The organism is Asticcacaulis sp. AC466 (assembly GCF_000495815.1).
In the GTDB taxonomy this organism is placed as follows: domain Bacteria; phylum Pseudomonadota; class Alphaproteobacteria; order Caulobacterales; family Caulobacteraceae; genus Asticcacaulis.
On sequence record NZ_AWGE01000001.1, the window covers coordinates 1 to 230,686 of the forward strand.

212 protein-coding genes (1 of these 212 cut by a window edge) are annotated in these 230,686 nt (G+C 59.3%); 106 read left to right on the forward strand and 106 right to left on the reverse strand.

Annotated elements, in window-relative coordinates; all coding sequences use genetic code 11:
- From AEAC466_RS23075 to AEAC466_RS23165, 19 genes are all read right to left on the reverse strand, one after another.
- Positions 1-461 (reverse strand): IF-2-associated domain-containing protein (locus tag AEAC466_RS23075; protein ID WP_035428925.1); only part of this gene is annotated, 461 nt, incomplete at its 3' end.
- Positions 462-614: 153 nt separating this feature from the next.
- Positions 615-1,301: an RNA-binding protein gene (locus AEAC466_RS23080; protein ID WP_023456048.1), complete on the reverse strand. Its 687-nt coding sequence runs from the start codon at positions 1,299-1,301 to the stop codon at positions 615-617.
- Positions 1,279-2,937 carry a transcription termination factor NusA gene (gene nusA / locus AEAC466_RS23085; protein ID WP_023456049.1) on the reverse strand — a complete coding sequence of 553 codons (1,659 nt, stop codon included), beginning with the start codon at positions 2,935-2,937 and terminating at the stop codon, positions 1,279-1,281. Before nusA ends, AEAC466_RS23080 begins: the two co-directional genes overlap by 23 nt.
- Before the next feature lie 9 nt (positions 2,938-2,946).
- Complete coding sequence (gene rimP, locus AEAC466_RS23090) at positions 2,947-3,561, reverse strand: ribosome maturation factor RimP (protein ID WP_023456050.1); 615 nt, start codon at positions 3,559-3,561, stop codon at positions 2,947-2,949.
- Positions 3,562-3,692: 131 nt separating this feature from the next.
- Entirely contained in the window at positions 3,693-4,292 is a 600-nt protein-coding gene (locus AEAC466_RS23095; protein ID WP_023456051.1) for a hypothetical protein, read from the reverse strand.
- A gap of 145 nt (positions 4,293-4,437) precedes the next feature.
- On the reverse strand, positions 4,438-4,890 hold the full coding sequence (locus tag AEAC466_RS23100) for a GNAT family N-acetyltransferase (protein WP_023456052.1): 453 nt from the start codon (positions 4,888-4,890) through the stop codon (positions 4,438-4,440).
- Positions 4,891-4,995: 105 nt separating this feature from the next.
- On the reverse strand, positions 4,996-5,670 hold the full coding sequence (trmB, locus tag AEAC466_RS23105; RefSeq protein ID WP_023456053.1) for a tRNA (guanosine(46)-N7)-methyltransferase TrmB: 675 nt from the start codon (positions 5,668-5,670) through the stop codon (positions 4,996-4,998).
- 84 nt (positions 5,671-5,754) lie between these two features.
- Entirely contained in the window at positions 5,755-6,927 is a 1,173-nt protein-coding gene (gene metK, locus AEAC466_RS23110) for a methionine adenosyltransferase (protein ID WP_023456054.1), read from the reverse strand.
- Positions 6,928-7,091: 164 nt separating this feature from the next.
- A complete protein-coding gene (locus AEAC466_RS23115) occupies positions 7,092-7,442 on the reverse strand; it encodes a helix-turn-helix domain-containing protein (RefSeq protein WP_444826213.1) in 351 nt (116 codons plus the stop codon).
- A gap of 153 nt (positions 7,443-7,595) precedes the next feature.
- A complete protein-coding gene (gene lnt, locus AEAC466_RS23120; RefSeq protein WP_023456056.1) occupies positions 7,596-9,260 on the reverse strand; it encodes an apolipoprotein N-acyltransferase in 1,665 nt (554 codons plus the stop codon).
- A complete protein-coding gene (locus AEAC466_RS23125) occupies positions 9,253-10,131 on the reverse strand; it encodes a hemolysin family protein (protein ID WP_023456057.1) in 879 nt (292 codons plus the stop codon). Before AEAC466_RS23125 ends, lnt begins: the two co-directional genes overlap by 8 nt.
- Positions 10,124-10,621: an rRNA maturation RNase YbeY gene (ybeY, locus tag AEAC466_RS23130; protein ID WP_023456058.1), complete on the reverse strand. Its 498-nt coding sequence runs from the start codon at positions 10,619-10,621 to the stop codon at positions 10,124-10,126. The genes AEAC466_RS23125 and ybeY overlap by 8 nt, the downstream gene beginning before the upstream one ends.
- Before the next feature lie 49 nt (positions 10,622-10,670).
- Positions 10,671-11,633, reverse strand: a complete 963-nt coding sequence (locus AEAC466_RS23135) for a PhoH family protein (RefSeq protein ID WP_023456059.1) — start codon at positions 11,631-11,633, stop codon at positions 10,671-10,673.
- Positions 11,633-13,000, reverse strand: a complete 1,368-nt coding sequence (miaB, locus tag AEAC466_RS23140) for a tRNA (N6-isopentenyl adenosine(37)-C2)-methylthiotransferase MiaB (protein WP_031237907.1) — start codon at positions 12,998-13,000, stop codon at positions 11,633-11,635. Before miaB ends, AEAC466_RS23135 begins: the two co-directional genes overlap by 1 nt.
- A 149-nt stretch (positions 13,001-13,149) precedes the next feature.
- Positions 13,150-13,563, reverse strand: coding sequence for a Fur family transcriptional regulator (locus AEAC466_RS23145; protein ID WP_023456061.1), 414 nt, complete (start codon positions 13,561-13,563; stop codon positions 13,150-13,152).
- 81 nt (positions 13,564-13,644) lie between these two features.
- Positions 13,645-14,088 (reverse strand): ribosomal protein S18-alanine N-acetyltransferase, encoded by a 444-nt coding sequence (rimI, locus tag AEAC466_RS23150; RefSeq protein WP_031237908.1) that lies wholly within the window; start codon positions 14,086-14,088, stop codon positions 13,645-13,647.
- 2 nt (positions 14,089-14,090) lie between these two features.
- Entirely contained in the window at positions 14,091-14,762 is a 672-nt protein-coding gene (gene tsaB, locus AEAC466_RS23155; protein WP_023456063.1) for a tRNA (adenosine(37)-N6)-threonylcarbamoyltransferase complex dimerization subunit type 1 TsaB, read from the reverse strand.
- Entirely contained in the window at positions 14,763-15,329 is a 567-nt protein-coding gene (locus AEAC466_RS23160) for a NifU family protein (RefSeq protein WP_023456064.1), read from the reverse strand.
- A 173-nt stretch (positions 15,330-15,502) separates the two neighbouring features.
- Positions 15,503-20,386, reverse strand: a complete 4,884-nt coding sequence (locus tag AEAC466_RS23165; protein WP_023456065.1) for an NAD-glutamate dehydrogenase — start codon at positions 20,384-20,386, stop codon at positions 15,503-15,505.
- Between the two features lie 571 nt (positions 20,387-20,957).
- On the opposite strand from AEAC466_RS23165, the gene AEAC466_RS23170 reads away from it, so the two are divergent.
- A complete protein-coding gene (locus AEAC466_RS23170) occupies positions 20,958-21,371 on the forward strand; it encodes an MAPEG family protein (protein WP_235074031.1) in 414 nt (137 codons plus the stop codon).
- Positions 21,372-21,401: 30 nt separating this feature from the next.
- Here the strand turns inward: AEAC466_RS23170 and AEAC466_RS23175 are convergent, their stop codons facing one another.
- Both AEAC466_RS23175 and AEAC466_RS23180 read right to left on the reverse strand, forming a co-directional pair.
- A complete protein-coding gene (locus tag AEAC466_RS23175) occupies positions 21,402-22,586 on the reverse strand; it encodes an MltA domain-containing protein (protein WP_023456067.1) in 1,185 nt (394 codons plus the stop codon).
- On the reverse strand, positions 22,583-23,254 hold the full coding sequence (locus tag AEAC466_RS23180) for a Tim44/TimA family putative adaptor protein (protein ID WP_023456068.1): 672 nt from the start codon (positions 23,252-23,254) through the stop codon (positions 22,583-22,585). Before AEAC466_RS23180 ends, AEAC466_RS23175 begins: the two co-directional genes overlap by 4 nt.
- A 205-nt stretch (positions 23,255-23,459) precedes the next feature.
- Here AEAC466_RS23180 and secB point away from each other — a divergent pair, with 205 nt between their 5' ends.
- Positions 23,460-23,951 (forward strand): protein-export chaperone SecB, encoded by a 492-nt coding sequence (gene secB, locus AEAC466_RS23185; RefSeq protein WP_023456069.1) that lies wholly within the window; start codon positions 23,460-23,462, stop codon positions 23,949-23,951.
- Positions 23,952-24,091: 140 nt separating this feature from the next.
- Entirely contained in the window at positions 24,092-24,514 is a 423-nt protein-coding gene (locus tag AEAC466_RS23190) for a response regulator (RefSeq protein WP_023456070.1), read from the forward strand.
- Between the two features lie 13 nt (positions 24,515-24,527).
- Here AEAC466_RS23190 and dnaQ read toward each other — a convergent pair whose 3' ends face one another.
- From dnaQ to AEAC466_RS23215, 5 genes are all read right to left on the reverse strand, one after another.
- Complete coding sequence (dnaQ, locus tag AEAC466_RS23195; protein ID WP_023456071.1) at positions 24,528-25,217, reverse strand: DNA polymerase III subunit epsilon; 690 nt, start codon at positions 25,215-25,217, stop codon at positions 24,528-24,530.
- A gap of 140 nt (positions 25,218-25,357) precedes the next feature.
- Positions 25,358-25,936 (reverse strand): dephospho-CoA kinase, encoded by a 579-nt coding sequence (coaE, locus tag AEAC466_RS23200; RefSeq protein WP_023456072.1) that lies wholly within the window; start codon positions 25,934-25,936, stop codon positions 25,358-25,360.
- A complete protein-coding gene (locus tag AEAC466_RS23205) occupies positions 25,933-26,784 on the reverse strand; it encodes a shikimate dehydrogenase family protein (RefSeq protein ID WP_023456073.1) in 852 nt (283 codons plus the stop codon). Before AEAC466_RS23205 ends, coaE begins: the two co-directional genes overlap by 4 nt.
- Positions 26,781-27,374 (reverse strand): Maf family protein, encoded by a 594-nt coding sequence (locus tag AEAC466_RS23210; RefSeq protein WP_023456074.1) that lies wholly within the window; start codon positions 27,372-27,374, stop codon positions 26,781-26,783. Before AEAC466_RS23210 ends, AEAC466_RS23205 begins: the two co-directional genes overlap by 4 nt.
- Positions 27,375-27,474: 100 nt before the next feature.
- Complete coding sequence (locus tag AEAC466_RS23215) at positions 27,475-28,326, reverse strand: pyruvate, water dikinase regulatory protein (RefSeq protein ID WP_031237914.1); 852 nt, start codon at positions 28,324-28,326, stop codon at positions 27,475-27,477.
- Between the two features lie 456 nt (positions 28,327-28,782).
- Between AEAC466_RS23215 and hemE the strand changes: the two genes are divergently transcribed.
- The 10 genes from hemE (at position 28,783) to AEAC466_RS23265 (ending at position 38,912) form a co-directional block, all read left to right on the forward strand.
- Positions 28,783-29,811 (forward strand): uroporphyrinogen decarboxylase, encoded by a 1,029-nt coding sequence (hemE, locus tag AEAC466_RS23220; RefSeq protein WP_031237917.1) that lies wholly within the window; start codon positions 28,783-28,785, stop codon positions 29,809-29,811.
- Positions 29,812-29,813: 2 nt separating this feature from the next.
- On the forward strand, positions 29,814-30,863 hold the full coding sequence (hemH, locus tag AEAC466_RS23225) for a ferrochelatase (protein ID WP_035428996.1): 1,050 nt from the start codon (positions 29,814-29,816) through the stop codon (positions 30,861-30,863).
- Positions 30,860-31,309: a CopD family protein gene (locus AEAC466_RS23230; protein ID WP_023456078.1), complete on the forward strand. Its 450-nt coding sequence runs from the start codon at positions 30,860-30,862 to the stop codon at positions 31,307-31,309. Before hemH ends, AEAC466_RS23230 begins: the two co-directional genes overlap by 4 nt.
- Positions 31,310-31,544: 235 nt before the next feature.
- On the forward strand, positions 31,545-32,951 hold the full coding sequence (gene rho, locus AEAC466_RS23235) for a transcription termination factor Rho (protein ID WP_023456079.1): 1,407 nt from the start codon (positions 31,545-31,547) through the stop codon (positions 32,949-32,951).
- A gap of 62 nt (positions 32,952-33,013) precedes the next feature.
- Positions 33,014-33,277 carry a DUF6489 family protein gene (locus AEAC466_RS23240; RefSeq protein WP_023456080.1) on the forward strand — a complete coding sequence of 88 codons (264 nt, stop codon included), beginning with the start codon at positions 33,014-33,016 and terminating at the stop codon, positions 33,275-33,277.
- An 18-nt stretch (positions 33,278-33,295) separates the two neighbouring features.
- On the forward strand, positions 33,296-34,624 hold the full coding sequence (gene mnmE, locus AEAC466_RS23245; RefSeq protein WP_023456081.1) for a tRNA uridine-5-carboxymethylaminomethyl(34) synthesis GTPase MnmE: 1,329 nt from the start codon (positions 33,296-33,298) through the stop codon (positions 34,622-34,624).
- Between the two features lie 54 nt (positions 34,625-34,678).
- Positions 34,679-36,550, forward strand: a complete 1,872-nt coding sequence (mnmG, locus tag AEAC466_RS23250) for a tRNA uridine-5-carboxymethylaminomethyl(34) synthesis enzyme MnmG (protein WP_023456082.1) — start codon at positions 34,679-34,681, stop codon at positions 36,548-36,550.
- 5 nt (positions 36,551-36,555) lie between these two features.
- Positions 36,556-37,182: a 16S rRNA (guanine(527)-N(7))-methyltransferase RsmG gene (rsmG, locus tag AEAC466_RS23255; protein WP_031237921.1), complete on the forward strand. Its 627-nt coding sequence runs from the start codon at positions 36,556-36,558 to the stop codon at positions 37,180-37,182.
- Between the two features lie 22 nt (positions 37,183-37,204).
- The gene (locus tag AEAC466_RS23260; RefSeq protein WP_031237922.1) at positions 37,205-37,996 is read left to right on the forward strand and encodes a ParA family protein; all 792 of its coding nucleotides are present in this window, start codon (positions 37,205-37,207) and stop codon (positions 37,994-37,996) included.
- Positions 37,997-38,015: 19 nt separating this feature from the next.
- Positions 38,016-38,912: a ParB/RepB/Spo0J family partition protein gene (locus tag AEAC466_RS23265; protein ID WP_023456085.1), complete on the forward strand. Its 897-nt coding sequence runs from the start codon at positions 38,016-38,018 to the stop codon at positions 38,910-38,912.
- Positions 38,913-38,999: 87 nt separating this feature from the next.
- On the opposite strand, the gene holA is transcribed toward AEAC466_RS23265, so the two are convergent.
- The 4 genes from holA to AEAC466_RS23285 all read right to left on the reverse strand — a co-directional run bounded on the left by holA (position 39,000) and on the right by AEAC466_RS23285 (position 43,779).
- Positions 39,000-40,052: a DNA polymerase III subunit delta gene (gene holA / locus AEAC466_RS23270; protein ID WP_031237923.1), complete on the reverse strand. Its 1,053-nt coding sequence runs from the start codon at positions 40,050-40,052 to the stop codon at positions 39,000-39,002.
- Between the two features lie 6 nt (positions 40,053-40,058).
- Complete coding sequence (locus tag AEAC466_RS23275; protein ID WP_023456087.1) at positions 40,059-40,559, reverse strand: hypothetical protein; 501 nt, start codon at positions 40,557-40,559, stop codon at positions 40,059-40,061.
- A gap of 4 nt (positions 40,560-40,563) precedes the next feature.
- Positions 40,564-43,131 carry a leucine--tRNA ligase gene (gene leuS / locus AEAC466_RS23280; protein WP_023456088.1) on the reverse strand — a complete coding sequence of 856 codons (2,568 nt, stop codon included), beginning with the start codon at positions 43,129-43,131 and terminating at the stop codon, positions 40,564-40,566.
- Between the two features lie 126 nt (positions 43,132-43,257).
- A complete protein-coding gene (locus tag AEAC466_RS23285; RefSeq protein ID WP_031237924.1) occupies positions 43,258-43,779 on the reverse strand; it encodes a DUF3576 domain-containing protein in 522 nt (173 codons plus the stop codon).
- Positions 43,780-44,273: 494 nt separating this feature from the next.
- Between AEAC466_RS23285 and AEAC466_RS23290 the strand changes: the two genes are divergently transcribed.
- The gene (locus AEAC466_RS23290; RefSeq protein ID WP_023456090.1) at positions 44,274-44,729 is read left to right on the forward strand and encodes an NtrZ family periplasmic regulatory protein; all 456 of its coding nucleotides are present in this window, start codon (positions 44,274-44,276) and stop codon (positions 44,727-44,729) included.
- A 2-nt stretch (positions 44,730-44,731) separates the two neighbouring features.
- Here the strand turns inward: AEAC466_RS23290 and AEAC466_RS23295 are convergent, their stop codons facing one another.
- Positions 44,732-45,364, reverse strand: a complete 633-nt coding sequence (locus tag AEAC466_RS23295; protein WP_023456091.1) for a thiamine phosphate synthase — start codon at positions 45,362-45,364, stop codon at positions 44,732-44,734.
- Here AEAC466_RS23295 and AEAC466_RS23300 point away from each other — a divergent pair.
- Entirely contained in the window at positions 45,358-46,029 is a 672-nt protein-coding gene (locus tag AEAC466_RS23300; protein WP_031237927.1) for a YggS family pyridoxal phosphate-dependent enzyme, read from the forward strand. The two genes, AEAC466_RS23295 and AEAC466_RS23300, sit on opposite strands and share 7 nt — an antisense overlap.
- Before the next feature lie 21 nt (positions 46,030-46,050).
- Here the strand turns inward: AEAC466_RS23300 and AEAC466_RS23305 are convergent, their stop codons facing one another.
- Positions 46,051-46,563, reverse strand: a complete 513-nt coding sequence (locus tag AEAC466_RS23305; RefSeq protein ID WP_023456093.1) for a L,D-transpeptidase family protein — start codon at positions 46,561-46,563, stop codon at positions 46,051-46,053.
- Positions 46,564-46,613: 50 nt separating this feature from the next.
- Between AEAC466_RS23305 and AEAC466_RS23310 the strand changes: the two genes are divergently transcribed.
- The 3 genes from AEAC466_RS23310 (at position 46,614) to AEAC466_RS23320 (ending at position 49,441) form a co-directional block, all read left to right on the forward strand.
- Positions 46,614-47,300 carry a response regulator transcription factor gene (locus AEAC466_RS23310; protein ID WP_023456094.1) on the forward strand — a complete coding sequence of 229 codons (687 nt, stop codon included), beginning with the start codon at positions 46,614-46,616 and terminating at the stop codon, positions 47,298-47,300.
- A 160-nt stretch (positions 47,301-47,460) separates the two neighbouring features.
- Complete coding sequence (locus tag AEAC466_RS23315) at positions 47,461-48,855, forward strand: L-serine ammonia-lyase (RefSeq protein ID WP_023456095.1); 1,395 nt, start codon at positions 47,461-47,463, stop codon at positions 48,853-48,855.
- A gap of 64 nt (positions 48,856-48,919) precedes the next feature.
- Positions 48,920-49,441, forward strand: coding sequence for a lipocalin family protein (locus AEAC466_RS23320; RefSeq protein WP_023456096.1), 522 nt, complete (start codon positions 48,920-48,922; stop codon positions 49,439-49,441).
- 35 nt (positions 49,442-49,476) lie between these two features.
- On the opposite strand, the gene AEAC466_RS23325 is transcribed toward AEAC466_RS23320, so the two are convergent.
- The 3 genes from AEAC466_RS23325 to AEAC466_RS23335 all read right to left on the reverse strand — a co-directional run bounded on the left by AEAC466_RS23325 (position 49,477) and on the right by AEAC466_RS23335 (position 51,611).
- A complete protein-coding gene (locus tag AEAC466_RS23325; protein WP_023456097.1) occupies positions 49,477-49,893 on the reverse strand; it encodes a hypothetical protein in 417 nt (138 codons plus the stop codon).
- Positions 49,886-50,689, reverse strand: a complete 804-nt coding sequence (gene xth, locus AEAC466_RS23330; protein WP_023456098.1) for an exodeoxyribonuclease III — start codon at positions 50,687-50,689, stop codon at positions 49,886-49,888. The genes AEAC466_RS23325 and xth overlap by 8 nt, the downstream gene beginning before the upstream one ends.
- 238 nt (positions 50,690-50,927) lie before the next feature.
- Positions 50,928-51,611, reverse strand: a complete 684-nt coding sequence (locus tag AEAC466_RS23335; RefSeq protein WP_031237929.1) for a LolA family protein — start codon at positions 51,609-51,611, stop codon at positions 50,928-50,930.
- A 194-nt stretch (positions 51,612-51,805) separates the two neighbouring features.
- On the opposite strand from AEAC466_RS23335, the gene galA reads away from it, so the two are divergent.
- Positions 51,806-54,244 carry a beta-galactosidase GalA gene (gene galA / locus AEAC466_RS23340; protein WP_023456100.1) on the forward strand — a complete coding sequence of 813 codons (2,439 nt, stop codon included), beginning with the start codon at positions 51,806-51,808 and terminating at the stop codon, positions 54,242-54,244.
- A gap of 106 nt (positions 54,245-54,350) precedes the next feature.
- Here the strand turns inward: galA and AEAC466_RS23345 are convergent, their stop codons facing one another.
- Complete coding sequence (locus AEAC466_RS23345; RefSeq protein WP_023456101.1) at positions 54,351-56,834, reverse strand: FtsK/SpoIIIE family DNA translocase; 2,484 nt, start codon at positions 56,832-56,834, stop codon at positions 54,351-54,353.
- Between the two features lie 192 nt (positions 56,835-57,026).
- On the opposite strand from AEAC466_RS23345, the gene AEAC466_RS23350 reads away from it, so the two are divergent.
- Entirely contained in the window at positions 57,027-58,271 is a 1,245-nt protein-coding gene (locus AEAC466_RS23350; protein WP_023456102.1) for a UbiH/UbiF/VisC/COQ6 family ubiquinone biosynthesis hydroxylase, read from the forward strand.
- A gap of 9 nt (positions 58,272-58,280) precedes the next feature.
- On the opposite strand, the gene AEAC466_RS23355 is transcribed toward AEAC466_RS23350, so the two are convergent.
- From AEAC466_RS23355 to AEAC466_RS23365, 3 genes are read right to left on the reverse strand one after another with little or no spacing between them, the layout of a single operon-like run.
- Positions 58,281-58,505 carry a Trm112 family protein gene (locus AEAC466_RS23355; RefSeq protein WP_023456103.1) on the reverse strand — a complete coding sequence of 75 codons (225 nt, stop codon included), beginning with the start codon at positions 58,503-58,505 and terminating at the stop codon, positions 58,281-58,283.
- 9 nt (positions 58,506-58,514) lie between these two features.
- Complete coding sequence (gene trxA, locus AEAC466_RS23360; protein ID WP_023456104.1) at positions 58,515-59,387, reverse strand: thioredoxin; 873 nt, start codon at positions 59,385-59,387, stop codon at positions 58,515-58,517.
- A 60-nt stretch (positions 59,388-59,447) separates the two neighbouring features.
- A complete protein-coding gene (locus tag AEAC466_RS23365; RefSeq protein WP_023456105.1) occupies positions 59,448-59,957 on the reverse strand; it encodes a prolyl-tRNA synthetase associated domain-containing protein in 510 nt (169 codons plus the stop codon).
- Between the two features lie 38 nt (positions 59,958-59,995).
- Here AEAC466_RS23365 and AEAC466_RS23370 point away from each other — a divergent pair, with 38 nt between their 5' ends.
- Positions 59,996-60,769, forward strand: coding sequence for a DUF6065 family protein (locus AEAC466_RS23370; RefSeq protein WP_023456106.1), 774 nt, complete (start codon positions 59,996-59,998; stop codon positions 60,767-60,769).
- Positions 60,770-60,822: 53 nt separating this feature from the next.
- Here AEAC466_RS23370 and AEAC466_RS23375 read toward each other — a convergent pair whose 3' ends face one another.
- From AEAC466_RS23375 to AEAC466_RS23405, 7 genes are all read right to left on the reverse strand, one after another.
- Positions 60,823-61,380 (reverse strand): CC0125/CC1285 family lipoprotein, encoded by a 558-nt coding sequence (locus AEAC466_RS23375; RefSeq protein ID WP_023456107.1) that lies wholly within the window; start codon positions 61,378-61,380, stop codon positions 60,823-60,825.
- 103 nt (positions 61,381-61,483) lie between these two features.
- Entirely contained in the window at positions 61,484-62,164 is a 681-nt protein-coding gene (locus tag AEAC466_RS23380; protein WP_023456108.1) for a LysE family translocator, read from the reverse strand.
- Between the two features lie 21 nt (positions 62,165-62,185).
- Positions 62,186-62,959: a metallophosphoesterase family protein gene (locus tag AEAC466_RS23385; RefSeq protein ID WP_031237932.1), complete on the reverse strand. Its 774-nt coding sequence runs from the start codon at positions 62,957-62,959 to the stop codon at positions 62,186-62,188.
- A gap of 8 nt (positions 62,960-62,967) precedes the next feature.
- Complete coding sequence (locus tag AEAC466_RS23390) at positions 62,968-63,786, reverse strand: phosphatase PAP2 family protein (RefSeq protein WP_023456110.1); 819 nt, start codon at positions 63,784-63,786, stop codon at positions 62,968-62,970.
- Positions 63,783-64,697, reverse strand: a complete 915-nt coding sequence (locus AEAC466_RS23395) for a diacylglycerol/lipid kinase family protein (RefSeq protein ID WP_023456111.1) — start codon at positions 64,695-64,697, stop codon at positions 63,783-63,785. The genes AEAC466_RS23390 and AEAC466_RS23395 overlap by 4 nt, the downstream gene beginning before the upstream one ends.
- A 142-nt stretch (positions 64,698-64,839) precedes the next feature.
- Positions 64,840-66,075 carry an argininosuccinate synthase gene (locus AEAC466_RS23400; protein WP_023456112.1) on the reverse strand — a complete coding sequence of 412 codons (1,236 nt, stop codon included), beginning with the start codon at positions 66,073-66,075 and terminating at the stop codon, positions 64,840-64,842.
- A 141-nt stretch (positions 66,076-66,216) separates the two neighbouring features.
- A complete protein-coding gene (locus AEAC466_RS23405) occupies positions 66,217-68,244 on the reverse strand; it encodes a potassium transporter Kup (RefSeq protein WP_023456113.1) in 2,028 nt (675 codons plus the stop codon).
- Between the two features lie 184 nt (positions 68,245-68,428).
- Here AEAC466_RS23405 and AEAC466_RS23410 point away from each other — a divergent pair, with 184 nt between their 5' ends.
- Positions 68,429-68,878 (forward strand): Rrf2 family transcriptional regulator, encoded by a 450-nt coding sequence (locus AEAC466_RS23410; RefSeq protein ID WP_031237936.1) that lies wholly within the window; start codon positions 68,429-68,431, stop codon positions 68,876-68,878.
- A 70-nt stretch (positions 68,879-68,948) separates the two neighbouring features.
- The gene (locus AEAC466_RS23415) at positions 68,949-69,746 is read left to right on the forward strand and encodes an SDR family NAD(P)-dependent oxidoreductase (protein WP_023456115.1); all 798 of its coding nucleotides are present in this window, start codon (positions 68,949-68,951) and stop codon (positions 69,744-69,746) included.
- A 131-nt stretch (positions 69,747-69,877) separates the two neighbouring features.
- Here AEAC466_RS23415 and AEAC466_RS23420 read toward each other — a convergent pair whose 3' ends face one another.
- Entirely contained in the window at positions 69,878-70,606 is a 729-nt protein-coding gene (locus tag AEAC466_RS23420) for a MarC family protein (protein ID WP_031237937.1), read from the reverse strand.
- Positions 70,607-70,680: 74 nt separating this feature from the next.
- Here AEAC466_RS23420 and pyrF point away from each other — a divergent pair, with 74 nt between their 5' ends.
- Positions 70,681-71,373, forward strand: coding sequence for an orotidine-5'-phosphate decarboxylase (gene pyrF / locus AEAC466_RS23425; RefSeq protein ID WP_023456117.1), 693 nt, complete (start codon positions 70,681-70,683; stop codon positions 71,371-71,373).
- On the opposite strand, the gene AEAC466_RS23430 is transcribed toward pyrF, so the two are convergent.
- Entirely contained in the window at positions 71,370-71,585 is a 216-nt protein-coding gene (locus AEAC466_RS23430) for a DUF1674 domain-containing protein (RefSeq protein WP_031237938.1), read from the reverse strand. The genes pyrF and AEAC466_RS23430 overlap by 4 nt on opposite strands.
- An 82-nt stretch (positions 71,586-71,667) precedes the next feature.
- On the opposite strand from AEAC466_RS23430, the gene htpX reads away from it, so the two are divergent.
- From htpX to mscL, 9 genes are all read left to right on the forward strand, one after another.
- Complete coding sequence (gene htpX / locus AEAC466_RS23435) at positions 71,668-72,585, forward strand: zinc metalloprotease HtpX (protein ID WP_023456119.1); 918 nt, start codon at positions 71,668-71,670, stop codon at positions 72,583-72,585.
- Positions 72,586-72,644: 59 nt separating this feature from the next.
- Positions 72,645-74,099 (forward strand): RsmB/NOP family class I SAM-dependent RNA methyltransferase, encoded by a 1,455-nt coding sequence (locus AEAC466_RS23440; protein WP_023456120.1) that lies wholly within the window; start codon positions 72,645-72,647, stop codon positions 74,097-74,099.
- Between the two features lie 69 nt (positions 74,100-74,168).
- Entirely contained in the window at positions 74,169-74,828 is a 660-nt protein-coding gene (gene rpe / locus AEAC466_RS23445; protein WP_023456121.1) for a ribulose-phosphate 3-epimerase, read from the forward strand.
- Positions 74,828-76,549 carry a heparinase II/III family protein gene (locus AEAC466_RS23450; RefSeq protein WP_023456122.1) on the forward strand — a complete coding sequence of 574 codons (1,722 nt, stop codon included), beginning with the start codon at positions 74,828-74,830 and terminating at the stop codon, positions 76,547-76,549. Before rpe ends, AEAC466_RS23450 begins: the two co-directional genes overlap by 1 nt.
- Positions 76,550-76,664: 115 nt before the next feature.
- Positions 76,665-77,036 (forward strand): glycine zipper 2TM domain-containing protein, encoded by a 372-nt coding sequence (locus AEAC466_RS23455; protein ID WP_023456123.1) that lies wholly within the window; start codon positions 76,665-76,667, stop codon positions 77,034-77,036.
- A gap of 253 nt (positions 77,037-77,289) precedes the next feature.
- Positions 77,290-77,703, forward strand: coding sequence for a glycine zipper 2TM domain-containing protein (locus AEAC466_RS23460; RefSeq protein WP_023456124.1), 414 nt, complete (start codon positions 77,290-77,292; stop codon positions 77,701-77,703).
- Positions 77,704-77,912: 209 nt separating this feature from the next.
- Complete coding sequence (purH, locus tag AEAC466_RS23465) at positions 77,913-79,526, forward strand: bifunctional phosphoribosylaminoimidazolecarboxamide formyltransferase/IMP cyclohydrolase (RefSeq protein WP_023456125.1); 1,614 nt, start codon at positions 77,913-77,915, stop codon at positions 79,524-79,526.
- 423 nt (positions 79,527-79,949) lie between these two features.
- A complete protein-coding gene (locus tag AEAC466_RS23470) occupies positions 79,950-80,246 on the forward strand; it encodes an integration host factor subunit beta (protein WP_023456126.1) in 297 nt (98 codons plus the stop codon).
- Between the two features lie 12 nt (positions 80,247-80,258).
- The gene (gene mscL, locus AEAC466_RS23475; RefSeq protein ID WP_023456127.1) at positions 80,259-80,675 is read left to right on the forward strand and encodes a large-conductance mechanosensitive channel protein MscL; all 417 of its coding nucleotides are present in this window, start codon (positions 80,259-80,261) and stop codon (positions 80,673-80,675) included.
- A gap of 52 nt (positions 80,676-80,727) precedes the next feature.
- Here mscL and AEAC466_RS23480 read toward each other — a convergent pair whose 3' ends face one another.
- Entirely contained in the window at positions 80,728-81,318 is a 591-nt protein-coding gene (locus tag AEAC466_RS23480) for a nitroreductase family protein (protein WP_023456128.1), read from the reverse strand.
- A 152-nt stretch (positions 81,319-81,470) separates the two neighbouring features.
- Between AEAC466_RS23480 and AEAC466_RS23485 the strand changes: the two genes are divergently transcribed.
- From AEAC466_RS23485 to AEAC466_RS23495, 3 genes are read left to right on the forward strand one after another with little or no spacing between them, the layout of a single operon-like run.
- On the forward strand, positions 81,471-82,235 hold the full coding sequence (locus tag AEAC466_RS23485) for a dienelactone hydrolase family protein (RefSeq protein WP_023456129.1): 765 nt from the start codon (positions 81,471-81,473) through the stop codon (positions 82,233-82,235).
- Between the two features lie 24 nt (positions 82,236-82,259).
- Positions 82,260-83,054: a dienelactone hydrolase family protein gene (locus AEAC466_RS23490; protein WP_023456130.1), complete on the forward strand. Its 795-nt coding sequence runs from the start codon at positions 82,260-82,262 to the stop codon at positions 83,052-83,054.
- A gap of 1 nt (position 83,055) precedes the next feature.
- Positions 83,056-83,808 (forward strand): dienelactone hydrolase family protein, encoded by a 753-nt coding sequence (locus AEAC466_RS23495; RefSeq protein WP_023456131.1) that lies wholly within the window; start codon positions 83,056-83,058, stop codon positions 83,806-83,808.
- 10 nt (positions 83,809-83,818) lie between these two features.
- Here AEAC466_RS23495 and AEAC466_RS23500 read toward each other — a convergent pair whose 3' ends face one another.
- The 5 genes from AEAC466_RS23500 to mutS all read right to left on the reverse strand — a co-directional run bounded on the left by AEAC466_RS23500 (position 83,819) and on the right by mutS (position 92,832).
- A complete protein-coding gene (locus AEAC466_RS23500) occupies positions 83,819-84,364 on the reverse strand; it encodes a copper chaperone PCu(A)C (protein ID WP_031237943.1) in 546 nt (181 codons plus the stop codon).
- A gap of 116 nt (positions 84,365-84,480) precedes the next feature.
- Complete coding sequence (gene trpS, locus AEAC466_RS23505; RefSeq protein ID WP_023456133.1) at positions 84,481-85,485, reverse strand: tryptophan--tRNA ligase; 1,005 nt, start codon at positions 85,483-85,485, stop codon at positions 84,481-84,483.
- Between the two features lie 37 nt (positions 85,486-85,522).
- Positions 85,523-87,133 (reverse strand): murein biosynthesis integral membrane protein MurJ, encoded by a 1,611-nt coding sequence (murJ, locus tag AEAC466_RS23510; RefSeq protein WP_023456134.1) that lies wholly within the window; start codon positions 87,131-87,133, stop codon positions 85,523-85,525.
- Between the two features lie 67 nt (positions 87,134-87,200).
- Positions 87,201-90,077: a [protein-PII] uridylyltransferase gene (locus AEAC466_RS23515; RefSeq protein WP_023456135.1), complete on the reverse strand. Its 2,877-nt coding sequence runs from the start codon at positions 90,075-90,077 to the stop codon at positions 87,201-87,203.
- A 37-nt stretch (positions 90,078-90,114) separates the two neighbouring features.
- The gene (gene mutS, locus AEAC466_RS23520; protein ID WP_031237946.1) at positions 90,115-92,832 is read right to left on the reverse strand and encodes a DNA mismatch repair protein MutS; all 2,718 of its coding nucleotides are present in this window, start codon (positions 92,830-92,832) and stop codon (positions 90,115-90,117) included.
- A 236-nt stretch (positions 92,833-93,068) separates the two neighbouring features.
- On the opposite strand from mutS, the gene AEAC466_RS23525 reads away from it, so the two are divergent.
- Positions 93,069-95,351 carry an NADP-dependent malic enzyme gene (locus AEAC466_RS23525; RefSeq protein WP_023456137.1) on the forward strand — a complete coding sequence of 761 codons (2,283 nt, stop codon included), beginning with the start codon at positions 93,069-93,071 and terminating at the stop codon, positions 95,349-95,351.
- Between the two features lie 74 nt (positions 95,352-95,425).
- On the opposite strand, the gene dapB is transcribed toward AEAC466_RS23525, so the two are convergent.
- The 4 genes from dapB to dnaK all read right to left on the reverse strand — a co-directional run bounded on the left by dapB (position 95,426) and on the right by dnaK (position 100,250).
- Positions 95,426-96,178, reverse strand: coding sequence for a 4-hydroxy-tetrahydrodipicolinate reductase (gene dapB, locus AEAC466_RS23530; RefSeq protein WP_031237947.1), 753 nt, complete (start codon positions 96,176-96,178; stop codon positions 95,426-95,428).
- A gap of 56 nt (positions 96,179-96,234) precedes the next feature.
- Positions 96,235-96,873, reverse strand: a complete 639-nt coding sequence (locus AEAC466_RS23535; protein ID WP_023456139.1) for a class I SAM-dependent methyltransferase — start codon at positions 96,871-96,873, stop codon at positions 96,235-96,237.
- Positions 96,874-96,973: 100 nt separating this feature from the next.
- On the reverse strand, positions 96,974-98,149 hold the full coding sequence (gene dnaJ / locus AEAC466_RS23540) for a molecular chaperone DnaJ (RefSeq protein WP_023456140.1): 1,176 nt from the start codon (positions 98,147-98,149) through the stop codon (positions 96,974-96,976).
- Between the two features lie 193 nt (positions 98,150-98,342).
- On the reverse strand, positions 98,343-100,250 hold the full coding sequence (gene dnaK / locus AEAC466_RS23550; protein WP_023456142.1) for a molecular chaperone DnaK: 1,908 nt from the start codon (positions 100,248-100,250) through the stop codon (positions 98,343-98,345).
- A 495-nt stretch (positions 100,251-100,745) separates the two neighbouring features.
- Between dnaK and AEAC466_RS23555 the strand changes: the two genes are divergently transcribed.
- Positions 100,746-101,093, forward strand: a complete 348-nt coding sequence (locus tag AEAC466_RS23555) for a lysozyme inhibitor LprI family protein (RefSeq protein ID WP_023456143.1) — start codon at positions 100,746-100,748, stop codon at positions 101,091-101,093.
- 11 nt (positions 101,094-101,104) lie between these two features.
- Here AEAC466_RS23555 and AEAC466_RS23560 read toward each other — a convergent pair whose 3' ends face one another.
- The 3 genes from AEAC466_RS23560 to hrcA all read right to left on the reverse strand — a co-directional run bounded on the left by AEAC466_RS23560 (position 101,105) and on the right by hrcA (position 104,581).
- Positions 101,105-102,550: a M28 family metallopeptidase gene (locus AEAC466_RS23560; RefSeq protein WP_235074034.1), complete on the reverse strand. Its 1,446-nt coding sequence runs from the start codon at positions 102,548-102,550 to the stop codon at positions 101,105-101,107.
- Positions 102,551-102,835: 285 nt separating this feature from the next.
- Positions 102,836-103,447, reverse strand: a complete 612-nt coding sequence (gene grpE / locus AEAC466_RS23565; RefSeq protein WP_023456145.1) for a nucleotide exchange factor GrpE — start codon at positions 103,445-103,447, stop codon at positions 102,836-102,838.
- A gap of 33 nt (positions 103,448-103,480) precedes the next feature.
- A complete protein-coding gene (gene hrcA, locus AEAC466_RS23570; protein ID WP_162148911.1) occupies positions 103,481-104,581 on the reverse strand; it encodes a heat-inducible transcriptional repressor HrcA in 1,101 nt (366 codons plus the stop codon).
- Positions 104,582-104,702: 121 nt separating this feature from the next.
- On the opposite strand from hrcA, the gene AEAC466_RS23575 reads away from it, so the two are divergent.
- Both AEAC466_RS23575 and rph read left to right on the forward strand, forming a co-directional pair.
- Entirely contained in the window at positions 104,703-105,065 is a 363-nt protein-coding gene (locus tag AEAC466_RS23575) for a hypothetical protein (RefSeq protein ID WP_023456147.1), read from the forward strand.
- A gap of 171 nt (positions 105,066-105,236) precedes the next feature.
- Complete coding sequence (gene rph, locus AEAC466_RS23580) at positions 105,237-105,953, forward strand: ribonuclease PH (protein WP_031237954.1); 717 nt, start codon at positions 105,237-105,239, stop codon at positions 105,951-105,953.
- Here rph and AEAC466_RS23585 read toward each other — a convergent pair.
- Both AEAC466_RS23585 and AEAC466_RS23590 read right to left on the reverse strand, forming a co-directional pair.
- Entirely contained in the window at positions 105,950-106,159 is a 210-nt protein-coding gene (locus AEAC466_RS23585; RefSeq protein WP_023456149.1) for a helix-turn-helix domain-containing protein, read from the reverse strand. The two genes, rph and AEAC466_RS23585, sit on opposite strands and share 4 nt — an antisense overlap.
- 46 nt (positions 106,160-106,205) lie before the next feature.
- Positions 106,206-106,727 (reverse strand): DUF2975 domain-containing protein, encoded by a 522-nt coding sequence (locus AEAC466_RS23590; protein WP_023456150.1) that lies wholly within the window; start codon positions 106,725-106,727, stop codon positions 106,206-106,208.
- 150 nt (positions 106,728-106,877) lie between these two features.
- Between AEAC466_RS23590 and rdgB the strand changes: the two genes are divergently transcribed.
- The 8 genes from rdgB (at position 106,878) to AEAC466_RS23630 (ending at position 116,156) form a co-directional block, all read left to right on the forward strand.
- Positions 106,878-107,489 carry an RdgB/HAM1 family non-canonical purine NTP pyrophosphatase gene (rdgB, locus tag AEAC466_RS23595; RefSeq protein WP_023456151.1) on the forward strand — a complete coding sequence of 204 codons (612 nt, stop codon included), beginning with the start codon at positions 106,878-106,880 and terminating at the stop codon, positions 107,487-107,489.
- The gene (gene hemW / locus AEAC466_RS23600; protein ID WP_023456152.1) at positions 107,486-108,601 is read left to right on the forward strand and encodes a radical SAM family heme chaperone HemW; all 1,116 of its coding nucleotides are present in this window, start codon (positions 107,486-107,488) and stop codon (positions 108,599-108,601) included. Before rdgB ends, hemW begins: the two co-directional genes overlap by 4 nt.
- Positions 108,602-108,604: 3 nt before the next feature.
- Positions 108,605-109,471, forward strand: a complete 867-nt coding sequence (gene rsmI, locus AEAC466_RS23605; RefSeq protein ID WP_023456153.1) for a 16S rRNA (cytidine(1402)-2'-O)-methyltransferase — start codon at positions 108,605-108,607, stop codon at positions 109,469-109,471.
- Positions 109,464-109,844 (forward strand): YraN family protein, encoded by a 381-nt coding sequence (locus AEAC466_RS23610; RefSeq protein WP_023456154.1) that lies wholly within the window; start codon positions 109,464-109,466, stop codon positions 109,842-109,844. Before rsmI ends, AEAC466_RS23610 begins: the two co-directional genes overlap by 8 nt.
- A gap of 91 nt (positions 109,845-109,935) precedes the next feature.
- Positions 109,936-110,886, forward strand: coding sequence for a glutathione synthase (gshB, locus tag AEAC466_RS23615; protein WP_023456155.1), 951 nt, complete (start codon positions 109,936-109,938; stop codon positions 110,884-110,886).
- Between the two features lie 264 nt (positions 110,887-111,150).
- A complete protein-coding gene (locus AEAC466_RS23620) occupies positions 111,151-112,710 on the forward strand; it encodes a YifB family Mg chelatase-like AAA ATPase (RefSeq protein WP_023456156.1) in 1,560 nt (519 codons plus the stop codon).
- 90 nt (positions 112,711-112,800) lie between these two features.
- Entirely contained in the window at positions 112,801-114,339 is a 1,539-nt protein-coding gene (locus AEAC466_RS23625) for a response regulator (protein WP_031237958.1), read from the forward strand.
- A gap of 92 nt (positions 114,340-114,431) precedes the next feature.
- Positions 114,432-116,156 carry an AmpG family muropeptide MFS transporter gene (locus AEAC466_RS23630; RefSeq protein WP_023456158.1) on the forward strand — a complete coding sequence of 575 codons (1,725 nt, stop codon included), beginning with the start codon at positions 114,432-114,434 and terminating at the stop codon, positions 116,154-116,156.
- 33 nt (positions 116,157-116,189) lie between these two features.
- On the opposite strand, the gene AEAC466_RS23635 is transcribed toward AEAC466_RS23630, so the two are convergent.
- From AEAC466_RS23635 to coaBC, 4 genes are all read right to left on the reverse strand, one after another.
- A complete protein-coding gene (locus AEAC466_RS23635) occupies positions 116,190-116,528 on the reverse strand; it encodes a hypothetical protein (protein ID WP_023456159.1) in 339 nt (112 codons plus the stop codon).
- 185 nt (positions 116,529-116,713) lie between these two features.
- Complete coding sequence (locus tag AEAC466_RS23640; protein ID WP_023456160.1) at positions 116,714-117,070, reverse strand: hypothetical protein; 357 nt, start codon at positions 117,068-117,070, stop codon at positions 116,714-116,716.
- A 220-nt stretch (positions 117,071-117,290) separates the two neighbouring features.
- Positions 117,291-117,743, reverse strand: coding sequence for a dUTP diphosphatase (gene dut, locus AEAC466_RS23645; protein ID WP_023456161.1), 453 nt, complete (start codon positions 117,741-117,743; stop codon positions 117,291-117,293).
- A 30-nt stretch (positions 117,744-117,773) separates the two neighbouring features.
- Entirely contained in the window at positions 117,774-118,985 is a 1,212-nt protein-coding gene (gene coaBC, locus AEAC466_RS23650) for a bifunctional phosphopantothenoylcysteine decarboxylase/phosphopantothenate--cysteine ligase CoaBC (RefSeq protein WP_023456162.1), read from the reverse strand.
- A gap of 66 nt (positions 118,986-119,051) precedes the next feature.
- On the opposite strand from coaBC, the gene AEAC466_RS23655 reads away from it, so the two are divergent.
- Positions 119,052-119,699, forward strand: coding sequence for a hypothetical protein (locus AEAC466_RS23655; RefSeq protein ID WP_031237961.1), 648 nt, complete (start codon positions 119,052-119,054; stop codon positions 119,697-119,699).
- Here AEAC466_RS23655 and AEAC466_RS43520 read toward each other — a convergent pair.
- From AEAC466_RS43520 to AEAC466_RS23675, 4 genes are all read right to left on the reverse strand, one after another.
- Positions 119,696-122,578, reverse strand: a complete 2,883-nt coding sequence (locus AEAC466_RS43520) for a PAS domain-containing protein (protein WP_023456164.1) — start codon at positions 122,576-122,578, stop codon at positions 119,696-119,698. The genes AEAC466_RS23655 and AEAC466_RS43520 overlap by 4 nt on opposite strands.
- Before the next feature lie 79 nt (positions 122,579-122,657).
- Positions 122,658-124,169 (reverse strand): 2-polyprenylphenol 6-hydroxylase, encoded by a 1,512-nt coding sequence (ubiB, locus tag AEAC466_RS23665; protein WP_369794463.1) that lies wholly within the window; start codon positions 124,167-124,169, stop codon positions 122,658-122,660.
- A 4-nt stretch (positions 124,170-124,173) separates the two neighbouring features.
- Positions 124,174-124,962: a class I SAM-dependent methyltransferase gene (locus tag AEAC466_RS23670; RefSeq protein ID WP_023456166.1), complete on the reverse strand. Its 789-nt coding sequence runs from the start codon at positions 124,960-124,962 to the stop codon at positions 124,174-124,176.
- Between the two features lie 90 nt (positions 124,963-125,052).
- Positions 125,053-125,556 carry a response regulator gene (locus AEAC466_RS23675; RefSeq protein ID WP_235074043.1) on the reverse strand — a complete coding sequence of 168 codons (504 nt, stop codon included), beginning with the start codon at positions 125,554-125,556 and terminating at the stop codon, positions 125,053-125,055.
- Between the two features lie 183 nt (positions 125,557-125,739).
- On the opposite strand from AEAC466_RS23675, the gene AEAC466_RS23680 reads away from it, so the two are divergent.
- Both AEAC466_RS23680 and pbpC read left to right on the forward strand, forming a co-directional pair.
- Positions 125,740-130,764 (forward strand): alpha-2-macroglobulin family protein, encoded by a 5,025-nt coding sequence (locus tag AEAC466_RS23680; RefSeq protein WP_235074052.1) that lies wholly within the window; start codon positions 125,740-125,742, stop codon positions 130,762-130,764.
- 60 nt (positions 130,765-130,824) lie between these two features.
- Positions 130,825-132,918: a penicillin-binding protein 1C gene (gene pbpC / locus AEAC466_RS23685; RefSeq protein WP_023456169.1), complete on the forward strand. Its 2,094-nt coding sequence runs from the start codon at positions 130,825-130,827 to the stop codon at positions 132,916-132,918.
- Between the two features lie 29 nt (positions 132,919-132,947).
- On the opposite strand, the gene AEAC466_RS23690 is transcribed toward pbpC, so the two are convergent.
- Positions 132,948-134,609 carry an MFS transporter gene (locus tag AEAC466_RS23690; protein ID WP_023456170.1) on the reverse strand — a complete coding sequence of 554 codons (1,662 nt, stop codon included), beginning with the start codon at positions 134,607-134,609 and terminating at the stop codon, positions 132,948-132,950.
- A gap of 156 nt (positions 134,610-134,765) precedes the next feature.
- Here AEAC466_RS23690 and AEAC466_RS44350 point away from each other — a divergent pair, with 156 nt between their 5' ends.
- The 4 genes from AEAC466_RS44350 (at position 134,766) to mutM (ending at position 137,832) form a co-directional block, all read left to right on the forward strand.
- Positions 134,766-135,002: a hypothetical protein gene (locus AEAC466_RS44350; protein ID WP_155913438.1), complete on the forward strand. Its 237-nt coding sequence runs from the start codon at positions 134,766-134,768 to the stop codon at positions 135,000-135,002.
- 62 nt (positions 135,003-135,064) lie between these two features.
- On the forward strand, positions 135,065-135,685 hold the full coding sequence (locus AEAC466_RS23695) for a carbonic anhydrase (RefSeq protein WP_023456172.1): 621 nt from the start codon (positions 135,065-135,067) through the stop codon (positions 135,683-135,685).
- 251 nt (positions 135,686-135,936) lie between these two features.
- Positions 135,937-136,845 carry an aldo/keto reductase gene (locus tag AEAC466_RS23700; RefSeq protein ID WP_031237966.1) on the forward strand — a complete coding sequence of 303 codons (909 nt, stop codon included), beginning with the start codon at positions 135,937-135,939 and terminating at the stop codon, positions 136,843-136,845.
- 108 nt (positions 136,846-136,953) lie between these two features.
- The gene (gene mutM / locus AEAC466_RS23705; protein ID WP_023456174.1) at positions 136,954-137,832 is read left to right on the forward strand and encodes a bifunctional DNA-formamidopyrimidine glycosylase/DNA-(apurinic or apyrimidinic site) lyase; all 879 of its coding nucleotides are present in this window, start codon (positions 136,954-136,956) and stop codon (positions 137,830-137,832) included.
- Here mutM and AEAC466_RS23710 read toward each other — a convergent pair whose 3' ends face one another.
- Positions 137,833-138,360, reverse strand: a complete 528-nt coding sequence (locus AEAC466_RS23710; RefSeq protein WP_023456175.1) for a TlpA family protein disulfide reductase — start codon at positions 138,358-138,360, stop codon at positions 137,833-137,835. It abuts the gene before it with no gap.
- Positions 138,361-138,626: 266 nt separating this feature from the next.
- Here AEAC466_RS23710 and rpsT point away from each other — a divergent pair, with 266 nt between their 5' ends.
- The 6 genes from rpsT (at position 138,627) to AEAC466_RS23740 (ending at position 146,708) form a co-directional block, all read left to right on the forward strand.
- A complete protein-coding gene (gene rpsT / locus AEAC466_RS23715) occupies positions 138,627-138,896 on the forward strand; it encodes a 30S ribosomal protein S20 (RefSeq protein ID WP_023456176.1) in 270 nt (89 codons plus the stop codon).
- Between the two features lie 898 nt (positions 138,897-139,794).
- Entirely contained in the window at positions 139,795-141,228 is a 1,434-nt protein-coding gene (gene dnaA, locus AEAC466_RS23720; RefSeq protein WP_031237968.1) for a chromosomal replication initiator protein DnaA, read from the forward strand.
- 139 nt (positions 141,229-141,367) lie between these two features.
- Positions 141,368-142,489: a DNA polymerase III subunit beta gene (gene dnaN, locus AEAC466_RS23725; protein WP_023456178.1), complete on the forward strand. Its 1,122-nt coding sequence runs from the start codon at positions 141,368-141,370 to the stop codon at positions 142,487-142,489.
- Between the two features lie 58 nt (positions 142,490-142,547).
- On the forward strand, positions 142,548-143,693 hold the full coding sequence (recF, locus tag AEAC466_RS23730) for a DNA replication/repair protein RecF (protein WP_023456179.1): 1,146 nt from the start codon (positions 142,548-142,550) through the stop codon (positions 143,691-143,693).
- Between the two features lie 14 nt (positions 143,694-143,707).
- Complete coding sequence (gyrB, locus tag AEAC466_RS23735; RefSeq protein ID WP_023456180.1) at positions 143,708-146,158, forward strand: DNA topoisomerase (ATP-hydrolyzing) subunit B; 2,451 nt, start codon at positions 143,708-143,710, stop codon at positions 146,156-146,158.
- 124 nt (positions 146,159-146,282) lie between these two features.
- The gene (locus AEAC466_RS23740; RefSeq protein ID WP_023456181.1) at positions 146,283-146,708 is read left to right on the forward strand and encodes a diacylglycerol kinase family protein; all 426 of its coding nucleotides are present in this window, start codon (positions 146,283-146,285) and stop codon (positions 146,706-146,708) included.
- A gap of 158 nt (positions 146,709-146,866) precedes the next feature.
- On the opposite strand, the gene AEAC466_RS23745 is transcribed toward AEAC466_RS23740, so the two are convergent.
- On the reverse strand, positions 146,867-148,429 hold the full coding sequence (locus tag AEAC466_RS23745) for a RecQ family ATP-dependent DNA helicase (protein ID WP_023456182.1): 1,563 nt from the start codon (positions 148,427-148,429) through the stop codon (positions 146,867-146,869).
- A 344-nt stretch (positions 148,430-148,773) separates the two neighbouring features.
- Between AEAC466_RS23745 and AEAC466_RS23750 the strand changes: the two genes are divergently transcribed.
- Positions 148,774-150,855 (forward strand): transglycosylase domain-containing protein, encoded by a 2,082-nt coding sequence (locus AEAC466_RS23750; protein WP_023456183.1) that lies wholly within the window; start codon positions 148,774-148,776, stop codon positions 150,853-150,855.
- Between the two features lie 114 nt (positions 150,856-150,969).
- On the opposite strand, the gene AEAC466_RS23755 is transcribed toward AEAC466_RS23750, so the two are convergent.
- From AEAC466_RS23755 to AEAC466_RS23765, 3 genes are all read right to left on the reverse strand, one after another.
- Positions 150,970-151,719 (reverse strand): M48 family metallopeptidase, encoded by a 750-nt coding sequence (locus AEAC466_RS23755; RefSeq protein WP_031237969.1) that lies wholly within the window; start codon positions 151,717-151,719, stop codon positions 150,970-150,972.
- Positions 151,703-152,953: a polyhydroxyalkanoate depolymerase gene (locus tag AEAC466_RS23760; RefSeq protein ID WP_023456185.1), complete on the reverse strand. Its 1,251-nt coding sequence runs from the start codon at positions 152,951-152,953 to the stop codon at positions 151,703-151,705. The genes AEAC466_RS23755 and AEAC466_RS23760 overlap by 17 nt, the downstream gene beginning before the upstream one ends.
- A gap of 115 nt (positions 152,954-153,068) precedes the next feature.
- Positions 153,069-153,686 carry an SCO family protein gene (locus tag AEAC466_RS23765; protein WP_023456186.1) on the reverse strand — a complete coding sequence of 206 codons (618 nt, stop codon included), beginning with the start codon at positions 153,684-153,686 and terminating at the stop codon, positions 153,069-153,071.
- Between the two features lie 12 nt (positions 153,687-153,698).
- Here AEAC466_RS23765 and AEAC466_RS23770 point away from each other — a divergent pair, with 12 nt between their 5' ends.
- Both AEAC466_RS23770 and AEAC466_RS23775 read left to right on the forward strand, forming a co-directional pair.
- A complete protein-coding gene (locus tag AEAC466_RS23770) occupies positions 153,699-155,096 on the forward strand; it encodes an ActS/PrrB/RegB family redox-sensitive histidine kinase (RefSeq protein WP_023456187.1) in 1,398 nt (465 codons plus the stop codon).
- Positions 155,097-155,101: 5 nt separating this feature from the next.
- Entirely contained in the window at positions 155,102-155,677 is a 576-nt protein-coding gene (locus AEAC466_RS23775) for an ActR/PrrA/RegA family redox response regulator transcription factor (protein WP_023456188.1), read from the forward strand.
- 27 nt (positions 155,678-155,704) lie between these two features.
- Here the strand turns inward: AEAC466_RS23775 and AEAC466_RS23780 are convergent, their stop codons facing one another.
- On the reverse strand, positions 155,705-156,277 hold the full coding sequence (locus AEAC466_RS23780; protein ID WP_023456189.1) for a hypothetical protein: 573 nt from the start codon (positions 156,275-156,277) through the stop codon (positions 155,705-155,707).
- A gap of 186 nt (positions 156,278-156,463) precedes the next feature.
- On the opposite strand from AEAC466_RS23780, the gene AEAC466_RS23785 reads away from it, so the two are divergent.
- Positions 156,464-158,896 (forward strand): PAS domain-containing sensor histidine kinase, encoded by a 2,433-nt coding sequence (locus AEAC466_RS23785; RefSeq protein ID WP_023456190.1) that lies wholly within the window; start codon positions 156,464-156,466, stop codon positions 158,894-158,896.
- Between the two features lie 158 nt (positions 158,897-159,054).
- On the opposite strand, the gene creD is transcribed toward AEAC466_RS23785, so the two are convergent.
- Entirely contained in the window at positions 159,055-160,422 is a 1,368-nt protein-coding gene (gene creD / locus AEAC466_RS23790) for a cell envelope integrity protein CreD (RefSeq protein ID WP_023456191.1), read from the reverse strand.
- A 196-nt stretch (positions 160,423-160,618) separates the two neighbouring features.
- On the opposite strand from creD, the gene AEAC466_RS23795 reads away from it, so the two are divergent.
- Positions 160,619-161,242, forward strand: a complete 624-nt coding sequence (locus tag AEAC466_RS23795; RefSeq protein ID WP_155913440.1) for a hypothetical protein — start codon at positions 160,619-160,621, stop codon at positions 161,240-161,242.
- A 20-nt stretch (positions 161,243-161,262) separates the two neighbouring features.
- Here the strand turns inward: AEAC466_RS23795 and AEAC466_RS23800 are convergent, their stop codons facing one another.
- The 5 genes from AEAC466_RS23800 to sdhC all read right to left on the reverse strand — a co-directional run bounded on the left by AEAC466_RS23800 (position 161,263) and on the right by sdhC (position 165,124).
- Positions 161,263-161,583 (reverse strand): 2Fe-2S iron-sulfur cluster-binding protein, encoded by a 321-nt coding sequence (locus AEAC466_RS23800; protein ID WP_023456193.1) that lies wholly within the window; start codon positions 161,581-161,583, stop codon positions 161,263-161,265.
- A gap of 150 nt (positions 161,584-161,733) precedes the next feature.
- A complete protein-coding gene (locus tag AEAC466_RS23805; RefSeq protein WP_023456194.1) occupies positions 161,734-162,507 on the reverse strand; it encodes a succinate dehydrogenase iron-sulfur subunit in 774 nt (257 codons plus the stop codon).
- Positions 162,508-162,517: 10 nt separating this feature from the next.
- A complete protein-coding gene (sdhA, locus tag AEAC466_RS23810) occupies positions 162,518-164,323 on the reverse strand; it encodes a succinate dehydrogenase flavoprotein subunit (RefSeq protein WP_023456195.1) in 1,806 nt (601 codons plus the stop codon).
- A gap of 4 nt (positions 164,324-164,327) precedes the next feature.
- Positions 164,328-164,714: a succinate dehydrogenase, hydrophobic membrane anchor protein gene (gene sdhD / locus AEAC466_RS23815; RefSeq protein ID WP_023456196.1), complete on the reverse strand. Its 387-nt coding sequence runs from the start codon at positions 164,712-164,714 to the stop codon at positions 164,328-164,330.
- A complete protein-coding gene (gene sdhC / locus AEAC466_RS23820) occupies positions 164,711-165,124 on the reverse strand; it encodes a succinate dehydrogenase, cytochrome b556 subunit (RefSeq protein ID WP_023456197.1) in 414 nt (137 codons plus the stop codon). The genes sdhD and sdhC overlap by 4 nt, the downstream gene beginning before the upstream one ends.
- A 331-nt stretch (positions 165,125-165,455) precedes the next feature.
- Between sdhC and AEAC466_RS23825 the strand changes: the two genes are divergently transcribed.
- The 12 genes from AEAC466_RS23825 to AEAC466_RS23880 all read left to right on the forward strand — a co-directional run bounded on the left by AEAC466_RS23825 (position 165,456) and on the right by AEAC466_RS23880 (position 172,626).
- A complete protein-coding gene (locus tag AEAC466_RS23825; RefSeq protein WP_023456198.1) occupies positions 165,456-166,082 on the forward strand; it encodes a hypothetical protein in 627 nt (208 codons plus the stop codon).
- 160 nt (positions 166,083-166,242) lie between these two features.
- Positions 166,243-167,205, forward strand: a complete 963-nt coding sequence (gene mdh / locus AEAC466_RS23830; protein ID WP_023456199.1) for a malate dehydrogenase — start codon at positions 166,243-166,245, stop codon at positions 167,203-167,205.
- A 113-nt stretch (positions 167,206-167,318) separates the two neighbouring features.
- Positions 167,319-168,041: an MliC family protein gene (locus AEAC466_RS44355; RefSeq protein WP_023456200.1), complete on the forward strand. Its 723-nt coding sequence runs from the start codon at positions 167,319-167,321 to the stop codon at positions 168,039-168,041.
- On the forward strand, positions 168,038-168,355 hold the full coding sequence (locus AEAC466_RS23840; RefSeq protein ID WP_023456201.1) for a hypothetical protein: 318 nt from the start codon (positions 168,038-168,040) through the stop codon (positions 168,353-168,355). Before AEAC466_RS44355 ends, AEAC466_RS23840 begins: the two co-directional genes overlap by 4 nt.
- A gap of 8 nt (positions 168,356-168,363) precedes the next feature.
- The gene (locus AEAC466_RS23845; protein WP_031237979.1) at positions 168,364-168,954 is read left to right on the forward strand and encodes a GNAT family N-acetyltransferase; all 591 of its coding nucleotides are present in this window, start codon (positions 168,364-168,366) and stop codon (positions 168,952-168,954) included.
- A 71-nt stretch (positions 168,955-169,025) separates the two neighbouring features.
- Positions 169,026-169,364 carry an ArsR/SmtB family transcription factor gene (locus tag AEAC466_RS23850; RefSeq protein ID WP_023456203.1) on the forward strand — a complete coding sequence of 113 codons (339 nt, stop codon included), beginning with the start codon at positions 169,026-169,028 and terminating at the stop codon, positions 169,362-169,364.
- A gap of 99 nt (positions 169,365-169,463) precedes the next feature.
- Positions 169,464-169,922, forward strand: coding sequence for an SRPBCC domain-containing protein (locus AEAC466_RS23855; protein WP_162148912.1), 459 nt, complete (start codon positions 169,464-169,466; stop codon positions 169,920-169,922).
- A 13-nt stretch (positions 169,923-169,935) separates the two neighbouring features.
- Positions 169,936-170,454, forward strand: coding sequence for an SRPBCC family protein (locus tag AEAC466_RS23860; RefSeq protein WP_023456205.1), 519 nt, complete (start codon positions 169,936-169,938; stop codon positions 170,452-170,454).
- Positions 170,451-170,930, forward strand: coding sequence for an SRPBCC domain-containing protein (locus AEAC466_RS23865; RefSeq protein ID WP_023456206.1), 480 nt, complete (start codon positions 170,451-170,453; stop codon positions 170,928-170,930). The genes AEAC466_RS23860 and AEAC466_RS23865 overlap by 4 nt, the downstream gene beginning before the upstream one ends.
- Positions 170,927-171,457 (forward strand): SRPBCC family protein, encoded by a 531-nt coding sequence (locus AEAC466_RS23870; protein ID WP_023456207.1) that lies wholly within the window; start codon positions 170,927-170,929, stop codon positions 171,455-171,457. Before AEAC466_RS23865 ends, AEAC466_RS23870 begins: the two co-directional genes overlap by 4 nt.
- Before the next feature lie 2 nt (positions 171,458-171,459).
- Positions 171,460-172,149, forward strand: a complete 690-nt coding sequence (locus AEAC466_RS23875; protein ID WP_023456208.1) for a YceI family protein — start codon at positions 171,460-171,462, stop codon at positions 172,147-172,149.
- Positions 172,150-172,215: 66 nt separating this feature from the next.
- Positions 172,216-172,626: a VOC family protein gene (locus tag AEAC466_RS23880; RefSeq protein ID WP_031237983.1), complete on the forward strand. Its 411-nt coding sequence runs from the start codon at positions 172,216-172,218 to the stop codon at positions 172,624-172,626.
- A 58-nt stretch (positions 172,627-172,684) separates the two neighbouring features.
- On the opposite strand, the gene AEAC466_RS23885 is transcribed toward AEAC466_RS23880, so the two are convergent.
- Positions 172,685-173,863: a hypothetical protein gene (locus AEAC466_RS23885; RefSeq protein ID WP_023456210.1), complete on the reverse strand. Its 1,179-nt coding sequence runs from the start codon at positions 173,861-173,863 to the stop codon at positions 172,685-172,687.
- Positions 173,860-174,636 carry a LytTR family DNA-binding domain-containing protein gene (locus tag AEAC466_RS23890; RefSeq protein WP_235074062.1) on the reverse strand — a complete coding sequence of 259 codons (777 nt, stop codon included), beginning with the start codon at positions 174,634-174,636 and terminating at the stop codon, positions 173,860-173,862. The genes AEAC466_RS23885 and AEAC466_RS23890 overlap by 4 nt, the downstream gene beginning before the upstream one ends.
- A gap of 138 nt (positions 174,637-174,774) precedes the next feature.
- On the opposite strand from AEAC466_RS23890, the gene AEAC466_RS23895 reads away from it, so the two are divergent.
- From AEAC466_RS23895 to lpdA, 9 genes are all read left to right on the forward strand, one after another.
- Positions 174,775-175,203 (forward strand): DUF2306 domain-containing protein, encoded by a 429-nt coding sequence (locus AEAC466_RS23895; protein WP_023456212.1) that lies wholly within the window; start codon positions 174,775-174,777, stop codon positions 175,201-175,203.
- Between the two features lie 260 nt (positions 175,204-175,463).
- Positions 175,464-176,669: an ADP-forming succinate--CoA ligase subunit beta gene (sucC, locus tag AEAC466_RS23900; RefSeq protein ID WP_023456213.1), complete on the forward strand. Its 1,206-nt coding sequence runs from the start codon at positions 175,464-175,466 to the stop codon at positions 176,667-176,669.
- A gap of 5 nt (positions 176,670-176,674) precedes the next feature.
- Positions 176,675-177,562, forward strand: coding sequence for a succinate--CoA ligase subunit alpha (sucD, locus tag AEAC466_RS23905; protein WP_023456214.1), 888 nt, complete (start codon positions 176,675-176,677; stop codon positions 177,560-177,562).
- A gap of 203 nt (positions 177,563-177,765) precedes the next feature.
- Positions 177,766-180,720 (forward strand): 2-oxoglutarate dehydrogenase E1 component, encoded by a 2,955-nt coding sequence (locus AEAC466_RS23910; protein ID WP_023456215.1) that lies wholly within the window; start codon positions 177,766-177,768, stop codon positions 180,718-180,720.
- Between the two features lie 65 nt (positions 180,721-180,785).
- Positions 180,786-182,303 carry a 2-oxoglutarate dehydrogenase complex dihydrolipoyllysine-residue succinyltransferase gene (gene odhB, locus AEAC466_RS23915; protein ID WP_023456216.1) on the forward strand — a complete coding sequence of 506 codons (1,518 nt, stop codon included), beginning with the start codon at positions 180,786-180,788 and terminating at the stop codon, positions 182,301-182,303.
- A 75-nt stretch (positions 182,304-182,378) separates the two neighbouring features.
- Positions 182,379-183,539 carry a patatin-like phospholipase family protein gene (locus AEAC466_RS23920; protein ID WP_023456217.1) on the forward strand — a complete coding sequence of 387 codons (1,161 nt, stop codon included), beginning with the start codon at positions 182,379-182,381 and terminating at the stop codon, positions 183,537-183,539.
- A gap of 176 nt (positions 183,540-183,715) precedes the next feature.
- Positions 183,716-184,498 (forward strand): hypothetical protein, encoded by a 783-nt coding sequence (locus AEAC466_RS23925; protein ID WP_235074064.1) that lies wholly within the window; start codon positions 183,716-183,718, stop codon positions 184,496-184,498.
- Positions 184,499-184,576: 78 nt separating this feature from the next.
- Complete coding sequence (locus AEAC466_RS23930; protein WP_023456219.1) at positions 184,577-185,116, forward strand: hypothetical protein; 540 nt, start codon at positions 184,577-184,579, stop codon at positions 185,114-185,116.
- Between the two features lie 131 nt (positions 185,117-185,247).
- Entirely contained in the window at positions 185,248-186,654 is a 1,407-nt protein-coding gene (lpdA, locus tag AEAC466_RS23935) for a dihydrolipoyl dehydrogenase (RefSeq protein ID WP_023456220.1), read from the forward strand.
- A gap of 68 nt (positions 186,655-186,722) precedes the next feature.
- On the opposite strand, the gene AEAC466_RS23940 is transcribed toward lpdA, so the two are convergent.
- Together AEAC466_RS23940 and AEAC466_RS23945 are read right to left on the reverse strand one after the other, a co-directional pair.
- The gene (locus AEAC466_RS23940) at positions 186,723-187,226 is read right to left on the reverse strand and encodes a pyridoxamine 5'-phosphate oxidase family protein (RefSeq protein ID WP_031237988.1); all 504 of its coding nucleotides are present in this window, start codon (positions 187,224-187,226) and stop codon (positions 186,723-186,725) included.
- Positions 187,227-187,335: 109 nt separating this feature from the next.
- The gene (locus tag AEAC466_RS23945) at positions 187,336-189,804 is read right to left on the reverse strand and encodes a family 20 glycosylhydrolase (protein ID WP_023456222.1); all 2,469 of its coding nucleotides are present in this window, start codon (positions 189,802-189,804) and stop codon (positions 187,336-187,338) included.
- Positions 189,805-190,452: 648 nt separating this feature from the next.
- Between AEAC466_RS23945 and AEAC466_RS23950 the strand changes: the two genes are divergently transcribed.
- The 5 genes from AEAC466_RS23950 (at position 190,453) to AEAC466_RS23965 (ending at position 193,071) form a co-directional block, all read left to right on the forward strand.
- Positions 190,453-191,190 (forward strand): GntR family transcriptional regulator, encoded by a 738-nt coding sequence (locus AEAC466_RS23950; RefSeq protein ID WP_023456223.1) that lies wholly within the window; start codon positions 190,453-190,455, stop codon positions 191,188-191,190.
- 53 nt (positions 191,191-191,243) lie between these two features.
- Complete coding sequence (locus AEAC466_RS23955) at positions 191,244-191,975, forward strand: DUF6445 family protein (protein ID WP_023456224.1); 732 nt, start codon at positions 191,244-191,246, stop codon at positions 191,973-191,975.
- 85 nt (positions 191,976-192,060) lie between these two features.
- On the forward strand, positions 192,061-192,600 hold the full coding sequence (locus AEAC466_RS23960) for a hypothetical protein (protein WP_031237995.1): 540 nt from the start codon (positions 192,061-192,063) through the stop codon (positions 192,598-192,600).
- 103 nt (positions 192,601-192,703) lie between these two features.
- On the forward strand, positions 192,704-192,856 hold the full coding sequence (locus AEAC466_RS44050; protein ID WP_304412627.1) for a DUF3309 domain-containing protein: 153 nt from the start codon (positions 192,704-192,706) through the stop codon (positions 192,854-192,856).
- Complete coding sequence (locus AEAC466_RS23965; protein WP_023456227.1) at positions 192,856-193,071, forward strand: hypothetical protein; 216 nt, start codon at positions 192,856-192,858, stop codon at positions 193,069-193,071. Before AEAC466_RS44050 ends, AEAC466_RS23965 begins: the two co-directional genes overlap by 1 nt.
- A gap of 63 nt (positions 193,072-193,134) precedes the next feature.
- Here AEAC466_RS23965 and AEAC466_RS23970 read toward each other — a convergent pair whose 3' ends face one another.
- From AEAC466_RS23970 to atpH, 5 genes are read right to left on the reverse strand one after another with little or no spacing between them, the layout of a single operon-like run.
- Positions 193,135-193,416, reverse strand: a complete 282-nt coding sequence (locus AEAC466_RS23970; protein ID WP_023456228.1) for an ATP synthase F1 subunit epsilon — start codon at positions 193,414-193,416, stop codon at positions 193,135-193,137.
- A gap of 2 nt (positions 193,417-193,418) precedes the next feature.
- Positions 193,419-194,867, reverse strand: coding sequence for a F0F1 ATP synthase subunit beta (gene atpD, locus AEAC466_RS44360; RefSeq protein WP_023456229.1), 1,449 nt, complete (start codon positions 194,865-194,867; stop codon positions 193,419-193,421).
- Between the two features lie 9 nt (positions 194,868-194,876).
- Positions 194,877-195,758, reverse strand: a complete 882-nt coding sequence (locus AEAC466_RS44365) for a F0F1 ATP synthase subunit gamma (RefSeq protein WP_031237998.1) — start codon at positions 195,756-195,758, stop codon at positions 194,877-194,879.
- Positions 195,759-195,781: 23 nt separating this feature from the next.
- Positions 195,782-197,314, reverse strand: a complete 1,533-nt coding sequence (atpA, locus tag AEAC466_RS23985; protein WP_023456231.1) for a F0F1 ATP synthase subunit alpha — start codon at positions 197,312-197,314, stop codon at positions 195,782-195,784.
- A 5-nt stretch (positions 197,315-197,319) separates the two neighbouring features.
- The gene (gene atpH / locus AEAC466_RS23990; RefSeq protein WP_031238000.1) at positions 197,320-197,901 is read right to left on the reverse strand and encodes an ATP synthase F1 subunit delta; all 582 of its coding nucleotides are present in this window, start codon (positions 197,899-197,901) and stop codon (positions 197,320-197,322) included.
- Between the two features lie 281 nt (positions 197,902-198,182).
- On the opposite strand from atpH, the gene AEAC466_RS23995 reads away from it, so the two are divergent.
- From AEAC466_RS23995 to AEAC466_RS24005, 3 genes are all read left to right on the forward strand, one after another.
- Positions 198,183-198,932 (forward strand): TerC family protein, encoded by a 750-nt coding sequence (locus AEAC466_RS23995; RefSeq protein WP_023456233.1) that lies wholly within the window; start codon positions 198,183-198,185, stop codon positions 198,930-198,932.
- Between the two features lie 129 nt (positions 198,933-199,061).
- Positions 199,062-199,832: a hypothetical protein gene (locus AEAC466_RS24000; protein ID WP_023456234.1), complete on the forward strand. Its 771-nt coding sequence runs from the start codon at positions 199,062-199,064 to the stop codon at positions 199,830-199,832.
- 123 nt (positions 199,833-199,955) lie between these two features.
- Positions 199,956-201,215, forward strand: a complete 1,260-nt coding sequence (locus tag AEAC466_RS24005) for a serine hydrolase domain-containing protein (protein ID WP_235074066.1) — start codon at positions 199,956-199,958, stop codon at positions 201,213-201,215.
- Between the two features lie 17 nt (positions 201,216-201,232).
- Here the strand turns inward: AEAC466_RS24005 and AEAC466_RS24010 are convergent, their stop codons facing one another.
- Entirely contained in the window at positions 201,233-203,455 is a 2,223-nt protein-coding gene (locus tag AEAC466_RS24010; protein ID WP_023456236.1) for a primosomal protein N', read from the reverse strand.
- Positions 203,456-203,562: 107 nt separating this feature from the next.
- On the opposite strand from AEAC466_RS24010, the gene AEAC466_RS24015 reads away from it, so the two are divergent.
- The 3 genes from AEAC466_RS24015 to AEAC466_RS24025 all read left to right on the forward strand — a co-directional run bounded on the left by AEAC466_RS24015 (position 203,563) and on the right by AEAC466_RS24025 (position 206,583).
- Positions 203,563-204,246: a DUF484 family protein gene (locus tag AEAC466_RS24015; protein WP_023456237.1), complete on the forward strand. Its 684-nt coding sequence runs from the start codon at positions 203,563-203,565 to the stop codon at positions 204,244-204,246.
- Positions 204,247-204,549: 303 nt separating this feature from the next.
- The gene (locus AEAC466_RS24020) at positions 204,550-205,467 is read left to right on the forward strand and encodes a tyrosine recombinase XerC (RefSeq protein ID WP_023456239.1); all 918 of its coding nucleotides are present in this window, start codon (positions 204,550-204,552) and stop codon (positions 205,465-205,467) included.
- Between the two features lie 99 nt (positions 205,468-205,566).
- The gene (locus AEAC466_RS24025; protein WP_023456240.1) at positions 205,567-206,583 is read left to right on the forward strand and encodes a LacI family DNA-binding transcriptional regulator; all 1,017 of its coding nucleotides are present in this window, start codon (positions 205,567-205,569) and stop codon (positions 206,581-206,583) included.
- 28 nt (positions 206,584-206,611) lie between these two features.
- On the opposite strand, the gene AEAC466_RS24030 is transcribed toward AEAC466_RS24025, so the two are convergent.
- A complete protein-coding gene (locus tag AEAC466_RS24030; protein WP_052025042.1) occupies positions 206,612-208,216 on the reverse strand; it encodes a tryptophan halogenase family protein in 1,605 nt (534 codons plus the stop codon).
- 149 nt (positions 208,217-208,365) lie between these two features.
- Between AEAC466_RS24030 and AEAC466_RS24035 the strand changes: the two genes are divergently transcribed.
- The 4 genes from AEAC466_RS24035 to AEAC466_RS24050 are packed head-to-tail and all read left to right on the forward strand — an operon-like array spanning position 208,366 to position 212,431.
- Positions 208,366-208,842, forward strand: coding sequence for a (2Fe-2S)-binding protein (locus AEAC466_RS24035; protein WP_023456242.1), 477 nt, complete (start codon positions 208,366-208,368; stop codon positions 208,840-208,842).
- Entirely contained in the window at positions 208,843-210,999 is a 2,157-nt protein-coding gene (locus tag AEAC466_RS24040; protein ID WP_023456243.1) for a xanthine dehydrogenase family protein molybdopterin-binding subunit, read from the forward strand. It abuts the gene before it with no gap.
- Positions 210,996-211,883, forward strand: a complete 888-nt coding sequence (locus AEAC466_RS24045) for an XdhC family protein (RefSeq protein ID WP_023456244.1) — start codon at positions 210,996-210,998, stop codon at positions 211,881-211,883. The genes AEAC466_RS24040 and AEAC466_RS24045 overlap by 4 nt, the downstream gene beginning before the upstream one ends.
- Entirely contained in the window at positions 211,880-212,431 is a 552-nt protein-coding gene (locus AEAC466_RS24050; protein WP_023456245.1) for a nucleotidyltransferase family protein, read from the forward strand. Before AEAC466_RS24045 ends, AEAC466_RS24050 begins: the two co-directional genes overlap by 4 nt.
- On the opposite strand, the gene AEAC466_RS24055 is transcribed toward AEAC466_RS24050, so the two are convergent.
- Both AEAC466_RS24055 and AEAC466_RS24060 read right to left on the reverse strand, forming a co-directional pair.
- On the reverse strand, positions 212,403-213,929 hold the full coding sequence (locus tag AEAC466_RS24055; RefSeq protein WP_023456246.1) for a tryptophan halogenase family protein: 1,527 nt from the start codon (positions 213,927-213,929) through the stop codon (positions 212,403-212,405). The two genes, AEAC466_RS24050 and AEAC466_RS24055, sit on opposite strands and share 29 nt — an antisense overlap.
- Positions 213,929-214,639: a SapC family protein gene (locus AEAC466_RS24060; RefSeq protein ID WP_023456247.1), complete on the reverse strand. Its 711-nt coding sequence runs from the start codon at positions 214,637-214,639 to the stop codon at positions 213,929-213,931. Before AEAC466_RS24060 ends, AEAC466_RS24055 begins: the two co-directional genes overlap by 1 nt.
- A gap of 194 nt (positions 214,640-214,833) precedes the next feature.
- On the opposite strand from AEAC466_RS24060, the gene AEAC466_RS24065 reads away from it, so the two are divergent.
- Positions 214,834-215,850, forward strand: a complete 1,017-nt coding sequence (locus AEAC466_RS24065) for a cupin-like domain-containing protein (protein ID WP_023456248.1) — start codon at positions 214,834-214,836, stop codon at positions 215,848-215,850.
- Between the two features lie 69 nt (positions 215,851-215,919).
- On the opposite strand, the gene AEAC466_RS24070 is transcribed toward AEAC466_RS24065, so the two are convergent.
- Positions 215,920-218,766 (reverse strand): TonB-dependent receptor, encoded by a 2,847-nt coding sequence (locus AEAC466_RS24070; RefSeq protein WP_023456249.1) that lies wholly within the window; start codon positions 218,764-218,766, stop codon positions 215,920-215,922.
- Positions 218,767-219,256: 490 nt separating this feature from the next.
- On the opposite strand from AEAC466_RS24070, the gene AEAC466_RS24075 reads away from it, so the two are divergent.
- From AEAC466_RS24075 to AEAC466_RS24085, 3 genes are all read left to right on the forward strand, one after another.
- A complete protein-coding gene (locus AEAC466_RS24075) occupies positions 219,257-220,309 on the forward strand; it encodes a LacI family DNA-binding transcriptional regulator (protein ID WP_023456250.1) in 1,053 nt (350 codons plus the stop codon).
- Positions 220,310-220,328: 19 nt separating this feature from the next.
- A complete protein-coding gene (locus tag AEAC466_RS24080) occupies positions 220,329-221,786 on the forward strand; it encodes a GH1 family beta-glucosidase (RefSeq protein ID WP_023456251.1) in 1,458 nt (485 codons plus the stop codon).
- A gap of 342 nt (positions 221,787-222,128) precedes the next feature.
- Positions 222,129-223,241 (forward strand): cellulase family glycosylhydrolase, encoded by a 1,113-nt coding sequence (locus AEAC466_RS24085; RefSeq protein WP_023456252.1) that lies wholly within the window; start codon positions 222,129-222,131, stop codon positions 223,239-223,241.
- 8 nt (positions 223,242-223,249) lie between these two features.
- On the opposite strand, the gene AEAC466_RS24090 is transcribed toward AEAC466_RS24085, so the two are convergent.
- From AEAC466_RS24090 to rlmH, 8 genes are all read right to left on the reverse strand, one after another.
- On the reverse strand, positions 223,250-223,621 hold the full coding sequence (locus tag AEAC466_RS24090) for a DUF1428 domain-containing protein (protein ID WP_023456253.1): 372 nt from the start codon (positions 223,619-223,621) through the stop codon (positions 223,250-223,252).
- 129 nt (positions 223,622-223,750) lie between these two features.
- On the reverse strand, positions 223,751-224,236 hold the full coding sequence (locus AEAC466_RS24095) for an RNA pyrophosphohydrolase (RefSeq protein ID WP_023456254.1): 486 nt from the start codon (positions 224,234-224,236) through the stop codon (positions 223,751-223,753).
- Positions 224,233-225,456, reverse strand: a complete 1,224-nt coding sequence (locus tag AEAC466_RS24100) for a divergent polysaccharide deacetylase family protein (RefSeq protein WP_023456255.1) — start codon at positions 225,454-225,456, stop codon at positions 224,233-224,235. Before AEAC466_RS24100 ends, AEAC466_RS24095 begins: the two co-directional genes overlap by 4 nt.
- A 165-nt stretch (positions 225,457-225,621) precedes the next feature.
- On the reverse strand, positions 225,622-226,827 hold the full coding sequence (locus tag AEAC466_RS24105; RefSeq protein WP_081714490.1) for an MFS transporter: 1,206 nt from the start codon (positions 226,825-226,827) through the stop codon (positions 225,622-225,624).
- A gap of 43 nt (positions 226,828-226,870) precedes the next feature.
- Positions 226,871-227,404: a helix-turn-helix domain-containing protein gene (locus AEAC466_RS24110; protein WP_023456257.1), complete on the reverse strand. Its 534-nt coding sequence runs from the start codon at positions 227,402-227,404 to the stop codon at positions 226,871-226,873.
- 23 nt (positions 227,405-227,427) lie between these two features.
- Entirely contained in the window at positions 227,428-228,924 is a 1,497-nt protein-coding gene (locus AEAC466_RS24115) for a S41 family peptidase (protein ID WP_031238006.1), read from the reverse strand.
- Between the two features lie 69 nt (positions 228,925-228,993).
- Positions 228,994-230,136 (reverse strand): murein hydrolase activator EnvC family protein, encoded by a 1,143-nt coding sequence (locus AEAC466_RS24120; protein WP_023456259.1) that lies wholly within the window; start codon positions 230,134-230,136, stop codon positions 228,994-228,996.
- A gap of 92 nt (positions 230,137-230,228) precedes the next feature.
- A protein-coding gene (gene rlmH, locus AEAC466_RS24125) for a 23S rRNA (pseudouridine(1915)-N(3))-methyltransferase RlmH (protein ID WP_023456260.1) crosses the window boundary here: on the reverse strand, positions 230,229-230,686 show its 3' portion. 34 nt of this gene lie beyond the right edge of the window; the window shows 458 of its 492 coding nt (coding positions 35-492); its start codon lies beyond the right edge, outside the window; the stop codon is at positions 230,229-230,231.

Here is a 230,686-nt window from a genome sequence, read left to right on the forward strand (position 1 = left end):
GCTGCTGGCTGCGGTGCCTGAGGCACAACAGGGGCCGGGGCTGGCTTGGCGGCTTCGGCGCGCGCTGCGGCGGCACGTGCTTCCGCAGCCCGGCGTTCCTGATCGGCCAAGGCAGCGGCGATGGCACGCTGGCGGGCGTCCTGCTCTTCCTGACGCAGACCACCGGGCGCTGTCCGTTGCGGCTGACCCGAAGGGCGCGGCGCTTGACTTTGCTGCGGACGGTTAACTTCCGGCGCGGCTGGACGCTGGTGACCGGCGGCGCCTCCGCTGGCGGGCGGGGCACCGATGCGGCGCTTGGTTTCCACGACCACCGTCTTGGAGCGGCCATGGCTGAAACTTTGCTTGACGGTGCCCGTCGAAACATTGCCGCCGACACGCGGCTTCAACGTCAGCGGCGCGCGCTCACGTGATCCGTCGTTACGGGGGGTGTCATTGTTCTTATCGTCTTTTCCGTCGCTCATCCGGCTCGTCTTACTAACCCTTGGGAAATCTGGCCCTGTTGCCGGATTTCTGTTTCAAAAATATGTCTTTCCAACGCCCGATATACCATCAGCCGTCGAAATTGAGCGTGGCAGAGAAGACCAACACTCACAGTCTCGCGCAACGAATGCGCCTTATGGCTCCGGTCTTCGACCCCACCCTTCCGGGATAAGAGTTTCGAAACCCGACAGTCTTTTCATCTCTAAAGACCAACGCTTCACGCGCCGCCCCGACAGGAGTGCGACGTGTATGGCATTTTCCGTGCCCAAAGCCAAACTTAATTCGGCGTTACTAAAGCTTCCGCAGACGTTTGGCGAGTGCGTTTGTGCCGCAACCGCCGATAATATGCGTTTGCGGCCGTCTTCGGCACCGTCAGAGGCATCTATGACCCAGGCGGCCTTGCCCGATTTGACATTGGCCAGCACTTTTTCAAAGCCGTTGACGATACCGCCTTCGCGTCGCGCCAAACCGAGAAGATCAAGGCAGCGGCGACGCAGAAGGTCGTGAACAAGGGGCACAAGGGTGGGTTCGGCCTTCACCGGTCGTTTGGCCGCACGACTGAATATGTTCTTTTTCAGCGCAATTTCAAGAGCGCCACGCTCTGCAGCGACCCATAAGCCCCGCCCGGGCAATTTGTGGGCGATATCGGGCGTTAGCATTCCGTCCGGAGACACGACAAAGCGGATGAGACCGTCGGTTGGAACGGTCTCACCGCTGGCGATATCGCGGCGCTGAGGCTGGCCCTTTGAGCTTTCGCCCAGGACCAGCGCATCATCGGTGTCGGTTAGTGGCGCGGGCTCATTGTTCGGAGGTGGCGACATTTTCGCCCTCCTCTTCAAAATTACCAGCCTCGTCTGAGGCGCCGGCTTCCTCATAAGCCTCTTCTTCGACGACAGGAGCCTCGATCCAGCCGGCGGCGACGCGGGCATTGAGGATCAGGGCTTCGGCATCGCCTACGGACAGATTGAACGATTCCAGCGCGCCCGGAACGCGAACGCGTTCACCCCCGCGCTGCTCGAACCCGCCGCGGATTTCGTCGGTCGCCAGGTCGGCCAGGTCTTCGATCGTCTTAACACCGGCTTCGCCCAGAGCAACCGCCATCGGCATGGTGACGCCGTTGATGTCCAGCACACCGTCTTCAACGCCCAGCGCTTTGCGCTTGGCGTCCTGCTCAGCGGTTTCGCGCTCAAGGAAGTCACGCGCACGGGCTTGAAGCTCGGAGGCGGTATCTTCGTCAAAGCCTTCGATGACGGCGATTTCGTTTTCATCGACAAAGGCAAGGTCTTCGATGGAGGTAAAGCCCTCGGTGACCAGCAACTGGGCGATGACTTCGTCAACGTCGAGCGCTTCCTGGAACAGGGCGGTGCGTTCGGCGAATTCCTTCTGGCGACGCTCGCTGTCCTGAGATTCGGTGATGATATCGACCTGCCAGCCCGTCAATTGGGAAGCGAGGCGGACATTTTGCCCACGACGACCAATGGCGAGGGACAGTTGTTCGTCCGGCACGACCACTTCGACGCGGTCTTCTTCTTCATCCAGAACAACCTTCGACACTTCGGCCGGGGCCAGGGCGTTGACGATGAAGGTGGCTTCATCGGGCGACCACTGGATGATATCTATTTTTTCGTTCTGCAATTCGGCGACGACCGCCTGAACGCGCGAACCGCGCATACCGACGCAGGCGCCGACCGGATCAATCGAATTGTCGTTCGACAGAACGGCCATCTTGGCGCGCGATCCCGGATCACGTGCGACCGACTTGATTTCGATCACGTTATCATAGATTTCGGGCACTTCCTGCGCGAACAGCTTGGCCATAAAGCCACCATGGGCACGCGACAGCATGATCTGCGGGCCCTTGGTTTCACGACGCACATCATAGATATAGGCGCGGATACGGTCATTGACCTGGAAGGCTTCGCGCGGGATCGACTGATCGCGGCGCATAATGCCTTCGCCCTTACCGAGATCGACAATGACATTGCCGTATTCGACGCGCTTCACCGTGCCGTTGACGATATCGCCGACCCGGTCCTTGAATTCTTCGTACTGATGTTCGCGCTCGGCTTCGCGCACCTTGTGGGTCACGACCTGGCGGGCCATCTGGGTTTGGACGCGGCCCAGTTCAAACGGTGGCAGGATTTCGGAATATTCCTTACCGACAAAGGCTTCCTTATCGGTGCGCAGAGCATCGCTCAGCGAGCGTTGGGCATATTCGTTTTCCAGCTCGTCGTCATTTACCACGGTGACGTAGCGGGTAATGGTCATTTCGCCCGACTTCGGATCGATGAAGACGCGGATGTCATGATCGGCGCCGTAACGCGAGCGGGCTGCCTTCTGGATCGCCTCTTCAATGGAGGCGATGACCACGGACTTGTCGATCGACTTTTCACGCGCGACAGCCTCTGCGATCTGCAGCAGTTCCTGGCGGTTGGCGCTGATACCGGTGAAGCTCATGTGAGTTCCTTATTTTTCGTCGTTGGCAGGTTGATCGTCATCGAGGTCATCTTCGTCCTCGAAATCGTCATCAAATTCTTCGTCTTCGTCCTCATCGTCGCCGCGCGCGGCACGGGCTTCGGCGCCACGTTTCAACAGCTCGTCGTTGAGGATAAGCTTGGCGTCGACCACCCAGGCGAAGGGGATCAGAGCCGTTTCTTCCTCGCCCTCCAGATCGACGGCGATGTGATCGTCTTCGACACCGGCAACAATCCCGCGGAAGCGCTTGCGCCCCTCAGCCAGGCGATCAAGCTCAATACGCGCCTCAAGGCCTTCGTAGGTTTCGAAATCCTTCAAACGCGTCAACGGACGGTCGATGCCCGGCGACGACACTTCAAGCATATATTCGCCGGAAATCGGATCGGCTTCGTCCATATAGGCCGAAATGGCGCGCGACAGGCGGGCGCATTCATTGACATTGATATCGCCGTCCGTCTTGCGTTCGGCCATGACCTGAAGCCGGCGCGAACCGCCCGGCTTGCTTGAGCCTTGCAGGCGCACACGCACGATATCGAGGCCCAGCGTTTCGGCGATGGGGTCGAAGATTTCAATCAGCTTACGGTCTTCAGTCGTTTTGGCGCGCACGTGCAGGTCTTTTTGGTAATAAAAAAGGCGGCAGGCCGATGGCCGCCGCCGCTGCCTTTCGGCAATCGGACATTGTTGACAGCTATATAGTCCCGCTTCTTTCGTTTGCCAAGAGAAATAAAATCAGCGGGCTATACCGACACGCGATAGGCTTCCGGCGCCACGACCGGATAGAGGTGCCCGGAATACATGGCCAGCAGGAGGTAGGTCAGATAACCGCCAAGCCCCACGGTGACAATGAGCAATAGCCAGCCGACCGGTTTGTTGCTCTTCTTGAAGACGTCGTAAAAGATGCAGCCGAAATGGGTGAACAGGGCAAACACGCCCGCGCCGTAAAAGCCATAGCCCGCCCAGGTCCACGGCGCCACAAAACCGGCGGCAGCGAAATCAAAGTTGGTATCGAGATTAAAGACCAGCCGCGCCATGGCGATTGAGGCGACGTGCAGCAAAATGAACAGCACCATAATCAGGCCCGACGCGGCCTGTAATTGATGGATGAAGTCCTTTCGCTTCGCCCAGATTTCGAGGATCAGGGGAACGCCTGTGACGATCTGGACCAGGAAAGCCAGCATGACAGCCATTTCCACGACGGGATGCCGGTATACCAGGCGGGCCGCGTCCATGAACTGCGCGTGCGCCGGAATGCCCAATAAGCCTATGAAATGATTAGAAAAATGCAGAACCAAAAAGGCAAAGACGAACCCTGCCGATATTTTATGAACCCGTTCCATACGCTACGCCCCCGCCACGCCCCCAAGACGAAAGTTAACAATGTCTTAATTTTGCCAGCTTGGCTAGTGGGTTGCCAAACCGAACCTCCGCGTAAAAGCTTAGGCCCTCCGCCATCGAAGGTAGGGCATGTCATTTTTGGGTGTATTACGAGGCCCGAGGCGGAATGCGCCGAATTTGGAAGCCTGTCTTGCTCTGTTCGAAACCGACGTCGTGGTAGAATTTCAATGTACCGGGCTGTTTTGAGCCTGTGAGCAACATGACCTTGTAGCAGCCTGCCTGCCATGCCGCGTCTATAGCTTCGCTCAGAACGGCCTTTCCATACCCCCGCCTCCGGTGGGCCGGGCTGGTCACAACGTTTTCAATTAAACCGTACGGGGCTCCGCCGCGTGTCAGATTGGGGATGACCACAAGCGTACAAGTGGCGACGATAACCTCACCCACGTAACCTCCGAAGACGTTGCTTCCCGGATAACGCCTAAGCAGTTCCCACCTGTTCTGCCCTTCCGACGCAGTCATTTCTTTGTCACCGGGGTTCAGGTGACGATAAAGCTGAAGCAACTGGGGAATATCGTCCCGTTCGACTATTCGCACCTTCATCTGTAAGCCCTATGCGTTTGGGTGCTGCGATAGGGGCACCCCACCGCGGCGATAACTTTCGGAAAAAGCGATTGGCGGGATGGCACAAAGCCGTTCGAGCGCTTTCTATTTGCGGTAAAAATCGAAAAATACGGGTTTGCAGTCGCCAAGGCCCTTGGTTTCGTAGCGCGTGGTGACGTGATCCGCCGGCGGCGTATTCCAATCGGCCTGGCTCTGTGCCGTCCAGTCAAAATCCGCATTGGCGAGAAACCGTTGCAACGCCCAATCGGCATAGTCGGCCCAGTCTGTGGCGAAACGTACGCTGCCGCCTGGCTTCAGGACGCGGGCAAAGGCGGCGACGGTTTCCGGCTGGATAAAACGGCGCTTGTTGTGGCGCGCTTTCGGCCACGGATCGGCAAACAGGATGAAAATCCGCTCCAGGCTGGCGTCAGGCAGACTGTCCAGGAGTGGCCGGGCGTCTTCGGCCAAAATCGACACATTGGTGAGATGGCCATCGTCGATATGGCGCAGGGCAGAACCGACGCCATTGAGAAAAGGTTCGCAGCCAATAATATCGACGTGCGGATGGTTGGCGGCCTGCGCCGCCAGATGTTCGCCGCCACCAAAGCCTATTTCCAGCCACACCGACCGACCGGAGGCCAGCAGGGCAGAAACCCGCACCGGATTGGCTTCGATGCCCGGCAGAAGCGTATCGAACAGGCTGGCCTGTTGCGGCTTGATCTTACGCGACTTGACGCGGCCGAACGAGCGCATCAGGAATTTGGGAGTATCTTCTGACATGACACCTGAGAGACGAAAAAGGGAGCTATACGCGTCCGTATAACTCCCTCTCGTTTTTTTGCCAGACTGAATTCAGGCAAACGCCTAGAAGGCGCCCTTGAGCTGATCGACCAGATCGGTGTTTTCCCAACTGAATCCGCCGTCGCTATCGGGCGTGCGGCCGAAATGGCCATAGGCCGTGGTGCGCTCATAGATAGGACGATTGAGGCCTAAATGCAGGCGAATAGACTTCGGCGTCAGGCCGCCGATCAGTTCGGGCAGGATTTTTTCCAGCTTTTCCTCATCGACCTGGCCCGTGCCATGGGTGTCAACGTAGAAGGACAGCGGATGCGATACGCCGATGGCGTAGGATACCTGAAGCGTACATTTCTTGGCCAGGCCGGCCGCGACAACGTTCTTGGCCAGATAACGCAAAGCATAGGCCGCCGAACGGTCAACCTTGGTCGGGTCCTTACCGGAGAAGGCGCCACCGCCGTGGGGCGCCGCGCCGCCGTAGGTGTCGACGATGATCTTACGGCCGGTCAGGCCGGCGTCGCCATCGGGACCGCCAATGACGAAATTACCCGTGGGATTGACCAGCCATTCTGTATTTTCATCAACCATGCCAGCAGGCAGAACCTCAAGGGCATAGGGCTTGATGATGGCTTCAACATCCTGGGGCGTCAGGCCTTCCTGATGCTGATGCGAGATCAGCACCTTCAAGATGCGCGACGGCTTGCCATTCTCATAATGGACGGTCACCTGGCTTTTGGCATCCGGCTCCAGACGATGCTCGCCGGCATGGCGTACCTCGGCCAGGCGATGCAGGATGTTGTGCGACCATTGCAGCGGCGCCGGCGTCAGCTCTGCCGTTTCGTCGGTCGCGTAACCGAACATGATGCCCTGGTCGCCAGCCCCTTCGTCCTTATTGCCTGAAGAGTCGACCCCCATGGCGATGTCGCTCGATTGCGCATGCAAGTGGCAGGCGTAATCGGCCATGGCCCAATGGAAGCCTTTTTGCGCGTAGCCGATATCCTTGACGGCCTCGCGCACCTTGTCTTCAAGGCCTTCGATAATCTCACGGATCTGGTCATCGCCCGCTCTCACCTCACCGGCCAGAACGATGCGATTGGTAGTCACCAGGGTTTCGCACGCCACGCGGGCTTCGGGGTCGTTCGACAGAAAGGCATCGACGACGACGTCAGAAATACGATCAGCGACCTTGTCGGGATGTCCTTCCGACACGCTTTCGCTGGTGAAGATGTAATTTGAGCGCATGGACGAACTCTCTCTGCAGCAGATTTTGCATAACCATATAAAGATATGTTTATATGATCAAGAAGATAATACGTCCATCCGCAATTGACGGTTCACATCGCACCAAACAAAAAAACCCCGCCTTTAACAGGGCGGGGTTTTTTAATGAGTTAAGAAACCGCGTCTCAGGCGCCTTCTTCTTCGGCCAAGGCGCGCACCAGTTCCAGAATACGACGGCGGTGCTTAGCGTTCTTGATACGCGGGAAAGCCTCAGCCAATTCGATGCCTTCGGTCGTCATCAGGAAACCATGGACAAATTGTTCGGATTCGGATTCCGAAAATCCTTCCAAGCCTTCGTTTTCGCCATAGCCTTCGAAGAAATAGGCAACCGGCGCTTTGAGCGCTTTGGAAATTTCATAAAGCTTGGAAGCGCTGATACGGTTTGAGCCACGCTCGTACTTTTGAACCTGCTGAAACGTCAAATCGATCGTTTCCGCCAAGCCTTCCTGACTCATGCCCAAGAATTTACGACGCATTCTGACACGCGCACCCACGTGTAAATCCACCGGGTTTGGGCCACGCTCCACCTTAGAATTATCTTCCAATTTTGCCTCTTAATTTTGCTGTAGTCCAGTGATCCGACACGCCAAAACATACATTATACGCAATCGCATAGCGAAACTGTTCAATTAAAACCAGATTTTTTTATGGGGCTGCGGGTTTTTTTGCAGAAAAACCCTTTCTAGTAGAACGCTGAACAAGCAGAGCGATACTATGAATATAATAATCAGACTACGCTGCTGAGCGAAAGCGGTAACATGCGCGGGGTAAGGTAATGTGACATCACTATAGCCTGCTTCGCCCATACCCAGTTTTGTATTCGGAACTACTCTGCCCAGTGCATCTATTACCGCAGATATTCCCGTTGGAGTTGACCTGACCATTGGCACACCCTCTTCGATTGCTCTATAGCTGGCCAGATTAAGATGCTGAACCGGTCCCGTCGTCGGACCAAACCACGCGTCATTAGATATGTTAAGTATCCATTTCGGCCGCATTGCGTCGTTTGGTCTATAAGTGGTCATATCCAGGCTCGGAAAAATACCTTCGTAGCAAATCAAGGGTAAAACCCTTGGAACTCCCGGGAAGCTGTACGGTCGGGTACGGTCGCCAGGTGTAAAACTGTCGTCAAAGTGCGTCAGGGCTGACATGCCCAGCGGGTTGAGTATGTCCTGGTATGGGGTGAACTCCCCAAATGGCACCAGCTTGAATTTATTGTAGGCGCCTTCGACGCGTGTCACCCCGCCGGTCTTACGCAGCATGAGCATGGAGTTGCGATAGACCAATCGGCCCTTGGGCGTCAGTTCCTGCCGTGACGTCCCCATGATCAGCGACTGGTTTTCCGACAGCAGGTTCATCATGACCGGCAAGGTATAGGTGTCTTGGGCTGTCAGGTCCTCCCACATGATCGGCAGGGCCCCTTCCGGCCACAGGATCAACTGCGGCGCGACATGCCCCGGCTTCGGCGGCGCCTTGCTCATCCCGACGTAAAGATTGAACAGATGACGGAAGTTATCCTTGTCCCATTTGGCCGCCTGACTGACCGCCGGCTGAACAATACGGATAGCATAGCCGGTATCCCTTACGGATGTTGTCAATAAGCGCATCTGGCCGACAGCAAAGGCACCAATCAATATACAGGTTCCGAAGACCACCGGCGCGTAGCCGGCGGCCCCCTTCCCGCGCCGGACGACACCCACCGCCGAAAAGGCCAGAACCGTCAGGAAACCCAGGCCATAAACGCCGACATAGGCCGCCATCTGCGACATGGCGCTGCCTGCTTTCCAGGTCGAGCCCGCGGGATTCCACGGAAAACCGGACATGACTGTGCCACGCAGGATTTCGAAGATAGAGAACAGGGAGGCAAAGAAAATGAACCGCCACAAACCTTTCGGCGCCAATCTTGTATAGATGACGGCGAATAGACCCCAGAACAGGCCGATACCCGTGGGCAACAGGGTCGCCGCGAAGGGCGCCATCCAGCCATAGGTTTCCGCATCGACAAGAAATGCTTCAGCAACCCAGAAGCAGGAAATGAAGAAATAGAAGAAACCAGCCACCCAGCCCATGAAAAAGGCTGTGCGTTTTGGCCATTTGCCGAGATCGCGTTCAAGCGCGTACAGCAAAAGGCCATACCCGAGAAGTCCCGGCAGAAAGCCGAACGGCGGTTGCGCGAAGGCGATTAGCAATCCAGATATTGCCGCCAGCATACGCGGCCGTTTGCGCGGATCGCCAATGAAGGCAAGCACCGGCGCCAGGGCCGGATGCGTCAAAACCGCCGGCCGATCAGTCATCGGCAGCGGTCAGGTCGGCTGTCTCACGGACCCGGCGATGGAGGCGCAAGCGTTTGATACGGCGCGCGTCGGCATCCAGCACTTCGATATCAAATCCCGCCTGAGGGTAAGGCACCACTTCGCCCCGTTGCGGGACGCGTCCGGCCAGAACGGCAACCAGACCAGCCAGGGTATCGATTTCTTCTTCAGTGTCTTCCGGATAAAGTTTGAGACCAAGCTTTTCTTCCAGGGTGATCAATTCCACACGGCCATCGATCTCATACTGACCGTTCGGCAGTTCACGCATTTCTTCGTCAGCCGCCTCATCATATTCGTCGTCGATGTCGCCAACCACCGCTTCGACGAGGTCTTCAAGCGTCACAAGCCCGTCGGTGCCGCCAAACTCATCGATGACCAGCGCCATATGGATGCGTTGCGCCTGCATACGCAGCATCAGGTCGGCGGCCGTCATGGAAGACGGCACGTACAGAAGTTCGCGGCGCAGACGGTGCAGGACGGGCTCCGCCCAATTGGGTGCGGACCGACCCGGTTCTGGCGCCAGCAGCTTCAGGATGTCCTTGATGTGTACGACGCCCACGGGATCATCGAGCCCGTCGCGATAGATGGGCAGACGCGAATGCTCGCTTTCCACGCAGATACGCACCACGTCAGCCAGGGTCGAGGACAGTTCGATGGCGACGATATCGACGCGCGGCGTCATGACGTCGTAGACGCTCAGGCGCTGAAAGGCGCGGGCATGATCGATCAGATTGCTGGCGCCGGGACTGTCTTCCCGTTCGGCGGCTTCCTGCTCTGCCTTCTCCTGGGCCTTTGTCTTGAAGCCGAGAAAGGCGAAAAATGATTTCTTGGACGAGTCGTCTGGCTCAGCCATGGGTGTGTTCGGTTCCGTAAGGATCGGCGACACCGAGGGCCTTCAGGATGTCACGTTCAAGCGCTTCCATCTCTTCAGCCTCTGCGTCGGTCATGTGATCATAACCCAATAAATGCAAAGTGCCATGGATAGTCAGGTGCAGAACATGATTTTTCACGGTCTTGCCCTGCTCTTTTGCTTCCCTGACGCAGGTCTCCAGACCCAGGGCCATATCGCCCAGATGGGTCATGCCCGGCATCTGCATGTCCTTCGATGCCGGAAAACTCAGCACATTGGTGGCGGAATCCTTCTTGCGGTACTGTTTATTCAGCTCGCGCATCTCGCGGTCCTCGGTCAGAAGGACCACGACATCGGCCTGTCCGCTGATGTCCACGACGTTCAGCGCAGCCGTTACACCGGCCTCGACCACCGCCTGAACATCCGGCAGAACGTCCAGCCAATCGTCCGCCTCGATCTCAATATCTATCAAGGGTTCCACTTTTTCGCTCACGCCAACCTCAATCTGTCCAGATGAAACAGAGGATTCATATGTGTAGTCATCAGCTTTTGAACTCGTTGTCGTAGGCGCGCACGATCCGCGCCACCAGTTCGTGCCGGACGATGTCTTCGGCATGCAGCTCCGCCTTTCCGACGCCCTTCACCTTGTCGAGGAGATGAACGGCGTGGACCAAACCGGAATCGCCACGGTTCGGCAGGTCGATCTGCGATGGATCGCCCGTGACAACCATTTTCGAGCCTTCACCCAGGCGAGTCAGGATCATCTTCATCTGCATACGCGTGGTATTCTGCGCTTCATCGATGATGACATAGGCATAGGACAGGGTGCGGCCGCGCATATAGGCCAGAGGCGCGACTTCAATTTCACGCGACTCGCGTCTCTTGGCGAGCGCTTGTGCCCCGAGGATGTCGTCCAGCGCGCCCCAGATCGGCGTCAGATAGGGATCAATCTTCTCGTTCAGGTCGCCAGGCAGAAAGCCCAACCGCTCACCGGCCTCGACCGCCGGCCGGGTGATAATCAACTTGTCGACCGCGCCCTTCAGCAACAGCGATACGCCATGCGCCACCGCCAAGAAGGTCTTGCCCGAGCCCGCCGGACCGAGGGCGAAGACTAGATCGTTGTTTGCCAGTTCGTGCAGATAGGCCGCCTGACCTGCGGTCTTGGCGGCGATGGCGCCCCGCCGTCCCATTACGATGGTGTTGCGCTGGTCGAACGGAACCGACTGGCCTGCCGTTTCGACGGCCGTAGGCTGATTGATCAGGCCCCGTACATCGACTTCGCTGATGTCGATGCCTTGATCATACATATCGGCCAGGGCTATGATTACCGCCTTGGCTTTTTGGCGCGCGCGCGCATCGCCGGAAACAATCAGGCCGCCGCCGGGCATTTCGACCAGCACCTTGAACGCGCCTTCGATCATGGCGAGGTAGCGCTCGGCCGGACCGACCACAGCGAGGACACATGGGTCTGCGAGGGAAATAAAATCGTCTTTGACGGCAGCCATCAGGCCTCCACGGTCTCAGTGAGCAGCGCCCCCCGCAGGCTGTTATTGCCATTGGCGATGATTTTCACCGGATGAATCTGACCGATGAGGTCCACGGCGCCATCGACGTAAACCGATTGCAGGTACGGTGAACGGCCGATCGCCTGACCTTCCAGCCGGCCCCGTTTTTCGAACAATACATCCAGCGTCCGGCCAACCAGATTTTCCTTGAACGCCTGCTGCTGCTCGATAATCAGGGCCTGCAAGATTTGCAGTCGCTCATCGGCAACCGTGTCGGGCACCTGGCCCGGCATGGCAGCAGCCGGGGTGCCCGGTCGCGGCGAATATTTGAACGAAAACGCCGACGCGTAGCCAACCTGGCGGATTAGGTCGAGCGTATCTTCGAAATCCTTATCGGTTTCGCCGGGGAAGCCTACGATGAAGTCTCCGGACAGGGCCAGATCAGGACGCGCCGCCTTGATACGGTCGATCAGGTCGAAATAGCTTTGACGGCCATGCTTGCGGTTCATGGCGCGCAGGATCTTGTCCGAACCCGACTGAACCGGCAGGTGCAAATACGGCATGACGGCGGGCAGGTCGCGGTGGGCGTCAATCAGGTCCTGACCCATGTCGTTGGGGTGCGACGTGGTGTAGCGCAGGCGGTCGATGCCGGGAATATCCGCCAAGGCGTACATGAGTCGCGCCAGGGTCGATTGCATGCCGTCGGCATTTAGGCCGTTGTAGGCATTGACGTTTTGGCCCAGGAGCGTCAGCTCCCGTACACCCTTGTCCGCCAGGGCCCGAGCTTCGTCCAGGATGGAGGCAATCGGGCGCGACCATTCGGCGCCACGCGTATAGGGAACGACACAGAAGGTACAGAACTTGTCGCAACCTTCCTGAACGGTCAAGAAAGCCGTCGGACCGGAAACGGTGCGATCCGCCGTCAGGGCGTCAAACTTGGCTTCCGGCGCAAAATCAGCGGACAGGCGCTCACCCTTCGACCGGTGCGTCCGCGCGATCAGTTCGGGAAGTTGATGATAGGCCTGAGGACCGACGACCAGATCGACCGCGGGCGCACGATTCATGATTTCCTTGCCCTCGGCCTGGGCAACACAGCCGGCAACGGCGATGGTCATGCGCCCCTCGCCCCTGGCTTCCTTTTCTTCGCGCATTTCCCGCAGGCGCCCGATTTCGGAATAGACCTTTTCGGCAGCCTTTTCGCGGATATGGCAGGTATTGAGCAGTACGAGATCAGCCCCTTCCGCCTTGTCCGACACCTCATAGCCCAGCGGACGCAGGATATCGATCATGCGTTCGCTGTCATAGACATTCATCTGACAGCCATAGGTCTTGATATGCAGCTTCTTCAAAGGGACGTGATCGTTCATCAGGGCGTTATGGTCGTTTGTGGATAGAAATTCAAGGGTTGGCAGAAATTCAGGCATCCGGTGGGCCTCGAAAACAGGCAAAAAAGCCGGGCCCAAACGGGTCCGGCTTCGGTAATCATGACAAGGCGTTCGCTCAAGCCTGAATGGTCTTATTTTTCTTCGCCGATCGGCACGCCATAGAGTTCAAGCTTATGGCCGACCAATTTGTAACCCAGCTTTTCGGCCAGGGCTTCCTTCATGGCCTCGATCTCTTTGTCGTAGAATTCGATGACCTGGCCGGTCTTGATATTGATCAGATGGTCGTGATGGTCGTCACCGGCCTGTTCATAGCGCGACCGACCGTCACCAAAATCATGCCGCTCGACGACGCCCGCCTCTTCGAAGAGACGCACGGTGCGATACACGGTGGCCAGCGAAATGTTCGGATCAACGGCGGCGGCGCGGTGATACAGCTCTTCGACGTCCGGATGATCTTCGGCTGCTGAGAGCACACGCGCCACGACCCGACGCTGATCGGTCATCCGCATGCCTTTTTCGATACATTGCTTTTCGATGCGATCCATGGCCTGCGCTCCCGTTGGATTAGATATATTTCCGGGTTGTGCGGCATTCCGCCGCTGCGGCCAGATGTAAGATGTTGCGCGCTACAACGCAAGCCTGAGAATGTGCGCGTCCGCCGGCGGCTTGTCCTTGCGGGTGTAATAGGCCTTGCGCCGTCCGGTTTTCTTGAAGCCCACGGACTCGTAGAGCCGCAAGGCCGCCGGATTGTCGATAGCAACCTCAAGAAATAATGATTCTGCGCCTTCGTTGCGCACGGTGGTAATGACCTGTTCCAGCAGCATACGAGCCAGGCCGCGCTTCTGGAAATTCGGATCCGTACAGATGGTCAGGATTTCACCCTCACCCGCCACCACCGTCATGACCACAAAGCTGACGATCTCGCCGTCGACATCGAAGACGTAGGTGCGATGGTGCGGTTTGATAAGGAGGTCAGCGAAGACGCCTTCGCTCCAGCCGTAGTCGAAACAGCGTGTATGAATATGTTCCAGCTGTTTGGACGGTGCGTCGAGCTGGCGGATGGTCGTCATATTCAAGCGGACTCGTTAAGGCTTATAATGCCGCGCGTGGACGCAATGGCGTCCGCCTCGCGCATGTAAAGCGGGGTCAAATCATCGTGACCCGCATCTACGGTCAGGCGGCAAAGGGCGTCAAGCGATGGCCACGTTTGGGGGAATTCCGCCATTCCAGGCCAGTATTCCGCTAGAAGAGATACCGCCGGTCCGGTCATTACTTCGATCGGATTTTTGGCTGCGAAAGCCGCTATCTCTTCGGGGTACGCAAGATCGAGTGTGGCCGGTGCGCGGTGCGCATTTTCAGCATCGAAGCACTGAACGTAAACCTGTCCGCGTCCCCCGTTGATCACCGCCATACGCGCCTTGCCACCCAGCGCCGCGTGACGGGCGAGCGCTTCCAGCGTGCCCACCCCTTTGAGCGCGACGCCCGCGCCAGCCGCCAGCCCCTTGGCGAATGACAGGCCAACGCGCACGCCTGTGAATGAACCCGGTCCTAAGGTGACACCGATGACGGTCAGGTCGCGGGGGGCAATACCGGTCGCGCGAAAGGCGTCGAGCGCCATGACCGGGAGGCGTTCCTGCTGACCACGCGTCATTTCTTCATGACAAGAAAACAGACACGATTCGCCATCGAACAGCCCCAGGCCGCACGCATTGAGCGAGGTGTCGATGACCAGACGAGCGTCCAATTAGAGGACCTGCTCGATGGTCTTTACCTCCGGCACGTAGTGCTTCATCAGGCTTTCAACGCCCTGGCGCAGGGTCGCGGACGAAGACGGGCAGCCAGAACAGGCCCCACGCATATGCAGGTACAAGGTCCCGGTATCGAGGTCGAACCGGTCGAATTCGATATCGCCGCCATCCTGCGCCACGGCAGGACGTACGCGGGTATCGAGGAGGTCCTTTATTTCAGCGACGATCTGACCCAGTTCGCCCTCATAGACGATTTCGTCTTTTTGTACGAGGTCACGCAGGATCGGCTGGCCCGAGGAATAGAAGTCCATGATCGCCGCCAGGATCGGGGGCTTGAGCTGGGCCCAGATTAGCTCAGATTCCGGCGAACGGCGAACGGTAAGAAAATCACTGCCGAAAAAGAGACCCATGACACCATCGATCCTGAACAGGGCTTCGGCCAGCGGCGAGCTTTGGGCATCGTCGGATGTGCGGAATTCCCGCGTTCCGGTGTCAAGCACATCCTGTCCGGGAATGAACTTGATGACATCAGGGTTGGGCGTGGCTTCGGTCTGGATAAACATGGCGATACCTTGGGGCGATCGAAAGGCGGACTTTTCGTGAATACTCCGCGTAAATGGGCGCAAACCGTAAGGATGACAAGAGGGTTGTTGTGCGTGATTGCTGTGTGAAACGCAATCCGCCTCCCAACCGTGCGGCGGGAGGCGGAATTCAGAGGCGTCGCGGAGAGGCCTGACTACAGCCTGGCCGCCCATTCCCGCAGCAGGGCATTGACGATGGTCAGCTTGGCGAAACTCCAGCCGCCCGTTTCCATGTCGGCGATCATCGATTGCAATGGATCGATCAACGACTTGTTTTCCTCGACCCAATTGCTGATGATGTCGCCAGGCATTTCCGACGGCGCCATCCTTGTCATCATGGTTTTCACCACCGTCTTCTGCTCGGACAAAACGTCTTCGATCAGGCGACGGGTGGCCATGCGGTCCCATGGGTCGGCGGACGACAGATTGCCCGCGCCCGCTTGCAGGCTGTCGAAGCCGAAGCGTTCGCCGGTCTGGAAGTACAGTTCGGCCGTCTTGTCGAGCGGCTTCTTTTTTTCCGCCGCAAGATCAATAATATCTGTGGCGTGATGCAGGGCGCTGAGCCGGGTGACGCGGGCCGCCAGATCCGAGGGAGCGCCCATGACTTCGAGCTCCGCCACGCGTTTGGCCAGTTGCGCCTTCACACCGTCCGTTAAAGCGACCGCGCTTGACGCAACAAGGGTCGTCATACCGTCGCCATACGGCTTCAACATAGCGGCCAGATCATGGGGTCCGTTGGCGAAGCGACGCGCCATCCAGTAGGTCTGGTGACGGACGAAGCTGGCCAGATCGCTGTACAGAGCCAATTGGGCTGCAGCCGGAATTTTATTGTCCTGGGCGTCAACCTCTTTCCACAGGTCGGTGATGCCGAAAAGGCGGCGCGTGGCTTCGAAGGCCAGAACCAGGGCCGACGTATCGACACCGGCGCTTTTGGTCAGGCGCATAGCGAAGCTAGGTCCGCACATATTGACGATTTCGTTACTCACCACGGTCGCGATGATTTCGCGATGCAGGCGATGTTTGCGAATGGCATCGCTGTAGCCATGCAGGGCGGGTGGGAAATAGCCGACCAGGATGGGTAGAAGACCAGCGTCGTCCGGTGCGGTGCCGGCAACGATGTCGTCGAACAGGACCAGCTTGGCATAGGCCGTTATGACGGCTAGTTCCGGGCGATAGAGACCTAGGCCACTAGCCCGGCGGGTGTCCATCGCTGAATTCGATGGCAGGCCCTCAACTTTGCGGTCAAGCCGTCCGCGCTTTTCCAGCCCGGTCATGAAGGCGGCCTGGACCGCATTATCTTGCGGCGATGTCGCTTCCTGCAACGACAGGGCCAGGGTCTGATCGTAATTGTGGCGCAGGACATGATGCGCCACGTCATCGGTCATGCTGGCCAGCAACGCATCGCGATCCGCAGCCTTCAATTTACCCGCAGTGATCACCTGTCCCAGCAGGATCTTGATGTTGACTTCATGGTCGGAACAATCGACCCCGGCAGAGTTGTCGATGGCGTCGGTATTGAGCCGTACACCGGACTCCGCGCAGGAAATACGCCCGGCCTGGGTCATGCCCAGATTGGCGCCTTCGCCGATGACCTGGGCGCGGACGTCTGGACCATCGATCCGGATCGCGTCGTTGGCCTTATCGCCGACATCGAGATTGGCTTGGCCAGGCGCCTTGATATAGGTGCCGATCCCGCCGAAATAGAGCAACTCGACCCGCGCCTTCAGGATCGCCTGCATCAGTTCGAACGGCGAAACCTCATTGGCCTCGAGGTCGAGCAAAACCTTCATTTCCGGCGATAGGGGAATCGATTTCTGGCTGCGCGGGAAAATGCCCCCGCCCTTGGAGATCAAGTCCTTATTGTAGTCCTGCCAGGATGAGCGCGGCAGAGCGAACATGCGCTGACGTTCGGCGAAAGAAGCCGCAGGGTCCGGATTGGGATCGATGAAGATGTCGCGGTGATCGAAGGCGGCGACCAGCTTGGTTTGTTGCGACAAAAGCATGCCATTGCCGAAGACATCGCCCGACATATCGCCGACGCCGGCGCAGATAAAGGTTTCGGTCTGGATATCCTTGCCGATTTCACGGAAGTGACGCTTGACCGCTTCCCACGCGCCCTTGGCGGTAATGCCCATGGCCTTGTGATCGTAGCCGACGCTGCCGCCGGATGCAAAGGCGTCACCCAGCCAGAAGCCGTAATCGGCCGATACGCTATTGGCGATGTCGGAGAAGGTGGCCGTCCCCTTGTCGGCGGCGACGACCAGATATGGATCGGGATCGTCCCAGCGGATGACCTGGGCCGGCGCCACGACCTGCCCCTTGGCGTCGATATTGTCCGTCAGATCGAGCAATCCGCACAGGAAGGTTTTGTAAGCTCGGATCGCCGCCGCCTTGACCTCGTCGGGGGTGCCGGTCTTTGGCAGTTTCTTCGGGAAGAAGCCGCCCTTGGAACCCACCGGCACGATAACCGCATTCTTGACCTGCTGGGCCTTGACGAGGCCCAGGACCTCGGTGCGGAAATCGTCCTTGCGATCCGACCAGCGCAGACCGCCACGCGCCACGGGTCCGAAGCGCAGGTGAACACCTTCGACGAGCGGCGACCAGATAAAGATTTCGCGATAGGGTTTGGGTTCCGGCAGGTCGGCCAATTCACGGCTGGCGATCTTGAGCGAAATATAGCTTTTGTCCTGACCGTCGGCGGTCTTCTGGAAGTAGTTGGTGCGGCGCAAGGCACCGATCAGCGCGGCCAACCGGCGCAGCACACGGTCGTGGTCGAGACTGGACACCTTTTGCAGCAGCGCATCGATGTGTGCGGTCGCTTCGGTAACCTTGGCTTCGCGGGCAGCAGCGTAATTTTGCTTTTCCGGCGCTTCCAGGGCGAACTTGGCGTTGAACAGAGTCAGCAGGGCTTCGACAACTTCGGGATTGTCACGCAAGGCCGCCTGCTGCACATCCGGACTCGGGTCGAGGCCGGACTGCACGCGGTAGCGGCAGAAGGCGCGCAAAAGCGCGACTTCGCGCCAGGACTGACCGGTCAGCGCCAAAGCGTTGAAACCGTCGTCTTCGGTCTTCCCGTACCACAGGGCCAGCAAGGTCTGTTCGAATTCGGTCTTGAAATCGCTGAACGCGCTGGCGTGGGTGCGCGGCAGCTTAAGGATAAATTCGTGAACCCAGAATGAGCCTATGGCCGGCGATTTGACGTGGTAGCCGTATTCTTCCAGCGTCTTGACACCCATATTGGCCAGGACAGGCAAGATATCCGACAGCGGAATGGCTTTTTCGGCCCGGGTGTACAGTTTGAAACAGAAATGATTGTTGTCGTCTTCCAGGCGTTGGTAGGCGCGCAGGTTGACCGGCGCATCGATGGACAGGCCATTGAGGTAGGTTGTGTCGGTGACCGCTTCGCCTGTGGTGTAGCGATCCTGATAGCCGGCCGGGAAGGCTTTGGCCCAAGCCATCCAATCAATGCCCCCGGGAACGTCGGCCGTGCCTTGGACCTGGGCCTCGACCTTCTGCGGCCAGGAGCGGGTGATGTTCTCAATATCGGCTTCGACATCTGTGATATTGGGATCGAAGTGGTCGCCCGGCGTGACCCCGATGATGTAGTGAATGCACGACAGCAAGGAGTCGCTGATATAGGTATAAGCTGCCGATACGCGGCCGAGATAGGCAGCGGCAAGAATTTCACCCGCCTGCTTCTGCATCTGCGACTGATAGATTTCACGCGGAATGTACAACATGACGCTTATAAAGCGGTCGAAAGGGTCGGCGCGGGTAAACAGCTTGACGCGCGGCCGGTCGGACAGGTGCAATATGCCCCGCGCGATGCGCAGCAAATCCTGTTCACTCATCTGGAAAAGTTCATCGCGCGGGTAGGTTTCGAGAATGTTTTTCAGGCGTTTCTCATTATAGCCGCCCGACAGACCCAGCGCCGCCGCCTCATGCAGGACATGTTCGGCCTTCTTACGGATAAGCGGCACTTCGAACGCCGGACGATCATAGGCCTCAGATGTGAACAGACCGACGAAGCGGACCTCGCCCGAAGCCTTGCCATCGGCGCCATATCGTTTGATGCCGATATAGTCCATGTAGATACGGCGATGGACGCGGGATTTGATATTTGCCTTGGCGACCGTGACCGGCTCGGAATTTTCCAGCTGCGTCATAAGCTGCTGGCTTAGGACGGCCGGCTCCGACGAACGCCGCAGCACCGCGCGGTTCGAATCGCGCAGGACGCCAAAGCCTTCCTGCATCTGATTGAGCGGTTCTTCACGAGCATAGGACCCATCGCTTTCGCGCGGATAGGCATAGCCGCGGGCGCCCAGGAAAACGAAGTGGTTTTGATCGATCCAGCGCAGGAAGGCCAGATTTTCGTCCAGGGTCGCCGCGTCAATCGCCGGATTGTCGCGTTGTTTTTCCAAGGCAGCGATTTCTTCGGCCAGCAATTTCTGCATGCGCGAAAAATCACGCACGGCCAGTTTGAGGTCGTTGAGGCTGCTTTCGACGCCATCCACAATTTGTTTATATCTGTCCGCGGCCATGGCACCAGCTGACTGGCGTTCGATGAAGATCAGCATCATCGATTCCTTGACCGGCTCCCCCCCCTTGGTGCGCTTGTCACTCAGGTCCCGTGGCGTAACAACGACCGGGTGGAACATCGATCGGATCGACAAACCCTGATCGATCAGTTCACCCATAACCGTTTCGACGATAAACGGCGCATCGCCTTGAACGACTTCAACCACATCATAGCTAGTCGGCTGACCTTTGGCGTCCAGAACCGGACGAATGCGCTTCAGGGTCTGGGCCCCCGATCGGTGTTCGGCCAAATCCCAGAAACTGGCAATGACCCGGTTCAGATCAGCCGCTGCAATACCCGGCAGTTCCTCGGCATCGAAATCTTCCAGTATCTGCGTCAGGAAGACCCTTTCGTGCTCATCAAGCCGAAGAAAGTCCTTTGCGCCGCGCGCAGCGACAAAGGCCTGTGTAAGCGTGTCCTTGGAAGGGGTTTGGCTGTCGCCGGGCGTGAGAGCATCCATGTGCGTATTTCCACTTGATCCTGATCGCGGGTCCCGGGTGGTGCCGGTTCGCGATTCATTATTATGTCTGCACCATCAGGTCTAAATATCGGCCGAAAAAGGCGTTTAAAATCGGCAAAAATCGACATCGACTATGCCGCGCAATGTTTAACAAAACCGTGTGCCGGTTTCACTACAAAGTTTCGGGGGTTACAGATTTTGTGATCACTTTATGCAGGTCCGTATACAAACCCGGGCCGCTTCAGCGTGGTTGAGCATGGACACGCGCTGTAAAAAGCAAAGCCGCCAGTCCGGCGGGGGACTGGCGGCCTGGGCGTAAGCACCTTTTATGGGGGAAAGGGCACTTTCGTCGCTTTCGTTTTTGACCGTTTGCCGACGAATAGCGAGCGGGGCATGGCTCGAAATTCGGCGGACCGATCCGCGAGAGAGTCACGCATCGGCATGTATTTTCTATCACCATGTGTCGGATGTCGCCAGACAGGCGTTTATCACATGTGTGTGCGAAACCCGTGTAAATCCGTGTTCCCCGAAGGGGTTCAACCGATTGTTCAGGTTTTAAGCGCATAGTCTCATGACTATGATCCAACCTGTTCTCGCGCTGATCGCCTGGTCGATGATCATGCTTGTGTGGCTATATGTCCGCAGGCTGCCAGCCCTGCTGCGCTATACGCTCACCGAAGCGCGGCTGCAAAGCGACATTACCTGCCAATTACCGCCCCAGGCGCAATGGTCGGCAGATAATTATAACAATCTGATGGAACAGCCGACCCTGTTCTACGCCCTGTGCCTGGGTATCTATCTGAGTGGTCTGTCAAATCCGGACCTCGAATATCTAGCGTGGCTCTACGTCGCCCTTCGCATCATCCATTCGCTGGTTCAGGCAACGGCCAATATCACCATCATTCGCTTTTGCCTGTTCCTGGCCAGTTCAGCAGTCCTGGGCCTCTTGTGCATCCAAGCGGTCTGGATCGGATTTGGCCTTTAAAGCCGTCTTCAAGCGGTAAAGACCCGTCGGTCAGGACGCGGGAACGTATGGCACGATCCGCCACATTTTAAGCTGGTGCTTGATACGTCCAGCTTCCGATCCCGCGCGCTGGCCATGGCCGACATAGAGGTCCGCGCGAATCTTCCCCTTGATCGCACCGCCCGTGTCTAGGGCTGAAACCAACCGACGATATTCGGGAAAGGCGTCTTTTAGGGTTCCGGCATTGGCATCAATCCAGAATAGATCACCGAGATCGTTCTGAGACGGATCGACAGCGATCGCCGACCCCGCCGGCAGGGCGAGACCAGATGCACCCACTGCGTCTGTCGTTTCCGGCTGGATCGAAAAGAAGCCGTAGCGTGGATTGGCATTCATGATTTCTGCCGCTTCCGGCCCGCGATGGGCCGCCAGCCAGGCGTGGATATTGTCACCGGAGGTCTGGTTCTTTTCCAATATGCCACGTTCGGTCATCACCTTGGCTATGCCGACAAACGGCCAGCCGTTATCCGCGGCATAGGCGGCATAAACACGGCTCCCGTCGGGAAGATCAAGAAAACCCGAGCCCTGGAGCTGCATGTAGAAATAGTCTTCCGGCCGCATGTAATAGGCTGGCCCCGCACCGAAATTCGGCGGCATCTGCTCGATTTCAGCGCGGGTAAAGTAAGGCATGTACAGGTCGCCCACCTTGCGCGCCGCCACTTTCGCTGCACTTGACGCCGGGGTCAGTTGCGATCCGGGGACCACCAGCAGGTCGGCCGGTTTCATGCGGACGGGCTCGGAAAACTCGGCGTCGGGTTCGTGGCGGGCTTCGTAGTCCGGTACGTAATAGCCGGTCATGAGGCCGGTGCCTTCGATAGGTTCGACCTGCAATCGGGCATTCAGGAAGGCCATGATTTCTACAGGAGAATTGAACTCCTGCTTCGCCATATCGGCGCAGACCTGAACATATTGCCGACCCTTTTTATAAACGCAAGTACTACGCAGCGCTTCCAGCGCAATAAAGGCGTCGCTCTGACCCCAGCCCGGCAAATTGGACAGTCGTCTGTCTTCCGGCACGGGGCTAGGCAGATAAGGCAAAGGCGTCTTCGCCGGCTCGGGGCGAGTAACCGGCGGTACGGGATGCGGGCCGGTCACCACCGGCGTCTTAGTCGGGGTCTCAGCGCACGCTGCAACAAGCAGCGCGCCCATGACGGCTAGTCCGGCCTTCAAATTCACGCCTTGGCCGCCTCTACCTTGGTCAGCAGCCACGGACTGTTTGCCGCCTTCATCGCTTTCTGGAACGTCCAATATTCGGCGGTGCGTTTGAATGTCTTGTGGGGCTTGATCGGCTCGTTCTTCGCCGACGCCTTGCTTCCTGGGGTGACCGTCGCGACAACAGGTTCAGCCGTGGGATCTTCATAGGCCAGTTCCGACAGGAAACGAACGCGGATTTGCGCCACATCTTCCTTGAAATCGATAAGGTCGAGATCGGCCTTGGGCTGGTCGACGAAACTCAGCGTTTCCTTAGGTGGCGCATCGCGATTGTCCACAGCCTGGCTGAAACTTTGCATCACGCGCTCCGACAAACGATCCTTGATCGCGTCCAATTCCCCCTTGTGAAACGCCAGAACGACCTGTTCATAAGTTTCGCGCGCCTTTTCAAGAAAGTTGATTTCATTGAAATTGACGTCGCGCGTCTTCAGAGCCTCGAGATTAGGCACACGTGGGCTCTCGGTCAGGCGTTCGGTGCGCACACCGACCTCGACCTCACCGTCGGGCTTGATATTGGCCGGCTTTTCCTCGGCGCGGAAGCCGACCTTGCGGCCCAGCACATTATATAGATTGACCAGGATCACGACCGCCACGACGGCAAATACGATAAGGGCAATCACATTATTGTTCACGGCGGTATCTCTTTTTGGTTTTCCCGGCGGCAAAGGCCATTCCGGAGACGTTCAACGCGTACTTCACCAACTTATATAGGGGAAGTTTCGCGAAACGGAACTCTTCGTTTTATTGCTTAAAATTTTCTTATCTGTTAGCAGCGTTCCCACACCTACCGGCAGACCGTGTTTCAGGCGCCGGTGACAGATACCGGAGCCAATATTCATGACCGATACGCCCGCCCCGAACGGCGCCCCCATTATGGACACCCCACCCGCTCAGATGCAGGTTTTAGCGCAATTCATCCGCGATTTCTCGTTCGAAAATCCGCGTGCGCCCAATAGCCTGCGTATGGAATCGCGTCCGGAAGTCGATCTGGGTGTCGAAATGAGCGCCAAGGGCCGTCCGGATGGTCTGTTCGAAGTCGATGTCAAGCTGACCGTCAAGGCAACGACCCCCGATGGTCCTATGTTCGCCATCGAACTGGTTTATGGTGGTCTGTTCCAGCTCGGCAACATCCCTGAGCAAATGATCGAGCCGACACTTCTGGTCGAATGCCCGCGCTATCTCTTCCCGTTCGCGCGCCGCATCGTCGCCGATGCGACCGCCGATGGCGGCTTCAGCCCGCCCTTCTTCCTCGACCCGATCGATTTTGGCTCGCTGTATTTACAGCAAAAGGCCAATATCCAGGTGCAGCAGGCCGCAGGCCAGGCCTAATCCTTCGGATATCCTGACAAAGTATCGCCCCGCCAGTGCGTCTGGCGGGGTTTTTCGTGGTAAATGCAAACCCACAGCGATTTTTTATTCCGGCTCAGCTAGGCAGACGGCCCCTGCCCTTCCCGCCTGATGTTCGAGTAATGACAAAAGAATTGCCTGCCGCTGAAAAAAGCGAAAATGCCATGCGCATCATGGTCGTTGACGATAACGAAGCCTCCGCCGATACGCTACATTGGGCTGTGGAATTGATGGGCTATGACGTTCGCAGCTGCCATGACGGTCAGTCGGCCCTGCGCTTGGCAACGGATTTCCGTCCGGACGTCGTTTTGCTCGACATCGGTATGCCGCATATGGACGGGCTTGAGGTCGGCAGAGCCCTGCGCACAATGCCCGGCTTAAGCGGTATAAAAATAATCGCCCAGACCGGATGGGGTGACAGTCAGACGCGTCGGCAAACAGCGGAAGCGGGGTTTGACCTGCATCTGGTTAAGCCGGTAAACATGGACACGCTTGAGGACATGTTGTGGCTTCTGAGATCGAATGCCGGACGTCTCGCCGCCTGAACCACCTGGGTGTTTAATTCCAGAGCGACTTTTCTTTCAGGTATTTTTTGACAAAGGCCTCATGGGCCTCGGCCTCTGCAACCGTAATGCGCGATGCTAAGGGACGCGGGCGCGGGCCGTAGCTTGTGTGGGCAGCGGTTGCCGCCGCCTGAGCACGGGTCGATGCCATTTCGAGATCGAGCCCCCGCTCCTTCCCGCCCAGCAGTTCAAGATAAACGCTGGCCAACAGACGCGCATCGATCAAGGCGCCGTGCAGATCGCGTTCAGCCAGGGAAATATTGTAACGACGACACAAAGCATCAAGCGAATTGGCCGCGCCAGGGAATTTGGTCCGGGCGATTTCAAGCGTGTCGATCCATTGATGATCCGGCGTCGTCATGCGGCCATGACGCTCCATCTCCATATTAATGAAGCCGCGGTCGAAGGATGCATTGTGGGCGATGATCTTTCGGTCACCGATAAATTCTGCCAGTTCGTCGCAGAGATCGCCAAACTTCGGCTTGCCGCGCACCATTTCATTGGTGATGCCGTGGACGCGGATGGCGTCAGCCTCGATTTCACGTTCCGGATCGATATAGCGATGGAAGGTCCGGCCGGTCGGCAACAGATCTTCGATTTCGATGCAGCCGACTTCGATCAGGCGATGCCCCTTGCGGTGGTCAATCCCAGTGGTTTCCGTATCGAGAACAATTTCTAACGCCATGTGTCCCTAAGTGCGGAGGTGCGGCTGATTTGTAAAGGGTGCTAGAGCATCATGCCAAAAAGTGGTCGCCACTTTTTGGATAAACATGATGCAAAATCAAAGCGCTAGAGCGAGTATAACTCCGTCTAAATTTTTTCGCTCTACGCTAATTTTTCAATCAGGGCACGAACGGCGTTACGGCAGTCGTCGAGACTTTGCGAGGTATCGATAATGAAGTCGGCCCGGGCGCGTTTGTCCGCATCGGGCATCTGACGCGCCAGAATGGTCGCAAATTTTTCAGCCGTCATGCCGGGGCGCGCCAGGACCCGCGCCGCCTGAACCTCCGCAGGCGCACTGACCACCAAAACCTTGTCCAGAAAGGCCTCTGCGCCGGTTTCATACAGCAGCGGAATATCGACAACGATAAGCGGCGCATCGATATGTTGCGCAACAAAATGCTGACGATCGGCGACCGTCGCCGGATGAACGATCGCGTTCAGCCGTTCAAAATTAGCCGCCTCTCCGTTCAGCGCCGCCGACAATTTGACGCGATCGACCACACCGTTGGTAAGGATATCACCAAAGGCGGCGGTAAGGCGATCTTTCACCGTCTGGGATTCGGCATAGAGGCGATGTACGGCCCCGTCCGCATCCCAAACCGGCACGCCTTCGTCGGCGAACATCGCCGCTATGGTCGATTTCCCCATGCCGATGGAGCCGGTCAGGCCCAGGACGATCATTCGCTTTCCCCAAGATATTCAAGGGCGAGATTACGGATGTTAAAAGCGCCGTCCGGCAGAACGCCGTAAAAGGCTTCAAACGACGGGCGCGCCTGTTCAATCAGCATGTTGAGGCCATCGACAGTCTTCAGACCCTTTTCCTGCGCGGCCTTCAGCCAGTTTGTGCGCAGCGGGCGATAGGTCATGTCCATGACGGTCGCGCCATCATCCAGCGCATCAAACAAGGGCAAAGGGCCGCCAGACGCGGCATTTATCACCGCCACAGCGCCGGAAAAGGCGCGATCGACATCGCTTAGCTCATAAGCCGTTACCGTCTCACCCTGAAACGCAAAGACAAGCTCTTCGGCCCGCGCCAGGGTTCGGTTGACAATGCGGACCTCAGGCGCGCCGGCGTCCAGCATGGCGGCAACCGCAGCCCGCGACGCGCCTCCTGCCCCCATGATCACCACGGCGCCTGAGGTCAAATCGCAATCAGGTGCCTGAAGCTCAAAGGCGCGGACCAGCCCGTACCCATCAGTGCTCTGGGCATGGACATAACCGTCGTCGTCAAATGTCAGCAGGTTAGCCGAACCGCACCGGCGCGCACTGTCGGCGACCGTATCGGCCAGGGCCAGGGCCTGACCCTTGAACGGCGCGGTGACATTCAAACCCTTTATACCGTTTGACCGGCACGACAGGATCAGGCGGTCAAAGGCATGTTCGTCCTTAGGGCCGAAAGCGGCGTAGACGCCGTTCAAACCCAGGTGACGCAGCCAGGCATTATGCAGGAAGGGCGACATCGAATGATGGACCGGCTGGCCAACAATGGCGGCCACCATGGCCGCGCCGGTGGGAAGCGACTGGATCATGCCATCAAGACCTTCATATTACGCAATTGAGCCAGAAGCGGCAAAAGAGGCAGTCCCAGAACCGTGAAATAATCTCCGCGAATGGTATCAAAGAGATGCACGCCCTCGCCTTCCAACATATAGCAGCCGACCGCCGACAGGATCTTTTCGCCCGTCTGCGCGATATAGCGGTCGATAAAGGCATCACTCAGAGTCCGCACAGTCATTTCCGCCGTTTCGACATTCGACCAGACAATAATGCCGTTTTCCGCCAAAGCCATGCCGGCATGCAGGTAATGGGTCTGACCACTCATGCGTCGAAGCAGGGCGCGGGCTTCGTCGAGCGTGTTCGATTTGCTGATGAGATCTTTTTCGAGTTGCAACACCTGGTCGCCGCCCAGAACCAGACCAGTATGCGATTGCGAGACGTGAAGGGCTTTGGCCTCGGCCAATTTCAAGGCAACCGATTTCGGCGACATGCCGCGCATCAGGCAATCGTCCTTGATGGCGTCTTCATCGAGATGCGCCGGGATTTTTGTATGCGAAATACCAGCGCCGGTCAGAAGCACCGATCTGGACGCAGAGGCGGAGGCAAGGATAAGGTCAGTCATGTTGGTCTTTTATGCAGAAAATAAATCCAGAAACGGGCAGGGGGAGCCATAACCCGTGACCGGTCATTGCGCAAATAGCGGAGACGTGATGCACGCCCCCTCAGATACCGCCCAGCCGCCCTGTCCGCTTTTCGTTCAAGAGGCTGATGATGGTCGCCGACGTTTCCTCAATGGATCGCCGGGTCACATCGATCACCGGCCAACCCTTTTTTTCGAACAGGCGACGGGCCCGAATGATTTCCTGACGAACGGCTTCCTGATCCGTATAGGAGGAGGGGCGGTCGTCGTTTAAGGTCAGCAGGCGGTTCTTGCGGATGGATATCAGCCGCTCCGGAGACGCAATCAGGCCGACAATCAGGGGGATATTGAGCTGGTCGAGTTCTTCCGGCGGCTCACGTCCGGGGACGAGGGGGATGTTGGCCGCCTTGATGCCGCGGTGGGCCAGATAGATACAGGTCGGGGTCTTTGACGTACGCGAAACACCGACCAGGACGACATCAGCCTGGCGCACCTTATCCACCGCCGCACCATCGTCATGGGCAATGGCGTAGTTAAGCGCTTCGATCCGTTCAAAATATTCATTGTCGAGATTGTGCTGGGCGCCGACGCGTTTCGATACGGCTGCGCCGAGGTGGCGGGAGAAGGCAACCACGAGCGGATCAAGAACCCCAATCGCCGGCATGTCCAGTTCGCGGCACCGTGTTTCCAGAATGGTGCGCAATTCCATATCGACGATGGTGTGCAGAACAATACCGGGGAAGCTTTCAATTTCGGCCAGGGCGCGTTCCATCTGCTTTTCAGAGCGGATCAACACATAGATATGCTCAATCGGCAGGATGGCTTCAAAACGGGCCGCTGCCGCCTTGGCTAGGGCGTTCAGTGTTTCGCCAGTGGAATCCGACACCAGGTGCACGTGAAAGTAGCTGCCGATTTTGGAAGAAGGCGAGGTCATGAAATATATCTGTGTAAGGAACGGTGGATGGCCGCCCGGGATAAGTCGGGAGCGTTTGGGGATGATCATCCGATAATTCGGTTGGTGCCGCAAGGCCATTGGATAAGGGTGCACAACTGGCGTTTTTACCCGTCGATTATCCGCATGTCACAAAACTGTATGAAATCCTTATGGCTGTCTGTGCGTAAGTTAACTGTTCATTAACCATTCACAAGGCGGCACGACATCGCGTTAGGAATTTATTAGCTATTCCTAACATTTGGTTAATTATCCCAATCATTCACAGGGTTGTTAAGAACTCATTAACCTTCTCTGTCTTCATGTGAAAAACCGGTGAATCCCGGCAAATCTGCGACACTTTTGCGCACTTTCCCTGCCCTCTATAACTCCTTCATACCTTTTCTTTTATTTAAGTATGGGTCATGACGTGTTCGACGTTTTACCCCGGATTGACATATGACCGTGACCCAGCCATCGATATTAAAGGTTCTCAGCGGAGAGACGCTGTCGGTACCACCCGTATGGTTTATGCGTCAGGCCGGGCGCTACTTGCCGGAGTACCGCGCCTTGCGGGCAACGACGAGCGGCTTCGTCGATTTTTGCCTGAACCCTGAAAAGGCTGCGGAAGCGACCCTTCAGCCTATCCGACGGTACGGGTTTGATGCGGCCATACTCTTTTCGGACATTCTGATGATCCCCCTGGCCTTGGGTCAGGATTTGACCTTCGCGGCAGGTGAGGGGCCGATATTGGGTGAACTGCCTGATCTGGCTATTATGCGTGAAAAGGCGCCGCTTGCCGGAGAGGCCTTGCAGAATGTGGGTGAGACCGTCGCACGGGTGAAAGCCCAGTTGGGGCCGGAGACGACGCTGATCGGATTCTGCGGTGGGCCGTGGACCGTTATGACCTATATGCTCAACGGTAAGAAGGCGCATGATCGCAGCCTGATCCGATCCTTCGTTTACGAAGACGAGGCCAGGGTGATGGCATTGCTCGATATCGTGATCGAGGCCTCGGCCTGGTATCTGAAAATGCAGGCGGATCAGGGCGCTCAGGTTCTTAAGATTTTTGAAAGCTGGGCAGAAGGGTTCCCGGATCCTTATTTCGATAGTCTGGTCATTCAGCCGCATGTTCGACTTATCGAACGGGTGAGGGCGCTGGGCGTCACATTGCCTATCATCGGCTTTCCGCGTGGGGCCGAAGCCCGATGTCACGACTATATTGACGCCGTGCCGGTCCAGGGCATGGGACTGGGGACGGCAACGCCAATGACGCTTGGGGTCGAATTGCAGAAAAAGGTGCCGATCCAGGGCGCGCTCGATCCGGTCGTCTTGCGCTCGGGCGGAAAGGCGCTGGATGCGGCGGTCGATCTGATTTTACAAAGCTGGGGGCAGGGGCCCTTGATCTTCAACCTTGGGCACGGCATTTTCCCGGATACACCCATGGCTCATGTCGAGCAGGTATTACAACGAATTCGGGGTCGATGAAAATGCGCTCAGTCGGCGAAGCGGTGGCGCAGACCAAGGTTGCGGTCCTGTTGTTCAATCTCGGTGGTCCCAAGGCTCCTGAAGATGTGCAGGGGTTTCTCTACAACCTGTTTGCCGATCGCAATATCATTAATCTGCCATTTGGTTTGCGCCAGGGCGTTGCGTCCCTGATTTCGAGCCGGCGGGCCGAATCGGCGCGAAAAAATTACGCCTATATGGGCGGTGGGTCGCCGATTCTGGCCGAAACCCAGGCTCAGGCTGACGCATTGCAGGCCTATATTTCGCGTACAAAAGGGATTGAGGCCAAGGTCTTTATCGGTATGCGTTACTGGCATCCGTTCATCGAGGAGACGGTGAAGGAGATAGAGGCGTGGAACCCGGAGGAAATTGTCCTTCTGCCGCTCTATCCGCAATTTTCATCGACCACGACCCTGTCATCCTTTCAGGCCTTCAAGAAGGCGTATAAAGGGGCTGCCAAGGTGAGCGCAGTGTGTTGCTACGCTGACAACGATTATTTCATCAAGGCCCATGCCGACATGATCGCGGCGAAGCTGAAAACGATCAAGGACCCGGTCAATTACCGCCTGTTGTTTTCGGCGCACGGACTGCCGGAAAGCATTATCCAGCGCGGCGATCCGTACAAGGAGCAGGTCGAGGCCTGTGTCGCCCGGATCATGACCTCTCTGGGCGGCGCCGTCGAGCATACCATCTGTTATCAAAGTCGGGTCGGGCCGATGAAATGGATCGGGCCGTCGACGGATGCGACGATTGAAAAGGCAGGCAAGGACGGCAAATCGATTATCCTGGTGCCTATCGCCTTCGTGTCGGAGCATATCGAAACCCTGGTTGAGCTTGATATCGAATATGCGCATCTGGCCAGCGGGGCAGGGGTGAAGGACTATATTCGGCTGCCCGCGCTCGGCATCGACCCGAACTATATCAAGGCGTTGAATGACGAGATACTAAAGGCGATCGGGTCGAAGTCGTCTGTCATCGGCGATCATGATTGCGCTCGGTGCCACAAATTCTGTCCGAAAAGGAAGTCGGCATGAACTGGTATGATCTGGTAAGGGGGCTGCATATCCTGGCGGTTATCGCCTGGATGGCCGGTTTGTTGTACCTGCCGCGTCTGTTTATCTATCATATCAAGAATGCCGATGTGCCGGCCGTGACAAGCGTATTCAACGTCATGGAACGCAATCTGTTACGCATCATCATGAACCCGGCGATGATCGCCGCCTGGATATTTGGCGGCATTCTTCTCTACATGCGCTTCCATGCTCATTGGGAGTCGTTGCTGAGCACGTGGATACTGGTCAAACTGGCGGGGGTTGTCGCCATGACCGGCTATCACCACCTGTTGAGTACGCGTTTCAAAAAGCTGCAACGGGGTGAACCGATCGGGACGGAAAGCTTCTGGCGCAAGATAAATGAAGTTCCGTTCCTTTTGGCAATTATCATGGTGTTGTCGGTAACCTTGGAATACGGGTCCAGATAAGTCGTTGATCGCCAGCCGCAGAAGTTTTTCTTGATTCTGTGCGCCGTTGGTGTACCTATCCAGCGATAGCCGGTATCGGCACCATGGCCCCGCGTTCTGCGGAACAGCCACTTCAAATGACATTTATCAGCCTTTTCAAGCATTTAAGCCAAAGGGGCAGGGGATACGATCGCGATTGCAGGGGTTTTGACCCTTTGCAAGTCCTCGCGCGTATCAACACACGAGAGATACACCCATGACAGACGAAACCCAATCCGAACAGCCTACGCCCGAAACAGAGGCGCAGACAGGCGCGGAGCCCCAAACCGAAGATACGCTGGACGCCGATCTGGAAACAGAAGAGGGTGATGAAGAAATCGTCGAAGGTTCGATGACGGGCCAGAAGATGTCGCTTCAGACCCTCAAGGACAAATCGCCGACGGACCTGCTGACCTTTGCCGAGTCGCTTGGCGTCGAGAACGCCAGCAATATGCGCAAGCAGGACATGCTGTTTGCGGTGTTGAAGGCGCTGGCCGAAGAGGGCGTTGAAATCACCGGCTCCGGTGTGATCGAGGTCTTGCAGGATGGTTTTGGTTTCCTGCGGTCGCCCGAAGCCAACTACCTTCCCGGTCCGGATGACATCTATGTTTCGCCGCAACAAATCCGCCGTTATGGCCTGCGTACGGGCGATACGGTCGAAGGACCGATCCGCAGTCCACGCGAAGGCGAACGGTATTTCGCCCTCCTGAAGACCACCTCGATCAATTTCGAAGACCCGGAAAACATCCGTCATAAGGTCCATTTCGACAATCTGACGCCGCTCTATCCGGAGAAGCGTTTGTGGATGGAAATGGAAGATCCGACGATCAAGGATCGCTCCGGCCGAATCATCGATATCGTCGCGCCGCTCGGCAAGGGTCAACGTTGTTTGATCGTTGCGCCGCCGCGCGTCGGTAAGACGGTCATGCTGCAAAACATCGCCAAGTCTGTCGCAGCCAATCATCCGGATTGCTATCTGATCGTTCTGCTGATCGACGAACGTCCCGAAGAGGTGACGGACATGCAGCGCACCGTGCGCGGCGAAGTCATCTCCTCGACCTTCGACGAGCCCGCAACCCGCCACGTTCAGGTCGCCGAAATGGTCATTGAAAAGGCCAAGCGGTTGGTCGAACACAAGCGCGATGTGGTTATCCTGCTCGATTCAATCACGCGCCTGGGTCGTGCCTATAACACCGTCGTTCCGTCATCCGGTAAGGTCTTGACCGGTGGTGTCGACGCCAATGCGTTGCAACGTCCCAAGCGCTTCTTCGGCGCTGCGCGTAACATCGAAGAGGGCGGCTCTTTGACTATCATCGCAACCGCGCTCATCGATACGGGTTCGCGTATGGACGAAGTCATCTTCGAAGAGTTCAAGGGCACCGGTAACTCTGAAATCGTGCTCGACCGTAAGGTCGCCGACAAGCGCGTATTCCCGGCCATGGATATTCTTAAGTCCGGCACCCGTAAGGAAGAACTGCTTACGGAAAAGACTAATCTGCAAAAGACCTATGTTCTGCGCCGTATCCTCAATCCGATGGGCGCCCAGGATGCCATCGAATTCCTCAGTGACAAGTTGAGGCAGACGAAGAACAATGCCGAGTTCTTCCAATCGATGAACACCTAAGGATCACTTGCCAAATCAGCCTGACCAGTTCAGGCTGATTTGTCATATTTTCGGAGCTTGAAATGAAGGTTACGTTCGACATCGAGTGCACACCTGAAGAGGCCAGGGCGTTTCTGGGTCTTCCCGACGTCCAGCCGCTGAACGACTTTATGGTCGAACAGATGCGCAAGCGGGTCGAAGCCAATATTCACTCAATGCAGCCGGAAGAAATTTTGAAGTCCTGGTCGAGCGTAGGCGTTCACGCTCAGGACCAGTTTATGAAGCTAATGCAGAGTGCAGCTCAGGCCTCTCTAAACCCCTTCAATACCGGTAAGACTGACAAGTAGTACAAAGGAGTGTTTCACGTGAAACACACCATATTCGCTCTGGCGTCCGCCCAGGGCAGAGCCGGGGTCTCGATCATTAGACTCTCCGGTCCAGAGGCGTTAAATGCCGTCAAATACCTCACATCAAAAACTCTTCTGCCGCGTCAGGCGACCTACACGTCGTTAACATGGCAGGGTGATGTTATCGATGAAGCCATTGTCATTTGGTTTCGAGCGCCCAACAGTTTTACCGGTGAAGACTGCGTCGAGTTGCACGTTCACGGCTCGCGGGCGATTTTGGATCGTCTGTACGCCATATTCAACGAACTCGGTCTCAAACTCGCGGCCCCCGGTGAATTTTCACGTCGGGCCTTGGAACACGGGAAGCTCGACCTAACCCAGGCCGAAGCCATAGCCGACCTGGTCGATGCAGAAACCGAGGCGCAGCGCCGTCAAGCGCTCACGCAAATGGGCGGTGGGCTCAAGCGACAATATGAGGTTTGGCGGTCGGACCTGGTCGATCTGCTGGCGCGTCTTGAAGTGTTTATCGACTTCCCGGATGAAGACCTTCCCGATAGTTTGGTGGACTCCATCCTGACGCGGATGCGGTCGCTCGAAGCGACATTGACGGCGGCCATTGCCGACTCGCATCGGGGCCGCCAGATACGAGAAGGCTATCGCATCGTCATTCTAGGCGAACCTAATGCCGGCAAGTCCAGCCTCTTCAATGCCTTGTTAAAGTCAGAAGCCGCCATTGTTACACCTATTGCCGGCACCACGCGCGACATCATCGAGGCGCAACTGCGTATCGGACCCTATTCGGTTTTGCTTTACGATACCGCCGGCTTGCGTGAGACGGACGAGGTGGTGGAGGCGGAGGGAATTCGGAGGGCCCGCGCCAAGGCCGATGAAGCCGATTTGCGCATCTGGGTCATCGACAGCACACGTCCCGCCTTGCCGGATGATTTTCGTGCCGGCGATCTCATGGTCTTTAATAAGATCGATGAGGCTCTTGATGCGGAGCGACAAGCCGTCGCGGCCTTACGTGTTTCACGTGAAACATCGGTGTTTGCCGTCAGCGTCTCACAAGCTGTGGGCCTTCCTGACCTTGTGTCCAAATTGGAGGCCATTGTGGGGGAACAGCTGGCCGTTCAAAACTTTCCCGCCGCCACCCGGCAACGTCATGTCGAGCGGCTGATAGACGCACGTGATCAATTGACGGCGGCCATACGCTCAAATCTGGTGGTGCCCGAACTGGCCGCGGAAAACATTCGCGCGGCTTTGAACAGTTTCGAGGCGCTCTTTGGGCGTTATGATGTCGAGGGTGTGCTCGATGTCATCTTCTCAAGCTTTTGCATCGGCAAGTAGCGCCCGCCGCACCTATATGGTATAGGCGGCGTCTTCCTATTCAGAGTGAGATTTATGAGTAAACCCAAAACCATGTGGGACGTCATTGTCGTTGGCGGTGGCCATGCCGGATGTGAGGCTGCAACGGCGTCTGCGCGCATGGGCGCGCAGACACTTTTGTTGACGCACAAGGCCGCGACCTTGGGTGAGATGTCGTGCAATCCGGCTATCGGAGGACTGGGTAAGGGGCATCTGGTGCGTGAGATTGACGCGTTGGACGGGATCATGGGACGCATGGCCGATATCGGCGGCATGCAGTTCAAGGTTCTCAACAAATCGAAGGGGCCCGCGGTGCGTGGACCGCGTGCACAGATCGACCGCAGACTGTATCGCGAGGCGGTGCAGGCCGAGTTGGCGCAGACGCCGAACCTCACCATTGTCGAAGCGGCTGTCGAAGACCTGATTCTGGACGGCGATACCGTCATGGGGGTCATCGATGGCGAGGGCACGAACTATCTGGCCAAGGCGGTTGTTCTGACAACGGGTACTTTCTTGCGAGGTGTCATTCACATTGGTGAAAAGCGCATTGCCGCCGGTCGGTGGGGAGATGCGCCTGCCAATGGGCTGGGGCAACGCCTCTATGATTTGAAGCTCGACATGGGAAGGCTGAAGACGGGTACGCCCGCCCGCCTCGATGGCAAAACCATCCATTGGGATCGGCTGGAACAACAATTGGGCGATGATCCGATTCAACCCTTTTCGATGCTGACGCCATCGATTGAACGGGCCCAAATTGCCTGCGGGATTACCTATACAAACGAAAAGACGCATCAGATCATCGCTGACCGTCTTCAGGAGTCCGCGGTATATGGCGGACATCTGTCAGGCCGCGGTCCGCGTTATTGCCCGTCTATCGAAGATAAGGTGGTCAAGTTCGCCGATAAGACATCGCATCAAATCTTCCTTGAACCCGAAGGCTACGACGACACCACTGTCTATCCCAACGGCATTTCCACCAGCGTATCCGAGGCTACTCAGGATGCCTTCATCCGCACCATCGTCGGTCTCGAGGATGTGGTCATCAAACGCTACGCCTATGCGATCGAATATGACTATGTCGATCCGCGTGAACTGCATCCGACGCTTGAATTGAAGCCGCTGCCAGGTCTGTTCCTGGCAGGCCAGATCAACGGGACGACAGGCTACGAAGAGGCGGGTGCGCAGGGTTTGATGGCCGGGATCAACGCCGCGGCGCGGGCAGGAGGATATAGCCCGACCGTGCTCGGTCGTGACGAAGCCTATATCGGCGTCATGATCGACGATCTGGTGACGCGTGGCGTCACCGAACCCTATCGCATGTTTACCAGCCGCGCCGAATTTCGTCTCAGCCTGCGCGCCGACAATGCCGATCAAAGGCTGACGGATCGCGGCCTGGCTATCGGCGTTGTGGGTGCGACGCGAAAGGTGGCCTGGCTAGAGAAGAAGGCGGCTTTGGATGCCATTCGCACGCGGGCGGCGGAATTGGTTGCCACACCCAAGGAAGCGCTGGCCCAAGGCATTCAGGTCAACGGTGACGGCCAGCGTCGGAATATTAGTCAACTGATGGCCTATGACAGTTGTAGTCGGGAGCGGCTCGAGACACTGTGGCCGGAAATCGCCGCCTGGCCGGAAGCGTTGTATGAGCAGATTGAAATCGATGCTCTGTATGCCGGCTATATGTCGCGGCAGAAGGCAGAGATAGAGAGTTTCCGCAAGGATGAAAATCTCGTCCTGCCGGACGATATCGACTATTTGGCCATACTCGGCCTGTCCAACGAAGCGCGCGAAAAGCTCAATCGGATACGGCCTCACACCTTGGGTCAAGCTGGCCGCATAGAGGGCATAACACAAGGGGCTCTGACGACGCTTCTCTTCTATGTTCGTAATCAGGCCAAGCTTACGGCATGACTCAGATGACGCCGGATGAAATGGCGGCCAAGCTGCTGTTTCACGTGAAACACGAAGCCGTAGATGACCTGATGCACCTCTATACGGTCTTGGCGGCGCAGAACGAGGTCATGAACCTCGTCGGGCCGGCGACGCTGCCTGACTACTGGTCACGGCATGTTCTCGACAGTGCCCAGTTGCTCGATCGTGCCCCTGCCGCCCGGACATGGGCGGATCTCGGTGCAGGTGCGGGCTTTCCCGGCCTTGTCCTCGCCATTCTGCTTAAGCATGCCGACGGCCCGACACCTAAAGTCTATCTGGTCGAATCCCTGGCCAAGCGATGCCGCTTTCTGCAAACGGTTGTCGATGACCTGACCTTGCCGGCCAGCGTAATCAATGATCGTGCGGAGAATGTAAGGGTCACGGTTGATGTCGTGACCGCGCGCGCGGTGGCCCCGATGGCTAAGCTTTTGGGCTTTGCCGAACCCTATATGAAAGCCGGCGCGGAAGCTTGGTTTTTAAAGGGGGAAAACGTGGAAAGTGAACTGAAGGAAGCTGGAAAAACGTGGCGCTTTGACGTAGAACAGACTGAGTCCATCAGTGATCCGCGCGGCCGCGTGGTCCATATCCGGAGGCTGCGTCGTGCCCGATAAATTCCTCGAAACCGAACGCAAGGTGCGGGTATTGGCTATCGCCAACCAAAAAGGCGGCGTCGGAAAAACCACCACCGCCATCAACCTGGGCACCGCTCTTGCCGCGATTGGCGAACGCGTTTTGCTTATCGACCTTGACCCACAAGGCAATGCCTCTACCGGCCTTGGTGTGCCGAAGAAGCAACGCGCCAGTTCGCTTTATGACGTCATCGTCGACCAGAGACCCATTGGTGATACGGCCGTGAGTACGGCTGTGCCGGGCCTTTGGTTGCTGCCTTCGGACCCCGATCTGTCGGGCGTGGAAATCGAACTCGGTCAAGCCGAGCGGCGATCCTATCGTCTGCGTGACGCGCTGGACGGGCTGGACCAAAAAAACCCGCCCTACGATTATATCCTCATCGATTGTCCACCGTCGCTCAACCTGTTGACGGTGAATTCGATGAGCGCCGCCGATGCAGTTCTGGTCCCGTTGCAATGCGAGTTTTTCGCTCTGGAAGGCCTGAGCCAATTGATGCGTACCATCGATTTGGTGCGCGGTAGCCTGAACCCGAAGCTCAGCCTGCAAGGTATCGTCCTGACCATGTTTGACCGTCGCAATGCGCTGTCCGGTCATGTGGAACGCGATGTTCGGTCGCACTTCGGCGCATTGGTGTACGACACGGTCATACCGCGCAATGTGCGCGTTTCGGAAGCCCCGTCCTTCGGCAAGCCGGCCTTGATCTATGATATGAAATGTTCCGGCAGCCAGGCCTATATCCGGCTGGCAAAGGAGCTCGTCTCGCGCGAACGCTCGCGCCGCGCCCAGGCCGCCTGACGCGTAAGAAAGAAACTATATGTCTGAAAAAAATAGAGGTTTAGGCCGCGGGCTATCCGCATTGCTTGGCGATCAGAATACAAACAGCCCGCGGACAGAGGCGACCGCTGTTGCTGAACGCAGCGTCGAGCAGGTGCGCGGTCTGGAGCAGCCGATCGAACTGCTTGTTCGTAATCCGGATCAGCCGCGTCGTCTGTTTAACGATACCGAGATCGATGAGCTGTCGGCGTCCATCCGGGAAAAGGGGATCTTGCAGCCGATTCTTGTTCGGCCCGCACCTGGTCAGGCCGGGTACTACCAGATCGTTGCCGGCGAACGCCGCTGGCGCGCAGCCCAAAAGGCCGGGCTTCACACCGTTCCTGTTATCATCCGTGAGATGGACGATCTCGATGTGCTGGAAATCGGCATCATCGAAAACGTGCAGCGGGCCGATCTGAACGCGATTGAAGAAGCGCGCGCTTACAAGGTGTTGCAGGATCGTTTCGGCCGCACCCAGGAGGCATTGGCCCAGGTCGTCGGCAAATCGCGCTCTCACATTGCCAACGTCCTCCGTCTTCTGGCCTTGCCCGAAGGCGTTCAGGACCATGTCATGCATGGCCGGTTATCTTCTGGCCATGCCCGCGCTCTCATCACATCGGCAAACGCGACGGCCTTGGCGGAAAAGGTTATCGCCAAAGGGCTGTCAGTGCGCCAAACGGAGCAGTTGGTGCGGGACGAACAGGCGGGACCGAAGCAGGCCACCGCGCCAAGGGTTAAGGCTGCGCCAAATGCCGACACCCTGTCATTAGAACAGGACCTGCAGGAGGCATTGGGCCTGACCGTCAAATTGGACGACCGGGGAGGGCGTGGTGAGCTGCGCCTGAGCTATGCAACGCTGGAACAGCTTGACGAAATTTGTCGTAAGTTAATGAAATAATTGAGTAATTTTTATAATTCCGCTCTGTGGCGAATCTGATGTTGGCCGTCGGGCATTTGCCCGTCAGATTCGCGACAGAGCGTTGCCTTACACACCCATACGGGCGGCTCGGCCGGCGATTTGCAGGTAGAGCCGCTCGGCAATAAGCAGGTCCGGCATGCCTGTGGATTTACATTGCTTGTCGGCATCGATCAGATCGCGCGCCAGCCCATCCAACACGTCGAAACTCCAGGCCCTGGCCTGGCGTAACATATCATCTTCGTCCTTCCAGAAGACGCCGGCATTGCGTGCGGCCTCCTTGGTCCCAAGGCCTTTTTCCAAATGGCTCTTGAGCAGCTTCAGCTTATTGTACTGAAGGCTCAGGGCCCGCATGGCATCGGCGCCGCCTTCACCCTCGGCAAAAGCGCGCCTTAGCCCGGCCTGCGCCTGTTTCATGCGGCCGCCGAACGCATCTGACGCAGCCTTGAACAGGGATGCTTCGGGCTCGACGCCGAGAAATTCCTGCAACTCGCTTTCGTTCAGTGTCTTGTGCGACCCCGGTCCGATAAACAGGATAAGCCGTTCGATTTCCTGGCGCGCAATGCCGCGTTCCTTCGGCAGGCGTTGCGCGAAAATATCCATGGCGCCGGTGCTGAGCGATACGCCGTCGGCGGCTAAGGCTTCGCGGGCCATGCGTACTATGTCGCCCGTTTCGTCTTCATAGCACGCGACGGAGGCCAGGTTTTTGTCGCTGTCGGCAAGACGCCTCAGGGCGGAATCGCCGCCAAGCCCGCCGGCCTCAATGATGATAAAGGCGTCTTTGTTGAATTCCCCTGCGGCGTGGGCCTTGAGACTAGCGGCCACCGCCTTGTCCAGAGCAGCTTTCTCGGAAAAGAATTTGAGGCGGATCAAGCGTCGGCCGCCCATCAAAGACAGCGACTGCAACTCCCCTTCCAGGCGCGCAGGATCTGCTTCGATGTCGCTATCGGTGAGAATAGACACATTGAAGGGATCGGTGATGTCGGGAACGATACGCTTCGCCAGGACAGTACAGCGTTCGATGACCTGGCTTCGGTCCTTGCCATAGATAAGAACCCCGGCCGTGTTGGCGGGGGGCTTGGCGAAAAAGGCGTCGATCTCGGCGCGTTTGGCCAGCTTCACCACAGGCTATTTCTTTTCGTGGAAATAAACCGCCAGCTCGGTTTGAATCTTACGCGAAATGGCTGAGGCCACGCGTTCCTGAGCGTCCTGCTGGGCGATAACGCCGGTCAGGGGTGACGGCGCCGTATCGTAGGAGACGGTTTCGACGAAGCTGTTCTGATACATAACCTTATGAGTGGCGGCATCGGTCAGCACGTATGTAACCGAGCTGTTCAATTCGGAACGTGTCGAGGTATCGTCGACGCGAAAGCCAACGCCGTAGCGCTTTTCGGTCATTTTGACGGTCAGCATGTAGCGCTTTTGGGCCGTGTCATCACTGCCAAAACCATTGCGCAGGTTCTGTTCCAGGAAATAACCGGTACGGGTTTGCGGCACCTCAATACCGATCTGCGCCATATTGGCCGTTAAGCCTTGCTGCGCATACAGAGGCACAAAGCCGCAGCCGGTAAGGGTGACCGGCATAAGGGCGATAACCCCGGCGAACATCAGTCTGGCGACGCGGCGCATTCAGTTACCCTACAACGAAGTTGAGAATTCGGTTCGGCACGATAATGATCTTGCGGATCGATACACCGTCAAGATGCCGTTTTACCCCATCGTCCGCAAGCGCCATCTCGCGAATCTGGTCTTCGGATGCACCGACCGGTATGGAAATTTCACCGCGCTTTTTGCCATTGACCTGGACCGGCATGACATAAACGTCGTCCTGCGCCAGGGCCGGATCGAATTTTGGCCAGGCGGCGGCGGCGATCAGGCCATCATGACCAAGACGCGTCCAGCATTCTTCGGCCAGATGCGGTGTAACCGGCGCGATTAGTCCGGCCAGCAAGGTCAATGCCTCGCGGCGTGCCTTCGAACCGGTTTTGGCGATATCGGCGTTGCGGACGATCGTGACGAATTCATACAGCTTTGCTATTGCCGCATTGAAACGGAAGCTTTCAAAACCTTCGGTAACGAACTTCACCGTCTTGTGGGCGGCTTTCAACAAATCCGCAGCGGCCAATTCATCCGTACACGGAACATCTTCCTCGGGCAAGCTGTCGAATTGATCCCATACGCGATGGGTGAAGCGCCAGGACCCTTCTACACCGGAGGTCGACCACTGCACATCGCGTTCGGGCGGCGAGTCAGAAAGCACAAAAAGTCTTGCTGAATCAACACCATAGGTATTGAATATGTCCTCTGGTGCGACCGTGTTCTTCTTGGACTTCGACATCTTTTCGATATCGCCGATGGTCAGAACTTCGCCGGTCGATACCTGTGTGGCTGTGCGGACGCCGCCCTCATTGCTGACCTCGACGTCGCCGGGCTCAACCCACGCGCCAGCGGCGGTCTTATAGGTTTCGTGCGTCAGCATGCCCTGGGTAAACAGACCGGCAAACGGTTCCTTGACCTCCAGATAGCCGCAATGGTTCAGAGCTCGCGTAATGAAGCGCGCGTAAAGCAGGTGCAAAACAGCGTGCTCGATGCCGCCAATATATTGATCGACCGGCAGCCAGTAATCGGCGGCGGCCTTGTTTATCGGCTGTTCCGCCTTTGGATCGGTGAAACGCGCGAAATACCAGGAGGAATCAACAAAGGTGTCGAGCGTATCGGTTTCGCGACGCGCATCCTTGCCGCAATGCGGGCATTTGACGTGTTTCCATGTCGGGTGACGTTCCAATGGATTGCCGGGAACGTCGAAGGTTACGTCTTCGGGCAGAGTGACGGGCAACTGATCGTCCGGAACCGGCACCACACCGCAGTCTTCACAATGAATGACCGGAATAGGACAACCCCAATAGCGCTGGCGCGATACGCCCCAATCCCGCAGTCGGAATACGGTTGCGCCTTCGCCAAGCCCCATGCCTTCGATACGGGCAATGGCGGCGTCTTTTGCCGCTTCGATGTCAAGGCCGTCGAGGAAGTCCGAGTGAAAGATATGGCCGGGGCCCGTATAGGCTTCGTCACCAACGCGGAATTCGTCGGGATTGGCGCCGGTCGGCAATACGACTTCTGTCACCGACAGGCCGTATTTGCGGGCGAAGTCCAGGTCGCGCTGATCGTGCGCCGGACAGCCGAAGATGGCGCCCGTGCCGTAGTCCATCAGGACGAAGTTGGCGACCCAGATATCGAGTGTCGCTCCGTCCTTGAACGGATGCTTGACCTTGATTCCGGTGTTGAAGCCAAGCTTTTCACCGGTGTCGATATCGGCCTGGGATACGCCACCCTTGTTGAGCGTCTTGATGAAGGCGGCCAGGTCCGGATTTCCGGCGGCAGCGTCCTGGGCCAAAGGGTGATCGGCGGCAATGGCGATGAAGCTGGCGCCGAACAGGGTGTCCGGCCGGGTGGTGTAAACCTCGACGCCGGTTTTTCCGCCCATTTCGCCGTCCGCGAACGGCCAGGTCATTTTGAGGCCGCGTGACTTGCCAATCCAATTGGATTGCATCAGGCGGACCTTGTCCGGCCAGCGGTCCAGAGTGGTCAGCCCTTCGATCAGATCGTCGGCGAAGCGCGTGATGCGCATGAACCACTGGGTTAGCTTCTTCTTTTCGACCACCGCACCCGAACGCCAGCCCCGGCCTTCGATGACCTGCTCATTGGCCAGCACCGTCATGTCCACCGGGTCCCAGTTGACCTGGCTTTCGCGGCGGTAGACCAGATCGTTTTTCAACAGAGTGTTGAACCACTTTTGCTGTTGACCGTAATAGGCCGGGTCGCAGGTCGCAAATTCACGCGTCCAGTCGATCGACAGGCCCAGTCGCTTCAGCTCGGCACGCATGGCGGCGATATTGTCGTAGGTCCAGCCTTTCGGGTGTATCTTGCGTTCCATGGCCGCATTTTCCGCCGGCATGCCGAACGCATCCCAACCCATGGGGTGCAGAACGTTGAAACCGCGCGCCCGCTTGAAACGTGCCACCAGGTCGCCCATCGCGTAGTTACGCACATGGCCCATATGGATACGGCCGGACGGATAGGGGAACATTTCCAGCACATAATACTTAGGCTTGTCGGCGTCCTGCTGCGTCAGGAAGACATCGGCATCGGCCCAACGTTGCAACTGACGGGGTTCGGTCTCTTTGGGATTGTAACGGGCCATAAATCTTGTGCGAATGAATGGAAAACAGGTGGGCTGCTTATAGGGCGCGTTGCCTTGCAAACCAATACAAAAAAGCCGCAGCGGACTAAACCGCGGCGGCTTTCTTATGTGCTCGGGCGGCTGGGATTAGTTCTTGACGTTCGATAGGCGAAGTTCGCGCGCGCGCGTCAGGATCGCATTTTCGATATCGAGCTGAGTTTGTTGCGATACGTCGGCCGGTAACCAGCGGTCGCCTTGACGGACTTCCTTCTGGACGTTGACATTCAAGGCATCGGCGCGCAGACGCGAATCAAGAATGAAGATGGTCGTCTTGAAACGTTCGTCCGGGCTTTGCGGATTGGCATACCAGTCTGTGATGATCACGCCACCCCACGGATCGGCCGAGGTCAGGGGCATGAAGGAGATGGTATCGAGCGATGCACGCCATAAATAGGCGTTGACGCCAATACCAGCGGTTTCCTGAACGTTCGACGATTTATTCCCGCCGCCAAACAGCTTGCCTAAATTGATCTTGTCCTCGCCCTCCGGTGTGGTCGTATTCGCGGATGCCGTGGTTTGCGACTTGCTGCCCAAGCTGGCGCAGGCGCTGAAAGACAGGCAAACGCCAAGAGCAGCCAGGACCAGGGCTGATTTCCGCATAGTCGTCATCGAATGATCACTCCGCATCTGTGGACCCGTGCGCGTGCTTCAAAAAGCGCCGGAAATCCTTAAATTATTGGCCCCAATGCCCATATATGTCAGGCGCCCGAACGTCTCTATAGCATGGAGGCCCGGGGGTATGACAAGGGGTGCCTTCACAAGTTTGTTAACTCAACAGCAAATAAGGGCGGATGTGGGGCAGGTCGACAAGGCTTATGCTTTCTTTATGTCACGCCTGACGTATGGGCAATTTTATGCCCTCCCGCCGTTAACCATCCGTGGCGGATTCAACACATCTTTCAGGCGAATGACCCTAGGGTGCTGTTTTTGTGGGTATCTCAATTGACGGACAAGACCACAGAGCTTAATTCCAAATTGACGCATCGATGTCATATTAGATGTGCATATCTGTTTGATCCTTCGTGATCTTTGCGTAGTGACCGCCTGAACCGGTGGATATGAGCGGGGAAGCAAGGGATTTGACGACGTTAAAGCCGGTGATAATGAAACCTGTTCTGACCTTTCTTGTGCCTGTCCTGGCTCTGGCGATCGCCGGAAGCAGCACAGTCGCGTCGGCTCAGACCAAGGTTGTTCGCCCGCAGTCGTCTGCCTCGAGTGGAGATGTTTTCGGCCTCACGCCGCTGAACCTGCCGGCGGGCGAAAGCTATATCAGCAATGATACCACTGGCTTCTCCAAGCCGCAGTCCAAGGTCTATCAGTTCAATCTCCAAGGCAAGTGGGGCGTCAAGTTCGACATCAACCAGCCCGAGACCACGCCGTCCGGTGCGAATGATATCGACGCGGGTGCCTATTACAAGCTGTCGCCTTCCGTCCGTGTGGGCGGATCGCTGGGTTTCGGTGAAAAGTCCGACCCCTTGAAGCCGGAAGCGGCCCGTCGTGTCGTAGAGAACGCCAAGTCGCAGCCGCGCGTGCGTCTGGAAACGACCTTTAAATTCTAAATCTATAAATGAAATGCGTCGATGGCGCCGATGCCTGACAGGCCGCTGTCATGCAAGGATGCGATATTGTCGTATGTGATCCCGCCCAACCCGTAGACCGGCCTGCCTGTCAAAGTGGTCCAGTCACGCACACCCTTTGCCCCTAGGGGTTCGACATTGGCGGCGGACGGACTATGGCTGGCGAATACGGGCGAAATAAAAACAGCATCGAGTGCGCTATCACCGTCCAGGCCGCGTAGGCTGTCCATGTCATGACACGCTGCCGTCAATTTCAGGTGCGGATGCTTGATCCGCAGATCGCGGGCCCGATTTTGGCTTGCCTGACGCAGGTGCACGCCGTGGGCCTCAACCTCATGCGCCATCGCATCGTCTTCGCCGATCAGCAGGGTCAGGCCGTTATCCTCTGCGATTTTGCGCAGCAGGCGCGCGCGCTGGAGGGCGTGGCCTTCGCCAAAATGGCGGTAGATGACACCGCAGCCGGTCGGTAAGTGAATGGCTATGTCTTCGGGGTGCGGGGTCCGCTTCGGATCGGTAAAGAAGAACAGAGGCGGCAATTGGGGGTTCAATGCGCCGCTGGCCTGCGCTATATCGCGGGCTTTATCGAACAGATATTGAAAGCGGGTCTTGTATGTCATCTCTGGACGCCCATTCTGGGAACACCTATTCTAGGCTGATCGACCGGATGCACAAGGCCTTGAGCGATGCGGGTCGCTTGCCCAACTGCGCCCACCTTACCGCCGTTTCGAAAAATCAGCCATGGGCAGCCATCACGCCTGTCCTGGCCGCCGGGCATCGCCGCTTCGGTGAAAATCGCGTTCAGGAAGCGATGGAACGTTGGGATGGCCAGCGCGCCAACTATCCAGGCCTCGAGTTGCGCCTGATCGGACCGTTGCAGTCGAACAAGGCCGCCGATGCGGTGGCGTTTTTCGATGTCATTGAAACCATTGATCGAGAAAAGATCGCCCGCGCGATCGCGGAGGAAATACAAAGGCAGGGCAAGGCCGTCTCCACCTATGTTCAGGTCAATGTCGGTGAAGAGGAGCAGAAATCCGGTGTCTGGCCGAAAGATGCCGACGCCTTTATTAAAACCGTGGTCGGATACGGACTGAGCGTCGATGGGCTAATGTGTATTCCGCCCGTTGATGGACCGCGGGGTCCATATTTTGCGCTTCTTAAACGGATTGCCGAACGTAATGGCATAGCCCACCTCAGCATGGGCATGAGCGATGATTTCGAAACGGCCATCGCCTTTGGGTCCACCGAAATTCGCGTCGGCTCGGCGCTGTTCGGCGCGCGCTGATAGCGGCGTCCGGTCATGGCCTCAGGTTGGGGCGATTTCGATACCGTCACCCGGCCGCGCCTCTGCCAGAAACGCGCGCATATCGTCCATCGCGATCGCCACGCAGCCTTCGGTGCCGCTATAATCTTCCCGCGCCAGATGGAGGAAGATGGCCGACCCCAGGCCGGCTACGGGCGGGTCATCATTATGGCCAAGGACGACGATCACATCATAGACATGATCATCTCTCCACAATTTCTCGTGACTGAAATCTACGGGCAGCTTCACATGTTGGTTATAGGCAGGTGATGAGGGATCGTCGCACCAACCGTCATCTGGCGACAAAGTGACACAGTTTAGGGCGGTTTGGGGCCTGTCCAGACGGTCAGGACGGTAGAAAACATAACGGATTGGCCAGATTCCCACCGGAGACGCGCCGTCGCCCTCCCTTTTCTCGCTTGCCGGGCGCAGCCCCCCTTTTCCCAAGGCGCAACGCACCCTATGTTCATTCAAGCACAGCGTGCCGTCGGCACGGGCAGTAAAATTCTTGACCATTGTGGCCTTTTTGCTGCTTAGTCATAACGATAAACACAAGATACAGGATCATGGTGCAACAAAAAACCCTCCTTATAGTCGATGACGATGACGAACTGCGCGAAGCCTTGGCCGAGCAACTTGAACTTCATGAAGAGTTTAAGGTCATTCAGGCATCGAACGGTACCGAAGGTCTGAAACTCGGAAAAAGCGTCAATGCCGACCTGATTCTGCTTGATGTCGATCTTCCGGACATGGACGGCCGTGAGGCCTGCCGCCTGCTGCGCAAGGGCGGGCTGACTACGCCGGTAATCATGTTGACGGGCCAGACATCGGATTCCGACACCATTCTCGGTCTCGATGCCGGTGCAAACGATTACGTCACCAAGCCTTTCCGGTTTGCTGTGCTGCTGGCGCGGATACGGGCTCAGGTGCGCTCGCATGAGACCAGCGAAGATGCGACCTTCCGCATCGGGCCTTATGAATTCAAGCCGGCGCTCAAGGTGCTGGTCGATCAGACGCAGAAGAAGACGCGCCTGACGGAAAAGGAAACCAACATCCTGAAATACCTCTATCGCGCCGGCGGTAAGCCGATCACCCGCGAAGAGCTGCTTACGGAAGTATGGGGCTATAATGCGGGTGTAACCACGCACACTCTGGAAACCCATGTCTACCGTTTGCGCCAGAAGATCGAGCCGGACCCCGCCAATGCGCGCCTGTTGATGACGGACGCCGGCGGCTACCGCCTCCAGTTCTGATTGGAAAGCCGGGGTCGCGCCCCGGCTTTTTCATGTCGGCGCGCAAGATAGTTTTTACGGAAACTATCTGTTCTTTTCCGCAAAACGGGTTCAAAACAAGCGCCGTTTCCGATGCGCCGAAGCGAAGGCGCGTTTCACGTTTCGCAAAGGGCGCCAGACCATGTTGTCCACTCTCGACATCTTCAAGATTGGGATCGGTCCATCCAGTTCGCATACGGTGGGGCCGATGCGTATCACCAAGCGCGCCCTGCAGGAGGCAAAGAACAAAGGGGTGCTGGATCGCGCCGCCCGTGTCATGGTCGAGCTACAGGGCTCATTGGCCTTGACCGGCATAGGGCACGGTTCGGACAAGGCGGCGATATTGGGACTTGTCGGCGCCGAGCCCGACACCCTTGACCCCGATTGGGCGGAAGCCACGTTCGCGGCATTGAAAACGGCAAGCGATATAGCACTTTTCGACGGTCCGAGCATCGGTTTCAATTATCGCCGTGACGTCGATTTTCGTGGCGATATCATGCCGCGCATGCACCCGAACGGCCTGTGCGTGCGACTATATGATGCTGCAGCCTCGGAACTTTTTTCGTCGACCTTTTATTCCACCGGCGGCGGTTTCATCGCTTCGGCGGAACAATTGTCGCGACCGGCCGAAAACGACCGTATCGGCGTGGCGGGCAAGGGGGCCTTGCCGTTTTCATCCGCCGCGGAACTGCTCGCCATCTGTGCCCGTGACGGGTTGAATATATACGACGTCGTCCTGGCCAATGAAGACGCGCGGCGTCCCCGCGCCGAAACCGATGCCGGCTTGCTGCGCATCTGGCAAGTCATGAGCGGTGCCATCGACCGGGGCCTGCGGTCCGAAGGCATTTTGCCGGGTGGACTGAACGTCAAACGGCGCGCGTCACGGCTATACGACACCCTGATCAGCGAAAGTCACAATCAAGAATCGGAACGCCTGTTCGACTGGCTCAACGTGTTCGCCATGGCGGTCAATGAAGAAAATGCCGCCGGCGGGCGCGTTGTCACGGCGCCGACCAACGGCGCAGCGGGCGTGATACCGGCGCTGATCCGCTATTATTGCGCCTTCGACGGCTGGCAGCCGGGTGACGCGGTATCGGAAGGCAAGATCGGGCGTTTCCTGCTCACGGCGGCCGGGATTGGCATGATCTACAAGCAACGCGCCTCTCTCTCCGGCGCTGAAATGGGCTGTCAGGGGGAGGTTGGCGTGGCCTGCTCCATGGGGGCTGCCGGCCTGTGCGCCGTGTGGGGCGGCAGCGCCTCGCAGATCGAACACGCGGCAGAAATTGGCATGGAACACAATCTCGGCCTGACCTGCGATCCGGTCGGCGGCCTGGTCCAGATTCCCTGCATCGAACGCAACGCCATCGGCGCCGTGAAGGCGGCCAATGCGGCCCGCCTGTCCTTACGCGACAGCGGCGAACACAAGGTCACTCTGGATCAGGTCATAGAAACCATGCGCCAGACGGGCCTCGACATGTCGTCAAAGTATAAGGAAACATCCCAGGGTGGTCTGGCTGTCAATGTCGTGGAGTGCTGATCGGCTAATCCGAAACCATCCTTCTGGCGTATAGCTTATGGGCCGGGTCAAAAAAGGATAGGTTATGTTGCGATATTTGACGATCGGTGCGGCGCTTCTGTTGTCGTCCTGTGCCTCCATACCGGCCCCGGACAGGGCGCCCAAAACCGCCGCTGTGCCGATGAGTCATTACAGTGGCACCTGGCTCGAAATCGCGCGCCGGCCCATGTGGCTGACCGACGGCTGCGTCGCTGGCTACACGACCTATGGTCCAGGCCAGACGCCGGGCGCGGTGGCGGTGGAAGACGGGTGTCATGCGGGCACGCCATCGGGTAAGCTCAAAACCATCAAGGGAAAGGGCACGCTGACCGATGCCGGTGGCGACAATTCCCGCCTGCGCGTGCAATATCCGCTCTTTATCACCTGGAACTATTGGGTTCTGTACGAAGCCCCCGATCGTAGCTGGTTCATCAGCGCCGATCCGGCCATGAAGAACCTGTGGATCTACGCTCGCGCGGTGCCGTCGCCGCAGGCGCGTGAGGTGATGGTCGCCAAGGCGAAGGCGCTGGGTTACGATGTCGCCAAGCTGGAATTCCCGGCCTTCTGAGCGCGACATCAACATGTTCAGAGACGGCGCGCGCTTTAGTCTTCGGCGTCGACGTACCATACGAACCATATGGCGTCTTCCAAACGGCCGCCATCGGCCAGCAGTTGTTCGACCGGTCCTGGGAAGGCTTCGCGAATTTCCGCTGCGAAATCGACCTCGGCTTTTAATTCTGCCAGAGCCTGCAAGGATATATTGGCCGCCATCTCGACCTGTGCCTCCCACGGCAGGACTGGCGGGATGAGTTGGCAGGCATCGATGTCGATCCAGTCGCATTCGCCAATGGCGTCCGGCGTGCGTATTTGCAGTTGGCCGCCGATATTGCGCAGTCCCAACGCCCGGGCGGCGGCAATAACGTCCGGTAGGTCATCTACGCGCCAGGCATATTCGTTGTGACGCAGATCGGCCTTTGCCAGAATGTCGGCGGGGAGGCGGCTTTCGACGGTATCAGTCATAGTGGAACTCGACCTGGATGGGGGCGTGGTCGCTTGGGCGATCCCATTCGCGAACCGTGTCATGGATTTTGGCGGCGATGCGGTCGCCGACCTTTGCCATCAAACCGGGATTGAGCAGAATATGATCCAACCTCAGCCCGCGATTGCTTTTACGAAAATCGGCGGCGCGATAGCTCCACCAGGTAAAAATCTTCTGCGGATCGGGATAGGCGACGCGGAACGGGTCGTGCAGCGCGCCCGCTCGCATCAATGCATCGAACGCGGCTATTTCCGCCGGCGTATGGCTGACGACGCGTAGCATCTGGCGATGGCTCCAGACATCGAATTCGCCGGGCGCTATATTCAGGTCGCCGCAGATCAGCAAGGGCTTGTCCACGCCGCGCCGCGCCAGATCATCGGTCAGGCGTTCATAGAAGGTCAGCTTGTGATCGAACTTGTCATTGGCCTCGCGGTCGGGCAGGTCGCCGCCGGCCGGGATGTAGAAGTTCCAGATATCGATGTCGCCGATACGGATGGCCTGGGCTCGGGCCTCGCTGCGGCGGCAGAAGGTGGGTGTGGCTTGCGCATCGAATGGCACGCGTGAGACCAGGGCCACGCCATGCCAGCCCTTTTGGCCCGCGATATGGATGTGGGGATAGCCCAGGGCTTCAAACGCGTCGCGTGGAAACTCGTGTTCCTGACATTTGATTTCCTGAAGGCACAGGACGTCTATGTCGTTGGATTTTAAAAACTGTTCAACCTGCGGCAGGCGGAGCCGGACCGAGTTGACATTCCACGACGCAAGGCTAAGGCGCATTCCAAAAAGCTTTCCCGGCCGCCTGTTTCACATGACGGAGGTCGGTCGCGCAAACAGACAAAAAAAACCGGTTCGCGCTGACGAACCGGTTTAAAGATTTTGGCACATAACACGAAGAGAAAAAAGGGAAAACGAACGCCCGGAAAGATCCGGGCCTAGAGAAAAACCGCCGTCAATCTCCATGTGTGAAAAATAACACGATCAATAAAAAACGACAAGAAAAAAGTTTGATCTGACGTTATTTTTTTGTCTGCGGCTTATTCAACACAAAAAGCGACGGATTTAGCCCCGAATCGCGGGTGAAACTGGTCAGTTGGACCGTTGTGGCGCGATTTTGCGCATCGGTGATGGTCCATTCGCGCAGACCGACCCCGCCGTCGCCGGATTGGCTGAAGCCCAGGGTGATATTGCCTTCCACCGATTTGCGGCGGTCGCGCGCTTTCAGGATGAAGCCTTGGGCGTTGGAACTGACCGCTGTGACAACGACGCCCTGATCCAGGCGAATCTGACGGGCGAGGAAAAGAGACAGGGGGGTTTCGCTCAAGGGATAGCTATCAAAAGATTGCAGGCGTGGGTCCCACATATTCACGTTCTTGCCGTCCGACACGATGAGCAGCGAATAGGGCGGGTCGTATTCGAACCGCATCTTCCCGGGACGGGCAATATACCAATTACCGGTGGTGCGGCGACCCTTGTAATCGGTTTGTTCAAACCGGCCCTGTCCGGTGGCCAGGCCTTGCAGGTATTCGGTCGCTTTCTTGATCCGCGCCTTGTCGGCGGCGTTGAAATTGGGCGGTGTAATCAACCCGCCAAACTGGTTTTTGCTATTTTGTGCCGCGGCGGGCAGGCCGGACGCGAAGGCGGAAACCAGGCCTGTGGCCGTAAGGCCCAGCAAAAGCGTGCGTTTGTTCAGATCGGTCATGGCCAAAATCCATAAAGACAATGTTCGTAAAAATCCAATGCTTTGAAACAACATTCCAAGGCGTCCTTTTTACGACCTTATCCGAGGACGGGTGAACCGCGACTGAAAATGCCATTCAGTAAAAATCGTATACATTATTCTTGTCATCGGGCCGTAAGTCGATTTAAGTTTGTCTACCATAGAAGGAGCGCCCCATGGCTGGATTGAACCGTCGTCATCTCTTGCAAGGAACGGCAGCGCTGTCGCTTGTCCCCGCCGTCGTTGCGACGGGTCAGTCCGTAGCGGCGCCGCTCAGCCCAGATACGGGTCCACGCCAGATTATCAGATTTGACGACAATTGGCGCTTCGCGTTTGGCCACGCCAGCGATGTCGCCCGCGACTTCGGCTATGGTGCCTATCAATATACCCACGCCAAGCAGGGATCGTCAGGTGTCGTGGCGTCCGAGGTCAAATATGACGACAGCACTTGGACGGCGGTACAGTTGCCGCACGACTGGGCGGTGGACCTGCCCTTTGTCAACAACGAAACCTATGTGCCCGGCGGGCGCGAATATGAAGAGGACGAGGCGGCGGCGCATGGCTACAAACCCGTCGGCCGCAAATTTCCCGAAACCAGCGTCGGTTGGTATCGAAAGGTGTTCAAGCTTGAGCCCGGCGATGAGCTGAAACGCCTGACATTGGAATTTGACGGCGTATTTCGCGATTCCACCGTCTTCCTGAACGGCTACATTATCAACCGCCATGAAAGCGGCTACACCCCGTTCGAAGTCGATATCAGCAACTTCATAAATACCGACGACACCCCCAATGTGTTGCTGGTGCGGGTCGATGCCTCGTATGGCGAAGGCTGGTTCTACGAAGGCGCCGGCATTTATCGTCACGTCCGAATGGTCAAGAGCGGCCGGACCTACGTGCCGCAGTGGGGCGTTTACATAAAATCGGATATTTCGAGCGCCGTTGATATCGAAACCCGTGTCGCCAGTGACGCGGACAAGACGGTCGTGCTTGTGTCCACCATCACCGACCGTGACGGCCACACCGTGTCCCGGCTGGAAACGCCTGTCACCTTGGCTGCCCAGACGGAACAGACGATCAATCAGGCGACCAAGCTCGACCGGCCGCGTCTGTGGGGCCTGGATGATCCGCATCTCTATACCGTGAAAACCGAAATCGTCGAGGCAGGCGTCGCGGTGGATACCTTCACCAGTACGTTCGGACTGCGTGAAGTGGTGTTCAAGGTCGATGGCTTCTTCCTCAATGGCCAGCCCATGAAGATCAAGGGCACCAATAACCACCAGGATCACGCCGGTGTTGGTTCGGCCATCCCTGACGCCCTGCATATCTGGCGCCTGCAGCAACTGAAGGCCATGGGCTCCAACGCCTATCGGTCGTCGCATAACCCGGCGACGCCGGAGGTTCTGGATGCGTGCGACCGCATGGGATTGCTGGTCATCGACGAAACGCGACTGATGACGTCCGCGCCGGAAGGCCTGGCCGAACTGGAAACCCTTGTACGCCGTGGCCGCAACCATCCATCCATCATCCTGTGGTCGATCGGCAACGAGGAGCCGCAGCAAGGCACGGCCCGCGGACTGAAAATCGCCCGTGACATGAGGCGGGTCGTCAAGCGGCTGGACCCAACGCGTCCGATTACAGCGGCAATGAACAACGGCCAGGGTTATGGCATCACCGCAGCGCTGGACGTTCTGGGGGTCAACTATTACGTTAACCGACTTGAGCCAGTCCGTGAAAAGTTTCCAAACCTGCCGGTGGTGGCTACGGAAACCGCGTCGACCCTGTGTACGCGTGGCGAATATGAGCGCTCCGACACCAAACTCTATGTGCCGGCCTATGACACAACGGCGCCAAAATGGGGACACACGGCCGAAAATTGGTGGCCGTTGTATAACGCGACGCCGAACCTGCTTGGCGGCTTTGTCTGGACCGGCTTCGACTATCGTGGAGAGCCGACCCCTTTCAATTGGTGGCCATCGGTGACTTCGCACTTTGGCATCATGGATTTGTGCGGCTTTCCCAAGGATAACTACTGGTATTACCAAGCCTGGTGGTCGGATAAGCCGGTCTTGCACCTGTTCCCGCACTGGAACTGGGAGACGGGTAAGGTCGTGCCGGTCTGGGTGCATTCCAACTGCGAAGCTGTCGAATTGTTCGTTAACGGCAAGTCGGCCGGCCGCAAGACTGTGGTGAAGGACCGTCACCTTGAGTGGAGCATTCCGTTCGCACCGGGCCAGATAACGGCCTATGGCTATAAAGGTGGCAAGGTCGTCATGAAGGCCGAACGCCGCACGGCATGCGACGCGGCCCGGGTGGTTTTGACCGCCGACATTATCGACGATATCACCGTTCTGAAGGCGGAGCTATTCGATGCCAAGGGCATAGCCGCGCCACGCGCTGACAATTTGATTCATTTCGATGTCGAAGGACCGGCGCGGGTTATCGGGGTCGGCAACGGCAACCCGACCAGCCACGAACCGGACAAGGCGACCTCTCGCAAGGCGTTTAACGGATTGGCCCAGGCGATCGTGCAAAAAGCGGGTGGCCGTCCAGGCGCGATACAGATTACCGCTCGGTCCGAGGGGCTGATTTCTGGCCGGGTGGATGTGAAGGGATAGACCCGTCATATTAAAGCGCCGATCTGATTGCATCAGATCGGCGCTCTAATTTTTTGTTTTTACCCGCTTTTTGATCCGAGACGTGCCTCACACTTTTCGGAAAACGCTAATGGCCGGCAGGGGGACCAACCAGGATGTCGCGCTTGCCGACATGGTTGGCGGGGCCGACCACGCCTTCCTGCTCCATCTTTTCCATCAGGCTGGCGGCGCGGTTATAGCCGATCTGAAGCTTGCGCTGGATGTAGGAGGTCGAGGCCTTGCGGTCGAAGGTGACGTAGTAGACGGCCTTGTCGTAGAGGTCGTCGCCGGACCCGCCGCCTTCGCCGGCGCCGCCATCCGATCCGCTTTCTTCATCGCCGCCATAGGTGACGTCTTCGAGATAGTTCGGCGTGCCCTGATCGCGCAGGAATTGGGCGACGGCCTCGACTTCCTCATCCGATACGAAGGGACCGTGCAGGCGGGTAATACGGCCGCCGCCGGCCATGAATAGCATGTCGCCCTGTCCAAGCAGTTGTTCGGCACCCTGTTCGCCTAGAATGGTGCGCGAATCGATCTTGGAGGTGACCTGGAACGAAATCCGGGTCGGGAAGTTGGCCTTGATCGTGCCGGTGATGACGTCGACCGACGGGCGCTGGGTAGCCATAATCAGGTGGATGCCTGCGGCACGGGCCATCTGGGCCAGACGCTGGACCGCGCCTTCGATGTCCTTGCCCGCCACCATCATCAGGTCGGCCACTTCGTCGATGATCACGACGATATAGGGCATGGGCTCGGGCACCATTTCGTCGAATTCGTAGACAGGTTGACCCGTTTCATCGAAGCCGGTCTGAACCTTGCGCACGAAATTCTTGCCTTCGGCGGCAGTCGCGCGGGCGCGTTCGTTGAAGCTGGCGATGTTGCGCACACCAATCTTGGACATGCGGCGATAGCGGTCTTCCATCTCCTTGACGGTCCACTTCAGCGCCACGACGGCCTTTTTGGGGTCGGTGACAACCGGGGCCAGCAGGTGCGGAATGCCGTCATAGACGCTGAGTTCCAGCATCTTCGGATCGATCATGATGAATTTGCACTGCTCGGGATCGAGACGGTACAGGATTGACAGGATCATGGCGTTGACCCCTACCGACTTACCCGAACCGGTGGTACCGGCGATCAGCAGGTGGGGCATCTTGGCCAGGTCGGTGATATAGGGCTCACCGCCGATGCTTTCACCCAGCGCCATCGGCAGGATGTGACCGGCGCGCTCAAATTCGTTGGAGGCAAGAAGATCGCGCAGATAGACGGTTTCACGCTTATGATTCGGCAGTTCGATGCCGATGGCGTTGCGGCCCTGAACGATCGACACGCGACACGACCGGGCCGACATGTTCCGGGCGATGTCGTCAGCCAGGGCGACGACGCGGGCGCCCTTGACGCCGGCGGCCGGGGCCAGTTCGTAAAGGGTGACGACGGGGCCAGGGCGAATCTGGTCGATGACGCCGCGTACACCGAATTCCGCCAGGACGCTTTCTAGCATCCGGGCGTTCTGACGCAGCGAATCCTCGTCATAGGCGTGGCTGCGCGGCTTAGGTTTGGCCAGGATGGACAGCTCCGGCAAACGGAAATTGCCGGGCCGGAGGAATTCGAATACCGGCTGTTTTTCCGCTTCTACCCGGGGCGCAGGCTTGGCCGGTTTGATGTCCATGACAGGAAGGGGCGCGATGTCGTCGATAAAGTCGGGGTCTTCGTAAGGCGCCATTTCATCATCGAGCGGCGGAAGGGCGCCGGTCTTGGCCGTCTTTGGCGAAATACGCGGTCCTGCACTGAAGGCGGGGGCCGGGGCGGGCGCGAAATCATCGTCTTGGGCACCGTCATCGGCCAGGTCTTCGGCCACCGGCTTGACCTTTGGGGTGCGCTTTACTTTTGTGGCGACAGCTTCGCCCGCATTGGTCGCCATGCCGCCGAGGGACACGCCTGAAAACGCGTTGCGCGTCAGGGCGCCGATTGCGCTCGACAGATGCAGATAGTGGCCCATATGGAGGCTCAAAGCCTTGTTGAAACCAAGCAGGGCGAGGCCGCCCCAGATCACGCTGGCGATAATGGCCGAGCCGGGCAGGTGCATGAAGTCGAACAGCGATTTCAACAGGTTATGAATGCCCGATCCCCAGAAGCCGCCCCAGCTTTGGCCCAGAACCGCATCTTGAGAAGTCATCAGCGGGGCGATGGCGGCAGCCAGGGCCAGAACGAACAGCGTGGCCCATAGGGCGTGGAGACGCAGCTTCACGCGGGTTTGGTCCGGATCGGGATGGAAGGTGCGCTGCAGACCGAAATAGATCATCAGGGCGGCGGCGGGCCAGGCCGCCAGACCGATTGATTGCGAGCCTATATCTGCGATGATGGCGCCGAATGACCCCAGGGCATTGTGGATCGGACCGTGACCGACCGTATTGAAGCTTGGGTCTTCGGCGTGATAGGTCGCCAATGCCACGAACCCGGCGAAGCCCGCCAGCGCAACGAAGGCTCCGCGCAGACGGGCCATGATGGCGGATTGCCAGATGGCGCGCATATGGGTGTCAAAGGCGTTCCAAACGGTCATGGTCAGGCTGGACATAGGTACGATATCGGGTCTTCACAAGTTTCGGCTGAGCCTCAGCACATGCCATGAAAAGGGTTAAGAGCTGTTTACGATCCGGTGTCCCGGCCGACTTTCCAGCCGGATTTAGACAAAAATTTTAACCCTGTTGCCGATCTCCGCGTCACCTGACCGCATTGCGCTTTGCCGCCCGGCCGCTATGATGGGGGCATGAAAAGCTATGATGTGATTATCGTCGGTGCCGGCATGGCCGGCATGACCTTGGCCCTGGCCCTCAAATCCGGCGGACTTGAGGTCGCGCTGATCGAGCGCCAGCCGTTCGACGACATGCTCGATGTCTCCTTCGATGGACGTGCATCGGCCATCGCCTATGCCTGTTTCCGGCAATGGAAGGCCTTGGGCGTTGGGGATGTGCTTGAAAAACATGCCTGCCGGATGGACGAAATCTTCGTTACCGATGGTCATTTGCCGGGTGCTTCCGCGCCCCGGCCGCTGCCCTTTTTCCTCCACTTCGCCTCGGATGAAATTTCCGACCGCACTGGTGACGAACCGCTTGGCTACATGGTCGAAAACCGCCAGGTCCGTAAGGCGCTGTATGAGGAAGTCACCAGACAGGAAATTCGCCTGATTACACCGGCCACCGTGGCTGAACGTCGTGACAATGGGGCCTTCTCTGAACTCGATCTCGATACGGGCGAAACCCTGCGCGCGCCGCTGATCGTTTCCGCCGAAGGTCGCAAATCGACCCTGCGTGAAAAGGCAGGCATCAAGAATATCAACTGGTCATATGATCAAAGCGCGGTGGTGTGCACGGTTCAACTGGACCATTCGCACAACCACGTTGCCTACGAACATTTCCTGCCGACGGGGCCATTCGCCATCCTGCCGCTCAACGGCAATCGCGCCTGCATCGTGTGGTCGGAAACACATGCCAAGGCTAAGGCCTTGATGCAGGTGGACGATCAGTTGTTCCATGATCATCTGCTGGCCCGCTTCGGTGAGTTCTTGGGTAATATCACCCTGGTCGGACCGAAATTCATCTATCCGCTCGGGCTTGGGCTGGCGGAAGAGATGTACAAAGGCCGCCTGGCCCTGCTGGCTGATTCCGCTCACGGCATCCATCCGATCGCCGGTCAGGGGCTCAATCTCGGTCTGAAAGATGTCGCCGCGCTGGCCGAAGTCCTGATTGAGGCAACGCGTCTGGGTGAAGATATCGGCACCGATCTGGTGCTCGAACGCTATGCCAAATGGCGTCGTTTCGACAATGTCTCGACCTCGGTGGTGATGGACGGTTTTGTGCGTCTCTTCTCCAACGGCAATCCGCTGCTGCGCCTGGCGCGGGGTGTCGGCATAGGCCTGTTCAACCGCGTGCCGGCCTTGCGCACCTTCGTCATGGAAGACGCCGGCGCGGCGACGGGCGACCTGCCGAAGCTGTTACGGGGCGAACTGGTCTAGCCAGCAGGTCTAGGCGGGATCGAACTTGCGCGCCTGATCGACCAGCATGATCGGTACGCCGGAGCGGATGGGGAAGGCCAGCCCGACGGTCGGGCTGATCAGTTCCTGAGCCGCCTTGTCATAGGTCAGCGGGCGGCGTGTTACCGGGCAGACCAGGGCTTCGAGCAGGCGCGGATCGACTTCGATCTCGGCCTTGAGGGAGTCGGTCTTGGCGTAGGTTTCGATATCGGTCATGGCGAGGCCTTAGCTAAACAGCATGGATGACAGGCGGCGACGGCCAGCCTTGGTCAACTCGGACGTATTGCCGAGCGCGGTAAAAATCTTGAACAGATAGGTACGGGCGGCCTGATTGTTCCACTCCGGCTCGTATTTGACGATTTCGAGTAGGGCGTTGATCGCTTCGGCCGTTTCGCCCTGTGCGGCCAGGGCGCGCCCCAGATCGTACCAGGCGTCGAAGTCGCGATCATTCTGGGCGACCTTCGCCCGCAGGCCGGCCACGTCGGTTGGCGCCCCTTCGGCCAGTTCCAGCGCGGCACGAAGTCCCAGGATGTCCGGATCCTTGTTGTCGGCCGGCACCTGGTCAAGAATGGCCTTGGCGTGGTCGGGCTGTTGCAGCTTCAGATAAATCCGCGCCATGCCGGCGACGGCCTTGTTGTTTTCCGGGTCTTGCTCCAGCACGAAGGCGTAGGCCTCCATGGCGCTGGGCATGTCGCCATCGTCGACCGACTTGGCGGCCAGGGCCAGGGCTTCGTCCAGGGACGGACCGCCATCGGCGGTGGCCAGCTTATCGATGAAGGCGCGCAGTTCTGTTTCCGACTTGGCGCCCATGAAGGCGTCGACAGGGCGGCCGCCGACGAACGCATAGACGGTCGGGATAGACTGAATGCGCAACTGCGCGGCAATGCCCTGGTTCTTGTCGACGTCGATCTTGACCAGCTTGACCTTGCCCTTCTGCTCACCGATCACCTTTTCGAGTGCGGGACCGAGCTGGCGGCACGGTCCGCACCAGGTCGCCCAGAAATCGACGATGACCGGACGGGTCATCGATTCCTCGATAACATCGTCCATGAAGGTCTGTTCGGTGCCGTCGATGATATTGGGGTCGTTGCTGGCCATGGGGTACCTCTCACATTTTGCCATTCGGCTTAGCTCAAGTGGGCCTTCGCTTCAATTGAATCAAGTGATCGCTGTGAAATCGATCACCACCAAATCACGTCCGAGCGAGGCGATGAAGGTGCGGAAATCGGCCTGGCTGAGCGATGTTGTGGCCGTGTTGGTCAACGGGTGGAAGTTGACGATATCGGCGTCGGCCAAGGCCTTGTCCAAAATGAACTTCACCCGGTGGTGCGGATCGTTGATCAGGCCCAGCGCGGTTACCGAGCCCGGACGCACGCCCAGGGCCGCATGCAGCCGCTCCTCCGATCCGAATGACAAACGGCCTGAGCCGATGATTTTAGGCAAGGCCTTCAGGTTGATCTGGGTGGTTTGTTCGGCCGATATCAGCCATAGCTGACCCTTGTCGTCCTTGAGAAACAGGTTCTTGGTATGGGCGCCGGGCAGTTGCGACTTTATGTCGTCACCTTCACCGACGCGGAAGACCGCTTCGTGGGAGAGGGTGCTTGTTTTCAGGCCCAAATCATTTAAGGCTTCGAGCAGTTTTTCAGGCGTGTAGAGCGTATCGGTCATGGCCGTTGTGTCTAACGCAATAAGGATGGAACTGCCAGATGGAACTGGAATGCTTCGTGATGACCACCTATCCCCCGGAAATCGTGCCGGGACGGCCCGATCGGGATTGGATGGATGCGTTTCAGGCCCGGTTTCCGTACCGTTGCCTGCCCCTGGTCATGGCCAATACGACCGGCTGGGAAATTATCTGCCCGGTCGATTTCACTGTTGTCTGGAACGGCGGCAAGGGTAAGGACGATTTGGTCATTTCCTGTGATTCCGATCCCGATTACGCGCTGGAACATCTGGTGTCGTCGCACTTCACCCATGGCGTCCTGACGTTTCATACCGGCTATATGTTCCGAACGCCGCCGGGCTACGCGGTCTTGGCATCCGGCGCTCCCAATCACGTCAAGGATGGCATCCAGCCGCTGACCGGGCTTGTTGAAACCGATTGGCTGCCTTTCCCGTTCACTATGAACTGGATAATGACGCGGCCGGGCATGGTGAGTTTCAAAAAGGGCGAGCCCTTCTGTTTCATCCAGGTCGTCGAGCACAAGAAGCAGGATGAATTCCAACCGGTGATCAAATCGCTGGAAAGCGACACGGAGCTGAAGAAGCAGTTTGATGCCTGGGCCAAGACGCGTTCGGAATTCAACGAAAGCCTGGTCCGCCGCGACCCTGAAACCATCAAGGAAGCCTGGCAGAAATTCTATTTCAAGGGTGAGAAGCCCGACCCCACAGGTCAAGTGATCGAGAAGGTGGACGACCATACCAACCGTCGCAGGCTCAAGACGCCAAAGGTTATCCGTCCCAAAAAAACAGGCAGATAAACAAAAACCCTCCGGCGCGAACCGGAGGGTTTTTTACTGGTTTGAGCAAAGCCCTATTGGCGCGGGGCGGCCGGGCGGACGATGCGGGGTTCCAGGCTAGACTTGATGGCGCGGGCGTCGTAGGCGGCTGGGTTGCTGTCGGGCTTTGGACCCTTATGCATGACGATTTCAGCGACCGCTTCGTAACGCGTATATTCAAAGGTATCCATGCCGAAGTCAGAGCCCCAGGCACCCCAGCGGCTCCAGCGGTTGCGGCCGTAGAAACGCCACGACAGGCCATCGTAAAACGGATCGTTATAGGTCACGGTGCGGCGTTTTTCGTCGGTGCCGCGCGATACGATTTCAAACCAGTCGAAACCGGAGCTAAGTGTCAGTTCGGCGGCCCGATACAGAAGATAATTTTCAACCGTGTCCCGACCCGTCATGTCGTTGCCGGAGAATTTTAGGCGGTAGCGGTTTTCTTCCAGCCGGGTTTCCGAATAACCGCGGTCACGGGTCGCCCCTGTGGCCATGGCGGGCTGATACGGAGTAGGCGTGGCGCAGGCCGACAATACTGTCAGGCTGGCGGCGGCCAGGAGGGCAAGGGCCAGAGGGCGGTTCAGGCGTTTCATTATGTAACTCCCCACGGATACGGAACTTTACCAGAGTATTAACCTGTCAAGATGAGGCGTCAATGTGGCATTTGTAAGCCGGGAATATTGCCGCCATAAGGGATTAGACGGGTTGGATATGGAACAGGTCTGTCAGGGAATGCCAGATGATCACCCCGGCAATACTGAGCAGGATCAGGCTGACGGCAATATCAAATCTCTGCTTGTTTTTCGGGTTTGTGAGCAGGTGCGACAGGGTGACTGCGCCCAGGCCATAACTGGTCATGGACAGTATATCCATACTGATGGATGTGACGGCGAAAACCGCCATCTGGGCCGGCATGGCGCGGTGGATATCGAGAAATGGCGGGAGAACGGCCGTGAAGAAAAGGGTCACTTTCGGGTTCAGCAACTGCACCATAAAGCCGTCACGGAACGTGCTCCATAAAGGGCTGTTGGGGTCGGCGGGTTCACTGAGGGAAAAGCTAAGCTTTTCGTTGCGCAGATCGAAGGCGCTGTACAAGCTTTTCAGGCTTATCCAGGCCAGGTAAACGCCACCGCCGATGGCGATGATCTGAAAGAGCAGGGGGAGGGTCATCATGATGACCTGCAGACCGAAGGCGGCCGCGATAAACCACACCAACGTGGCCAGATTGACCCCGACTACGCCCAGAAAAACTCGCCGGTAGGACCGCGCCAGTCCGATGCGCACGAAGAACATATTGGCGGGGCCTGGCGAAATCGCCATCAAAAACATAGCGGCCAGGAAGGCATAATATTTGTTGAGATCGACGACGGCGGACATGCGGCGCCGACTACCACATTTTCACGGCTTAGTGTGGGTTATCGCCTCGAATGTGGTGAATTGGCCGTCGGCGTAACGCAGCAGATCGATGCGAACCGTGCGATCGCTGAAATGCAGGATGTTAAAGCCCTGGGGTTGGCGGCGGATGCGGGTGGACATGGCGGTGGAGGCGCTGACGAATAGCGTTTTGTGCACGTCCGATTGGCGCGTCTCGATATAGGCATGGTGCTGGTGACCGGCCAGGACGATATCTATGTCCCGGTCGGCAATGGTTTTGAGCAGTTCTGCCGAATTGAAGACGGTGATATCGAGTGGAAATTCCTTTGGACTCATCAACGGATGATGCAGCACGAACAGACGCCACTGCGCGGTGCTGGCGGCGAAGCAGTCGGCGATATTGCGGCGTTGCCGGGCGCTGACGGCGCCGTTGGCCCAGTTCCAGTGCGGCAGAACGCGGCGTGCCGTATTGATCCCCTTGATATGCACCAAGGGCGTTGCCAGTTCGGGATTGAGATCGTGGGTCAGGTGGCGTTTGTAACGGGCGAATGGATTGATGAAGCGCGCCAGATCCATGCCGGGCAAGTCGTGATTTCCCGGGATGACGAACACCGGGACGGGCAACGCATCGAAAAAGGCGCGGCATTGCACGAACTCCTCTTCGGTGGCCGACTGGGTGACGTCACCGCTGGCTATAACCAGATCAACCTGTGCCGATATGATGTGCGCCAGCAAGGCGCGCATGATCGCGTCATCGTGGCTGCCGAAATGCAGGTCTGAGATATGAGCTATCTTCATGTCGGGCTTCATGTCGGGCTTCCGTTTGGAGGTAGGGCGTGGACGGATCGCGCCGTATAGCGCGCATGATCCGTGCCGAAGTTGCAGGCCATGTTCACGCCTCCCCCAAACGCCAGGGCCAGGCCTATCACGGCCATCATCTTGATGGGCTCTACCGGCTCTGCCGGTCGCCACATGTAAAACAGGCCGAGCAGGGCCAGCCACATCGATCCGAAGAACAATCCACCGGCTACGTCCGACAGCCAGTGAGCGCCGAGATATAGACGGGAAAAGGCGATGATGCCGACCAGGGAGACCAACCCGGTTACAATTGGAATACGGCTTCGGAACGGTAACTCGCGCGCCATTATCATGATGAGCATGCCGTAGAGAACCGCGTTGGTGGTCGAATGGCCGCTGGGGAAGGAAAAAACGCTGACACCCCCATAGTTCAGGTCGCCGGGACGGGCCCGTTGTAGGCCCAGCTTGATGGCCGAATTGATAAGGGAGCCGCCGCCGACCGCCATCAGCCAGTAGATCAGGGTGTGCCAGGCGCGCTTGTACATCAGCCAGACAGCCCCCGCCGCCGTCACCGCGACAACCACCCAGGTGTCGCCCAATTCTGTAATACCGATCATCAGTCGGTCCAGCATAGGGTTGCGTAGGGCTTGCAGGGCGGCATAGGTCAAATTGTCGGGACCGAACAGCGGGTCTTCCAGAAACACCTCTTCGATGATCTCGAAGAACAACCAGGCGCTTGTCACCAGGATGGCACCGAACAACAGAAGTGCCCGCCATTCCTGCCGTAACGGCAGCGGTAGTCGGTCGATCCGGCTGCGCCAGTTCATGCCTGCGCCTTTTCAGCAGGCACCAGCACATGAACGAAATCCGGCTTCAATGTGAATTCAAGCGGTGCTTTCAGCTTCATTACCTCGCCATCGACCGAAACCAGCGGCTTGTGATGCTGGCTGAAAATTCGGAACCGCTTGCCGGTCATTTCCGTCATATCGCGATCATGCAGCCAGTGGCCGAAGATCAATCGCCATAACAGGCGAACATGGTCCGACGATGTCTTGGTCGTAGAGATGTAAACAGCCAATTCGCCGCCCCTCAGGGAGACGCGCTTGAAATTGCTTTCGGTGAGTTTTTCCGAATCGGCAAACCGGTTGGCGGATATCACCACCGCCGGCGTGCGGAACTTTGACATCTTGCCGTCGGCTTCAATGACCAGCCGTGAGCGCTTGTTTTTGTCCATATTATTCAGGACAAACAAGAATAGTTTCGGCATCAACAGGAACTTGTTGGTCAGGCGATTGGCCTCGCGAAAGACCGAGGCCTGCGGCATGGTGCCCAGACTGGCGCAACACAGAAAGATCTCGCCGTTGACGAAACCGGCGTCCATGGTCTGTTCGGTGGTGCCGACGGCGTAGGCGGCAAGCGCCTGCTGCAGGGAGGAAAACCCCAGATCAATGGCCAGCAGGTTCATCGTTCCGAAAGGCAGCACACCGAACGCTTTTTGTTGGCCGGCCAATGACTTGGCTGTTTCACGGATCGTGCCATCACCGCCGCCGATAATCAGGCGCTCTGGCTGTGCCGCCAGTCGCTTGAGATTTTGCGCCATGTCTTCCGGTTCGGAAAAGCATAGCTCAGCGACCGGAAGGCCGCTGTCGGATATGGCCGTTTCGATAGCTGGACGGCCCATGTTGAGCACTGTGCCGGCCTTGCCGTTAATCAGAATATTGAAGCCGTCAGTGGCCATGCCGCCGCATTTCCTTGTTTGAACCGATAAGGTGGAAGAGACGGGTGCAAAGAGTCAATGTGGCATGATGCATCACGGATCGGCGGCAACAAAAAAGCTCCGCCTGCGCGGCGGAGCTCTGAGAGAATACCTGAAGATTGAATCAGCCGCGCTGATCGCGCTTGGCGGCGACCCGCAGGCGCAGGGCGTTGAGCTTGATAAAGCCCGCAGCGTCGCGATGATCGTAAGCGACCTTGCCTTCTTCGAACGTGACCAGGTCCTGATCGTACAGCGAATAGGGGCTTTCGCGACCGATAACGGTGACATTTCCCTTGTAGAGCTTGACCGTGACGCGGCCGGTGACCTTATCCTGGCTGTAATCGATGGCGGCCTGCAGCATATGGCGCTCGGGCGAGAACCAGAAGCCGTTGTAGACGAGTGAGGCATATTTCGGCATCAACTCGTCTTTCAGGTGCATGGCGCCCCGATCAAGCGTGATGGATTCGATACCGCGGTGCGCCGCCAGGAGGATGGTGCCGCCCGGCGTTTCATAGACGCCGCGAGATTTCATGCCGACGAAGCGGTTTTCGACGAGATCGAGGCGACCGATGCCGTTGTCATGGCCCAACTGGTTCAGTTTGGTTAGGAGGGCTGCCGGTGACAGGGCTTCACCGTTGATGGCAACCGGGTCGCCCTTTTCGAAGTCCATGGTGAAGACGGTCGGCGTGTCAGGCGCCGCTTCCGGCGAAATGGTGCGCTGGTAGACGAATTCCGGGGCTTCGACGGCCGGGTCTTCCAGAACCTTGCCTTCGGAGGACGAGTGCAGCAGGTTGGCATCGACCGAGAAGGGCGCATCGCCGCGCTTGTCCTTGGCGATGGGGATCTGGTGCTGTTCGGCGAAGGTGAGCAGGGCTTCGCGCGAGGCGAATTCCCATTCACGCCAGGGCGCGATGACGCGAATATCGGGTTCCAGGCCGTAGTAGCCAAGTTCGAAACGAACCTGATCGTTGCCTTTGCCCGTAGCGCCATGGCAGACAGCGTCGGCGCCGACCTTGCGGGCGATTTCGATCTGCTTCTTGGCGATCAGCGGACGGGCGATGGAGGTGCCGAGCAGGTACTGGCCTTCATAGACCGTGTTGGCGCGGAACATGGGGAAGACGTAGTCACGCACGAATTCCTCGCGCAGGTCTTCGATGAAGATGTTCTCTGGCTTGATGCCCAGCAGCTCGGCCTTCTTGCGCGCGGGTTCCAGTTCCTCACCCTGACCGAGGTCGGCGGTAAAGGTGACCACCTCGGCATTGTATTCCGTCTGCAGCCACTTCAGGATGATCGAGGTGTCGAGGCCGCCGGAATAGGCGAGGACGACTTTCTTGACGGGCTTCTCAGCGGGTGCGGACATGTTTGCAAACCTTTGGGCGGGGGAGACCATGTGAAAAAATTCACGCGCGCTTTACGGTCTATAGCCCCTCGATGCAAGACTTATTGCGTCGCCGCTAAAACTAAAGGCCGCCGCTGTCCCGACGGCCTGATTCCGAAAGGTCTAAACCGTGACCTGGGTGCCCAGTTCGACGACGCGGCCCGGCGGTATATGGAAAAATTCCGTCGGATTGGCGGCATTCTTCATCAGGAAGATGAATAGCTTGTCCTGCCACAACGGCATACCGGAATTGGCCGATGGTACGACCGAGCGTTTGCCGACGAAGAAGCTGGTGGCCATGATGTCGAACTTGAGCCCCAGCTTGCGACACAGACCCAGGGCGCGCGGCAGGTTCGGACTTTCCATAAAGCCGTAGATCAGGGTCACCTTCTTGAAGTCTTCGTTGATGATCTCGATGGAGACGCGGTTGCCTTCGGCCACGCGCGGCACGCCGACCGTCTTGACGGTCAGGATGATGTTCTTTTCGTGCAATACCTTGTTGTGCTTGAGGTTATGCATCAGGGCCACAGGCGCGGCTTCGGCGTCGGAGGTCAGGAATATGGCGGTTCCGGCCACGCGGTGCGGCGGACGCTTCTTCAGCATCTCGATCAGGTCGATGAGCAGAACACTGTCGCGTTTCGATTTATCGGCCAGCGTACGCGATCCGGTCGCCCAGGTCAGCATGATCATGACCAGTATGCCGGCCAGAAGCAGGGGCAGCCACGCGCCCTGCGGAATTTTCAGCAGGTTCGAGCCGAAGAAGACCAGATCGAGCGTACCAAGCGGTAAGAGAAGCGCCCAGGCCTGCCAGCGCTTCCATTTCCAGACATGGCGCAGGAAGACGTAGGCCAAAAGCGTATCGACCATCATGGCGCCGGTAACAGCAATGCCGTACGCCGAGGTTAGGCGATCGGTCGAGCGGAAGGCGAACAGCAGGATCAGCACGCCGATCATCAGCATGGTATTGATCTGCGGCACGAAGATCTGTCCGGCCTGGGTCTCGCTGGTACGTTTGATGTCGATGCGTGGCAGGAGGCCTAGCTGAACCGCCTGTTGGGTGATCGAAAAGGCGCCGGTAATGACGGCTTGAGACGCGATTACGGTCGCCATGGTGGCTAACCCGAAGACTGGCCAGTAAGCCACTTCGGGGACCATGCGCCAGAATGGATTTTCGCGCGCCGACGGGTCGGCCAGGGTGAGCGCGCCCTGACCCAGGTAGTTGAGCGTCAGGCAAGGCAGGATGAAAAACAGCCACGAATACTGGATCGGTTTCTTACCGAAATGGCCCATGTCGGCATACAACGCTTCGGCGCCGGTGACCGCCAGAAAGACCGAGCCCAGGATAACGAAGCCGGTAAACCCGTTGGCGATGAGGAATTCGATGCCATACTGCGGCATGAGTGCGACCAGGATCCCTGGCTGGTCGAAGATGTGATATAGGCCCAAACCGCCGAGAACAAGAAACCAGACCACGGTGATGGGGCCAAAGAAGTTGGCCACCTTTGCCGTTCCCTTGGATTGCACCATAAACAAGGCGATCAGGATGACTGCTGAAATCGGCACGATCAGGTGGGACATGGACGTGCCGATACCGGGGGCATCTTTCAGTCCTTCGACAGCGCCGAGCACCGAAACTGCGGGGGTGATGATGCCGTCGCCGTAGAACAGAGCTGCGCCGCATATGCCAAGGAAGAACACTGTCGGCGAATATTTTCCGAGTGCCTTTTGTGTCAGGGCCATGAGGGCCAGGGTGCCGCCCTCGCCCTTATTATCCGCCTTCATCAGAAAGAGAACATATTTGACCGTGACAATCATGATCAGCGCCCAGAAGACAAGTGAAATCACCCCCTTCACGGCCAATTCTGCGCTCGTGCCCTCACGCGTGTGAAAGAGCGCTTCGCGCATGGCATAAAGTGGGCTGGTTCCGATGTCGCCGAAAACAACGCCGATTGAGCCCACGGCCAACGCCCAGAAGCCGTCCGTACCATGACCATGGCTGGATACGGCCTCGGCCTCTGACGCATGGGGGTCAGTGGCGGAAGACTCTATTTTTTGATTTGTGTTGACGCCAGGGGCAGCGGCATCACCGGTGTCTGACTGCGGTGAGCCCGGTGTGTCTGCCGGTGCCTCAGGACGGGTATCCCCGATCATGCATACTCTCCTGAGGGGTGCCGAAATGGCAGGATGACACACGTCATCTGGGAGGCCCTCGCTTGAACTGCGGGCTCTTACGCCTATTTATAGACACATTCAATCTCGATTGTTGTTGTCTTTGGGGGTCTTGGGCGTAAGCCCCCTATCAAATGACAGAGAATTCTAATATCTAGAAGTGGCAATGTCAGATAGTCAAAGATTTCCTGTGGCCGCCCACACGCTGGCCTACCTGGCCCACCGCAACGCCTATTCGCGTGAACAGGCGGTGTCTTCATCTGTGCTGGCTGCGTCGATCCCGACAAATCCGGTCGTGATCCGCCGGATGACCACGCAACTGGCCAAGGCTGGCCTATTGGCGACCTGCTCAGGCGTGTCTGGCGGGGCCTGGCTGTTGCGCCGGCCTGACGATATCCGGCTTGACGAAGTGCTGAAGGCCGTCAATGGCTGTGCGCATCTGGGCTCTGCGCCCCTGGGGGCCGAAGGGTGTCCGGTGAGCCAGGCCATCCCCAAGGCGGTCAATGAAGCCATGATGGCGGCCAACATCGCAGCAGCGAAAAGCCTGGCGACATTCACTGTGGCCGATCTGCTCAAGCATACGGCTAAGCTGCCGGTCGAATGCCCGGCGCAATAGCGCGAATAATCTTGCCTTTCGACTAGGGTTCGTGTTTCGGTTTTCCCTCATTTTGATTTGGGGAACTGATTTGGCACGCCGTCTGGTTCTGATCACGGGCGCATCTTCGGGCATAGGCCTGGCCTTCGCGCGTATCTATGCGTCGCATGGCTGGGATGTCGCCCTGACGGCGCGACGCGGTGATCGCCTGGACAAGTTGGCGGAGGAAATCCGTCTGCGTTTCGGTGTCGAGGCCCACGCCCTGCCGGGTGACCTGGCGAACCCAAACACGCCCGAAGCCCTGCAAAAAGGCATACTGGCGCTGGGCCGCAGCGTCGACGGTCTGGTCAATAACGCCGGTTACGGTCAGCCGGGCGGTTTTGTCGCTACGTCGCTCGAAGATCACAAGGCCTTCCTGCAAGTCATGATGCTGGCCCCGGTGGAACTGATGCATCGTTTCATACCCGACATGAAGGCGCAGAAATTCGGCCGTATCGTCAATGTCGCTTCCCTGGCGGGGTTTCTGCCGGCGTCGCCTGGCGATACGATGTATGGGCCGGTTAAGACCTTCCTGACCCGTTTTTCGCAAAGCCTGCATCTGGAACTGCGTGACCATGGCGTGCACGTCAGCGCCCTGTGTCCGGGCTGGACCTATTCTGAATTTCACGATGTCGTCGGTTCACGCTCCAAATTATCGAAGGCCATTCCCGAATGGTGGTGGATGGGCGCCGATGAGGTGGCCCGCGAAGGTTATGTCGCCGCCGAAGCCAACCGCGCCTGCTGCGTGCCCGGCGCGCCGAACAAAACGGCGGCGGCCCTGCTCAAGGTGCTGCCCGACGACTGGACGATGGAATTGGCGTCAGGACAACTCAGCAAAATCCACCGATAAGTCGCTGAGGTGGCCTGCAAATGCCCGTTTTCTGTGCGCCCTTGCTCATGTACCGGAGTACATGTCGCTTCGGGTGCTCGAAAGCCGGACATTTTCGACTCACCCCAGCGACTTATATTCCTGACTAATCTCTAACTGTGCTTGCCGCTTTCGTACGGGTGAGCGGCCGACGGCAGGATCAGGTTATGGGTGATCTCGCTGACTGCGGAGATGATGATCTGCACCGACAGGGCGCACAGGATCAGACCGAGCACGCGCACAACGACCACCATGCCGACCCGACCGAAGACGCGCGATATGGTGTTTGAGAACAGCAGGGTGACCAAAACCGCCGCGCCGGTGGTGAAGATGGCGGCTACGCCCGTCGCCAGGCCGATATAGCCGAGTTTTTGCGCCTCTCCGGCCTGAATGATGACGGTCGAAATCGTGCCCGGGCCGACCATCAGCGGGAAGGCGAATGGCACGACCAGCTTTTCAAAGGCGTTTTTGGCTTTTTCCCGGTGGCCGAGCGGTTGCACGCCGGTGGTTGGGTCGCCGCCATGCTTGACGTCTTCGGCCTGGGTGAAGCTGTCGATGAAATCGCCGCGCGCCATTTCCAGCCCCATCAGGAACAGCAGCAGGCCGCCGGCGATGCGGAAGGCATCCATGGAAATGCCGAAAAATTTCAGGATGCTCAGGCCGGCAAAAAAGAAGATGGTCAGGATCAGCGCCGTGAAGATCGAAATATAGATGCTCAGCCAGCGACGCGAGGTCGATGTCTGGCTTTGCGTGGCGGCGGCATAGATGGGCACATTGCCGATCGGATCGATCAGTGCGAAAAGCGTGATGAAGAAGTTGACGTAGAACTCAACAAGAGTCATTGGCAGGCCCAGAGAGAATTGCGCTACCACACAGCAATTCGCTCCAGATCGCAACCCCTGCAGAGAATTTGCCCATGCCCAACGCCGATCCGCGCCTCATTGTCGCCCTCGACGAACCCGATCTGACTTCGGCGCACAAGCTGGTGGCGAGGCTCGGCGACAGCGTGAGCTATTACAAGGTCGGCCTCACCCTGCTGGCCCAGGGCGGCCTGAGCCTGTGTCAGGACCTGAAGGCGCAAGGCAAGCTGGTGTTTCAGGACTGGAAGCTGCACGACATCGGCGCTCAGGTCGAAGGTGCGGCGAAGGCGGTGACATCGGGGGCCTGCGATCTACTGACCGTTCATGCCGAACCGCAGGTCATGAAGGCGGCGGTCGCCGGCCGCGTCAATCCGAAAACCCGGATCATTGGTGTTACGGTCATGACGTCGCTCAGCCAGGCCGATCTGGATGACATGGGTTACGGCATGTCGCTGACTGATCTGGTGCTAAGACGGGTCGATCAGGCGGTCGAATGTGGTCTGGACGGCGTGGTCGCCAGTCCGCACGAAGCGGCGATGATCCGCGCTCGTGTACCGGCCGATTTCCTTATCGTTACGCCGGGCGTGCGTCCGGTCGGCGCCGACGTCAACGATCAGCAACGTATCGCCACGCCGGAAGACGCGTTCCGCAATGGTGCCTCGCATGTGGTGGTTGGGCGTCCGATCACGCGCGCTGCCGACCCGGTCGCTGCGACCCAGGCCATCCTGGCGGCGATTCAGAATATCTAAAAATCTACGGCGATGCCCTTGCGCTCCCAGTCGCCGAAGCGCGTCGGTTCCGGCCCGGTCGGTCCGCCGTCTTCAACCGCCCTGGCGATTTCGGCCTCATCCTTGGCGCGGCGTTCCGCCGCCTCGGCCAGGGCGCGCTTGGCGGCTGGCGTCAGGACCTTCTTTGTCTCCAACGCACTGATGTCCTGAATCTTTTCACCATCTGATGACATTTTCGTAACCGCCTTGCGGGAAATGGCCGGGATTTCCATATCTAGGCCCTAACCGGTTGTTTCTCAAGGAGCTACACGACAAATGAACCCGTTCAAGACCTATCTGCTTCTCGCAGGCCTGACCGCGCTGTTTGGCGCCATCGGTTTTGCTCTGGCAGGGCCCACGGGTATGCTGATCGCGCTGGGCCTCGCGGTGGCGATGAACCTTTTCGCCTATTGGAACTCGGACAAGGCGGTGCTGCGCATGTATGGCGCACAACGCGTCGAGCCGCAGTCCGGCAATGCCCTGCTGCGCAATTATTATGATGACGTCGCCGAGCTGAGCCGCCGCGCCGGATTGCCCATGCCGGCGGTCTATATCATGGAGTCGGACCAGCCGAACGCCTTCGCTACGGGGCGCGACCCCGACCATGCGGCGGTCGCCGCGACCACGGGACTGTTGCGCATGTTAGAGCGTGATGAAATCCGGGGCGTCATGGCGCACGAACTGGCGCACGTAAAAAACCGCGACACCCTGACCATGACGATCACGGCGACTCTGGCCGGTGCCATCTCGTCGCTGGCCAACTTCGCCATGTTTTTTGGCGGATCGCGCGACGATGAAGAGGGTCACAGCAATATTGTCGTCACCATCCTGATGATGATTCTGGCCCCTATCGCCGCCATGCTGGTCCAGATGGCGATTTCCCGCACGCGTGAATATGAAGCGGACCGCGTCGGGGGCGAAATCTGCGGCGATCCAGATAGTCTGGCCCGGGCTCTGAAGACAATCGAAGCCTATGCGAAGGGTACGATCAATTACGGTGCCGAACGCAATCCGGCGTCCGCGCATCTGTTCATCATCAATCCCTTGCATGGCCGCGGCATGGACAATCTGTTCTCGACTCACCCGGCAACGGAAAACCGCGTCAAGGCCCTGATCAAGCTAGGCATGGACATGAAACGGCGTTCCCCGGCGGCAAACGGCTTTACGAGCGTGCCCACAACGCCTATGAGCTAGGCGAAATTGTCTCCCCCGCGATCGTCGCGGGGGATTTCTTTATTTGCGAAGCACCTTACATGGCCCCGAACAGACCTCCCTCGAAGCCCTCAGGCGGCAAGCCCACCTTCCAGCGCAAGCTCGTCAAGCGCCCACCTTCGAAGGGCATGGCCGCCAAGATCGCCGCCAAGCAGGCGCCGATCAAGCATCCGGACCCCATCATCAATACGTCCGATGATGGCGATATCGGCATGAATGCGCGCATCGCCGCCATGACCCTGATCGATGCGGCGCTGACCAAGCGGTCCGGTTTCGACGAAGCCGTGACGCGTGCAGAGTTCCTCAGCCTGTCCGAATCCGAACGCAGCTTTGCCCGCGCCATGGCCTTGCTGGTGCTGCGCCGTCTGGGTCAGCTCGACCATTTGATTGAAAAGCGGACGCAGAAGACACCTTCCGCGGCCGTGTGCGATCTGTTGCGTATCGGTCTGGTCCAGATCGGCTTCATGAACGTGCCCGATTTCGCCGCCGTTTCGACGACGGTCAAACTGGCGGAACGCGCCTCAAACACCCGCCCTTTTAAGGGCCTCATCAACGCCATCCTGCGGGGCGTCATTCGCGACCAGGAAAAGTTCGGCGGCGGGCTGCCTGCGCCGATTGCTTCGCGTCTCGCGCCCGATTGGCTATATGCGCGCTGGAAGGCCGCCTATGGCGAAGACAATGCCAATGGTATCGCCTACACCCTGACCGAAGAGCCGGCCACTGACCTGACGTTCAAAAGCCAGGCCGATCTCGAACGCCATGCCGAGGCGTTGGAGGGTGCCGATCTGGGCGGCCTGACCTTGCGCAGCGCCCTGCGCGGCGACCTGCGCGAATGGGCAGCCTACGAAGACGGTGTGTGGTGGGTTCAGGACGTGGCCGCTACGGCGCCGGTGAACGTGCTGGGAGACATTACGGGTAAGACGGCCATCGACCTGTGCGCGGCGCCCGGCGGCAAGACCATGCAATTGGCAGCGCGCGGAGCTCAGGTTGTCGCCCTTGACCGGTCGAAGAATCGGTTGAAGCGGGTTGAAGAAAACCTGGCCCGTACAGGCCTGTCGGCGGAAATCGCCATGGCCGATGCCGAAACCTATGACGATACGCGCCAATTCGATATTGTCCTGCTTGATGCGCCCTGTTCGGCGACCGGCACCTTCCGCCGCCAGCCCGACGTGTTGTGGGCGACCCGCCCGGCCGATATTGCCAAACTGGCCGACGTCCAGCACCGCCTGCTCGATTCGGCCGCCGATCGGGTAAAGCCCGGCGGTGACCTCGTCTATTCGACCTGCTCCCTGGAACGCGAAGAAGGCGAGACCCAAATTCTGGCCTTCCTGCGCCGACACAAGGACTTTACCTTGGTCAAGCTTTTGCCCGAAAGTGCGGCTGATATCGGCGTCCCCGCCGAATCGATCCGTCCGGAAGGCTGGCTGCGTCTGTTGCCGCACCACCGTCCAGGCGGCCAGGATGGTTTTTTTGTCGCCAAACTGCGGCGCGGTTAACCCGTCAAGCCGGTTGACCTGATACATGTAAGCACCTTAAGCAATGCATCCCTTATCCGCGAGTTGCCTATGACCACCCCGTTGATCTGTCCGTCCATCCTGGCTTCCGATTTCGCCAAGCTCGGCGAAGAGGTCCGGGCCATTACCGAGGCTGGCGCCGATTGGGTGCACATCGATGTGATGGATGGCCATTTCGTGCCCAACATCACTATCGGGCCCGACGTGGTCAAAAGCCTGCGTCCGCACTCGAACCTGCCGTTCGACTGCCACCTGATGATTTCGCCGGTCGATGCCTATCTTGAAGCCTTTAAAAATGCTGGCGCTGACTATATCAGCCTGCATCCGGAAGCCGGTCCGCACCTGCACCGGTCGCTGAAATATATCCGACAGCTGGGGGCCAAGGCGGGCGTCGTGCTCAATCCCGCCACACCGGTCGATATTCTAGACTGGATCATGGACGACATCGATCTGGTTCTGGTCATGAGCGTCAATCCGGGCTTCGGCGGCCAAAGCTTTATCGACAGCCAATTGCGCAAGATCGAGGTCATCCGCAAGAAGCTGGATGCGGTCGGCCATCCTGCCATCCTTCAGGTCGATGGCGGCGTGAATGCGCAGAACGCCCATCTCTGTGTCGCGGCCGGTGCCACAGCCATGGTCGCCGGTACGGCGGTGTTCAAGGGTGGCCCGTCCGCCTACGCCCAGAATATCAAGCAACTGAAAGGCCTGTAATGCAGGCCTACGAATCCACCCCCCTTGCCGATGTCTTCGCTGCGGCCGCGCCGTGGCAAAAGGTGGTTGGCGCATGGTTGCGCAAGCAGGCCGGGGCGGAACTCTTCGGCATGCCGGGTTACCGCCTGACCCTTAAAGGGCGCGTGCCCGACGGCCTTCTGGCGGCGCCGCGTGACGGCCGGCCAGCCAACGCCATGCAGGGCAAGGCCATCCTGTCCGGCCGGTTTGCCCTCGCCAATGCGCGCATGAGCGTCCAGGGGTCCGGCGACCCTTGGAATCGTTCGTCTCCGACGCGTGCTTTTGCCATCTCCCTGCATCAATTCGCCTGGCTGGCGCCGTTGATGACCCAAGGCGACGATGGCGCTAAGGAAGCAATGCGGCTTTTCCTGCTGTGGGCGCGGACCTTCCGTAACTGGACACCGTTCACCTGGGGCGAAGAAGTTCTGCCGCGCCGGCTGATTAATTTATCGGTCTATGCCCGGCGTCTGGCCGCCGTCTCGACTCCGGAAGAGGTGCACTTGCTGGCCCAGTCCCTGGCCGAGCAGGGCCGTCATCTGCTGCGCCTGCATAATAATCAGGCCTGTCAGGCCTCACGTGCCGTGGCCCTGGTCGCTGTCGGCTGCGTGTTGTCAGGCGGCGTGGGGGATGGATTCCGCAAGAAGGGGCTCAACCGGCTTAGCAAGGCGTTACGCCGTACGGTGCTGGCGGATGGATCGCATGCCTCGCGCAGTCCCGAGGAAGGCTTGGAGCTGCTTTACGACCTGCTGCTGCTGGTCGATGGTCTCAGCCAGCGCAGCCAGCCTGTGCCCGACTATATCGAGCAACACATTGACAGCCTGTCGCGCTTCGTACGGACACTCAGCCACCCGGATGGCTCTCTTGTCGCCTTTCAGGGCGCGGAGTCTGTCAGCGAAGACCAGATAGCGCCGGCGCTTCTACAGACCGATGCCGCGGGCGGGGCATTGCCGCTTGTGCTCGAGCAAGGACGTTATCATTGCCTGCTGGGCCGCTCACTAAGCGTTTTTGTCGATACGGGTGAAGCCAGGGCCGGCGATTTCGGCTCAGCCGCGTGCGACTACCCCATGACCTTCGAAGTCTCCGGTGGTCGTGACAAGCTGATTGTCTCACCTGGTTGGTCGCCGATCCAGTCAGATCGTCATGCCTTACGTGTCGTTGGCGCTGCCAATACGCTTAGCCTGGGCGACGACGTCATTCTGAAGCCGATGTCGGGAAAATTCGGCGAACTGCTGCATTTTGCCTTGGAAGGCCTGCGTTACAAGGTTCGGTCGCGTCGCGTCGAGGCCGAAGATTCCGGTACATTGCTGGAGATGGAACATGAAGGCTGGCGCAGCAAGTTCGGCCTGAAACACGAACGCCGTCTCTATGTCGATACCCAGCGCGACGAACTGCGAGGCGAAGACCGCTTGACGCCTATGCCGTCGAAAAAGGATATGCCGGTCCAGACGCAATATACGGTGCGCTTCCTTTTGCATCCCGAAGTCCAGGCTTCACTGGCACGGGACAAGAAGAGTATTCTTCTGCGTGGACCGGGCGGGCGTGGTTGGTGGCTGCGTCACGATGCGCGCGACGTGTCGCTCGACGAAGGCTTGGTATTCGAAAAGGGCGTGGCGCGCAAAACGACGCTGGTTGCCTTGCATGGCACCGCACGGCTTGACGGTCAGAACCGCCTGCGTTGGAAGTTGTCACCCGCGGAAGCGTGAAGCCTGTAAACCTTTATAGGTTCTAAGACAGCTCCCAACTGCTTTCTTACATCGGAAAATGGATACTGCGCGCCAAATCCGCACGTGCTTGCGTGTGTTGAATAGGAGTACGATAATGACGCATATTCTGAAGACAGCCGCCGCCGCCCTGGTCAGTGTAACCTTGATCGCTGGCTCCGCAGCCATTCCAAACGTAGCGGACGCGACGACCTACCGCTGCAAATATGAGCAAAAGCGCTCGGGTGACAAGGGCGCCATCGTTGGCGCTATTGCCGGCGGCCTTCTCGGCAGCCAGATTTCCAAGAATGAGCGCGGGCTCGGTACTGTCGGCGGCGCTGTTGCCGGTGGCTATATCGGCAGTAAGGTTGCTAAGAACAGTGTGAAGCGCCGTTGCGTCGATGAGGCGGCCTATCGCACGCGCACTGTTTATGAAACAGATCGCCATGGCCGTAAGCACAAGGTCGTCTACCGCTATGTTCGCGAATAAAAATAGCCAATAATTTTTCGCGATGACCCATAACACAGGCCCTGCCGCACGCGGCAGGGCCTGCGCACGTTTGGATGACAGGGTTGTCATAATCTATTTAAGATATTCAAAAATAAATGCTTTTCTGAACGAAAATGAACGTCTGTGTCAAATCCCGTTCAGGTTCGAAGGCTTATAACGGTCTCATCAACGGCACACGGCCCCGGATCAACCGGACCAGCCAGTCAGGCCACAGACACGAAGGACTAAAGTTATGAGCACGATCTTTAAAAACAGCATGAAACGCTTTGGCGCCGCGGTCATCACCTCCGGCCTGATCCTCGGCTCCACGGCGGCGGTTGTCGCCCCGACCACCGCTTCGGCCCGCACGACCTATCAATGTGAGGTCACCAAATCCAATAGCGCCAAGACCGGTGCGATCCTGGGTGCCATTGCCGGTGGCCTGCTGGGCAGCCAGGTTGCCAAGAATGAAAAGGGCTTAGGCGCTGTCGGTGGCGCGGTCGTCGGTGGCGTACTGGGCAACAAGCTGGGCAAGGACCAAGGCAAGGATACCTGCAAGAAGGCCGAAGCCGCCATGGAGCGTCAGCGTTACGAAGACCGCTACTACAACCAGCGTTACAGCTACAAGTCTTACCGCAGTGGTGACCGGTACGCGTCTCGCTACTAAATTGGTAGCTTGAGATTGCGGTCACCAGCGAAGACCCCGCCGTGCTCACCCACGGCGGGGTCTTTGTGTTTTGCGGGGTAGGCAAACCCCGCGGTGTCGTGTAAACCGCGCGGCATTCAGCTTAACACCGCAAGGCCGCCTGACCCCCGCCGGGACCGGACTTGCGCCGCCAAAACCTCTGGGTTTTGCCAATTCGATAGAGACCTGTCATGCCTGCTGCCCCCGATTTTCCGCCCGCCGCTGATCTCGTTACGCCTAAGCGCGCACTCATCTCCCTGTCAGACAAGGCGGGCTTGATCGAGGCCGCGCAGGCCCTGGCTGCTGCGGGCATCGAAATCCTGTCAACGGGCGGCACGAAGGCGGCCATTGCTCAGGCCGGCATCGCGGTCAAGGACGTATCGGAGGTCACAGGCTTTCCGGAAATGATGGACGGCCGCGTAAAGACCCTGCACCCCAAGGTGCATGGTGCGCTTCTGGCCTATCGCGACGCACCGGAACATGCGCGCGCCCTGGCGGAGCATGACATTCAGCCGATCGACATCGTCTGGATCGATCTCTATCCGTTCGAGAAGACCGTTGCCGCTGGCGGCACGTTCGAAGCGGCGATCGAAAATGTCGATATCGGTGGTCCGGCCATGATCCGTTCATCAGCAAAGAACCACCCTTATGTCAGCATCTGCGTCGACAAGGCAGGCATGGATGAGGTTCTGGCGGCGATCCAGGAAACCGGTGCGACCTCGCTCAGCTTGCGCAAATCCCTGGCTGCGCGCGCCTTCGCCCGCACCGCCGCCTATGACGCGGCCGTGTCGAACTGGTTTTCCACCCAGTTGGCGGATACCTACCCGGTGCGCAAGACCATCGGCGGCGAGCGTCTTCAGACCATGCGCTACGGAGAAAACCCGCACCAGACCGCGGCCTTCTACAAGACGGGCGAAGACCGCCCCGGCGTCGCCACCGCCCGTCAATTGCAAGGCAAGGAACTGAGCTATAACAATGTGGCCGATACGGACGCCGCTATCGAACTGGTCGCCGAATTCGATCCGTCGCAATCGGCCGCCTGCGTCATCGTAAAACATGCCAATCCGTGTGGTGTTGCGACCGGTAATGATCTGCTCACCGCCTACAAGCGCGCATTGGAGTGCGATCCGGTCTCGGCGTTTGGCGGTATCGTGGCGCTGAACCGTAAGCTCGACAAGGCCACGGCCGAAAAGATCGTCGAAATCTTCACCGAAGTCGTCGTCGCACCGGACGTCGATGAGGACGCCATCGCTGTCTTTGCTGCCAAGAAAAACCTGCGTCTGCTTATCACCGGCAAGTTGCCCGATCCGCTGTCCGGCGGTCAGGTGTTCCGTTCGGTGGCCGGCGGCATGCTTATCCAAAGCCGCGATACGGCGCGCATCACGGCGGCCGATCTCAAGGTCGTTACGCGCCGCCAGCCGACGCCGACTGAAATCCAGGACATGCTGTTCGCTTTTACCGTCGCCAAGCACGTCAAATCGAACGCCATCGTCTACGCCAAGGACGGCCGTACAGCCGGCATCGGCGCGGGTCAGATGAACCGTCGCGACTCGGCCCGTATCGCCCGCCTGCGCGCCCAGGAAGCTGCAGAAGGCCTGGGTCTCACGGAAAGCCTGGCGCAAGGGTCGGCCTGTGCTTCCGAAGCCTTCTTCCCGTTCCCCGATGGTCTGCTTGAAGCGGCGGCAGCGGGCGCCACGGCGATTATCCAGCCGGGTGGTTCGATTGGGGATCAGGCGGTCATCGACGCCGCCGACGCGGCGGGTTTGGCCATGGTGTTTACGGGCGTGCGCGTGTTCCGCCACTAAGCGCCCCGAGCCTGTTAGCTTTTGGCATAGGTGGTTATCAAAGGGCCCGGAGCATTCCGGGCCCAATGTCTCGGCAAGGCGGACGGGAGCAACCCCATTTTCCAGCCGGACGTGCGGCCAAACCGTGTCGGTGCTGTTCCGACGGGCGTCGTCTGGCCTGCCTAATGCATTTCCGTGGCTGATGGATCTATTTGCCTAAATGCCCGTGGCGACAGGTTTTTTTTAGGGTCTCTATTACCGGCGTCTTCATGATACCGGTTTCTTCTCCATTTCGCAGATATGGCGAGAAAAATTCCGAATTGCTGAAAAAAATGTATTCATGGTAGCGATATCAGTGCGTTAATCTATCAACAACCCCTTGAACTCATTTTCATTTTCGGACATGCTTGAAATGGTAAGTTTCACCTGGCGGGGGAGATACATATGCTGAAATCAGAACTCATTGAACGCCTGGCCTCCGAATATCCGCATCTGACGCAAAAAGACGTCGAACGGGCCGTCAATCTGATTCTTGAATCCATGATTTCCACGCTGGAAAAGGGCGGTCGTGTAGAGTTGCGTGGTTTTGGTGCCTTGAGCGTTCGATCACGGCCGGCCCGGGCCGGGCGTAACCCGCGCACAGGCGAATCCGTCAAGGTACCGGCCAAGCATGTGCCGTTTTTCAAAAGCGGCAAGGAATTGCGCGAGCGCCTGAATCTCTCCGGCGATGATAACGGATAAGGAGCCTCGGTCGTGAGCATTGTTTCCGAATTCAAAACCTTCCTTATGCGTGGCAATGTCATCGACCTGGCGGTCGGTGTCGTTATCGGTGGCGCCTTCGGCAAAATCGTCACCTCATTGGTAGACAACATCATCATGCCGCCAATCGGGCTGGCCACGGGCGGTGTTGATTTTTCCAACCTCAAGCTGATCCTGAAGCCTGCTGACGCTGCGGCCAAAACGGCTGAAGTGGCCATTTCCTATGGCCTGTTCATTAACACGATAATCCAGTTTGTGATCATCGGCACCGCCATCTTCCTGGTGGTCAAGGCCATCAACAAGCTGATGCCGGCCCCTCCGCCACCGCCACCGCCCGCACCACCGGGGCCTTCGCAAGAAGAACTGCTGGCGGGTATCTTGGCTGAACTTAAGGCGCAAAACGCGAAATAACAAAAAGGCCCGGAGCGGTGATGCTCCGGGCCTTTTCTTTTTGGCTTAGGCTTCAGGCGGGAAGCTTGATTTCGCCGGTAAAGTGACCCTTGAAGGCGGTCTCCGCCAGGGGTAGGCGTCCCGAAGGCGCCTCACGCGCCTGCAAGCCTTCCGGCAAGCTTGAGGTTTCGCCCTGATACCCGATGGCAACCGCCGCATCGAGCTTCAAGTTGTCCGGCAAGCGAAGTACGACCGGCACCTTGTCATATTCAATTCCCGCCATGCCGTGGGCAACCATGCCCATGCTGTGGGCCTGTAAAGACAGCGACATAAAGGCGGATCCGGCGTCGAAGCTGTTGGTAATGTTCTGACGCTGACCGTCGAACGACGTCACGGACGCGATAAAAATCAGCGCGCCGGCATTCTTGGCCCAGCCTTCATTGAACGGCACCAGCAGGCTGAGCAGGGTGTCGAATTCCGGTTCGCCGCGTACGCCATAGAAGAAGCGCCAGGGCTGAAGATTTGAGGCCGACGGCGCCCAGCGCGCGGCTTCCAAAACGGTCAGAACCTGTGTTTCCGTCACCGGCCGATCGGAAAAGGCGCGCGGCGACCAGCGCTCAAGAAATTGTTTTTCGATGGGGTAGTCGGATGTGCGCTGGGTCATGATGGCTCTCACTCCATTAAATGCTGGCCATTAAATGCTGGCCATTAAATTACTGGCTTTTGCGGCTGATTTCTGATTCACCTCAAAGGCTGGCAAATCAGCAATGTGTAACTATATGTGTGTCAGTTACTTTTTTTCAAGAGGTGAAGTGTTTGCTCGATACAATTCAGCGCAGGTTTTCGCTTCTTGAACCCTACATAACCGCCTATGGCCCGTCCGATGCCGTATGTCGTCCGGCAGTCCTGCTTTTTCATGCCTGTAACGGCGTACGCCATCATATCCATGACTATGCCCGCCAGGTCGCGGCCCTCGGTTACCGCGCCTATGTCATAGACAGTTTCCTGCCGCGCGGATGGGATCATACTGCGGCCATGAGCCTGGTATGCTCGGGTCTGGCGTTGCATGGATATGAACGCTCGGGCGACGTGCTGGCGGCAATATGGGGACTGGCGCAACGCCCAGAGGTTGATGCCGGCAACCTTATTCTGGCAGGCTGGAGTCATGGCGGCTGGTCGATCATGGATCTCATGACCCAGAAGCTAACCCGTCCGGGTGAGGCGCGACTCGAAAACGGTTCGCCCGAACCCCTGAAGGGGGTCAAGGGCCTGTTCCTTGTCTACCCCTATATCAATTTCCCGGCGCGGTCGAATACCCATGGCTGGGAATACCGGCCCAAGACCCAAGCGGTACTGGCGCGGCAGGATTTCCTGACGGCGCACAGCCATGCCGACCATATCTTCACCCATCTGAAAAGCGAAGGGGTGCCGGTCGAACGGCTGGACCTCGAGGCCACACATTGCTTCGATGAAGACAGTGCGCTTCATTTCGGCCCCCTGATGGCCTATGATAAGGCCAGCCACAAAAAAACCGAGATGGCGTTCGAAGCCTTTATACTGGATGTTTTCAAGGGCGCGTGACGCCCTGATCATGGGGGATGGTCAATGGATACTATGGCGCAGCGTTATGCCCTTCTGGAGCCGGATATTACCGTCTACGGTCCGGACGATGAGAGTGTCCGCCCGGCGGTGGTGCTGTTTCATGGTTGCGGTGGTCTTAGGCCCCACGTTCATTTCTATGCTCAGGCCGTGGCCCTGACCGGGGTGCGCGCCTACGTGGTTGACAGTTTCAAGCCGCGCGGCTGGAATCGAAATTTCGCCGTTTCGCTCATCTGTTCGGGCGCCGTCATGCAGGGCTATGAACGATCGGGCGACGTGTTGTCGGTCCTTTGGGGGCTGGAACGCAGCGGCAAGGTCGATATGGATCGCGTGATTCTGACCGGATTCAGCCACGGTGGCTGGTCGATCATGGACCTGATGACCCAGAAGCTGACCCGGCCGGGCGAAGCGAAGCTGGCCGATCCCGATGCGTCCCTGGTCGAGCGCGTCAAAGGCGTGTTCTTTGTCTACGCCTATATCAATTTTCCGGCGCGCACCAATTCGAAGCCCTGGGTTCATAAGCCGAAAACCTTTGCGGTCCTGGCCAAAAAGGACCACCTCACGCCGCTTCGCCATTCCGAAAAGATATTCGCCAAGCTGCAGGCGGAAGGCGTCGATGTGACGGTGCTGCCGCTTGATGGCACGCATGCCTTCGACGAAGAGGATAATTCCGGCCTGGTCATGAAATATGATCGGGCGGTCATGCAGACCTCGCTGGAGGCGCTACTCGGCTTCACGACCGGCCTGTTCGACCTGCCCGATATTCCGAAAACTGAAGACAGCGCACGCGCGGCGGGCTGACGTGGACACGCTGGGGGCGCGGTTCGAACAGCTGGCACCGCATATTCTGGCCTATGGCCCGCCGGATACGGTCGCACGGCCGGCGGTCATATTGTTCCATGGGTGCGGCGGTATTGCCGCCAACCTGCTGATCTATTGTCAGGCCGCCGCCCAGGCCGGCATACGCGCCTACATTATCGACAGTTTCACACCGCGCGGCTGGTCGCGCAAACACGCTGGGTGGTGGGTGTGTCGAGGGCTGAAACTGCGGGGTTATGAGCGGTCGGGCGATGTTCTGGCGGCCGTGTACGGCCTGTCGCAGCGTCCGGAGGTCGATGCGGGTCGGTTGATGCTGGCGGGATGGAGCCATGGCGCGTGGGCGATCATGGATTTAATGACGCAGACACTGAAAAGGCCGGGCGACGCCCGCCTGCTCGACCCGTCACCGCAATGGCTGGACGGGGTGAAGGGCCTCTTCCTTGTCTATCCCTATATCAATATTATGGCGCGGTCGGTGACGCGCCCGTGGGCGCATAAACCCAGGACGATGGCCATACTGACCCTTAAGGATCATCTGGCGAGTTACCGGCACTCCCTGAAACTGATACGGAACCTGCGCAAACAGGGCGTTGCCGTCGATACCGTGACCTTCAACGCCACCCATGCCTTCGATGAGGAAGGCATAGATAAGACGCGTATCATGGCCTACGATCCTGAGGCCCTGACCTCAACGCTCGACGCCTTGCAGGAATTTATCAGCAATACTCTGTCCTAAGCTCTCCGGCTCACATCTTCATGTCGCCGTGATCCATGGCGCCGGACGTGCCGGCCTTAGCCAGGGGGGTGTCGGACACCGGCATGTGCAGCGTGACCGGGCCGGCGTTTTTGAAGGCCAGGGTTACGTCAACCGTCTGGCCTGCCTGGGGCCGCTCCGTCAGGTTTTCCAGCATGATGTGATTGCCGCCGGGCACAAAGGTGATGGTCTCGCCGGATTTGATGACAAAGCCATCCTTGGCCTCTGCCATCTCCATCACCGAACCATTCATCTTCATGGTATGCAAGGTCGTGGTAGCGGCACAGGTACAAGATGCCGAAATCAGTTGATCCTCGCTATTGCCCTTGTTGGTAATTGTGACATAGGCGGCGGTATTCGGATTGTTACCAAGGGCCGACCGCATGGCATAGTTGGTCATTTCCAGGCTGGATTTTTTAACCACACCATTGATATCGGTCGATTTTTCGACACGTGTTGTCGTCTTTTCGACCTTTTCACAGGCCGACATGCCGGCGAGAGACAGACAGGCGACAGCGGCGACAGCAAACTTTTTCATATCCGGCTCCTTAGAGTGCAATCCGATAAAGGGGATACCATTTTCGGACATATTGCGCGACAAAACAAAGATCCAGAACCGGGTTTTGATTCCATCAAGCCCCGGTTCCAATTGGATCAGCCCCAGAGGCCGACGATCTTTTTTACATCCTTCACCACGGGTGCAGCGACATCGTTGGCGCGGGCCGCGCCACGGGTCAATACCCGGTCGATTTCCGCCGGGTCGTCGAGCAGGCGGCGCAGCGTGTCAGAAATCGGCGCCATCCGCGCTACCACCACATCGGCCAGGGCGGGCTTGAACGTACCAAAGCCTTTACCGCCGAACTGATCGAGTACAGCCTGAGCCGACAGGCCGGCCAGGGCGGCATAGATGCCGACCAGGTTCTTGGCCTCTGGCCGGTCTTCCAGACCCGCCTCAGCATCCGGCAGGACCTCTGCGTCGGATTTGGCCTTCTTGATCTTGCTGGCGATCGTGTCTGCGTCGTCGGTGAGGTTGATGCGGGAATTGTCGGACGGGTCCGATTTAGACATCTTGGCCGTGCCATCGCGCAGCGACATGATGCGGGCGCCCGGGCCTTGATACAGGGTGTCAGGCAGCGGGAAGTAATCGACGCCAAAATCGTGGTTGAATTTCTTGGCAACGTCGCGAGTCAGCTCCAGATGCTGGCGCTGATCTTCACCGACGGGCACGTGTGTTGCCTTATAAAGCAGGATGTCGGCGGCCTGAAGCACGGGATAGGTATAGAGGCCGACACTGGCGCGTTCCTTGTCCTTGCCCGCCTTATCCTTGAACTGGGTCATGCGGTCGAGCCAGCCCAGGCGCGCAACGCAGTTGAAGATCCAGGCCAGTTCGACGTGACCGGGCACGGCCGATTGCGGAAAGATGGCCGATTTCTCAACATCGACGCCGGCGGCCAGGTAACAGGCGGCGATCTCGCGCGTTTGGCTCAGCAGCTTTTGCGGGTCCTGCCAGACGGTGATGGCATGCAGGTCAGCTATGAAGAAGAAGCGCTCGGCCTCTTCCGTTTGCATGTCGGCGAACTTTTTCAGCGCGCCGAGATAGTTGCCGAGGTGCAGCGAACCAGAAGCCTGGATGCCGGACAGGATGCGTTTGGTCGTCATGTTAATCCCTAGAGCCCGTTATGCACCGGAAAACGCCTTAGCGACGCCGCAGCATCGCCTTCAAGTCACGAGACTTAACCGCCCCGGTCACAAATAACAGCCCGATATAGAGGAAGAGACCAGCGAAACAAACCCCCAGAATGGCAATTTCCTTGACCAGATGCGGCATGATCTGAGCGATCTGCGCCTGGATGAGGGGACGATAGGTTGAGCACAGGGTCAGGAAGGCGGCCATCCCGATACCAGCGATCATTACCTTGGTCAGTCCCGCAGCGCTGCGGGACGACAGGTGCCACATCTTGCGGCGGATTAGGCTGATCAACATCAGGATGACATTGGCCCAGGCGCCAGCGGACGTGCCGATGGCCAGGCCGGGCACGCCGATAAAGTGGAACAGGGTGACACCAAGGCCAAGATTGACAGCAACACTGACCAGGGCAAACTTCATCGGGCCGAAGGTATTCTTTCGTGCGTAGAATGCCGGGCCCAGGATGCGAGTCAAGACGAAGGCGGGAACGCCCCACCCGTAGTGGAGGAGGGCGGCGGCGGTCTGCTGGGCGTCGTGGATGTTGAACTGGCCGCGCGTGAAAAGGCCATCGATCAGGAAGAAGGGTATCGACACCAGGGCGGCCGCGGCGGGCAGGGTCAGGGCCATGGAAAAAATCAGGGCGTCGTCCATGGTATTCTGAGCGGCCTCGTGATCCTGGGCTTGGACGGCGCGCGACAGGGCAGGCAGAAGGGCGACACCAATGGCGACACCAACCAGCCCAAGCGGCAATTGATACAGGCGGTCGGCGACATTGAGCCACGACCGTGCGCCCGGTACGGCGGACGAAAAGGCTTGGGATACGAAGACGTTGATCTGGGTAGCCGCCGCCGCCAGCGCCCCGGGGACGGCCAGCACCAGCAGCTTGCGGATATCCGGCGTCATGCGGGGCATGAAACTTATGCCGACGCGGGCGCCGACACGGCGGACGCCCCAGAATAACAATCCGGCCTGGATTACCCCAGCGGCGAGAACCCCCCAGGACGCGGCGTAGGCAGCGCGCAAGGGGTCGTGCTGTGGCCAGACGGCAATCAGCATGACGGCATTCAGCACGGTCGGCACCGCGGCGGAAACAATGAAGCGTCCCCGCGCATTGAGCACGCCCGACATCAAGGCGACCAGGGCCATGCACGGCAGGTAGGGCATGGTGATCTGGGTCAAGGTGATGGCCAGCTTGAACTTGACCGGATCGCCAAAATAGCCCGGATTGATGACGTGCATCAGCCAGGGCATGGTCAGCTGGGCGATAAGGGTCAGGACCAGGGTGGCAAAGGCCAACGTCGCCATGGCGTCCCGGGCCAGCTTATCGGCAGCGGCCTCGCCCTCCTGTACCAGCACGGCGGAATAGGAGGGCACGAAGGCGGCGGTGAACGCGCCTTCCGCAAAGATGCGGCGGAACAGATTTGGGAAGGAGAGTGCGGTGTAATAGGCATCCGCCGCGATATTGCCGGACGCGCCCAGAACCGCCGTAATGACCAAGTCACGCGCCAGGCCCATGAAGCGGCTGATCAGGGTGAAGAAGCTGTTGATCAGCGAATTACGAACCAGGCCGGACGATTTGGCGGGAGCCGGCTTGGCGGGAGCGTCGGAAATGTCTGGCACGGAGGCACTCGGGAAAAGGGTTCCTCCGCTTTATGCCTGTCGGCGATTTCCCGCAAGTCCTTATAGGTTAACGCGCCAGACTGGCCCGGGCACGGGCCAGGTTACGTTTCGGCGCCTGACTCGGCTGATCCAGCAGGGCCAGCAACTGTTTTTTCAGGCCCTGCTTTTGGCCACCGTTCAATTGCGCCTTGCGGAAATGGTCGCTGACATAGAAGGCATCGACGGCGCGTTCACCGTAGCAATCGACGTGAGCCGACGCGATGTCGAACCGCGCCTTGGCCATGACTTCGACGATATCGGCCAGAAGCCCGGGCCGGTCACGGCCGGACACTTCGATAATGGTTACATTGGCGTTGCTGTCGTCGTCGAACGATACGGTTGGCGCAATGGCAAAGGCGGCGGTGCGGGCGGCCAGGGCTGATTTCCACTTCACCGGCTCGGGCAATTGCCCGCGCGCAGCCGCATCCAGGGCGCTTTCGGCATGTTTCAGGCGGGGCGGATCGTCATAGGCAAACGGCATGCCGGTGGTGTCCTGGACATAGAAAATATCGAGCGCATGACCCGTCTTTGATGTGAACACCTGAGCGCCGACGACATTGCCGCCGAGATTGGCGAAGGCGCGCGACAGGTCAGCAAACAGGCCGGTCCGATCCTCGGCCGAAATCGAAAACGCCGTGGCGTTGCGGACTGTGTCTATGCGCGACCGTACCGCCGAGCCGGGCTCTGCTGCCGATTGGACCAGGGCGGCATGTTCCCTTATCTCGTCGCGGCTGAACGAAAACAGATAGCTTTCATCCATTGTTTCCAGCCAGGCAGCCATGTCGGCATTGTTTTCGCTCAAAGCCACGCGACGGCGGTTGGCGCGTTCGTGCTGCTCCTGCCGCACGCGATCGACGGCATCGGCCCCGCGTCCGCCGCGGAAGGCGGATTCGGTCGCCGATACCAAGTCGCGCATCAACTGGCCCTTCCACGCGTTCCATACGCCCGGTCCCACGGCGCGAATGTCGGCGACGGTGAGGATGAGCAGCAGACGCAAGCGCTCAGGCGTCTCAACGATGCGGGCGAAGGCGGCTACGGTTTCCGGGTCGGACACGTCGCGCTTCTGGGCAAAATCCGACATGACGAGGTGATGGCGAACCAGCCAGGCGACCTGGTCGATCTTCCAGTCTTCCAGCCCTAGCCGTTGGCAGGCTTTGCGCGCGGCGCGTTCCCCGCCGATTTCCTGACCGTCCTCACCGCCCTTGCCGGTGTCATGCAGAAGCATGGCGAGGTATAGAGATTCCTTGTCGACGAGTTGCGGCATCATGGTGCTGGCCAGAGGGTGCTCATCCTTGTATCGGCCGGTATCGATGCCGTGGATGACGTCTATTGCCCGCAGTGTATGCTCATCGACCGTATAGGCATGATACATGTTGAACTGCGTCTGGGCGACGATGCGTCCGAATTCGGGAATGTAGCGGCCGAGCAAACCGGTTTCGCTCATCATCGACAGCGTCTTGTACGGATCCTTGCCACGCACCAGCAGGTCCAGGAACAGACGCGCAGCTTCGGGGTTACGTCTTAGTGACGGCGTCACCAGGTCGAGATTGCGGGCAATGGCGGTAAAGGCGTCCGGATGCAGATCCAGTTCCAGCCGATCGGCCATCTTGAACAGCATGAACATCGCCACCGGCGATTTCTTGAAAATATCAGCGCTGTTGACGCTCAGGCGTCCATTGGTGACGACAAAGCCCGGATGGTCGGCCCGGGTCAGGTTCATGATGCCAGACTGTATGAGGTTTGACAGGCGGACCAGCGGCTTAGCCTGCTGGGTTTCCAGCTTGGTGCAAAAGGTCCGGGTCAGGGCGCCGACTTCCTTGGCGACCACAAAATACCGGCGCATGAAACGCTCGACATTGGGTTCGCCTTCGCGATCGATGAAGCCCATTCGGCGCGCGACTTCGGGTTGAAGGTCGAAGGTCAGGCGTTCCTCACCTCGGCCGGCGGCGGTGTGCATGACAATGCGCACTTTCCACAGGAAGTCGAAGGCGCGCATGAAGATGCCGCGCTCCTTGTCGGTCAGCAGCGTATCAAGAACGCCCCACTGGCCTTTCGATGCCTGTGGCTCCGGCGTCGGGGCGGCGCTCGGCCGGCCTTGCCGTTTGAGGTTTTCTTCAAAGGTGCGCTGACCGGCCAGATATTTGGCGATCCAGAAGAGGGTATGCAGGTCGCGGAGGCCACCCTTGCCTTCCTTGATATTGGGTTCAACGACGAAGCGGGTCGTGCCGGCCTTTATATGGCGCTGGTCGCGTTCCTCCAGCTTGGCCGCGACAAAGCCAAAGGCCTGTGACCTGAGACCTTCGTGGTTGAATTTGTCTTCGAGATTCTTGGCCAGACCCTTGTCACCGCATATCAGGCGACGCTCGAGCAGCGCGGTCATGATGGTGTGATCACCACGCGCATATTTGATCGTCTCGTCCACCGTGCGCGAGGAATGGCCGACCTTCAAGCCGAGATCCCAAAGGGTGTAGAGAATGAATTCAATGACCGATTCCGAGTGGGACGTTTCTTTCCAGGCGCGAAGGAATAAAAGGTCCAGGTCGGAATAGGGCGCCAGCTCGCCACGACCGTAACCGCCCACAGCCATCAATGCCAGACGCTCGCCTTCGGTTGGGTTGCGGGCGCGGTAAACATGCGTCAGCGTAAAATCCCACAGCGCAGACACGATGTCGTCGGTTATCTTGGATAAAGACTTGGCGGTCGCCTGGCCGCCTTTGTGTTCATCGATGCGTTCCAGAATACTGGCTCGGCTCAGATCGAGGGCTTCTTTGAGAATGGCCACAGCGCGCTTGCGCAGGTCGAGCGTTTCGCCGGACGACTGTTCATAGGCTTCCGTCAGCGCTGCCCGCAGGAGTGTGCCATCTATCCGATAGGCTGGCGACAGGGGATGGGTCAGGGTAAGCATATGCAGGTCACTTGTCAGGGGGAAAACGGCGACGGCCTTACTCCTTAAGCAATTTGTGTAAATTATAAATAACTTCCAAGGCTTCTTTGGGGCTTAAATCGTCCGGATCGACGCCTTTCAGCGCCGTTTCGACCTTTGACGCGCTTCGGGCCACCGGCTCGGGGGCGCGGACCGAGGAAAACAAGGGCAGATCGTCGAGACGCAGCTGCGTCTGGTTGTCCTCTTCCAGGCGGGTCAGAATATCGCGGGCACGCGCCACCACGGCGCCCGGCATCCCGGCCAGGCGGGCAACCTGGACACCGTAGGATCGATCCGCCGACCCCTTGCGGGCTTCGTGGAGGAAGATCAACTCACCGTCATGCTCACGCGCCGTCAGGGACAGGTTGTTGACGTGGCTGAGCTTGCCCTCCAATCGCGCCAGTTCATGATAATGGGTGGCGAACAGGCTGCGCGCCTGGATCGTATCGTGCAATTGCTCGGTACACGCCCAGGCGATGGCCAGCCCGTCATAGGTGGCGGTGCCGCGACCGATTTCATCCAGGATGATAAAGCTGCGTACCGTTGCCTGAGTCAGGATGGCGGCCGTTTCAACCATTTCCATCATGAAGGTCGACCGGCCCTGGGCCAGGTCGTCGCCGGCGCCGACGCGCGAAAACAGTTTATCGACCACGCCCAGATGCATCGACTTGGCCGGCACGAACAAGCCTGCCTGGGCCATGATGATCAGGAGCGCGTTCTGGCGCAGATAGGTCGATTTACCGGCCATGTTCGGACCGGTTACCAGAGAGAGGCGCGCGGCGTCCTGGCCCGACGCGTCGAGATCGACATCGTTAGGTGTGAAGGGTTTGCCCTGGGCCTTCAACGCGGCCGCGACCACCGGGTGACGGCCACGGCAGATTTCTAGCCGCAGGCTGTCGTCGATCTTCGGACGGCACGCGCCCCACTCTTCGGCCCAGCAGGCGTTGGCGACGGCGACGTCGAGCGCGCATATGGCGTCGTGTCCGCCCTGGATTTCGGCAGCGGCCAGACGCACCTGTTCGCGCAACTGTTCGAAAATGTCCATTTCCAGCGCCAGGCCCTGCTGGGCGGCGCGTTGAATGCGGCCGTCCAGTTCGATGAGCTCGGTGGTGACGAACCGAACCTGATTGGCCAAAGACTGGCGATGGATGAACTGCTTTTGCGCGTCCTGGGCCTGAAGCTGTTCCGCCAGCTTGGCACTCAGTTCGATGAAATAGCCCAGCACATTGTTGAACTTGATGCGGATGGCGATGCCGGTTTCGGCGGCCAGCCGTTGCTCCAGCGCCAAAATGATCTGGCGGCTGTCGTCGCGCAAGGTGCGCGCTTCATCTAGGTCGGCATTGAAGCCCGGGCGGATGAAGCCACCGTCCGACAGCTTAAGCGGCGGGTCTTCGACCAGGGCGCGCTCCAGCGTGTCTCGCAACTGGCTCAGTGGCCGAGATGGAACCAAGGCGGTGATAATGTCGTCGATTTCCGTTGGCGTCTCGGCCGGATTACCGGCCAGGTCGGCCTTGACCTGATGACGGGCATCGTTGAGTGCATTCGCCAGATTTTCGCCAACATGCAGGGCACTGGTGATGACGCACAGGTCGCGTGCACTACCGCGATTGAGCGACAGGCGCGACAGGGCACGCGCCTGATCGGATAGGGAGCGCATCAGGTCGCGAAGCTGCTCACGCAGGTCGCGCCGGGGCAGGAGCCAGTCAACGGTGTCCAGGCGCGCATTGATAGCATCAGGATTGTAAAGCGGTCGCGATAGGCGATTGAGCAGCAGCCGGCAGCCGCCTGAGGTCACCGTCATGTCGAGGGCGCTGATCAGGCTGCCTTCACGCTTGCCCTGCTGTGTGCGGTCGATTTCAAGCGAATTGCGCGTGGCGGCGTCAATCGACAGGTAATTTTGCGATACGACCCGCGCTGGCGGCTTCAGGGTCGGGATCTTACCTGCCTGTGTCAGGTCGATATAGGCGGCGATCAGGCCCAGCGCCGAAATCTCAGCGGGCGAAAACTGACCGAAACCGTCAAGGGTCTGAACACCATAAAGCTTGAGCAGGCGAGCCTCTCCGGCGGCCGGATCGCATAGTGAGGCCGGTTGTGGTTGGATGACGCCGCCATACATCTTGAGCAGCGGATACAGGGCCTCGTCTTGGATCAGGCGGTCGGCAACCAGGCTTTCCGATGGCCGCAAGGCGGATAATTGCACCCCGACCTGATCGGGAGCGACCTCCACGACTTCGACATCGCCGGTAGACAGCTCAACCGCCGCCAATGCCAGTACGCCGCCGCGCGAGGACAGCGCGACCAGACGGTTGGCGACGCTCATTTCCAGCAGCGTGTCTTCGGTGAGGGTGCCGGGGGTTACGACGCGGGTGATGCCGCGCTTGACGGTCGCCTTGGCGCCGCGTTTCTTGGCTTCGGCCGGGTCTTCCAACTGGTCGCAGACGGCGACGCGATGGCCCAGGCGGATCAGCTTGGCGATATAGGCCTCGGCGGCGTGGGCCGGAACGCCGGCCAGCGGAATATCCTTGCCCTGAAAGGTGCCGCGCTTGGTTAGGGCCAGTGACAGGGCCTGGGAGGCGGTCACAGCGTCTTCGAAAAAGATTTCGTAGAAATCGCCCATCCGCATCAGCAGAAGCGCGCCCGGATGCTGCGCTTTCAGTTGAATATACTGGGCGATGACCGGTGTGGCGCCTTCGACATTGGGCGCTGCGTTTTCGGGAGGTGGGGTCTGGGCGTTCATGGCGGCGAAGTTAACCATTGTTAACAGGCAAGAGAAGGGCTTTAACACACGAAAGTGTGCACAATGCCGTCCGAAAGCGTCTTATAAAAACAACAGCTTACAAAATCATTTGTCGGACAATACAGAAAAGTCAACGCCTGTCCCGGTTTGGCCTTTATAAGCGATTGATCTTGTTCTAATAGTTCAAGCTGACGCAACGATAATCATATTACAATTGCCACAACGTTAGAGTTTTCATGTCCACCGAAAAACAGACCTTCAGCGACGAAGAAGCCCTTCACCTCCATCAGTATCCGCAGCCGGGTAAAATCGGTCTGTTGCCGACAAAGCCGATGGCGACCCAGCGTGACCTGGCGCTAGCCTATTCACCGGGCGTGGCGGTGCCTGTGCTTCGCATAGCCGAAAACCCGGAAGCGGCTTACGACTATACGTCGAAGGGCAATATGGTTGCGGTGATTTCCAACGGCACGGCTATCCTGGGCCTTGGCAATCTGGGCGCCCTGGCGTCCAAGCCGGTCATGGAAGGCAAGTCGGTCCTGTTCAAGCGCTTCGGTGATATCGACAGCTTCGACATCGAGGTGAACACCCAAGACCCCGATGAGTTCATCACCGTGGTCAAGAATATCACCGCCTCGTTCGGCGGCATCAATCTCGAAGACATCAAAAGCCCCGAATGCTTCATCATCGAGTCGGCCTTGCAGGACCTGGCCGATATACCGGTTTTCCACGATGACCAGCACGGAACGGCCATCATCGCCGCCGCCGGTCTGATCAATGCGCTGGAGATCACCGGCAAGCGTATCGAAGATGTCAAGCTCGTGCTCTGTGGCGCCGGTGCGGCGGGCCTGTCGTCCCTGTCACTCGTCAAGGCTTTGGGCGTGAAGCATGAGAATACCACGGTCGTCGATATTCACGGCGTGGTCTATGAAGGCCGCACGATCGATATGGATCAATGGAAGTCGGTCCATGCCACCAAGACCAACAAGCGCACTCTCGCCGAAGCTCTGGTTGGCGCCGATATTTTCCTCGGCCTGTCGGCCAAGGGCGTGCTGACCTCTGAGATGGTTGCCACCATGGCTGCCAAACCGATCATTTTCGCCATGGCCAATCCCGACCCGGAAATCACCCCGGAAGACGTGGCCAAGGTGCGCAGTGACGCCATCGTCGCCACCGGCCGGTCGGATTACCCCAACCAGGTCAACAATGTCCTGGGCTTCCCGTACATTTTCCGTGGTGCCCTGGACGTACGCGCTCGCCGCGTGAACCACGAGATGAAGCTGGCTGCTGCCCGCGCCTTGGCCATGCTGGCGCGCGAGGATGTGCCCGATGAGGTCGCCGCCGCCTATCAAGGTCGTCACCTGAAATTCGGCAGGGACTATATCATCCCGTCGCCGTTCGATCCGCGCTTGATCTGGTATATCCCGCCCTTCGTCGCCCAGGCGGCGATGGATACGGGCGTTGCGCGCAAGCCGATCGATGATATGGATGCTTACCGCAAGCGCCTGGAACAGCGACTGGATCCGTCCGCGGGTTTCCTGCAAACCATCTATACCGCTGTGCGTGCGCGTCCGGCCAAGCGTATCGTCTTCGCCGAGGGCGAGGACATTTCCGTCATCCGCGCCGCCCATGCTTTCAAGTTGCAGGGGCTCGGCACGCCGATCCTGTGCGGCCGCGAGAACCTGATCGAGGCCAACATGCGCGCCGCCGGCATCGATCCGGCGGAAGAGGGGATTGAGATCATCAATGCCCGCCTGTCGCATCGTAACGCCGCCTATTCGCAGCTTCTGTATTCGCGCCTGCAACGCGAAGGTTATCTCAAGCGCGACGTTGACCGCCTGATCAACCAGGACCGCAACTCTTTCGCCGCTGCCATGGTCATTTCCGGCCATGCTGACGGTATGGTGACGGGCGTCACCCGCATGTTCGACCAGGCGCTGGACGATGTGTTGCGGGTGGTCGATCCGGCACCGGGCGGGCGGATCATGGGCCTGTCGATCGTGCTGGCACGCGGCAAGACCATTTTCGTCGCCGACACAACGGTGGCGGAACTGCCGTCGCCGGAAGAACTGGGCGATATCGCCATCGAAGCCGCCATGGCGGTGCGCAGCATGGGTCACACCCCGCGCGTCGCTTTCATGAGCTATTCGACCTTCGGCAATCCGAAGGGTGAGCGCTCTGACCGGGTCAAGGAAGCGGTGCGGTTGCTGGAACAGCGCGGCGTCGATTTCGAATTCGAAGGCGAGATGCCGCCTGATGTGGCGCTCGATCCGTCTCTTTGGACCAACTATCCGTTCCAGCGCCTGACGGCACCGGCCAATGTGCTGATCATGCCGGCCATCCATTCAGCCTCGATCTCGACCAAGATGATCGAAGCCCTGGGCGGCGCTACGGTCGTGGGTCCGCTTCTTCTCGGCCTGTCAAAGCCGGTGCAGATTTGTCAGCTTTCGGATTCGGTGTCGAAAATTCTGACCATGGCCACGTTTGCTGCCTACGACATCCGCGCGTCGGCGAAGATTTAGAATCTGGCCTGTTGATCAAAAAGAGGACGCCCCATGGCTTGGGAGCGTCCTTTTTTATTGGCTTTTTTGCTAGGTTAGAAACCCAGGACATCCTGCATGTCGTAGATGCCGGGCTTTTGCTTGCGGCCCCACAGGGCGGCTTGAATGGCGCCGCGCGCGAACAGCGTCCGGTCCCGCGCCGAATGCGAAAAGGTGATGATTTCGTCTTCCGAAGCGAACAGGACACTGTGTTCGCCGACAATGCCGCCGCCCCGGATGACGGAAAAGCCGATTGTGCCTTGCTGGCGGGCACCGGTTATGCCGTCGCGCGCGGCGACCTTCACATCCTTCAGATTAACACCACGCCCATAGGCCGCCGCCTCACCGAGCATCAGAGCCGTGCCGGACGGCGCATCGACCTTGCGCCGGTGATGGGCTTCGGTAACTTCTATGTCCCACGCGTCGGCGTGGAGGCGTGCACTGGCCTGTTTCAAAAGGCCCATCATCAGGTTGACACCCAGCGAAAAATTGCCGGACTTGATAATCACCACCTCGTCGGCGAACAGGGACAGTTTCCGCTCCTGTTCGGGGGTGAAACCGGTGGAGCCTATGACCTGCACAAAGGGACGCGGGCGGCTCAGGCCTTCGCTGGCGCAGGCTTCACACAGGGCCAGCGAAGCTTCGGGCGTTGAAAAGTCGATAGCCACATCGCTGCGTGTCAGGTCTGGTGTGTCGCCGTTGCCAAAGCGTGCGGAAATGGTTTCACCCGTTTCGTCGAGCACTTTCGCTACGGCCAACCCCATGCGGCCCTTGGCGCCATTGATGGCAAAACGCGTAACGACGGACATGATCGACCCCATACATGCGGATAATCCTTCCCGAATATGCATAAGGCCCGGTCAGGTCAATTGCTATTGCCCTGTGAAGCGCCCGTGAAGCGAAAGACGCGTGCCGGCAGCAACCCTGCTTGTCCGAAATCAGGGACATCATAGGCTGCCAGCGGTGTCAGAAGATCAAGCGGCAGGGGTTTGCGGCCCATGTCGCCGACCAGGACCTCGATACCGGCGTGGACGCATGCGGTGCAAAACGCCGCCATCCTGGCCGCCAGCTCCGGCTCATAGAAGATATCGCCGGCAAGGATCAGGTCGGCATCGGGCGGTACGGTCAGTTCCCCGTTCTGTACGGTCAGGGTAACGCCGTTGGCTTCGGCATTGAGCGGGATGACAGTTGCGGCGTAAGGATCGATATCCACCGCCACTACCTCCGCTGCGCCGCACAGGGCGGCGGCAATCCCGACAATTCCGGACCCCGCGCCCAGATCGACAACGCGGCGGCCCCGAACGCAATACGGATGATCGAGCACGTATCGCGCCAGAACCGTTCCGCCAGCCCAGTGATAGGCCCAATAGGGGGCGGCCGCGTCATCCCCGATCAGTCGCGACAGCCGGCTGGCCGGATGGGCGCGGTAAAGACGAATTTCGGGAATGGATGGCACTTCTTCCAGACGCAGATGGGTCAGTATGAAATCGCGCGCATCGGACATGACGTCTTTTTGGCCGATACCCTGCGATAAAGCAAGAAACCCCGCCGAAGCGTGTTCGACGGGGTAATCTTAAACTTAAGGTGGGGAGTTAATGCCCCGGCTATTGGGCGGCCGCGCCGGTGATATCGTCCCAGAACCGTTTTGCCCGGTGCATGAAGCCCTGGCTTTGCGCATAGGACTGTTCTTCGGCCAGGGTTGCGAATTCCTTCATCAATTCCTTCTGGCGGGCGGTCAAATGCTTGGGCGTTTCGATGAACAGTTCGACGATCAGGTCGCCCTTCTGCTTCGAGTTCAGCACCGGCATCCCGCGGCCCTTCAGCTTGACCTTATGGCCCGTCTGGGCGCCTTCGGGAATATCGACGCTCAGCTTGCACTGACCGTCGCAGCCTTCGCCACCCATCAGGCAGGGGACATCCAGTTCACCACCAAGGATCGCGGTGGTCATGGGCACAGGGATCGAACAGTGCAGGTCGGCCCCGTCGCGCTCGAATATCTCATGCTCGGCGACGCTCAGGAAGATGTAGAGATCGCCTTTCGGTCCGCCCTTGACGCCTGCCTGGCCTTCACCCTTGAGCAGGATGCGTGCGCCGTCGTCAACGCCGGCCGGAATACGGACCCGCAGGTCCTTGTTCTGGCGGACCTGGCCATGACCGTGACAATTTGTGCACGGGTCCTTGATCGTCTGGCCCTGACCGTTACAGGACGGGCAGGTGCGTTCGACAGCGAAGAAACCGTTTGAGGCGCGAACCCGACCCGCGCCGCCGCACGTCGAACAGGTGCTGGGTTTGGTGCCGGCCTTGGCGCCCGACCCATGACAGACTTCGCAGGTCATGGTGGTCGGGATGGTGATCTCGACCTCGGCGCCCTTATATGCCTGCTCAAGGCTGATTTCGTAATCGTAGCGCACATCCGGGCCACGCTGAGCGCCCTGGGGGCCGCGGCGCTGCTGCTGACCGAAGATATCGCCGAACATTTCCGAGAAGATGTCTTCGACGTTCGAGAAGCCGGCGCCGCCAAAGCCACCACCGCCGAACCCGCCCGCCGATTGGCCGTTCATGCCGGCATGACCGTAGCGATCGTAGGCGGCGCGCTTTTGCGCATCGCTGAGAACCGAATAGGCTTCGTTGACTTCCTTGAAGCGTACCTCCGCCTCAGGGTCGCCCTGGTTGCGGTCCGGATGGTGCTGCATCGCCTTCTTGCGGAAAGCGGATTTCAGCGTGACCTCATCGACGGTCCGCTCGACTTCCAGCACTTCGTAATAATCACGCTTATTCATACGACTCGCCCCGATATCCGCCAAAACATAAGACGCAACACCTGTTGCGCGACCTGTTCCGGCTTTTCGGCCCAAATTTTAAAGGGAAAATTCTGGATCAAAGACGGCGAGGAGTCAAACCCCGCCGTCCTTTTGTCCGAGATGGACGCAGGCCACATACCCAATTGGTCAGCCCCTGCGTTCATGTGGGCTCTTAGCCCCGCTTTTTATCGTCGCCGTCGACTTCTTCGAAGTCGGCATCGACAACGCCGTCATCTTCCGCCGGAGCAGAAGACGCTTCGGCGCCTTCACCGGCTTGTTGAGCGGCGTACATGGCTTCACCCAACTTCATCGAAGCGGTCATCAGGGTCTGATGCTTAGCCTTGATGTCGTCAGCGTCTTCACCGTCCTTGGCTGTCTTGAGGTCGGTGATGGCGGTTTCGATCGCGGTTTTGTCTTCGTTCGAAACCTTGTCGCCGAAGTCCTTGACGGCCTTTTCGGTCGAATGGATCAAGGCGTCGGCCTGGTTACGGGCTTCGATCAGCGCCTTACGCTTCTCGTCTTCGCCCTTGTTGGCTTCAGCGGTCTTGATCATTTCCTCGATGTCCGCGTCGGAGAGGCCGCCATTGGCCTGGATGCGGATCGAGTGCTCTTTGTTCGTCGCCTTGTCCTTGGCGTGGACCTGGACGATGCCGTTGGCGTCGATGTCGAAGGTGACTTCGATCTGCGGCACGCCGCGCGGTGCAGGCGGAATACCGACCAGGTCGAACTGACCCAGCATCTTGTTGTCCTGCGCCATCGGGCGTTCGCCCTGGAAGCAGCGGATCGTCACGGCCGACTGGTTGTCATCGGCGGTCGAGAAGGTCTGCGACTTCTTGGTCGGGATCGTGGTGTTACGCTCGATCAGCGGCGTGAACACACCGCCCAGGGTTTCGATGCCGAGCGTTAGCGGGGTGACGTCGAGCAGCAGGACGTCTTTGACGTCGCCTTGCAGAACGCCGGCCTGGATGGCGGCGCCGAGGGCGACGACTTCATCCGGGTTGACACCCTTGTGCGGTTCACGACCGAAGAAGGTCTTAACGGCTTCGGCAACCTTGGGCATACGGGTCATGCCGCCCACCAGGACGACTTCGTCGATGTCCGAAGCCTTCAGGCCGGCATCCTTTAGCGCCTGCTGGCAGGGGCCAATCGTCTTGGCAATCAAGTCTTCGACCAGGCTTTCCAGCTTGGCGCGGGTCAGCTTGAGGTTCAGGTGCAGCGGGCCCGAAGCATTCATCGAGATGAATGGCAGGTTCAGATCGTACTGGGCGACCGTCGACAGTTCCTTCTTGGCCTTTTCGGCCTCTTCCTTGAGGCGTTGCAGGGCCAGCTTGTCGGAACGCAGATCGACGCCGTTTTCCTTCTTGAACTCGTCGGCCAGGTAATCGACGACGCGCATGTCGAAGTCTTCACCGCCGAGGAAGGTGTCGCCGTTGGTCGACTTCACTTCGAAGACGCCATCGCCGATTTCCAGAACCGAGACGTCGAAGGTGCCGCCACCGAGGTCGTAGACGGCGATCTTCTTGTTGTTGTCCTTATCCAGGCCATATGCCAGGGCGGCAGCGGTCGGCTCGTTGATAATGCGCAGGACTTCCAGGCCGGCGATCTTGCCGGCGTCCTTGGTCGCCTGACGCTGGGCGTCGTTGAAATAGGCCGGGACCGTGATGACGGCCTGGGTGACGGTTTCGCCGAGATAGGCTTCGGCGGCTTCCTTCATCTTACCCAGGATGAAAGCGGAAATCTGTTGCGGCGAGTAATCCTTGCCGTGGGCCTTGACCCAGGCGTCGCCATTGGCGCCCTTGGTGATTTCGAAAGGCACCATGCCCTTGTCCTTCTGAACCATCGGGTCAGTATAGGTGCGGCCGATCAGGCGCTTGATGGCGAAGAGGGTGTTGGCGGGATTGGTCACCGCCTGACGCTTGGCGGGCTGGCCGACCAGGCGTTCCGTGTCGTCAACGATGGCGACGACCGACGGCGTGGTGCGCACGCCTTCGGCATTTTCGATTACCTTCGGGGTCTTGCCGTCCATGACGGCGACGCAGGAGTTGGTCGTGCCTAGATCGATACCGATAATTTTAGCCATGGATAATATCTGCTCCGTTGAGGCGAATGGGTTTTGGCAGCCTTATGAATTAAGCGCCGCGAATGTCCATCCCCGTTAAGATGAATTACTGGGATTTTTCAAGCCCCCTGTTAATCAGGAGTGCCTGAAAGCTGTAGCCGATATGGGATATTTCAGTCTGCACGCAAGAGTAATGCCCTCAAAATTTTCAGGGCTTACCGATTGGCGCACGTCGGAAAGCCTAATGTGCGGTCTTCGCGCCGATTTGCAAGGCACTTGGCAGGCTGCGCAGGGGGGTAATGGCCCTTTGAAACGCTTTTACGCGCGTTTCGGATGAAAAAACGCATAAAAGTAAAGATGTTCCGGACACAGGCGCGCCTGCGGGCAAGCAACCCGTCCATTGGAGGACTGGCCTTTATCGTGTCGTCTTAAGCATAATCTTGCCTGCGCAAGGCTCTTCGGCATGGCAAATTGTCTTTGTTACCGTGTAAGGTCGACTGAATTACGGAGCTTCTTATGTTTAAAATTCTTTTGACACTCGTCATTGTGACCGCTGCCATGACGGCGGGCGTTGCCAACGCCGCCAGCTTCGACTGCGCCAAGGCGCGAACACCGGATGAAAAGGCCATCTGCCGTACCCGGGTGCTCAGCGATGCCGATGTGAAGATGGCGACACTGTTCAAGGTCAATACCCACCTGGTCATGATGGGGTCGCGCGGCGAAATGCAGGACCGCCAGCGCGCCTGGTTGGCCGACCGCGCCAAGTGCGCCAGCAACCTCAAATGCCTGACCGCCTCCTATGCGCAACGCAACCAGGAACTGGAGCGGGACTTCGAGGCCATAGCGTCACGCGGGCCGTTTTAATCGCTGTTGGCTTACTCGCTCGGCTTGCCACCCGCCTTCCATTGCGGCGTGAAGTCACTATTGACCAGATACTCGACAGGAACGATTAGCGACTGGATGGCCGCGGTCATGAAGGGCAGGTTGAGATTGTCTACGGTGTCATCAGGGGAATGGTAGGTCGGCGTGACAGCCCAGCCCGAAATGGTGTGGGCGACTATGCCTTTGAGCGCCAGGGAATAGTTATCCGACCGCTGGAAGAAATGTTGTTCCGGATAAGGGTCCGGCGCCAGGCGGGCGCCCTTGGCCTTAAGCGTTTCGCCGAGGTTCGACCGCTCGAATCCCGTCATCATCAGTTCGCCATCCGCGAGTTTCGGGTCTTGCGCGCCGATCATTTCGAATTCGAGATTGGCGACAATCCGCTCAAGCGGAATTGGCGGATGGTTCGCGAAGTAGGTGGACCCCATACCGCCGATTTCTTCCGCTCCATAGGCGACAAAAAGCAATCCTCGCTTTGGCTGCGTACCCGCTGCCAGGGCGTGGGCCACTTCCAGCACTGCCACCGTGCCGGATGCGTCGTCATTGGCACCGTGCATGACGGTGCCGTCGTCCAGCACACCCAGATGGTCGAGATGCGAGGTTACAAGAACCACGCCCGCTGACGGATCGCTGCCCGCCAGATAGCCGATCGCATTGGTGGTCGTGCTTTCGATCCGTTGCATGTTTCCCAGATCGAGCGTGAGCGTCATGCCGGTATTGGCTTTCAGCGCGTCGAACGCAGCTGCCGGCAGAACAACCATTTCGGCGCGGCTGCGTTTCGGCGGGGCGTCGGCCAGGAAGACCGGTGTCCGCGTTCGGCCGCCCATGGCGGCCCAGCGTTTCTTAAGCGCGTCGCTTTCGCGCATGATGATGAGCTTGGCCCCTTTGGCGTCCGCTGCGCCGATCCAGTCGGACACGGGCGTCTTGTCGGACACAGCCAGCATGATGACGTCGCCGGCCGGCACCGTGGCGGGGTCTTCGCCCGTGGCTACGACTAGTTTACCAGTCACCGAATGGCCCGCCGAATAGTAAAGCAACAACCCCTGGCTTTCGTCTAACTTGAAATCGCCGGCGGTCAGGCGTGCCTTGCCGCTCGGTTTGAATGTCACCACCTTGGCCGTCTGCAGGTATCCGTCCATGCCCGGTGCGGGCGTCAGGCCGTAGCTTTCGAACTGAGCGGCCACATAGGTTGCCGCAATCGCTTCGTCGCGCGTGGCGCTGCCGCGTCCTTGAAGGGCGTCGCTGGCCAGAAACGCCTCATGGGCGCGCACCCAGCGGGGTTCGACGACCCACGCGGCGGGCGGTTCGGCTGGCGCGGGCCGTGCGACCGGCGCCCGGGCGATATGCGTGTCCGTCGATTGTCTCGTAACCCCTTGCGCCATGGATGGGCCGGAACTGAGCGCGACCAAGCTCGCAGCAAGAAAGAGACGACGTATTAGCATGTAAGGCCCCTGGCGAATGCGATTGTCAGTGTTTAGGTCAGTGTTAGGAGCCGTGACTATCGCCGTCAAGCAACGGCTTGAGCGTCTATGGTTAAGCGCATGTCAAGCCACTACATATAGGGGTGAACAAACCGGGAATCACGCAGAGTCAGCGATTCGTCGCTGATTCGTTTCCGTCGTGTTCAAGGTCTGCGGCGGATATCGTTTACCTTTGATTCGCCCCCAGGCCGGACAGCAAAAAACCCTCCGGTTTTGCCGGAGGGTTCATGTCTTTCAGAAGCCCTATTACTCAGCCTGGGTGTCGATGCGGTCGCCGGTATCGGCGTCGTCGCTGTCGTAGCCGTTCTTGGCCGGGGCGGGGGCGGACCCCTTTGCCGCAACAGCGACCATGGCCGGCCGGATCACGCGGCCGAACAGTTCATAGCCGGCCTGCATGACCATGATCACGCCACCGCCATCGACATCCGTCGAAGGCTGTTCCATCACCGCCTGGTGCAGGTTCGGATCGAATTTGTCACCCTTAAGCGGATTGATCTTCTTGACGCCATTCTTTTCGAATGCGCCTGCCAGTTCTTTCTCCGTCATGTCGATGCCGGCGATAAAGTTCTTGAACGCCGGGTCGGCGACATCGGCGGGAACCGAAGCCAGGGCGCGCGACAGGACGTCAGCAACACCCAGCAGGCTCTGGGCGAATTTCTGGATTCCGAAGGCGCGGGCATCATTGCCTTCGCGCTCGGCGCGGCGTTTGATATTTTCGACTTCGGCGGCATAACGCAGCGCCTGTTCCTTCAGGGCGGCGTTTTCAGCAGTCAGCTTTTCCAGCTCGGCATTGAGAAGCGCGGTGGCGTCCTGTTCCAGGTCGGCATTGCCGGCTTCGTTTTCGATTTCGTCACTCATCTCATAGTCCTTCGTACATACAGGCCGCCCCTTTTACTCAAGCAGGCGACCCAGAATCCGGGCGGTGTAGTCCACAAGTGGGATGATGCGCGCATAATTCAACCGCGCCGGCCCGATCACGCCGATCGCGCCCATCACCTTGGGGCCACCTCGCGACCCTTGCGGGTGGCTCACCATGTAGGGCGCTGCAATAACAGCCGAGCCCGATAAAGAAAACAGTTTCGACTCTGAACCGATAAAAATTCTTACACCCTGGGCGTCTTTGACGTCGTCGAGCAGGTCGATCAGCTCTTCTTTCTGTTCCAAGTCCTCAAACAGGGAGCGTACCCGTTCCAGATCCTCCAGGCTTTGCGTCTGTTCGAGCAGGTTGGCGCGGCCGCGCACGATCAGGGCGCGTTTTTCCTTGTCGCCACCGGACCACACCGCCAGTCCATCCTCGATCAATTGCGCCGCCGCCTCATCGAGTTTCTGGCGCTCCGCCTCCAGTTCGGCCTTCAGTTCGACGCGCGCTTCGGACAGGGTGCGTCCGCGCAGGTGGGTATTGAGATAGTTGGACGCCTCCATCAGCACAGACGGCGTCATGCCAGGCGCCAACGGCATCAGCCGGTTTTCTACCCGGCCGTCACCAAAAACCAGAACGGCCAAGGCCTGCTCGGCCGACAGGGCGATGAATTCGACATGTTTCACGCCGGATTCGAACGATGGCGTCATGACAACACCGGCCCCGCCGGCCAGCCCCGACAGCATTTGGCTGGCTTCACGCATGGCCTGATCGAAGGTTTGGCCACGGCCGGTCAGGCGCGCTTCGATGTCGCGCTTGGCCTCGTCGGACAGGTCGCCGATTTCCAGCAGGCCATCGACGAACAGGCGCAGGCCCTGATGGGTAGGCAGCCGGCCGGAAGAGGTGTGCGGGGCGGACAAAAGGCCCAGATGCGCCAGATCCTGCATGGTATTGCGGATAGACGCCGGTGATAGCGCGACACCGCCGCGTGAAATCGTGCGCGATCCGACGGGTTCACCGGTTTCGAGATAGGTCTCCACCACGTGCCGGAAAATGTCGCGGGCGCGCTGGTCCATCTCGCTTAAGGAAGCGGTCGAGTTCAGCAGGCCGGACATGTGCGGGGAAATGGTCATCAGGTGCCAGTTTAGCAAAGCTTTGCGTTTCCCGCCAAGCCTTTATGAAGGCTGTCTTTGCGCCACAATTATGCCACAAAGGCGGGGGAATCCTGACGGCAATGCAACCGAAGAGGGCGTCATGCGCGGTGTCAGGTTTCCATCATATGGTTTGGCCATCTTGAGTGTTGTGCTGGTAGCCAGCGTCGGTGCGGCCTCTGCAAAGGATTACACCTATGCGGCGCCGGTATCTCCGGCGGTAACCGAAGCGCTGCAAACACCCGCCAAACCCCAGCCGCCGGCACAACTGACCCAGAGGGATGAGGCCATCGCCATCGATACGACACCCGGTCAAATCCGCCCGGCCACCCGCATCGCCGATACATGGCGTCATGACGGTGAACATCGTGGCTTTGTCTGTGCCGACAAAAAATGCAAAACCCAGACACCTGTCTATAACACCCTCACCCCGCTTGAGCAGGAGCAGGGCCGTATTCAACCCTGAGGCCTCGGTAAGGCAACAAGAACACTTGGGAACACCTGTTTCCGGGATTCAAATAATAGGGAAACAGACCAAGTTTAGGGTTTCACGCCACGATCAGACCTGTTACGGCAAGGCCATAATCATATGAGGCCTTCCATGTCGCACTTCGACGCCCTGTCTGCCCTGAAAACCATTCGTCCGTCCAATCGCAAGCCCGACCAGATGCGCGCCGTCACGCTGGAAACCGGCGTAACCCGCTATGCGGAAGGATCGTGTCTCGTGTCCTTCGGCCACACAAAGGTGCTGGTCACGGCGTCGCTGGAACAGGGCGTGCCGGGCTTCTTGAAGGGCAAGGGGCAGGGCTGGGTAACGGCGGAATACGGCATGTTGCCCCGATCCACCCATACCCGCTCGCGTCGCGAGGCCGCCGCCGGCAAGCAGTCGGGCCGGACCCAGGAAATCCAGCGCCTGATCGGCCGCTCGATGCGCGCCATCATTGACCTGAAAGCGCTTGGCGAACGCCAGATTACCATCGACTGTGACGTCATCCAGGCCGATGGCGGCACCCGCACGGCGTCGATCACCGGTGCCTGGGTCGCCTTGTCTATGGCCTGCAATAAGCTGGTTGCCGACAAGGTGATCGAAAAATCACCGATCCTCGATCAAGTGGCGGCCATTTCCTGCGGCATTTTTGAAGGTACGCCGGTTCTGGATCTGGATTACGATGAGGATTCCAACGCCGAAACCGATGCCAATTTTGTCTTTACGGGCGCCGCCGATGCCGTCGAAATCCAGGCGACCGGCGAAAAGCGCGGTTTCTCACGCGACGAATTCAATGCCTTGTATGATCTGGGCCTGAAGGGTGCGATGGAATTGTTTGAGCTGCAAAACGCGGCCCTGGCCGGCTAATCCGCGTCTTCGACATATTCAATCAGGTCCGACGGCTGACAATTCAGACAGCGGCAAAGACAATCGATCGTTTTTAACCGCAGCGCCAGCGCCTTCTGATCGCGCAGGACCTCCAGGTCGCGCACACTGATACCCGTGCGGTCGGACAGTTCAACGATCGACAGGCGCCGTCGCGCCAGCAACTCGGCCAGTTTGAGTTTGATCATCCATGCCTCGATGAAACGGGGGCGGGCATTGCAGGGGCAAACAGGCTCATATGGTGTGGTCTACTTCCTTGCGCAGGCGCGCGCCTTCCTTAAACACTTCTGCCAGGACGAACACCACCAGCACCGAAAACCAGGTAGTGACGGCGCGCAGACCGTAGATCGGTTCGAAATGCAGGTGGAAAACACCAGAGGCGACGAACCGGACCATGTAGCCAAAGATTTCCAATGCGCCCAGTCCAAAGCCGATCCAGCGCAGGCGGGTGGTGTTGTCGGGGTGGAAGACATCACCTTCCGCCAGGGTCTGGAAAATACGGCGGGTCCAGTGCATGACCAGCAGGTAGCCGCCAAGCGACAGGCCGAAGGCGACGAACATGACGGCCATGGAGGTCGCCGATAGATCGCTGGCTATATTCAGGCGGCGCACCACCTCCGAGGCCAGGTTCGGCACGGACAACAGGCAGACGGCGACGACGATGACCAGGAAGATCAGAACGTATAGGCCGTAATAGACGACATCGAGCGCCGTTTTCAGCAGGCTGGAAATCGAGCGCGGCCCCAGAAAGCGCATGGTTGTCTTGTCCTCAGTGGTCAGACTTAAACCCTTTCACAAAATCGGCATAAAAAACAAGTGACCTCTTTGTAACCTGGGCTATACAGGGGCCGCTCACCGCTATGGCATCCTGAGCCCACACCAGAGACACTGACCAGAGACCCTGATATGAGCCTGCACCTGATCCCCGGCCAGAAACTGATCGCCGCCACGCACAACCCCGGCAAGGCGGTCGAAATTTCGGCCATGCTGGAGGGCCGCTATGAGGTGATCACGGCGGGGTCGCTCGGCCTGCCTGAGCCGCCCGAAACCGAAGCCAGCTTTATCGGCAACGCCATTCTGAAAGCGCGCCACGCCGCGATGCAAGCCGGCCTTGTCGCCCTGGCAGACGATTCCGGTCTCAGCATCGAAGCGCTTGATGGCGATCCCGGCATATACAGCGCCCGCTGGGCCGGACCGCATAAGGATTTCGACCGCGCAATGGAAGTGATAGAGCACAAGATGCGGATCGCGCGCGAGACGGAGGGCAAGACCAGCCTCAAGGCCTGGTTTACCTGCGCCTTGGCCGTGGCGTGGCCACAAGGGCATGCCGCCGTATTCGAAGGCCGCGTCGATGGCCAGATCGTCTTTCCGCGCCGCGGCGACATGGGTTTCGGCTACGATCCGATCTTCCAGCCCGACGGCTACGACATCACCTTCGCCGAGATGACGCCGGAAGCAAAGGACCGGATCAGCCACCGCCACCTCGCCTTCGAACAATTGCGGGCGGCGCTTTTTTGAGCCCTATAAGCCTTTACATACATTGGCCCTATTGTTCGCGCATTTGCCCCTATTGCGATTTCAACGTCACGCGCGACCGGCAGCAGGCCAGCCAGCGCCCCCTGTTCGAAGCCATTCTGGCCGACATGCGCCGTCAGGCGAACGGCCTGGGGCCGTGCCATCTGGCCAGTGTCTTTTTCGGCGGCGGTACGCCGTCACTCCTGCCGCCCGACTGGGTCGGGGAACTGATCGATCAGGCGAAACAGCTTTTTCCGTACGCGGACGATATTGAAATCACGCTCGAAGCCAATCCGACGGACGCGGAAATCGCCCGCTTCGAAGGCTTCCGCGCGGCGGGTGTCAACCGGCTGTCGCTGGGGGTGCAGTCGCTCAATGACGGTACACTGGTCTTCCTGGGCCGCAACCATTCCGCCGCCAGCGCCATTGCCGGTATCGAGACCGCGCAAAGCGTTTTTGGCCGCGTCTCGCTCGACCTGATCTACGCCCTGCCCGGCCAGACCCCGGATGCCTGGGAAGCGGAACTGCGCCGTGCCGCCGCCTTGGGTGTCGAACACATATCGCCCTACCAACTGACCATAGAGCAAACAACCGCTTTTGGCCGGGCCGTCCGTCGCGGTCAATGGTCGCCGCCGGAGGCGGAATTGGCGGAAGACTTCTATTTCCGTACCCTGGCTGTGCTGCAAAGTCTCGGCTTTGAGGCCTATGAAGTGTCCAACCACGCGCGCGGTCCGTCCGCCCGCTCGGCCCATAACGTCAAGATATGGGAAGGTGTCGACTATATGGGCATCGGCCCCGGCGCCCATGGCCGGCTGACCCGCGATGGCGTGCGTCACGCCACGGTGGCTCTGAGTGACCTCAGGGGTTATGCCGCAGCGGAAGACCCAATCGACTCCACAGCGCTTTCGGCTGGCGAAGCCGAAGAAGAGGCTTTGATGCTGGGCTTGCGTCTGGCCGAAGGTGTTGCCCTCAGCCGGCTCCCCACTTTGCCGATTCAGGAAAAAGCCGCACCGCTGATCGAACAGGGATTCATGGAATTGAGCGCGGATCGCCTTCGCGCCACGCCCGCCGGCCGGGTTGTACTGGACAGGCTGCTATTGGAGCTTCTAAGCTAGATCATGGAATCCTTGTTCGCACCGCCGCCAAAGCCGGTCAGCCCCGGTCTCTACATCGTCGCCACGCCGATCGGCAATCTGCGCGACATAACCTTGCGGGCACTCGATATCCTGCGCGCCGCCGATGTGGTGCTGGCCGAGGACACACGCGTCGCCGGAAAGCTGATGGCCGCCTACGATTTGAAGAAAAAGTTGCTGCGCTACGATGATCACGCCGGCGACAAGATTTTACCAGAAATTCTCGACCGCCTGGCCCAAGGTCAGATTGTCGCCCAGATATCCGACGCGGGCACACCGCTGATCAACGACCCCGGCTTCCGCCTGGTCAGCGAGGCGCAAAAGGCGGGTGCGGCCGTACATCCCATTCCCGGCGCCTCGGCCGTTCTGGCCGCATTGTGCCTGTCGAGCCTGCCGACCGACCGCTTCCTGTTCGCCGGATTTCTGCCTAACAAATCGGCAGCGCGGAAAACCTTTCTTGGGGAATTCGTCACTCAGTCGGCCACGCTCGTCATGTTCGAAACGGGTCAGCGCCTGCACGACTCGCTCGTGGACATAGCCGAGGTTCTGGGTGACCGTGACGCCTGTATCTGTCGGGAGCTGACCAAGCTGTACGAAACCGCCCATCGCGGCCGCTTAAGCGATCTGATTTCTGACCCGGCGTTGGCTGAACCCAAGGGCGAAATCGTCATCGTCATCGCCCCACCGGTCGCCGCTGCGCCTTCCACCGATAATCTGGAAGAGGCGCTCAAACTGGCGCTGGAACAGTATGCCCCGGCCGATGCCGCCAGGCAACTGTCCCAGATGTTCGGTCTGCCGCGCAAGATGATCTACCAAAAGGCGCTGGAAATGCAGGGCAAAGCGCGTGGCTGACCGGGCAGCGCGCGGTCTAAAAGCCTTTAAGCGCGGCCATCTCGTCGAATATATTGCCCTGATCCATCTGATGCTGAAAGGCTATCGGATTCTCGGTTTTCGGCTGAAAACACCGCAGGGCGAAATCGACATCCTGGCCCAGAAAGGCCGACGTCTGGCCGTGGTCGAGGTTAAACAACGCCGCCGACGCGAAGAGGCATTTGAGACCGTCTCTTACGTTCAGCAGGACCGCCTGTGGCAGGCCGGGCTCAGCCTTCAGGCCAGGCGGCCACGCCTGGCTCGGCTCGATCTCAATATCGATCTTTATATTGTCGCCTCCGGGCAATGGCCCGAACACCGCATCAATGCCTTCGAGAAAACAGAACGCTATTAGACTGACATGCGGCTTTGGGCTTGCCTTGTCCGATGCATAATCACATATGGGGCGTGCGGCCGGATAGAGGGCCGAACTTCGGGAGAGCCCCATGAGCCTGCGCGTCGCCGTCCAGATGGACCCCATCGAAAAGATCAATATCGCCGGGGACACCACCTTTCTGCTGATGATGGCGGCCCAAAGGCGCGGGCACAGCCTGTGGGTCTATCAACCCGAACATCTCAGCTACGAGGACGGCAGGCCGTTCGCCCGCGCCCGCCGGGTCGCCTTGCGCGACGTCAAGGGCGACCACGTCACGGCCGGCGAGTTTGAAACCCTCGACCTTGCTGACGATGTGGACGTCATCCTGATGCGCCAGGACCCGCCGTTCGACATCGCCTATATCACCGCGACCTACTTCCTCGAAACGGTCCATCCCAAAACACTCGTCGTCAATAACCCGACCAGCGTGCGGGACGCGCCGGAAAAGCTTCTGGCGACACGCTTCCCCGGTCTCCAGCCGCCGACCCTGATTTCGTCCGACCCGGTTGCCCTGCATGACTTCTTCGAACGTCACGGTGACTGCATCCTGAAACCCCTGCACGGCGCCGCCGGGAATGGCATAATCAAACTCAAGGCCGGCGACCGCAACCTGGATGCCCTGATTGAACTGTTTGGCAGTATGAGCCGCGAGCCGGTCATCCTGCAAAAGTTCATTCCCGCCGTCAGCGCTGGCGATAAGCGCATTATCCTGATCGACGGGGAAATCGCGGGCGGTATCAACCGCGTGCCGGAAGCGGGCGCTGTCCGATCCAACCTGCGGGTCGGCGGCACCGCTGAACCGCTGGTGCTCACAAAACGTGATCGCGAGATCTGTGAAATCCTCAAGCCCGTGCTGAAGGAAAAAGGTCTTATGTTTGTGGGCATTGACGTAATCGGCGATTATTTGACCGAAATCAATGTCACCTCACCCACCGGGGCTGTACAACTGAAGGCCTTCGAAGGGATTGATGTCGGCGAGATTTTATGGGATCGCATAGACGAGACCCTGAAAGGCGCCTGACACTTGCGCCCCGATAACAAGAATGGATGACTGACAAGGCTTGATGACGAGGCCTTGCCGTAGCGAAATATGTAGAGCCGGCGGGTTTGTTCTTAGGCCAGCTCCTAGAATGTTTCCTCCTCCGCGCTGGATGTGCGCGATGTTGCGCCATTGTTCTATTTTTGTTCTTGATTTGTGTTTTTCTCTCACCTATGCTGTGGATAATTCCAGTATCCGCGTACCAGGGAAATAGCCCGGGAAAATAGCATCGAGAGGGGGCGCGGCATGCCGGCACGTATCACCACCATCGCCTTTGAAGGCGCCGAAGCGCGTCGCGTCGAAGCCGAAGTCGTCTTTACCAATGGCCAGGTGGGGTTTCAGGTCGTAGGCCTGGGTGATAAGGCTGTGGCCGAAAGCCGGGAACGGGTAAGGGGCGCCTTTGCTGGCATGGGGCTCAGCCTTCCGGGCAAGCGGATCGTCGCTGCCCTGTCACCGGCTGATCTGCCGAAGGAAGGCTCCCATTTCGACTTGCCCATCGCCCTGGCCGTTATGACCGCCATGGGCATTATCCCCGAAGACGCCCTGTCCGGCTATGTCTGTATCGGCGAACTCATGCTGGATGGGCGGATTGCACCGGTCAGCGGTGCTCTGCCTGCTGCCATGGCGGCCAACGGCTTCGACATGGGACTTATCTGCCCGGCCGACAACGGCCCGGAAGCGGCATGGTCGGGCAATCCCTCCATCCTGGCGCCGGCCTCGCTGATTTCGCTGATCAACCATTTCAAGGGCCATGCCGTATTGACGCCGCCCCAGCGCGGGGCACCGAAAATATCGGAAAAGCCGCTCGATCTCAACGAGGTCAAGGGACAGGAAACGCCGAAGCGCGCCTTGGAAATTGCGGCCGCCGGCGGTCATAACCTGTTGTTCGTCGGACCTCCAGGCTCAGGCAAATCGATGCTGGCGCAACGCCTGCCAGGTATATTGCCGCCGCTGACCTCGCGAGAATTGCTGGAAACGTCGCAGGTCTGGTCGATGGCCGGGCTGATCGCCAAGGGCGAACTCACTCAGGAGCGTCCCTTCCGTGCCCCGCACCATTCCGCCTCTATGGCGGCCCTAACCGGCGGTGGTATGCGCGCACGGCCCGGCGAAGTCTCCTTGGCACACAATGGCGTTCTGTTTCTCGATGAATTGCCGGAGTTCTCGCCTCAGGCTTTGGACAGCCTGCGTCAGCCTCTCGAAACCAATGAAGTCATAGTGGCGCGGGCCAATCATCACATCAAATATCCGGCGCGGGTGCAATTGGTGGCGGCGATGAATCCGTGCCGTTGCGGCTATGGCGGTGTCGGCAAGGGGGCGTGCGGCAAGGCCCCGCGCTGCATAAAGGACTATCAAAGCCGGGTCTCGGGGCCGCTTATGGACCGTATCGATTTGCAGATCGACGTGCCGCCGGTCACCGCCATGGACCTGTCCTTGCCGCCACCGACTGAAGGATCGAAGGCGGTTGCCGCCCGGGTGCAGGCCGCCCGCGACATTCAACTCGAACGCGCTCGCCGCCTCGACCTGCCGAATGACAATGGTCTCAACGCGACGGCCTATGGCGCCGGCCTGGAACAAATCTGCGCGCTCGACGATCAGGCTCGTGCCCTGCTTACCCAGGCGGCGCAGCAGACCGGCCTCAGCGCCCGCGGATGGACGCGCACCCTGCGTCTGGCGCGGACGATCGCTGATCTGGAGCAGTCCGGTTCGGTCCTGCGTCGTCACGTGGCCGAAGCCTTGATCTATCGCCGCACGGCGGCGACCGACAATCAGGTAGAAGCCCGTTTACAGATGCAGATTCCGGGTTGAATACACCCTCTGTTAATCAAGCCTTTGAGCTAACTTAACCTTTTTGGGCTAGTGTCCGCCTATCAGAAGATAGATTGCGGAAGAATCCGAATGCCAATTTCCCTTACCGGGCCCGACACCTCTAAAACCCCTGAAGAGCGCTTGTCGCCTGAGGAACGGTTGAAGGCCCGTGAAGATTTTTTCCGATTGATGAGCCATGAAATTCGCACGCCGCTAAACGGCGTCATGGGTATGTTGTCGCTGTTGACGCGGACCTCCCTGACTCCGGATCAGGCCTCCTATATTCAGACCGCGCGCGAATCTGGCGATCACCTGCTCACCCTGGTTAACGACCTGCTCGACTATGCGCGTATGGATGCTGGCCATATTGCGCTCGAAATCAGCGAAGTCCGTCTTGAGCCTTTGTTGCAGGGGGTCGCTGAGCTGCTGTCGCCGCGCGCCCATGCCAATGGCATCGAGGTTGTCTGGTCGCTCGACCCGCGTCTTGACTATATACACGCCGATGAAGGCCGCCTGCGCCAGATCCTCTTCAATCTGGCCGGCAATGCCATCAAATTCACGACGCAAGGTGGGGTACTGATACATGTCGGCCTGTCTGACTCTGGTATGATCGTTTTCAGCGTCAGAGATACCGGCGCCGGCATTCCCGTAGAAGCCCGCGCCCGTATTTTCGAGGAATATGGTCAGGTCGAGCCGAGCCACGCCACCCGTTACGGCGGCGCAGGTCTCGGCTTGGTAGTCGTCAAGAAGCTGGTCGAAGTGATGAACGGCACGCTTACGCTTGAGTCCGAGATGGGCAAGGGCTCGATTTTTACCGTCGAGTTCCGTGCGCCATATGGCCTGAGCAACGAGACCCCGCGCTCGCAATACCCCCACGCCATTGCCTTTATCGGCGATAACGCCATCCTGGCCGAAGGTGCCCAATGCCATCTGGCCGCCGCCTATTGCCGTCTTAGCCGCGTCGCACGTCCGGAAGATATTTTCGACCCGCAGGCTATTCTGCTGGCCGACCGCGCAGCCTTCATGACGCCGACCAAGGCGCCCTCATCTCGCAGCCTTATCCTGCTGGCGCCGGAAGAACGCGATGAGATCGACGCCTGGCGTGAACAGGGTTGGGCCGGTTATCTGATAAAGCCTCTGCGCCGCTCGTCCCTGTTGGAACGCCTTGAAGCCCTGCATGACCGGTCACGCGACACGCCGGGCGCGGGCCATAATGACGATGACCGCATCGTCAGCGAAGCCGCGCCGGACAAATCGGTATTGTTGGTCGAAGACAATCCGGTCAACGCGCTGCTGGCGCAGATCCTGCTCCAGCGTGAAGGCTGTCGCGTGGAGCGGGCGTCGTCTGGCGAAGAAGCGATCGATATTCTCAAACAGCGCAGTTTCGATATCATCTTGATGGATTTGGGCTTGCCGGGCCTGGATGGCATTGGCACGACACGCGAAGTCCGCGCCCTGGGCATTCGCACGCCGATCATCGCCCTGACCGCTAACGCCTATGAAGAAGATCGCCGCGCCAGCATCAATGCCGGCATGAACGATTTCCTCACCAAGCCCATTGAACTGGTGGCGCTGAAGCACCGCTTGCAAACCTGGACCTGCGCGTCGCGCGAAGCCAAAAGCGCGTAATCTCCAGAACGCCACACTCGGGAAAGACTCCGAACCTTTACAGCATAACCAAAGCCACTTACCGTCTCCGCCCGAACGGACAGGGGACCTGAATGAACGCGTCTGATGCTAAGGACAAGCCGAAAATATCGGCACTGGCGGCCTTGCTGGCCTTTTTCCGTCCTAAACCCTTGCTGATGCTTGCGCTCGGTTATGCGTCCGGCATGCCGTTCCTGCTGGTCAACGATACCTTGAGTGCCTGGCTGCGGGTCGAAGGCCTGTCTCTTCAGGTCATCGGCTTTTTCGTGCTGGTCACCTTTTCCTACACTTTGAAATTCATGTGGGCGCCGTTACTGGACCGGATGAACGTACCGTGGCTGAACGACAGACTGGGGCATCGCCGCGCCTGGATGCTGGTCTTGCAGGCTGCCGTGGCGCTCGGGCTGCTCGGCATCGCTGCCACCAATCCGACGGTTAATTTGGGCCAGATGGCTGCCTTTGCCGCCTTGACCGCCTTTTTCGGCGCCAGCCAGGACATTGTCATGGACGCGTGGCGGATCGAATCCGTCGAACCGGAACTGCAAGGGATCATGACAGCGGCCTATCAATGGGGCTATCGCATTGCCATGATGGTGGCTGGTGCCGTGCCGCTGATCCTGTCGTCGCGAATTGGCTGGCCCCTGGCCTATGCCACCATGGCATTGATGATGATCATCGGTTGGATAGCGGTCCTGCTGGCGCCGCGCGGACCCGCGCATCACCCGCGTCCGATTCACTACGAAGGCCTGGCGGTACGTCCGGCCCTCGAAGTCTTGGAATGGATCGGCCGCGTGCTGCTTATCCTTATTGCGGCGCTGGCCGTGGGGTCTGGCCTGACCGCCAATGCCGACCTGATGAACGGCTTGATTGGCCACATCGGCGTGAGCCTAGATGCCCAGGCAACGTTCAAGGCCGCCTTTACCTCGAAGCAGACCGGACCGTTCCTGCAAATTCCGTTTACACTGGTGGGGCTCGCCCTGATGATGAGCGCCTGCCTGCCTCTTCCGTGGCCGACGCGTCCCGGCGCCTATTTCAAGGGCGCGTTCATCGAGCCACTGGCTGACTTTTTTCGACGGTACAAGGATTGGGCCGGTTTCATCTTCGCCCTGATCTGCCTGTACCGCATCAGCGAATTCACGCTCAGCATCATGAACCCGTTTTATGTCGACCTCGGCTTTTCGCTGGACGTGGTCGGAGAGATGCGCAAGGGCTTTGGCGTGCTGATGCTGGTTATCGGTGTGGGTGTCGCCGGTTGGTTGATCGCGCGTTTCGGCGTGCGCAAGTCGCTGCTGATCGGCGCCATTGTCGGGCCATTCAGCCACATTGGCTTTATGTGGCTGGCCTGTGCCGGCCATTCCCTGCCGATCTTCGCCGTCGCCCTAGCTATGGATAACGTTGCCGCCTCTATCGCCGGCACGGCCTTGATCGCCTATATGTCCACGCTGGTTTCGCCGCAATACACGGCGCCGCAATACGCTATATTCTCAAGCTTCTACGCCATTTTGGGCAAGCTCGTGGCCTCACAGTCCGGCCGCATCGTCGAAGGTTCGGCCAAGGCGGCCGATGCCGGCGGCTTTAGTGCCATCTTCAAGGGATTGATGGGAAACCTGCACGCCGATTCTTACACGGTTGCTTCGGCCAAGCTGGCGGTAACGCCCGCCGCCATGGGAGCGGGCTATTTCGCCTTTTTCGCCTACACGATCGTCATCGGCTTTGTCGCCATCGCCATGTGCATCTGGCTGCATATCCGGCGCGTCGAAGGCAGCGAACTCAAAGCCGAACAGCCGCAACCGGAATAGATCGCCGTTCTGATGCAATCAGAACGGCACATATCAGGCCTTTTTCGCCTGAACATTCATCAGTGATTTCATGCTGCCCAGTACGCCGATCATGCCATAGGCAAAGACGTACAGTAGGAAGTATTGCGCAACTGACTCGATGTGCTGGATGTCAGCCCACGCCGGCCGGCCGCCGGATACGACGGGCAGAAAAATGTTGAATGCCAGGACCAGGACCAAAGCGGCCGCGGCCTTCAGGGCGTATTTTTCGGGTCTTTTTTGCAATAGGCCGATGGCGATGGCCACGACCAGAATGGGCAAGGGATTGACGCTGCCTAGGGCCGCGCGAAAACCGTCGCTGACACTGATAAAAAATTGCCAGATATCGTTCATAGGGTATCCTTCATCTCGCTAAAAACAAGGGTACGCACTCCGCCGGGAACAGCGATACTCGCGCGTGCCGCTTAAGGGGGCGGACCGGCGCAACACAGGTAAAGGCAAGGTGGGCCATTGCGACGGCCCACCATCACCTTACCATGGTTAACGAAAAATCAAAAAACCATGCGGATTTCGGCGGATTATACCGTCTTATGGCTATTGGCCTTTGGCCCGATGAGAGAAAGGGTGAGCTTTATCAAGCCCATAATGCGGATCGTTACATAGGCGATCAACAGCAGCATCGCGATCTGTATCTGCACTTCCAACTGCAACACATCGGGCCAGATCGCCTGGTAACCTATGGCGCGCGGCAGCAGAGCAGTCACAATGACCGCCGGGATAACCGCAATGATCGCCAATATCCACGCAGGCATTCGACGTGACTGTATCATACCGAAAAAGAGCCCGAAAATGACTACCGGGACGGGGTTGAGCCCGATCAGGGCGGCCTGGGTCGAATCCCACATGGCCCAAAGGAACTGCGTAAAGTCGCCCATTGGCGGTCTCTTTCAAAAGCTGGTGTTCAGCCTGATTAAAACCAGCAAGTCTGAACCTCTTTTGAGGCAGTTGTTCACGCCCCGTTCATCGGCGCGCTTTGACCCGTCAGTCATAATGATGAGGCTGGGCCGATTTGTGTTTCCTGCAAAATGGAAATATCGAAGTATTGATCACAAATGTGTGCTGATGGGCGAATTGGGCTCGCTCATCAGGCGAAATTTATCGCCCGGTAGATCCGAAACCACCTTCACCCCGCACGGTAGTCTCCAATGCTTCCGGCGTTTCCCATACAATGCGCGCATGTTGGGCCACGACCATCTGGGCGATGCGGTCACCGCGGCGGATGACAAAATCTTCCGAACCGAGATTGACGAGGATGACGCCGACCTCTCCGCGATAATCGCTGTCGATCGTGCCGGGTGAATTCAGGCAGGTGATGCCGAATTTCAACGCCAGGCCGGATCGGGGACGCACCTGAACCTCATACCCTTGCGGTACGGACAGTTTCAAACCCGTCGGCACCAGGGCGCGGCCCATGGGTTTCAGCACCAGCTCTTCGCCTTCTGCAATAGCGGCTCTCAGGTCGAGACCCGCCGAACCGTCCGTTTCGTAGGCGGGCAGGGTCAGACCTGTCGCGTGGGGCAATTGGAGGACATGGGCGGTTACAGTCATGGGTGTCGCTTTCAGGAAGGAAGAGGGGAGTCAGGCCGGTCGGCCAAGGGTGTCAAGCCGCCTAACGATATAGGCGGAGAGAAAATCAGCGACATCAGCCTTGGTCGTGCCGGGAATGGGCGTGAAACCGTTGAGATCGACCAGGGTCGCGGCATTGCTGCCAGTGCCGAATACACCTTCGGACACATCATTGGCGACAATGGCGTCACAGCCCTTGGAGGCCAGCTTGGCCTTGGCGTAATCCTCCAGCTTTTGCGTCTCGGCGGCGAAACCGATGACCAGACGCGGCCGTAAATTCAGGTGCTTGGACACGGATTCGAGAATGTCGGGATTTTTCACGAAAACCACAGACAGTTCGTTGTCCGAGGTCTTTTTCTGCTTTTCCGAGGCGATGTCCCGGGCCCGCCAGTCGGCAACGGCGGCGACGCCGATAAAGACGTCGCACGGCAGGTGGGCGTGGGCGGCGGCGTACATCTCCTGCGCGGTTTCAACATCGACGCGCGTCACGCCCGGCGGTGTGGCCAGGGCAACGGGACCGGAAATCAGTGTCACCTCGGCGCCGTCACGCGCCAGCCTTTCGGCGATGGCATAGCCTTGCTTGCCGGAAGACCGGTTGGTCAGGCCGCGTACGGGATCGAGCGGTTCGAAGGTCGGGCCGGCCGTCAGCACGATCTTGTGCCCTTTGAGCGGGCCTTCGCCCCCACCGAGGTGCAGCCGAATGGCAGCCAGGATCGCTTCAGGCTCGCTCATGCGGCCCAGACCGTATTCGCCGCAGGCCATATCGCCCTCGTCCGGGCCGGTGAACAAAACGCCGTCGGCCCGAAGTGTCGCCAGGTTGCGCTGCGTGGCGGGGTGGTGCCACATGCGCACATTCATAGCCGGGGCCAGAAGTACGCGCTTGTCGGTGGCCAGCAAAAGCGTCGAGGCCAAATCGTCAGCCAGCCCGTTCGCCAGCTTCGACATCATATTGGCCGTGGCTGGTGCTACGACGACCAGATCGGCCTGACGCGACAGCATGATATGACCCATTTCAGTTTCATCGGTCAGGTCAAACAGGTCGGTATAGACCTTGTCACCCGACAGGGCGGCCGCCGTCAAAGGCGTGACGAAGGCCTGGGCCGCTCCGGTCAGGACGACACGAACCGCAATGCCCGATTTTTTGAGCAGGCGTATCAGCTCCAGCGATTTATAGGCCGCTATGCCGCCGCCGATGATCAGCAATACACGCGGTTGCGCCGTCATGCGGTCTCCTTTGCGAATTGCGCCGCTTGTGCCATAGGTAAGCAGACGGAAGCAAGGGGACAAGACGTGCGGGCGCTGTGGCCATTTTTATTGCTGCTGGGACTGGCGGCCTGTGATGCCGGACCGTCGGCGGTTTTGCCGGATGGTGCGGGCGCGGCGCCGAGTTCACAGGCCCAACCCGAAAAAGCACCCGCCTGGGCGCAAAAACCGGATCAGGCTGTATCCGCTTCGGCCGGGCCGGTAGAACAGGCGTCGATGCCTATCCCGGGCGAAGCGTCCTATGCCGGCGCCAAAGCGCCGCATCTGGGTGAACCGCTTCCCCTGCCCAAGGGACCGCGCGCAGACATTAGCGAAACACGGTACGGCGATTGGCCCCTATGGTCCAAGAACCGCAAATATTCGGCCGATGAAAACGCCCACTACCACTTCGAACGTCACGGGCCAGAGTTTTCGGCCAAGTCCTATTCCGACTACATGGCCATGGTGCATGGTTTCATACACAATCCACCGCCCGGCACTCAGACCCTGAAACGCAGCAATGGGGATACCTTGTTCTACGACCCGAAGGGCAATGTCTTCGCGGTCATGACCAAGGCGGGTGCGCCGCGAACCGTATTCAGACCGGACAACGGCACGGCCTATTGGCAAAAGCAGAAGCAGATCGAAAGTGAGCGCCGGACACCCCGCCGCGACAGTTTTGGGGCCGCCGATTAGGTCGCCTGGGTAGCGGCGGCGGTCATGGCGCGGTTTAACGCGGCCTGAAGGGCTTTCAGGTCGTAAGGCTTGGGCAATAGCTCGACACCCTCATTGGCCGCGTCGTGGCGGGCGACTTCGGGATAGCCGGTCGTCAGCAAAACGGGTAGGCCGGGCCGACGGTGATGAATTTCGCGCGCCAGTTCAATGCCGTTCATACCGCCCGGCATCATGATATCGGAAAAGACAATATCGACGGTCCGCCCGTTGGCCAGGGCGCCCAACGCCCCCTGCGCGCTGGCGGCGCGGGTGACATCGAAGCCGAGTTGCGCCAGCATTTCAGCCACCAGGGTGGATACCTCTTCGTCGTCTTCGACTAGCAGGACCTTGCCGCGCGGTCCGTTGAACGCGGTATCGAGGTTCACCGACACCCCCGTCTCCGCGGGGGCGGCATCGGCGCGCGGCAGATAGAGCGTGACGATCGTGCCCTGATCGACCACGCTTTCAATTTCGACGGCGCCACCCGACTGATGAGCGAAACCATAGACCTGTGGCAAGCCCAGGCCGGTTCCCTTGCCGACGTCCTTGGTGGTGAAAAATGGTTCGAAGACGCGCGCCAGCACGTCTTTCGTCATGCCAAAGCCGGTGTCCTCTACACCGAACTTGACAAAGTCACCTTCCTGGCCGTCGTGAGCCAGATGGACGTTTTCGGCCGAAATTGTAATGCACCCGCCATTGGGCATGGCATCGCGCGCATTGACGCATAAATTCAGCACCACCAGTTCCAGTTCTGACGGATCGGCGGTCACGGGCCACAGGTCACTTGGAAAAAGAGTTTCAATCTGGATATTGGCGCCGAGCGTCCGATCCAGCAATTCACGCATGCTGCCGACCTGATGCACAAGATCGACCGGCTCGGGCCGCAAGGCCTGGCGGCGCGAAAAGGCCAGTAGCTGCCGGGTCAAGGAGGCGCCGCGTTCGGCCGCCTGGCGCATACCGGCCTGGATGCGCTGGCGCTTGTCGGTGTCGGGCTGGCGCTCCAGTATGCTCAGGCCTCCGGTAATGACCATCAACAGGTTGTTGAAGTCATGAGCGATCCCACCGGTCAGTTGGCCGATGGCTTCGATTTTTTGGGATTGACGTAATTGTTCTTCCGCTTCGGCCAACCGTGCCTGATCGTGTAGCCGTTCAGTGACGTCGTAGACGAACTGATATGCGCCGATTACCTGCCCCTCCTTGTCGCGTAAGGGGTTGAATTTCATTTCGTAATAGCGCGGATCGGAGCTGTCTTCTCCGATCGGTTCGACCGCCGTGAACGGGGCACCGGACAAAGCCCGCCCCCAAATCTGGCGGACGGCGGCTTGCTGCTTCGGGTGGCCTGCCAGGGCATTCAACATATTATCACCGGCCGCGGGGCGGACACCGAAAATGCGTTCAAAAGCGTCGGCACTGGCTTTGTTGACGCTGAGCCAGTTGAAATCAAGATCGATGATCTGGATCATAGCGTCGGTCGATTCAACAATATCGGCCAATAGCTTGCGTTCGGCTACCGCGGCATTGACACGTTTTTCCAGGGTTTCGTTCAGTTCACGCAACTTTTCTTCGGCCTGTTTGCGCGCCGTGATATCGGCGGCCGTGCCGACAACGCGAACGCATACGCCCTCATCGTTGAAAATGCCCCGACCGCGTGACGATATCCATCTGATCACACCGTCATCGATACCGACGGTGCGGTATTCGGCGTCATAGGTGGCCCGGAGGGCCGGGTCGGTTGCAGCGGCGAACTTGGCGCGTGTCTCGTCGCGATCTTCCGGGTGCAGGCCTTCGATATAATGGTCGATGATCGCCGGCACGTCGGCGGACAGGCCGAACATCGCCTTGACGCGCGGCTGCCAGTATAGCTGGCCGCTAGTCAGATCGACATCCCATAGGCCAATGCCGGCCGCTTCCGTTGCCAGACGCAGCTGTTCCTCGGACCGTCGCAAGGCCTCCTCGGCCTTGTGTGCCTCCGTGACATCAAATCCTTCGCAAAATATACCAGAGATCGTGCCGGTATCGTCACGCATCGGCTCATAGATGAAATCGAGTATACGCACCGATTCCACAGCTTGCGGCCCGGCATGAAAGCGCACCGGAGTCGCCTTGAAAATCAGGCGTTCCCCGCTGGTATAGACATGGTCCATGGCTTCGTAAAAGCCTTGTCCCGCGATGTCGGGGAAGGCCTCGCGCAAGGGCTTGCCGACCCAATCGTGGCTATTGAACAACTGGCGGTGGGCATTGTTGACGAACTCGAAAACGTGCGATGGGCCCTGCATGATGCAGACAAAGCTGGGCGCCTGCTCGAACATGCTGCGCAGGCGTGCCATTTCAGCCGAACGCTTCCGCTCGGCCAGAACGGTTTGCGTCGTTTCCGATACCAGAACCAGCACGCCACCGACGCGGTTCGGCGCACTGTCCTCATCGATCGGCGAATAGCTGTATGTCCACCATGTATTTTCACGCCTGCCGTCGCGTGTCAGCGGGATAAGGTCGTTTTCATGCCAGGTAGCGCCATTACCCGCCATGACCTGAGCAACCTGCGGGCCGATAATGTGCCAGATTTCCTCCCACACCATGGCGCCTCGGTTGCCAAGGGCGATAGCGTGCCGCTCGCGCCCCAGCAACTGGCGATATCCATCATTATACAGACAGATCGCATCAGGACCCCAGAACAGAAAGACGGGATGACGCGTATTCAGCATCAGCCGGACGCAGGTGCGCAGGGATTGCGGCCACGCCTGCGGAGGGCCTAAGGGCGTGGTGGTCCAGTCCTTGGCGCGCATCAGCGTTGCCATTTCGCCCTCGCCGGCCAGGAAAGCCAATTCGGACGTCTGTTCGCTTTCGGGTGCCGTCTGAGTCATTCAGCCCTCGTTGTCACGACCGAACGATAAGACGCTTAAGTTAAGCTGTAAATTAACAAACGGGATCGGCGCGGAATTGTTACCGCACGGCCATCCAGACGAGCACCGCCAGTGACAGAACGGAAACGACGAGAGCGACCATGCCGAAAGTGCGTCCCTGGCGAGCGACAATCTGAAGCGTTGCGATATCAACAACGGCTCTCGACCTTACCTCTTCCTCGTCGTCCGTACGCAGGCGGCTGACCAGCTTTTCGAAGATGCGCCGGGCCTCGACGACGGGCGACAGTTCACGTGAAATCCAGTCCTTGACCACCGGGCGGGCGGCTTCCCACAGGTTATGCTCAGGGTAAATGCGTCGTGCGACCCCTTCGACGCTGACCATGGTCTTTTGCAGCAGGACCAGTTCCGGACGCAGATGCATGTCGAACTGCGCAGTGATTTCGAACAGCTGAGTCAGAAGGCGGCCCATCGATACTTCGGTTGCCTTCTGACCGAGGACGGGTTCCCCGACGGCGCGCAGGGCCTGGGCGAAACTGTCGACATTGTGTGTGCGTGGCACGTAACCGGCTTCGAAATGCACCTCGGCGACGCGCTTATAGTCACGACGTAGGAAGCCCCACAGCATCTCGGCCAGATAGCGGCGCTCTTTGGGCCGCAGACGGCCTATGATGCCGAAATCGATGGCGGTCAGACGGGCCGGAGCTGCGATGAACAGGTTGCCTTCGTGCAGGTCGGCGTGAAAAGCGCCGTGGTCCAGCGCCTGGCTGAGGAAGGCCCGGATCAGGTTGTCGGCGACCTCCTTGTGATCGAGGCCGGGCAGGGTGAGGGCTTCGGGACGCGACAGCGGGGTGCCGTCGGCCCATTCCGTTACCAGAACGCGGCGGGCCACCTGATGCCAGACGACTTTCGGCGCGCGCATCCATGGTTCGGCATTGATGATCTTGCCGATTTCGTCACACGCCGAGGCCTCCAGCCTGAGGTCGAGTTCGAGCAGCAACGACTGCGCCACCGCGCCGACAAAGGCGACTGGCTCCAGACGTCGCGCTGACGGGAAGGCAAAGGCGACGATACGCGCCGCTAGGCTCATCATGGCGATATCGGCAGCAACCACCGCCTCTATGTCCGGGCGGAGAATCTTCACGGCGACCTTGCGGCCGTCGAGCAAGACGGCTTCGTGCGCCTGGGCGATAGACGCCGAGCCAATGACCTCGCCAAAATGCGAGAATATCTGGTCCACGGGCTTGCCTAGCGCCTCTATGACGCTGGCTTCGGCGACCGCGTGCGAAAATGGCGGCAGATTATCCTTGAGATGCGCCAGGTCGGTAATGAACGCCTGACCGAAGATGTCGCCGCGCGTTGACAGCACCTGACCGAGCTTGATGAACGCGGGGCCAAGGTGTTGGAAGGCGACGGCGTAGCGTTCGCCCGGGCGCAGTTTCGTTTTCTTGGCAAACAGGCTGCGCAGGATGGCGGCAAGGGCGCGCGGCAAGGGCGGCAGCAGGTGCGCCGTTTCTTCCGGCAGCAGGGCGTCGTAACGCAACAGGATAAATCCCGTGCGGAACATGCGCATCCATGTACTGAGAGACGCCAATAACCTACGCCCAGCCCTCATGCAGGGCACAGACCCCACCGGTGAAATTGGTGTAACGGGCGCGTTTGAAGCCGGCCGTTTCCATCATGTCCCTGAACCGGTCCTGATCAGGGAAGCGCTGAATGCTTTCGACCAGGTACTGATAGCTATCGCGGTCCTGGGCAACCAATTGGCCCATGAATGGAATGACCTTGAACGAATAGGTTTCATAGATTTTCGCAATTACTGAAGAGGTCGGGTGCGAGAACTCCAGACAGAAGAAACGTCCACCCGGCTTGAGCACGCGGCGGGCTTCGTTGAGCGCAACCTGGACGTCGGCCACATTGCGAATGCCAAACGAAATGATGTAGGCGTCGACGGACTTGTCCGCGATGGCGAGGTTCATGGCGTCGCCGACCGACCAGGTGATCTCCGGCTCGTCGAGATGCCGTTTCGCCGATTTTTCGCGACCGGCCATGATCATGGCTTCGTTATAGTCGATGATGCGGATCTCGGCGTCGCGGGCCTCGTACCCGCGCGCGATACGCCGGGCCTTGGCGGCGCGCGCCAGCTTGGCCAGTCGGCGCGCGATGTCACCGGTGCCGCCGGCGCAGTCGATGATGATCTCACCCGGTTGCGGATTGAGGCGGGCGCAGGCGGCATCCTTCCAGACATGATGGACGCCACCGGACATGACGTCGTTCATGAGGTCGTACTTGTCGGCGACATTGCGGAAGACGTCGTGGACCATCGCGACTTTTTCGCGGGCGTCGACATCCTTGAAACCAAAAGGGGAGGTGGCTTGCTGGGTCATGGGCGCGTTGTAGCCCGAAACCGGTGCCTTTGCGAAGTGGAAATATGGCTGGGTCGCGGGCAAAATGTCGCGTTGTGGCGGCGGTTAGGCCTACATCTTCCCATCCGCCTTGTCTGCCGTACGGCGGAAAGGTCCCTTATAACCGGGCAAGGTGCGGCGGCGGCGATCGGGACCGACATAGGTGGACGACTTGACCCATCCGCGTTCATTGTTGATCACGCTCTTCAGCCGGTCGATCAGCGCGCGGGCGGTCAATGGCTTGGCGACAATTTCATTGACGCCAGCATCCCGGGCCTCCAGCACGCGCCGGCGATCGGTATGGCCGGTCATCATGATAATGGGTACATAAGGATGAGAGCTGTCGGTACCGCGACGAATCAGACGGGTGAATTCAATGCCGTCGATGGTTTCCATGACAAGGTCGAGAATGATGACGTCGGGGCGCCAGTCGCGAACGATTTCGAGGGCTTCCGCCCCGTCAGAAGCTTCGCGTATCAGGGTGATGCCAATGGCACGCAACATCGTGCAGACAATCACCCGCATGTAGTGGTTATCGTCTACTACAAGCACCATTACGCGTGCAAACTGACTCAATTGCAATCGTCTCCTTTACCGTTTCCGCGTTCTACATTGGCCGAAAATGGTAATATACTATAGGCGTCGTTCGGCGGGTGTGTCCGCTTTATAAAATCACTAGCCTTATTTGCAGATTTGACAAAACAAAGATTGATCTTTGCGCAATTCATGCTTTGAGTCGTCCATCAAAGAAAATTCAGGGTGTCGAAGCACCCTGGTCGCGACGGGGGACTCACCATGATCGACTGGCACAACCGAACTCTTATCGCGGGCGCCGCCGCGGTTTTGATTGCGGGCTTCGGGATTGGCTTTCTGACCGATCATGCCCTGAGCAGCAATGCGCGCGAAAAGACCGCCGCCGCCGCAGGTGAGATTGGAAAGCCTGCGACCGGCCTGTTCGGCAAGGTCCGTGACAAAAACGCGCCGCGCGCCGGTGATCGTAAGCCGGATGGGTTCGACGTCTGGAAACAAACCCTCGACACGTCCGGCGCATCGCCCAAGGCGTGCGTGCAGTTCTCAAAGCCGCTCGATGCCAGCAAGCCCTATGGCGATTACGTTGTCGTGTCGCCAGCCCTGCCGTCGGCGCCCGCCATTGCCGTGAAGAATGACACGCTTTGCGTATCGGGCTTCGGTTTCAATGATCGCCGCATTACCCTTCTGAAGGGGCTGCCCGGCAAGGGCAGCGAACAGTTGAAGGAAAATCGCGACCTCGATTTCAGCTTCGGAGAAAAGCCGCCCTATGTCGGCTTTGCCGGTAACGGCGTCATCCTGCCGCGCGAAGAAGCCGATGGTGTGGCCGTTGAGACTGTCAATGTCTCAGCTCTGGCGTTCGAAGTCTGGCACGTTTCCGATCGCAACCTGGTGCGCAAGCAGGTTTCCGCGCCCGACCCGGTGGCCGAAGGCGAATATGATTACGGCTATGGCGACGATTCCGCCGATGATATCGGCGTCAAGATCTGGACCGGCAAGGTGGCGGTCAAGTCCGGCAACGGCGATCGTGTCACGACCGTTTTCCCACTCGGCGCAGTTCTGAAGACCCTGAAACCGGGTGCCTATGTCGTCAAGGTGCGCGACGCCTCCGGCGGGCGTGACAAAAATGAAAGCGATGAGCCGGCAAAGGCGCGCCGGTGGATACTGTACACCGACATGGCCCTGACTACCTACAAGGGTCAGAATGGTCTCGACGTCGTGGCGCGGTCGTTGAAAACCGCCAAGCCCCTGTCCGGCGTCAAGGTCGATCTGGTCGCCAGCAATGGCGATGTTCTGGGCGAAGCCCGTACCGACGTTGATGGCCGCGCCACGTTCGGTGGCGCGCTGCTGAAAGGCAAGGATGCCCTGACAGCCAAGATGGTCATGGCCTATGGCGCCAATGACGATTTTACAGCCAGCGAACTCGATCGTTCGCCCATGGATTTGACATCCCACAATGTCGGCGGTCGCGATACGGGCGGCGAAAAGGGCGACGGCCGGGCGAATGCGTCGGGCGTCGATAGCTATATGTACGCTGACCGCGGCATCTACCGTCCCGGCGAGAGCGTGCACCTGGTGGCCATGATCCGCGATCCGGAAGGCCGCGTCATCAAGGACCGGAAGGGCGTCATCGTTATTTCGCGCCCATCAGGCGTGGAAGCCTTCCGCCTGCATTTCGACAAAACGCCGATGGGTTATGCGGGCGCCAATGTCACCCTGCCGAAATCCGCACCGCGCGGCCAATGGTCGGCACGCGTCGAATTGACCGGCATGGATCAACCGGCAGGTTCGACCTCATTCGCCGTTGAAGATTTCGCTCCGCAACGCCTTGGCGTCGATATCAAGGCGGACGCCCAGCGCCCCATGTTGTCGCCCACGGAAACGCGTCCCGTCACCGTCAATGCCCGCTATCTCTATGGCGCCATTGGCGCAGGCTTGCAGGTGACCGGAGAGGCGCGCATCCGTGCCGATGGCAACCCGTTCCCGGCTTTTAACGAATATCGCTTCGGGGATGAAACCAAGCCGTATGAAGAAAAATACGTCGATTTGCCCGGCACGACGACCGATGGTCAAGGCAATGCGCTGTTCCCGTTCCAGGCCTCCCTGGCCGGCGACACGACTCAGCCCCTGACGGTGCTGCTGACGGCGTCGGTGTTCGAACCGGGCGGGCGGCCCGTGCGGGAAAGCCAGACTCTGCGGATCAAGACGGCGCCGCTCTATCTCGGCGTCAAGGTGGACCAGAAGGACCGCAACTGGCGCGATGCGCCGCGCATGGCCTTCAACATTATCGGCCTGACGCCCCAGGGCCAGAAGACCGCCGCCAAGGGCGTGGTGGTCAAGCTGATTTCGGAAGTCTGGGACTATGACTGGTACATTTCCGGCGGGAAGTGGAATTGGCGCTCGACCCATCGCGACGTCGTGGTCTCCACCAAGACCTACGACCTGAATGCCAATACCGGCGCTTCGTTCGAGCGCAATCTCGACTGGGGCGATTATCGTCTGGAAGTCGAATTGCCTGGACAGGCTCGCACTGTGACGCGCTTCTCCTCCGGCTGGGGATCGACGCAAAAGGGCACGGACGCGCCAGATTTCGTTCGCCTGACGACGGGTAGTAAAACCTATAACCAGGGCGACACTATCGAACTGACCCTGAAAGGTCCGTACAAGGGCGAAGCCCAGATCGCGGTGGCGACCGATCACCTCATCGACCTGAAGACCGTATCGGTCGGCGAGAACGGCACGACGGTGCGCCTGAAATCCTCGGCGGCCTGGGGCGGCGGCGCCTACATCATGGTCAGCGTCATGCAGCCGCGCGATCCGGTGACGTCGTCCAAGCCTCGCCGCGCCATCGGCCTCATCTATGTGCCGCTCGATCCGAAGTCGCGCAAGCTGGGCGTCAAGGTTCTGGCCTCCGACCAGCCGCAGCGCCCGCAGGTTGACAAGAACGGCAACGGTTTCATCGACGTGCCGATCCAGATTAGCGGCGTCAAGATCGGCGATCGCGCCAAGGTCAGCGTCGCCGTGGTCGATCAGGGTATCCTCAACCTGACCAAGTTCAAGTCGCCCGATCCGGTCGATTGGTACTTCGGCAAGCGTGCGCTGGGCGTTGATTACAACGATGATTACGGCCGTCTGCTCGACCCCAATCTCGGTGCGGCGGCGCCGACCTTCGGGGGTGACCAGTTGGGTGGCGAAGGCCTGACAACCACGCCCATCCGCACCATCGCTCTGTGGTCTGGGGTGGTTCAGACCGGCCTGGATGGCAAGGCCTATATCCGCCTGCCGATTCAGAAGTTCAATGGCGAATTGCGCGTCATGGCCGTCGCCTGGACCGACGATGCCGTTGGCAAGGCCGACAGCCGGATGATTATCCGTGAGCCGGTGGTGGCCGATCTGGCCCTGCCGCGCTTCCTGGCCCCCGGAGATACCGCCTTCGCTACCTTGCAGCTGGACAATACGGACGGCAAGCCGGGGCTTTACAAGGCCGTGGTCAAGGGCCTGCAAGGTCTGATCCTGGCGTTTGAAAAGGCGTTCAATCTCAACAGGGGCCAGGGCGCGATTGAGACCATTCCGATGACCGCACCCAATCGGACCGGCATTTCCACGGTTCAGATCGGCCTGAACGGTCAGGGCTACGTCTTCAATGACAGCTTCCAGATTCAGACCCGAAATGGTTGGGGGCCGCAAACCCGCGTCATGACCGCGTCGCAGAAGGTCAATGAAGTCTGGACGCCTGACAGCGCCCTGCTGGCAGGGCTCCAGCCGGGGTCCGCCACGGTAGAGGTCAGCTACTCACCCTTCCGCAACATCGATCCGGCTCCTCTGGCTGCTAATCTCAGTAAATATCCCTATGGCTGCACCGAACAGGTGACGTCGGCGGCCATGCCGTGGCTGTTCGTGTCGGAATCGCTGGTAGGCAAGACAGCCGCCGGTCCGGCTCAGGCCGCATTGAAACAGGCCGCAGACAAGATCCTCGATCGCCAGTCGCAGGATGGCGCCTTCGGCCTGTGGCGGCCCGGCGATGGTAATGCCGATGGCTTTGTCGGCGCCTATGCCACCGACTTCCTGCTCGAAGCCAAGGCCCGTGGCGTTTATGTGCCTCAGGAGGCCATCGACAAATCGCTCAATGCCATGCGCCAGATGTCACGTCCGGACGGTTATGCCAGCGTCAACTATCGCCTCAGCGTCCCGTCCAGTTGGAACTGGTTCGGCGTGTCCGGCGAACAATTGACCAAGCAACTGCGTTCGCGTGCCTCGGCCTATTCGCTGTACGTCCTGGCCAAGGCCCATTCGGGCGACCTGGCGCGGCTGCGCTGGTATCGTGACGTTCAGTTCCGTGAGGAAAAATCGCCTCTGGCCCGTGCCCAGATTGCGGCCGGCCTGGTCATGATGGGGGATCGTTCGCGCGGTCGCCTGGCGTTCAACGAAGCAATCCAGGCGCTCGGCTACTCAGATCCGAACGATTGGTACCAGACGCCGCTGCGTGATCTGGCCGGCATCATCGCATTGGCTTACGAAGTCGGTGAAGGCGATATTGCCCGCTCACTCATCCCGCGTCTGGAAAATGCCATGAAAAGCCCGTCGCAGATGAACACCATCGAAAGCGCCTATGTGCTAAAGGCGGCCTCCTACATGATGAAGGCTGCCGGCGCGACCAAGATCGACGCCCAAGGCGTGAGCGTTTTGCCGAGCAGCCTCAATGTCCAGCGTTACGGCATTGGGCAATTGGCGGCGGCACGCCTGAAGAACGGCGGATCGGGTCCGATCTGGCGGACGGTGACGGTGATCGGTACGCCGATCGCGGCGCCGGGCGCAGAATCGCATGGAATATCGCTGGTCAAGACCTTCTATAACCTGGACGGCTCGCGTCTCGATCCGTCGCACCTGACTCAGGGGCAGAAGGTTTTGGTGGTCATTTCCGGTCGCTCGGATCGGGCGGAACTGCGGCCCATCGTCGTTGACGATCCGTTGCCTGCCGGTTTCGAAATCGAATCGACCCTGACCAATGAAGATGCGAAGAATGGTCCGTTCCGCTTCGTCGGCACCTTGACCGATCTGAAGGTGTCGGAAGCGCGCGACGACCGCTTCATCGCGGCGCTGGATGTTACGGCTTCGAACAGCTTTAGCATGGCCTATATCGCCCGCGCGGTGACGCAAGGCGACTTCTACCTGCCGGGCGCGGAAGCGAAGGACTTCTATCGTCCGGAAACCTACGGCCGCACCCAGGGTGGCCGCATGGTCATCGGCGCGCGCTAACCCGCCCGCCCCCTCACCCAACCCTCTCCCGCGTTCGGGAGAGGGGGAAGACATGCGATTGTGTTCAGGCTTAAGACTATCCATTCAGAAAAACTGATTGCCCCGCTCGTCAAGGTCCTGATCGGTGTGCTGGGGGTTCAACTCATCATCGCGGCGCTGAATCTGGTTTTTCCGCCGGATATGTCGCGGGCGATGACGGCCTCCGCTGTGGCGCTCGACCGCAACGGGGCCTGGTTGCGCGCCCTTCCGGTGGATGATGGACGCTGGCGCATCCGCGCCGATCTGCAACGTACTGACCCGACCTTTCTGCGTCATGTGATCCGTGTCGAGGACGAACGTTTTTACTGGCACCCCGGCGTCGATGCCACCTCGGTTGTAAGGGCGCTTTTGTCCAATCTGCACGCAGGCAATATCGTCTCCGGCGGATCGACCATCACCATGCAGACGGCGCGCCTGCTCAGCCCGCATCCGCGTAGCTACGGCAACAAGCTGGTCGAAGCCCTGCGCGCAGTTCAGCTTGAGATGCGATATTCAAAATCGGATATCCTGGCCATGTACCTGACGCTCGCCCCCTATGGCGGGAACCTCGAAGGCGTGCGCGCCGCATCGCTCAGCTATTTCGGCCATGAACCGCAAAGCCTGACCCTGGGCGAGCAGGCCCTGCTGATTTCCCTGCCTCAGGCGCCGGAAGCGCGCCGGCCGGACCGTCATCCGAAAACAGCGATGAGTGCCCGAAACCTGATTTTGCAGCGTATGGCCACCGCCAATATTATCGGCACAGCCCAGGCGCGTGAAGCGGCGAGTGAGCCCATGGTGACGTCGCGTTTTGTCTTTCCGACATTGGCCTGGCACACCGCAGGGCGGCTGGCGCGGTCGGCCCGTGGGCTCCAGGCGACAGTGGTGACAACGATCGACGCCAATCTGCAAACCCGTCTGGAAGCCATGGCCGCGGCGACGGCGAAACAGCAGGGGCCTAACTCGTCGGTGGCCATCATTGTGGTCGATATCAAGACGCGTGGTGTGCGGGCGAGTGTTGGCGGCGGCGGATTGGACCGGCCCGGCGGTTGGGTGGATATGTCGCGCGCTTTGCGCTCGCCCGGTTCGGCGCTCAAGCCCTTTATCTACGGCTTCGCGTTCGAAGATGGCGTGGTGGCGCCCGACACCCGCCTGATGGATGCGCCGACACGCTTTGGCGACTATCAGCCAGAAGACTTCGACCGGGTTTTCCACGGCGAGGTGTCGGTGAAGGAGGCGCTGATCAATTCGCTGAACGTGCCAGCGGTCGCGGTGCTCAACCGTATCGGGCCGGAAGCGTTCCAGGGGCGCCTTGAGGCTGTCGGTGTGAAGCTGGTCGTGCCAAAATCGGGCCTGAAAGAATCCGGCCTGGCCCTGGCGCTGGGCGGGGAGGGCATTCATCTCAACGACCTGGCTGCTCTCTATGCGGCCTTGGGTGACCACGGGCTGGCGCGACCGCTGGCCTATACGGTCGGCGAAGAACAGACCTCAGGCGGCCAGCGCCTCATGCGTCCGGAAGCCGCCGACCGGGTTATATCGATTTTACGCGAAACGCCCCCGCCGGAAGGCCGCCTGCCAGGGCCCCTGATGAAAAACGCCAATCGACCGGCTTTCAAGACCGGAACGTCTTACGGTTACCGCGATGCCCTGGCGGTCGGGGTGGCGGGGGGCTATGCGGTGCTGGTGTGGACTGGGCGCCCGGATGGCGGCGCGCGCGCCGATCAGACAGGCCGTGAAGCCGCGGCGCCCCTGCTGTTCGACGTCTTTGACCAGTTGCAGGCACCAAGCCAGGTGCCTCAGGCGATAGATCCTGCCGGCGCACCGCGCGGCCTCAAAATGCTTGGCACGCCGGAATCGAAAGCCTCGATCCTCTTCCCGCCGAACAATGCCACCGTCTATGTTGAGGTCCGGGACGACAAGGCGGCCCTGACCGTCACCCGCCCGCTTAAGCTGTCGGCCCGCGGGCTACGGCCTGTCGAATGGTACGTCAATGGCCAGCCCCTGAAACTGGATGCCAATGGCGAGTACAGCTGGTCGCCGCCGACGGAAGGATTTTTTGACCTGAGCGTCATCGATGCGGCGGGTCACGAGGATCGCAGCCATGTTCGTGTCAAGGCGATCAAGGGCGATATCCGCTAAAACCCTGTTTAAGCTCGCAGATGGGCTGCCTATTCGATGGAATTTAGGTCGCGGCCGCGCGTTTCCTTCAGGAACAGCAGGGATACGGCGGCGGCAATCAGGCCCGTTGCCACCGGATACCATAGGCCGAAATAGATATTGCCAGATGCCGCCACCATGGCAAAACTGAGCACGGGTTGCAGGCCGCCGAACCAGCCCGTCCCGATATTATAGGGCAGGCTCATGGCGGTATAGCGGACTCGTGTCGGGAACATTTCGACCAATAGCGATGCCATCGGACCGTAAAGCGCGGTACAGGCGACGGCGAATACGCACAGCACGGCGAACATCGCCCAGGCATTGACCTTCTTCGGGTCCGCCTTGTCGGGATAGCCGGCGGCCTTCAACGCGGCCTTGACCTCGCCGGATGCCTTAGCCTTCAGCGCCTTTATGCCCGCCTTGTCGAGGCCCTTGCCGGAGGGAACGCTTATGACTTCGTCACCGATATGGATGCTGGCTGCCTCGCCGGCCGATACATCGGCCCGGTTGGTGTAGGGGGTTCCGACGCCTGTCACGATGCTTTTGGCCAGGTCGCACGGTGAGGTGAATTGCGCGGTAGCGAACAGGTCGAACTGGAAGGTGCACTGGGCCGGGTTGGCGACGACATAGACCGGATTGGCCGTCTGGGCGGCTTCCAGATCGGGATTGCCGAACTTCATCAGCATCTGGAAACCAGGGAAGAAGGTCAGGCAGGCCAGCATCATGCCGAAAATGACCACCGGCTTGCGGCCTATACGGTCGGACAGGGAGGCGAAGGTGACGTAGAGAAGGGACGACACCAGGGTCATGCCCATGATTAGGGTGTCCTTCAGGGCGGGATCGAGCTTGACGATCGACGTCAGGAAGATCTGGGTGTAGAAAAAGGCGGTGTACCAAACCACGCCCTGGGCCGTCATGAAGCCGAACAGGGCGATGAGCATCCCTTTCAGGTTACGCCAGCGCGTGAAGATTTCAGACAGGGGTGACTTGGCGATCTGGCCCTGTTCATGCAAGGCCTTGAAGGCCGGGCTTTCGGCGGTCTTGGCGCGAATATAGACCGAAACGATGAGCAGGCCGGCTGAGACGATGAATGGAATGCGCCAGCCCCAGTCATTGAAGGCGGCATCGTTATTTATCGTCTTGCGCGTGACTAGAATAATGAGCAGGGCCGAAATGAGACCGAAGGCGGCCGAGGTCTGAATCCAGCCGGTATAGGCGCCGCGCTTGTTGGCGGGGGCGTGTTCGGCGACATAGATGGCCGCCCCGCCATATTCGCCGCCTAACGCGAAGCCCTGAATAACACGCAGGGCTATAAGCAGGATGGGAGCGATGGGCCCGACCTGCTTGTAGGTCGGCAGCAGGCCGATGGCGATGGTGGCCAGGCCCATGACCAGGATAGTGTAGAGGAAGGTGCCCTTGCGCCCCTTCTTGTCGCCGATATGGCCAAAAACAAGCGCGCCGAGCGGCCGGGCGATAAAGCCCACAGCGAAGGTGGCCAAGGCCGCGATCGTCGCCAGGGTGTCATTGAGCCCGGCGTAGAAATTTTGCGCGATAGTGGCGGTCAGGGTGCCGAAGATAAAGAAGTCGTACCATTCGAACGTGGTGCCGGCCGCCGACGCAATCACGATGGTGCGCAGCCCGCCGTTTTTCGGCTTAGTTACTTCAGTCGTCATAATGGCCCCTGTCCTGTCCGCATATTCGGACTTGTCAAATGGCATTTGACCGAAAATAAATCGGAAAACAAGGCTATTCGGGCGGCTATGAGAAGACTCGATTCTTGCCGCATTTATGGTTAAGGTGCCTGTGAAACGGCATGGCGGGGGTTTACAATGAGATTTTCCGGTCCGGTAATGGCGCCAGAGGGCCTAACCTCCTATGTGAAGGTCAGGCGCATTCAACCAATGCAGATCATGCTCAACATCGTTGAAGGCTTGTTTGGCTTGGTCGGGGTCGCTGTGCTGATCCTTTTTGTGTGGCAGGGCTCATTTGAAAAAGCCGGCGCCACCGTCGATCAGGGCGTCGGCTATGTCAAAACAGGGATCGAAAAGCTGATTCCGCACCGGTAAAAGGGTTGATCTTGCAGGCGCGGGGGGTATAAGGCCGACACTTTTTTTGAGAGGATTGAGGCATGCTGGACGAATTGCTCGACAACAATCGCAAGTGGGCTCGGCAAAAGACAGAGATAGATCCTCAGTTCTTTACACGACTGGTCAATCAGCAAACGCCGGAATATTTCTGGATCGGTTGCGCGGATAGCCGTGTGCCCGCCAACGAAATCGTCAATCTCGATCCCGGCGAGATGTTCGTCCACCGCAACGTTGCCAATCTGGCGCCGCAGCAGGACGCCAACTATCTCAGTGTGCTTCAGTATGCCGTGCATGTCCTTAAGGTGAAGCATGTTCTGGTGGTCGGCCATTATGGTTGTGGCGGCGTGCGCACGGCCATTGAATCGACAGACCATGGCCTGATAGATCACTGGCTGTCGCCGATCCGCGAAGTGGCGCATGAACATCGTCACGAACTCGAAGCCTGCGAAGATGACACAATTATGCTGGATCGCCTGTGCGAACTGAACGTCATCGCCCAGGTCAGGAATGTTGCGACCAACCCTATAACAGTGGCGGCTTGGCGCAGTGGCCAACCGCTTTCAATCCATGGCTGGGTCTATTCCATCCGCAACGGCTTGGTTACCGATCAAGGGGTAACAGTCAGTAACTTGCAGGATCGCCTGGAAATTTTCGACGTCTGACACTTTTTTTGGAGTCTACGTTCCTATCGCCGTTATGCGGATAAATTTCTGACTTTCCGCCAAAAATACGAAAATTAACCCCCTGTTAACCACGTTTTTTATTAAAAAACGTTCGCGCACGCATGGGTTTTTTATTTCCTGTAAAGAGCTTCTTTAAGATTTGGACGCCAAAGTCGGAAGGTATTTTATGGTTAAGGATTCGCGGCTGTGGCCGGTGACACCTTGGCCGGGTCTTCGGATTGTTTTCACGCATGGCGGCAACTTTAGGTCTCGGCTCCGCTCAATTTGGCGGTGATTACGGCATATCGAACACGCGGGGTCGCGTGAGCGAGGACGAAGTGCGCCAAATTCTGGAGCTGGCGGCCGATTGCAAGATCCTGAATATCGACGCCGCCCATTATGATGGCGATGTCGAACGCATTCTCGGTCGTTGCTGGCCGTTTCCGTCTCCCTTCAAGCCCCAGCTTCGTACGCTTCGCCTGGAAAAAGGCCTCGACTGGCTGGAATCGCGTCTGCGTCGCAGTGTTGACCATATGGGCCTGGTGCGGGCACATTCGGCCCTGATAGATTGCGCCGAAGACCTCATGGGCCCCAACGGCGATGCCCTGTGGGCGCGGCTTGAAAAGCTGAAGGGCGAAGGGCTGATCAGCAAGATAGGCATATCGGCTACCCACGCCGACCAGCCGGTCCTGCTCGCCCGGCGCTTCAAGCCCGACATCATGCAGGTCCCGGCGTCGATCCTCGATCAACGCCTGGTGCGCAACGGCGACATCGAAACCCTGGCGGGTCTGGGGGTCGAGGTACAGATCCGATCGGTCTTCCTGCAGGGACTGCTGTTCCTGCCCCGCGAAGCCTTGCCGGCCAACCTGATTCCGATCGGGCCGCACCTGTCGCGCGTCCGCCGGATCATGATGGAAAGTGGCGCCGACCCCCTGCATGCCGCTCTCAGTTTTGCGCTTAACCTGCCGGGGGTATCCATGGTCATCGTCGGTGTGACCTCTGCGGCAGAACTGCGCGCCATTGTTGCCGCATCTGAACGTAAGGCGCCGCGTATCAACTATGAGGCCATGGCGCTGAATGACGACGTTGCGCTCGATCCGCAGATGTGGTTCGCCGATCTGGGTGAACAGGCGGCGCGCCGTCTTGTCAGGGTCGCCTGAGGACCTGACCCGAACCCGAGCGTCCGGGTTTTTCATATTGATATCGTCGGGCATTGTCGCGTAACGGGCATGGGTAGCTATTTCCCCCAGCCCTGACGGAACTGTCTCATGCCCGAATTGCCCGAAGTCGAAACGGTCCGGCGCGGTCTTGCGCCGCATCTGGAAGGCGCGCGCCTCAGCGAGGTCCGGCTGCATCGCGCCAATTTGCGCTACCCGTTTCCCGACGATTTCGCGCAACGCCTGGAAGGTGCTGGCGTATTGCGGCTGGAGCGGCGGGCGAAATACCTGCTGGCCTGGCTGGATACCCAGGATGTGTGGGTCACGCACCTGGGCATGACGGGTCGGTTCCAGATCAATGATACTCCGGACGACCTGGCCCGCTATTACCATGCGGTCGCGCCCGACGAAAAGCACCTGCATTTTCAGTGCCTGGCGACGAAAGGCGAAGCGGTGGCACGTATCGATTTCTATGACCCACGCCGCTTTGGTTTCATGCTTCTGCTCACGCCGGACGCCCTTTATGACAGCAAGTGGTTCCGAGGCCTGGGCGTAGAGCCCCTGTCGGGCGACCTGAGCGCCGCCTACCTCCTGGGCATGGCCAAGGGGCGCAACGTGAACCTGAAGGCGCTGCTGATGGCGCAGGGCGACGCCAAGGGCGGCGGCATTGCCGGGTTGGGCAATATATATGTCTGTGAGGCGCTGTACCGGGCGCGTCTGTCACCGGATCACAAGGCATCGGCTCTGACACTGGCCCAGGCCGTGGCTTTGGTCGATGGCATCAAGAGTATCCTGGAAGAGGCTGTAGCGGCCGGCGGTTCATCCATCAGCGATTTCGCGGCGACATCCGGTGAACTGGGCTATTTCCAGCACCGTTTCTGTGTCTATGACCGCAAAGGAGAGCCGTGTCTGCGCAAAGATGGCGGCATTATCGAACGCAAGGTGCATCAGGGACGATCCAGTTTCTTCTGCCCGGTCTGCCAGCTATGATCAGACAGCCGGTGGCGTCTGAACCGGCTTTTCAGCCAGCAGGGGCGTAATCAACTGGTCGAAGGTGCCATAGTTGAAGGCGTTGGCGCGGGCATAACGCAGCACGCCTGATCGGTCGATCACATAGTTGCTCGGAATGGCACCGTCGATTGGGCCATAACCCCTGCCATTGATATATCTGGCGAGGGGGAAGGACAGGGTGGTGGCCAGCGGTTTCAGGTCCTTGTTGGAGACGGCGTCATCGATGGTAACCGCAAATACCTTCAGGTCGTCCCCGACATGGCGGCGAACGTAAGCGTCGATTTCCGGCAGTTCTTGTTTGCACGGCCCGCACCAGACCGCCCAGTAGTTTAACACCACCACCTTGCCGATCAGGTCGGTGAGCCGGATCGTTTTTTGGTCGAAAGTGGTCAGGCTGAATTTCGGCGCCGGCTGGCCGATCCGGGGCTTCGCTTGAACGGATGACGACAGGGCCGCGCCCATGGTCAGGGCGGCGCCCATAAGCGTGCGTCGATTGATGACTGACATGTGTGGCGCCTCCCCCGATCGTATGCTACAGCGTATAAGTAGAGGCGGAAAAGCGCAACTGGACATCTGTTCCGGCCGGTTTTCTGGTTAACGATCACAGCTGTGTATAATTTTTGCGTCCGGAGTCGGAAAAGACACGCCGAATGCATTGACCGGGGAGATGTCTTCGGTTATACCCCGCCCCCTTGAAATTCACGTCTCGGCGCCCTTCGAATTCGATACGGCGCCGGGGTATAAACCCAATCTCTCGTCCTGTAAGGTGATGAATGGCCAATAATCCTGGCGCCCGTAAGGCGATCCGCAAGATCGCTGCCCGTACCGAAGTCAACAAGGCGCGCCGTTCGCGTGTTCGTACCTTCGTGCGCAAGTTTGAAGAAGCGCTCGCCGGTGGCGACGCTGCGGTTGCCAAGGCTGCCTTTGTCGAAGCGCAATCGGAACTGATGCGTGCTGTCACGAAGGGCGTCGTTCACAAGAATACCGGTTCGCGTAAAGTGTCGCGTCTGGCCTCTCAGCTGAAGAAGCTGGCCACCGCCTGATCTGATTGAAGGCGACGGGCTTTGCTGCCTGTCGCCTTTTTTCATGCCTGTTGTACACCGTATCGGGTCGTTTACCCGATCGGCCGTGTTCAAATCCTGAAAATATATGGCTTTTTCACTCACGAACGCTTCGGCGGACGCGAGTGTTCTATTGTCTGGCGTTTGCGGGTTTTGGGCGCGGGAAAAATAATCTGAATTACTGTCTTAATTTCTTGTTGCGCGCGAAGAGGTTATCGGAGTCAATAAAAATATCAGCACCTGTTGATAAATAAGATTATTGACCCCGGGGACCAGAACGCTAATTTGAACCCCTCACCGACATCCTCCTGATACGGAAGATTTCGGCGGTGTCCGGTCCGCACCGGACGCGAGGGCCGTAGAGGTGCCGATACCTATCAAGGTTTAGGCGTTTGTAGGGCTCAACGGCTTATATCGTAAGGAAAGTAGCATTTTGCCGCGTTTCCCGGATAGGGCCACATTGACGGCTTAGCCTATTCTTCGGACGGGGAGGAGCGTGTCTCCTCTATCCGCCGAGACCTGTAATTCCGCTAACCGGTGTGTCGCTGGCGAGACACCGGACCCTTGGCGGTTTTAGCTGAGCCGAGCGCAAATTTTTCGCTCAAAAGGCGAAATCCGGAGGCGCCCACGCGAAGCGGTTCGCAATTGGCGCGTGTGCTCCCGGTAGACTATCGCGGCGTGGCTGGTCGATATCCGGTAACGACGCGCGGCGGCGACGACCTTGTGGTGAGGGGGCGACCGTTCGTACAGGTTCTCAGGCAGGTTCTCAGGGGCCGAAACAGGGCGATCAGATGGCGTGTACGGGAGAACCCCGATGGGCCGTTTGATCATGTAACGCGTAACTGAAGTGGGTAAGGCAAATGATCGGGGCGATAGAATAATGCCAAGCATACAAAGCTGGTCACCGATTTTACCTGAAACGGTATGGTCCAAAGTGGCAACCATTCTCCGACGTGAGTTGGGTGAGGGGCCTTTCAATTCTTATGTGGCGCCGTCCAGCGTCCGCCCGGGGCCTTACGGCGATCCCGTACTGGTAACGCCGACGGCCTATGCGCGCGACTGGATTGCCCGCAATGCGGCACGTCGGGCGCAGGAGCTTTGGACGCAGCACGATCCGGATTCCCGTGTTCTGGAAATCAAGTCGCGCGTCGAATACGAAGATCAGACACGGCAAGCTCCGCTCGCCGGGGCAGCCGAAACGCCGGTGGTGGATGCGCCAGCGCCTGCCGCGCCGCAGATGCCGATCGTCGAGATCGCCGCTAATCGCATCAGCGGTCTGCAAGAACGCCTAACTTTCGAAAGCTTCGTGTCGGGCCGCGGCAACGAATTCGCCTACACCATGTCGCGCCAGGTTGCATCCTGGGCGGATGGCCACTTCAATCCGGTCTTTTTTCATGGCCCCTACGGCTACGGAAAGACCCACCTGCTGAACGCCATTGGCTGGGAGGCGCAGTCGCGTCGTCCGGATGCGCGCATCGTCTACCTGACCGCTGAAAAATTCACCTCGACCTTCGTCAAGGCGCTGATGGACAAGTCCACGGCTGCCTTCAAGGATGAGGTGCGCGGTGCCGATCTGCTACTGGTGGACGATGTCCATTTCATCGGTGGAAAGACATCATCGCAGGAAGAATTGTTCCATACGCTGACCTCGCTGATTGAAAACAATCGCCGCGTGGTCTTCACCGCCGACCGTCCGCCGTCGCAACTGACCGAGATCGAGGCGCGCCTGCGGTCTCATCTGTCCTCGGGACTGGTTTGCGCCCTCGATGTGGCCGATCAGAGCCTGCGTATGGGCATTATCGAGCGTAAGCTCGAACAATTGTCGCAACGTATCGGCAGTTCGGGTCAGGCCCCGCGCGCCGACGTTTTACATTTTCTGGCCGAGCGTGTGCCGGGGTCGATCCGTGAGCTTGAAGGCGCGGTGAATACTCTGGTGGCGTCCGCTGGGCCGCGTCTTGGGAGTTTGACTTTGGAAGAAGCTATGGCGCTGTTGCAGCCGAATTTGAAAGTGGCCGTCGAACGCCGCGTTACGGTTGACGAAATTCAGAAACTGACCGCTGATCATTTTGGTTTGAAGCAGGCCGACCTGTTGTCCGAGCGCCGCACCCGTTCCGTAGCCCGTCCGCGCCAGGTCGCCATGTGGCTCTGCAAGCAACATACCACCCGGTCTTATCCTGATATCGGCCGTCGTTTTGGGGGGCGCGACCACACGACCGTGCTGCACGCCGTCAAGAAGGTCGAGGAACTGCTCCAGGCCGACGACCAGATCGCACGCGACGTCGAGGCCTTGACGCGTAAGCTGCGCAATACCTGATTGGGACCCGCAAGCGGTTCGGGGCGAAACGCTCCGAACCGCTGTTTGTATTTCTTGATCTTTACGCGTGATCGTCTAATGTCCGCCTCCCGGCTCTGTATTCCAGCAAGTCGGAAAACAGGCCGGTAGGAATAACAAGATGCAATTTACCATCGAACGTGGCGCGCTCCTGAAAGCCCTCGGCCACGTCCAGAACGTCGTTGAACGCCGCAACACGATCCCCATCCTGTCCAACGTCCTGCTGTCGGCTGAACGTGGCCAGGTGTCCTTTTCGGCCACCGACCTCGATATGGAAATCGTCGATACCGCCGAAGCCTCGGTTCAAGTGCCGGGCCAGATCACGGCCCCCGCCCACACCCTTTACGAAATCGTCCGTAAATTGCCGGACGGCGCCGATGTCGAACTGAAATTTGCCTCCGGTGACGATCCTCGCCTGTCGGTTTCGGCCGGCCGTTCGCGCTTCGCCCTGCCGGTCCTGCCGGCCGGTGATTTCCCGATCATGTCGGGCGACCATGAAGGCGTCTCTTACCAGATCCTGCGCGACGACCTGAAGCGCCTGATCGACAAGACCCGCTTCGCCGTGTCGACCGAAGAAACCCGCTATTATCTGAATGGCCTTTTCCTGCATACCCTCACCGAAGACGGTTCCAACTATCTGCGCGCTGTCGCGACCGATGGCCATCGTCTGGCCTTGGCTGAAATGCCGGCCCCGGAAGGGTCGATCGGTGGCGCAGGCGTCATTATCCCGCGCAAGACGATCGATCAGGCGCGACGTCTGCTCGACGACGGCACAGGCTATGTCGACCTGACTGTTTCGCCGGCAAAGATCCGCTTCCAGTTCGGTAATGCCTCACTGACCTCGAAGATTATCGATGGCTCCTTCCCCGACTACGGCCGGGTCATCCCGAAGAACAACGACAAGGTCATGTCGGTCGATGCGGGCATTTTGTCCAAGGCCGTAGACCGCGTTTCGACCATTTCGGCGGAAAAGTCGCGTTCGGTAAAGATGACCATCGAAACCGGCCGTCTGACCTTGTCGGTCCGCAATATCGAGGCCGGGCAGGCCGTCGAAGAAGCGGAAATCGATTATGACAACGAAACTCTCGATATCGGTTTCAATGCCCGCTACATTATGGACGTCATGGGCCAGATCGGTGGCGATTCCGTCGAACTGCGCTTCTCCGACTCATCGTCTCCCACCCTGGTGCTCGATCCGGTCGACAATGGCGTCCAATACGTCCTGATGCCGCTGCGCGTGTAATTTCCACATGCGCAAAGCCCTTCCCTCGTCCCTGTTTGCAGGAAAATAGGGACGAGAGATGACGTCCAATCATGCGCTCCAGCATCTGTCCCTGACCGAATTCCGCTCCTATGAGCGGCTGGATTTCGCCCTGGCCGGTCGATCGGTCTACCTCTACGGCCCCAACGGGGCGGGCAAGACGAACCTGCTCGAAGCCATTAGCGTCCTCAATCCGGGTCGCGGCCTGCGTGGCGCCGCCTTCAGCGACTTGGGGCGCCGTCTGCCTGACGAACCGCGCGGGCGCGCCTGGGGTGTGGCGGCGCGCTTCCACGAAGGCGAGGATGAGGTCAATCTCGGCACTGGCTCCGATCCCCGCGATCTCAATAAACGTCTGGTGCGCATCGATGGCGAAACTGTCACGGCTTCCCGGCTGCTCGATCACGTCCGTCTTATCTGGCTGACCCCCGCCCAGGATCGTCTGTTCATCGAAGCACGCGCCGAACGCCTGCGCTTTTTCGACCGCCTGGTCTATGCTGCCATACCGGCGCATGCCCAGACGGTCAGTGCTTACGAAAAGGCCCTGCGCGAGCGCCTCAGGCTGCTCACCGAGGCAGTGTCCAGCGGCCGTGGCGCCGATGAGGCTTGGCTCAACGTCCTGGAGCAGAAACTGGCCGAAACCGGCGCACGCATGATCGGGGCCCGCCGGGACGCCATGATAGCCCTTCAAGGCGAGATAGAGACGCACCATAGCGCCTTCCCCAAGGCTGACCTGTCCCTGACCGGCGCTGATATCGAAGATGATCTGCCTGCCCACATCGCGGAGGGTCTGCGCAGGGCGCGCGAGCGCGATGCGGCGGCGGGCCGTTCGCTCTTCGGCCCCCATCGCATGGACCTGGCGGTCCAGCACCGTGAGAAAAATCGTCCGGCGGCGGACTGTTCGACCGGCGAGCAGAAGGCGCTTTTGCTTAATATCATCCTGGCCCAGGGCGCCCGTCTGGCGGGCGGCGACGGGCGGGCGGAATCCCTTAGCCGGCCTATCCTTCTGCTCGACGAAGTGGCAGCCCACCTCGACCCCATCCGGCGGTACGCATTGTTTGACGAGACCCATGCTTTAGGCCTACAAACAGTCTTTACAGGCACTGATTTGGGCCTGTTTGACGGCCTGAAATCGCGCGCCTTGGGGGTGCGTGTGGATGGCGCGCAATTTGTTGAATTTATTGATTAAAAACGGACCCAAAAATGGCTGATGAAGCTGAAGACCATCCTGAAATCATGACGAACGCCTACGGGGCTGATTCGATCAAGGTGCTGAAGGGTCTCGACGCCGTCCGTAAGCGCCCCGGCATGTACATCGGCGACACCGACGACGGCTCCGGTTTGCACCACATGGTCTACGAAGTTGTCGATAACGCCATCGACGAAGCCTTGGCCGGTCACGCTACTCGCGTCGAAGTTATCCTCAACGCCGACGGTTCCTGTTCGGTTTCCGACGACGGACGTGGCATGCCGGTCGATATGCACGAAGGCGAAGGCGTATCGGCGGCCGAGGTCATCATGACTCAGCTCCATGCGGGCGGTAAGTTCGACCAGAACAGTTATAAGGTCTCCGGCGGTCTGCACGGGGTTGGCGTCTCGGTCGTCAACGCTCTTTCCGATTACGTCAAGCTACGCATCTTCCGTAATGGCAAACAATACGACTCACGCTTCGAATTGGGCGAGACGGCGGAATCGGTGCGTGCCACCGGCGATGCGCCCTTGCGCGAAAACGGCAAGCCGCTGACCGGCACGATCGTGACCTTCCTGCCGTCGCTGAAAACCGGTCCAGAAACGGGCACGTTTGCCTTTATCGATTTTGACCGCAAGACACTTGAACATCGCCTGCGTGAGCTGGCCTTCCTCAATTCGGGTGTTCATATCCGGTTTGCCGACCTGCGTGAGGCGGAACCCTACGACATCATCCTGCATTATGACGGCGGCGTTATCGAGTTCGTCAAACACCTCGACAAGGCCAAGACCGCCCTGCTTAAGGAGCCTTTGGCGGTGCGCGGTGTGCGTGAGAAGATCGAGGTCGATCTGGCCCTGCAATGGAACGACAGCTACCACGAAACCATGCTGTGCTTCACCAACAACATCCCCCAGCGTGACGGCGGCACCCATCTGGCCGCTTTCCGGGGGGCGTTGACCCGAGTGATGACTCATTACATGGAATCGTCCGGTGCGGCCAAACGCGAGAAGGTCACGGTGTCCGGCGAAGATGCGCGCGAAGGGCTGACCTGCGTCTTGTCTGTCAAGGTGCCGGACCCCAAGTTCTCCTCCCAGACCAAGGACAAGCTGGTTTCGTCCGAAGTGCGTCCGGCCGTCGAAGGGCTGGTCTATGACAAGCTGTCGCAATGGTTCGAAGAAAATCCGGCCGAAGCCAAGCAGATCGTGTCCAAGATCGTTGAAGCCGCCGCAGCCCGCGAAGCGGCGCGTAAGGCGCGCGAACTGACCCGCCGCAAATCGGCGCTCGACATATCGTCCCTGCCGGGCAAGCTGGCGGACTGTCAGGAACGTGATCCGGCCAAGTCCGAAATCTTCATCGTCGAAGGTGACAGCGCCGGCGGTTCGGCCAAACAGGGCCGCAACCGCGAAAACCAGGCCATCCTGCCCCTGCGCGGTAAGGTGCTGAACGTTGAGCGTGCCCGTTTTGATAAGATGCTGTCGTCCGAACAGATTGGTACGCTGATCACGGCGCTTGGTGCCGGTATCGGTCGTGACGACTTCAATATCGAAAAGCTGCGCTACCACAAAATCATCATCATGACCGATGCCGACGTGGACGGCGCGCACATTCGTACCCTGCTTCTGACCTTCTTCTACCGTCAGATGCCGGAGATCATCGAAAAGGGCTACCTCTATATCGCCCAACCGCCGCTCTATAAGGTCGCAAAGGGCAAGTCGGCGCGCTACGTCAAGGACGATGCCGATCTAGATAATTACCTCATAGAGGAAGGCGTCACCGACGCCATGCTGGAGATGCGCACGGGCGAACGCATTGTCGGCAATGACCTGGAGGCACAGATTCGCGCCGCCAAGGCCTTCAAGAGCAGCATCGACCGCCTGTCGATGCGTGCTCCGGCCTTTGCCCTGGAACAGGGTGCCATGGGTGGTCTGTTCAGCAACCATGCCAATCTCGATCTGGTGGCCCAGCGCTTGACGCGGCTCAATCAGGACGGTGACGGTCCCTGGCGCGTGACCGAAGGTAAGCCGGGCGTCGGCGGTTATGTCTTCGAACGTGTTCGTCGCGGTGTAACGGAAACGATCGTGCTCGATGATGCGCTGATGCATAGCCAGGATGCGCGCCGCCTGGGTGAGCGGGCAGACAGCCTGGGGGACATTTACGAACAGATGTCGATCTATACGCGTAAGGACAAGTCGACGGACATCCGTGGTCCGCTTGACCTGTTCGGCGCGGTTCTCGATGCCGGACGCAAGGGCATGACCATCCAGCGCTATAAAGGCCTGGGCGAAATGAATGCCGAGCAGTTGTGGGAAACCACGCTCGACAAGGATGCCCGCACTCTGTTGCAGGTGAAGGTCAACCACGCCGACGAAGCTGACGAAATGTTCTCCAAGCTGATGGGCGATCTGGTCGAGCCGCGCCGCGACTTCATTCAGGAAAACGCACTCGACGCCGCGGTGGATGCATAACCGCTCCGCGCCTTGAGGTTTCATGATACGACAAACCCCGGCCAGACGATTTTGGCCGGGTTTGTTTTGACTCCCGTCCTGAATTTATGGTGCGTTATGGCCGGATAACGGTGAGAGAGAAAATATGACCAATCGCAATACGCCAAACCGCCCAAAGACGTACAGCCTGGCATCGCGTTGGCGCAGTCTGGCCCATGCGGTGCGTGGCATTACCTTCATGCTGAAGGCGCAACACAATGCCTGGTTACATGTTGCGGGGACAGCCATTGTCATCGTCCTGGCGTCATTTCTTCAGGTCAGGCTCGAAGACTGGCGTTGGTTGATCGTGGCCATCGCCATGGTTTGGCTGGCCGAAGCCTTCAATACCGCGGTCGAATATGTCTGCGATTGGGTATCGCCCGAATGGTCTGGAGGGGTCCGCCAGGCTAAAAATATCGCTGCGGGCGCGGTTCTGATTTGTGTGGTTGCTGCTATATTTATTGGGCTTTTCACCCTGTGGCCCTATGTCGAATTGATGATTGACCGGTTCCGCGCACCGATTTCGATCTGATATGGCGCGTCATATCCGGAGCCCATGACGTGCCGCTGCTGCTGCCGTTTCGGTACGTCGACCTAGAACCTTCGTCGGCTCAGTTGAGCCGCCTCATGGCTCCAATTTTTTGTAACGCCTCATGCCGAAAAGTGGGTCCCACTTTTCGGCATGAGGCTCTAAAGCTTAGCCTGAAACGTCAGGTCGCCCTTGAACAGCGATTTGAGCAAATCGGCGTTTTTCAAGCCCACAATAGGCATCTTGTTGTCGTACAGCTCTTCTTCGATGATGCCGGCGGCCTCGCATTGGTCGAGGACGTGAGTCAGGACACTTGCATCGTAATCGCGAGCGATCCCGAACGTCTGGACGCGGGTGGTGTAATCGCTGCGTTCTGCTTTGCCCAGAACGTGGTCGATCAGCTTCTTGCGTCCGCGCGGCCCGTTGAGGCGATAGAGCGCCGACATCAGCATCTGGGCCGGGGTGGTGACATCGACAACCTGGCTGCGATTGAGACAGTTGTCGCAGGTCCGGCAGGGTTCGCCGGGGTCTTCGCCGAAATATTCGCGAATGGCCGATTTGCGACACTGGTGACCCAGCACCATCTTGAAAAAGTCGCGCGCCTTCTGCTTCTGCACGCTCTGGTCGGCTGCGCCTTCGTTTTCGCGCAAGCTGAGGCGACGGATTGCCCAGCCGAGATCGCCGGGATTGTGAAAGCAGACGCCGGAGGCTGGCTGGCCGTCGCGGCCCGCCCGACCGACCTCCTGCCAATAGGCTTCGGTCGATGAGGGCGGATCGGCGTGAATGACGAAGCGCACGTCGGTTTTGTTGATGCCCATACCAAAGGCAATAGTGGCGACCATGATCTTGGCCTTGCCGGTCATGAAGGCTTTCAGGCGTTCTTCGCGAACACTCGGGGACAGGCCGGCATGATAGGCGAGGGTGGCATATCCCTCCTTGGCGAGATTTTGCGCCAATTTGTCGGCGCCGTCGCGTGACCCGCAATAGATGATACCCGTGGCGTTTTTTTGCCGGCGCAAGATATCGCTGATCGCCTTCAGGATAGCGCCCTTGCGGCGAACGAAGCGCAAGCTGAGATTAGGGCGGTCGAAGCCGGCGACGATTTCGGTGGCGTCCTCTATGTGCAGGGCGGCCTTGATATCGGTGCGCGTGTGCGCGTCGGCGGTGGCGGTGAGCGCCAGGGTCGGAACGTCCGGCAGCAGGGATTTCAGTTGGCCGAGCGCGCGGTATTCCGGCCGGAAGTCATGGCCCCACTGGCTGATGCAGTGGGCTTCGTCGATGGCGATGATAGAGGGCTTCAGCTTGACGAGACGGTCAAGGACGAATGGCGCCAGCGCCTCCGGCGACAGGTAGAGCAGGTCGAGATTGCCGTCGCGCGCGTCGTCCCACAATTGGTAGCGTGCATCCATCGATTGGCTGGAATCTAGGCGTTCGGCGCGGACGCCGCGCGCTTTCAACGCCATGACCTGATCGCTCATCAGGGCGATGAGAGGGGAAATGACGATGCCGATACGGCCGCTTACCAGGGCGGGAATCTGGTAGCACAGACTTTTGCCACCGCCGGTCGGCAGCACGGCCAGGGTGTCGCGGCCGCTCAGGATCGAATGGATAACGTCCGCCTGTTTGCCGCGAAACGCCTCATAGCCGAAAACGGTGCGCAAGATGTCTTCGGCGCGCGCCAGTTTGTCGGTCAGCGCGGGGCGGTCGAGGGTTACGGAGGGCATGATCGCAAGTTAGGGTGCTTTGCCCGGCCCGCCAAGGGTCAATTACCAAAGCGACCATAAGAGTTGATCGCCAAATGAACCGCCATCCGGCCAATCATGGCTATACATGCGGCGACCTTGGTTTTGCCAAAATTGCCGGGATAATGTATGAGGAGATGTCGGGGGGCGAATCCGGCATTCAAAGTAGTCTGGCAAGTCAGTCTGACAAACGGCATGGGCGATGCCGTGGGCGGGCTGCCGTAACATATGTTTAACGCGACATCCTGATCAGGTTTGGCTATAGATACGCGCCTCGATTGGCGGCGCTGCCTGCGATCGGAGTTTTTTGAGTGAGGATTTGCTGAATGGCGAACGGTCGGGACCCGGACGTGGGTGGGGCAAAAAGATCAAGCCGGCGGACGCCGCTCCAGGCGATCCTGTATTGGGGAACTGTCCTCAGCATCTGGGCGATCTTCTTCGCTGTGGCCTTTATCGGCTTCATGGCGATAGACCTGCCCGATATCTCCTCGCTCGACCATCCGGCCAAACAGCCGTCGATTACCTATCTGGACCGTTCCGGCGCCCTGATCGCCGTGCGCGGCGGCAGTCAGGCGGCTGCCCCGGTGAAGCTGGGTGAATTGCCTGATTACGTGCCCCTGGCCTTCGTGGCGATCGAGGACCGCCGCTTCTTTACCCATCCGGGTTTCGATCCGGTCGGCATGGGACGCGCTGTGCTGCGGAACCTGACCAAGCGCAAGGGCGCCAACCTGTCTGGCGGGTCGACGATCACGCAGCAATTGGCGCGAAATCTGTTCCTGTCCGCCGACCAGAATTACAAGCGTAAGGTTCAGGAACTGATGATTGCGGTGTGGCTGGAACACAAGTACACCAAGAAGCAGATTCTGGAACTCTACCTCAATCGTGTTTATTTCGGCGCCGGGGCCTACGGCATAGAAGCCGCGTCGCAACGCTACTTCAACAAGCCGGCCAAAAACCTCACGGTCGGTGAAGCCGCCATGTTGGCCGGCTTGATGAAGGCGCCCAATTCCTATTCGCCCCTGTCCGATCAGGAACGGGCCGGCAAGCGCGCAGGCATCGTTTTGGATGAAATGGTGCAGTCGAAGGTGATCACGCCCGAAGAACGCCTGGAAGCACTCAAGACGCCGATCAGTGTGTCTAAGACCCTGGCCTCCGCTCATGCCCAATACTTCATTGATTGGCTTGACCGCGACATTCGCACCCTGGTCGATCCGAAGAATACCGAAGACCTGATCGTCGAAACCACGCTCGACCTGCCGATCCAGACGGATGCCGAGCGCGCCGTCCAAACGATCATGGCGCGCGACGCCAAAAAAGGTGTGCAGCAGGCCGCAGTCGTCTCGGTGGATGGCGAAGGCCGTATCCGCGCCCTCATTGGCGGGGTGTCCTATGGCGAGTCGCAATTCAACCGTGCAACCGATGCCCACCGCCAGGCCGGTTCGTCGTTCAAGCCGTTCGTCTATCTGACCGCCATGGAAGCTGGCTATCAGCCGAGTACGCCAGTGGTTGACGAACCCTACAGCATCGGCAATTGGGCGCCTGAAAACTACACCAAGAGATATCTTGGCTTGATCGATCTGAAAACCGCCCTGGCCCAATCGATTAATACGGTCGCCGCCCGTCTGGCTAATGATGTCGGCCGTGACAACGTCGCCCGCACCGCCAAGCGGATGGGGCTGACGTCGAAGATCAATACCGATCCGGCCATGGCGCTGGGGACATCCGAAGTCACGCCGCTTGAGATGGCGCAGGCCTATATCCCCTTCTCCAACGGCGGTTATCGCGCCACGGTGCACGGTGTCATCCGCATTCGGACGGCGTCGGGTAAGGTCCTATATCAATATCGTGATCCGGGCGAAGATGGCGGCCGCGTGCGCGTTGTCAGCAATCCGGCCCTGTCGAACATGAACCTGATGATGCGCGAAGTCATGAAGAGCGGCTCCGGTGGCGGTGCGCGTATTGCGGGCTACGATATTGCTGGCAAGACCGGTACGACCAGCGACTATCGCGATGCCTGGTTCGACGGCTTTACGGGTGGGTTCGTGACCATCGTCTGGGTAGGCCGCGACGACAATACCATCATGAGGGGCAAGGTAACGGGCGGGAGCACGCCGGCGGCGATCTGGAAAGCCTATATGATCTCCGCCCTGAAACGTATTCAGGTCAGCGCCATTCCGGAAGGACCACCAGCCGAAGGTCCGCTGACGCCTGTTGCCGAGGATGCCCTACGTGGCCTTCTGGGCACCCAGGCCGACGTCGTGGCGGCGTCTCAGGCAGCAAATGACAACGGATCGGGTGAACCGCCGCCCATCGTGACCATGAAGCCGATACCCAACCCGGAGGAAAAGCCGACGAAATCGCAGACCGCCGACGATCTGTTCTCGGAAGTGCAGAAGAAAAGCCAATAACCGGCAGCTCTGTATCTTAGACGAGGCGTTCTAATTCAAGCAAAACGCTCCGGGCCAATGTCCGGAGCGTTTTGTTTTTTAACGCACTTCTGCAAGGGTCGCTGTGTGTGGCGATTAACCGTTATATCGAAACAGCGTATGGCCGTTGGTTTTGAGCCATTTGCGGGCGGCCCTGTAGTCGCCGAACAGGCCCGTGACTTCAGTCCAGAAGCGGTCGGAATGGTCGGGATGGCGTAGATGAGCGCATTCATGCGCGGCGAGATATTCCAGCACGTGGGGCGGCGCCAGAATAACCCGCCAGCTATAGCGGATCGTTTTACGTGAAGGGGTGCACGACCCCCAGCGCCCTCGGGCATCGAACAGGGAAATGCGGACTCCGGATACCCCCAGCATGCCCGCGAACCGGTCTGTTTCGGCCTGAAGGGTCTTTAGCGCCTGTTGGCGCAAGTAGCGTTCAATACGGCGGGAAAACAGACTTTCGTCGCCGCTTGTCACCAATTGCCAAGTGCCGTCTTCCGCCTGGATCGGACGGGCGGTTATGACACCGGCCTTTTCGGACAAGGTGACGGCTTGGCCGCGGATATGGATGACGACGCCGGGCGCGAACCGCTCCGGCGCCGGCTGGTCGCGACGGTGCTCCAGAATCCAGTCGTGTCGTGTGCGCGCGAAATCGACGGCATCCTTCAGATGCTTTGGGCGGGGGGCGGTGACGACGGCCTCGCCGGTCTTGTTATCGATGCGCAGGGAAATCCGGCGCGCTCGCTCATTGACCTTCAGGCGCAACTTGTAAGCGCCGAAATCGAGAACGTCGCCGGGCGCGTATCCGGGCTCAGGCTTCAATAGCGCCTTAAGCGAGCTTATCATTTTGAGCGATGAAGTCGCGAATGCGCGGATAGATTTCCTCACGGAAGCGACGACCATTGAAGACACCATAGTGACCGGCGCCCTTCTGAACATACAGAAGTTTCTGGTCTTCCGGAATATTTGGGCACATGGCGTGCGCGGCCTGTGTCTGACCGACGCCCGAAATATCGTCCTTTTCGCCTTCGACCGTCATCAGGGCGATGTCGGTGATGGCCTTGGTATCGACGATACGGCCCTTATGGACCAGTTCTCCTTTGGGCAAGGCGAACTTCTGGAACACCAGGTCGATGGTCTGGAGGTAGAATTCTTCGGTCAGGTCGAGGACGGACAGGTATTCGTCATAGAATTCCAGGTGCTTTTGCGCGCCGTCGCCGTCGTCGGTGACAAGGGAGTTGAAGTAATCCCAATGCGCGTCTGTGTGACGTTCCTCGTTCATGCTCATGAAGCTGTAGAGCTGAACAAACCCCGGATATACGCGGCGGCCGAGCCCGGGATAGGGCGGCGGCACGGTATGGATCATGTTCGATTTGAACCAGGTAAACGGCTTTTCCTGGGCCAGGTCGTTGGTCACAGTCGGATTGAAGCGGGCGTCGATAGGCGAGCCCATGAAGGTCATAGACGCCGGACGGCACGGATCATTGTCTTCGCTCATCAGGCAGGCCGTGGCTAGGACCGGCGGTCCCGGTTGGCAAACCGCCACGACATGGGTGCGCGAACCGATGGCGGTCAGCATGTCGCGGATGTGATCCATGTAGGAATAGAAGTCGAAACGGCCTTCCAGAACGGGCACCTGACGCGCATTGATCCAGTCGGTGATATAGACGTCATGATCGAGCAGGAATTCCTGGACCGTGCCACGCAGCAGGGTAGCATAGTGTCCGGATAACGGGGCGACGATCAGGACCGCCGGCGCGCTGGTCTTGCGCTTGGCGCGGCGCAAATCCGAGGCGTCACGCTGAAACCGCAGGAGGCGGCACCACGGACTGACCCAATCCTCGATGATCGAAACCCGTACGTCTTTGCCGTTGATCTGGACCTTATCGATGCCCCACTCTGGCTTGCCGTAACGTTTGGTGACGTTACTGAACAACTCCGCCGAGGCGTAGAGGGTCCGGCCGATGGCCGTATCCGATGCCGGATTGAGAGGCGAACCCCAGAAGTCCCGGGTCATCTGCGCCAGCGCCCGCATGGGGGCGGCGGTGTAATAGGCATATTCGTGCAACGAATAAAGCATGATGGGAACTCTGTTACCGTTAGCGTTAACTAACACTAACATGGTAGTCCTGCCAATTCATTACGAGACGAATTTAATAAAAATATGCTGCGCTGCACCAAAAACGGGTCGGACACTACCGTCCCTGCATCAGGTCCTCGATCTGTTTGGCGCTTTGTTCGGGCGGCAGGTCGCGCATCAACGGACCGCTGAACTGCCCTTGCGGGTTCATCAGATATACCAGCGAGGTGTGGTTGTAGGTGTAGGTGTCGCCGTCGCCGACCTTGCTGGCGACGGTTCCGTAGGCCTTTTCTACCTTTTCAATCTGCTCGCGGGTGCCGGTCAGGCCGATGACGCCTTTGGGGAATCCGCCACTGGCCAGATAGGCCTTGAGGTTGGCCGGCGTATCGCGTTCGGGATCGACGGTTATGAAGACAATCTGCAAACGGTCAGCCTTGTCACCCATGGCGGCCTTGGTGCGGGCCAGGGATTGAAGCGTCAACGGACAGACGTCCGGACAGTAGGTATAGCCGAAAAAGACGGCTGTCCATTCGCCTTTCAGGAGAGATTCATCGACCGGCTTACCATCCTGATCGACCAGTTTGAAAGCGCCGCCGATTTGCCTCCCATTCGGGTCGACCTGCGACACAACACCATTTGCCCTTGGGTGCAGGCTGTTGTACCAGTTGACGGCCGCCAGGCCGATAAGCAAAAGGAAGGCGGCGGCGATTACGGCCAGTCGGAATTTGGTCATGAAGGGACTTTCGTGTTCGTCAAACAGACCCTAACCCAAATCAATGCCTTTTTAAACGGCTCGGATGTCGCACCTCCCATTGCGGCCGGGGAAAAGGATCATCTGCGCCTGCGCACCCTGATCATGCTGCGATGGCTGGCCGTGTTGGGCCAGACGGCCATGGTGTTGGTGATCGCTTTCGGTTTCGGCTACCCGATACGGCTGTGGCTCTGTCTGGGCATCATTATGGGCAGTGCGTGGCTGAACCTGATTCTGTCGCTCGGTCGTCGGTTCACACAGCGGGCGCGCGGATGGGAGGCGGCCCTGCAACTCAGTTTCGATGCCATACAGCTGGCCTTGCTGCTGGGTGTCACCGGTGGGTTGAACAATCCCTTCTGCCTGATGCTCATTGCGCCGGCCACGGTGGCGGCGGCCAACCTGCCCACGCGGCATGGCTTGGCCGTCGTGGTGGTGGCTATTTGCGCGACGATCGCGCTGGCTTTCTGGTCCCTCGACCTGCCTTGGACACCGGGCCTGACATTCGTCATGCCACATATGTACCGTATCGGTTTCCTAAGCGCGATTCTCGTCGGCATCGTCTTCACCGCCGGTTACGCCTGGCAGGCTGCGCTCGAATCGGCGCGGATGGAGCGCGCCCTTGCTGCGACCCAGGCCGTGCTTGAAAAGGAAACCCGGCTGTCGGCATTGGGCGGTCTGGCGGCGGCGGCGGCGCACGAGCTCGGCACCCCGCTCGGCACCATTCAGGTGGTGGCCAAGGAGATGCTGCATAGCCTGAAGCCCGACGATCCCTTGCGCGAGGACGCCGAGTTGCTTGTTTCTCAGAGCCAAAGGTGCCGCGACATCTTGAAAGCTCTGTCGGCCAAGCCAGAAACCCGCGACAGCGTCTACGACCAGATGCCGATGACCGCGTTCCTGGAAAGTGCCGCTCAGCCTTACCGCAGCGCGCGCGTTGCCATTCATATTGCCGTTGAGGCCGATGATGTCGATGATGCCGGCAATCGCGTGCTGATTCGCCGCCGGCCCGAATGGCTGCACGCCTTTTCGGCCTTCATCGAAAATGCCGTGGATTTCGCGCGCTCCGAAGTCAACATTGTCGCCGAAGTCACGCAAGGCTATGTCAGCCTTGCCATCGTAGACGATGGACCCGGATTTGCGCCCGACATATTGTCGCGCCTGGGAGAACCTTATATTTCTTCGCGGTATCAGGTCGAGCCTGGCCAAAAGCCAGGCAAGATTTTGGGTGAACAAAGCCATTCCGGCATGGGCCTGGGCTTTTTCATCGCCAAGACCCTGTGTGAACATACGGGCGCCACGGTCACTTTCGGCAATCGGCCGGAAGGCGGCGCCTATGTCCGGGCCTTGTGGCCGCGCGACCAAATCGATATTTTAGTGCCGAAAGGCGAAAGGTAACTTCTATGGACGCTTCCGACCCTCATGAGACGCTGAAAAACGCGATTGCCGGATTGGGCGACAAAACCCTGCTGCTGATGGACGACGATGCACCGTTCCGCACACGTCTGGCGCGGGCTCTGGAAACGCGCGGCTTTACCGTCATCGTCGCAGAAGGCGTGCATCAGGCCATGGACATCATCGCCGCGACGCCGCCCGCCTTCGCGGTGATGGACATGCGTCTGGAAGACGGCAATGGGCTCCAGGCGGTAGAAGCCCTGCACAAAAAGCGCCCTGACGCGCGGGCGATCATGTTGACCGGCTATGGCAATATCGCCACCGCCGTGGCCGCGGTGAAGTCGGGGGCTATTGACTACCTGTCCAAGCCTGCCGACGCCGACGATGTGGTGAAGGCGCTGCTGGCGGTCGAAGATCATGCGCCGCCGCCGCCGGAAAACCCGATGTCGGCCGATCGCGTGCGTTGGGAACATATTCAGCGCGTCTACGCCCTGTGCGGTCAGAACGTGTCGGAAACCGCGCGTCGGCTGAACATGCATCGCCGGACTCTGCAACGGATCCTGGCCAAACGCGCGCCCAAATAGCTTAGAAAAGCACGGGATCTGCGGGTGTTATTCGTCCGCTATGATGATGCCGGGATTTTCCGGCAGCGGAAAATCGAACAGGCCGAAATCGAGCGCCTTTTGCGGCCGTGCAGCCAGAAGCGGACCTTGCGACAGCGCTATGATCTCTTCGGGGGTCAGGTCCTTACCGGTCGATTTCTTGCGCAGATGGCGCGCTTGACCGACGGGCGGCAATCCGGCCGCCCGAACCTGGGCGACCGTCAGAATTTTCCAATAGCTGACCGATAATTGCCAGACGGTCGCCACGGGTTCCTTTTTGGGCCAACGTTCACCGTCCTTGAAAATCGGCTTGAGCGGTTTGGACGCCAGCCGTTTCATGTCGCGCGGCCGGCAGACCAACTGACAAAAGCGATTGTCGTCGGTCAACAGGCCGGCATAGGCTGCCAGGGCAGCGTCCTTGGTTTCGTAAACCGGTCCCGCTGGTTCGGTAACGAAGGCGACGCGAGCGTCAGCAGTTATTTCCGCTTCCTTTTCGCGCACAGCGCGCGCCAGCGCACCGGCCTTTAGCCGGGTCAGGACATCGGGGGCGTCCGTGGCGATGGGATAGGCGATAAGCGGCATGGATGTTCACGTTTTGATCGGGGTGTAACCTAGACCCTAATACCTGGTTGTGGCAAATTTTTCGTTCATTGGCGGGACAAAATTTATTTTGAATTGATGGCGAGCGTGTTCCTAGGCGCGTTTTTTTACAGCCTCCACAACTTGCTCTATAGTCGGATTTTCAGTGATTCGTATGCGGATGCCCTTATGGCTATTGCCACTATCGCCTATACCGCTGCCGCTGGTGGCATGGCTCTGGCCCTGTCCACCACGTGGCTGGCCCTGCGCAACCGCACGCGTTTTTCCAAGGCTCGCGAAACGCTGAAGGCTGACCTATCGGCCAAGGATGTCATGTTGCGCGAGCTCGATGCCGCGACGACGGCCTTCGACGAAGCCTTCCTGGCCGTTGAGGGCGACACGGTTCGCCTGGTCTGGGGCGACGACACCTTGCAACAATGCGCCGAGGCCTTGGGTATCAAGGCCGCTGACGGCGACATCGCGCCTCAGGTCGTGCGGGCTCTGGGCGATACCTCCACCGAAGCGGCTGACGGCCTGAAAGAACTGATCTCTCAAGGCAAGTGGTGCCGGTTCGAAGTCTTTGCCGAGACGCCGAAGGGCCTGACCGGTGACGGGCAGCAAAAAAATGCCGGCCTGACGGTTATTGTTGAGGGTAAATCGTCCGGCGCCACCGCCTGGATTCGACTGGCCATTGCCGGTGCGCGTGCCTCTCTGTCGTCCGGCCCCTTTGCCCAGATGGCGGAACACCTGCCGGCGCCCTGCTGGATTTGCGCGCGCGACGGCCGCGTCGTTTGGGCCAATGCGGCTTGGCTGAAGGCGGTCGAGGCGACCAACCTCGAACAGGCGGTGCAGGCCAACCTGACGCTTGATCGCAATGTCGATGGTCTTGTCGTTGAAGCGCTGGAGCAGCGGACTCGCCGCGAAGGCTTCCGTTGGTTGACCGTCGGGGGGCAGCGCCGCGCCTTCCAGGTTATCGCCGAGCCGCTCAACGAAGCCTATGTCTGCGCCTATGTGCTGGATGTTACGGAGGCCGAAGAAAGCCGCGAGGCGCTGAAACGCCACGCCAAGGCGCACGATGAAACCCTTGATGCGCTCGAAGACGCAGTGGCTATCTTCGGGGCGGAAAAACAACTGACCTTCCACAATCGTGCGTTTGAAAAATTGTGGGATCTGGAACCGGCCTGGCTGGCGGAGCGGCCGACCCATGGGGAATGGCTCGACCGCCTGCGCCAGAAACGCCGCCTACCGGAAACCAGCGATTACAGCGGTTTCAAGACGCGTGAGTCGGAATTCTTCGGGCTGACCCATACTGCTGACGATGAAATGTGGAGCCTGCCGGACGGACGCTCGCTGCGCGTCGTGCGCCAGCCGCATCCGCTTGGCGGGCTGTTGATCCTGTTTTCGGACAAGACGGGCGAACTCAAGCTGAAGGCCCAGTTCAATGCGTTGATCCAGGTCCAGAAATCGACGCTCGATCAGCTCAACGATGCCGTTTCGGTCTACGGCTCCGATGGTCGCCTGCGCCTGCGCAACCTGGCTTTCGACAAGTTCTGGAATCTTCAGGCCGAAGACATTACGGCGGTCATGGATTTCGCTGACCTGGCGGAACTGTGCCTGCCCCTGGTGCATGACCGGGGCTTTTGGGCCGAACTGAAGGCGCGGGTGACCGATACCGATCCGCTGGCCCGCGCGCCGCAACTGGGCGAGGTGAAGATTTCGGACGGCCGTCTGGCGCAATGGCGCACTCAGCCCTTGCCGGACGGTGCGACCTTGGTGGCGTTTTCCGATATCACCGCCACGCGCCAGCTTGAAAAGGCCATCGATGCGCGCGACGAGGCGCTTAATGAATCGGTCCGCCTGAAGCGCGACTTCGTTGCCAACGTGTCCTATGAACTACGCACGCCCCTGACCACCATTGTCGGCTATGCCGACCTGTTGCAGGCGCAGACCAACGACAATCCGAAACAGAAGGCGTTCCTGGATTCGATTCAGTCGGCGGCGCAGGAACTGGCGCGGTCGATCGATGACGTCCTCGACATGGCCCAGATCGACGCCGGTGAAATGTCGATCACCCGAACAGATGTCCGCTTGCTTGATATCGTCGCCGAGGTTGGCACCCGGTTAGCCGACACATTCAAGGCGCGCGGTGTTCATTTCGACTATACCGGAGTTAAGGAAACGGGCACGGTTCGCGTTGACGCCAAGCGGCTGGGACAATGCCTGGAGCACCTGCTCGGCAACGCTATACGCAACGCCACCAGCGGCGGATCGGTTCGCCTTGATGCCCGCAAGGACGAGGACAACCTGATTCTGGAAGTGGCCTATACCGGGCGAGGCATCCCCTATCATGTGCAGGCGCATATTTTCGACCGCTATATCGGTCGTGAACGCGGCGGACCGGGCCTGGGCCTGGCGCTGGTAAAGGCGCTCGTCGAGTTGCACGAAGGCTGGATCACCCTCGAGTCCGAACCGAACGAAGGCGCCAGTTTCAAAATTCATCTGCCCGGACAGGGTAGGGCCGGGCAAGCGGCTCCCGAAACGGCGACGAGCATATCCGTGGAGTCACCGGCCGAAGCCGGATCTTCCGATACGGATGATGGGACGGTCGCCGGCGTGGCTTAAGGTCTGCGTAAGGTTGCACGCCGGTGACTCGAACGGATTGACCGGCATGAAAGAGGGCGCTGACCAGGTCTGATTTGCTGAACAGGCCCTCTAGCCTTCGGCATCGATCACCGTGATATGGCGTCATTGCCCTAAAGGCTTTCATGTCACCTAGACTTTCAGGTAGCTTCTGGCTCCTTGCCGTACCAATTGATGTTGCGCGTCAGGATCATGACGGCGGCTATGACCACGAAGGCCGCCACGGCGCCGATTAGCAACGCGTAATCTTCCATCCGCATGAGCGTATAGATCATTCCATATAGCAATGAAAAGATGATCAGCGCGGCAAATCCACGCAGACGGCTTTTGAATACCATGCCGGCGTAGCTGGATATCAAGGTCACTGTCGCAGCGGCCGCCGTGAGGAAGGCATAGTCGAAGCCGATGCGCTCGGACAAGGACAGGAGTAAAAGGTAAAAAGTTATCTGGGCCAGCCCGACCAGAATATATTGCGCCGGATGGAAGTCGCGTTTCGATGTGCTTTCAAATACGAAATAGGTCAGGAAGACCAGGCTGACGAACAACAGGGCATATTTGAGCGAGCGGGCGACATTCTGATACGGGTTGGTGTTTTCGACGAATGCCACTGACAGTTCCGATTTGCCCAAGCTTGCCAGGCTGTCGAGAGAAATGACGGCAGGCAGGCCGCGCGCGATGAAAGGCACCGACCAGGTGGCGCGGAAGCCGGATTTGAGGTCTTCCTCACCTTTCATGACGGGTGTCTGGCTATCGTGGTGGAAAGCGCGGCTGGCAGGTAAGAAGCCTCCGCCGAAAGACGGTGCGTTCCAATCACCGGACAGGGTCACTTCGGACGATTTGGCATAGGCCAGCACACCCAGTTTCTGGGCGCCCGTAAAGCTCATATCGAGCGTTACTTCATGAGGCCGCGCTGGATCTATAGCCAGTGGCGTCGAAAACAGGTCCAGCGATCCGGTTCCGCCATCGGTGGTCACGTTCTGAGCCCCTTCGGGAGCGGGCGCCAGCGTCAGGGATTGCCCGTCGACGGTGGCGACGATGTCCTTACGGGCGCCCCGTGAGTCCGATGCGCCCGAGACCAATTGCGCCCGGCTCCAGTCAAGTGTCGCACCGGCAGGGGCCATGACCCGGCTGAGGTCAAAGCGGGCGGTGAAGTGTAGATCTGTTGCGTACACCGGCACGCGGAACAGGGAGCGCGAGCGGACCTCGCTCTTGCTTGTCGCGACGGCGTTGCCGACGATAGGGAATACGACAAGCGTTCCTATCTGAACCGGTGATTTGGTGCCAGTGTTGGTTGTCTCCAGCCGGGCGCCGCCTGTGTAGGGTACGGTAATCACCGGGCCCAGGAAGGTCTGCGGGCCACCGACCTTGTCACCGATTTCCCGGGTTACCTCTTCTGCGCGGTGGGTGCGGTCGAGTAGCAGCAGGAAGACAAAACCGGCGGGCACCGACATCAGGACGGCGAGGACACAAACGATCAGCAGCTTGGCGCCCTTGCTACGGCTTATCATAGATCGGCTCGGTGCAGTATGGGCGGGCCGGGACGGGTGTTCCGGGGTAGGCGTTGTGGACATGAATGGGGTTCCCTCGAAGGACAGGCAAAGGCTCTGTCGCTTCAAAGATATCATTTAATGAACAATGTTCAATTATTATTTGAACGATGTTCATTGCGGTGCTATTGAAGCTGCGCAGTTCGTAGGAGGGATCATGAAACCTGTAGCCTTAACGCTAGCCTGCGCCTTGGCGCTTGTGGGATGTCAGCAGCGGGATGAGACGGCCGGGCCACCTCAGGTTCAGGTATCTGTTTCATCGACATCCACGCCGGTTATGTCATCGGCCCCGGCTCCGACACCGCTTCGTACGGTCGTCCGGCCCCAGCCGACGGCCGCAGTCTATGCCGACTGGCACGCAGACCTGTCTGCGGGTTGCGGCGACGGGTCCAGAAGTGTCCGCCGGCAGCATTTCGACGTCAACGGCGACGGTCTGCCCGATACGGTCTGCTGGCAAACCGTACGCGACGCGACCTATGGCGATTTCGTGCAGGTGATGGCGCAGGTCGATCGTCCCAATGGCGATAAGGAAAGCGCCTATATCATACTGGCGGCAAATGGCGGTCGCCAGGCGGCGCTGTGCAACGCCGATGGCGTGGCCGTGCGCCAGACCCTGTGGGCACGGGGTGAAACCAAGGCTGTAACGGAGCGGGGTGTGGATGCCGGATTTAACGGGCCGATCGCCATTACGCTGACCGACGGGAAGTGCGGTCCGGTATCCCTGTTCTGGCCGCGCGATGCCGGCGCAGACGAGGCGCGCTTTACCTTGTTGCGGATTTAGAGCCCGATCTTACGCTGCGATCAGTGCTGGTTTTCCGGCATGCGGACGATCAGCCCGTCCAAGGCGTCTGATACGATGATCTGGCACGACAGGCGCGAATTGGGCTGGAGGTCGTTGGCGAAATCCAACATCGATTCTTCCATCACAGAAGCCGTTCCCGTCTTGCCGGTCCACGCATCATCGACATAGACGTGGCAGGTGGCGCAGGCGCAGGCGCCGCCGCAATCGGCATCGATACCGGGAATGTTGTTCTTGACCGCGCCTTCCATGACGCTCTGGCCAGGCTTGACCTCGATGACGTGTTCGGTGCCGGTATGTTCGATATAGGTGATCTTGGCCATAGTCGTGAAAACGTCCTTCGTTACGCGCCGTTTAGCGGAGCGATACGGTCAAATCGGGCGAGAGACGGAGTCAGGCCCGATCCGGAATTAATGTGCGGGTAAGTCCCGCAAGAAAAGCATTAAATTTGCTGGAAACCGCCTCCGGCAAATTTATTTCGCGGGCATCATCTTCTTGATTTCGGCGATCGCCTTGGCGGGATTAAGTCCCTTGGGGCAAACTTGCGCGCAGTTCATGATGGTGTGGCAGCGATAGAGCTTGAACGGATCTTCCAGTGCTTCCAGGCGAGCTTTCTGATTTTCATCGCGTGAGTCGGCGATCCAGCGGTAAGCCTGAAGCAGAGCCGCCGGACCCAGATACTTGTCCTGGTTCCACCAGTAGCTCGGGCACGAGGTCGAGCAGCAGGCGCAAAGGATGCACTCATAGAGGCCGTCGAGTTTGTCCCGGTTCTTCGGGCTTTGCAGGCGTTCCTTTTCGGGGTCCGGCGTCTTGGCTTCAAGCCAGGGCTCAATCGAGGCGTACTGGTTGTAGAAACCTGTCAGGTCGGGGACGAGGTCCTTAACCACCGGCATGTGCGGCAAAGGCGCAATGGTGATGTCACCGGAAAATTCGTCATGGCCCTTGGTGCAGGCTAGGGTGTTGCGTCCGCCGATGTTCATGGCGCACGACCCGCAGATGCCTTCGCGGCAGGAGCGGCGGAAGCTGAGCGTCGAGTCGATATTGTTCTTGATGTGGATCAGGCTGTCGAGCAGCATCGGGCCGTGATCGGCGCTGTCGACCTCATAGGTGTCCCAGCGCGGATTTTCACCCGAATCCGGATCGAAGCGGTAGATCTTGTAGGTCCGCGTCGTCTTCGTCCGCTTGGCGGCCTTGTAGCGCTTGCCCGGTTTGATCTTTGAATCGCGGGGAAGGGTTAACTCAACCATCTATACGCTCCTAGTACACACGCGCCTTAGGCGCGATATAGGCGATGTCGTTCGTCATGGTGTAGGTATGCACCGGACGATAGTCCGTGCGCACGGCGCCGGTCTGGGTGTCGATCCACATCAGGGTGTGTTTCATCCAGACATCGTCGTTGCGATTCGGGAAGTCTTCGCGGGCATGGGCGCCACGGCTTTCTTCGCGGTTGGCCGCCGAGTTCACCGTGACGACGGCCTGATTGATCAGGTTGTCGTATTCCAGCGCTTCGATCAGATCGGTGTTCCAGATCAGGCCGCGATCCTTGATGCCGAGGTCGCGTGACGCGGCGTGAATCTCACCGAGATGCTTGACGCCGTCCTGCAGGGTTTCGCCGGTCCGGAAGACAGCGGCGTCGCGCTGCATGGCGACTTGCATGTCGAGGCGCAACTTGGCGGTCGGCGTTGCACCGGAGGCATTGCGGAAGCGATCGAGACGGGCCAGGTGCGCATCGACCTGAGTGGTGCCGATGTTCTTGTGCGCCGAGTTGGGGGCGACCAGTTCCTTGGCGCGCTTGCCGGCGGCGCGGCCGAAGACGACCAGGTCGATCAGCGAATTGGAGCCAAGGCGGTTGGCGCCATGCACCGACACGCAGGCGGCTTCGCCCACGGCCATCAAGCCCGGCACGACCGTGTCGGGGTTGCCGTCTTTCAGCGTCAGGACTTCGCCGTGATAATTGGTCGGGATGCCGCCCATATTGTAGTGCACGGTCGGGATGACCGGGATCGGTTCCTTGGTCACATCGACGCCGGCGAAAATCTTGGCCGATTCCGAGATGCCCGGCAGACGCTTGTGCAGGATTTCCGGCGGCAGATGATCGAGGTGCAGGAAGATGTGATCCTTCTTCGGACCGACGCCGCGTCCTTCGCGAATTTCCATGGTCATCGAGCGGGAAACAACATCGCGCGACGCCAGGTCCTTGGCGGACGGGGCGTAGCGTTCCATGAAGCGCTCGCCGGCGGAGTTAGTCAGATAGCCGCCTTCGCCACGGGCACCTTCGGTAATCAGGCAGCCCGAGCCGTAGATGCCGGTGGGGTGGAACTGGACGAATTCCATGTCCTGCAAGGGCAGGCCGGCGCGCAGCACCATGGCGTTGCCGTCGCCCGTGCAGGTGTGGGCCGATGTTGCGGAGAAGTAGGCACGGCCATAACCGCCGGTGGCCAGGATGACCAGGTGGGCGCGGAAGACGTGAATGTCGCCGTTATCGAGCTGCCAGGTCGTGACGCCGCGGCAGACGCCGTCGTCCATGATCAGGTCAAGCGCGAAGTGTTCGATGAAGAACTCGACATTGTTGCGCACAGACTGACCATACAATGTGTGCAGCATGGCGTGGCCGGTTCGGTCGGCGGCGGCGCAGGTGCGCTGCACCGGGCCTTCACCGAAATTCTTGGTCATGCCGCCGAAGGGGCGTTGATAGATCTTGCCGTCTTCGGTGCGCGAAAACGGCACGCCCCAGTGTTCCAGCTCATAAACGGCTTCCGGCGCGTTGCGGACCAGATATTCGATAGCGTCCTGATCGCCCAGCCAGTCCGACCCCTTGACGGTGTCGTACATGTGCCACTGCCACTTGTCCTCGCCCATATTGCCCAGGCTGGCGGCAACGCCGCCCTGGGCGGCCACGGTGTGTGAGCGGGTCGGAAAGACCTTGGTGATACAGGCGGTCTTGAGACCGGCCTGACCGGCGCCAAGCGCGGCCCGCAGGCCGGAACCGCCGGCACCGACGACGACCACGTCATATTCGTGGTTGATGATGTTGAACGGCTTCTGGGTGTTGTTCTGGGCCATGGGGTTAAGCCGCCTGATGTACAAGCCAGAGCGCGATGCCGGTGGCGATGACCAGGGCGGCGCTCAGGAGGAAGGTAAGGAAGATAGAAACACCGCGCATCGGGCCTGCCAGATAGTCATCGATGATGACCTTGACGCCCATATACATGTGCCACACCGAAATCAGCATGGTCAGCGCGATCAGGCTGGCATTGAGCGGCAGTTTGGCGAAGGCCAGGGCCGCGTCGAAACCGCCACCGGCTATGCCGTAGGCGGCATAGGCCGCCCAAAGGGTCAACGGGATCAGGGCCAGCGAGGTGCCGCGTTCGGCCAACCATTCGCCGGCGCCGTGATGGGCCGATTTTTTCCAGTCTTTCGACGAACGAGCGCCGACATCACGATTGTCACTCATAGCGTCACCTTGCCGCTTGCGAAGAGAAGTGCCCAGAAGGCGAGGGTGAGAACGACGCCCAGAACCATGGTCCATAGGGCGATTTGATCAGCCTTTTTTGGCTCGAAGCCGGTGCCGGTGTCCCAGATCAGGTGGCGCAAACCGCCGGTCAGGTGGACGAAGCCCGCCAGCGACAGGCCGAACCAGACCAGCAGACCGAGCGGCGATGCGGCCAGGCTCAGGAAACAGGTATAGGCTTCACGGCCAAGCGCCAGCGATACCAGCCAGGCGGCGATCAGGATTGCACCGGCGACAGACGCCGATCCGGTGACACGATGCAGGATCGAGCTGAACATAGTGGTGTGCCAGCGCCAGATCTGCAGGTGAGGTGAAAGCGGCCGGCGCGGCGTATGGGGAGGCATTGTCGACATCTGCGGTCTTGACCCATGTCTTGTACCGGTGCGAGTAAGCAACCGGGAACGTTACACTTGCGGGTCTTTTAGACCCTGAAACGGCTCTGTCAATCAAGCTTTCCATGCTCAAAGCCATTATTTTAAAGGCGCGTACTGCAAACGCTTCGCATCCGCAGCATTCTGTTGTTGCGGGACCATCACATGAATGTGTCTGCCCCAGCTTCGACAAATTCCTGTTGTTCACTCACAGGGTGAAAGAATTCTTAAGAACCGGCTGATTAGCTCATAGTTCCGCAGCCCCGGTTTCGCAATACCGACAGTAACGCCCATCCGTAGAGAGTATCCCGTAGTGATTTCTGCCCTGATCCTTTCCGCCGCTCTTATGGCCCCCGCCCAGGATCTGCCCGATGGCCCTCAGCCATATCAGGCTCCGGCTGCCCAGGCCCCGCAAAATGTGCCTCAAAACTCGCCCATCCTGTCTCCGTCGGTGACCAATGGCGACGTAGCGCCGCCTGCCACGGCGCGGTCGGGTGGGGCGATCAGCGTCGACGCCTATCGCCGCGATTACGAAGGCCCTAAGGACTCGCGCGAGCTGAGCTACGATTCCGGGCTTCTGTCCGCCTATGTCAACAAGGAAAAGCAGATCGGCAATATGGAGGGGTCGTGGGTTGTGACGACCTTGGATGGTCGCAAGTTGGTCGGGCTTGAGCTGCGCAGCGACAATCTGGTCAGCGGCCGTCTCGAAGGCGCGTGGCGGTCGATGCTGGCCGGTTTCGGCATGAACAATTCCGGTTTCATCTCCGATATCAACATGACCGGCCGCGATTTCGAAATCAATTATTTCGCCGGTGGCGCCCGGTCGCCGACCATCCTGCATTTCACCAAGGGCGTTGATGGCCGTTGGGGCGGCTATATGCTCGACACCACCGGCCACAAAACCCCGGTTACCTTGACCCAGGTGCGCATGGGAAATTAGTCGGGCGCTTAGCCCACATGGTCGTTCATCTGATTTAAAGGGCTGGGCGCTAAACAGGCGGCACTTTTTTAGGTGCCGTGCAGCAAAGGCTTGCGCGGTGGATCGTTAAGGATTAGATGCCGGGCAGACTAAGTCTGCGGCATTTTCAAAGGGAGTTCCCATGGCACGCGCAAAGATTGCTTTGATTGGTTCGGGTATGATCGGGGGCACGCTGGCCCACATCGCCGCTCGTGAAGAACTGGGCGATGTCGTCCTGTTCGACATCATGGAAGGCACGCCGCAAGGCAAGGCGCTCGATATCGCCGAAGCCACGGCCGTTTTCGGCAAGGACGTCACGCTTAAGGGCGCCAACGATTACGCCGACATCGCCGATGCCGACGTGTGCATCGTAACGGCCGGTGTGCCGCGTAAGCCGGGCATGAGCCGCGACGACCTGCTGGGCATCAACCTGAAGGTCATGAAGGCCGTGGGCGAAGGCATCAAGCAATATGCCCCGAATGCCTTCGTTATCTGCATCACCAACCCGCTCGACGCCATGGTCTGGGCGCTGCGCGAATTTTCGGGCCTGCCGCACAAGAAGGTCATCGGCATGGCCGGTGTTCTCGACTCGGGTCGTTTCGCCTACTTCCTGGCTGAAAAGACCGGCGTGTCGGTCGAAGATATCCACGCCTGGACGCTGGGCGGTCACGGTGACGACATGGTGCCGATGGTGCGCCATTCGACCATTGGCGGCCTGCCGCTGCCGGAGTGCGTGGCCCAGGGCTGGTTCACTCAGGAAGAGCTCGATGCCATCGTTAAGCGCACCCGTGGCGGTGGCGGTGAAATCGTCGCCCTGCTGAAGACCGGTTCGGCCTTCTACGCCCCGGCGGAATCGGCCATTGCCATGGCCAAGTCTTACCTGCTTGACAAGAAGCGCGTCCTGCCGTGTGCCGCCTATCTGAATGGCGAGTATGGTCTGCGCGGCCTCTATGTCGGCGTGCCGGTCGTCATTGGTAAGGATGGCGCCGAACGCATCATCCAGTTCTCGGTCAACGAAGACGAAAAAGCCATGTTCGCCAAGTCCGTCGAGTCGGTTCAGGGGCTGATCGCCGCCTGTAAGACGATCGATCCGTCGCTGGCCTAATCTTTCCGGAAGGCCGGAAGTTAAGGGAGCCGCCCCAAAAAGGGCGGCTTTTTTATTATGAGCTGTGGTAGGCTGCTGTCAGATGTCTGAGGTGGCTGTCTGAGGAGTCTGCCATGCACTATTCATCCCGGTTGTTTACGCTCATGTGGATTGTCCCCTTGGCCGTTCTTTCGGCGTGCAGCAGCCAGGCGGCGAAGGATCAGGGCGCCGGGACGCCGGATCGGGGCGGTGCGTCATCATCTGCGTCTGCCTCTGGTCTTGCCACCGATACCGCAACTGTCACGCCGAGCTTCGATTGTGCGAAGGCCACGCTCAAGGTCGAATTGGCGGTGTGCGCTAATCCCCGTCTGGCCCGGCTCGATGGCGAACTGACGCGTCTGTACGACAAGGCCGGAAAGACGCCGGGCATCGACCGCGGGCAGTTGCAGCGCCTTCAGGGTGGCTGGCTGAATAAACGCAATGCCTGTGCGGCGGCGTCGGACGCAACGGTGTGCCTGATCGACGCCTATGCCGGGCGTATTGCCGACCTCAGGTCCACATACCCTGCGGTGAACGACGATGCCGGCATGAGTCTGGGCCCGATCGTGTGGCATTGCGCGGGCAAGCCGGACGTCGTTTCCACCTTTTTCAACGATGTTGCCGGCGGTGACGATTCCTTCGTCTATCTGAAATGGAGCGGCAAGGCCGCCGTGCTGGAGCAGGCCGTCAGCGCCTCCGGTGCCCGATATGAGGGGCGGTTGGGCGACGGAGACTATGAATTCTGGACCAAGGGCAATGAGACACAGTTTTCGGTGCCCGGTGCAGTGGGGATTAATTGTACGGAGACGAACGGATGAAACGATCGATCTTGACGATGGCGGCTTTCGGGGCCTTGCTGCTTCTGTCGGCCTGTGCCGAAAGACCAATGGGCGGACCGCATGATCCGGCCCTGGTGCGCGGCCTGATAGACGGACTTCTGGCGCCCATTTCCTTTGTCATTTCCCTGTTTTCCGACACAGTGCGCATGTATGCCTATCCCAATATCGGACGGTGGTACGATCTGGGATTTTTGATCGGCCTGAGCGCCTGGGGTGGGGGTGCGTCCACCGTCACGCGCTACGTCTATGTCGACCGCCGCACCGGCCGCACCCTGGATATCGAGAATAGATAGTGCCGACATTGCCATATGCCTCTCCGCTGGGTCCGACCCTGGAAACCGAGCGTCTGATCCTGCGCCCGCCGGTCGCCGAAGATTTCGACGGTTTTTGCGCCTTTCATGCCGATGAAAACGCCATGACCTATCTGGGCGGTGTTCTGCCGCCGCCCGTCGTGTGGCGCAACATGCGATCCATGGCCGGGGCGTGGGCGCTGGACGGATTTTCCATGTTTTCGGTGATCGAGAAAACCTCCGGTGACTGGATCGGCCGTATAGGCCCGCTCTTTCCCAAGGATTGGCCGGGGCGTGAGGTCGGATGGGGACTGTTGTCCAGATACTGGGGCAAGGGGTACGCCCGCGAGGCCGCCATTGCCTCGATGGACTTCGTATTTGACACACTTGGCTGGGAGGACGTCATCCATAGTATCGACGCGCGCAACGACGGCTCCGCAGCGGTTGCCCGAAGTTTGGGGTCTTACCTGATGCGGGAGGCCCGGTTGCCGCCGCCGTTCGAAAGCCACGTCGTTGACATCTGGGGGCAGACACGGGGCGAATGGCGGGTGAATCGGACCCGTCTAATAGGGCAGTTAAAGCGTCCTGAAAAACGGGGTTGACACCTGCCGCTATTTAACCGATAGGTTATTTAACGACTTGGTTAAATTTTGCTTGTAGAGAGTAACCCCTGATGTCTAATGACCGTCTGTCCCAGACCCTGACCGCCCTTGCGGACCCGACACGACGCGCCATCCTGGCTCGCCTGTCCTTGGGGGAGACATCGGTTACCGAACTGGCCGAGCCTTTCGACATGAGCTTGCCTGCCGTATCCAAGCATCTCAAGGTCTTGGAAAAGGCCGGCTTGATTTCGCGCGGCCGCGAAGCGCAGTGGCGCCCATGCCGGCTGGAGCCGGGGCCGCTAAAGGAGGTCGATGCCTGGATCGGTGAGTACCGCAGGATGTGGGAGGCGCGGTTAGATCGCCTCGACGCCTATCTGAAGACGCTTAAACCCCAGGGACCGACCAACTAGATTTGAGATCAGGGAGGCTGGAGGCAGTGGGACATGCGCGTTCGGACCGACTTTCACACCCTCTGGACAACGAAGCTATCCTTGCAGGAAAGGAAAAGAATGACAGACGCCCCCATGCAGGACGCGACGACAGGTTTTCAGGTCGTCAATACCCGCCGGTTGCCGTTCACGCAGCAACAGGTGTTTCAGGCCTTCGCCGACCCCGACCAATTGATGATCTGGTGGGGACCGGAAGGTTTCACCAACCGCTTCCAGACCTTCGACCTGCGCATTGGCGGACAGTGGCTGTTCACCATGATCAATGACACCGGCAAGATGTTCGATAACGTCAAGGAATTCCTCGAAATCGAGGCCCCGGAAAAGATCGTTTTTCGCCACCTAGAGCCTATGCATGATTTCGTGATGACCATTCTGACCGAGGCGGTCGGGGCGCACTGTGATCTGACCTGGATCATGGACTTCGTGCCCGGCAGCGACGCGGACATGGAGCCGTTTCTCCATAATGCCAACGAACAGAATTTCGACCGCCTGGAAGCCCACCTGACCAACACCCTCTAAGGACAAGACGATAATGCCATTGGAAACGCCTTACGCCGAAGACGAAGTCTTTACCCTGTCGCGCACCTTCGATGCCTCGCCGGTCCTGTTGTGGGACGTGCTGACCCGGGCTGAACATTTGGCCAAATGGTTTGGGCCCGTCGGAATGCCCCTGGTTGTCAAATCGCTCGATTTCACGGTTGGCGGCACCTTCCTCTACGGGATGCAGATGCCGACGGGTCTGACCATGTGGGGTAAATGGGTTTTTCGCGACATCCAGGCGCCCAAGGGCCTGGCCTATGTCGTTTCCTTTTGCACCGAGGCGGGCGAGCCCGTCCGTCATCCGATGGCGCCCCTCTGGCCGCTCGAAGTTCTGGCGGTGCAGACACTGACCGAAAAGGACGGCAAGACCGTCTATGAAAGCCGGTCCTACCCGATAAATGCGACGCCGGAAGAGCGCGCCGTCTTCAAGGCCGGCCATGCCAGCATGCAGATGGGCTTCAGCGGCACCCTTGCACAACTCGAGGCCTATCTGGCTCAGGTGCAATCGTGACGCGGTCGGCTAAGCCGGAAACCTTTTCGGTCGAACGCACATATGATCATCCGCTGTCGCTCGTCTTCTGGGCTTTTACCAACCTTGAGGCCAAGACGGTGTGGTTCGGCGGTGGCGCGCAGGGATGGGACGTCAGTCATCATAGTCTAGACTTTACCGTCGGGGGCTGGGAGCGGTGGCGCGGCCGCCCCAACCCCGAGGCGCCATGGATGACCAATGACGCCCTCTACCTTGATATCCTGGCTGATGAGCGCATTATCTTCAGCTACCACATGACTATGGATGAGGCCCTGTTCACCGTATCGCAACAGGTCCTGGAGTTTTCAGCAAAGGGAAGCGGCTGCCATATCAAGGTGGTCGAGCAGATTTTGTTCATCGACGGTGTCGATCACCTCGAAGACCGCATCGCCGGAACACAGGGGATGCTGGATAATCTCGCCGCCTACCTGTCCACTCTTCCGGAGAGTGCGAAATGATTGCCATGATCGTTATTCTGGTGCTGGCGGCGCTGGTTACCTTCCTGATCGTGGTTGTCGCCAAGCCGAATAATTTCCGCCTGCAAAGGTCGGCAACCATCAAGGCGGCACCAGACGCCATCTATGCCCATATTGCCGACTTTCACCGCTGGCGGGACTGGTCACCATGGGAGCAGCTGGACCCCAATATGACGCGCAGCTACAGCGGCGCCAATGAGGGCATCGGCGCGGTCTATGACTGGCAAAGCCATGGCAAGGCCGGTCACGGCCGGATGACGATCCGCGAGGCGGCGCCGGGCCAGCGGCTTCTCATCAATCTCGATTTCATCAAGCCCTTTCCCGCCACCAATACGGCCGAGTTCCTGCTTCAGCCGCAGGGTGATGCGACGGTGGTGACCTGGGCCATGTTCGGGCCCTCGCCCTTCATGTCGAAGCTGATGGGGACGCTCATGAACATGGACGACCTGGTCGGCAAGGATTTCGAACAGGGTCTGACGAATCTGAAACGTGTTAGCGAAGGCGCCTGATCATGAAACCCTTATTGCCTGTTTCCATCGGTCTTATCCTGCTGGCGGCCTGTTCACCGTCGCCGAAAAATGCGCCCGGAAACCTTACGTCTTCCAGCCCATCTGCCGCCTCCGCGGCTCCGTCGGTTGACAAGATTCCGGCGGGTGAATACCGGACCGATCCCGCCCACACGGCGCTGACCTTCACGGTCAACCACCTGGGCTATTCTCATTATACGGCGCAGTTCGCCAGTCTCGATGCTCATCTGACGCTTGACCCGGCCCATCCAGAGGCCGCCGTCCTGAAGGTGAACATAGATCCGCGTTCCCTGCGACTGCCGACGCCGCCCAAGGGTTTTTATGATGAGCTGATGGGCAAGCAATGGTTCGACGCCACGGCCTTTCCGCATATTACCTTTGCGTCGACGAAGATAGAGAAAACCGGCGTCAATACCGCCCGGGTGACGGGCGATTTGACCTTGCACGGCATTACCAAGCCGGTCGTGCTCGATGTCACCTTCAACGGCGGCTATCCTGGCATGGCGGGTTTTGACCCTCAGGCGCGGATCGGGTTCTCGGCGAAAGGCGCGTTCAAACGTTCCGATTTTGGCATGGGCTACGGCATTCCGGCGCCGGGCAGTCAGATGGGTGTCGGTGACGAAGTCGCCTTCACCATCGAAACCGAAATGCAAGGGCCTCCGCTCAAGCCTTAACTTTTGTCGCCGCCTTGGTCGCGGGCTCCGTCGTCCATATCGTTTCTGGAAAAAAGGAATTATAAGGTGAAAATTACCCCCTACCTCAACTTCGACGGCCGCTGCGCCGAGGCGCTCGACCTTTACGCGCGCGTCCTCGGTGGCGAAGTGACATTCAAGCAGACGTTTGGCGACAGTCCGATGAAGGACGATGTGCCACCCGAATTTCAAAATGCGGTGATGCACGCCACGTTGACGATTGGCGATCAAACGATCCAGGCGTCAGACGCGCCGCCGAACAGGTATGCGCGTCCGGCGGGCTTCATGGTCACTATTGGTCTGGACGATGCTGAAAAGGCAAAGGCAGCGTTTGCCGCTTTCGCGGACGGCGGAACGGTGATCATGGATCTTCAGGCTACGTTCTGGACGCCTCTGTTCGGGATGGTGACAGACCGTTTCGGTATTCCGTGGATGATCAATCTCGAAGTTGCGCAGTGATATAGACGCGATCATTCCGCGAGGTTCGACATCAGGTCTGCCCCTTGCCGAATGGGTATCAACGTGCCTCGGGGAAGTAGAGTTTGGCCTCGGGTGTCCACAGCGTTTTCAATGCGGCGTAGGGGATGACATAGTAGTCACCCATACATGCACCCATCACGTGGGGCAGATCGGTCAGGGACAGCACGAGACCCTTGGCGTTGAAGGTCAGGCTGTAGCTACTGCCAAAGCTTTCCGCGCCGTCCGGTCCCAGGCATTCGGGATCGACATCGGCGCTGAACCACGGCGACTTGGGCGTCAGCCGGGCTAGAAGCGCGTCGTATTCAGGCGTATTGACCTGGGCCGCGTGTCCGTCGGCGTCCTTGCCGGGGTGGGTCAGTTTGAGGACACGATTCAGATCGAAGACCTCTCCGCGCCTGAGATCGTACATGGAGTAGGTAAAGCTGTTGTTGGGGTGCGCGCCGCCGCAATAGGTGCTGCCGCCCTCCTGAATGACCAACAGGCTGTCCGTCGCGTAGGTGACGGTCGACTCATAGCTGTCCCAGTCGCCCAGTGTGCCGCCGGCCGGTCCATCCGATTGCGGCGTGGCCCGGCATTCCAGGCCATAGCCGACCATTTCGTACCGGCGCTGATCCAGCAAAGCGTTGACCTTGGCCAGGGCGGCGGCATCGGGCGCGGCGGTGAGGCGGATGAAATGTATACCGGTGTCCTTGTCCGTAGCGGTGCGGTATCCGATGTGGCCCGTCCGTGTTTCAGGGCCATAAATGGTTTCGCCCGCCAGTTGGCGAAACAGGTAGGGATCGGCGGTTACGTCGCTGCCGCGGTCCATTCCGAATAGGGTCGATGGATCCGTAGGCGCGCCTTCCGCCTGACTCTTGCGGGCAGCGACCTGCTTAAGGGTGATCGGCAGGGACTTCCCGTTTGCCGTCCAGGTTCCCGACAGGCCGCCACCGGTGGGGGTTAGTTTAAGGTGGGCTTTTACATCGCAGCTGGCCAGGTCATAGGTGCAGCCGTCCGCCAGTTCAGACCACTGGCCCTTATCCAGGCGCAGGGATATACTGGCGCGGTGTTTGCGATAGAAATATTGCCCTGCGCCGTGATCACCATTGGTCAGGGTTTCCAGCACAATCGGGCTCTTCCCGATCGTGCCTTCGTAAACGGTCTGGGTAACCGGCGTCGCTGCGTGGACGGAGGTCACCATGCCGGCAAGGAAGACGCTGAGTACCAGGTATTTCATAACCATCCATCCTGTTTGAGGGCTTTTTGATAGCTGCGGCTGACGGGCGCCGACAGTCCACCTTTGAGCGAAAACGAAATGCGGCCATCCGACCGGATGACGTCGGCGATGGCGTCTTTGGCTACCCACCACGAGCGGTGGACCTGGGACCCCTCGATCCCATCCAACTCGCGTATGGCGTCATATAACCGCATCAGGATCAGGGTCTCGCCGGCAGAGGTGTGAACGCGCAGATAGTGGTCCTCGGCGGCCAGGGCGAAAATATCGGCATGGCGGTGTTTGAAGGGCAAGCGCTCGCGGAAAGCGACGCCTGGCTCCAGGGTCTGCGCCGTGGCGAAGGCATGACTTTGGACCGGCTGGCGTGAGACCAGGACATGCAGGCCGGTCATGGCCAGGGAGATAACAAGAACCGGTGGGATATAGACGATCAGCGTCTCGACCTGTGGCGCTCGATGGTTCACCCCGGCCGTGACCAGCCAGGCCAAGATGGTAATAAGCGGCGTGATGCACAGCATCATGACGGTGATGGTCTGCCACAGGTTCAGATTGGTGTAGCGGTCGAGCAGACGGCCGGCGATTTGCGCGATGATCGTGCCGCCGGCCATCAGGCTGAGCCAATACAGGAAGCGCGGCGCAAGCGGCAGGGCATTCGTCCCATTGGCGCCGGTGAAGCACAGCACAAGCGCCATACCGGTGGCAATGCCATAGGTCCGCATCCAATCCGGGCCGACAATGATCTTCAGCCACGCTATTGGGGTTTTCAACCTTGCCATTGGCGAAGCGCCAGTTGCAGGCGGCGTATTTTCACGAATTAAGTCGGGCGATTCACGCATGCGTCCGCATATCCAGAAGAGAGTGCTTTCTTATGGGGTATCCCCTTTTCAAAGGAAAGCCCAAAGGACACGCCCGACATGTCATTCCTCGACAACTACACACATCCGCACCTGCCCACCCTGTCCCTCATCGGCCACGTATCGCCGGTCATCCAGATTCACCTGCTGGCGGCCGTGGCCGCGTTTGTCATCGGTGCGGTGCAGATTTTCGGACCCAAGGGGACGACCCTCCACCGCATTCTCGGCTGGACCTGGGTCATCTTCATGATGACAGTGGCGGTGTCTTCGCTGTTCATCAAGATCATAAATCACGGGCAGTTCAGCTTCATCCATATCCTGTCGGGCCTGACCCTAGTCACGGTGCCGCTTCTGGTTTACGCCGCGCGGAAGAAGAACATCCGGGCGCACAAACGTTACGCCACCAATCTCTACGTCGGCGCCCTTCTGATCGCGGGCCTGTTCACCTTTATGCCCGGCCGCCTGATGTGGCAGATGGTGTTCGGGTGACAGCGTTGTCCCCTTTGCAGGGTGAGCGTTAGCGGTAACATGCTTGCGGTGTCAGGCGAAATCGATATCCAGAAAATGGCGGAATTAGTCAGATTTATGTGAGTGAGCGGTTGCACACAAGCACGCGCCTCTTTATAAAGCGGCCCGATCACTTAGGACGAGCAACTGAGTTCGCCCTCACATCAAGAGCAGGTTTGCGCTCAATTCTGGGCCTGACCGGTTCTTTCCCCTAAGTCCTGCTAATTGCCAAGATCGGTTCCATGAACATTCACGAGCATCAAGCCAAGGCCGTCCTGAAAGAGTTCGGCGTTGCCGTTCCGCGCGGGTTCGCTGCCTTTTCCCCCAAAGAGGCCGAAAAGGCCGCCAAGGACCTGGCCAAGGAAGCCGGCACCAAGGTTTTCGTCGTCAAGTCGCAAATCCACGCCGGTGGCCGTGGTAAGGGTCGCTTCGAAGGCCTGGGCCCTGACTCCAAGGGTGGCGTTCGCGTCGTAAAGTCGCCCGAAGAGGTCGAAAAGAACGCCGACGAAATGCTTGGTCGCGTTCTGGTAACCCATCAGACTGGCCCTGCCGGCAAGCAGGTCAACCGCCTCTATATCGAAGAAGGCGCCGACATCCGTCGCGAAAACTACCTGTCCCTGCTGGTTGACCGCGTCACCTCGCGCATCAGCGTCGTGGCCTCGACCGAAGGCGGCATGGATATCGAAGAGGTCGCCCATTCGACCCCGGAAAAGATCCACTCCTTCACCATCGATCCGGCGACCGGCGTATTCCCGACCCATGGTCGTGCCCTGGCCAAGGCGCTCAACCTGACTGGCGATCTCGCCAAGCAGGGCGCCAAGCTCCTGTCCCAGTTGTACGCGGCGTTCAACGCCAAGGACATGGACATGCTGGAAATCAACCCGCTGATCGTCACCGGTGACGACAAGCTGATCGTGCTCGACGCCAAGGTGTCATTCGACTCGAACTCTTTGTTCCGTCATCCGGACATCGTCGCCCTGCGTGACGAAACCGAAGAAGACCAGAAGGAAATCGAAGCGTCGAAATATGACCTCAGCTATATCGCCCTCGACGGTGAAATCGGCTGCATGGTCAACGGTGCTGGCCTCGCCATGGCTACGCTCGACATCATCAAGCTCTACGGCTCCGAGCCTGCCAACTTCCTCGACGTCGGTGGCGGCGCCACGACCGAAAAGGTGACTGCGGCCTTCAAGATCATCACCTCCGATCCAAAGGTGAAGGGTATCCTGGTCAACATCTTCGGCGGCATCATGAAATGCGACATCATCGCCGAAGGCGTGATCGCGGCTGTCAAGGAAGTCGGCCTGAAGGTGCCGCTCGTCGTTCGCCTCGAAGGCACCAATGTCGAACTCGGCAAGAAAATCATCAATGAGAGCGGCCTGAACGTGATTGCCGCCAACGATCTGGCCGATGCGGCCGCCAAGATCGTCAAGGCCGTGAAGGGTTAAGCGTAATGTCAGTCCTTATCGATCGTAATACCAAGGTCATCACGCAGGGTTTCACCGGCGCGCAAGGCACCTTCCACTCCCAGCAAGCGATCGCCTATGGCACACAGGTTGTCGGCGGCGTGACTCCGGGCAAGGGCGGTCAGACGCACCTCGACCTGCCGGTCTTCGATACGGTTGCCGAGGCGCGCGAGCGTACCGGCGCGACCGCCACGGCCATCTATGTTCCGCCGCCCTTCGCTGCCGACTCGATCCTGGAGGCCATCGAGGCCGAAATGGAACTGATTGTCTGCATCACGGAAGGCATTCCGGTGCTGGACATGGTCAAGATCAAGCGTGCCCTGTCGGGTTCCAAGTCGCGCCTCATCGGCCCGAACTGCCCCGGCGTCCTGACGCCGAACCAATGCAAGATCGGCATCATGCCGGGCAATATTTTCTCGCCCGGTTCGGTAGGCGTCGTTTCGCGTTCCGGCACATTGACCTATGAAGCCGTCTTCCAGACGACCAATGCCGGCCTGGGTCAGACGACCGCTGTCGGCATCGGCGGCGACCCGGTCAAGGGTACGGAATTTATCGACGTGCTGGAAATGTTCCTGGCCGACGACGAAACCAAGTCGATCATCATGATCGGTGAAATCGGGGGATCGGCCGAAGAAGACGCCGCCCAGTTCCTGCGCGACGAAGCCAAGCGCGGCCGTAAGAAGCCGATGGCCGGTTTCATCGCCGGCCGTACGGCGCCTCCGGGCCGCCGCATGGGCCATGCCGGTGCCATCATCTCCGGTGGCAAGGGCGGTGCGGAAGACAAGATCGCCGCCATGGAGGCGGCCGGTATAAAGGTGGCGCCGTCGCCGGCGGCGTTGGGGGAAACCCTCCTTGCTGTCCTGAAAGGCCTCTAATAAAAAATTTAAGCGCTCCGACCCTGTCGGGGCGCTTAAATTTGACGTATTTAGGTATCAGTAAGCGTAAAGTAACGAACAGTGTCGTTATTGGCTGTTTCGTTCAGTAGTCCCGAAGACCGGGTGTCGTTGTTGGCCCGCGTCTCATATAAAACATGGAAAGGCAGGCGGTGTCGTAATTGGCCGTCTGAGCGGTACATCACATGGCAGACGATTCCGGTCGGCTAAATCAGGTCTTTGCCGAGACCTCATTCCTTTACGGCACAAACGCGATCTTCATCGAAATGATGCAGGAACGCTGGGCGCAGGACCCCGGGTCGGTATCCCCCGAATGGCGCGCTTTCTTCGATTCCCTCATGGACAGGCCGGATCTGGTCAGCGCCAACGCCGAAGTCGGCGGATGGGCGCGGCCCGTTGATCCGCCGCGTGACGACCTGACCTCGGCCATGGATGGCTTCTGGCCCGCCGTGCAGGCGAAGGTCGAAAAGAATATCGCCGCAAAAAATCCGGGTGCATCGCCCGCCGATCTCCAGGCTGCGTCGCGCGATTCGATCCGCGCCCTGATGCTGATCCGCGCCTTCCGGATCCGCGGCCACCTGCAATCCAACCTGGATCCTTTGGGCCTTGAGCCCCCGATCCAGAATGCCGAGCTGACGCCGGAATACTGGGGCTTCACCGCCGCCGACCAGGAACGCTCGATCTTCATCGATGGCGTGCTGGGTCTGGAAACCGCCACGCTCAAGGAAATCATCGCTCTTCTGCGCCGCACCTATTGCGGCAATGTCGGCGTCCAGTACATGCATATTGCCGACCCGGCCGAAAAGGCCTGGGTGCAGGAACGCATCGAAGGCCGCGACAAGGAAATCACCTTCACCAAGGAAGGCAAGATCGCCATCCTCAAGAAGCTGATCGAAACCGAAGGCTTCGAACGCTTCTGTCACCGCCGTTTCCCCGGCACCAAGCGCTTCGGCCTTGATGGCGGCGAAGCCATGATCCCGGCGCTGGAACAGATCATCAAGCGCGGTGGCGCGCTGGGCGTTCAGGACATCATCTTTGGCATGGCCCACCGTGGCCGCCTGAATGTGCTGGCCGGCGTCATGGGCAAGCCGTACCGCGCCATCTTCCACGAATTCCAGGGCGGCTCGACCCTGCCGTCGGATATCGAAGGCTCGTCGGACGTCAAGTATCACATGGGTGCCTCTTCGGACCGCGCCTTTGACGGTAACAATGTCCACCTGTCGCTGACTGCCAACCCGTCGCACCTCGAAATCGTCAACCCGGTCGTTCTGGGCAAGACGCGCGCCAAGCAGGCGTTCAAACTGCGCGGCAAGTCGGATGTCAACCCCGAACGCGGCATGGCCATGGGTCTGCTGATCCACGGCGACGCGGCCTTTGCTGGCCAAGGCGTCGGCATGGAGTGCTTCGCCCTCATGGGGCTGAAGGGCTATAAGACCGGCGGCACGATGCATTTCGTCATCAATAATCAGATCGGCTTCACTACGGCGCCGCGCTTCTCGCGCTCCTCGCCGTATCCGTCCGACGTGGCGTTGATGGCTCAGGCGCCGATCCTTCACTGTAACGGCGACGATCCCGAAGCCGTGGTCTTCGCCGCCAAGATGGCGACCGAGTTCCGCCAAAAGTTCGCCAAGGACGTGGTGGTTGACATGTTCTGCTATCGCCGCTTCGGCCACAACGAAGGCGACGATCCCACATTCACCCAGCCGATCATGTATGCCAAGATCAAGGACCATCCATCGACGCGCGAACTCTATACCGCGCGCCTGATCAAGGAAGGTGTCGTGACCCAGGCCGAAGTCGATGGCTTCATCTCCGATTTCGATACCTTCCTCGACGCCGAATTCGAAGCGGGCAAGGCGTACAAAGCCACCAAGGCCGACTGGCTCGACGGCAAGTGGCAAGGCCTTGGCCTGCCGGAAGAAGACGAACGTCGCGGCTCGACCGCCGTGGCGCGCGCCCGTCTGACGGAAATCGGCCAGAAGATCACCACTATCCCGAATTCGGTTGACGCTCACAAGACGCTGCGCCGCGTCATCGAGGCGCGTCAGCAAATGATTGCCACCGGCGAAGGTCTCGATTGGGCGACTGCCGAATCCCTCGCCTTCTGTTCGCTGCTCGATGAAGGCTTCCCGGTTCGACTGTCGGGCCAGGATTCGATCCGCGGCACCTTCTCGCAACGTCACTCGGCGTTTGTCGATCAACGGACCGAAGAGCGGTATTTCCCGTTCAACCACATCCGTGATGGCCAGGCGATGTATGAAGGCATCGACTCCGCCCTGTCGGAAGAGGCCGTGCTCGGCTACGAATACGGCTACTCTCTGGCTGATCCGAATACCCTGACCCTGTGGGAAGGCCAGTTCGGCGACTTCGTCAACGGCGCCCAGGTCATTATCGACCAGTTCATCTCGTCGGGTGAACGCAAATGGCTGCGTATGTCGGGTCTCGTCATGTTGCTGCCGCACGGCTATGAAGGCCAGGGGCCGGAACACTCTTCCGCCCGCCTGGAACGCTTCCTTCAGATGTGCGCCGAAGACAATATGCAGGTCGCCAATTGTACGACGCCGTCCAACTATTTCCACATTCTGCGCCGTCAGATTCACCGGCCGTTCCGCAAGCCGCTGATCCTTATGACGCCGAAGTCGCTTCTGCGTCATAAGAAGGCCGTTTCCAGCCTGTCGGACATCTCGGAAGGTTCCTCCTTCCACCGCGTCCTGCACGACGACGCCGAACGCAGGCCAGAGATTTCGGGCATCAAAATCGCTTCGGACGACAAGATCCGCCGCGTCGTGCTGTGTTCGGGCAAGGTCTATTACGATCTGCTCGAAGACCGTGAAAAGAAGCAGATCAAGGACGTGTATCTGATGCGTCTGGAGCAGTTCTATCCGTGGCCGATGAAGTCGCTGATGACTGAGCTGGGCCGCTTCAAGAACGCCGAACTGGTGTGGTGTCAGGAAGAACCGAAGAACATGGGCGGCTGGACCTTTGTCGAGCCGTGGCTTGAACTGACGCTCGACCGGCTGAACATCAAGGCCAAGCGCGCCCGCTATGTCGGCCGTCCGGCCTCGGCATCGACCGCCGCCGGCCAGATGAGCCGCCACCTCAAAGAACTCGAAACCTTCCTGAACGAGGCCTTTGCCTAAGCGCAAAGGCCAGCCTCACTGAATCCATTCGCGTAACCGCACAAAACAATCTGGAGCCTACCCCTATGGCTGACATTCTCGTTCCCGTCCTGGGCGAATCCGTAACCGAAGCTACCATTGCCAAGTGGACGAAAAAGTCCGGCGAAACGGTGAAGAAAGACGAAATCCTCGTCGAACTGGAAACCGACAAGGTTTCTCTTGAAGTCGCAGCGCCCTCTGACGGTGTGCTGCAAATCCTCGTTGGTGAAGGTGAAACCGTCACGCCTGGCATGGTGCTCGGTTCGGTCGGTGGCGCTGGTGCCACGGCGTCCGCTCCCGCCGCCAAGCCTGCGGCAGCGCCCGCTGCTGCCGCAGCTCCGGCACCTGCCGCTTCGAGCGCTATGCTCGACGTCAAGACGCCGGTGATGGGCGAGTCGGTTGCCGAAGGCACCATCTCGACCTGGCGCAAGAACAAGGGCGATGCGGTCAAGAAGGACGAAATCCTCGTTGAAATCGAAACCGATAAGGTCGCCGTCGAAGTGGCATCGCCCGCCGACGGCACCCTGGCCGATATCGTTGCCGCCAATGGCGCGACGGTCACGCCGGGTCAGGTCATCGCCCGCATCTCGACCGATGGTTCGGTCGCCGCTTCCGCTCCCGCGGCGGCAGCACCAGCCCCCGCCGCCGCACCGGTGGCCGCTTCTGCTTCGTCGGACAAGCCGTTGTCGCCGGCCGTCCAGCGTATCGTTTCCGAAACCGGCCTTGACCCGAACAAGGTCGATGGCACGGGTAAGGACGGCCGCATCACCAAGGGTGACGCACTGGCCGCTCTCAGCACCCCGGCCCCGGCAGCTTCGGCACCGGTGCCGGTTGCGGCCGCTCCTGCCGCACCGCGCCCGGTCGGTCCGCGTGAAGAACGTGTAAAGATGACGCGCCTGCGTCAGACCATTGCCCGTCGTCTGAAGGAATCGCAGAACACGGCTGCCCAACTGACGACCTTCAACGAAGTCGACATGTCGACCATCATGGCGTTGCGCAATGCCTACAAGGACGCCTTCGAAAAGCGTCACGGCGTCAAGCTCGGCTTCATGTCGTTCTTCGCCAAGGCGGTTGTCGCCGCGCTGAAGGACATTCCGGCCGTAAACGCCGAAATCGACGGCACGGACATCATCTACAAGAACCACTACGACCTCGGCGTTGCCGTCGGCACCGATAAGGGTCTGGTCGTTCCGGTCCTGCGTGACGTCGATACGCTGTCGCTGGCCGGCATCGAAAAGGGCATCGCCGCCCTGGGCAAGCAGGCCCGCGACGGCACCCTGTCGATCGATCAGCTTCAAGGCGGCACCTTCACCATCACCAATGGCGGCATCTATGGCTCGCTGATGTCAACGCCGATCCTCAACATGCCGCAAGTCGGCATCTTGGGCATGCACTCGATCAAGGAACGCCCGATGGCGGTCAATGGTCAGGTGGTCATCCGTCCGATGATGTATCTGGCTTTGAGCTACGATCACCGCATCGTTGACGGCAAGGAAGCCGTTACCTTCCTGGTCCGCGTCAAGGAAGGCCTGGAAGACCCGCAGCGCTTCGTGCTCGACGTCTAATCGGCATTTTTCCGCTAATGCATTAAGCCCGCTATCGTGATACACGGTAGCGGGCTTTTTCATCCGGCTTTGATCATGAAACGTTTTGTTATTCTGCTTCTGGCCCTTTGCCTGACTGGGTGCCTCAGCACGCCGCGCGAAGCCTTCAATACCCACGAACAACGCAAGGCGGAATTGCCTGGTTTCACCGATGTTCGGGTGTCGTCGGAAGATGAAAATCTGACGGCGAAGCTGGAACGCGATCTGATCGCCAACCGTCAGGCGCATCCGACAAAACAGCTGTCCATACTGGCCTTGTCAGGCGGTGGCGCCGATGGCGCGTTCGGTGCCGGCGTGTTGGTTGGCTGGACGAAAAAGGGTGACCGGCCGGATTTTCAGGTCGTCACCGGTGTGTCCACGGGTGCGCTGATCGCGCCTTTTGCCTTCCTGGGGCCCGACTACGACCCGCAGCTGCGCGAGGCCTATACCAGCGGCATCGCCACGCGTTCGATGAAGAAGCGGCCCTTGGGCGCTCTATTCACGCCAGGGGTATACAGTTCGAAGACGTTCAGCGGATTGGTCAATCATTTCGTCGATGTCAAACTGGTCGAAGACATTGCGGCCAAGGTCGATGACAAGGGCGGGCGGCTCTACGTCGCCACGACTAATCTCGATACCCAGAGCGGGGTCATCTGGGACCTTGGCGCCATCGCATCGCAAGGCGTCGCGCAAGGCGAGGATGGCAAGATCCGGGCCCGCGACCTGATCCGCCAGGTCCTGGCGGCTTCGGCCAGTGTCCCGGCGGCCTTCGCGCCCGTGATGATCCGTACCGAAGTCAACGAGAACGGCGCCACCTCCGAAATCAACGAAATGCATGTTGACGGCAGCGTCACCATGCCTTTTTTCGTCCTGCCGGAATCGCTCCTGAACTGGAAGGTACCCGATGCCCTGAAAACCAACGGGCGGATCTACGTCTTGGTCAACGGCAATATAAATCCCCATTTTGCCGTCACCAAATACCGGGCGCTCGACGTCGCGGCGCGTAGTTTCGACACGCTGACGCGCGCCCAGGCCCGGACGACCCTGGTCAGTATCAAGGGCTTCGCTGCCCGTAACGGCCTGAGCGTATCGGTGGTCAGCATCCCGGACAGTTTTACCGGTGGTGGCCTGATGGCCTTCGACAAGGACAGTATGCAGACGGTTTTTAACCTGGGCTATGACCTGAGCGTCGATGGTAAGGGCTTTGTGCGGCCTTAATATCCCATGTCATAAATCTTTGAAGCTGCTTACACATTCCGCTTGGTGCCGGCCTGGGTGTGAATTAATCTCTCAAAAACAAGTAATATAAAAAGGGGTTAGGGATGAGGACGTTACAGATATGTGGGCTGGCTGTTATGGGGCTGGCTTTGGCCTGCGCGGCCGATGCGAAAGGTATGAAGAAGGAACTTAGCAACCGGGAATCCTTCACGACGGCGGACGCGGTCAAGGGACAGGCCTATGTGAATGCTGCCATGACGACGCCGATGATGGACCTGTTGATGAAGGCCGACGTCAATCACCCGGATGCCATGCTGGAATATGGCATCGCCCTTGATCTGGGCCGTCCATCCGTTTCGAGCCAGATGACTCAGGCCGACAAGGAAAAGCTGAAGCGCGGGTTTCGAAGCATGCTCGACCTGTATATCAATTCCGGTGACAAGTTCGATATAACGTTTAACGAAGATGCCATGCTGGATCAGTCAGAATTCTGGATCTACCTGGCCAAGCATGTCGGACGTCCCAAGCCCCGCGCCAGCCTGAACGGCGTGGCTGGTGGTGAAAGCGTGCCGGGTGCGCCACCGATGGCCTTCATTCCTGACGATCCCAACCAGGATAAGGAGTTCAACCTCAACGAAGACCTGATCCTCAAGCCCAATGTCGTCAATGCCGCAACGGCCTGTGCTCAGTCGGCCTTTGGGTTCGCGCGTATGCGCAAGGCACAGACGGTGGATATAGCCGAAACCCGGCTGACCGCCGAACAGTTCGGCCAGGCGCAGGCCGCCGCCGCCAAGGCGTACCGTACCGCATATGCCGAAGGCGGGCTGGCCTGTGGTGGCAAGGATTATTTCTTCCAGGTGGTCGAATTCGCCAGCCATAACCTGGGTGCGCTCGGTGCCATGAAGGACAATCCCGCTGCCGTCCTGCCACAACTGGGCGAGCCCAAGGTCGAGGAATAGGGGCGACGGCGGGAGTAGTCATGCGCCGGTATTTGAGCTAAGCTTTCGTTAACCCTTCAGCGGCGGACAGGTGACGGCATGAAGTATCTGCGTTGGTTTATCGTGGCAATCGTAATTGCCTATGTCGGCTGGATCGCGTTTCCCGTGGTGAAGGCTTTCCTGCTGCCTCCGGATGTCAATGGCCCCACCATTGCGGCGCGGAGCATGGACCAAAGCGACTACCACGGGGGCTTCGATGCACCCGCCTATCAGCCACCGCCTGAGCCCATGGCCGATTCCATTCAGGGCGATACCGCCGTTCAGGCCATTGTTACCGACAACAAGCCGGTTATCTTCCTGTGGAGTGCGGTCATCGGCCTGTATCTGCTGGCGGCGCTGCTGCACGCCAACGGCAATATCCGCGCGGCCTTCGTCTACCTGATCGGTTTTATCGCCGACCTGATCCTGACCTATCTGACAAATGGCGACAAAAGCTTTGGCTTGATGGACAAGATCTATACCGTCCTGTCCGGATGGGACCCGCGCTATGTGCTCACCCTGATCGCCCTGGTCATGGGTTTTTTCGTCTATCTCACCAGCTTTCGTCCGCAGAAGCGGATGTCCGCCGCTGTCCCCTGAGATGCCGTCCCATGCGATCGCGGACAGAAACTGGCAAGAAAACCGCTTTTGTCGGCGTAATTGACTTGACCCAAACGGCATGGGCTCCTAGCTAACAGGCAGCAATTTACCGACTTAAAAGGGCTACTGGCATGGCTGAAGACAATTTCGACGTAGTGATCATCGGCGGCGGACCCGGTGGCTATAACGCAGCCGTCCGCGCCGGCCAGCTTGGCCTCAAGACCGCGATCGTCGAGTCGCGCGGCGTTCTCGGCGGCACCTGCCTGAATGTCGGCTGCATGCCATCCAAGGCGCTTCTGCATGCATCGGAACTGTACGAGTTGGCGGGCCACGAATTTGCCAATATCGGCATCGAAGTCGCTGCGCCTAAGGTCAATCTGGTCCAGATGATGAAGGCCAAGCAGGACAGCGTCACCGCCCTTACCAAGGGCGTCGAATTCCTGATGAAGAAGAATAAGGTCACTTACTTTGTCGGACGCGGGACCATCGCCGGTCCGGGTCGGGTCATCGTCACCGGCGCGGATGGCGCCACCCAGACCCTCAACACCAAGAACATCGTCGTCGCCACCGGTTCTGAGCCGACGCCGCTGCCGGGCGTCGAAGTCGATCAAAAGTCGATCGTCGATTCGACCGGCGCCCTGTCTTTGCCGGCCGTGCCGAAGTCGCTGGTCGTGGTTGGCGCCGGCATTATCGGCCTTGAACTCGGCTCTGTGTGGCGCCGCCTTGGCGCTCAGGTCACTGTCGTCGAATTCCTTGACCGCATTACGCCAGGCATGGATACCGAAATGGCCACCGCCTTCCAGAAGGCACTGGTCAAACAGGGCGTGAGCTTCAAGCTGGGCACCAAGGTGACGTCCGCTAAGCCGGGTAGCAAGGGCGTCGAACTGACCCTGGAGCCCGCCGCCGGCGGGACACCGGAAAAACTCACCGCTGATGTCGTGCTGGTCGCCATCGGCCGCCGTCCCTTCACTAAGGGACTGGGCCTCGAGTCGGTTGGCGTCACGCCGGACGCACGCGGCTTCATTCCGACCAACCATTTCAAGACCACCGCGCCGGGCGTCTGGGCCATCGGCGATGTTATCTTGGGCCCAATGCTGGCGCACAAGGCGGAAGAAGATGCGGTTGCCTGTATTGAGCTGATCGCGGGTAAGGCCGGGCATGTCGATTACAATCTGGTGCCGTCGGTCGTCTATACCTATCCGGAAGTGGCTTGGGTCGGTCAGACCGAGGAACAGGTCAAGGCGTCGGGCGTGGCGTACAAGACTGGCAAGTTCCCGTTCACGGCCAATAGCCGCGCCAAGATCAACCACGAAACCGAGGGCTTCGTGAAATTCATTGCCGACGCCAAGACAGACAAGGTCTTGGGTGTCCACATGATGGGGCCGCAGGTCGGCGAAATGATCGGCGAAGCCTGCGTCCTGATGGCGTTCGGCGGGGCTTCGGAAGATCTGGCACGGACCTGCCACCCGCACCCTACGCGCTCCGAAGCCGTCCGTCAGGCGGCCATGGGCGTCGAAAACTGGGCCATGCAGATGTAGGCCGATCGCCTGCGACTACGGACTGTGGAAAAGGGAGCCTTGGCTCCCTTTTCTGTTGTTGAGGTCGGTCAATGGGACAGGTTGGCCTTGCCGACGTCACCGACCTTGGGCAGTTCCCCAGTCATAAAGGCCTTTACATAGGCCAGACCTGTGGCGACTGCGCCCGGGGTATCCCAGAATTCAGCCTCTTCGGCCTCGAAACGGATAAGGACGAGGTTGGGGTCTTCCTTGCCGGCGGGGAACCACACCTTGTCCAGATCGCTCCACAAGGCGTCGATCTTTGCGCGATCACGTTCGATGACGGCGCGTCCCGATACCGAAACATAACGATGTGCGCTGGTATCAGAGTAGGTGAGGAGGGCAGTTGGATGATTTTCGATCTCCTGCGCCTTTTCGGTGTCTGCGCCGGTGAAGAACCACAGCGTGCCGTCGAAGGTTTCCGCCTGTTTACACATCATTGGCCGCGCATGAAAGACACCGGCATCATCCGACGTCGCCATCATCGAGACCTTGATATCCTTGATCAGAGACCAGATTTTTTCGCGCGCTTCCGCGCCGTGCAGATTAGCCATGTCAATCTCCATTAAAGGAGATGACCATGGCGGTTGCCGGGTAAGGATACGATCAGGAAACGGCGAGCTTTGATACGGGCGCGCGTAATTAGGCGGCGCGTGCCGCCCGCTACTGAACCGATACGATGCGGCTGAAGCGTTTGCCGTTCGGCGCGACCGACCGTGTCTCAACTGTTCCATTGACCGCGACCGGACCGCGATAAGCGGTCCATTTGCCGCCCGCCGTGCGGTACTGAATAGCCAGATCGCCATAGGCCAGGTTTGCTTCGAAGACGCCGCCGGTGATCCGGGCACCCGGTGCGGGCAGACGGTAGGCTATACCGGCCGCTTCCATGTCCGCGAGTCGCGGCGCCAGACGGTCATTGAAGTTCTGCCAGTCCGACAGCAAGCCGTTGTAGTCGATCTGGCCGTCGCCGTAGTGATAGGCGCGGCCCGCGACGTAGGCGGGTTCCCATGATCCGATGTGCCAGGCACGTTCGGCGAGGGCCATTGTGCGCGGATAGATAAGATAGTCAGCGATGCTGTCGGTCCGGACGCCCTCACTCCATAGCTGGCCCTGCATTCCGGTTATTTTGCGGCCGGATTCCAGTGGCTCGGTGTCTGCGACGGTCTGGCCGCGCGCCTGTAAATCGGTCATCAGGCTGGCATTGGCCGCCAGATTTTCCGGCATGAAGGCGAAGACCTTGAACAGGTCGGTGCCGCGTGATGCCCAGTCCATGCCGCGTTCCTTCGGGTCGGGGGCGTAGGGCATATCGAAATACAACACTTCCGGCGTCGACATGACAACGTCCCAGCCACGATTGGCCTGGCGGTAGGCTTCGGCCACGCCCCCGGTAAACAACCCGCCCCAGCTGTTGGATTGTACGACCTTGGGCATCTCCTCAGGCTTTACGTGGCCCATGCCATCGCTCCAGCCAGCGGGTTCGATACCCTTCTTGCCCAGCATCTGTGACACCTGGGTGATGAAGTAGGGCGTCATGTGCTCCGGCGTCAGACCCTTTTCCTTGATCAGCGTTTGGCAAGCCGGCGAGTTCGTCCAGGCGCCTGCCGTTTCGTCCGCGCCGATATGATAGATTTTCAGCGGCACGCCCGCCTCGCGATGCATCGCCTGAATCTCGTCGATCACGGTATCGATGAAGTGATAGGTGGAGGGAAGGCAGATGTTCAGTGTGTTGTCGTTATAGTGCTGGATCGAGCTGTATACGGTCTTGTCATCCGGGTCCTGAAGGCGGAATTCGTTCGCCGCCTCCGGCTTGCCTTCTGCCATCAGGCGGCGGTAGCGGGCTTCCATCGATCGGACGGCGGCGCGGGAATGTCCCGGCATGTCGAAGGACGGAATGACCTCTATATGGTGCGCGGCGGCGATCTGCACGATTTCGATATAGTCGGCGCGCGTCAGGTAGCCATCGACGATCGGGCTGCCTTGTGGCCCGGCGCCGAGTTGCGGCAGCAGGCATTTGTCTTCGGTAAGGTCGTGACAACGGTGGCTACCGATCTCAGTCAGCTCTGGCAAGGGTTTGATGGCCAGGCGCCAGCCTTCGTCGTCGCCCAGGTGGAGATGCAGGCGGTTGAGCTTGTATTCTGCCATCTGGTCGATTGTCGCCAGGATAAAGGCCTTGCTGTGAAAATTACGCGCCAGATCGATATGCAGCCCGCGGAAGCCAAAACGCGGCGCGTCGCTGATTTCCAGCGGCTTCAGGCGATTATGTTCATAGGCGGCTTGCTGGCCCAGGCTGGTAAGGGCGTAGGCAGCTCCGGCAGCATCGGCGGCAGTGATGGCAATTTTGCCGTCGCGGGCGATCAGGTGATAAGACTCCGCCTTGCCTTGGCCGTCTATGGTGATGTCTACTGGTACACCCTTGTTGCTTAAGTGCAGGCGGCTGGCGTCGAGTGCGGCCTTAATATCGGGCATCGTGCCGCCCTCGAGTTTGGCGATGCGAATGCCACCGCTGAGAGGCAGAGGCTTGCCCTCCAGGTGCTTTGCGGCCAGGGGCGTGGGCAGGATGACGAAGTCTGGGGCGGCCTGGGTAACTTGACGGGTCGCATTGAGCGCGAAGGCGCGCTCAGGTGTCAGCGAGGTAGCATCGTAAGGTATCGGCGTAACAAAAGGCAGGCGTTCCAGACCACTCTGGGGGTCAAATTTCGTGCGAGTGGCGGCGATAGTGCGGGGCGCTAAGCCGTCCGCGACAATATAGGCATTGGGCAGGACCTGGTATTCCGAGCGGGCAACGCCAGCATAATATATAGTGTAGGTTGCGCTGGGCGTCAGGATTACGCCTGGCTTTGGCGTCAGGCGGAAATTGTCACCATTGATATGCGTAAGGTCGAACTGGTCACTGTCGGCCTTGGCAATGGCGCTGACAGAGCCGAAATAGAGTGACCAAGCACTATCGGGCAAGCTCTTAGGCAGGGTTATGTCGATGCGGGTGCGGCCGGCGTCATTGCTTACCTTATAGCCGAGAGTGTTGGCGAAGCTGTCGAGCTGGGCCTGTGTCGTGGCGCAGGAAATTCCCGGGACAAGGGCCGTTGTGGTCAGAAGGGCGGCCGCAAACAGGCTGTTACGAATGAAAATCGACATGGTTCCCTCGCTCTTGATTATGCGGTTAAGGTGACTGAGGCTTATGACTTTGTCAATTGTGCATATTTGCCAATGTAGAACCAATAAAGCACCAATATAAAATTTCTTTCGTTGGGAGCATGGCGTCAGTTGAGCCGGGACCGGGCGCGTGGTGACGGCAGCCGTACATGTCCGGCGGACCGTCTAATACCAATTCGCTGACATCGAAAGACGGATTAATGCCACCCCAATTCGCTTTTTACAGGGGTAAGATGGTGGCGGGGTATTTCTTACTTCAAATTGCATAAATGCCACTCTCTTAAGGGATTTGGATAATACCAATTACAGGTCAATAAGCGACAAATTTTGGGGATTACAAATATCGTCAGATGAATGTTTGGTTGCGGAAAAATTATATCCTATTGAATAATAAGGAATAAGTCTAGATTTCTATATCTGTCGGTGTTTTGCATTTATCAGTGAAATGAAGAATCTCTCCCACGGGAATCGCGGACAAAGGATTTGACGGAACCATACCAATGGAATAATACTGTTCTATCCGTCAACGGAGTCACAGCTGGGGCGGTTGTGCTGGTCCACGCATATAATCGGCGCACCAAACAACGCGCTCAAGCAAAATTGGACCTGAAAATCGCTCGGGGAGGGCGCATGTCTTTTATCGATACCGTTGGGGGGCTGGTCAGCGACGATCCCGCGCCGTTGTATATGCAACTGCAAAAAATTCTGCGTGATGCCATCCTATCACGCTTGTTGAGCCCAGAGGCCGCAATTCCACCTGAACGCGACCTTGCTGAGGAATTTGGTGTGTCCCGGCTGACCGTGCGAAAGGCCGTGGACGGTCTGGTTAACGAAGGTCTGATTACGCGCCGCCGCGGGGCGGGCACTTTCGTGGCCTCCCGGGTCGAAAAAAGCTTCTCAAAGCTGAGCTCCTTCTCCGAAGACATGATATCTCGCGGTCGCGTGCCGCACAGCCAATGGCTGTCCAAATCGTCCGGAGCGGTCACGCCGGAGGAATCCCTATCACTTGGACTGTCTCCAGGTACGCTTGTGTACCGGTTTCAGCGTCTGCGTTTTGCTGACGGCCAGACCATGGCGCTCGAAACCTCGACCATCCCCGGCTATTGCCTGCCGAACCTGGCGGCGGTCGAGAGCTCCCTATATGCCGCCCTGGACGCGGCCGGCAATCGTCCGGTAAGGGCCCTGCAACGCCTGCGCGCCGTGTCTTTCACGCCCGAACAGGCGGAAATTCTCGGCATTCGTCCCGGCGATGCCGGCCTGTTCATCGAACGGCGTGGGTTCCTAGCCGATGGCCGGGCGGCCGAATTTACCCAGAGCTGGTATCGTGGCGACGCCTATGACGTGGTTGCCGAACTGAACCGTGCCTAAATACCGGGCCGCTGCCTCTGATTGCCGGTATGCGGTGGAGTGCCTCTAAAGTCATGTCTGATACCCCCGCCGTCCTGCGCCTGAATTCCGATGCCCGCATGGAGTTGCGCCGTATCGGCCGTGAGGGCCATCCGCTGCTGATTATCGACGACGTGCTGGCTGAGCCCGAAGCGTTGATCGCGGACGCGCTTTTGGCTGATTTTGCACCGCCGCCTCATACCCGCTATCCGGGGCTCAATGCGCCGCTTCCGGCCCATTATGCCAATGGTATTGTGGCAGCGGTCAACCCCCTGCTGGCGCGAGTGTTCGGCATGCCGGCGCATCTGCCAAAGACCTTATTCGGATTTTTCGCCCTGGCGACACAGGCGCCCGAAGAGCTGGAGCCAATCCAGAAGATTCCGCATCATGATTCCCCCGATCCGTTCCGCATCGCCATGGTCCATTACCTGTGCCGGGATATGGCTGGCGGCACAGCGTTTTTTCGGCATAAGGCCACAGGTTTCGAAGGGGTCGACGCCCGTCGCCGCGCGGCCTATGTCGAACAGGCGGCCTTGGAACTCGAGGCCTCCGGGGCGGGCCTGACGCGACACGTTAATGATGAAACGCCCAATTTCGAGCAGATCGACTTTGCCCCGTTGAAATTCAACCGTCTGATCATCTACCGCAGTCATGTGCTTCATTCGGGGCTTCTGGAAGGGGCTAGCCTCAGCGCCGACCCCGCGGTAGGCCGTTTGACCGCTAACAGTTTCATCGACATTCAGAGGCCGGCCCAAAGCCTATCTTGACAACGGGTCGATCCGTGTTCTGATAAGCACCAGCCGGCGTTCAATGACCGGCGGGCGAAACGCCTCACGGGGAGTATAATCACAGATGAAGATATCCATCATGCTTTCGGCGCTTGTTCTGGCTTGCGCCACCACGCCGGTTTTGGCCCAGACGGCCGATAATCCGGTCGTGCTTAATCAGCCGGGCGCCCAGTTCTGGAACGTGTATGGCGCCGCGCAGACGCATAAGGCGCATAAGGACAAGGACGTCCAGGGCGGCGGGGCCATGCAGGTCGTTATCACCGCACCGACACAAAACGCATGGGATGTGGGTGCATCCTTGCCGGTGACAACCGCTTACAAGAAGGGTGACAAGATCGTGGTCGGCGTCTACGCCAAGCTGGTGTCGAAAGATCCGGCGGCCACGGTTCAGGTTCCGGCGGTAATCCAGATCAATGCCGCGCCCTATTCGCCGGCCATTCAACAAGGCTTCATCACCGTCACGACATCGTGGCAGTTACTATCGATTACGGGCGTCGCAAATGACGACTATGCCGCCGACAAGACTGCACTGTCGCTATCCCTGGGCGGCGCCGTCAAGACGCTGGAACTTGGGCCTGCGTTTATTTTGAATGAAGGCCAATAACGTAGCACCTTTATAAATTGCTGCCCAGACGCGCATGTTATCCTTACGTGCGCGTAAATAGGCTCAGCCTTTTGAAACCAATTCAAGGGAGGCTGTTTTGTCTTTGGGTACAATACTGATCATTATTCTGGTCCTGCTCCTTGTCGGCGCTCTGCCGACCTGGGGACATAGCCGCAGCTGGGGATATGGTCCGAGCGGCGGTCTGGGCCTGGTGGCCGTCATCGTCATCATTCTGGTTCTGACGGGGCGAATATAATGAACAGCAAAGCCATTTATCTGTTGGTGGGTGCCGCGATTGTAGTCATCCTGGCTGTGTTCGTGCTGAACATACCCGATAGGCGCAGCGGCACTGAGCGCGTCGGCGACGCCATTCAAACCTTACCAGAGGGACCTAAAAAGGCCGCCGACCAACTGGGTGACCGCAATCCGGTCGAAAAAGCCGGTGATGCGATCGAAAAGAAGACGGACTAGAAAAAAAGCCTGCCGGAGCAATCCGGCAGGCTTTTTACTCTCACCACTCTACGCTTTCAACGCCTACTGAACGGTCTCGCCATATTCATTGGCGTGCTCGGCCAGGATAGTCATCCCGTCTTCGTTCACGTCGGCAAAACCGCCGCGCACCTGAAAGACGCGCTTGGTGGTGCCGTCGAGGATGACGACATCGCCCTCGGCCAATGTGGTCATGAACGGCGCGTGGTGCGCCAGGACGCCGAATTCACCTTCGACGCCCGGAGCCACGACCTGATCGACCTCACCCGCGAACAGTTCGCGTTCGGGCGTCACCAGGGATACGTGCAGCTTATCCGTATCGGCCATGATTACTTACCTTCGCCGGCCAGCTTTTCAGCCTTGGCGATGGCGTCTTCGATGGTGCCGACCATGTAGAAGGCAGCTTCCGGCAGGTGATCGTAATCACCGTTGCAGATGCCCTTGAAGCCCTTGATGGTGTCTTCGATCGACATCAGCACGCCTGGCGTGCCGGTGAAGATTTCGGCCACGTGGAAGGGCTGCGACATGAAGCGCTGAATCTTGCGGGCGCGGGCGACGGTCGCCTTGTCTTCTTCCGACAGTTCGTCCATGCCGAGGATGGCGATGATGTCCTTCAGCGCCTTGTACTGCTGCAGGATTTCCTGAACGCGCGTTGCGGTTTCGTAGTGTTCCTGACCGACAACACGCGGATCGAGGATACGCGAGGTCGAGTCGAGCGGATCGACGGCCGGATAGATGCCTTGTTCGGCGATCGAACGCGACAGAACGGTTGTGGCGTCCAAGTGGGCGAACGAAGCGGCCGGGGCCGGGTCGGTCAAGTCGTCGGCGGGGACGTACACGGCCTGAACCGAGGTGATCGAGCCCTTGTTGGTCGAGGTGATGCGTTCCTGCAGACGGCCCATTTCGGTGGCCAGGGTCGGCTGATAGCCAACGGCCGACGGAATACGACCCAGCAGGGCGGACACTTCGGAGCCCGCTTGGGTGAAGCGGAAGATGTTGTCGACGAAGAACAGAACGTCCTTGCCTTCGACGTCACGGAAATATTCGGCCTGGGCCAGGCCGGTCAGGGCGACGCGGGCGCGGGCGCCGGGAGGCTCGTTCATCTGGCCGTAAACCAGCGTACAGCGCGAGGTGCCCCCGCCGCCATGCTCGTTCACCTTAGACTCGATCATTTCGTGATAGAGGTCGTTGCCTTCGCGGGTCCGTTCACCGACGCCGGCGAACACTGAATAGCCGCCGTAGGCCTTGGCGATGTTGTTGATCAGTTCCTGGATGGTGACGGTCTTGCCGACGCCGGCGCCGCCGAACAGGCCGATCTTGCCGCCCTTGGCGTACGGGCAGATCAGATCGATGACCTTGATGCCGGTGACGAGGATTTCAGCCGATGTGGCCTGGTCCGCGAAGGCCGGGGCGTCAGCATGGATCGGGTTGAAGAACTTGGTTTCAATCGGGCCGGCTTCGTCGATCGGCTCGCCGATGACGTTCATGATGCGGCCGAGCGTGGCAGGGCCAACCGGAACCGTGATGGGGGTGCCGAGGTCGGCGACGTCCTGGCCGCGAACGAGGCCTTCGGTGGCGTCCATGGCGATGGTGCGGACGGTGTTTTCACCCAGGTGCTGAGCGACTTCCAGAACCAGGCGCGCGCCGGTGGCGGCGTTGGTGGTTTCCAGGGCGTTCAGGATGGCGGGCATGCCACCTTCAAAGGAGACGTCAACGACGGCGCCGATGATCTGGGTGATCTTGCCTTTGGCAGCAGTGATCTTTTGTGGTGCGGACATGGTTCGTTCCTACAGGGCTTCGGCGCCGGCGATGATCTCGATCAGTTCGGTCGTGATCTGGGCCTGGCGTTTACGGTTATATTTCAGGTTCATGGCTTTGATCATTTCGCCGGCGTTACGCGTGGCGTTATCCATGGCGCTCATCTGGGAGGCATAGAAGCCCGCATTGTTTTCCAGCAAGCTGGCCAGAAGCTGGACCGACAGGTTACGCGGCAGAAGCGTTTCGAGGATCTCTTCCTCGGACGGCTCATACTCATAGACCGGTTGCACACCGCCGGTATCGGCGGCGGCGGACAGGTCGACATCTGCCGGGATCAAGCGCTTGGCGCTCGGCACCTGGGCGATGACCGACTGGAACCGCGAATAGAAGAGGGTCACGACATCGGCGCGGCCTTCGGAAAATTCGCGGGCGATGAGGTCGGCGATCGGTGCGACCACATCGATCGTCAGCACCTTGGTGCCCGACAAGTCGAAGCTCTCGACGATCTGGCTGGCGAACTGGCGCTTCAACTGGTCACGGCCCTTACGGCCGATCGTGATGAGGCGCACCTTCTTGCCGGCCGCGGTTTGCGACTGGATGTATTCGCGCGCGGCACGGACGATGTTCGAGTTGAAACCACCGGCCAGACCACGGTCAGCCGTGGCCACGACCACCAGCTGGTTCGTTGTGGAGCCGTTGCCGACCAGCATCTGCGGCGCGGAATCGCCGGTGATGCCCTTGGCCAGGTTGGCGATGACCGCCGCCATCCGCTTCGCGTAGGGACGGGCGTTTTCCGCCGAGTCCTGTGCACGCTTCAGCTTGGCGGCCGCCACCATCTGCATCGCTTTCGTGATCTTCTGCGTGGCTTTCACGCTTCCGATCTGAGTGCGCATGTCCTTTAAGCTTGCCATTTTGTGTGACTAACTTTCCGGGTTTAGGCGAAATTGGAGGTGAAATCGGCAACGATCGTCTTCAGCTGACCTTCGAGTTCCGGCGACAGGGCCTTCTTGTCGCGGATCGCGGTCAGAAGATCGGCGTGACGGGTGCGCAGGCTGGACAGCAGTTCCTTTTCGTAACGGCCGACGTCAGAGACGGCGACGTTATCGAGGTAACCGCGCGTACCGGCATAGATGACCGCAACCTGCTCTTCGACCTTCAGCGGCGAATATTGCGGCTGCTTCAGAAGCTCGGTCAGACGGGCGCCACGGGCCAGAAGGCGCTGGGTGGCGGCGTCGAGATCGGAGCCGAACTTGGCGAAGGCGGCCATTTCGCGATACTGAGCCAGGTCACCCTTGATGGCGCCGGCGACTTGCTTCATCGCCTTGATCTGGGCCGACGAACCGACGCGCGACACCGACAGACCGACGTTAACGGCCGGACGGATGCCCTGATAGAACAGGTCGGTTTCGAGGAAGATCTGGCCATCGGTGATCGAGATCACGTTGGTCGGAATGTAGGCCGACACGTCGTTGGCCTGGGTTTCGATGATCGGCAAGGCGGTCATGGAGCCCGAACCATTGTCTTCGTTCAACTTGGCGGCACGTTCCAGCAGGCGGGAGTGCAGGTAGAAGACGTCGCCCGGATAGGCTTCGCGGCCGGGCGGACGGCGCAGCAGCAGCGACATCTGACGGTAGGCGACTGCCTGCTTCGACAGATCGTCATAGATGATCAGCGAGTGCATGCCGTTGTCGCGGAAATATTCACCCATGGCGCAACCGGCGAACGGGGCCAGGTATTGCAGAGGAGCGGGTTCGGAAGCGGAGGCTACGACAACGATGGTATATTCCAGGGCGCCGTTTTCTTCCAGTGCCTTGACGATCTGGGCAACGGTCGAACGCTTCTGGCCGATGGCGACGTAGACGCAGTACAGCTTGGCGTTCTCGTCGGTGCCTTCGTTGACGGCCTTCTGGTTCAGGATGGCGTCGATGGCGACGGCGGTCTTGCCGGTCTGACGGTCACCGATGATCAGTTCGCGTTGGCCACGGCCGACGGGGATCAGGGTGTCGATCGCCTTGATGCCGGTCTGGACAGGCTCGTGAACCGATTTACGCGGGATGATGCCGGGCGCCTTGAGGTCGGTCCGGCGGCGCTCGGTCGAAACGATCGGGCCCTTGCCGTCGATCGGCTCGCCCAGCGGATTGACGACGCGGCCGAGTAAGCCCTTGCCGACCGGCACGTCAACGATTTCGCCGAGGCGGCGCACTTCGTCGCCTTCCTTGATCTCGCGGTCTTCACCGAAGATAACGACACCGACATTGTCCTTTTCCAGGTTCAGGGCCATGCCCTTCACGCCAGCGGCCGGGAACAGCACCATTTCACCGGCCTGAACCTTGTCGAGGCCGTAAACGCGGGCGATACCGTCGCCGACCGATAGAACCGAACCGACGTCGGAAACATCGGCTTCTTCACCGAAGCCAGCGATTTGTTGCTTGAGGATGGCCGAGATTTCGGCTGCACGAATGTCCATGGATTTTACGCTCTCTTAAGGGCGAATTTGAGGGAATCAAGTTTGGTCTTGAGCGAAGCGTCGAAGAGACGCGAACCTACGCGGACCTTAAGGCCGCCCAGGATGGCCGGATCAACAGTCGTGCTGATATCGGCGGAGTGACCAAGGGTCTTGGCCAGGGTCTTCTTGAGGTCTTCGAGCTGAACGTCCGACAGGGCGACAGCCGATGTAACCTCGGCGCTGACGATGCCCTTGTGGGCGGCATACAGCGCATTAAACGCATTGATAAACGGAAACAGCTCGCCAAGGCGGCCATTGGCGGCCAGAACGCCCAGGATTTTTTCGGTCAACGGGCTAAGCTTGAGCCCGGCGCCCTTTTTTGACGTCGCCACGGCCAGAAGGCCTTTCAGCTTGACGTCCGACTTGTAGACCTGGCTGCCGACAAAGGTGCGCAACTCGCCGCTGGCGATAAGGAGCGCCTTGAGATTGGCCACATCGCCATGCACGACATCGAGGACGCCTGTGTCCTGCGCGAGGTCGAAGGCGGCGCGGGCATAGCGTTCGCCGGCTTCCGTTTCCCGATATTGATCACTTGTGGTGCTTGGCACGATAAGATCCAAATTTGCTTCTGATTAATGGGCACAAGCTCACGGGCGCAGAACGTAGCGCCGCCTCTGACTTGAACCGCGGGCTCCTTAGCATAGGGATTCTGCCATCGCAACCAAAGAGGGACAGATTCTTGCCTCAAACCCGACTTTAACAGGACGGCAAATCCAAGTTTACACGACGGCGGGCAATATCTTTTGGCGGCGCGCCTTGAGATTTGGAGAGGCCCTTCTATTTCTACATGTAAGGCTAATTATAACCTTTACTCTGAGGAACCTCATATATGGATGCCATCACCGCGCTCGCGAGCGATCCCGCCGCCTGGGCTGCCTTGTTGACACTCGTTGTTATGGAAGTCGTGCTTGGTATCGACAACCTTATCTTTATTTCAATCCTGACAAATAAGCTTCCCGAAAGCATGCGGGCTCGTGCCCGCGCCGTTGGCCTGTCTGGTGCGCTTCTGATGCGCATAGCGCTTCTGTTTACCCTGTCCAGCTTGGCCGCCCTTAAGGACCCGGTCATCTCCCTATTCAGTCACGGCTTTTCGTGGCGCGATATCATTCTGGTCGCCGGTGGCCTGTTTCTTCTCTACAAGGCCACCAGCGAAATCAACCATGCCGCCGAGCCGTCTCACGGTGAGGGCGACAATAAGCCGCAGGTGGGCAAGTCGCTTGGGTTTGCCGCTGCCATTGCGCAAATCCTCATGCTCGATCTCGTCTTCTCGATCGATTCCATCCTGACCGCTGTCGGCATGACCGACCATCTGCCGATTATGATCGTGGCGGTGCTGATTGCCGTCTTCCTGATGTTCGTCGCCTCAGGCCCGATCTCGGCCTTCATCAGTCGCCACCCGTCCATCGTGATGCTAGCTCTGGGTTTCCTGTTGATGATTGGTGTCGTCCTCGTCGCCGAAGGTTTCGGCGCTCATATCGAGAAGGGCTATATCTACGCTGCCATGGCCTTTGCCGGTTTCGTCGAAGCACTGCAGATGTTTGCCCGCGGTCGCGCCAAGAAGGCGGGGGATTCGCATTAGGGTTAACCCTAAAGCAAGCTGACCTAGTAAGCCGACCTTTAGGCAGAAACGCCACGCCCCCTCCCACCGGCGGGGGCGTTTTCGCGCCCGGTTAACAAAAGGTCAATCACATGGCTGGTAATATAGGGTATGGACATTCGCCCGCCCGTTTCCATCAGCCCTGTCGCGACCAAAGACCTGACGCCGCGCGAACAGGCGCGCCAGGCCGAAGCCGCCGCCAAACTGCAAACCGCCAGGGATGTCATCAAGGTCATGGCCAAGTCGCGCACGGATCAGCGTGCCCAGGCCAATGCAATGGCGCGCCAGAAAGTCGAAATGCTGAAGCAACGCTTGAAAATGTTGCAGATGAGCAGCGTCGGCAATCCGGCAGGCGTCGCCCGCCAGGTCGCCCAAATTGCCAAGGAATTGGCGGCAGCCGTCAAATCCTATGTCGCCGCCGGCGGATCGGCTGCCGATGTCGGCATAGCCACGCCGCAAAATACCGAAGCACCATCCGGTGACGTGGCGCAAAAGGCAGATGCAGCCGCGCAAGCCGCTCCACCAGACGCCGAGAAGGCAAGTGACGACCCGTCGAGCGATCCGAAGGCGGCGGGCGATAAAACGGGCGAGGCGAAAAACCCGTACGACAAAGCCATCGACGCGCTGAATACGCAAGCTGCCAAGAGCGGAAAGGCAGCCGCTGAAAAGCAGGAGGATGCCGACTTCCTCACCGGTGTTAAAGCGTTGAAGCAGAAGCTTAAGGAACTGCTCGCCCACGCCAAGGCCGGTCTGGGGCAGAGCAATGATACCGACGAGGCAGACACCGCCATGAAGGCGCTCGAAAAGGAGCTGGCCAATCTGGAAAACGGCGCGGGCGCGCAGGCGTTGTCCGCTGGAGGCCTGGTCTCCGTCGTCGCCTGAAATGAGGCTCTGTGTGCCCGTGTGCGCATTCTGTTGCGATCACCGATAAATTTACCGATTTGACGCTTTACGAAACGGCGATCTTCGGCGAACACTAGCGCCCGTTGCTTATCCGGGATCAGAATGACCGCCCAATCCCCACGCCCTAGCCCTGATCGCGCCCTATTGATGCGCCGCGACGTTCTGACGGGCGTCGCCGGTGGTCTGACGGCGGGGGTTGCCACCCTGGGGGTTCTGGCCAATTGGAAGACGCATTCGCGGATCGAACCGCCGGCCACGCCCATTGTCCAGATTCGTAGCGAACCGCCCGCGGCCCCGCTGAAGGTATGGCCCGGCCTGGATGCGCTAGGCCAGCGCATGATCGACACGCGCGCCGCACCGGGCCTGTCGCTCAGTGTCATGAAGGCGGGTGTTCTTCTGTACGCCAATGCGTTCGGGCGCGCCCGGCTGACGCCGCGCCATGCCGTTACGCCCCGGACCGGCTTTCGTATCGCCTCCATCAGCAAGCAGTTTACCGCCGCCGCCATTCTGCTGTTAGCAGAGCAGGGCAAGCTGCACCTCGACGATCCTCTGGCCCGCTTCATTCCGGATTTCCCGCGGGCGCCAGACATGACCTTGCGCGAAATGCTCAGCCACACTGCCGGGCTGGATGATTATCTGAGCGGTCGCCACGCCGACATGCTGACGGCGGCTCAGACGCGTGACTATACCCAGCAAGGCCTGCTCGAGGCCCTGAAAATGGCCGCGCCGATATTCCGCTGTCCGCCGGGTGTGAAGTGGGTCTACAGCAATACCGGCTTCGCCCTTCTCGGTATTATCGTGGAGCGCCTGAGCGGCATGCCCTTCGGCGCCTTTGCGCAACATCACCTGTTTGATCCGGCCGGCATGACGCGCACGGCGCTCGATCCGGTGGTCGCCGCCGATGACGATCTATGTGAAGGCCATCGCGCCAGCCGTTTCGGTTTTGGCACTGTCCTGCCTGTCTCGCCCAGCTTCGCCGGCGGATCGGGTGGCCTGCGCTCGACCAGCGAGGACCTGTGCCGCTGGCATGCCGCCCTGCTCGCCGGCAAGATACTGAAACCCGACAGCCTTGCGGCCATGCTGACGCCGATGAAGCTCAAGAATGACAACTATGCGCTGGATCGCGACTATCCGGCCTATCCCGGCTATGGGTTGGGGCAAAGACTGGGCCTGATCGGCGGGCGTCCCGTCTTCGCACATAGCGGTCGCATCAATGGTTTTACGGGCCAGCTTCTGACATTCCCGCTTCAGCAGGTCACCATGGCCGTTCTGTTCAATTGTGACGGGGCCAATTCGGGCAACTTCATGCCGTCGTTTCGCGCGCTACGTAGCGAAGCCCTGGCGCTCGGCCTCGCCGCCTGACTACAAAAGCTGCCTGATTACAAGAAACTATACGGGTCAATATCGACCACCAGCCGCACCGCATTCGGCCGCTTTATCGCCGCCAGCCAGTGGGTGACAAAGGCCTGGAGGTCGCGGTTGCGGTCGGCCCGCACCAGAAAACGCTTGCGCCACTGCCCCCGCACCAGGGCAAGCGGTGCATCCGCCGGACCATAGACGTCCACACCCTCGGTATTGGGAATGAAGAGGGCCAGTTCACGCGAAAACTTGTTGAGTAAATTCTGGTCCTTGGCGCTCAAAATCAGTGCGGCCAAACGGCCAAACGGCGGAAATTTCGCGATTTCCCGAGACATGGATTCATAGGCGTAAAAGGCATCGCGGTCCTGAGCGGCCAAAGCCTGCATGACCGCGTGTTCCGGCGTGTAGGTTTGCAGGACGGCACGGCCGGGCTTCAGCTTGCGTCCCGCCCGCCCGGTTGCCTGGGCCAGAAGCTGGAATGTCCGTTCCGCCGCGCGCAGGTCGCCTCCTTTAAGCCCCAGATCGGCGTCAACGATGCCGACCAGGGTCAGGTTGGGGAAGTTGTGCCCCTTGGCGGCGGCCTGGGTGGCGATGACGATATCGATCTCACCGTCTTCGATCCGCTTGATCAGCGCTGCCGAAGAGGCGGCATCGGGCGTCGTGTCGGAACTGAATACCTCGGCCCGCGCTTCGGGGAAGCGGCTATGCACCTCCTCTAAGATTCGTTCGACACCGGGCCCGACCGAAATCAGGCTGTCCTTGGCGCCGCAATGCGGACAGGCAGCGGGCTTGCGCATCGAAAAGCCCGTCAGGTGGCAGACCAGGCGCCCAGAGGCGCGATGCTCGACCAACCAAGAATCGGTGTTGGGCGATGTCATCTTCTCGCCGCAGGCCTTGCACAGGACGAGGGGGGCGTAACCGCGCCGGTTGAGGAACAGAAGGACCTGCTCCTTGCGCATCAGCGTGGCCAGAATTTCCCCGACCAGCGGATCGGACAGCCATTGCCCCCGTTCCGGCGGATGCTGCTTCATGTCAATAAGTGAAATGTCCGGCAACTGCGCGGTGCCGTGCCGCTGGTCCAGCCTCACCCAGGCGTAGCGGCCCTTTTCGGCATTGGTCAGGGTTTCCAACGACGGCGTGGCCGAGGCCAGAATCACCATGGCGCCATCGAGCCGCGCGCGGAAGACCGCCAGGTCACGGGCATGGTAGCGCGCCCCTTCTTCCTGTTTATACGAACCGTCATGCTCTTCGTCGACCACGATCAGGCCCAGGCGGCGGTAGGGCAAGAATAGCGCCGACCGCGCGCCAACGACCAGGCGGACGCGGCCATCGGCGACGCCCTCCCAGATGCGGCGGCGATTGCCGTTGGTGATATTGGCGTGCCACTGCGCCACTTCGACGCCGAAGCGGGCTTCTAAGCGGGACAGCACGGCCTGGGTCAGGGCGATTTCCGGCAGCAGGACAAGCACCTGCGCCTCGGGATCACTCCGCAATATGTCTGCGACGCTTTCGAGATATACTTCCGTTTTTCCGGAACCGGTGACGCCATCGAGCAGGACGGGTGCGAAGGCGGACTTGGCCTGCTCCATCTGCAAGAGCTGATGGGCGGCGGATTGGTTGGCATTGAGCCGGGCGGGTGCGAAGTCGGGATCGGGCTGCGGGTAGGCTTCGTCGCGCGGCAAATCGACCTTGGCCAGCACGCCTTCCTTTTCGAGCGCTGACACCACCCCCGTCGATACGCTCGCCGCCATTGCCAGATCGCCTAGCGCCATAGCCACCAGGGCCGTATCCATCACGGACTGCCGCGCCTTGGTGAGGCGCGCGGGCGCGGTCCCTGTCAGGACATAGCCCTGCTTCGGTGCGGGCCGCGGAATTTTCAGGGCACGCAGACAGCCATTGAGGAATATGCCCGGCGGCGTCAGGGTCCAGCCGGCGGCCCACAGCCAGAAATTCAGCGAAGCCTCCGGAACGATCGGATCGTCGAGTTTCTTCGTCACCGGCTTGATGCGCGACAGGTCTTCGTCCGGTTCTGGCGTCTCAAGCCCGATTACCAACCCGCGCACCTTGGCGTGTCCAAGCGGCACTATGACGTGCTCTCCGGCCCGCAAGGGCATGGCGTCGGGCATCGCGTAGTCGAGCGCCTCCGCCATAGGCGCCAGGACGACCACCTTGACGATTTTGGCGATGCGCCCATTCGCGGGCAGGAGGGGCCCGGGCAAGAGGGGTAAGGCAGGCGGACTCATGGGCGCGGACTCATGGTTTTAGCCTCTAACACGAAATCCAGAGCTTTGTCACAGTCGGATAAGGAAAGCGCTTCACAGACGCGAAAACCCCCTTTAAGGTGATGGATATGAGTATGGAAGGCGGCATGACAACCCTTGATCTTGATAATTGGCAGGCGCTGCGCCGTCACCTTATCGACCATGCCGACGATATCGTGCGCGATAAGGCCTTGCTCGAAGCCCTCGGCCTCCAACCTAAATCCAGACATCTGATCGATTTCGGTCCCGCCGCCCTGTCGCGCCTTGAGGCCCGGGCATTGAAGGACTTCGATGTCCGCCGCCAACTCGAAATGACGGCCAAGGCCAATTTCGACGCCCAAAGCCAGACGCACGGCCTTTGTCTGGCGCTGATGGAAGCGCGCAATCATTCCGACCTGGCCCGCCGCCTTCAGGAAGAGGCGCGCAATCGCTTTGGGCTGGTCGCGGCCACCCTTTCCCTCGAAGACACAGCACCCGTGCCATTGGGATGGAAAACGCTCGATTACGGTGGTGTCGATTACATCATCGGCGAGACGGGCCTAAGCCTGCTTGGCCCCGACGCCGTGTGTCGCGTTTTGTTCGATGACGACGTCAAGCGCGTCAAGTCGGCAGCTGTGCTGCGCATTGCCTTGTGGCGTGAAGGCCGCCCCGGACTGGTCGCCTTCGGTTCGTCGGATTATGATGGATTTTCACCGGAGATGGGCGCCGAACTCGTCGCCTTTGTTGCGCGTGTGGTCGAGCGCGTTGCGGATCGCTGGCCGGTTCTGTCTTAAAATATTGAGCGCGGACCAATCCACCGGCCGCTGCCCGTCGTATCTATGAGTGATAGACCAAAAGGTGTTTACCGTTCTTTTTCCGAACCCCGCTTGCCGGGTAAAGAATTCCTTACGGTTACACCTTAAATTTGTCCACATGTGTTGTTATATACGTCACCTGAGGATGTTCCTCTGCGCCTATGAGGCTTCCCTTTCCGACGCCCCCCTTAGGTTGGGCCAGGAGAAAGCCCTCTCACCACTCCTCACCACGCATAAGGACGGAGAGGGAGGCCGCCCCGGCGCAGGGGGGCATGTTCTCATATGATATCGCTATTCGACGCTCAGATCGCCTGGGTCTCATGGCTTAAGGACCAGAAGCGCTGTTCGCCGCGTACCCTGGACGCCTACGCCCATGCCCTGCGGTATTATTTCGATCATTTGAGCAAGACCGTCTCTGGCGACCTGACGCTTGAGGACGTGGTTGCCGTCTCAGCGGGCGATATACGTGGCTGGATGGCGCATCTGCGCGGCAAGGAACACCCCTTGTCCGCCCGATCCTTGGCTCAGCATCTGTCGGCCATCAAATCGTTTCACGGCTTTCTCGATCTGCATTTCGACCGACCGAATGCCCAGGTGGCCCTGATGCGGGGGCCTCGGCTCAAGGCCACCTTGCCGCGCCCTCTCAATCCTGACCAGGCTTTTGGACTGCTCAACGAAACGCGGATGGATTCCGATCGAGATGATTGGGAGAATGCTCGCGACGAAGCCGTCTACATGCTGCTTTACGGCCTGGGTCTGCGGATTTCCGAGGCCCTGTCCCTGACGGTCAAGGATACGCCGCTCGGCGAGACCCTGCGCGTCATCGGCAAGGGCAATAAGATGCGTGCCTTGCCGGTTCTGGCCGCCGTGCGCGAGGCGATTGAGTCGTACCGGCGCCAGCAACCCTTCACCCTGGCGCCGCACGACAAGCTGTTCCGGGCCAAGCGCGGCGGCGAGCTTAGCCCCCGGCACGTCCAGGCCAGCTTACAACATCTGCGCTCACGGCTGGGCCTATCCGACCGCGCCACGCCGCACGCCTTGCGCCATTCGTTCGCGACCCATCTTCTCGGCTCCGGCGCCGATCTGCGGTCGATCCAGGAATTGCTGGGTCACGTCTCCCTGTCGACCACACAGAAATACACCCAAGTCGATACGGAACGCCTGTTATCGGCCTATGCCCAGGCGCATCCAAAGGGGTGAGTGTCAGATCACGGCGTTACAAATAGGTCATACCACGTGCTTGCGTCCCGGCACCGGCAGGTCTAAAGTTCTACAAATTCCGGGGTTTTTTAGCGTCTCATGTCAACCATCTACGATGTGGCCAAACTGGCCGGCGTTTCAGCGAAAACCGTTTCGCGCGTGGTCAACGACGATAACGCCGTCAAGGTTTCGACGCGCGAAAAAGTGCAGGCGGCCATGAGCCAGCTTGACTACCGTCCCAATGCGCAGGCCCGGTCTCTACGGCTGGGTAGCCAGGCCTCGATTGGCTTTCTGCTCGAAGATCCGACCAGTGGGTATCAAGGGCGCTTTCATCACGCCATGCTGTCGGCCTGCATGGAGTCGCGCCGGTATCTGGCTGTTGAGCTGTATGAAGCCGGCATGCCGGATTGGCAGGCGAACCTGGATCGCTTCATCAGCGACGCCCAGATCAAGGATATGATCCTGCTGCCGACCCTTTGCGATTTCGGTCCGCTCAAATCCTTCCTGAAAGATAGAAATATAAATTGCGTGTTGATCTCGCCGTCGACGCCAGACAGCCATTATGCCTCGGTGGCCATGGATGACCGGTTGGCCGCCCGCGAGGTGGTTGAATATCTGTTCAGCCTCGGCCATTGCAAAATTGCCCACATTGCCGGCCATCCGGATCACGCCGCCTCGATCCTGCGCCGAAACGGCTTTTACGAAGCGTTCGATGCCGCCGGCCTGCCGCGCCCGCCGGTGTCCTATATGGAGCACGGCTATTTTTCGTTCAAATCCGGCTTCGAAGCGGCAGAGCGGCTATTGGCTTTGCCTGACCGTCCGACGGCCATCTTCGCCTGCAATGACGAAATGGCGGCTGCTGCCTGTTCGGTGGCACATAAGAGCGGCTTGCGCATCCCTGAAGATATTGCCGTCATCGGCTTCGATGACGCGCCGATCTCATCGGCCGTCTGGCCCGCACTGACGACCGTGCGTCAACCCTATCTCGAAATGGCCCGCCGCAGTGTGCAGATATTGGCGGCCGCTGGCGATACCCTGACCGCCAGCGATCGCCAGATTCGCCACATCATCTCGCATCAGCTTGTGGTTCGCGAAACGACGACGCTTCCATTGTGAGGCGTTTCTTCCGGCTAAACCGGAAAACTCAGCGCGCGACAGCCATCGGTGCATTGGGGCGCTCGACGAAACCGCCCTTGTAGACGGCATTGATCAACTGGCGATGCGATACCAGATCTTTCGATGCCTGGTCACCGAATTGGCTGATCCGCGCAAACAGGTGGTTGGCCAGGTCGGTATGTTGCAGTGAACCGCGCGCCGCCTCATAATCCGTCTCGAAATTCATGCCGTACAAAATGTACTGGTAGCTGAAGAAGGCGAAGCTTTCGTTGTCGAGCGTAAAATCGAACCGCGAGGGCGGGCGGAATTTCCATAGGGCTATCAGCTCGCGCAGATGCGGCGGGATTGAGTCCGGCCGGGTATTGTCGCGCCAGAACGGCTCTTCACGCTTGGTCAGGCAATAGTGCAGCTTGATGAAGCCAATGATGGTTTCATACCGCTTGGTCATGGCCTCGTTGAAAATGTGTGCCGAGGCATCGAGCGGCCCCCGGAAGGGGAAGAATTCGACAATCTTGTTCACCGCCGATTCGATTAGCACCATGCCCGTCGATTCCAACGGTTCCAGGAAGCCGGCTGACAGCCCGACGCCGATGCAGTTTTTGACCCAGTGCTGGGTTCGGTAACCGGCATTGAAACGGATGCAGCGCGCTTCTACGCCCTCCGCCATGGGGCCGACATAGGCGCGCAAGACTTCCTCGGCGCGATCGTCATCGGTATGGTCGGAAGAATAGACATAGCCGATGCCACGCCGCGTGCTAAGGGCGATATCCCAGGTCCAGCCGGCTTCGTGGGCCGTCGAAATCGTATAGCTTTCCAGCGGGGAGTCAGGCTTTTCGTAAGGGACCTGAATCGCGACGGCACGATCGGTGAACAAGGTATCCTTGATCGACTTGAACGGCACCCCCATGGCCTTGCCAAGGATTTCAGACCGGAAACCGGTACAGTCGATGTAGAGGTCGGCCTTCAGATCGCCATGCTCTTTCGCCGTGATATGGGCGATGGCGCCGTCGGCGTCTAACGTCACACCATCCAGATTGCCGCTGAGGTGATGAACCCCCAGGTCCTTGGCGTATTTCGCCAGTACCCCGGCAAAGCGATGGGCATCAAAATGATAGGCGTAGTTCAGCGGCCCCTGATAATTGCCCTGATGGATACGCTTGGGCGCCAGTTTCGAGTCCGCGACCTTTTTTTGAAACGTCACCGCCTCAGCGAAGGGCAACCGCTTGTCCTTGTCCTGCAACAGCCAGTACGGCAGGAGGTTCAGTTCTTCCCTGGACCAATAGGGCTGTTCGAACGGGTGGAAATAGTGGCTGCGCCGCCCGTCCTTTGGCGTGACTTCCCAGTCGTCAAACCGGATGCCCTGTTTGAAGGTCGCGTGACTTTCGCGCATGAAGCCGGCTTCGTCTATGCCGAGCGTGCGCAGGATATTGCGGATAGTCGGAAACGTGCCTTCGCCGACACCGATGATGCCGATGTCCGGCGATTCCATGACGGTGATCCTGGGGCCGCCGTTACGATCCGTGCCCAGGTGCTTGGCCAGGTAGGCCGCCGTCATCCAGCCCGCCGCCCCGCCGCCGACGATAAGCACATCGCGGTGTGGTGGCGAAGCGGGTTCGGACGCGATCTTGGTCATTATTGGCGGCTTCCCATTCTTCCCGTTCAGGCGGGAAATTATCATATGGCGCCAGTTTTATATGTCTTTTCAACGCCTGTCCATGTGCATCAATCCGCTTGCCCGCGCCCCCTGGCGGGGGTAACCTCTCCCCCAAAAGGGAGGAAGGCATGCTGACGCTGAATATCAACGGAAAGCCGCGCCAACTGGACGTTCTGGAGGACATGCCCCTGCTGTGGGCCTTGCGCGACGTCCTCGACCTGAAGGGCACCAAGTTCGGATGTGGCGTGGCGCAATGCGGCGCCTGCACGGTCCATGTTGACGGCGAAGCGACACGTGCCTGTGTCACGCCTGTCGGGACGGTCCTGGACGCGAAAATCACAACGATCGAAGGTGTTGCCGCATCGCCGCAAGGCAAGGCCTTGCAGGCCGCCTGGCTGGATCTCGACGTCATGCAATGCGGCTATTGCCAGGCTGGTCAGATCATGACTGCCGCCGCCCTCCTGGCCCGCACGCCCAAGCCCGACGACACCGCCATAGATGACGCCATGGAGGGCAATCTGTGCCGCTGCGCCACGTACAAACGCATCCGCGCCGCTATCAAGACGGCCTCCGGCCAGTCGGCTGACGATCGGCGGGAGGCATAGATGGACACCTCGCGCAGACTGTTTCTCCAGGCGGGCGCCGCGGTTGGCGGCGGCTTGATGCTTGGCTTCGGTGTCCGCACAGATGCCGCCGCAACGGCCGTCACGTTGACGGACTATGTCGTCGTCGCCGCGGATGGCTCGGTGACTGTAATGGCCAAGAACCCTGAAATCGGCCAGGGTGCCAAGACCATGCTGCCGATGCTGATAGCGGAGGAAATGGACCTCCCCTGGTCGTCGGTCCGTATCGAGACGGCCGCGTCCGATCCCAAACGGTATGGCCCGCAATTCGCCGGCGGCAGCATGACCACGACGATGAACTGGCTGCCGATGCGCCAGGTCGGCGCGGCCGCCCGGTGGATGTTGATCGCGGCAGCGGCTCAGAAGACAGGCGCACCGCACGATGCCTTTGCGACGGCTGACGGCCAGGTCATCCATACACCATCGGGAAAGCGCTTTACCTATGGTGCGCTGGCCGCCGATGCCGCCAAAATCAGCCCGCCAAAGCTCGACGACCTGCCGCTGAAGGACCCGAAGGCGTTCACCTTGATCGGTCAGTCAAAGGCCGGCTATGACAGCCCGAAGATCGTCCGGGGCGAGCCCATTTTCGGTATCGACATGACCTTGCCCGGCATGGTGTACGCCGTCTATGTCAAATCGCCGGTCTATGGCGCGCGCCTGATCTCCTGCGACCTGACCGCCGTCAAGGCGGCGCGTGGCGTCAGGGACGCCTTCATTCTGAAAGGCACGGATTGGCATGGTCTACAGGACGGTATCGCCGTCATAGCCGATAGCTGGTGGTACGCCCAGACCGCCCGGGAGCAGCTTAAGCCCGTGTGGGATGAGGCCGCTGGCGCGGCTCATGACAGCCTCGCTTACCTGGAACAGGCGAAACAGCTGGTGAAGGGGCGCGGTGAGGTCAAGCTGAGCCGTGGCGATGCCGACGGCGCCCTGGCCGGCGCCGCCAAAACCCTATCGGCCTTCTATGAGGTGCCGTTTCTGGCCCACGTCCCGATGGAGCCGCAGAACTGTACGGCCCGCGTCACGGCGGACGGTGTCGAAATATGGGCGCCGACCCAAAATCCGAACAGCGGTGGCGAATTGGTCGCCCGCACCCTTGGCATCGCTCCGGAGAAGGTCGTGGTCCATATGCGCCGCAGCGGCGGCGGGTTCGGCCGTCGGCTGGAAAACGACTACATGGCCGAAGCGGCCGCCATCGCGCAAAAGGCCGGGGCGCCAGTCAAGCTGGTCTGGTCACGCGAGGACGACATCGCCTACGATTATTTCAGGCCGGGCTGCTACCATCAGCTTCGCGCCGGTATTGATGGGGATGGACGCTTATCCGTTTACGACTGCCACAGTGTAACGTTCGCGCGCGACGGTAAGGTCGCCCAGGGCGCGAGCATAGAAGGCAATGCCTTCGCGCCTTTGGTCACGCCGAACTTTCGCCTGACGCAATCCCTTATTCCGTCCACCGTGCCTACGGGCTATCTCAGGGCGCCTACGTCAAACGCCATCGCCTTTGTCCACGAAAGCTTCTGGGACGAAATCGCCCATGCGGCAGGCCAGGACCCGGTCGCTTTCCGTCTGGCGCAACTCGATGCCCATGCAGGTGACAAGGCCGATTACAATCCGGGCCGCATGCGCCGTGTTCTGGCGGCCGTCGCCGAACGCGCCAATTGGGGCCAGGCCGCCTTGCCTAAGGGGGAGGGCATGGGGGTTGCCACCTATTTCAGCCACCGCGGCTACTTCGCTGAGATTGCCCATGTTCGGGTCGCTGACGATGGACAATGGCGCGTTGTCAAGGTCTGGGCCGTTGGCGATGTCGGGTCTCACATCATCAATCCGACAGGGGCGTACAATCAGGTCGAGGGTTCGATCATGGACGGGATTGGTTCGATGGAGGCCAGCATCACTTTTGAAAAAGGGCGTGCCGTCCAGACAAATTTCCAGGATATTCCGATGATGCGCATGCCGAAGGCGCCGCAGATCGACGCCCATTTCCTCACCAGCGATTCTCCGCCGACCGGCTTGGGCGAACCTGCTCTGCCGCCGATACTGCCGGCCGTTGCCAACGCCATTTTCGCGGCAACCGGCATTCGTATTCGCAAGCTGCCCCTATTGCCGGAAGAGATCGCGGCCGGTCGCCGCGTCGCGTGATCCTGCCGCCGACCGTCTATGCCGACTTTGTCCTGCCCGCGCTGATGCAATGGCGGGAGGCGGGGCTGCGTACCGCCCTGCTGACCCTGATCAGTACCACCGGACAGTCGCCGCGGCCGATCGGCAGCCAGTTGGCCGTCGCTGAAAATGGCGAATCGTGCGGCTTGATTACCGGCGGCTGCGCGGAAGGGGCGCTGGTTCTTGATGCCATCGAAGCCATCGCGCGTGGGGAAAGCCGCACCGAACTCTATGGCGAAGGATCGCGCTTCAAGGACATTACCCTGCCGTGCGGCTCCGGGCTCTTGGTCTATTTCGATGTGTCTATCACCGATGCCGAAGTGCGCCATATCATCGCCTGCCGCGATGCCCGCCAGCCCTCGGCCATGGTCATCGCCGCCCCCGGTGAACCCGTCTACACACGGCACTATCTCCCGGCCTGCCGCATCGTTGCCGCGGGGCGAGGACCGGTTCTGGCCGCTTTGGCGCAGCTGGCGCCGGCGCTTGACATCGAACTGATCGTCTACACGCCCGACCAGACGTTCGTCAGGGGACATCCGTTACCTGAGCCGGAGGCGTTCGATGCGGCGCTGGACGCCTACTGCGCCCTTGTGCTCGTTTTTCACGATCACGATTTCGAGCCGCCTGTGCTTCTGAAAGGCCTTGAGTCGCCGGCGTTTTTCATTGGCGCTTTGGGCAGCCGAAAGGCGCACGCCAAACGGTTGTCTGTCCTGTCCGACATGGGCGCGGGGGCCGAGGCCGTCAAGCGCATCCACGGGCCCGTCGGCCTAGACATTTCCGCCGGATCGCCGCCCGAAATCGCCCTGGCCATCATGGCGCAGGTCGTGCAGCATTGGCGTCAGGCAATATCAGGGGCGACATCATGACCCGTCTTGCGGCCGTCGTTCTGGCGGCGGGCCTGTCGCGGCGGTTTGGCGGCAACAAGCTGGCCGCAGACCTGAACGGTAAACCCGTCCTAAGGCACGTTCTGGATGGTCTGCGCGGCCTGGACCTCGTCCAGGTTATTGTGGTGACACGGAGCGACGAAGGCCCCGGCTCCATCGTCAATCCGCGACCGGAAGATGGCATGGGCGCGTCTCTGGCCTTGGGTGTGGGCGCGCTGCCAGCGGTGGAGGGTGTATTTATCGTCCTCGGTGACATGCCCAGGATAGACATCGATCTATATCGCGTGATGGCAGGGGCTTTGGGCGACGCCGACATTGTCGTGCCCGTGCATGACGGTCAGACAGGTCATCCGGTCCTGTTCGGCGCCGCCTGTTTCGACGCGCTGAAAGGCCTGTCGGGGGATGTCGGTGCCCGCGCCCTGCTGCGGTCGGGACAGTACCGGGTGCGACAGATTTCCGCCGGTCCCGGCATCCACAACGACATCGACACGCCTGCCGACCTCACACTTTTTGCAAGCCGTACTGACTAATTTTACTCAGTAAATTCCGATTTGTCGGAAGCTGTCCCGTTACGGCCTGACGGGCGCGCGCCACCTCCTGAAAATGGCCGACGGCTTTGGGCCAGTCCGGCGTCTTTGGGAATGCGCCCGGATCTGTACGCCCGCCCATGCCGTAATAGACATATTGGAAGCTGGCTGTCGGAAATATTTCGTCACGGTGGTCGAGATCGTCATGCCAGGGAAAATGATACTTCCATAGAGACAACAAATCCTTCAGGCTTTCCGGCATTGTCGAAGGGTCTCGGTTGGCGACCCAGAAGGGCTCCTCGCGCTGGCTCAGGACGTAGTGCAGCTTCAGGAAGTCGATGATGCGCGCCCAGCGATAGTTCAGGGTGGTATTGAATCGCTTTGCAACTACCGCCATAGCGGCGCGATTGACCGGCATCTGGTCGGCGATCATCTGTGCTGATAGCTCCGCCATGACAATGGAAGAGGCTTCCAGCGGCTCGACAAAACCGGATGACAGACCGACCGCGACACAATTTTTGACCCAAGGCGTTTGGCGATGGCCGGACCGTATCGGAATTTTGCGCACCTCATCGAACGTCAGGTGGGCGCCTGACGGGCCTATATAGGCTTTCAGATCGGCCAGGGCTTCGTCGTCCGTTGTAAAGCGGCTGGAAAAGACGTGGCCAAGGCCGCGCCGGTGGGTCAGACCAATGTCCCATATCCAGCCCGCGCGCTGCGCCGTTGATTTGGTAACCGAGGCAATGGGTGCGTCTTCGCGTTCATAGGGCACCTGAATGGCCAGAGCGGTGTCGATGAACAACTGATCGGCACATGAGGTGAACGCGGCGCCATAGTGTTTTCCGATCAGCAGCGAAAGGAAACCCGTGCAGTCGATGAACAGGTCGCCGGCAATCGCCTCACCCACGTCTGTTTGCAGACGCGCGATATAGCCATCCCCGTCATTTTCTATTCGGGTCACATCGGCAAGGACGTGTCTAACGCCCAGATTTTCCACGCAATGTTTTTGCAGGAAGGGCGCGAACTTTCCCGCGTCGAGATGGTAGGCATAGTTGGTGATGGCGGCATATTCCGGCACCGTCATGGTCTTTGGCGCCAGATCCTGCGCGCAGGCCGCAGGCTGATAGGAGACGGTGTCGGCGAAACTCAGGCCGTTCGGTTGCGCCTGCCAATAGGGCGCCAGGTTGATCTGGTCGTAGGCCTTGGGCAGCATAAAGGGGTGGTAATAGTGATCGTCGCCCGTGGTCCAGTTGACGAATTTCGATGCCTGTTTGAATGTTCCATCGCAGGCCTTTAAAAAATCGGCTTCCGAAATGCCTATTTTTTTCAAGGTGTTGCGAATGGTCGGCCAGGTCCCTTCGCCCACCCCGATACTCTTGACGTTCGGCGATTCGACAAGGGTGACGGACAGGTGCCCCTTGTGATTGGCGGCGATCAGCCCGGCCGTCAGCCAGCCCGCCGTGCCTCCGCCGACGATAACAACCGAGCGCGTCGGTGACATTACTTCAGCCCGCTGATCAGGCGGTTCTTGCGGGCGACCAGACCGGCGACATGGCTCATTGAGGCGAGCTGATAATAGGCCCAGGTCAGATAGCCCAGGTCGCGCAATTCGACCAGTTTGTCGCCGGCCAGGGCCTGAAGCTTTTCGGCACTGACCGCGTATAGCCCTTCCAGCTTGACCTCGGAATGATCGACGAACTGCACATCGATGCGGATGGATTCGATCAGGTCGTATTCGGCCAGCTTGGCCGCGTAGTCATACGCCGGGCGCGTCCCCTCGGCCAAGTCGGTCAGTACAGAGGTGATGCGTTGCAGGTAGTCGGTGGCGCGGCCGTCGTCGTGGAACATCAACTCACCCTGCTCCCTTTGGACGCGCGGGCTGTCGATATCGAGGGTGACCACATGGTCTTCGCCCGCCTGGGCGATCAGGAAAGGCTGGCGCTGGATGTGTAGCGGTGCATAGGCGGCATCCCAGCGTTCATCGATCAGAAACAGGTTTTCGCTGCTATTAAAGCCGAGGAGAACGCCGGGTTCAAAGCGGCCATTTTCGGCATTCTTACGGAAGAAGATCGGGTAGTGGGCGACCAGACGGGTATACTCGCGCGGGATCACGCCGACGAAGCCAACCTGGCTGCCGAAGCGCGCCGAAGGGTGCGTCATGATGCGCAAACCCGAATGGACTTCATGACTCAAGGGGACCTGGTTGACCATTTTTCTGCCTGTAAACGCGTATGGATGAGCGTCTTGCCGACGCCTTGAAAACCTATATCACGCACACGGTATGAGGCCAGAAAAATACGCACCAAATAGTCACAATGGGCCACTTTTTTCATCGTGCCGACATGATTGTATCATTTTGATTTTCCTATATATATTGGAGAATAGATAGACAGCGGAGCTGACGCGTGGCAGAAGCGATCACATCGGTCGAAATTCGGAAAAATGTCGACCGCGAGGTCTTCCTGAACGACATCAAACCGAAGGCCCGGCCGGTCATTATGAAAGGCTTGGTCGCGGACTGGCCGGCGGTGCAAAAAGCCCGTCTATCCGACACGGCGCTGATTGATTATATCGCTGGATTTTACAACGGCGTGCCCGCGCCCCTGTTCGAGGGTGCGCCGGAAATCAATGGCCGTTTCGCCTATAATGACGATATCACCGGCTTCAATTTCAAATCGAGTCGCGCCCCTTTAAGCGATCTGCTTGACTGGCTGAAAGCCAATCTGAACGCCGGAAATCCCCCATCAAAATATGCAGGCTCGTTATCTGTTTCGACCTATATTCCGGATTTTGCGAAGGAAAACTCCATCGCGTCCTTCATACCGGCGGCGGCGTCGATCGAATCCATCTGGATCGGCAATCGGACATGCATCGCGCCGCACTATGATAACCCGGAAAATATCGCCTGCGTGGTCGGAGGCGCCCGGCGTTTTACCCTGTTCCCGATCGAGCAGATGAAAAACCTCTATATCGGCCCGCCTGACATGACGCCCGCCGGTCAGATCATCAGTCTGGTCGACACGCGCGCGCCCGATCTCGAAAAATTCCCACGCTATGCCGATGCGCAAAAGGCGGCCATGGTCGCGGAACTCGAGCCGGGCGATGCCCTATATATCCCAAGCCTATGGTGGCACGGCGTGGAATCGTTGTCGCCGCTGGGTGTACTTGTCAATTATTGGTGGCTGGATGCGCCGGATTATTTCGCCCCGCCAATGCATACGCTGTTGCACGCCCTGCTCAGTCTAAAGGATTTGCCCCCGCACCAGCGCGATGCCTGGAAGACGGTGTTCGATCATCTGATTTTTGCGACGGACGGCGATCCGCTGGCGCATCTGCCGGAAGCGGTTCGCGGTGCCTATGGTGGACTGACGCCGGAAGTCGCGGCCTATGTCAGGACCTATCTGGCGCGCAGCCTGCGCTGATCAGCTCTATCCATGAAAAAAAAGGCCGCCCTTTCGGACGGCCTTTTCCAGTTGTGCGCGGTTTCCCGATTAGAACTTGTAGCGGACGCCCAATTGGTAGCGGGCGGCGCCTTCGTAGGCATTCAGGAATTGCTCCGAATAACGGCCGTGCAGGCGCTGCGAAGAGCCCGTGACATTGATGCCGTCGAAGAAGATGTTCAGATGCGGATTGATGTCGTAGCTGGCCGACACGTCAAGCTGATCATAGGCTTCGACATATTGCGGTTCGTTGGACGACTGCCCCTGGCTGGTAGCAAGCAGGAATTCACCGCGATGGGTGAAGGCCGCGCGCGCCTGCCAGCCATTCTTTTCATAGAAGCCGACCAGGTTGTACGACTTCGACAGGCCGGGCAGGGCAAACTGAGACCCGATCTGCTCGTTGTCGAACTTCGCGCCACCTGTCGGGATGGACAGGTTGGCCTGCACACCGAATCCAGTATCGGCAAAGATGTGCTGGACGGCGAATTCCCAGCCGTGGATTTCAACAGCGTTCGCGTTTGACGGCGTCGTGATATCCCAGGTGATCAGCGGATCGCCAGGCTGGCCTGTAAAGGTCGCTTGGCCGCTCAGCTGCTGCATCTTGGCGAAGATGTTCGCGGCCGTGGTTGGCTGGTTGGCGGCGACGAGCGCGGCCGTAGCCTGTTGGGCCAAGGCGCCAGCCGCCGGATCGGTAAGGCCGGCGATCGGTCCCTTGACGGTCGTCTGCGTCAGGAAGTTGTCGACCTGCTTGGCGAAGTAGTTGACCGACACGTAGCTGTCGCGGGTGTAGTAATATTCCAGCGAGAAGTCGACATTGTTGGATTCGTACGGCAGCAGGCCGGGGTTACCGGCGGTCGCGGTGCGGGCGCCGGGCTTTGGCGTAGTGGACACGGACGTCGTGCCGACCATGGACAACAGGTCCGAACGCGTGATCGTCTTCGAATAGGACGCACGGGCCAGCAGCTTGTCTGTGATTTGCAGGCTGGTATCGAGGCTCGGCAGGAATTCGTTATACGACTTCTTGATGTCCGAGAACGACGGATCGGCGGCGAAGCGGGTGAAGAATTCGGTCGGGTTGACCCATTCTACCGATACCGGGCGTTGTTCCAGCGAGTTGGCGGTCACGTCGGTTTGTTCGTAGCGCAGACCGGCCAGGGCGCGGAAGCGCATGCCGTTGAAGTCCGTGTCGAAGTTGGCGACGAGATAGATCGCCTTGGTCTCTTCGCGGATCTTGTGATCCGACGTCGGGTCGGTCGGGAAGGCGAAGGTGTGCGGATATTTCGATTGGACGTCGGCGACGCCTTGAGCCAGGTCGAAAGTATATATGTATGGGATCTGGATGTCGCAGCCACCGCCCGAGAAGTCCTGCAGCAGGGAGCAGGTGTCGACCTTGGTGAAGGTCGATGCCTTCATCAAGCCCAGATCAGCCGGGTTGTAGTAGCCATAGGCGAAATTGCCCGAATTGTAAGACCGAGCACGGGTCTTGAACACCTTGTAGTCGGCGCCCAGCTTGATGCTCTTCAACCCGCTGTCACCATTGGCGTTGCGCCATACGGCGTCGGCGCGCACCTCGTCGATCGTGTTGATGAAGGTGTTGTTATTCGCCTGACCGAACAGAGGCAGGATGGTGTCTGTGCCGATGTTGGCAACCGTCGTCGGTGCCTGATAGGTCCAGGTCGTGGTCGGGATGTCCTTGTCGGTGACCGTGAATATCTTGTCGATGGCGATGCCGGGGTTTTGGCCGACAATCATGAACATGTTGTTGCCCTTGGCGCCATCACCGCCGGAATCCGCCGTCGAATGGTGGGCGTCGAATTCCACCGCCAGGGTGTCCGTGGCGTCCCACTTCAGGTTCACGCCCGTCGATTTCAACTCGTTCTTCACGTGGTTGTCGAAGACCGAATAGGACAGGTCCGAACCGGTGTCGTTGATATTGACCGCGGTGCCGTGTTCGTTGATCGTCATCGAATGCAGGTCGCCGCCGTAGCCGAACCAGGCGCCGGAGGTATGCGATACAGCATGGTCCTTATAGAGCGCGTAGGTGTAATCGACGGTCGCGGTCAGGGAGTCGGTCGGCCGGAATTGCAGTACGGCCTGACCGTTCAGGCGTGTGCGCTCGTGATCGTCGAAGCCCCAGGCTTCCGATTGTGGCGCCCAATAGTTGCCGTATGGATTCTTGTTGTTATTCGTGACGACGGCGCTGCCGAGCGACTGATTTTGCAGCCATCCGCCGATGCTGGCATTTTCAAGACGGCTGTTGCGTTCCGAATAGGAGCCGTTGACCAGGAAGCCGACCTTGCCGTCAGCAAAGGTGTTGGAGAAGAGGCCGGATACTTCCGGCGTCACGCCCTTATCGGTGGAGGTATCGTCGATGGCCTTGACTGATAGTTGCGCGGTCATGCCCTTGTAATTGAACGGACGGGCGGTGGTCACGTCGATCGTCGAGCCAATGCCGCCGGACGGCACATCGGCGCGACCGGTCTTGTAAACGGCCATGCCGGCAATTCCATCAGCCGAGAGATTGGCGAAGTCGAACGAACGCGTCGCGCTCATGCCGCCGCCAACCGAAGATGGCATGGAGCGGCCATTCAGGGTCACCAAGTTATATTCCGGGCCAAAGCCGCGAACCGTAACGCGCGAGCCTTCGTTGTTTGACCGGTCAATAGTTACGCCAGGAATGCGTTGAATGGCTTCGGCCAGGTTGGTATCGGGAAATTTGCCGATATCTTCCGCCGTGATGGCGTCAACCATGCCCTGCGTGCTTTTTTTGATATCCTGTGACGATCGCAGCGAGCGACGAATGCCAACCACGACCACCTCTGTAGCGCTATCGGCCGGAGCGGCGGTGGCCGGACCCGACTCAGCCTGGGCATATGCCGCAGTTGACAGCGCTGTCATGCTAACGCCTGTCATCAGCGCCGCGCCGATGGCTCCCTTAAGGAGTCTCTTCCCAATAATTCTCGATGACATGTGTCTTTCGTCCCTAAAACTTATGTTGAGTTTTTGTTTGGTTACGCAATTGGTTGCGCCCTTGGGGCCCGACATAAATCGGGCATCAATCCTTCCAGCGCTCTCCCGGACTGTTTTGACCCTTCCGGCTGAAATGTCTAAAAGACATTGTTTCGCTTTGAAAAGGACATTTTTGTTATAGCTTTGATATATAAATGAAAAATGGTTATTTTTGCCAATTTCCACTACCGTCAGGCAACGAGCTTGTCACTTTCGGGCAATCGAGCATTTGCAAACTGTCCAATTTATGTCAAGTATTTTGTCATCGATGTCATGGATGCGCGACAAATATCCAGACTTGTGTGTTTACGTGTGACACGCCTGCATCACATGGGACGCGGCGAAATACGCCGTCACGATACCGGGGTACTTGGACTTTATGGCAACCATTTACGATGTCGCGGCATTGGCTGGCGTTTCGGCAAAAACAGTTTCGCGCGTGTTGAACGACGACAGAGCGGTAAAGGCCGGCACCCGTGAAAAAGTGCTCGATGCCATGGGCCAACTCGACTACCGTCCCAATACCCAGGCCCGCCAATTACGACTGGGCGCCCGCACGTCCATCGGCTTTCTGCTCGAAGACCCGACCAGCGGCTATCAGGGCCGTTTTCATCACGCCATGCTGACCGCATGCATGGAATCGGGAAAATATCTCGCCGTCGAACTCTATGAAGCCGGCATGCCGGACTGGCAGGCCTATCTCGACCGCTTTATCACCGACGCTCAGATTAAGGACATGATCCTTCTGCCCACCCTGTGCGATTTCGGCCCGCTCAAGTCCTTTCTGAAATCACGTGGCATTCATTGCGTGCTGATATCGCCGTCCACACCTGACAGCCATTATCCATCGGTCGCCATGGATGACCGACTGGCCGCGCGCGATGTTGTCGAATATCTGTTCCGGCTCGGCCACCGCAAAATCGCTCATATCGGCGGCCACCCGGACCATGCGGCCTCTATCCTGCGCCGCAACGGCTTTTATGAAGCCTTCGACGCCGCCAGCCTGCCACGTCCGCCGGCTCACTATGTCGAGCACGGCAATTTCCTGTTCAAATCCGGTTTCGAAGCGGCGGAACGCCTGCTCAATCTCAAGGATCGGCCAACCGCCATATTCGGCTGCAATGACGAAATGGCTGCCGCCATTTGTTCGGTGGCGCACAAGATGCAGTTGCGCATACCTGAGGACATCGCTGTCGTAGGCTTCGATGACGCGCCGATCTCGTCCGCTGTCTGGCCGACCCTGACGACAGTGCGTCAGCCCTATCTGGAAATGGCCCGCCGCAGTATCCAGATTTTCAACACCGAATCTGATACGCTGGTCCCCAGCGACCGGCAGATTCGACACATCATTGCGCACGAAATCATTGAGCGCGAGACCACTTTGACCCCGGCATTGGACAAACCCCAGCTTCAGGCGCTGGGCAAAGCTTAACATAACACAGGAAATGCTCATGAACCGCAGACACCTTCTTTCGTCCGCCCTGGCCCTTGGCGGCGCCAGCCTGCTGCCCGGGTCTGTTAGCGCCAAGGCGAAACCCGCCGGCAAATTTGTTGAAGGCACCTTCCCGGACGGCTTCATCTGGGGGGCCGCGACCGCGGCTTATCAAGTCGAAGGTGCGTATCGCGAAGACGGCAAGGGCGAATCCATCTGGGATCGTTTCGTGCTGGCGCCGGGTAAGATTCTCAATGGTGATACGGGCAATATCGCCTGCGACAGCTATCACCGCTATGCCGAAGATGTGACCCTTCTGAAGGCCATGAATCTCAAATCCTACCGCTTTTCAACCGCCTGGACGCGCATACAGGCCGACGGCACCGGCCCCGCCAATCCGAAGGGAATCGATTATTATTCGCGCCTGACGGATGCGTTGCTGGAAGCCGACATCCGTCCTCTGCCGACCCTGTATCACTGGGACCTGCCCCAGGATCTGGAAGACCGGGGCGGCTGGCCCAACCGCGATACGGCCAAGCGTTTCGCCGACTATGCCGACATCATGGCGCGCGCCCTAGGAGACCGGATTAGCGATTGGTCGCTGTTCAACGAATCCAAGGCCTTTACGCAGATCGGCTACTGGCAGGGCGCATGGGCGCCGGGACGCAAGGACCCACAGGCCTTTTTCAAGGCAACCCATACGGTCAACCTGGCTCATGGGATGGGTTTCAAGGCCATGAAAGCCGTCAATCCAAAACTACAGATCGGCTCGGTCTTCGACGTATCGCCGCAGATCGCTTCTACTGAGTCCGACGCCGACAAGGCAGCCGCCGTGTTCATGGACAAGCTGTCGAACCTGTGGTTCGTCCAATCCGTTCTCACCGGAGCCTATCCGCAGGGCGTGTTGCCGGCGGATCGCCAGAACGAAATCCTTGGCTTCCTGCCGGGCGACGAGGCTCTGATGCGGGCGGACCTCGACTTTATAGGTATCAACTACTATTCGCGCACGCGCGTTTGGGATGCGCAAAAACCATCTGGCGTGCCAGGTCTGTTGCTGCCTGATACCGAATGGGCCTTCGGCGACCACGACAAGACGGATTTCGGCTGGGACATCTATCCGCAAGGTTTCTACGACATCCTGAAGCGTATGCAGGCCGTCACAGGGAACCGCCCGATTGAGATCACCGAAAATGGTGCTGCCTACAATATCGGTCCGGACGTCAGCGGTGCGATTCACGACACCAAGCGCATCGCCTATTACAAGGGTCATCTCGATGCCTTGTCACGCGCGATTCACGACGGCGTACCGGTGCGCGGATATCACGCCTGGAGTTTGATGGATAATTTCGAGTGGGCGGCCGGTTATTCGCAGCGCTTCGGCCTGACCTATGTTGATTTTGCCAATGGTCAAAAGCGGACAATCAAAGATTCCGGCCATTGGTACGGCCAGGTCGCCAAGACGAACCGAACGGTGTAAAAAGCCAACGTTGACGGGGTTGGTATCGATTTCAAAAAAGTGACATCGATGGCAAATGCCTTGACGTGAAGTGGACAATTTGCCAAATGTCCTGAGTTATTTATCCTGAGACGTCAGTAAAGCCTGCGCCTGGATATCCGTCGCATGACCCAGTCATGTATTGAAAGGCACCGGGTCTGTTGTTTCGCGCAGGCCTGGTCCGTTCTTCCTCCAACTGGCTGTTTCGTCTAAACCCCGAAGCAAAGCGCCTTAAACCCGTGAAGTCATAGACTTTACGGGCTTTTTTTGTTGTCGTGCACCGCAGTTTGCGCCTCTATGGGGTCGTATAAATGGAAAAGCGCAATGAAACTTTTTGCCCTCGCCTTCACCTTGATCTGCCTTGCCGTGCCGTCACTAGGCGAGGCGCGGGTACGCTGGACAGTACAGCAGGCAAATAGCTGGTACGCCGAGCAGGGCTGGCGTGTTGGCAGCAACTATATTCCCGCCAATGCCATCAATCAAATCGAGATGTGGCAGGCCGAAACGTTCGACGCGAAGCAGATCGACTGGGAGTTGGGGCTGGCCGAGCAAACAGGCATGACAACGATGCGTGTCTTTTTACACGACATGCTGTGGACCGCTGATCCCGTTGGGTACAAGGTCCGCATCGATAGCTTTCTGAAAATCGCCGACGCCCACCACATTAAGGTGCTGTTCGTTCTGTTCGATTCCTGTTGGGATACCAATCCTCACCTTGGGCCCCAAAGAGCACCTGTCCCCGGACTGCATAATTCGGGCTGGGTGCAGAGTCCCGGACAAAAGGGACTTGAAAACACCTCGGGCTACCCGAAACTGCAAGCCTATGTCACGGGCGTGATCAGTGCCTATCGCAATGACCCGCGCGTTCTTGGCTGGGACGTTTGGAACGAACCGCATGAAGGTGAGACGGATAGCATTCACCAGACCGCAAAGGGGCGATACTTAACTGCTCTCTTACCGCAGGTCTTCGCGTGGGCGCGCGCGGCGGAGCCGACCCAGCCCCTGACCAGTGGCCTTTATGACGGCGGTGATTGGTCGCCCAAGGGCTTGGCGGCGCTCGGTGCGATCCAAAGGATCCAGATCGAACAATCGGATGTCATAAGCTTTCACAATTACGGCTGGCCGGAAGAGTTTGAGCGCCGCATTGTCGAACTGGAGGCTTATGGTCGGCCGGTTCTGTGTACAGAATATATGGCGCGCGGCGCCGGATCGACCATCGACGGTGATCTGCCGATTGCCAAAGCACATAAGGTCTCGATGTACAATTGGGGTTTTGTCGATGGTAAGACGCAAACGCGGCTGCCTTGGGATTCGGCTATACATCCCTACACGGACCGGGAGCCGGTCGTCTGGTTCCATGACCTGTTCCACAAGGACGGCACGCCGTACCGTCAGCACGAAATCGACATGATCCGCCGACTGACAGCAGGCGAATAGGTTTAGCCTTAGCCTTGAGTCAGCAGTGTAAAGCCGCCGAAGATCAAGCGCTTGCCGTCGAACGGCATTTCGGATTCGTCGGGCTGCATGCGTGGATCGGCCATGACTTTTTCATTGCCGGCGTTGCGGGCGGCTTTCGAAGGCCAGATGACCCATGAAAATACGACCACTTCATCTGGCTCCGCCTTCACGGCCATGGGAAATGAGGTCACTTTACCTTCGGGCACATCGTCGCCCCAGGTTTCGATAATTTCCAGGGCGCCGTGATCTTTCCAGATCTCGGCCGCCATCCTGGCCATTTTCAGGTATGCGTCCTTCTTGTCCTTGTGGACCGGGATAACGAAGCCGTCGATATATGTTTCAGGGGACAGGGATGCCATCTGGTCGCTCCTTTGTGAGTGGAAAACGGCGTTATTCTGATCCCGTATTGCGTCAGAAACCGTCACGATCAACGCGGCGGTCGAACACAATGACGTGACGGCGGGTATCAAACCCGCCGACCCTTGACCTTAGATAAGCTCGCTGAACTCGGCGATGACCTTGCGATAGCTGTCACGCTTGAAGTGGACGACGCGGTCTATAACGTGCTCGATATCACACCATTCCCATCGTGAGAATTCCTGCTCATGATGGGCTTCGAGGTCGATTTCGCTTTCTTCTCCCGTGAAGCGATAGGCGAACCATATCTGCTTCTGGCCCTTGAAATTGCGACCGATCTTTTTGTTGGCCAACACATCCGGTGGAAAGTCATAGACGATCCAGTCCTTGGTTCGACCCATGGGCGTTACCGTTTTGATACCGGTTTCTTCGTACAATTCCCGTAAGGCCGCCGCTTCCAGATCTTCGCCTTCGTCCACTCCACCTTGGGGAAACTGCCAGGCATGGTCACCACTCACGCCGTAGCGATGGCCGATCCACACGCGTCCGCTATTGTTGAACACGACGATGCCGACGTTCGGACGATATCCTTGCGGACCTTTTTCAGCCTTGGTCATTGGTGCGTGATCGCAGATGCCGGGGCCAACTGGATGCCCTTGGCATCAAGCCCTTGCGCCCACTTCTGCGCCACTGCAAGTGTTACTGGATAGGCAAAACCGGTGCCAAGCGCCTGACCGCGGCTCTTGGCCGTCGATTCCAGGCCGGCCAGTTGGGCGTTGATGGCTGTCGAGTTGATTTGACTGTCGATGATGCGATCGGCCGATGCGCGCGCCCAGGCACCATTAAGACCTTTAGCCTGGCCATCGTCGACGAAAGCGATGCCGCGTAATTTTAAATTGTCCATGAAAGTGCCTACCCCGGACCGGTCCTTGAAAAAGGCGCCGCCCTGATAATTGGATACTGCGAAATAGCCAGTGGCGCGAGTCAGAACCCAGTTCAGGTGGCTGATCAGGTCGTCAGTCTTGGCATTGGCCATGAGTGTCTGCGGGCCGGGGTCGTTGTCCGGAAAGTTGATCGGCTGCATCGGAACTTCGATTATCACCTCATGACCGGCGGCGCGCGCCAGGTCGATCCAGCTTTGCAGATTGCTGACATAGGGCACGAAGGACAGGGTGACCTGAGGCGGCAGGCCGGTGATGGCCTCCTTGGTCGTGGTGGGGTTGAGGCCCAGGCCCCCGACAACCAGGGCGACCATGGGACGTCCGTCGTTCTTGAAGGGCCGGGCATAGGCCGAAGCGGGTGTCTGGCCGTTTGATGCAATTATCGGCAGAGGGCCGCCGTCAGTCTTCTGGAACAGACCGGCAATCGGCGCCGGCGTCAGCGGGGACGTGGTGAACTTGGGTGCGCCGGCTGCCGGCTGACCTGGGTCGCCTGGCATCGTAATGACCGCTGTTCCCTGAATCGGTGGTGCATTGGCGTCGTTCAAGTTGAAGCCGTCACTCGGCGTATCCTGGAACATGCCGAGGCTGTCGAGCGTGAAGGCCTGCATGCCCGACTGGTTCTCGTCGGGCGCGGCATGCACATTGGCGGCGGGAGGGTTGAGTTTGTCCAGCTTGACGCGGGCGCTGGGGGACGCGGCGTTTGGATCGCCGGACAGATTCAGGAAGGTGGCCAGGACGACCGCGAACACACCGAGTGCCGACACCGGTGCAACATAAGGCTTGCGGAACATATCCAGTGTCTTGTCCAGCCACACGCGCGGCTCCAGCTTGACGCCCGACCGTTGACGGGGCGCCGGGGCGTTGGCCGATGGCGATGTCTTAGGCTTGGCGAACATGAGCCTTTACTTCCGAATGCTACTTCGCGGAGTTTGCCGGAACAGGGTTAATAAAGGCTAACGAATGCTTATCAATTTATGACCCCAGCATGAACGCAGACAAAGCCTGCTCAGCGGAGACCGACGTTTACCGCTGAACATTTCAGATATGGCGGTAACCGGTCTCTACCCTTGTGCCCGCTCGCGGTTGGAATGAGCGACTTTCTCCGCCCAGATCGTCATGACAAGGCACGCGCATAGGCCAGCCAGGGCGGCGGTGGCGAGCGCGGGCCATCCCCAGTGATCGACGATAAAGGCCAGAACAGGGGGGCCGATCAGCGAGCCGCCGGCGCCGAATTGCGTCAATACACCGTTGGCGGCGGCAATGGCCGGCGGCTGGCCATCTCGGCCGGCCATGTGGGGCAGGCGGGCAAAAATGAGGCTGGAGGGTATGCCGGATATGGCGAAGAGAACGAAAACTATGCCAATGACGGCCAAGGGCGCTCCCCCGCCAAAAACAAGCCCGCACAGCCCCGCCGGCACCAGAAGCCCGAGCGTCATCGCCAGCCATCGTCCCCAAACCGCCTCACGTCGCATCACCGCTGCGGCAACAACCGCCCCAACCAAGGTGGTTGCGGAGGCAATTCCCGTCACCGTGGCGGCTAGGGTGGGCGTCAGGCCGGTCCGCTCGTTCAGGTAGACGGGCAGTAGCGCGATCAGGCCGACGAAAATGAGTGTGTAAAAACCGAAGCCCATACTGAGCAGCCAGGCAGGTCGTCCCGGTAGAGCGAAGCTGCCCCGCGTCCTGATCTCGGGTAATGTGGTTCGCAGGCATCCCGCCAAGACCATGGCGGCAACGAGGCCCCACACCAGCAGGATAGTCATCCAGTTCGCGATTAAAAGGCCCACTCCGCTCAGTCCCATGCCGATCGCAAATCCGACAGGCACGAAGGTGCTCCACAGGGTCAGGGCGGCCGCCTGATCCCGGGGGCGGGCGATGGTGGCGATCAGGCTGGGAGCCGCGATTACGATGGCCAGGTAACCGGCGCTTTCGATAACGCGGCAGACGAACAGTGGCAGGGCGGTAGCAGAAAATCCTTCGGCGAGACCGGCAACGGTCAGCAGACTCAGGCCGCCGATGAGGGCGCGCCGGCTTCCCCAGCGCCCGATAAGTAGTCCCGCGACCAGCCCAAGTGAGGCGCCGCCGGTTTCGATCAGCGAGACGAGCCAGCCCGCTCCGACCAGGCTCAGCGACAAGTCTGTGCGGATGACGGTGGCGAGGGCAGCGAACTTGCCCAGTTGCGCGGCGGCCAAAACGCCGACCAGCCACAACAGGCCTATATGACGCCAGACTGTGGCACTTGCTGATGAAGAGGGCGATGAAGTAGACATGGGCGCTGGATAGGCGGCGCCCGCCTGCGGTTCAACGCATAAATTATGCGTTCAGAGTGGTAACCAGGCGCGCCGGCGTGCCGTCAGATAGCAGGAGGCGTTCCCAAATCAGGCGACTTGGCACGATAGGCACGATCAGGTCGCTGTTGGGGCCGGTATGGACTTCGAGTCGCGCCACCGCGCCGTCGTACCAGCCGATATTGCCGAGCGTGGCTTCGGCGGCCAGGATTTCCGGCGTGGCATAGACGATCAGCGACTTGCCAATCAATTCGCCTGGCTCCGCCCGCCACTTGGCCTGACGCGATGGCGAAACAGCCAGAAGGTTGTGCGTTCGGTCACAGATCAGGTGCTGGCTGAGGGTCGATGATTCGACCAGGCGTTTCAGGATGGCGTCCTGCGCCGGCTCGGGCGCGCCCAGAACAGCGCGCGCCTTGTCCCATTGTTCGTCCGGCAAGGCGAGCGCTCCGCTTTCCCATCGCGAAACCGTTGTCTGCGTAACGCCCATAAGCTCAGCCAGATGGCTTTGCTTGAGCCCTTTCAGCAAACGCAGTTTTCGCAAGGGAGACGCGAGAGGCATGGCGTATCCGTAAAGGCCGCCACCTACTTCTTGGAGGAAGGTGAGGCGGAGCTGGAGCTGGAGGATGAGGCGCCGGACGATGTGGTGGCGGAAGAGGACGAGGATGACGATGACGATGACGATGAAGCAGTCTTACCGGTCGCGCCGGCCTTGGTCTGAGCGAACTTGCTGCCGGGTTTATCGACCAGGTCGGAATCGGCCAGCTTGGCGCCGCGCGGGTGCGCCGCCGCCAGTTTGACATCGCCATTGTATTTCAGCACATCAAGCGCGCGCGTCAGTTCGAAGTCGCCGGTCTTGGTGTCGAAATCGTCCGGCGGCACTTCCTGAACGGCGTGGGGCGAGCGGCGGACCTTGCCTTCGTCGGCGTCGAGCGCATTGGCGTAGGCGGCCTCGGTATATTGCATGGCCGAGGTGGCGATGTATTTCGCCTGTTCCTTGGATTGCGCCACTTCCAGATCCGGCTCGATACCGGTTTTCTGGATGGAGCGGCCCGATGGCGTGTAGTAGCGCGCGGTGGTGAGCTTGACGGCGCGGTTTTGGCCCAGGTCGATAACGCTCTGGACCGAGCCCTTGCCGAAGCTGGTCAGGCCGACCGTGACGGCGCGGTGCTGATCCTGGAGCGCGCCGGCGACGATTTCCGCCGCAGAGGCCGTGCCCGGATTGGTCAGGACAACAATGGGCATGCCATGGGTCATGTCGCCCTTCTTGGCCTGATAACGGATGATGTCGTTAGGATTGCGGCCACGCTGGCTGACGATCTCGCCGCCGTCGAGGAACAGATCGGCGACGCCGACCGATTGTTCCAGCAGACCGCCGGGATTGTTGCGCAGGTCGAGCACGAGGCCCTTCATGTTCGGGTTCTTGGCCATCAGGTCGGCCAGGGCCGTCTTGGTGTCGTTGGCGGTGGTTTCCGAGAAGGAGGCGATGCGCAGATAGCCAAAATCGCCTTCCATGCGCGTCTTGACCGACTTCACGACAATTACTTCGCGCGTCAGAGTCAGGTCGAACGGCTCGGACTTGCCGGTGCGGACGATGGTGACCGTCAACTTGGTGTTGGGCTCGCCCTTCATCTTGGAGACGGCGTCATTGAGCGGCAGGCCCAGGATGGACGTTCCATCGATGGCGGTTATGTAGTCACCCGACTGGATGCCGGCGCGCATGGCGGGCGTGTCGTCCATGGGGGTGACAACCTTGACCGCGCCGTCTTCGCCGGACACTTCCAGGCCGATGCCGCCGTATGAGCCGCGCGTCTTTTCTTTCAGGTCGTTGTAGTCGTCATCCGACAGATAGTTCGAGTGCGGATCGAGCGACGCCAGCATACCCTGGAGCGCGGAATTGATCAGCTTCTTCGAATCGACGGGAACCACATAGTCCTGTTGCACAATGGCCAGGACATTCCCGAACAATTCCAATTGCTTGTAAGTTTCCGAACGAGGCGAAAACACCGGCTGGCTGGCATAGGCGACCGCGCCCATGCCCAGAGCGACAGCGGCGATGCCGGCAAGATACATATTCTTCATTAAGGCCTCGAACGAAAAGCGACTTAGTTACATATAACGGTGTGAGTGTGGCGTAAACGGGGCGCGTAATTAATTCGCCGATAGTTGCAAAGGTGTGGTCGGGTTGATCGGATCTTCGCCGCGTCGCAACTCCATATAAAGCGTTGTCTTCTTGTCCGACAGGTTGGGCATGCGCCCCAGAGGCTCGTGGCGGCCGACCGTTTTGCCAACGTCGACATAGATGCGGCCTATGCCGGTAATAACGACGCGATAGTTGTGGCCGATATTCAGAATGACCACCTGACCATAGGATTCCACCGGTCCGGCGAACTCGACCTCGCCCTCGGCCGGTGCGGTGACCTGGCTGCCGGGAAGGACGGCGTAGGAAATGCCGCGGCTGGCGGGCCCGTTACCTTCCACCTGACCGAAGGCGCGCACGACCTCACCCACTGCCGGTGCCTGAAGGCGGGCCGTGTCGGACGCCGACAGGCCGAGCAGGCCTTTCAGGGGGGTGTCGCCGCGTAAGCGAGCCTCGCGCGCCTTGAGCTCGGCGGCACGGGCGTCCATCTGGTCTGCCTGACCGAGAAGCTGGTCTTCCAGGGCCATTTTTTGCTGGATCAGTCGTTCAATCTCGCTGCGTTGTTCAGAAATGTCGTTTTCGGAAATGAACAGGGCTTCGTTCTGCAGGGCGGCCTGACGCCGTAGATTGACCAGCCGGCTATTCTGCTGAACCAGGACCTGGGTGCGTTTTTGCAGTTCCGGTGTGATGGCGCGCATGATGATGGCGGCCATAACGGCATCATTGGCCTTGCGCGGGGTTACGAACAGGGCCGGGGGCGGATTGCGTGAATAGATTTGCAGGGCGCTGAGCAGACGCGCCTGCTTGGCGCGTTCGGCGCTGAGGCGACGGGTAATGTCGGTTTCCTGCTGGTTCAGCGTCTCCAGCTTGGCGCGATAGATGGCCGATCTTTGTTCGCCCGTCCCCTGCTTCTTGGAGATGTCGATGATTTGCTGACGCAGGGCTTCAACTTCCTGGGCAATCTGGCGGGCCGTGCGGCGCTGGTTGTCGCCCTTGCGTTCCTCGGCCCGGCGTTGCGCTGACAGATTGTCCAGCGCGGCCTGGTCGGCGGCGCTGAGGTCTTTCAGCCGTTGTTGCGCATCCGACTGCACCGCTCCGGCAAGGGCGAAGACGGCAAGTCCGGTCAAAAGCAGTTGGCGCGATGAGGACAGCATGTCATTCAAATAGATTGCTTCGTTTTAAATCCTCAAGCCTAATCTCATTATGACGGCATCCATCTATCCGATCTCGCCGGCTCGCTGAGGGCTTAATCGCGATGATAGGGCAAGCCGGCCAGGATGGTCGTGGCGCGGTACATCTGCTCTGCCAGCATGACCCGGACCAGAGCGTGCGGCCAGGTCTGGGGGCCGAAGGCCAGAGAGAACGCCGATTGCTTGAGCAGGGCGGGGTCGAGTCCGTCCGCGCCGCCGATCAAAAACGTCACGCGGCGTTCGCCACGATCCTTATAGGTATTGAGGCGTGTGGCGATCTGGCGCGATGTCAGTTGTTCGCCGTGCTCGTCGCAGGTGATCAGAATACCGCCTTCACCAAGCGCGGCCTTGATGGCGTCCATCTCCTGCGTCTTCAGCAGGGCGGAAGTGGCCGCCTTCGCGCCCTTTTTGGCTTCGACTTCCAGCAGGTCGACCGGTGAAATGCCTAAACCGCGCCCGGTGAGACCGGCGCGGTTCAGATAGTCCTTAGTCAGTGTATTTTCGACCGTCGCGC

Bases quoted from the DNA above. Each gene is read 5' to 3' on its own strand.
- pyrF (WP_023456117.1), top strand. From the start codon at position 70,681: ATGCCCAACGCCGATCCGCGCCTCATTGTCGCCCTCGACGAACCCGAT.
- AEAC466_RS23785 (WP_023456190.1), top strand. From the start codon at position 156,464: ATGGCTATTGCCACTATCGCCTATACCGCTGCCGCTGGTGGCATGGCT.
- gshB (WP_023456155.1), top strand. From the start codon at position 109,936: ATGAGCCTGCGCGTCGCCGTCCAGATGGACCCCATCGAAAAGATCAAT.
- AEAC466_RS23755 (WP_031237969.1), bottom strand. From the start codon at position 151,719: ATGATAAGCTCGCTTAAGGCGCTATTGAAGCCTGAGCCCGGATACGCG.
- AEAC466_RS23585 (WP_023456149.1), bottom strand. From the start codon at position 106,159: ATGATCAAACTCAAACTGGCCGAGTTGCTGGCGCGACGGCGCCTGTCG.
- AEAC466_RS24050 (WP_023456245.1), top strand. From the start codon at position 211,880: ATGACCCGTCTTGCGGCCGTCGTTCTGGCGGCGGGCCTGTCGCGGCGG.
- AEAC466_RS23170 (WP_235074031.1), top strand. From the start codon at position 20,958: ATGACTATGATCCAACCTGTTCTCGCGCTGATCGCCTGGTCGATGATC.
- AEAC466_RS23930 (WP_023456219.1), top strand. From the start codon at position 184,577: ATGAAGTATCTGCGTTGGTTTATCGTGGCAATCGTAATTGCCTATGTC.
- purH (WP_023456125.1), top strand. From the start codon at position 77,913: ATGCCTGCTGCCCCCGATTTTCCGCCCGCCGCTGATCTCGTTACGCCT.
- hemH (WP_035428996.1), top strand. From the start codon at position 29,814: ATGCGCTCAGTCGGCGAAGCGGTGGCGCAGACCAAGGTTGCGGTCCTG.
- AEAC466_RS23275 (WP_023456087.1), bottom strand. From the start codon at position 40,559: ATGCGCCGCGTCGCCAGACTGATGTTCGCCGGGGTTATCGCCCTTATG.
- AEAC466_RS43520 (WP_023456164.1), bottom strand. From the start codon at position 122,578: ATGACTCAGACGGCACCCGAAAGCGAACAGACGTCCGAATTGGCTTTC.
- AEAC466_RS23940 (WP_031237988.1), bottom strand. From the start codon at position 187,226: ATGGCTAATCTGCACGGCGCGGAAGCGCGCGAAAAAATCTGGTCTCTG.
- rsmG (WP_031237921.1), top strand. From the start codon at position 36,556: ATGACGCCGGATGAAATGGCGGCCAAGCTGCTGTTTCACGTGAAACAC.
- hemE (WP_031237917.1), top strand. From the start codon at position 28,783: ATGACCGTGACCCAGCCATCGATATTAAAGGTTCTCAGCGGAGAGACG.
- AEAC466_RS23420 (WP_031237937.1), bottom strand. From the start codon at position 70,606: ATGACTCTTGTTGAGTTCTACGTCAACTTCTTCATCACGCTTTTCGCA.
- sdhD (WP_023456196.1), bottom strand. From the start codon at position 164,714: ATGAGTGACAATCGTGATGTCGGCGCTCGTTCGTCGAAAGACTGGAAA.
- AEAC466_RS23455 (WP_023456123.1), top strand. From the start codon at position 76,665: ATGACGCATATTCTGAAGACAGCCGCCGCCGCCCTGGTCAGTGTAACC.
- AEAC466_RS23920 (WP_023456217.1), top strand. From the start codon at position 182,379: ATGAAACGTTTTGTTATTCTGCTTCTGGCCCTTTGCCTGACTGGGTGC.
- AEAC466_RS23115 (WP_444826213.1), bottom strand. From the start codon at position 7,442: ATGCGTCGTAAATTCTTGGGCATGAGTCAGGAAGGCTTGGCGGAAACG.
- AEAC466_RS23190 (WP_023456070.1), top strand. From the start codon at position 24,092: ATGACAAAAGAATTGCCTGCCGCTGAAAAAAGCGAAAATGCCATGCGC.
- atpA (WP_023456231.1), bottom strand. From the start codon at position 197,314: ATGGACATTCGTGCAGCCGAAATCTCGGCCATCCTCAAGCAACAAATC.
- atpD (WP_023456229.1), bottom strand. From the start codon at position 194,867: ATGTCCGCACCACAAAAGATCACTGCTGCCAAAGGCAAGATCACCCAG.
- AEAC466_RS23630 (WP_023456158.1), top strand. From the start codon at position 114,432: ATGAACGCGTCTGATGCTAAGGACAAGCCGAAAATATCGGCACTGGCG.
- AEAC466_RS24010 (WP_023456236.1), bottom strand. From the start codon at position 203,455: ATGAGTCCGCCTGCCTTACCCCTCTTGCCCGGGCCCCTCCTGCCCGCG.
- dnaQ (WP_023456071.1), bottom strand. From the start codon at position 25,217: ATGGCGTTAGAAATTGTTCTCGATACGGAAACCACTGGGATTGACCAC.
- AEAC466_RS24000 (WP_023456234.1), top strand. From the start codon at position 199,062: ATGGACATTCGCCCGCCCGTTTCCATCAGCCCTGTCGCGACCAAAGAC.
- AEAC466_RS23555 (WP_023456143.1), top strand. From the start codon at position 100,746: ATGTTTAAAATTCTTTTGACACTCGTCATTGTGACCGCTGCCATGACG.
- AEAC466_RS23875 (WP_023456208.1), top strand. From the start codon at position 171,460: ATGAAACCCTTATTGCCTGTTTCCATCGGTCTTATCCTGCTGGCGGCC.
- AEAC466_RS24040 (WP_023456243.1), top strand. From the start codon at position 208,843: ATGGACACCTCGCGCAGACTGTTTCTCCAGGCGGGCGCCGCGGTTGGC.
- miaB (WP_031237907.1), bottom strand. From the start codon at position 13,000: ATGAACGATCACGTCCCTTTGAAGAAGCTGCATATCAAGACCTATGGC.
- AEAC466_RS23450 (WP_023456122.1), top strand. From the start codon at position 74,828: ATGCAGGCCTACGAATCCACCCCCCTTGCCGATGTCTTCGCTGCGGCC.
- AEAC466_RS23850 (WP_023456203.1), top strand. From the start codon at position 169,026: ATGTCTAATGACCGTCTGTCCCAGACCCTGACCGCCCTTGCGGACCCG.
- AEAC466_RS24085 (WP_023456252.1), top strand. From the start codon at position 222,129: ATGAAACTTTTTGCCCTCGCCTTCACCTTGATCTGCCTTGCCGTGCCG.
- AEAC466_RS23365 (WP_023456105.1), bottom strand. From the start codon at position 59,957: ATGACCGATACGCTCTACACGCCTGAAAAACTGCTCGAAGCCTTAAAT.
- AEAC466_RS44355 (WP_023456200.1), top strand. From the start codon at position 167,319: ATGCACTATTCATCCCGGTTGTTTACGCTCATGTGGATTGTCCCCTTG.
- rpe (WP_023456121.1), top strand. From the start codon at position 74,169: ATGACCACCCCGTTGATCTGTCCGTCCATCCTGGCTTCCGATTTCGCC.
- AEAC466_RS23405 (WP_023456113.1), bottom strand. From the start codon at position 68,244: ATGATCGGGGATACCCGTCCTGAGGCACCGGCAGACACACCGGGCTCA.
- AEAC466_RS24060 (WP_023456247.1), bottom strand. From the start codon at position 214,639: ATGGTCAACCAGGTCCCCTTGAGTCATGAAGTCCATTCGGGTTTGCGC.
- AEAC466_RS24115 (WP_031238006.1), bottom strand. From the start codon at position 228,924: ATGAAGAATATGTATCTTGCCGGCATCGCCGCTGTCGCTCTGGGCATG.
- metK (WP_023456054.1), bottom strand. From the start codon at position 6,927: ATGCGCTCAAATTACATCTTCACCAGCGAAAGCGTGTCGGAAGGACAT.
- AEAC466_RS23095 (WP_023456051.1), bottom strand. From the start codon at position 4,292: ATGGAACGGGTTCATAAAATATCGGCAGGGTTCGTCTTTGCCTTTTTG.
- AEAC466_RS23780 (WP_023456189.1), bottom strand. From the start codon at position 156,277: ATGCCGCTTATCGCCTATCCCATCGCCACGGACGCCCCCGATGTCCTG.
- AEAC466_RS23690 (WP_023456170.1), bottom strand. From the start codon at position 134,609: ATGACGACTGAAGTAACTAAGCCGAAAAACGGCGGGCTGCGCACCATC.
- AEAC466_RS23870 (WP_023456207.1), top strand. From the start codon at position 170,927: ATGATTGCCATGATCGTTATTCTGGTGCTGGCGGCGCTGGTTACCTTC.
- AEAC466_RS23355 (WP_023456103.1), bottom strand. From the start codon at position 58,505: ATGACCGATATCGAAACCTACGCCAAGACCGACTCCCTCAAGGCCGAG.
- AEAC466_RS24110 (WP_023456257.1), bottom strand. From the start codon at position 227,404: ATGCCTCTCGCGTCTCCCTTGCGAAAACTGCGTTTGCTGAAAGGGCTC.
- AEAC466_RS24035 (WP_023456242.1), top strand. From the start codon at position 208,366: ATGCTGACGCTGAATATCAACGGAAAGCCGCGCCAACTGGACGTTCTG.
- AEAC466_RS23670 (WP_023456166.1), bottom strand. From the start codon at position 124,962: ATGACCCAGCAAGCCACCTCCCCTTTTGGTTTCAAGGATGTCGACGCC.
- AEAC466_RS23215 (WP_031237914.1), bottom strand. From the start codon at position 28,326: ATGACCTCGCCTTCTTCCAAAATCGGCAGCTACTTTCACGTGCACCTG.
- AEAC466_RS23305 (WP_023456093.1), bottom strand. From the start codon at position 46,563: ATGGTCAAGAATTTTACTGCCCGTGCCGACGGCACGCTGTGCTTGAAT.
- gyrB (WP_023456180.1), top strand. From the start codon at position 143,708: ATGGCTGATGAAGCTGAAGACCATCCTGAAATCATGACGAACGCCTAC.
- AEAC466_RS23740 (WP_023456181.1), top strand. From the start codon at position 146,283: ATGACCAATCGCAATACGCCAAACCGCCCAAAGACGTACAGCCTGGCA.
- galA (WP_023456100.1), top strand. From the start codon at position 51,806: ATGGCTGGATTGAACCGTCGTCATCTCTTGCAAGGAACGGCAGCGCTG.
- dnaK (WP_023456142.1), bottom strand. From the start codon at position 100,250: ATGGCTAAAATTATCGGTATCGATCTAGGCACGACCAACTCCTGCGTC.
- trpS (WP_023456133.1), bottom strand. From the start codon at position 85,485: ATGACGACCAAACGCATCCTGTCCGGCATCCAGGCTTCTGGTTCGCTG.
- AEAC466_RS23535 (WP_023456139.1), bottom strand. From the start codon at position 96,873: ATGTCCGATGCGCGCGATTTCATACTGACCCATCTGCGTCTGGAAGAA.
- AEAC466_RS44365 (WP_031237998.1), bottom strand. From the start codon at position 195,758: ATGGCAAGCTTAAAGGACATGCGCACTCAGATCGGAAGCGTGAAAGCC.
- AEAC466_RS23960 (WP_031237995.1), top strand. From the start codon at position 192,061: ATGAAGATATCCATCATGCTTTCGGCGCTTGTTCTGGCTTGCGCCACC.
- AEAC466_RS23480 (WP_023456128.1), bottom strand. From the start codon at position 81,318: ATGACCCAGCGCACATCCGACTACCCCATCGAAAAACAATTTCTTGAG.
- secB (WP_023456069.1), top strand. From the start codon at position 23,460: ATGACCGATACGCCCGCCCCGAACGGCGCCCCCATTATGGACACCCCA.
- xth (WP_023456098.1), bottom strand. From the start codon at position 50,689: ATGCGCCTTAGCCTTGCGTCGTGGAATGTCAACTCGGTCCGGCTCCGC.
- mdh (WP_023456199.1), top strand. From the start codon at position 166,243: ATGGCACGCGCAAAGATTGCTTTGATTGGTTCGGGTATGATCGGGGGC.
- AEAC466_RS23295 (WP_023456091.1), bottom strand. From the start codon at position 45,364: ATGACATACAAGACCCGCTTTCAATATCTGTTCGATAAAGCCCGCGAT.
- AEAC466_RS23385 (WP_031237932.1), bottom strand. From the start codon at position 62,959: ATGAAGATAGCTCATATCTCAGACCTGCATTTCGGCAGCCACGATGAC.
- AEAC466_RS24095 (WP_023456254.1), bottom strand. From the start codon at position 224,236: ATGACCAAGGCTGAAAAAGGTCCGCAAGGATATCGTCCGAACGTCGGC.
- trxA (WP_023456104.1), bottom strand. From the start codon at position 59,387: ATGGCCAGCAACGACCCCAATATCATCGACGGCACCGAACAGACCTTC.
- AEAC466_RS23945 (WP_023456222.1), bottom strand. From the start codon at position 189,804: ATGTCGATTTTCATTCGTAACAGCCTGTTTGCGGCCGCCCTTCTGACC.
- AEAC466_RS23380 (WP_023456108.1), bottom strand. From the start codon at position 62,164: ATGTCCGCCGTCGTCGATCTCAACAAATATTATGCCTTCCTGGCCGCT.
- AEAC466_RS23125 (WP_023456057.1), bottom strand. From the start codon at position 10,131: ATGGCTGAGCCAGACGACTCGTCCAAGAAATCATTTTTCGCCTTTCTC.
- mutM (WP_023456174.1), top strand. From the start codon at position 136,954: ATGCCCGAATTGCCCGAAGTCGAAACGGTCCGGCGCGGTCTTGCGCCG.
- AEAC466_RS23765 (WP_023456186.1), bottom strand. From the start codon at position 153,686: ATGACCAAATTCCGACTGGCCGTAATCGCCGCCGCCTTCCTTTTGCTT.
- AEAC466_RS24020 (WP_023456239.1), top strand. From the start codon at position 204,550: ATGATATCGCTATTCGACGCTCAGATCGCCTGGGTCTCATGGCTTAAG.
- AEAC466_RS24120 (WP_023456259.1), bottom strand. From the start codon at position 230,136: ATGCTGTCCTCATCGCGCCAACTGCTTTTGACCGGACTTGCCGTCTTC.
- AEAC466_RS23400 (WP_023456112.1), bottom strand. From the start codon at position 66,075: ATGTCCGCACCCGCTGAGAAGCCCGTCAAGAAAGTCGTCCTCGCCTAT.
- AEAC466_RS23320 (WP_023456096.1), top strand. From the start codon at position 48,920: ATGTTGCGATATTTGACGATCGGTGCGGCGCTTCTGTTGTCGTCCTGT.
- AEAC466_RS23895 (WP_023456212.1), top strand. From the start codon at position 174,775: ATGTCATTCCTCGACAACTACACACATCCGCACCTGCCCACCCTGTCC.
- AEAC466_RS23430 (WP_031237938.1), bottom strand. From the start codon at position 71,585: ATGTCATCAGATGGTGAAAAGATTCAGGACATCAGTGCGTTGGAGACA.
- AEAC466_RS23590 (WP_023456150.1), bottom strand. From the start codon at position 106,727: ATGCGCTTTCTGGGGCCGCGCTCGATTTCCAGCCTGCTGAAAACGGCG.
- AEAC466_RS23210 (WP_023456074.1), bottom strand. From the start codon at position 27,374: ATGACTGACCTTATCCTTGCCTCCGCCTCTGCGTCCAGATCGGTGCTT.
- dnaA (WP_031237968.1), top strand. From the start codon at position 139,795: ATGCCAAGCATACAAAGCTGGTCACCGATTTTACCTGAAACGGTATGG.
- dapB (WP_031237947.1), bottom strand. From the start codon at position 96,178: ATGTCCGTCGTTACGCGTTTTGCCATCAATGGCGCCAAGGGCCGCATG.
- AEAC466_RS23165 (WP_023456065.1), bottom strand. From the start codon at position 20,386: ATGGATGCTCTCACGCCCGGCGACAGCCAAACCCCTTCCAAGGACACG.
- AEAC466_RS23995 (WP_023456233.1), top strand. From the start codon at position 198,183: ATGGATGCCATCACCGCGCTCGCGAGCGATCCCGCCGCCTGGGCTGCC.
- AEAC466_RS23300 (WP_031237927.1), top strand. From the start codon at position 45,358: ATGTCATCTCTGGACGCCCATTCTGGGAACACCTATTCTAGGCTGATC.
- AEAC466_RS23310 (WP_023456094.1), top strand. From the start codon at position 46,614: ATGGTGCAACAAAAAACCCTCCTTATAGTCGATGACGATGACGAACTG.
- rpsT (WP_023456176.1), top strand. From the start codon at position 138,627: ATGGCCAATAATCCTGGCGCCCGTAAGGCGATCCGCAAGATCGCTGCC.
- sucD (WP_023456214.1), top strand. From the start codon at position 176,675: ATGTCAGTCCTTATCGATCGTAATACCAAGGTCATCACGCAGGGTTTC.
- AEAC466_RS23370 (WP_023456106.1), top strand. From the start codon at position 59,996: ATGGAACTGGAATGCTTCGTGATGACCACCTATCCCCCGGAAATCGTG.
- AEAC466_RS24080 (WP_023456251.1), top strand. From the start codon at position 220,329: ATGAACCGCAGACACCTTCTTTCGTCCGCCCTGGCCCTTGGCGGCGCC.
- AEAC466_RS23910 (WP_023456215.1), top strand. From the start codon at position 177,766: ATGGCAGACGATTCCGGTCGGCTAAATCAGGTCTTTGCCGAGACCTCA.
- AEAC466_RS23775 (WP_023456188.1), top strand. From the start codon at position 155,102: ATGGACGCTTCCGACCCTCATGAGACGCTGAAAAACGCGATTGCCGGA.
- AEAC466_RS23345 (WP_023456101.1), bottom strand. From the start codon at position 56,834: ATGTCCAGCCTGACCATGACCGTTTGGAACGCCTTTGACACCCATATG.
- htpX (WP_023456119.1), top strand. From the start codon at position 71,668: ATGAACCCGTTCAAGACCTATCTGCTTCTCGCAGGCCTGACCGCGCTG.
- mutS (WP_031237946.1), bottom strand. From the start codon at position 92,832: ATGAACGCCCAGACCCCACCTCCCGAAAACGCAGCGCCCAATGTCGAA.
- AEAC466_RS24030 (WP_052025042.1), bottom strand. From the start codon at position 208,216: ATGACCAAGATCGCGTCCGAACCCGCTTCGCCACCACACCGCGATGTG.
- AEAC466_RS23490 (WP_023456130.1), top strand. From the start codon at position 82,260: ATGGATACTATGGCGCAGCGTTATGCCCTTCTGGAGCCGGATATTACC.
- AEAC466_RS23525 (WP_023456137.1), top strand. From the start codon at position 93,069: ATGTCCACCGAAAAACAGACCTTCAGCGACGAAGAAGCCCTTCACCTC.
- AEAC466_RS23620 (WP_023456156.1), top strand. From the start codon at position 111,151: ATGCCGGCACGTATCACCACCATCGCCTTTGAAGGCGCCGAAGCGCGT.
- AEAC466_RS23635 (WP_023456159.1), bottom strand. From the start codon at position 116,528: ATGAACGATATCTGGCAATTTTTTATCAGTGTCAGCGACGGTTTTCGC.
- AEAC466_RS23410 (WP_031237936.1), top strand. From the start codon at position 68,429: ATGTCAGATAGTCAAAGATTTCCTGTGGCCGCCCACACGCTGGCCTAC.
- dnaJ (WP_023456140.1), bottom strand. From the start codon at position 98,149: ATGAATAAGCGTGATTATTACGAAGTGCTGGAAGTCGAGCGGACCGTC.
- AEAC466_RS24070 (WP_023456249.1), bottom strand. From the start codon at position 218,766: ATGACAGCGCTGTCAACTGCGGCATATGCCCAGGCTGAGTCGGGTCCG.
- rdgB (WP_023456151.1), top strand. From the start codon at position 106,878: ATGAGCCTGCACCTGATCCCCGGCCAGAAACTGATCGCCGCCACGCAC.
- leuS (WP_023456088.1), bottom strand. From the start codon at position 43,131: ATGGCCCGTTACAATCCCAAAGAGACCGAACCCCGTCAGTTGCAACGT.
- sdhA (WP_023456195.1), bottom strand. From the start codon at position 164,323: ATGGCCCAGAACAACACCCAGAAGCCGTTCAACATCATCAACCACGAA.
- AEAC466_RS23515 (WP_023456135.1), bottom strand. From the start codon at position 90,077: ATGCTTACCCTGACCCATCCCCTGTCGCCAGCCTATCGGATAGATGGC.
- AEAC466_RS23805 (WP_023456194.1), bottom strand. From the start codon at position 162,507: ATGGTTGAGTTAACCCTTCCCCGCGATTCAAAGATCAAACCGGGCAAG.
- dut (WP_023456161.1), bottom strand. From the start codon at position 117,743: ATGACTGTAACCGCCCATGTCCTCCAATTGCCCCACGCGACAGGTCTG.
- AEAC466_RS23575 (WP_023456147.1), top strand. From the start codon at position 104,703: ATGCGCGGTGTCAGGTTTCCATCATATGGTTTGGCCATCTTGAGTGTT.
- AEAC466_RS23375 (WP_023456107.1), bottom strand. From the start codon at position 61,380: ATGAAACGCCTGAACCGCCCTCTGGCCCTTGCCCTCCTGGCCGCCGCC.
- AEAC466_RS23390 (WP_023456110.1), bottom strand. From the start codon at position 63,786: ATGAACTGGCGCAGCCGGATCGACCGACTACCGCTGCCGTTACGGCAG.
- AEAC466_RS23955 (WP_023456224.1), top strand. From the start codon at position 191,244: ATGTCTGATACCCCCGCCGTCCTGCGCCTGAATTCCGATGCCCGCATG.
- AEAC466_RS24055 (WP_023456246.1), bottom strand. From the start codon at position 213,929: ATGTCACCGACGCGCTCGGTTGTTATCGTCGGCGGAGGCACGGCGGGC.
- AEAC466_RS24005 (WP_235074066.1), top strand. From the start codon at position 199,956: ATGACCGCCCAATCCCCACGCCCTAGCCCTGATCGCGCCCTATTGATG.
- AEAC466_RS23230 (WP_023456078.1), top strand. From the start codon at position 30,860: ATGAACTGGTATGATCTGGTAAGGGGGCTGCATATCCTGGCGGTTATC.
- nusA (WP_023456049.1), bottom strand. From the start codon at position 2,937: ATGAGCTTCACCGGTATCAGCGCCAACCGCCAGGAACTGCTGCAGATC.
- AEAC466_RS23290 (WP_023456090.1), top strand. From the start codon at position 44,274: ATGAAACCTGTTCTGACCTTTCTTGTGCCTGTCCTGGCTCTGGCGATC.
- lpdA (WP_023456220.1), top strand. From the start codon at position 185,248: ATGGCTGAAGACAATTTCGACGTAGTGATCATCGGCGGCGGACCCGGT.
- AEAC466_RS44350 (WP_155913438.1), top strand. From the start codon at position 134,766: ATGAGATTTTCCGGTCCGGTAATGGCGCCAGAGGGCCTAACCTCCTAT.
- AEAC466_RS23335 (WP_031237929.1), bottom strand. From the start codon at position 51,611: ATGACCGATCTGAACAAACGCACGCTTTTGCTGGGCCTTACGGCCACA.
- AEAC466_RS23470 (WP_023456126.1), top strand. From the start codon at position 79,950: ATGCTGAAATCAGAACTCATTGAACGCCTGGCCTCCGAATATCCGCAT.
- AEAC466_RS24105 (WP_081714490.1), bottom strand. From the start codon at position 226,827: ATGTCTACTTCATCGCCCTCTTCATCAGCAAGTGCCACAGTCTGGCGT.
- AEAC466_RS23750 (WP_023456183.1), top strand. From the start codon at position 148,774: ATGGCGAACGGTCGGGACCCGGACGTGGGTGGGGCAAAAAGATCAAGC.
- rimI (WP_031237908.1), bottom strand. From the start codon at position 14,088: ATGACGACCATCCGCCAGCTCGACGCACCGTCCAAACAGCTGGAACAT.
- hrcA (WP_162148911.1), bottom strand. From the start codon at position 104,581: ATGACCATTTCCCCGCACATGTCCGGCCTGCTGAACTCGACCGCTTCC.
- AEAC466_RS23860 (WP_023456205.1), top strand. From the start codon at position 169,936: ATGCCATTGGAAACGCCTTACGCCGAAGACGAAGTCTTTACCCTGTCG.
- AEAC466_RS23160 (WP_023456064.1), bottom strand. From the start codon at position 15,329: ATGTTTATCCAGACCGAAGCCACGCCCAACCCTGATGTCATCAAGTTC.
- AEAC466_RS23700 (WP_031237966.1), top strand. From the start codon at position 135,937: ATGGCGGCAACTTTAGGTCTCGGCTCCGCTCAATTTGGCGGTGATTAC.
- AEAC466_RS23460 (WP_023456124.1), top strand. From the start codon at position 77,290: ATGAGCACGATCTTTAAAAACAGCATGAAACGCTTTGGCGCCGCGGTC.
- AEAC466_RS24100 (WP_023456255.1), bottom strand. From the start codon at position 225,456: ATGTTCGCCAAGCCTAAGACATCGCCATCGGCCAACGCCCCGGCGCCC.
- AEAC466_RS23970 (WP_023456228.1), bottom strand. From the start codon at position 193,416: ATGGCCGATACGGATAAGCTGCACGTATCCCTGGTGACGCCCGAACGC.
- AEAC466_RS23855 (WP_162148912.1), top strand. From the start codon at position 169,464: ATGACAGACGCCCCCATGCAGGACGCGACGACAGGTTTTCAGGTCGTC.
- recF (WP_023456179.1), top strand. From the start codon at position 142,548: ATGACGTCCAATCATGCGCTCCAGCATCTGTCCCTGACCGAATTCCGC.
- sdhC (WP_023456197.1), bottom strand. From the start codon at position 165,124: ATGTCGACAATGCCTCCCCATACGCCGCGCCGGCCGCTTTCACCTCAC.
- AEAC466_RS23350 (WP_023456102.1), top strand. From the start codon at position 57,027: ATGAAAAGCTATGATGTGATTATCGTCGGTGCCGGCATGGCCGGCATG.
- mnmG (WP_023456082.1), top strand. From the start codon at position 34,679: ATGAGTAAACCCAAAACCATGTGGGACGTCATTGTCGTTGGCGGTGGC.
- coaBC (WP_023456162.1), bottom strand. From the start codon at position 118,985: ATGACGGCGCAACCGCGTGTATTGCTGATCATCGGCGGCGGCATAGCG.
- AEAC466_RS24090 (WP_023456253.1), bottom strand. From the start codon at position 223,621: ATGGCATCCCTGTCCCCTGAAACATATATCGACGGCTTCGTTATCCCG.
- AEAC466_RS23285 (WP_031237924.1), bottom strand. From the start codon at position 43,779: ATGACGACTATGCGGAAATCAGCCCTGGTCCTGGCTGCTCTTGGCGTT.
- AEAC466_RS23100 (WP_023456052.1), bottom strand. From the start codon at position 4,890: ATGAAGGTGCGAATAGTCGAACGGGACGATATTCCCCAGTTGCTTCAG.
- AEAC466_RS23240 (WP_023456080.1), top strand. From the start codon at position 33,014: ATGAAGGTTACGTTCGACATCGAGTGCACACCTGAAGAGGCCAGGGCG.
- AEAC466_RS23500 (WP_031237943.1), bottom strand. From the start codon at position 84,364: ATGAAAAAGTTTGCTGTCGCCGCTGTCGCCTGTCTGTCTCTCGCCGGC.
- AEAC466_RS23840 (WP_023456201.1), top strand. From the start codon at position 168,038: ATGAAACGATCGATCTTGACGATGGCGGCTTTCGGGGCCTTGCTGCTT.
- lnt (WP_023456056.1), bottom strand. From the start codon at position 9,260: ATGACTGATCGGCCGGCGGTTTTGACGCATCCGGCCCTGGCGCCGGTG.
- AEAC466_RS23795 (WP_155913440.1), top strand. From the start codon at position 160,619: ATGAAACCTGTAGCCTTAACGCTAGCCTGCGCCTTGGCGCTTGTGGGA.
- AEAC466_RS23745 (WP_023456182.1), bottom strand. From the start codon at position 148,429: ATGCCCTCCGTAACCCTCGACCGCCCCGCGCTGACCGACAAACTGGCG.
- AEAC466_RS23695 (WP_023456172.1), top strand. From the start codon at position 135,065: ATGCTGGACGAATTGCTCGACAACAATCGCAAGTGGGCTCGGCAAAAG.
- AEAC466_RS23760 (WP_023456185.1), bottom strand. From the start codon at position 152,953: ATGCTTTATTCGTTGCACGAATATGCCTATTACACCGCCGCCCCCATG.
- AEAC466_RS23080 (WP_023456048.1), bottom strand. From the start codon at position 1,301: ATGTCGCCACCTCCGAACAATGAGCCCGCGCCACTAACCGACACCGAT.
- trmB (WP_023456053.1), bottom strand. From the start codon at position 5,670: ATGTCAGAAGATACTCCCAAATTCCTGATGCGCTCGTTCGGCCGCGTC.
- AEAC466_RS23800 (WP_023456193.1), bottom strand. From the start codon at position 161,583: ATGGCCAAGATCACCTATATCGAACATACCGGCACCGAACACGTCATC.
- AEAC466_RS23560 (WP_235074034.1), bottom strand. From the start codon at position 102,550: ATGCTAATACGTCGTCTCTTTCTTGCTGCGAGCTTGGTCGCGCTCAGT.
- AEAC466_RS23640 (WP_023456160.1), bottom strand. From the start codon at position 117,070: ATGGGCGACTTTACGCAGTTCCTTTGGGCCATGTGGGATTCGACCCAG.
- AEAC466_RS23325 (WP_023456097.1), bottom strand. From the start codon at position 49,893: ATGACTGATACCGTCGAAAGCCGCCTCCCCGCCGACATTCTGGCAAAG.
- rho (WP_023456079.1), top strand. From the start codon at position 31,545: ATGACAGACGAAACCCAATCCGAACAGCCTACGCCCGAAACAGAGGCG.
- grpE (WP_023456145.1), bottom strand. From the start codon at position 103,447: ATGAGTGACGAAATCGAAAACGAAGCCGGCAATGCCGACCTGGAACAG.
- AEAC466_RS23625 (WP_031237958.1), top strand. From the start codon at position 112,801: ATGCCAATTTCCCTTACCGGGCCCGACACCTCTAAAACCCCTGAAGAG.
- AEAC466_RS23135 (WP_023456059.1), bottom strand. From the start codon at position 11,633: ATGGCTGCCGTCAAAGACGATTTTATTTCCCTCGCAGACCCATGTGTC.
- AEAC466_RS23205 (WP_023456073.1), bottom strand. From the start codon at position 26,784: ATGATCCAGTCGCTTCCCACCGGCGCGGCCATGGTGGCCGCCATTGTT.
- AEAC466_RS24025 (WP_023456240.1), top strand. From the start codon at position 205,567: ATGTCAACCATCTACGATGTGGCCAAACTGGCCGGCGTTTCAGCGAAA.
- dnaN (WP_023456178.1), top strand. From the start codon at position 141,368: ATGCAATTTACCATCGAACGTGGCGCGCTCCTGAAAGCCCTCGGCCAC.
- AEAC466_RS23710 (WP_023456175.1), bottom strand. From the start codon at position 138,360: ATGTCAGTCATCAATCGACGCACGCTTATGGGCGCCGCCCTGACCATG.
- sucC (WP_023456213.1), top strand. From the start codon at position 175,464: ATGAACATTCACGAGCATCAAGCCAAGGCCGTCCTGAAAGAGTTCGGC.
- AEAC466_RS23315 (WP_023456095.1), top strand. From the start codon at position 47,461: ATGTTGTCCACTCTCGACATCTTCAAGATTGGGATCGGTCCATCCAGT.
- AEAC466_RS23885 (WP_023456210.1), bottom strand. From the start codon at position 173,863: ATGAAATACCTGGTACTCAGCGTCTTCCTTGCCGGCATGGTGACCTCC.
- odhB (WP_023456216.1), top strand. From the start codon at position 180,786: ATGGCTGACATTCTCGTTCCCGTCCTGGGCGAATCCGTAACCGAAGCT.
- AEAC466_RS24075 (WP_023456250.1), top strand. From the start codon at position 219,257: ATGGCAACCATTTACGATGTCGCGGCATTGGCTGGCGTTTCGGCAAAA.
- coaE (WP_023456072.1), bottom strand. From the start codon at position 25,936: ATGATCGTCCTGGGCCTGACCGGCTCCATCGGCATGGGGAAATCGACC.
- AEAC466_RS24015 (WP_023456237.1), top strand. From the start codon at position 203,563: ATGAGTATGGAAGGCGGCATGACAACCCTTGATCTTGATAATTGGCAG.
- AEAC466_RS23440 (WP_023456120.1), top strand. From the start codon at position 72,645: ATGGCCCCGAACAGACCTCCCTCGAAGCCCTCAGGCGGCAAGCCCACC.
- rsmI (WP_023456153.1), top strand. From the start codon at position 108,605: ATGGAATCCTTGTTCGCACCGCCGCCAAAGCCGGTCAGCCCCGGTCTC.
- AEAC466_RS23925 (WP_235074064.1), top strand. From the start codon at position 183,716: ATGAAGAAGGAACTTAGCAACCGGGAATCCTTCACGACGGCGGACGCG.
- AEAC466_RS23145 (WP_023456061.1), bottom strand. From the start codon at position 13,563: ATGGATCGCATCGAAAAGCAATGTATCGAAAAAGGCATGCGGATGACC.
- AEAC466_RS23950 (WP_023456223.1), top strand. From the start codon at position 190,453: ATGTCTTTTATCGATACCGTTGGGGGGCTGGTCAGCGACGATCCCGCG.
- AEAC466_RS23965 (WP_023456227.1), top strand. From the start codon at position 192,856: ATGAACAGCAAAGCCATTTATCTGTTGGTGGGTGCCGCGATTGTAGTC.
- creD (WP_023456191.1), bottom strand. From the start codon at position 160,422: ATGATAAGCCGTAGCAAGGGCGCCAAGCTGCTGATCGTTTGTGTCCTC.
- AEAC466_RS23265 (WP_023456085.1), top strand. From the start codon at position 38,016: ATGTCTGAAAAAAATAGAGGTTTAGGCCGCGGGCTATCCGCATTGCTT.
- AEAC466_RS23395 (WP_023456111.1), bottom strand. From the start codon at position 64,697: ATGGCCACTGACGGCTTCAATATTCTGATTAACGGCAAGGCCGGCACA.
- AEAC466_RS23890 (WP_235074062.1), bottom strand. From the start codon at position 174,636: ATGGCAAGGTTGAAAACCCCAATAGCGTGGCTGAAGATCATTGTCGGC.